We start from the raw sequence: 230,686 nt of genomic DNA on the forward strand, positions 1-230,686 counted from the left end.
TAATTTCGGCTGCTAATTCAGGAGTTTCGCAACGCGTAAAGAAATCGTATTTGTCACGCAAAGCTCTGAATTCTGGCAAATATCTTCCCGCTTGACGCATCATCCAAACCGGTGGGCGTTCTACTTTTTCGTTATTTAAGGCTCTTAAAAAAAGGTCGTTTTTAATCATTTGTTTTATTTTTTATCCTGAAAAGGATTTGAAATTAATTGTATTCTTCGATCACATCAGCGAGTAACTCTTCAATAGAAGGTTGTGGCGCAACAATGATATTTTTAGTCGCTTTTCCCAAGGCCTCGGCGGTAGTTTCGCCAATGCAAAAGCACAATTCTTTTTTAATGGTATTGTCTTTCAAATAACTGGCAACTCCGGATGGACTGAAAAACAAAATCGCATCTACAGCTTTCTTTATTTTATGTGGGTTCAATTTGGTTTCATACACTTCGATTTCGTTGAACTCGATTCCGGCTTCTTGTAATGCCAAAGGCAAAGTCTCTTTTCTCAAATTACCACTACAAAAAGTATAGCTTGCATTGGCATAAATCAAGCTGATAATCTCCGCTAGATCTTCTGCATAATCTGCATAGGCAACGACTTCAAAACCGGCATCGGTTAAAATCGTTTTGCTTTTTACGCCTACGCAAAAGGCTTTTTTTTGTTGAAGTTCCGATTTTAATACCTCAAATTGGGAATGACTTAATAAACTGCGAACCGCATTCTGACTCGTAAAAATCAAATTGTCTTTGATTCCTTTTAGCTCGAAGTTCTTGGTTGCCACTTCAATAAAATTGGATTCCAACACTTCCAAACCAACATCCGTCAAGACTTGTTTTTGATGACTCAAAAGCACTTTTGTTGAAAGTATGCGTGTTGGATTTGCCATTATTTTTTTAATGTTGATTTGATTTGCGACATCAATTGAGCACCGCCATTATTCAAAATTTCTTGAGCAGAATGGAATCCTAATTTTTTCCACTCCGATATATCGACTGATTTCTCGATTGCTATTTTTTGTTTTCCATCCACCGAGAATAAAACCCCTTTGAATTCGATCGTATCTTTTTCTTCATCGTATTGTGCCAAAGCGCCAATTGGTGCAGTACAGCCTCCCTCTAAAGTCTTTAGAAACTGTCTTTCAATATAGGTGCAAATCTCCGTTTCAATATCGTTCAACTGACTCACAGCATCTTTGGTAAATTCGTCATTGGCCATAGCCACAACTAACATTGCGCCTTGTGCTGGAGCTGGAATCATCCAATCTAAATTGATGTAATTGTCTGGTTTAAGATTGATTCGTTCCAAGCCTGCTGCGGCAAAAACGGCTCCGTTCCAATCACTTTCGGCTAATTTTTGCATGCGGGTATTTACATTACCGCGCAAATCGACCACTTGGTGATTTGGGTATTTGTGCCACCATTGCGCTTGACGACGCAGGCTTCCGGTAGCAATAGTTCCTGTTGTAGTAAGAAAATCCAAATTGCCTTTGTGAACCAAAATATCCAAGGTGTTCGCACGCTCCAAAACGGCCGCCTGAACAATACCTTGCGGCAAAGCCGTTGGGACATCTTTCATAGAATGCACCGCAATATCTACCTGACCATTGATCATCGCAATATCCAAGGTTTTGGTAAAAATACCTGTGATGCCCAGTTCGTACAAGGGTTTGTCCAGAATAATATCACCTTGTGATTTTACAGCCACAATTTCTGTAGTATACCCCAAATCGTTCAGTTTATTTTGAACGGTATGGGCTTGCCAAAGTGCCAATTCGCTATCACGAGTTCCTATGCGTATAGTCTTACTCATTATTTTGTGGTTTCGCCAATATTAAACACTTTCTCAATCCACTCGATACTTTCATCTACCATCGTTTCTTCATCTTTCAAGTGATTGGCAAAATGATTGGTGATTTTTTGAATGATTCTATTGCTGATGATTTCAGCTTGTTCTTCGTTAAAATCGGCTAATTTTTTTCGTTGAAAATTCAATTCGCCATCTTTAATCGAATGTAATTTTTCTTTTAACGCATGAATCGTTGGAGCAAATTTTCGCCCTTTAGACCAAGTCAAAAATTCTTCTTTGATTTCTTCAATAATTGCTTCAGCAGCGGGAATATGTTTCTTTCTATTCTCTAAAGTCTCATCGGTAATTTGTGACAAATAATCCATGTGAACCAAAGTAACGCCTTCTACATCTTCTACATTTTCATTCACATTTTTCGGGATAGATAAATCCAAAATCAACAAAGGTTTTTTCAAATTCAAAATAGTTTTGTCCACCGTTGGGTTCTGAGCACCCGTTGCCACTACTAAAACATCCGCTTTTTGGATTTCCAATTGCAAGTCGGCATAATCTTTAACCACCACATCTAATTTTTGAGCCAATTTTTCGGCTTTGTCTTTGGTACGGTTAATTAACGTAATCTGTTCGTGCTTGGAATGTTTGACTAAATTTTCGCAGGTATTTCTTCCAATTTTACCGGTACCAAAAAGCAAAATATTTTTGTCGCCAATCTCCTCTACATTATTTAAAATATACTGCACCGAAGCAAAAGAAACCGAAGTGGCTCCCGATGAAATCTCGGTATCTGTTTTGATTTTTTTACTGGCTTGAATCACCGCATTAATCAAACGCTCTTGAAAAGCATTGACTAAATTGACAGATTTGGCTTGAAAAAAACTGGTTTTTATTTGAGAAATAATCTCAAAATCACCTAAAATTTGACTATCTAAACCAGTCCCCACTCTGAAAAGGTGGCCAACTGCTTCTTTATTTTTATATACAAAACCGTATTTTTGAAAGGCTTCAACAGATCCTTGACTGTTTTCACAAATCAATTTAATCAGTTGGAAAGGGTGTTCGGCAAAACCGTAAATTTCCGTTCTGTTGCAAGTTGAAGTTACGATCAAACTTTCAATTCCTTCGGTTTTTGCTTGCTCCAACAGGCGCATTTTAGCAACTGCATCCAAACTAAATTTCCCTCTTATCTCAGCATCAGCTTTTTTATAGCTCAAGCCAACGGCATAAAATGAATGAGGTTTTGATGTATGATGTTGCTCCATAAAGTATACTTTTCTAAAAAGTGGTACAAAAATATCACTAAGGTGTTGATAAAAGTAACGCTATAAGGTCTAAATGTGTCGCTGAATGTTTTTTTGAATTGAATTCGCACTTTTATAGTAAAAAAATCTATTTTTGTGCTATTATCAAGTTGTTTTAAAATTCGTTTTAAAATAATTTTGAGGGGGACACTTGGAATTAAATTGATTTTTATTGCTTAAAAAATATCGCTATGGGTTCACAAGAAGTAATAACCATTGAAGACGACTTTACGCTCATCCGCTTTCAAAATGATAGCGACGAACCGTTTCATGCGCAACGTGAAGTAGGTAGTGGGCTGATTCAGTTTCATTTTGGAATTAAAGGCAACGCCAAATTTATTTTCAATCAAGGCAATTATGCTTTGGAATTAAAGGAAGAAAAATCGCTGCTTTTGTACAATCCGCAAAAAGAATTGCCGCTGAATTTAGAATTGGCACCTAATTCTTGGGTGATTTCTGTAATTATTTCCATCAAAAAATTTCATGCGTTGTTTTCGACTGAAGCCAACTATATCACTTTTTTAAGTCCTGATAATAAAGATAAAAAGTATTATAACGAAGGCAATATTAGTCCCTCTATGGCAATTGTATTGAGCCAATTGTTCCATTACAGCTTGCATCCTTCTATCAAAAACTTGTATTACAAAGGCAAGGGTTACGAATTGTTGAGTTTGTATTTCAATAAAAGTGAAGACCCCAACGCTGAGCAATGTCCGTTTTTAATTGACGAAGACAATGTGTTCAAAATCAAAAAAGCCAAAGAAATAATCATTGCCAATATGGCCGAGCCACCAGGTTTGCAGGAATTAGCCGACCAAGTAGGGCTGAATTTGAAAAAATTAAAAATGGGGTTCAAACAAATTTATGGCGATACGGTGTATGGTTTTCTATTTGATTACAAAATGGACTACGCTCGAAAATTACTCGATAGCGGCTCCTATAATGTCAATGAAGTAGGACTAAAAATTGGCTACAGCACCGGAAGCCATTTTATTGCGGCTTTCAAGAAAAAATTTGCCACTACCCCAAAAAAATATTTAATGTCAATCAATACAACAATATAAAAAAGAAAAAATGAAAGGAGTATTATTAGTTAATCTTGGTTCCCCAGAAAGTCCAACTGCTAAAGACGTAAAACCCTATTTGGATGAATTTTTAATGGACAAATACGTCATTGACGTTCCGTTTTTATTGCGTGCTTTATTGGTTCGTGGAATCATTTTGCAAACAAGACCTAAAAAATCTGCCGAAGCCTATGCTAGAATTTGGACTAGCGAAGGTTCTCCTTTAATCGTGATTTCTAAAAAAATGCACGAAAAAGTGAAAACTTTGGTAGACATTCCTGTGGCATTATCGATGCGATACGGCACCATGACCATTTTAAAAGGACTACAAGAATTGCACGATAAAGGCGTGACAGAGGTACTACTTTTTCCTTTGTATCCGCAACATGCAATGGCGTCTACCACCACTATTTTAGTATTAGCAGAAGAACTTCGCGCCAAGCATTTCCCTGATATGAAATTTACAACCGTTCCGGCTTTTTACAACAAACCTGGATACATTGAAGCCTTGTCTAATTCGATCAAAAAACACTTAGAAGGTTTTGATTACGATCATTTGTTGTTTTCGTATCATGGAATTCCAAAACGTCACATTCGCAAAACCGATATTACCAAATCCCATTGTAAAATTGATGGTTCGTGCTGTAATACGCCTTCACCGGCGCACGAGTTTTGTTACCGTCACCAATGTTATGAAACTACTAAACAAGTAGTGAAAACATTAGGTATTCCAGAAGGTAAATATAGTCAAACCTTCCAATCTCGTTTAGCAGGTGACAAATGGTTGACGCCATACACCGATGTCGAAGTGAATAAAATGCCTGAAAAAGGAATTAAGAAATTAGCCGTGGTAACTCCCGCTTTTGTAGCCGATTGTTTGGAAACCTTGGAAGAAATTGCCATGGAAGCTAACGAAGAATTTTTACATCACGGCGGCGAAGAATTTATGGCGATTCCATGTATGAATGATGAAGACGAATGGTGTGGCGTAGTAGCAAAATGGATAGAAGAATTTAAAAACAACAAATAGTTGAGCCCATGTACGACTACTTAAAATCCTTGCACTTAATATTTGTTATCACTTGGTTTGCCGGATTGTTTTATATCGTCCGCCTTTTTGTGTACCAAATTGAAGCTTCAGAAAAACCATCCCCTGAAAAAGAAATTTTGCAGGAACAATTCAAGATTATGAGTTATCGTTTGTGGTACATCATCACTTGGCCTTCGGCGATTTTAGCCAGTTTTTTTGCTTTTTGGATGTTGTTTTTTACCGAATTGGGCAATGCTTGGTTGCAAATGCCGTGGATGCATGTGAAATTAGGATTTGTATTCTTGTTGTATTTGTACCATTTGAAATGCCACCAAATTTTCAAACAATTGCAAAATAACGAGGTAAAACATACGGGGAATTTCATGCGAATTTGGAACGAAGGGGCTACTTTAATTTTATTCGCAGTCGTGTTTTTAGTGATTTTAAAAAATGCGGTGAATTGGATTTATGGGGTAATTGGTATCTTTTTATTTTCCATTCTTATTATGCTTGGATTTAAATTTTACAAACGAATACGAGAAAAGAAGTAACTAGTAACTAGTGATTAGTAAATAGTTAATCACTAGTTACTAGAAACTAATCACTAATCACTCAATATGGTCAAAAGCTATAAAATATCCATGCTTTCACTTCGTACAAGGATTTTCCTGTCGATGATTGTATTGATTATTATGGCTTCCATCATTTTGGCTTCTATTTCAATTATTCAGTTTAAAAATGAAGCCAGAGTATACCACCAAGAACGTTTAGAACGGAAAGAAAACGAAGTGAAGGAACATATTAATTATGTGCTTTCAACAACCACTTATCCGTTAACACCACAAAATTTGCCTTTAATTTTCAAAGACAAAATTCACGAATTGGCACAAATTCATGCCATCGAAATCAATATTTATAGCCAGGAAGGGAAATTGCTAAAATCTTCCAAAGAATCTTTTTCGGTAGACCAAGTGGCGCCACCCATTCCGAAGTACATTTTGAAACTCGTGCGTTCTTCCATTGAAAAACGTTTTGTAGATATTAAAACGATTGACGGTATTAAAAATCGTTCTTCCTATAGCCAAATCAAAGACGACAAATTCAAACCGCTTGGAATTTTGAATTTACCCTATGTCGAAGATGATGGTTTTTATGAAAAAGAATTGAACGGCTTTTTAATTCGCTTGGCGCAAGTGTATTCGTTTATGTTATTGGTCGCTTTTGGCTTGGCCTATTTTCTTTCGACTTATATCACGAAGTCGTTAAAGACAATTTCAGATAAATTGGGCGAAACCAGTTTGAATCAAAAGAACGAAAAAATTGGGGTGGAAGCCAGTAGTAAAGAAATCAATTTGTTGATTAAATCGTACAATGCGATGGTAGACGAATTGGAAATCAGTGCGGTAAAATTAGCCCAAAGCGAACGTGAAGAAGCTTGGCGCGAAATGGCCAAACAGGTCGCCCACGAGATCAAGAATCCGCTAACGCCTATGCGTTTGACTGTGCAAAGTTTCCAACGAAAATTTGAACCGAACGATCCCGAGATCCAACAAAAGATGAAGGATTACTCTGAAACTTTGATTCAGCAAATTGATACGATGAGTGCGGTCGCTTCGGCTTTTTCGAACTTTGCTTCGATGCCTGCGCAACAAAACGAACTGCTCAATGTAGTGGAAGTGGTAGAGTTAGCTTTAGATATTTTCAACGAAGACTACTTGGTTTTTGAAAAAGAATCGGAAGAGATTATTGCCAAAATTGATCGGACACAACTCATCCGGATTATTACCAATTTGGTCAAAAATGCCATTCAAGCCATTCCGGACCAACAGAATTCTAAATCCATAGTAGTACGGGTGGAACAAAATCAAAAAAACGTGTTAATTACCGTAAAAGACAACGGAATTGGCATCAAAGAAATGGATAAAAACCGAATTTTTGAACCAAAATTCACCACCAAAAATAGCGGCATGGGATTGGGTTTGAGTATCATTAAAAATATTATCGAAAATTACAAAGGAAGCATTACATTTGAATCACAATATGGTCAAGGCACGACTTTTACAGTGAGTTTGCCCATTTTAAATTCTTAAAATACACCCACATGAACTACGAAAGTCTGTTGATTGCCATAGAAAATAAAATAGCGCTGGTTACCATAAATCGTCCTACAAAATTGAACGCCTTAAACAAAGCTACGCTGGCCGAATTACATTCCGCATTTAGCGATTTAGAAACCAATGATGCTGTTCAAGCGATTATCTTAACTGGTAGTGGCGAAAAAGCCTTTGTTGCTGGTGCTGATATTGCTGAATTTGCCGATTTCTCTGCTGCCGAAGGAACCCAATTGGCTGCCGAAGGACACCAAAAAGTATTCGACCATATTGAAAATTTGAAAAAACCAGTCATCGCTGCCATAAACGGATTTGCCTTAGGAGGCGGATTAGAATTAGCCATGGCCTGCCATTTTAGAGTTTCTTCAGACAATGCCAAAATGAGTTTGCCCGAAGTTACTTTGGGATTGATTCCGGGTTATGGAGGTACCCAACGTTTACCCCAATTAGTAGGTAAAGGTCGTGCTATGGAAATGATTTTAACCGCTGCAATGATTACGGCTGAAGAAGCAATGCAATACGGCTTGGTAAATCATGTAGTCCCTCAAAACGAACTCATCGCATTTTGCCAAGGGCTAGCGCAAAAAATAATTCAAAATGCCCCAATTGCTCTAAGTGAAGCTATTCAAGCTGTTAACGCCAGTTTTGACAATACCAAAAATGGTTATGAAGCTGAAATTAATGCTTTCGGAAGACTATTTGGTACAGCCGATTTCAAAGAAGGAACAACAGCATTTTTAGAAAAAAGAAAAGCTAATTTTAGCGGAAAATAATTCAAAATTAAAACGAAACTAATGGCTTTTCAAACTGAGTTTGCCCTTTTTTGGGAGAGTGTAAAAGAAAGTATGGCGCAATATACTTTTGCTAAATTAACCTTAGCAAAAACCATTGGTGATACCGAATTAAAAAACATTTATATGCGTCCCGTTTTAGTAGATGACCAAGTACGTATTTCTCTAATTGCGCGTTATAAAACCGAAGAAGTAGAAAGTTTTCACACTTTAGACGAAGCGTTTTTTGTACTTTCTTCTTATATGAATAATCCTTTTTTGACCGCTTTATTATTTACTACAGAAAACGATTTGACCTTCAAATTAAACAAAAAAAGAATTGGAAGTATTGTAGAACAAGCCCCTACTTTTAAAAGTGCTTCGGATGTGGTTTTAGAAATGAAAGAAAAGCAACTTTCAATAGACTAATCTTTATTTTTTGCCTTCCCATTCGGCATAAAATTGTTCCAAAAAATCTTCCATATACCGATGACGATCTTGGGCAATTTGTTTTCCCGTTGTGGTATTCATTTTGTCTTTCAACAACAATAATTTTTCATAAAAATGATTGATAGTGGGTGCTTCGTTGTTTTTATATTCGTCTTTCGTCATGGTCAAATTCGGCGCAATTTCAGGATTGTACAACGCTCTGTTTTTGAATCCGCCATAATTGAATGTTCGGGCAATGCCAATGGCTCCAATGGCATCCAATCGATCAGCATCTTGTACAATGTCCAACTCAATAGACGAAAATTGTCTCTCCACTTTCCCTCCTTTGAACGAAATGTTTTCAATAATAGCAATTACGTGATCAATTGTAGCTGGCGTCACCTTTTTTGATTCTAAAAAAGTGCGTGCTGTTCTGGGCCCAATCGATTCATCTCCATCATGAAATTTACTGTCGGCAATATCGTGAAGCAAAGCGCCCAATTGTACTATTTCCAAATCACAGTTTTCAGATGCTGCAATCAATACCGCATTTTTATACACGCGTTCGATGTGAAACCAGTCGTGTCCCCCTTCAGCTTGGGCTAAGGTTGCTTTTACAAATTGTATCGTTGTTTCAATCAAGTTGGTAGTGCTCATTTTAGAAATAGTTTTATAAAAAAAGCTGAATTGCAATAATTCAGCTTTTAATTTATTCAAAAATACTACATTTTTACAATGTAGCCGGTTCTACCCATTTAAAGATATAGGACTCTTGAGGAATCACGATTCTTTCCGAAATTTTAGCCATTCTAGCAGGTAATTTCATTAAATAATCTCTTGCTTTTTCGGCTTCGTCTGTTAAACCTGAAATTTTATCAATTTGCCATTTATCGATTAGCTTTTGCATGATCTCTACATAATCATTGGCGGTATAAACTCCAATTCGTTGTGCTGAATCCGAAAAATTTTCAAATGCTGAACTGATCTGTTGTCCTGATTCTCTTAAGAAATGCGCAGGCATTACTATTTTTTGTTTCATCATGTATTGAAACGCTAACATCATTTCGCTTGGATCTACTTGGAAAATTCGATTCACAAATTCGCTATACGCATGGTGGTGACGCATCTCGTCTCCAGCAATCATTTTACACATTTTAGACAATTTATTGTCTCCGTATTTTTTAGCAATTTGTGATACTCTATTGTGTGAAACATAAGTAGCTAACTCTTGAAAACTAGTATATACAAAATTTTTATACGGGTCTCTTCCAGTACCAATATCAAATCCATCATTAATTAAATGTTGAGTTGTAATTTCAACCTCACGCATGTTCACACGACCCGACAAATACAAGTATTTATTTAACATGTCTCCGTGGCGGTTTTCTTCTCCTGTCCATTGACGAATCCAGCTAGACCAGCCGTTTCTTTCTAAATTATTAACCCCTTCAACTTCCATCAACCAAGACTCATAGGTAGGCAATGCTTCCTCTGTAATGGTATCTCCTACCATGGCTACCCAAAAATCATAGGGTAAATCTTTAGCAATTTCTCTCAGTTCTTTTACTTCTTCAAAAAAGTTTTCACTTTGTGAATCAGGTAAAAAATCAGTGGGTTGCCAAATGTTTTCTACTGGAATTAAGTACTGTTCTACGAAGCTATCCACGTTTTTTTCCAAAAACTGCATCACTTCTAAACGAATGTTTTTAATTGACATTTTTTTATATTATTAAATTTGTATTCCTTCTAATACTGCTTTTTCAGCTTTTTCGACAATTTCTTCAAATGTATGTTCACTCACTTGTAATGGCGGATGAATGGTAAATTTGAGGCGGTTACCTAAACCCATTGGGAAAGCACCAAATCGAACCATCTTCCATGAATTGTTGATGGTAATTGGGACCACATAAGCAGAAGGGGCGTACTTACATAATATTTTCAATCCGCTTTGCGCGAACGGTTTTGGTTTTCCGGTTTTGCTTCGGGTTCCTTCCGGAAAAATGACTGCAGAACGGGTGTTTTTTTCAATATATTCAGACAATCCTTTGATAACAGGAATAGCTTGTTTAGGGTCTTTTCGGTCAATTAAAACAGAGCCTCCGTGATTCAAATTGTAGGACACGCTTGGAATTCCTTTTCCCAATTCTTTCTTGCTCACAAACTTGCAATGAAAGTCTCTCAAGTACCAAATCATAGCCACTATATCATACAAACTCTGATGATTGGCTACAAAAATTACGGGTACTTTCTTTGGAATAAGTTCCGTATTTTCAAACTCATAACTCGTTCCTAAAAGATTGGTACAACGCACTAAAAACAGGTTTAATACATCGACACTTTTTTTATGTGCTTGGTAACCAAAAACGTTGAAGCATACCCATTGAATTGGATGAAAAACAACCAAACAAAGTCCAAAACACAAATAGTAAATAATGGAAAGAGGATACGAAATTAGTTTTTGCATGCATGAAAAATGAATGACAAAAGTACGAAATTAATTTTTAGGGCTATTTAAATCCTCCAGAATTACGCCTGTTTAGCGTTTAATTGTACCTTTGAGAACTAAATTAAGTGGTATTTTTTCCTAAAATGAATTTCAATTATCCAAAAAACGAAAAACTAAAAAGCAAGATCACTATCGGATTATTATTTTCCGAAGGGAAATCCGTATCCAAATACCCCTTGCGATTAGTCTATCATTCGGGTAACTTGGGAGACAAACAGCTTTTAAAAGTTGGCGTATCGGTGTCTAAAAAATACTTCAAAAAAGCGGTTGATCGCAATTATTTCAAGCGTGTTTTACGCGAGACCTACCGACTCAATCAACATTTGCTCAAAGACCAACTTCATCAGCCGTATGCGTTAATGTTTTTTTACCAAAGCAAAGACCGCTTGTCTTTTGAAGAAATAAATACCAAAACCATTCAATTAATTGAGAAATTTTTAGCTCAAATAAATGCTGTTTCAAAGGAAGAGCAAAAGTAAAATAGTGAAAATGTAATGGAAAAGCTACTCAAAATAGTGTTTTTACTACTGTTTCTTAACGGGATTGCTCAAGAAAAAATTACGCAAAACGTGTATTTTGATTTTGATGTAGACCTGCTTAAAGAACCACAAAAAGACCTGCTTTGTGATTTTTTTCAAAAAATAGACAGCAGTCAAATACATTCGGTTCGTGTATTTGGGTACTGTGATGATCGCGGCACTGCTTCTTACAATTTTAATTTGTCTGACCGAAGGGTAACTACTGTTGAAAAAATCTTACTCAACCTGGGATTGAATCCGAAGAAACTAATTGCATTAGAAGGCAAAGGAAGAATTCTGATTAACATAGACTCTGAACCTGATTTAAATCAAACCCGCTCCAAAAATCGTAGAGTAGAAGTTGTGATAGAACAAATTATACCTGAATTTTTCATGGGAATTCCCCGCTTATTTTCTGATTTTCATTTGCCGCATCAAAAAGGAGATCGAATCTATTTAGAAAATGTTCGGTTTGGAGTGGGAAGTAGTTATTTGGATTTGAAGTCAAGAGCTATTTTAGACAAAATTGTCGTTTTTTTGAAGACCAATCCGTATATAGAATTTGAGGTACAAGGACATGTTTGCTGTACTCCAAAAAAATTTTCGGATGCAATTGACAAGGATACCAAAGAAAGAAAATTATCGTATAACAGAGCCAAAGCCGTTTATCGCTATTTAGTAATGAGAAAGATTGATCCTTCGCGTATGACTTTTAAAGGGTTTGGCAATCAATTCCCTATTGGCAAAGAACCCGAACTAGACCGACGTGTAGAATTGGTAATCACCAAATGTTAATGGCTTTTCTCCATTTGAATGTGCGGAATATCGTCTTCTAAATACATTTCACTGGTTTGCACAAATCCATGGCTTTCGTAGAATTTTTTCAAATAGAGTTGGGCACCAATGGTGATCTCTGTCTCTCCATAATTTTCAAAAACTCCAGCTATGGCTTGACGCATTAATTCATGACCCCATTTTTTGTCTCTGTGTTTTGCATCGACAGTTACACGACCAATGGAAGCATGAATGAATGAAATTCCGGGTTTAAATAGTCGAGCATGTGCTACAATTTTACCATCAAACGTTCCAAAAAGATGCAATGCTTTTTGGTCTTTGCCATCCAAATCAAGATACACACAGTTTTGCTCTACTACAAAGATTTCACTTCGCAAGCGAAGGATATCATACAATTCGTGTACAGAAAGTGATTCAAAAGATTTAATCGTCCATTCTAATGCCATGAAATTTATTTTTTATTTGGGGTAAATGTATTGTTTTTAAGTACATGAACCGAATGCATAATTGCATCTAATTCATGCATGACGTCTCTTTTTTCTTTAGAAGGCGAATAACAAAATCCTTCTAAAACTACCAATCGTTTATTAATAGAATCCACTATAGTGTAATTGATAAACGGTCCCGACATATAATCGTTTTGCAGTTGCCAAGTACCTCTGGTTTCATACGCCAATAGGTTGTCAAGAGTAGATGTGAAGAAATAGGGAGTATACCCTTTTTCCCTTATCATATAAGAATTAGGCTCTGTTCCTTGAACAAACTTTCCAATAGAATCTCTCATGCTAAGAATAGCAACCGCTGTATTGGATTTAATAATGGTATTCATCGGAACTTGATACACTAACAAGCTACTACTTCCGCTTATTATTTTTTTCTTTAACCAAACAAAATTTGGTTTAACCAACACCTGCTCAAAATCAGATGGAACTTGAATGCTAATTTGAAATCGGTTCTTAATCGATGCCGTTGGAAGAAGTGATTTTTGTTGTATTCGTTGGTTTTCAGTAATTTCCCCTTTTTTAATTTGAAGAATTATTTGGGGAGAATGTTGTTCTAATAACTGCACTATATCGGCTGTGGTTTTTCCAGAAATATGAAACACATTTTGTGGAGAAGCGTATTGGTTCTTCTTGATTTCGAACTTATTTATTGCCTCTTTTTTAATAACAAGAATTGATCGAGTATCTCTAGCAAAACCCTCTAATAATGAAACGGGATATTGATTGATAGTAAAAAGAGGTTCTTCTTGAGGGAGTCCTAGTACTGGTGCGGCAAATTTATTTCGTATGCTATCGCCAATTTCTCCGTTCCACAATTGGTCATCAATAATCACAGCAATTGTATTGATTTTTCCAGTTGTTTTAAGAGCTATTCCAGCTTCTTTCTTAAAACAAGAAACTAAAAAAACCGAAAGAAATAGACATAAGAAAAGGGCCTTATTCATGATTTTCAGCTTATGAAATAAACCCCAAATTTAGATTGATTCATCGAATTATCCGTTAATTTTTAATTTCATTCCCGGTTTTAATTCTTCACTTTTAATATTGTTCCATTTCTTTAAATCAGCAATAGTTACTCCTGGGTATTTTTTTGAAATGCTATACAATGAATCTCCTTTTTTAACATAGTACTCAACCTCTTTACTGGTAGGGTTACTATAATCATCTTTCTTTTTAAAACTAGCTACTGAAGCTTTATTGGTTACAATCGCAATTTCATTTTTGGCAACAATTATAGAGCTTCCTAAAGCAATTGCATTCGAAGTCAAATTATTCCATTGCTTCAAATCCTCTAAAGTTGCTCCAAATTTCTTAGCGATATTGCTTAAATTATCTCCTTTTTGCACCATGTATTGAATGTCTTTTCTTTCAGGAGTCACTATGGCAACTTCTTCCTTATTAGTTGGATTTTTCACTACTTGAAGAGCCATTCCTAACGGAAGGTTTTTAGTAGTCAACTTGTTCCAATCTTGTATATCAGCGACAGTAACATTGAATTTTTTGGCAATGTTACTTAAATTATCTCCTTTTTGAACGACGTAGAATGAAGCTGTTGAACTAGCCAAACTGTCTTTCTGAATTCCTTTTTTGTCGATTTCAACCTTGGCTATAGCCGAAGATTTTTCCTCAGCTTCAACTCCGTTAATTTTAAGGTTCTTGCCGTAAGCAACTTTGTTTCCTTTGATATTATTCCATTTTTTTAGATCGTCAACGGCAACATCATATTTCTGTGCAATGGTGCTTAAATTGTCTCCCCGTTTCACTCGATAATAGCGCACTTTAGCTTGTGCCAATCGCTGAAATGTATTCACAGAATCTTGAGATACAATTGGTCGAACAATTTGAAATGGTCGTTCTCTTAAGTTGGCCTCTCTATCAACATAGGCATAAATCTTCGATTCGTTTGAAGTAAAAACTGCCATCTTATCTTGAGGCAATCTCAAAAAATGGGTTTGGTCTTTGTACGCTGGAACGATATTTAGTTTGTATGACGGATTCAAAATTTGCAATTGAGCCACTGGAATATCAATCAATTCAGAAATTTGTTTGAACGACATTTGTCTTTTGATCATTACTGTATCAGTAGCAAATTGCTTGATCGGCGCTCTTTCTGGTTTAATTCCGTGTTCTTTATGGTATTCATAAATGTACATGGTTGCTAGAAATGCGGGCAAATAGCCTTGGGTTTCTTTAGGTAAATTTTTACGGATGTTCCAATAATTTTGTTGCCCTCCAGAACGGCGAATCGCTTTTGCCACATTTCCTGGTCCAGAGTTATAAGATGCCAAAACCAAGTCCCAATCGCCAAAAATAGCGTACATGTTTTTCATGTATTGAGCAGCGGCTTCACTTGCTTTTAAAGGATCGCTTCTTTCGTCAACATACGAATCGATTTTCAATCCGTACTGTTTTCCAGTTTGATACATAAATTGCCAAAGTCCTGTTGCTCCTACTCTAGAAACCGCTTTAGGGTTTAATGCCGACTCAACCACGGCTAAATATTTAATTTCAAGAGGAACATTTTGTTTGTCAAAAGCCTCTTCGAATAAAGGAAAATAATATTCGGAAACCGCCATTAAACGTTCAAAAGAACGTTTTCTATTTTTTAAAAAGGACTTGATGATGTTTTCTAAACCTTGGTTGTATTCAATATGAAAAGGCGACTTCTCGTCCATTTCCTGAAGTCTGGCTTTTAATAATTCAGTAGGTAACTCGTAATCTACTTGAACATCCATATTGATATTTTGAATATCATCGGATAGGTTGTTGAAGATGTCTAAATTAGACAATTCCTTTAACCACAAACTGTCTACACAGGCAGCTAAATCGTCTTTAACAAATGTTTTTTTGATAGAATCTAAGTACGTAAGCTTTATTTCTGCTTTAGGAGTCCCTGTTTTTTCAACCGATTCTTGCGCAAATAGCGAGAACGATAAAAGGAGAAAAAAAGGAAGTATAAGGAGTTTTATTTTCATAGTTCTTGTAATCAAGGGGCTAAATTCCAAACGATTATAACAATCATTTTTACAAACTTACTAGGTTCAAACTGAAAAATTACTTAAATATTGTTAAAAAATCAGTTTTGATAGTATTTTTGGGGTTTTTTGATTGTTTTTTGTAAAAAAAGTCAGCACTTAAGACTAAAAAAGAAAACCTTAGCTCAAATTTATTTCGCTAAGGTTTTCAGTATAATTTGGTTCAAGTTCATTTAACTTGATTATGATTTAAATTGCTTATTCTAAAATAGCAGCAATTCCTGGTAATACTCTACCTTCTAACATTTCTAACATGGCACCTCCTCCAGTTGAAACATAACTTACTTTATCTTCAAAACCAAATTGTTTTACAGCCGCAACTGAATCGCCTCCACCTACAAGTGAGAATGCTCCGTTTGCGGTTGATTCAGCTATGAATTCTCCTAAAGCGATAGTTCCTTTAGCAAAAGTTGGCATTTCAAAAACCCCTAGAGGTCCGTTCCAAAGAATTGTTTTAGACTCTAAAATTACTTTTTTGAAGTTTTCTAATGACTTAGGCCCTGCGTCCATTCCTTCCCATCCGTCAGGAATTGCTCTTACGTCAACTACTTGCGTATTGGCGTCATTTGAGAATTTATCTCCGGCAACCACATCCACTGGAATGTGAATTTGAACTCCTTTTTCTTTAGCTAAACGCAAAATTTCTAGAGCTAATTCTTGTTTGTCGTCTTCACAAATAGAATCTCCAATTTTTCCACCTAACGCTTTTACAAAAGTAAAGGTCATTCCACCACCAATAATCATGTGGTCTACTTTGTCTAAAATATTTTCGATCACCGTAATTTTGGAAGATACTTTAGATCCTCCAAGAACTGCAGTTACTGGTTTTACACTGTTCTTTAATACTTTGTTTAAGCTTTCAATTTCTTTAGCAAGCAAAGTTCCAAAACATTTGTCATTTGGGAAAAATTGCGCAATGATGGTCGTCGAAGCGTGTGCGCGGTGTGCGGTTCCAAAAGCATCGTTAACATAAATATCTCCTAATGAAGCTAATTCTTTAGCGAAAGCCAGATCTCCGGCTTCTTCTTCCGCATGAAAACGTAAGTTTTCTAACAATAAAACTTCTCCTGATTGTAATTTTTCTGAGGCAGCTTTGGCTTCAGCTCCAACACAATTTGCAGCAAATTGAACCGGTACCCCTAAAATAGCCGAAGCTGTTTTTAAGATGTGTTTCAAAGAATATTTTTCCTCAACTCCTTTTGGACGACCTAAATGCGACATTAAAATAACGCTTCCACCGTCAGCCAAAATTTTATCAATTGTTGGTTTTGCAGCTTCAATACGTGTTGCATCTGTTACATTGAAATTTTCATCCAAAGGCACGTTAAAATCAACGCGAATGATTGCTTTTTTATTTTTAAAATTAAAATCGTTTACCGTTTTCATTGTATCTGTTTTTTAGTTTTTCTGAAAGAGAAACAAAGATAGAACTTTTCGTGTTGTGACAAATTCTGAAAAGCGATAAAAAATCAGATTTTCTTAACGAAATCGTTGTAAATTAAATAATATGCTATTTTTTATTCTCTTTTTTTTAAAAAATTGAACTTTAATTGTGATTTTAGTTTTGGGTGCAAACACAATTGCTACTACCTTGAGAAAAATCAAAACCTAAAGTTAGCATATGAGTACCTGAATTATAAGCGGCAAATGGGTTCAAGTCAACTTGATACGAATAACCAAAATAGAAATTGGCTTTTTTAAATCCGACCATGGGACTAATTGTAAACGGTTTAAAAAGTTGATTGTTTGTGAAACGATAGCCAATCCCGCCCCAATAATAATTGCCAAAAGTAGCGTGTCGCCTAAATTTTATATTAAAATCAGTTGTTGAAGGGTGTAATTCGGAAAATAACTGATAATAAATAGAAGGTTCGATTTCGACATTGGAATTATTCTTTATTAGATAACCCAAATAGAGTTGGTAATTGATACTCAAACTCGGTTTACTATTTAAATTATTGGTTCGAGTACTGGGTAATAAATTAGTTTTAATAACACTCCAATAGAAAGCCCGATTTCGATATAAAAGTCCAACATCAAAATTTGAATTAAAGGTAGTCCTATTGTCATTAATACTTGGGTCAATAGAAGGAATTTCGTAGGTGGTTTCGAATTGATTAATGTCAATTATAAAACGATTGATGTGGTAAGAAAGTCCAAAAGACAAATACTGTTTGGTGCTATAATCTAAAATAATATGATGGGCAAAAGTGAGCTTGGCTCCCATCTGAAAGGTATTGCCATTGCTGTCGTTGAAAAATGAAAACCCTATTCCTGAACGGTTATTTATTCTGAAATCAGTAAACAACGATTGGGTTTTTGGCGCGTCTTTGATTCCTACCCATTGTGTTAACCCGTTGACGCGTAGTCGCAAATTATCGCCAATTCCAGCAAATGTTGGCGACAAAACAAAAGGGTTGTCTGACAAATATTGTGAGGTAACAGGCGGATATAATTCTTGGCTAAAGCCAAAAAAAGACACGAACAGCAAACAAAAAACTACTATAATTTTCATCTCTATTTAATTTAAAAATTATCTATATAGTGTAAAATGCCCTACAAATTCTCTATCGTCTTTAGAATTATTGAGTTTCAATAGGTACCAATAATCCCCAGAAGGGAGAGGTACTCCTTGATGACTTCCGTCCCAAGATTGTCCTTGACGAAAAGTGCCTAATTCATGTCCATAACGATCATAAAGGGAAAAAACTAAATTGGTATAATTAGTACTGCACCCTGGAGCCCAAGTGTCATTGAGTCCATCTCCATTTGGGGTGAAATAATTCGGTGTGCAAAGGTCTATGTAATTGAATTTTTGAGAAACGGATGCGGTACATCCATTTGCGTCTTGAACAGTTACCAAGAAATCTTGGGTCGTATAATAAATATAACTTGGAATATCATCGTAATATTCGCCTTCAAAAGTGAATGTATAATTCCCAACACCTCCTGTTGGCAAAGCCATAATTTCGTTTATTCCACCGGATTTTAAACTCAAGCCCAATGGCGCAAGATCATTAATAATAATCCGCTTCGAGAAAGCGGGAGAACAATTATTGCTTTCTGCCTTAATGCTATAATTCCCAGCGCCAAGATTGGTAAATACTCCCGAAGTTTGAAATGGACGTAGGGTGTTGCTTAATTCATCCACTAAACTATAGCGATATATTCCTACTCCCCCTGAAGCTTTAGCGGTAATGGTTGCAGTAGTTTCGCCATTGCATTTAATAGTAGCTAATGATTCGTCTACCTCCACGAATAATCCTGGAATCGAATCAATCCTGATTTCATTCGATTTAGAACGACATCCTTTGCTATCTTTTACATAAATAGTATACGAGCCAATCCCTGCTTCAATTTCTTCGGGGGAATTCAATATAGTTTTATTAAAAACAATACCGTCGCTACCGAAAGTATAACCCGGATTGCCTCCATTAACAACTAATTCTAAAAGGGGCGGAACACTACAATTCAAAGGTGTTTTAATAGTTAAATTGACAACTAACGGTTCGGGTTCCAAAATTGTAATAGTACCTGTTGCTGTACAACCTCTTTCTGAAATTACATCTACGGTATAACTGCCTGCTTTTAACCCTAAAAAAAGTGGCGATACCTGAAAATGAATTTTGTCAATACTGTATTTATATGTTGAGCTGTCATTAGTGGAACTATTTGAATAATCAATATGAACCGTTATGGAGCCGTCGTTTCCCCCATTACAACTTACATCTGTAGCGGTTAATTTCAAACCTGCAATTGGGGTTGCGGATTCTAGTTTGACTTCTATTTCATCAAAGCATCCAGTTGTTTTGTCTTGGACTCTAAATCTAAAACTTCCCGAAGAAAGAGCAGTAAAGACTGGATTAGTAGTGGGTAATTTGCCAATTATTTGGTATTCCAAATTAGCGGAGCCTCCTTTGGTTGCTAATTCAATTTTTCCATCATCTGAGGTACAGCTTGGCTGAGAGATGGATGCTGTTGAAAGTGCTAAAGGCGAAAAAATACTAATTGTCTGAGCACTTTCACATCCGTTACTGTCTTTTAGAGTGAGGGAATACTCCCCAGAATTTTGATTAGAAAGAGTGTAGGGTAAAGTAATAGTTTGAAAAACACTCCCATTTATACTTAAAAAATAAGGCGGAATTCCTGGTTGGGTAGCTGCTAGTTGTAATTCGAAATTTCCTTCAGGAACACATCGGTTGGCTAGGGTTAAAAGCGTTTTTGGGACGGAATCTTTAGTAATTGTTTTAATTGTTGATACTACAACTCCCAGCCTGTCTTTTGCAAATAGGACATAGGTTCCTTCAGCAATACTAAATGTATTGGAAGTTGACCAAGAACCTATTGGAGTTGGCGGCGGGGGCGGTATTGGAGAACTGCCTGGGGGTATTGCTTGTACAATTTGATATTGATATGGGGCCAGCCCATCCTTGGCTTCTGCCAAGAGGATTCCTTTTTGATTGCAATTGGCATTTTGCAGCACTTGAGCAGTGATGGTGAATGAAGGTAAACTAGTTCCTGTTTGTGCTTGAAGTGTCTTTGTCATTGGCAAAGCCAAAAACAAAAAAGCACAAAAATACTTTTGTGATGATGTTATCATGGGATGGGGGCTTAAATAAATTCTATTATATAGTGCTAATTTGAAAGGAAAATTGGGGATTAATAGCCTTTCAAAGGGAGTTTAAAATAATAGAATACTTCTTTTGGGAATTTCTTTTTTTGGTTCCAAAATAGTAGCAAAAGGAACAAAAAAAGCGAACAGATAAGGGATACTTGTGCTTTCATACGTTATGTTTTATGTTGTAATACAATCTTGAAATGGGTGGGTAACTCCATTTAATTTAATAAAAGTAGGCTTTTTTTTGAAATGGAGTTTCTAGCTCTTCAAAAAGTTGCTATTAGGGTAGTCTTAAATCTTTTGGGCGATAACTAACAGCATAAAAGTTTAGAACCTAAAATTGTTGACTCTCTCATTTTCTGCTATCTTTGCTTTATGCAATTTTCAGAAATTTTAGGGCAGGAACACATCAAAAGTCATTTGACGAAAAGTGCCGATTTAGGTCGGATTCCGCATGCCCAATTATTTGTAGGCCCCGAAGGAAGCGGAACGCTATCTATGGCTATTGCTTATGCGCAATATATTTTGTGTAGCAATGCCCATGGAGAAAACGGCGGGCAAAACGAATCCTGCAATATCAAGTTTGATAAATTGTCGCATCCCGATTTGCATTTTGTGTATCCCACAGTATCGACAGAGGATGTAAAAACCAAACCCAAAAGCATCGATTTTATTGGAGATTGGAGAAACTTTGTTGGCCACAATCCCTATGGAAGTTTATTTGATTGGTATACTGTTTTAGGTGTTAATAACAAACAAGGAGAAATTAGGGTAGATGATGCCCAAGAAATTCTAAAGTCTTTAGCCTTAAAATCGTACGAAGGAGGATATAAAATTATGATCGTTTGGATGGCCGATAAAATGAACATCGCTGCCTCAAATAAATTACTAAAACTACTTGAAGAACCGCCTGAAAAAACAATTTTTATACTGATTTCAGAACAAGAAGAAGATATCATTCAAACCATCCGTTCCCGTTGTCAAGTGTTGCATTTTGGCGGTTTGCCTGAACGTTCAATTGCTGAAGCTTTGGTAGCCAATAAACAAATAGAGCCTCAACAAGCTGCTATTATTGCACATCAAGCACAAGGCAATTATAACAAAGCTTTGCATTTAGCACAAAACGATGAGGATGAATATCCGTTTGACGAATGGTTTGTGACCTGGGTTCGCGCTGCATTTCAAGCCAAAGGAAATGCTTCGGCTATTCAGGACTTAATTCAGTGGAGTGAACAAATCGCTGGTTTAGGAAGAGAAACACAAAAGAAGTTCCTAGAATTTTGCATCGAAATGTTTCGTCAAGCCTTGTTGTTGAATTATGAAAGTCCGAGTTTAGTCTATCTAGAGCCAAAGGTCGAAAAATTCAAATTAGCTAATTTTGCTCCTTTTGTTACTGGAAATAATATTCATGATATTTTCAAAGAATTATCTGATGCGATGTATCATATAGAACGCAACGGAAATGCCAAAATTATCCTAACCGACTTATCCATCAAATTAACTCGTTTAATCCATAAAAAATAAAGACTATGAATAATGTTGCATCCATCTTGATTTTAGTTTTTTTGACGATTACCTTTTTACAATCTGGTTACGATAAAATCTTTTATTGGAAAGATAATGTCGAATGGTTAAAAGGGCATTTTGCTAAAACCCAATTGAAAAATCATGTGCCGTTAGCACTTTTACATGTTTTGGTTTTAGAGTTACTTTCTACCATTTTGTGTGCTGTTGGCGCTATCGAATTACTACTGAATAGCGGAAGAACTTTTGGCTATTATGGCGCTGTTTTTTCATGCATTACCTTGTTAATGCTTTTAGTAGGACAACGATTAGCAAAAGATTACGACGGAGCAAGAACCATTGTGATCTATTTTATTCCTGCAGTAATGGCTGTATATTGGCTTAACTAAACCTTCATGATGACACCTAAACATCCTTCAGAATCCTTAACGGTTTTAACTGACTTGGTTTTGCCTAGTGAAACCAATCATTTGAATAATCTTTTTGGCGGCGAATTATTGGCCCGAATGGACCGCGCAGCAAGTATTGCAGCACAACGTCATTCTAGAAATATTTGTGTTACTGCATCGGTGAATCATGTAGCCTTTACCAAAGCAATTCCTTTGGGAAGTGTCGTAACGGTTGAAGCTAAAGTTTCCCGTTCGTTCAATAGTTCGATGGAAATTTATATCGATGTTTGGATTGAAGACCGTTCTTCTGGCAACAAAACCAAAACCATGGAAGCTATTTACACTTTTGTAGCGGTTGATGCCACTGGTAAACCTGTTGAGGTGCCGCCAATTGTTCCCCAAACTGAATTAGAACAACAGCGTTATGATGCGGCATTGAGACGTAAACAATTAAGTTTAGTCTTGGCTGGCAAAATGAAACCTAGCGAAGCGACTGAATTAAAAGCATTGTTTATAGGAGAATAAATAAAATTCCTACATTTGCCTAAATACCATTTGTTAATGTTGTTATACGTTTCCATATTTACCATTTTATTGTCGCTGATTCTGTTGTTTAACAATTGGAAATTAAATAAGAATGCCATCTATCTTGCGCTATTTTTAATTAGTTCTTCTATGTATGGGATCGCACATTATTTTGTGCTTTATGGAAAATCTCCTTTTTGGCTCGCTATTTTCTATAATCATTTTACACCACTAATGTTGTTGCTGGGTCCTTTACTATTTTTCTATGTTAGAGGTACTTTAAACGATACTTCAATATTAAAAAAATCAGATGCTTTTCATTTTATTCCTGCTGTAATTCATCTTATCGGAATTGTTCCATACAGCTTACAATCGTTCGCTACAAAAACCCAAATAGCATCCCGAATTATTCAAAACGTTGATACTATCTTAGACATTAACACCAATTATTTTTACAGTACAACGGTGAATTTTATTATTCGGCCTGTATTGCTTTTAGTATATATTTTATACTGTATGTATCTCATTTGGAAGCGTTTTGCTGCAAAAAACGTTGATCAAAATATCCCTAAAAAACAATTATTAATTAGTTTTCGTTGGTTGATCATTTTAATTATGAGTTTGTTTTTTATTGTGTTTGAATTCTTAATTATCACCTTCAATTCAGTACAACAAAAGCCAAGTGTTGGGCTTGTCAATACCTATCCATTGTATATTTTATCAGGAGCGGCGTATTGTATTATGTCATTTTCACTACTATTATTTCCCAATATTTTATATGGTTTCCCTAAACGGGTTGTGGTAAAAAAAGAAACGGTAAAAAAACAAAAACCATCTTCTGAATCACATACTAAGACAGTTGAAGTCCATGAAGACGATCCGTTCTTTGAATTGTCTGAAAGCATCCAAGCCTATTTACAAAAAGAAAGGCCCTATTTAAATGCTGATTTTTCTATAAGTGATATTGCCTTGGCCATGCATGTTCCGCAAAACCATGTTGCGTATTGCATTAACTCCCTAATGCAAACTAAATTTGCTACCCTAAAGTCCGACTTACGAATTGACTATGCTGTGGAATTACTTTCAGGAAATCTAAATGAATCTTTCACTATTGAAGGCATAGCAAAACAATCTGGTTTTAAAACTAGAGCCAGTTTTTATGGCGCGTTTAAAGAAAAAATTGGCATGACGCCTACGGAATATATTGCTGAACAACACAAATAAAAAAACCTCTATTTTCATAGAGGTTTTTTTATTGCTACTTGTGATTAAAATCGAAATTGCAATAGTATTTCGTTAGTATTTCTAGCTGCTGCTAATGTGGGTTGGGTACTCATCTCGTAAGCAAAGCCAAACAAAAAACGTTTGCTCAATCGAATCGTACTCATAGCTGCATAGGCTTTATCGGTTCTATACATCCCGCCAATCTCGAAGTTTTTTTCTATTTGTAACATCGCTGTCAAATCTAAAGATACTGGTGCGCCACTTACATAACGCAACATCGCTGATGGCTTTAATACCAAAGATGAAAACTCACCATTCAATGGAATATCATAGCCACCACTCAAATAAATATGCGGCCTGTCCGTTTTTACACTTGCATATCCTGCGTCGTTTGTTGCTCTCTTGGTGTTCAATAATCTTGGGATAGATAACGAAACATACAGAGCGCCTTCTTTATACAATGCTCCAACACCTAAATTAGGATTGAACGTATTGATTGAACCTAGTGCTGGATCAGACTGTAAGTTATACGTTTCTAATCCTGTTGTGTTCACATTGTAGGTATTACCTCCCGCTTTGATTCCAAAATACACATCGGCTGTCTCACTCATTTTTAACTTGTACGAGAAGTCAACGGTCACATAGGTTTGTTTTTCAACGAACGTTTGATCATGTATAACGGTCATACCAAAACCTACATTTTTTCCTAGATATGTCCCAAAAGAAACAGTTTGAGTCTCTGGAGCTTCTGCAACTCCTGTCCATTGTTTTCTAAGTGAACTCGTTGCTATTGTCATACTATCAACCCCTACATAAGCCGGATTGACTAAATTCATGTGTTGACGGTAAAACGATATTACACTCTCTTGTTGTGCCATTACAGCACTACTTGTTAAAAGTAGTGCTATGGCTAATATGTTGTGAATCTTTTTCATTATGATATATGTTATTTTAATGATTGTGGATTATTGTGTGATATATAACCATCCTTGGGCATCAATACTACCATCGCCTCCTAAATCTATTTGGTAGAAATAAGACCCCGAGGTTGGAAGTTTTTCACTATTATCTTTGTAATGACCGGTCCAATTGTTTTGATAATCATTAGAATAGAATACTTCTTTACCCCAGCGGTTAAACACACGAACTATTGAACCTGGATGATTTCCTAAGTTATAAATAACCCAAGTATCATTAACCCCGTCTCCGTTTGGAGTGATGGCTTGAGATACATTTATTTCAAGAGTATCACAAACATCTCCTTTCCCATCTCTATCTCTGTCAGCTTGATCAGAATTGGCGTTTAATGGACAATTGTCAACTGTATCTAAAACACCATCATTGTCATCGTCATTGTCACAAACATCTCCTTTTCCGTCTTGATCATTATCTGCTTGATTAGCATTTGGTGTCAATGGACAATTATCTCGGTTATCAGGAATTCCATCGCCATCTGTATCCGTAATTAAAGGGTTTGTACCCAATGATGCTTCAACTCCATCTGATAAGCCGTCACCATCAGTATCTGCTAATAAAGGATTTAAGCCTAATGTCTTTTCTATTAAGTTAGTAAGTCCATCACCATCACAGTCCGCAGAATTCCAAGCTGAACTTGGAGTTACTGTTTGGTGTGCTAAAACAAATTGACACACATTAACTCCTGAGGTACCATCCGTTTTTTCAGTTCCGTCTTTTACCCCATCACCATCAGTATCTGCTTTTAATGGGTCGGTACCGTCTAATTTCTCTTGGGCGTTGGTTACACCATCCCCATCACAGTCCGCTGAATTCCAAGCTGAACTTGGAGCGATAGTTTGATGTGATAAAACAAATTCACAAGCGTTAGTTCGACTAGTGCCATCCAAAATTTCTTGAGGATCTAAAACCCCGTCTCCATCGGTATCTCCTACTAATGGGTCAGTATTGTTCAGGATTTCTTGTCTGTTTGTTGTTCCGTCTCCATCGCAATCAGCTGCATTCCAAGCCGAACTTGTTGCTACTGTTTGATGTGCTAAAACAAATTTACAGAAGTCTTTTGCGTCGGTTCCGTCTGTTTTTTCTGTACCGTCTATTACTCCGTCTCCGTCGGTGTCAGCTTTTAAGGGATCGGTACCGTCCGTTAATTCTTGTGCATTAGTCACTCCGTCATTATCACAATCCGCTGTGTTCCAAGCTGAACTTGTGGTTACTGTTTGATGTGCTAAAACAAATTTACAGAAGTCTTTTTCGTCAGTACCATCTGCTTTTTCTGTAGCGTCTAATACACCATCTCCATCACTTTCTATATCCAATCTGTTAGGGATTCCATCTCCGTCTGTGTCGATATCCGCACACGCATTTGAATTTACGATTCCCGCTATTCCAAGTGAAAAGTTGCAATAAAATTCAGTTGCACGACCTGTAAACGAAATCTCTGAAACGTTTCCTGAAAAAGAAATGGTTCCTGTACCTTCATTTCCAACTAAAACCTGAGTGGTAGTTCCCACGGGAGCGCCTGTAAAATTTCCATTCGAATTCAATACTTTACCAGGTAAAGAAAGATCTAATGTTCTATTTAATGAGTTGATGAAAAAACGCGGATTGTTAACTGGTTGATCAAACACAAACTTGTGTTCTCCTAAGGTGTTACTTCTAAAAGTACTTAAATTAGGATTTCCACTCGGCTGCGGAGACCAATTTGAGATACCTCCATAAGGAGCGTCATTTTGAAGTAATATAGAATTACTTGTATTGGTTACCGTTACATTAACAGGATTTCCTGGAACATTAATAACTCCTCTCAATACTCCATTCGAATAGGAATTCCATTGTACAAAATAGAATGTGCTTGGAGTAAGTGATTGACTTACTGCAGTACTAGCTGAACAGTCTTGTTCTTGATAATCCAATAATCCGTCATTATCATCGTCTGTATCTGTTGAATCTAGAATTCCATCTCCGTCAGAATCTTGGTCAATAATTAAATTAAAACTTGCTGTACTTGTTCCTGCGGCATTCGTCGCTGTAATTGTAAACGAAGTAGTGGCCATCGTTCCTGTTGGGCGACCTGATATTTCTCCTGTAACAGCATTAATACTTACTCCATTTGGTAAGGCAGGCGAAATAGTAAAGGTGGCTGTTCCTCCCGTGTTTTGTGGGGTAATGGCCGTTAAATTACTATTAGGTGTTCCTGCGTAATTGGACTGTGGCAAACTAATGTTTGGTGGTGTTAATGTTTGAATATTAGTGTTGGTTACACTTGCTGCTGGATTTCCAAATGCATTTTGGTAACTCAATGTAATATTATAAGTAGTAAATGGTATAGCTCCACCCGAATTCACATTTGAAGCAGAAGTAATAACTGGATTGCTTCCTATTGCATAGGTGAAACTAGCAGAAGTACTATTGTTCATCGTCCAAACTATAGGTGTCCCTCCCCCAGTTGGAGTAAAGGTTAATCGTACCGATCCTGCAGTTGGAGTTTCTGGTAAGGTATAACTAATTTGAAACGTTGTAGAATTTGTAGAATTTGTTGCAGGGGAATTTAGCACAGGTACTATTGTAATTCCTGGAACAACTGCTATTGTTTTAGTAGCTGAAGTTACCACGCATGGATCATTTGTCATGCCTCCAAACTCAACAATATAACCCTGAATACCATTAGATGATAATGGATAATCATTCCATTTTCCATCCAATAAAAAGTGTGCATAATCTTCTCCTGAACCCCAATCGTTTGGCTCACCTGAACCCCAATTATTGTACAATCCTCCAACTACACTACCATTACTTCTTCCTTGCCAAAACTGAGTTCCAGCCTCTGGCCCTGTCATCCATTTCCAAACATCTTCTGTTTGACTGTCAGCGGCTCCCATCCAACCTTGTCCTTGTATTTTAGATACAATAAACTGGTTTTCAGCAGCACTTGTTACAGTAGCTAAATAGCCTTGTTTTCCAAAGAAACTTAATTGTTCTGCCGCTGTTTTAGCAGCAGTCCAAGAAATTCCAGAAGCGTTAATAAATTGATAGAAGTGATTGTTTGAACTTAGTGGTAAAGCAGCCCCCAAGTTAAATGTAATCGTTCTGTTTAGAGCACTGTTAGAATTCGAATTGAATTTTACCTCGCGATAAATAGCTTGCAATTCAGCAGCTGTTAAACTTCCAGTAAAAGTTAACACTCCGGAAGAAGCATTGTAATTTTGTGTTACGCCAGCAGGCAAAGCCCTTGTGTAAGACAATACATCACCCGAAGCAAAACCTGAACTTATCATAACCAATGCACCATCAATAGCGGTTGAATTGGTTACAGAAATTTGACTATCAATTACTGAAGCTGTTCTCGCTTGTAAACTTGGAACTGCTGAACTAGTCACAATTCGATCTTGTGTTGCTTCAACATCAAATGTTGCTGTGGCAAATGTACCTGATGCATCTGTAACTGTAATAGTTACTGTCGATGAGCCAATAACACCCGTAGCAGTAGTGTAATTCATTGTTCTAGCTCCAGTTGTCCCTGAGAAGCTAATATTTGCAACTGGCAATAAAGTTGTATTGGATGAAGTCACACTAAGAATTAAATTCGCCACCGCTGTCTCTGTATCTGAAATTACAAAATTAACAGATGCTGGTGTTCCTGTAGAACACGCAATTTGATTAGAGATGGATGAGATGGTAGGACGTGCGTTTACCGTTACAGTATAAGTTGTCGATTGTCCACAATACGTATACGTAATCACTGATGTTCCGCCTGCAACTCCAGTTACTAATCCTGAGGTATTTACAGTAGCAACTGATGGTGTACCTGATGACCATGTTCCTCCACTCAGTACATGAGATAACTGAGTCGTTCCACCTATTGTAAGTCCATTTACCCCTGTGATTTGTGCAAAATATCCAGCAACAAAGTTACTTGTTGTGCCAGTTTTTGTAAGATTAGAAAGTGTTCCATTATTTGCTGAAGTCGTTGAGTCAAACAAAGATGTAATACTTACATTATTTCCTCCAGCTATTCCTTGGTTGAATTGATAGTAGTCTACTAAACCAGCTTCATTTCCAGCTAAAATGGTATTCATTCCAGCTGCAATTTCGGCAGCTGAACGTGACGTATTCCAAAAACGCAATTCGTCTAACAAACCAGCATAGTAATTATCTACACGCCCAAGATCATAGGGATGAGTAACATTAACCGCTGTTGGAGCAAGTGCTGTATGCACTAAACTTCCGTTTACATATACTTTAAATGCGGTACCTTCTTTCACGATCGCTATATGAGACCAAACGTTCTGAAGAATATGGGCATTGGGAGTTACAAAACCAAAATCAGCTAAAGTATTGTCTTCCCATGCTGATAAATGTATTTTACCGCTCATTAAATACAATGAAGGTATTCTTGAATTGTTACTTACGGGTTGTTTCCCCAAAATTGCATGCCATTGTCCATCAAAATTCGAACTATCCGGTTTAACCCATACTTCTATGGTAAAAGCTGTAGCTCCATCTTGAATTGACTGACTGCTTAAATTTACAATATCATTCACCCCGTCAAAATGCAGAGCGTTATTGGTTACAGCACTGACTGCTGTTCTTGTACTAGCACAACTATTGGCATTTACTGCTTGAGCAAAATAGGTCGTTCCTGCAACAAGAGCTGTTGAGTTGGCTAAAGCCGTTCCTCCTGTGGATGCAGCATACCATTCAATCGTTTCTCCTGTTCCCGCACTCGCTTGTAAACTTGCTAAGCTACTTCCACCAAGACAAAACAATTGTGAAGCAGTTGCTATAGGGGCAGTTGGTAAGGCATTTAGCGTTCCTGTCACCGCCACATTTTGAGAGGCTGCTCCTGAAACTACAGTTATATTCCCACCCGGAGTTCCTGTTGCCGATGCTGCTAGTCTAACATAAACCGTAGTAGCTGCAAGAGTTCCTGAAGCGTTAATGGTAACAGTAGCGCCATAAGCAGAACCACTTGTTAAAGAAACTTCATATCCTGAAGGTGCAGTAACCGTAACGTTAGAGGCTAAATCAGTTCCTGAAACCGTAAACGATTGTTCTGTAGAAGCTGAACCTTGACAAGCAGTGAAAGCCGATAAACTAGAAACAGAATTTGTTATTACAGGAGTCGCAACAGAAACAGATGTAAAAGTAACGGTTGCGGTTGCGGTCGCGGTTGTTCCATTAATGCTAAACCCTAAAGTCGCAGTTCCTGCAGTACTGCTACTAGTTAAAGTAACCGTATACGTACCGTTATTGTTATCTATTACATTGCCTAATGTACCCGAAGTTGTAGTAACTACTACAGTACCTCCAGTTGTAGTTAAATTTGTATTCGTATTGTCTTTTAACTGAATTGTAATTGTAGATGTGGTTGTCCCATCTGCTTGAATGCTAGTTGGATTCGCAGAAATAGTTGATTTTGTAGGATCAGCAGCAATTGGTACTGCTCCACAAAGAGAAATTGTAGGCGTGTTAGTACAATCAAATGAAGTAACATTTCCAGTACTATCTGTAGCTTCACCCATTGAACCGTTGGTTCTATGTCCTACATAACAAAATTGAGCTGAACCTTCTTTTACATAAACTAAAGTATGCCCACCTAATTCCGTAAAAATAGCTTTATCTGTTCCAGATACAAAACCATTTGGAAAACCAGGATCGAAAGTAGTTCCTGCGTTTGAAGAGGTTCCTCTACCAATTAACCATCCGTCATTTTCACCCCAACTATATAAGTTCCCTGAGGAAGTGATTGCAGCAACACCTGCTAATTTGCCGTTGTGCTCTTGCGTACTTATAAAGCTTATATTAGTGAAAAAATCATTAGCCGTTACTGACTTCTTAGCTTTTGCCCAAGTAAGTCTATCTGTTGTTGTAAAATCGCCACACTGTCTTAATGAATTATCTCCTAATGCATATAGCGTCCCAGAGTTAGATAATAAAAATAGGGTGTTTTTTGTTGTTCCAGTTTGCGACCCAGTAATACCAATCATTTTTGGAATATTACTTGATGTAAATTCAGAAGGAATTGTCATTAAAGTAGCATAGTTTTTACTTGTAACCCCAGTTCCATCTCCTAAAAATGTAGTAGACCCCCAAGTGTATACTCCACCTGTAGAAGTGAGTGCCATCATAGCGCTGGTAGTGCTATCAGTAACTTGACCTCTTATGGCTACGACATTCGTCAAAAAAGTACTAGAATTTATTTTTACTTTATGCCAAGTAGTTGATGATAAAGCCGAACCATCGCCTTGTAGATTGGCATCAGCTAATGCTAAAACCCATACATTACCATTTGCTACCAAAGACAACATATTATATGAAGCAAATAACATAGTTACATCTGAAGGATTAACTCCTGTAGGTAATTTAGTGTTTGCATCACCACCTGAAGGTGTACTAATAAGGCCAAAGCCAGTTGTTGATTTAAGTGTAGTTGACAAAACACCCTGAGCATTAGCAGATCCTGTAGCACCCCAGGCATACAAACCTGTTGTAGTTAAAACAATATACTGATCTTTCCCACCTCCACCAATTCCACCAATGGTTGTATACAATACAGTGCCAGTTAAGCCACTATAATTTGTTGAATTTAAGGGTAATGGTGGATTAGCAACATCAGAGGTTCCGTTGGAACCAATATCTTGACCCCAAGCTAAAACATCTCCATTAGAACTCATGGCTAATGAAGCATGGTAACCACTCACTATTTTATCGTATTTTCTGTTTACGTCACATTGTGCAAAAGCACTAGACTGGGATAATAAAAATAACATCCCCAAAAAGTGGATCTTTAACATCTTTTTCAAAGTTAAAATTGATGTTGGAAAATAATTTTCTTTTCTGTTTTTCATAGTAATGAAATAAAAATTAAAATAATATTAAAGATGCGATAGGGCATACACATCTAATTTTAAAGAAAAGGGATTCATAAACTAACAAAATTGAGGGTATAAACAATTGTTAATTTTTGTGGACAAATTTACTAATGATTTGTTCAATTGTAATATATTTTCTATTCAACATTGTCCAATAAATTCAAAAACAAGACATAATGGTAAAAAATAGTATTTTATCACCGTTTTAGATTCAAAAATTCACAAAAAAATTCTCTTGTCGGTTCGAAAAAAAACCTATTTTTACGGAACCATACAGAAGAAATAAAACCCTTTTATTTCTTGAAATTGACAACCTAATAGATACATAAAAGATGAGTTCAGAGAAAGAAGCCAAGTTAAAAGCGTTACAACTTACGCTGGATAAACTAGACAAAACCTACGGAAAAGGAACCGTAATGAAAATGGGCGATAAAGCCGTTGAAGAAGTAGAAGTGATTTCATCTGGATCTCTTGGTGTCGATTTAGCATTAGGAGTAGGTGGTTATCCAAAAGGAAGAATTATCGAAATCTACGGTCCAGAATCGTCTGGTAAAACTACTTTAACCTTACACGCTATTGCCGAAGCGCAAAAAGCAGGTGGTATTGCCGCTTTCATAGATGCAGAACACGCATTCGACAGAAATTATGCGGAGAAATTAGGAGTAGACATTGAAAATTTAATCATTTCGCAACCCGATAATGGAGAACAAGCACTTGAAATTGCGGAGAACTTAATCCGTTCAGGGGCGATTGACATTGTAGTTATTGACTCGGTAGCGGCCTTGACGCCAAAAAGCGAAATTGAAGGTGAAATGGGAGATTCTAAAATGGGGCTTCACGCACGTTTGATGTCACAAGCATTACGTAAATTAACAGGAACAATTAGCAAAACACATTGTACGGTTTTCTTCATCAACCAGTTGAGAGAGAAAATCGGAGTGATGTTTGGTAACCCTGAAACTACAACGGGTGGAAATGCGTTGAAATTTTATGCTTCGGTTCGTTTGGATATTCGTCGTTCGTCTCAAATTAAAGATGGCGAAAACGTAATTGGAAACAGAACGAAAGTAAAAGTGGTTAAAAATAAAGTAGCACCGCCTTTTAGAACGGCTGAATTTGACATTATGTATGGCGAAGGAGTTTCTAAAACAGGTGAGATCTTAGATCTAGCGGTTGAGTTTGAAATCATCAAAAAATCAGGATCTTGGTTCAGTTATGGCGATACTAAATTAGGACAAGGTCGCGATGCAGTGAAAGCTTTAATCAAAGACAATCCAGAATTAGCTGATGAATTAGAAGAAAAAATCAAAACGCAAATCAAAGAATTAGCGGCTGAATAACATATTTCTAGTCTAAAATAAAAACCGTAACACTATATTGTTACGGTTTTTTTATGCTTTAATGGTGTCAAAATCCACCAATTGCTTGTAAATAGTTTGAAAGACTTCTTCTTTAATGGCTTTTCTATCGTCTAGTGTTTTGCCTTTGGTTTCCAAATGTTGGTGAATTTTTACCCGCATTAGTCCTGGACTTCCGCTAAAAAAAGTATACGACAACCGTTTTTTATTGTCGCCAAAAGAAATGGGAACAATTGGTATTTGATGTTCAATGGCCAATCGGAAAGCGCCATCTTTAAACGTATCCAAAACGATCGATTCATCATAAGGAACGCCTCCTTCTGGAAAAATGCAAACACTCAATCCGCGATTCAATCGGTTTTGAGCGCTTTCATACACCGCTCTTCGGCTTTGCGCATTGTTGCGATCTACCAAAATACAAGTTCTTTTATAGAAAAAACCAAACAACGGAATCGAAGCCAACTCTTTTTTGCCGACAAAAACAAAAGGACGATCCACAACCGCTAACATCAACATGATATCTGTCATCGAAGTATGATTGGCTACTATCATATAACTTTTATTGGGTTCTAAGTCTTGAACGGTTTCGACTTTGTAATAGAAACCCATACTAAACAAGATAAACTTCCCCCAAATTCTTGCCAGTGCAAAAAAATATGGGTAACCGCGCTCTGATACAATAGACAATAACAACAACGGCAACATGACCAATATTGGCAAAGCAATCATGATGTAAAACCATACCCGCCACAACAACCAAAATAGCATTTTTACTCCTCTCATAGTTGCCAAATGTATGAAATGGATCGACATTTTGAAAATATAATTCAATTGTCATTCACTTTGTATAAATACACTGACGAGCTGATGTTTTTTAAAAAATATACATTTTACAATAAATATTTATTGATTATCAATAAATTTATATATTTGTATGTCTAATTTAAAAAACAGCATCATGGAAAAAAAGAAGGATTACGTATTAAAAACGCTTGAGGTAGTGTCTTGGATCATTTTCGTTGGGCTATGTGTTGAAGCGGGGGCCTTACTTTTTAATTTTGGATTCACGCTATTTAGGCCTATTGCGACACACAATGTGTACAAAGGCTTAAATCTATCGAACTTGTATCAAAATGAATTGGCCCACTACATTGGTATTATGAGCTGTGTCGTGCTATTGGCACTGTTAAAAGCTTATTTATTTTACCTAGTGGTATCTGTTTTCAGCAAACTCAATTTTGTTGCTCCTTTTAGTATTGAAATTGCCAAAATCATAGAAAAGATGAGCTACGAAGCATTGGCTATTGCCCTGTTAAGTTTTGTTGCTAATCAATATGCTGAAGCGCTGGTAACAAATGGATACGAACTTCATGAAACTACTGCCTATTGGAATGATGCCGATGCTTTTTTAATGATGGCCGCTATTGTGTATGTCATTTCGCGTCTTTTCAAAAAAGGAATCGAATTACAACAAGAAAAAGACTTAACAATTTAACATATGGCAATTGTAGTAAACTTAGATGTCATGATGGCAAAACGCAAAATGTCATTAAACGAATTGTCAGAAAAAGTAGAATTGACTTTAGCCAATCTTTCAATTCTTAAAACAGGCAAAGCCAAAGCGATTCGATTTAGTACCTTAGAAGCCATATGCAGCGCTTTAGACTGTCAACCGGGCGATATATTGGAATTCACCGCTGAAAAATAAAAAAAAGCACTACTCTCGTAGTGCTTTTTTAGTACTCTTAGTTAGACAACCAACCCGCAGGATTGATATACGAAGTGTTTTGTAGAATTAGGAATTTAAGTACCGTTTTTCCAGTTTCTCCATTAGAACGTACGCGGCCAATAGATTGTTTTCGACTTACTTTATCTCCTTTACCCACACTAACCGAGCTTAAATTTTGATATACGGTGAAATAATCCCCGTGTTGAATCATGACTGCTTTATTCACGGGTGTAGAATTAAAAACATTGATTACAACACCGTCAAATACTGCACGTGCATTCGCTCCTTGATCAGTGGTGATTTCAACTCCACTATTGTGAACCATTAACGATTTATAGACCGGGTGAGGTTGGTTTCCAAAACCTAATGTAATCGATCCACGTTCAACAGGATAAGGCAACCTTCCTTTGTTGGCTCTAAAATTATCCGCTACAATTTTGGCTTCTGGTGTTAGCTCAATTTTAGTAGATGAAATAGGCTTTTTGGCTTCTTCTTCAGGTTCTTCCACTTCAACTGGCTTAACCACTGTTTTTGTAGAAGTTTTGTTCGTTTTATTAGCAAGGGCCAATTCTTTTGCGGCAGCGGCAGCAGCAGCTTTCTTCTCTTTTGCGGCAGCTGTTGCAGCTGCTTTTTGTTTCGCACGTTCGGCGGCAGCTTTTCTATTGGCCTCAGCAATGGCTTGACGAATCAAACGGTCAATTTGCTTGTCAATTGCGCGCGCTTCTTGCTGCTTTTTCTTAATGTCATTAGCAATTTTATTCTTGTCTTTTTTAATGGCATTGACTAACTTTTCTTGTTCTTTCTTTTCTTGCTCCAACGACAAACGCTCTTTTTCCTTCTCATCAATTAGCTTCTGCTTGGCTGATTTTTGAACGTCAAGTTTTTGGTTATACACCACTAATTCTTTTGATTTTCCTTTAATTTCCTCGCCTTGAATTTTTCTAAAACTAGTATACTGTTTCATATACTGTAATCTTTTGTAAGCTTGTTGGAAATTTTTAGAAGACAATAAAAACATGGCTCTACTTTCTTCTGAACGGCTTTTATACGACTTCACAATCATTTTCGAATAGTCTTCTTTAAGAACCTTTAGCTCTTTTTTAAGCCTATTAATTTCTACCTGATTGATGTACATATCATTGCTCAACAATTTGGCTTGTTTCTCTGTGGTTTTAATTAAGTTTTCTTTCAAGGCAATTTTTTTTTCTTGAATAGCCATCACACTTACCGCCGATTTTTCTTTTTTCTTAACGGATTGTAAGAGTCTTTCATTCTCTTTAATTTCCTGCTGAATTTGAGCTTTTCGTTGTTCTAATTTTTCTTGTTGGGCGTCTTGGCTCCAAAGCATTGAAGTAGTACAAATAAAAAGTAGACTTAGGAGAAATTTTGGCATGGTAAAATGTTTTTGCAAATTTACTTAATTAATATTCTTTTATACCCATTTGGAATGCTATATGGGAAAGATAGTTCTTCGTTAAACGTTAGTGTGGTATAGTTAAAACTGATTTCTGTTTTCCCTTTGGATTGAAAAGTCTCAATCAATGTTTGCATCGGGACACTCCCTTCTTTAAATAAAGAATAGTCCCTATAACTGACATTAATCATTCTGTCTTGCTCTGGCTGAGCAATAGCTTGTGATAGGACACTATACTTTTCTTTATCCAAAATAAAAGATTTCATTGTTTTTCCCGATTGCAAATCGGTTAGTTCAAAACCTTCATCACTCGTTGACAAAGCATATTTTCCTTGTTGTAAATTATCGAAGGCCTCACCCAATAACATATTCTGAATTTTAGCATAATCCAAATCGGTACCTAACCATTGTGTTAATCCGGTAAAATCGCCTTCAAAATAGGTGCCGTTCATCTTTTCGTAATAACTCACTGATGAGGGTGTTATCAAGGCTTTCGCCATAGTAATTCCTAGAAAACGAACGCTAACTAAAATTTGTTCGTCTTTCTTGATTTTAATTTCTGCCGTTACATTTTGGGTTTGTTTTTCATCTGAAAAACGCACATTCGATTTGATATAAACGGTACTAAAGTTGATTTTGTTGTTGTAATGATTGGCTATTACTTCTGCTGCCGAAATCCCTTTTTCTTTGGGAGCTTCGGGAATCGATGCAACAACTGCTTGCTGGGTTTTACAAGAAGCCAATGCCATAATGAACAACAACGGAACAAGTCGTTTCAAATTGGAAAAATTAAATTTAGTAACGTTCATATGGGCCCTTCTCTTTTTATGTTTGTTATTCCAAAACAGAATAATCTCCAATACTAATACTTGTAAAATTACCGTCAAAACTTGCGTGATTTCCAATCATCGCGTTGTCTAAATGGGCATTTTTAATATGAGAATGGGTTTGTACCAAACTATTTTTGATAGTGCTATTGATTACATGGCATCCTTTCCCTAAAGAAACATTAGGCCCAACAGTCGCATTAATTAATACCACATCTTCGCCAATATAACAAGGTGGAATAATCGTTGAATTTTCAGATTTAAGTCCATAATCTACCAAATGTTCACCGTCATTATGCAAAAAGCCTAACATTCTAGAATTGGTTTCTACCGTCACATCTTTGTTTCCACAATCCATCCACTCAGCTACTTCTCCCGGAACAAACTTCATTCCTTTGGCCATCATTTGTTTGATTCCGTCATTGATTTGGTATTCGCCTCCGTGAATGATATTATTGTCCAATACCAATTGTAATTCGTTTTTCAACACCGCTACATCTTTGAAATAGTAAATTCCAATAACCGCCAAATCTGAAACAAATTCTTTTGGTTTTTCTACCAATTCTACAATTTCATTGGCTTCGTTCAAATTGATAACCCCAAAGGCTTCGGGTTGATCTACTTGTTTTACCCAAATTACGCTGTCGGCATTTTGATCCAAATCAAAGTCGGCACGAATCAAGGTGTCTGCATAAGCAATTACCGCTGGCCCACTCAAAGAATCTTTGGCGCACATAATGGCATGACCCGTCCCTAAAGCTTCATTTTGGTAATAGATGGTTCCTTTAGACCCTAATTTTTCAGCTATGGCAATCAAATCGGCTTCGACTTGTTTACCAAAACTTTCGTGAATGATAAAGGCAATTTCTTCAATATCTTGATTCAAAACCCCTGCAATATCTTCCACCAAACGGTGAACAATTGGTTTTCCCGCTACAGGAATTAAAGGTTTAGGGATAGTCAATGTGTGTGGGCGAAGACGAGAACCACGTCCAGCCATAGGTACTATTATTTTCATTTTTATGTAATTAACTTCATTATACGCTATTCATAATTGAATACTCTCCATTTTTGAATTTTGAATATTCAACTTCGAATGTTGAATTTTGAACTATTTATTTCTATTTCTTGAGGTATCAATACTTTTTACAAATATTGAAATTAATTCGTCATTTTCCTTTATTACAGCAATTAAATCTTGTTCTGCTTGTTGATACAATACCGCTCTGTGAATTATTTTCAAGTTGGCATGCGTTTCTCTTAATTCTTTTAAAACAACAGACATTTTATGAATAAAATCATTTCTGGATTCTGCACTTTGGGCTTCACTATAGTTCAATGACGGTGAAGTTCCTGAGCGAACTATTTGTCCCGATAAATGATTCCCTGCTTTGGTTGATTTTAAATTATCTGTTATGCTAATTATTTGAACAGCAAAATCAATTAGCCGTTCATGTAAATCGAACTTTTTCATTGGGGGTAGATTTAGGATTGAAATTGTGATATTTATTCTTTGTTCACTTCAATATTCCATGTTCATAATTGAATATTCACCATTTTTGAAATTGAAATATTTACCTTCGAATGTTGGACTGTTTATTTTACTCCCGTGCTTCCAAAACCGCCTTCGCCTCTGGAGGTTTCAGAAAGTTCTTGAACTTCAATCCATTCGGCACGTTCGTGTTTAGCAATAATTAATTGAGCGATGCGTTCGCCGTTTTCAATTACAAAATCTTCATTAGAAAGATTAACTAAAATCACTCCAATTTCTCCTCTATAATCGGCATCAACTGTTCCAGGCGAATTCAAAACGGTAATTCCTTTTTTGATGGCCAAGCCACTTCTTGGGCGAACTTGTGCTTCGTACCCAATAGGTAACTCGATAAACAAGCCCGTTTTTACAATAATTCTTCCCAAAGGAGCCAATGTGATCGGAGCTGTTAAATCGGCCCTTAAATCCATTCCGGCCGAAGCTATGGTTTCATAGTTAGGTAGTGAATGTTGCGACTTGTTGATGATTTTTATGTTCATTTTATTTTTTTCGTTTAATAATCGTTTGGATGGTTGCTTTCTCGTTGTGGTATACAAAATAAACGAACAACAACAATAACGGAATTCCCACAAAATAATTTTCGCGGAAGCCGTAAAAAGAAATCGCTGAAAACAGAATCGACAAGCCTAAATAACCCCCAATTTTTTCCATATCGTAGGGAATTGGATAATAACGATTTCCTAAGACATAGGAAATGAACATCATACTCCCATAAGCTGCAATAGTGGCAATTGCTGAACCGTAATAACTAAATTTTGGGATCAAAAGATAATTCAATACCAAAGTTAGCACTGCGCCAACAATCGAAATATAGGCGCCCATTTTAGTTTTGTCTGTTAATTTGTACCAAACCGAAAGGTTATTATAAATCCCTAAAAAGAAGTTCGCTAAAATGATCAAAGGCACCACCTTCATCGCTTCCCAATAGGATTTGTTATCCAAAAGCAAGAACTTCAATACATCCGCAAAAACAATTACTCCTAACAAAATGAGTGAACCAAAAATCACAAAATATTTGGTAATCATGGCATAGGTTTGAGGAGCATTTTCATTTTTAGAATGACTAAAAAAGAAAGGCTCAATTCCCAATCGGAAAGCTGTGGCAAACAAGACCATAAACAAGCCGAGTTTGTAACAAGCTGAATACGCTCCTACTTCAGACTTGGCAACGCCTTCTGGCAACCAATAACCTAACAGAATTTTATCAAAATGTTCGTTGACTGCAAAAGCAATACCGGCAACCAATATAGGCAATCCGTAACGCATCATTTTTTTCCAAAGCACCGCATCAAATTTGCGCGTTAAGAAAAGATAATTGGGCGAAAGCACTAGTAAAGTCAATAAGCTTGCGGCTAAATTAGAAACGAAAATATATCCAATTTCATAATTATCAACATACAAATTCCCAATAAAGGAATTCGGATTCGATGCTGCAATTTTAGGAAGTGCCAATAAGAAGAAAAGATTTAATAACAAGTTAACGGCTACATTTCCAATCTTTATGATGGCGTACAGCATTGGTCTTTGATTGGCTCGCAACTTTGAAAATGGGACAATCACCAAGGCGTCTAATACCAAAATCCAAATGGCATAAGTGACATATTGTACCTCTACATTGGCAAAGGAAGCAAGTGTTCCTCTAAAAATTAATGCGCCGAAAAGAAAAATAATAGAGGACCAAAAAATAGAAATAGTCGAAGTTGCTATCACATTTTCTTTGTCGGTTTCAGAATTGTAAAAACGGAAAAAAGCGGTTTCCATTCCGTAGGACAACACCACATTGAAAAAAACCATCCAGGAAAGAACTATTGACACCTCTCCATACTCGCCTGTGGGTAAGATACCTGTGTACAAACGCACAAGTAAAAAACTCAACATTCGAGGCAAAACCGTGGCTAATCCATAGATTGCGGTTTGTTTGAAAAGACTTTTATATAATCCCAAGTTGGTCTGGTTTAGGTATTGATAAAAACAAAAATAACGAATTCTTTGGTTTAATTCTGATTTTGAAATTGGAATAACCCCAAATTTGTTAACAGCTTTTTTATGATAATCCGGCTTCGTTCAGGGTTTTAATAAAGTGAAAACCTCTAGGGTAATACCCTTGATTATAATAAAAACGGTGTGCCGTGAAATTGCCAGTAAAGGCATCTAATACGATCATAGTACAACCCGCTGCTGCTGCTTTTTCATTAATATAATCGGTCATTAATTTTGCCGCTCCTTTTAAACGATGATCTGGATGCACAATAAAATTATCGATTTCAAAATACCTTCCCGACCAGAGTTTAATTCCCGACCATAGTCCAGACAGTCCTATGCATTGTTCGCCTTCATATACTGCAATTTGAATATAATTGTGCGGAAGCATTTCGGTCAGATAGGCTTCGTATTTTTCAATAGTGAAGTTATTGCTGTACAAATGTAGCATCAAATCAAATTGAGCTAACATGTCTTCTAGTGTAGTAAGTTCTCTGATTTCCAAAGTGTAAATTTTTTATAAAAATAATCAAAAAAAAGAGCCCCGCAATGCGAGGCTCTATTGATATATTTCAAAATAATATTATCCGTTCAACGCTTCTGCACCACCAACAATCTCTAAGATTTCGTTAGTAATTGCTGCTTGACGCGCTTTGTTGTAGGTCAATTTCAATTGATCTCTTAATTCTGTTGCGTTGTCTGTTGCTTTGTGCATTGCTGTCATACGCGCTCCGTGTTCAGAGGCAAATGAATCTCTAATTCCTTTGTACAATTGTGTTTTCAATGATTTTGGAATCAAAGTCAATACAATCTCTTCTTTAGAAGGCTCAAAAATATAATCGCCTGATGAAACTGGTTTATCGGATTGGATTGGTGCCAAAGGCAAAAATTGTTCGGTTTGAATAATTTGAGTAGCCGCATTTTTAAATTGGTTGTATACCAATTCGATACGATCGTATTGGCCAGCCACAAATTTTTGTGTTAATACTTCGGCAATTTGAGCTACATTATCAAAAGTCAAATCGTCAAAAATGGCGCTTTGATTATCGATAACGGTTAACGTTTTGCTCAAAATATCGTTTCCTTTTTTCCCAATTGCAAAAACATCTACTTGTTTTCCTGCGTAGAAATCAGAACGGTTTTTAACTTCTTTAATTACGTTTGTATTAAAAGCACCACACAAACCTCTATTTGAAGTGATGGCCACTACCAATACTTTTTTGATTTCACGTTGCGACGTGTAATCTCCTCCTACATCACCATCTAAGGTGGCAGAAAGATTTTGTAATAATTCCGTTAATTTTTCGGCATAAGGGCGCATCGCTGTAATCGCATCTTGTGCTTTTTTAAGCTTTGCAGCAGACACCATTTTCATTGCCGATGTAATTTGCATCGTGGATGAAATGGAAGTAATTCTATTACGGATTTCCTTTAAATTTGCCATCTTTTATTGAGTAATTAGTGAGTGGTGATTAGTAAATAGCTCTTCACTAATTACTAATCACTCTTCACTTAAAATTAATTATACTTAGCTGAAACTTCTTTTGCTACTTTTTCGATAACATCAGTAATGTTGTCATCTAATTTACCCGCTTTCAAAGCATCAAGGGTATCTCTGTGTTTGTTGTTTAAGAATTCCAAAAAGTCTTTCTCAAATTCTTTTACTTTATCCACAGGAACATTTCTCAATAAGTTTTTAGAACCCGCGTAAATAATAGCTACTTGATCTTCCACTGTAAAAGGATCGTTCAACCCTTGTTTCAAGATTTCAACGTTTCTTTTACCTTTTTCAATTACGTTCAACGTAACTGCATCTAAGTCAGAACCAAATTTAGCAAACGCTTCCAATTCACGGTATTGCGCTTGATCTAATTTTAAAGTACCTGATACTTTTTTCATGGATTTGATTTGTGCATTACCTCCAACACGAGATACCGAAATACCAACGTTAATAGCAGGACGAACCCCAGAGTTAAACAAATCTCCATCCAAGAAGATTTGACCATCTGTAATCGAAATTACGTTAGTTGGGATATAAGCAGAAACGTCACCCGCTTGTGTTTCGATAATTGGTAAAGCAGTCAATGAACCTCCTCCTTTTACGATTCCTTTTAGAGAATCTGGTAAGTCATTCATGTTTTTTGCAATACCATCATCCGCAATCACTTTACAAGCACGCTCTAATAAACGAGAGTGTAAGTAGAAAACGTCTCCAGGATATGCTTCACGTCCTGGTGGTCTTCTTAATAAAAGAGATACCTCACGATACGCCACAGCTTGTTTAGACAAATCATCATAAACAATCAAAGCTGGACGACCAGAGTCTCTGAAATACTCCCCAATTGCAGCACCTGCCATTGGAGCATATACTTGCATTGGAGCTGGATCAGAAGCGTTAGCGGCAACGATAATCGTATACGCCATAGCTCCTTTTTCTTCTAACATTTTTGCAATTCCTGCAACAGTAGACGCTTTTTGCCCAATAGCAACATAGATACAAAATACAGGTTTTCCTGCATCGTAAAATTCTTTTTGATTTAAGATCGTGTCGATACAAACAGTTGATTTACCTGTTTGACGGTCACCAATAACCAACTCACGTTGTCCACGTCCAACTGGAATCATTGCATCTACCGCTTTAATTCCTGTTTGTAATGGTTCTGTTACTGGTTGACGGAATACAACTCCTGGCGCTTTTCTTTCCAAAGGCATTTCGTATAATTCCCCACCGATTGGTCCTTTACCATCGATTGGCTGACCTAGTGTGTTTACCACACGTCCTAACATTTGCTCTCCTACTTTAAGAGACGCAATACGTTGTGTTCTTTTTACAGTTGAACCTTCTTTGATTCCTGTTGAAGCACCTAAAAGTACCACCCCAACATTGTCTTCTTCTAAGTTCAATACAATAGCCTCAAGACCATTTTCGAATTCTACTAACTCTCCGTATTGAACATTAGATAGCCCGTACACACGAGCAATACCATCTCCAACATTAAGTACTGTTCCTACTTCTTCTAGTGTAGCACCAGATTCAAAACCTTCTACTTGCTTTCTTAATATTGCTGAAATTTCAGCAGGTTTGATTTCCGCCATCTTACTTTATAATTTAGACACTTTTATGTGTAATAACTAATTACTAAACTCTCTTTTTAATACTTGTAATCTATTAGCAACCGAAGCATTGTATTGCTTGTCGCCTATTCTTAAAATAAATCCTCCAATAATTGATGGATCTACGTTATTTTTAATTGTAATCTTCTTGTCTGAAAGAGTCGCTACTTTAGCCAAAACCTTAGCTTCTAATGCGGCATCCATTGGAATAGCTGTTGTTACTTTAGCTATTTCAATTCCGTTCATCTCGTCAGATAATTTATTGTATTCTAAAGCAATTGCTTCAAGAATCTCGAATCGTTTGTTTTCAAATAACAAATGAAACAATCCTTGTGTTACTCCATTCACACCAGAGAAAACTTCTAATAACGCTTTTTCTTTTACCTCAACAGTAGTTGTTGGGCTTTGAATAAAAGTGTTTAATTCTTCGTTTCCGTTGATTGTAGAAGCAATCAATTTCATATCGTTATTCACAGCCTCAGCTACTCCTTTTGAATTGGAGATTTCTAAGATTGCTTTTGCATAACGAATTGCTGCTCTTGTACCTGCCATAATTAGTTCAGTTTTACGTCACCTAATAGTTGGTCAACTAATTTAGTTTGAGATTCTTTGTTAGACAATTCGTCTTTCAATATTTTTTCTGCAATACTTAATGACAAAGTAGCAACTTGTGATTTCAAATCAGCCATAGCTGCATTTTTTTCACTTTCGATAGCTGCTTTAGCTTGGTCAATCATTTTTTGACCTTGCTCTTGTGCTTCGTTTTTAGCATCGGCAACCATTTTCTCTTTCATTTCACGAGCATCTTTCAACATCGCGTCACGTTCAGCTCTTGCTTCTTGAAGAATACGTTGGTTATCTGCTTGCAAGTTTTGCATTTCATTACGCGCGCTTTCAGCTGATTCCAAAGCATTTTTAATCCCTTGTTCTCTTTCGTTTACCGCATCCAAAATGGGTTTCCAAGCGAATTTTTTTAATAAGAATATTAATCCAACAAAGATGACTACTTGCCAAATAAATAAACCAAACGAAAAATCATTAATTAACTTCTCCATTATATGTAATTATAAAATTGTAAACTTTTTTTTAATTGCGTGGCGCAATTGTATCTGTTTTAATTTTTAAAAACAATAGTTACAACCAACCGTTGTAACTACTGTTTTGTGTTTTAATTAAGCAGCGAATAACGCAGCGAAACCAATACCTTCAATAAGTGCAGCTGCGATAAGCATAGCTGTTTGGATTTTTCCTGAAGCTTCTGGTTGACGTGCAATTGCGTCCATTGCTGAACCACCAATTTTACCAATACCTAAACCTGCTCCGATTACAATTAATCCTGCTCCTACAATAGTTGGAATTTGCATAATATATATATTAAAAATTAAACATTCAATTTAAGGCATTTGGCAAAAGCCAATAGCCGTTTTTAATGGTGCTCAGCCCCTTCGTGGTGATGCTCTTCATTTCCAGCACCAAAATACAAAGCCGACAACATCGTGAAAATATACGCTTGTAAAAACGCTACTAATATTTCTAGGATAGAAAGTGCAAATGCCAATCCAAATGACAAGGTACTTCCAATCCAACTTTTAAAAATAAACATCAATCCAATGATACTCATTAATACTACGTGTCCAGCCAAAATGTTAGCATACAAACGAATCATTAATGAAAATGGCTTGATAACTGTTCCTAACAATTCAATTGGAGCTAAAATAAATTTCATTGGTGTTGGCACGCCTGGCATCCAGAAAATGTGTGCCCAATAATTTTTATTAGCAGAGAAAGTAGTAATCAAATACGTCAATAAAGCTAACGAAGCTGTAATAGCAATGTTACCTGTTACGTTAAATCCTAGTGGTGTTAATCCTAAAATATTCAAGAAAAACACAAAGAAAAAAATGGTAAGCAAATAGCTCATGTATTTTTTGTAGTTTTTCTCTCCAATGTTTGGAATCGCAATTTCGTCTCTTACGTACAAAACCAACGGCTCAAAGAAACGTCCTGCTCCTGAGGCAATTCCACCGTTTTTAGCATATGATTTTGCCAAACGGCTAAACAAGAAAAACATTAACAACGCCACAAACAAGATTCCAACAACACTTTTTGTAATTGATAAATCTAAGGGCTGAACATTCGTTGGATGACCTGATTTTTCATCTTCAGTTAATTTTCCTGAAGCATCCGTTTTATATATTTTTTCGTGGTGAATTACGTAATAGTTCCCATTGTGTTCCGCTACTTTTTCACCGTGGTGAAATTCACCAGAAGAAAAAACTTGCAATCCATTATCCCATAAAATAATTGGTAATGAGAAACCGTTGTGCTCGCCAGATTCTTTATCTGCGTTAAAAGTAAAGTCGTGAGCGTCAAGTAAGTGGTGATTAATAAACTCTTTTATTTCTGATTTTACATCTGTAGATTCTGTTGGAGTTGCTTCTTTTTTTTCAGTTGGGTTAGCAAAGCTTACAAAAGGAAGAATAGCTACTAAAGCTACCAGTATAAATTTAAGTGGTTTGTTTGAAATCACCATAACAGTTAAATATCTTCGTTTATTTTGGTTTCTAAAATTTAGGTGCAAAGGTACATTTTTTATTAATATTCAAAAGAATATAAAAATTATTTTTCGTCTAAATCGTCACTTCTAAAGGTCATTTATTGTTTTTCGTTTAATATGCGTATCGTAACTAGGGTTTCAATTGCCAAAAAGACAATAAATAGCATAAAAAAATTGATTTTTTCAATTCCAGAAGTCGACGATATGCTTTTCAAAATAGGGCGGACAAATACGAAACAAGTCATCATTTTTACAGTCGTAACTATTAAAAAAGACATCCCAACCAAATCAAAATTTTGAGAACGAACTTGGAACAAAACTACCCTAAGAACTATAGAAAATATTCCGAAAAAAAGATATAAACTCAAGAGCGAATAGGAAAAATCTTTTGTAGAAATTTCCATTAATTCAAATAAATACTGATGAACAAAATAGGAAAACGTCACTAAAGCTATCCATAGTGCTAGTCCTTTCTTTTGTTGTTGTGTGGGGGGAAAAAATTGAAAGCTCAATGGGAATCGGATTTATTGATTTCATTTACTTGACGGATCGTATTGTATAAGGCTAAAAAAACGCCGACTAACAAAACTATTTTGTGATAATAAAAAATAGTATTGGGATGTTTATCATCTAACCAACTGCCCAGATAGGAAAACAAAAAAATAATAACCCCCATTTGAATAGGAATATTAATTAGGGCTAACCATTTATTGAATGGTTTCTTGTTGTTTTTATTCTCCATTTGACGTGGTAGGTGGAATCGTTTTCATGGTGCAGGTTGCGCTAAAATCAGCGCCGGGTTCTACAGATAGCTTTCCAATCGTGACTTCGCCATAAATAGTAGCTGTGGCTTTTACATTAAGCAATTCGGCTACCTGTATTTTACCGCTATAACGCCCTTCGATGTCTGCATTTTTGCACAAAATATCTCCAACAACAATTCCGGCAGGCCCAATAACTATTTTCCCTTCACACTGAAAATTACCCGTTAATTCGCCGTCCAATCTAAAATCGGCTACCGAATAAATATTCCCTTTTATTCGGGTACCTTCAACTATTCGGTTCGTTTTTCCTAATAGATCGGTGTAGGATTTTGTTTTTTTATCAAACATAATTTACTGCTTTTTAATGGCTAGATAGCTTTCTAAGTTCTTCTTAATTTGGATCACTTTGTAATTATCGCTCGAAATGATAATTGCCGGTTGGGCAATTGTATATTGTTTATTAATCTTCATAAAGTTGATGATATCATTGGCGTAGGCCTCTGTTTTAATATTATGAAGCACAATAAAGTTTTCTTTGTCGGTGTACACATCATACGAATAGGAGCGTTGTTCTATTTTCTCGTCCTCAATGAAATTTTTGATTTTTTTCTCAAATTCAATCGTCAAAGGATCAGACTGCGCGCCTACTTTAAACAGTATTTTCCAGCTTTTGGCTGTGGTGGTAAAGTCTATTTTTTCCAAAGTAGGTATTTGATTGCTCACAATGTCTTTAGCTTGTTTGCCTTCGTCGGTGTTTGGATATTGCTCGGCAACAGCTTCTAGCGCTTTTTTATAGGCAACCACCCCAAATAATTTCGCTTGGGTATTGGCTCGTAATAATTCTAATTTGGGAAGAATTGCATCGCCAGAAAACTGAATAATTGCAGTGTTTACTTTTGATAAAAGATCGACAAAATGCTCTTCTTGGAAAAGAGCATACAATTGATTGTAGGCTTTCTCAGGACTATCAATACTCAAATTATCGATCCCGGTATTATTAATTATTTGCGCGTATCGAGAAGTTGGAAACTCAGAAACTATTCGATTTTTCATTGCCGCTGCTTTTGTAGCATCTGTAATTTGGTAAATTTTATACAAGTTGTACAAGGTTGGTAAAATCAATTTTTCTGCGGGTTGTTGTTCCAATATCTTTTCTAATTTGGCTGTTGCCAAAGCGTATTCTTTGAACTTTTCTTTATAAATGATTCCCAGTTGATAATACGCAAAATTGCGTTCCTGATTAATGCTGTCGATTACTTTTTGGTCTGTCGGAATTTGATTCAAATAATAGGCAATTGCATATTTATCATTCGTTTTTTCGGCTGTTTTTTGATTGGTATCAGCTCCAACAACTAAGTTGTCTGTCGTTGCTGAAATGCCTATGTCTCCTGTAGTGGTTGTAATTCTCCAATATCCATTCGGATTGCGTTTTCCCCAATTTTTCTTAAATTCCAATTGACCAAAAGCGGCTGTAGTGGGGGTATAAAAATAAAACGAAGAAGCGGAATTTCCAGTATTTAATTTTGGGAGATTACGAACCGGAACATTCGGTTTTAATAATGTTTGCCCCGCAGGATTACTATTCCCCGATTGTTGAAAATTAGCTATCGCTTCTTGTTGTTTTTGGGCCAATAGCTTTTGTTTTTCTTCTGCTTTTTTAAGCGATTCGATATGATTGCCAAAATACACAATGCGTTCCGAATCAGAAAGTGCAACTACTTTTAAAATGCTGTCGGTAGTGTGTGCTAATGCATCGTACTTGATCACATCGTCCAAATTTTTTCTCAATTTTTCGATTTGGACAAACTCTCTGGTATTCTTGTCTAGCTTGACTAATGTGCTGTCGTAATATTTGGCCGCCAAAGGAAATTCGGCGCTTTTGAAATACATATTGCCTAAATTTCTATAATTAGAAACCGCCAAATAGGTATTGTCCTTAATTAGTTTTAAAGAACGGGTGTAATTTTTTAAAGCCAATTCTGGATCGTTACTTTTGTCATAATACAAACCTATTTGATGGTAAATCAAATCCAAAAAAGGTCGGTTTTCACGATTTTCAACCAATTGGGTAAACATTTTTGTCAATTGCGTCCTGTCGCCATTTTGAAAATCAAACAGTTGTGCCTTTTTGGCGTAGGCCTGAATCACATATTCTCTATCTGCTTTTCGACGCATGTCAATTACAGATTGGAAACTCAATAGCGCACTGTCTCTTTTGCCTAATTCCTCGTACAACTGTCCCAAAATGAAGCGGTAACGTGCTTTTTCCGTGTTGATTAAAGTTAACTCTTGTGCCATTTTTAATTTGGCCACCGCACTGTCTTTTTCTTCCAAATTCAAAAAGGCTTCAGCCAAAACAGCGTAGGCATTAGCCACATATTCGTCTTTCAATTTAAAGTCCTTAAGCAGTTTAGATAAATTTTTGATCACCAAAGCATCATTGCCCAATCGCATATTCGTTTTTTCGCGCCAAATCTTTGCTTCGTATATTTTATCGCTATTGGGGTGTTTGTACAAAATATAATTGAATGCATCCAATGCGGGCACAAAACGCTGACCATAATAACGAGCCTTTCCAAGCATTAAGTAGGCTTCGTCAGTTTGTTGATTGCGTTCTCTACCGCCTATATTCATGGAATGTTTTTGAATGGCTTTAGTTGCTTTTGTTTCGGCCAAATCAAAATTGGGGTTCTTAATTGTGTCGTTCAATGAACCGTCTGACAATTCCATTTTTTCTACCGGCAAACGCTTCCAAAAATTGTTTTTGCTTTTTTGATTTATATCCTTAACCCCTTTGTCAAAACCAATCCCTCCATTGTATAAAATATTGTTTTGAGTGGTTAAGGCATGGTATTTTCGAGATACAAACGAATCCTTCTTGGTAGAACAAGCCACCAAAACCAATAGGGTAATAAAACTAAGTGTAAATTGAGAGCAGTTGGTTTTCAATTGGAAACGATTTATAGCATAAACTTCTATACGCCAGTTTTAGTATATAGTTGGGTAAAATTAAGATTATTCTTTGAAACTGAAATTGATTTTATAATTTGATTTTTATAATTACTATTACAAACCTGATTATTATCATTTTCTAAAAACACCCTAGTTTAGTATATTTGCCAAAAATTACAATTATGTCTTCCTTTTTAAAATTAATTATTAAAGAAGTAAAACGCGAAACCAAAGACGCTGTTTCCATTCTTTTTTCAGTCCCAGAAGAATTACAATCCCAATATACTTTTATTGCCGGTCAATACATTAACCTGAAATTGACATTGGATAATCAAGAAATCCGTCGCGCCTATTCGATTTGTTCAGCACCTCATAGTGGCGAATTACGCATTGCGGTAAAAGCGGTTTCTAACGGGCTTTTTTCGCAGTTTGCCAATACCAAGCTCAAAGCAGGTGATGTCCTTGAAGTAGGAAAACCAGAAGGAAAATTCACCTTTGAACCTCAGGCTGATCGCCAACGCAATTATGCTGCTTTTGTGGCCGGTAGCGGTATTACTCCTGCTCTTTCTATTTTGAAATCGGTTTTGCAAAACGAACCAAAAAGCACTTTTGTTTTGGTATACGGAAACAAATCGCCAGAAGACACTATTTTCCACCAAGAATTACAGGATTTACAATCGCAATTTGTTGGACGATTATTTGTTCAATATGTGTATAGCCAAGCGAAAGCAGACGGAGCTTTGTCTGGACGTATAGACAAAACTACCGTGAATTATATCTTGAAAGAAAAACACGCGAGTTTGGATTTTGACAAGTTCTATTTGTGTGGACCTGAAGAAATGATCAACACCGTTTCTGATGCTTTGAAAGAAAAAAATGTTAAAGAATCGGATATCAAGTTTGAATTATTTTCTAGTTCCACTAAAGAAAACACTATCGAACAATCCTTAGATGGACATGCTCAAATTACCGTAATGGTAGATGATGAGGAAACTACTTTTGAAATGTCGGCAAAACAAACCATCTTGGATGCTGCTTTAAAACAAGGTATTGATGCTCCGTATTCTTGTCAAGGCGGAATTTGCAGTAGTTGTTTAGCGCGCGTTACTGAAGGAACTGCCGAAATGACTAAGAACTCTATTCTTTCCGAAAAAGAAGTGGCTGACGGACTGATATTGACTTGTCAAGCGCATCCTACTTCGGCTACAATTCGAGTAGATTTTGATGATGTTTAATTTTTGCCGCAAAGGCACAAAGTCGCAAAGTTTACAATTGATATATAAAAAAACGAGAAGTGATTGCTTCTCGTTTTTTATTTTTTACTCCTAAGAACATCTTCCATTCGAGCCACCACTTGCTCCGGAAGAATGGTTCGCATGGCGTTTTCATATCCCGCTACTCTTTTATTCCCGTACACCGAAGTAGGTAGGTTTGGGTATTGGTTTCTGTCGGAAACCAAAGCGTTGTCTAACGATTGATTAAACGGTAAAAATCCGGCAAACGGATGAGTAGCGCCCCAAAGTGTCACCACCGGAATACCCAAAATGGCGGCAATATGTCCGTTGCCCGAATCCATGGATAGCATCACGTCTAGATTACTGATCAAATTTAATTCTTCTTGAAACGGTATCTTTCCCGCCATATTCAAAACATTCGTTTTGTTTCCAACGAGTGACTGCAATTGTTCTTTTTCTTTTTGGCCGCCGCCAAAGAGGAAAATAGTGCTGTTTTTATGGCTTGCCAATGCGTCAATTACTTCCTGCATTAAATCTAGCGGATACACTTTAGAATCGTATTGGGCAAAAGGCGCAATCCCAATTACCGTATTGGATTGAGACACAATGGTAGCTAATTCAGATTGGGAAATTTTTGCTTTTTCAGGAAATTGAGGTCGAGACAAATCGATTGGAAACCCCAAGGCTTCAAAAACCAATTGGTGTCTATCAAACATGGTGGTTAAGGGTTGGAAAATTTTATTTTCAACACGTGTTAGTGCTTTTTTCTCAGCGCGTCCTTTGTCTACAAAAGCTGTTTTTTTACCGCTTAAAGAGAATAAAGTGCGAAGTACTTTGGAACGCAACACATTGTGTAAATCGGCAAAAGCATCGATATTAAAAGATTTCAAATCTTGAAACAAACGCCACAATCCTACAATTCCTTTGTGACGTTCTTTTTCGTCAAAATGAAAAAAATGAAGATTCGGAATTCCATTATAAAAAGGCTGGAAAAACGAACGTGAAATTACTGTTATTTTTAGCTCGGGATATTGGTTTGCCAACGCCCTTACAACAGGAACCGTCATGGCGACATCTCCCATTGCGGAAAGTCTTATGACGGCTATATGTTGAATTTTGTGTGACAAATTATTGTCTGTAGATTACTTTTTGTTTTGGTAAAGCACCGGATTCAAATCATCATCATTGTACATTTTCATTTGTTTGTACACTTTCATGAATTTATTTCCGTTTTCGATATCCGCCAACAAATCGTCAATGGCTGTCGACAAATCCGTTCTTTGTTCCAATAAAATATTGAGTTTTTCTTGGCATTTGTCTTTGTGTTCTTGCGATGCATCGGGACGACTTACCTCCTCTTGCATATGGTAAATTTTCAGTGCCAAAATAGACAAACGGTCAAAAGCCCAAGCGGGACTTTCAGAGTTGATTTTAGCTTCTGGTTTGGCATTTACATGACTGTATTTTTGAAGAAAATAACTGTCAATGTATTCCACCATATCGGTGCGTTCCTGATTCGAAGCGTCAATTCGTCTTTTCAAAGTCAAAGCCGCCACGGGATCAATATTCGGGTCGCGAATAATATCTTCAAAATGCCATTGCACCGTATCGATCCAATTTTTTAGGTACAATAAATGTTCGAATTGGTCCTTAGGAAAAGGATTATTGATGGGTTGGTCCACGTTATCAAATTGATGATAATCTTGGATACTTTTTTCGAATACAGAATAGGCTAATTTTGAAAACATCTCTTAGTAAATTGAAAGACAAAGATACTTTTTTATACATTTATAGGATGGAAAAACGATTAAAGTTTTGCCTAAATACTCAAAATTGAAAGTATGCAAATTCATCATCTGTCGGAAAATAATAGTGTTCTAAATCATTTCTTGGGTCAAATTCGCGATGTCAATATCCACAACGATAGCCTCCGTTTTAGAAAAAACATGGAGCGCATTGGTGAAATTATGGCCTATGAACTGAGTAAAAATTTGGACTATCAAGCAGTTGTAATTCCAACTCCGTTAGGAACAAAAGCAACGCAGTATATAAAAAATTCATTGGTGATTTGCTCAATTCTTAGGGCAGGTTTAACACTACACAATGGGTTCTTAAACTATTTTGACGCTGCCGAAAACGGATTTATTTCGGCTTACCGCCACCATCCTAATAACGATGATTTTTTCGAAATCATAGTACAGTACCAAGCGGTTGCAGATATTACTAATAAAACGGTTGTAATTGTAGATCCAATGTTGGCTACTGGCCAATCTATAGTAGCCGTATTTAAACAATTAATGGAAAGAGGCGCTCCTGCTATAATTCATATAGCAGTCGTGATTGCCGCGCCTGAAGGAATTGCACATTTAGAAGCGGAACTCCCTGATAATTGCCATCTTTGGATTGCTTCAATAGACGATCATCTCAACGAACACAGCTATATTGTCCCTGGATTAGGAGATGCAGGGGATTTGGCATACGGTATAAAATTATAATTGGCCCACAAAGGAAAATAAGCTACACAGCAGTACTAATCCAAACGCTATTTCTTGCTTGAATCTGGTTTGAGAATACTCAAGGTGCGCGCTTGCTAAAATGGCCAAAGGAGCGATAGTAAACACTAAAAAATCACTGCTTTTATTTGCAGAAAGCACAAAAACAATGACACCAATAAAAAAGGAAGCGACCATTTTTTTATAGGAAGTTTGTGTCATTGATGGACGATGCGATAACGAAATAAACATCGAAAACACAAAAAACAAGGCGACCGAAACATAAATTGAAAAGGCTAGGTTTTGATTGGAATTCGCAAAATAATCAAGTGCTAGATCTACTTGCGTGCTTTTATTTAAATATTCCAAAGTATTGATTCCGAAAAAAGAAGTGAAAAACGCAAACAAAATTCCTACGGCAAATAAGGCAACAAAAGGCAAAACCCAATTCGTATAATCTCTTGAAACCAATAAAATAATCGAAATAAAAACTAATATCAAGAACAAAATGGCCCAAAAATGAAAAAGCGATGCTAAAATGATCCACAAAGAAGCATCAAATATTTTTTCTTTAGAGGCTTTCATGGACTGCAACGAAATCAAACGGCGCAGGGCTAATAAAACAAAAAAATTAGCCAACAAAATATTTAAATTGTTCAAAATAGAAGGGAAAAACAACAAAAGTAAGATGAAAAAAACCGCAGTATAACTGCTGTCTTTAGTCAATCCATTGCGTTTTCCAATAAAACTTGTCAAGAAAACAGAAGCTAAAATAACTAGAAAAGTAAATCCTTTTTTTAGCAGTAAAACAACCGATGACATCCAAGAAGTATCTTGAATTTGGTAGATAAAAAAGAAAAACAACACTAAAAATACAATTAAAGCATAATTTAATGGTGTAGATTTTTTAAAAACACTTGCAATCATAAGGATATTTTATACTTTTGTCTCGGTAAATATACTACTTGTTTAAAACAAGTTCAAAAAAGATTCGTTTTCAAAATAGCTTTCTTTTTAAAGTACTTACTCAAACGCTAAATAAAACTATAATTTTATATCATTATGAAATCATTTTTCGAAGGAATTCAATTTTTATTTGTAGATGTGTTATTTGCTCCACTTGATTTTTTAAGATCTTTAGAGTTGTCTTCATGGACTGCTGCTAATGCAATCAACTGGATCTTTATGATCGTTTGTGCTGCTGCTATTGTTTATTGGATCAAACAATTACAAATTTTTGACGAAGCAGGTACAGAAAATCAAGATACTACTGCACATTCATTCTTGAAATAATAAAAAAAATATTGGAAACTACTTTAAGTCGTTTCCAATATCTCTTCTAAAATACATCTTATCAAATTGAAGCTTAGCGATATTTTGGTAAGATTTTTTTATGGCTTCTTCAAAGTTATCGCCATACGAAGTCACGGTTAATACACGTCCTCCATTGGATACCACTTGATTGTTTTCTAATTTCGTTCCTGCGTGAAACACAATCGAATCGGTTATATTTTCTAGTCCTGTAATGACTTTTCCTTTTTCAAATTCTTCTGGATAACCTCCTGAAACTACCATAATCGTTGTAGCGCTTCTTTGGTCAACTTCTAACGCAATTTGGTCTAGCTTTTCATTGGCTACCGCCAAAAATAATTCGACTAAATCGGTTTTCAATCTTGGAATGACCACTTCAGTTTCTGGATCGCCCATTCGCACATTGTATTCAATCACGATAGGCTCTCCCTTTACATTGATTAACCCAATAAAAACGAATCCTTTGTACGGAATCCCGTCTTTTTGAAATCCGTTAATAGTTGGTTTTACAATGCGGCTTTCGATTTTTTCCATCAAAATGGCGTCAACATAAGGAACCGGAGAAACTGCTCCCATACCGCCTGTGTTTAGGCCGGTGTCGCCTTCGCCAATACGTTTGTAATCTTTGGCTGTTGGTAAAATTTTATAGCTCTTCCCGTCGGTCAAAACGAAACAACTCAATTCAATTCCGTCTAAGAATTCTTCGATTACTACTTTGGCGCTAGCAGATCCAAATTTTTGGTGCACCAACATATTGCGCAATTCTTCTTTGGCTTCTGCCAAATCTTGAATAATTAACACGCCTTTTCCGGCAGCCAAACCATCTGCTTTCAATACATACGGAGGTTGTAGTGTTTCTAAAAATTGGCAACCTTGTTCCACTGTTTCGGCAGTAAAACTATCGTAAGCGGCTGTTGGGATATTGTGCCTGAATAAGAATTCTTTAGCAAATTCTTTACTTCCTTCTAATTGTGCACCAATAGTTGAGGGCCCAATTACAGGTATCTCTTTTAAGTCGGCATCGTTCAAGAAGAAATCATAAATTCCTTTTACCAATGGATCTTCTGGACCAACCACAACCATTTCCACTTTTTCTTTCAAGACAAAGTCTTTGATAGCAGGAAAATCAGTTGGGTTGATGTTTATATTATTGGCTATTGCTGCAGTTCCCGCATTTCCGGGTGCTACAAAAAGGGTGTCGCAAAGCGGACTTTGAATCATTTTCCATGCAAATGCATGTTCTCTTCCGCCTGAACCCAATAGTAAAATAGTCATGTTGTAGTTGTATTAGTTGTGGTGCAAAAATAATGGCTTTTGAACGGAAATTATAATTAATTTTTAAAAATTATTCTTGTTCGAAAAGCCAAATCAATAGTTATTTAATATAATTCGAAAAATCTTTGTGTTCCTCTTTTGACAATTCTTCCGGAGAAAGGGATTTGAAATACTCATAGGTAATTTTCATTCCTTCGGCACGGCCCACTTTGGCTTCCCATCCTAATAATTCTTTGGCTTTGCTAATGTCGGGTTGACGCTGTAAAGGATCGTTTATGGGCAGCGGATGATACACCACTTTTTGATTGGTGCCTGTTAATTTGATGATTTCTTCAGCGAAATCCTTGATGGTAATTTCGTCTGGATTTCCAATATTCACCGGATACACATAGTCAGAATGCAAGAGTCTGTAAATTCCTTCCACCTGATCGTCCACATAACAAAACGAACGCGTTTGCATCCCGTCGCCAAAAATGGTTAAATCCTCTCCGCGGATGGCTTGCCCTATAAAAGCCGGGATTACGCGTCCGTCGTTGAGGCGCATTCTTGGTCCGTAAGTGTTAAAAATTCGAACAATTCGAGTTTCTACACCATGAAAAGTATGGTACGCCATAGTAATCGATTCTTGGAAACGTTTGGCTTCGTCATACACGCCTCTTGGACCTATTGTATTTACGTTGCCGTAGTATTCTTCGGTTTGTGGGTGCACCAAAGGATCGCCATAGACTTCAGAAGTCGAAGCAATTAATATGCGTGCTTTTTTTACGCGTGCCAATCCCAACAAATTATGAGTGCCAAGCGAACCTACTTTTAAGGTTTGAATTGGAATTTTCAAATAATCGATTGGACTTGCTGGCGAAGCAAAATGCAAAATATAATCTAACTTTCCTGGAACGTGAACAAATTTAGTAATGTCATGGTGGTAGAATTCGAAGTTTTCAAGCTTGAATAAATGCTCGATATTTTTCAAATCGCCCGTAATCAAATTGTCCATCCCGATAACAAAATAGCCTTCTTTGATAAATCGGTCACAAAGATGCGACCCTAAAAATCCCGCCGCTCCTGTTATCAATATTCGTTTCATAGTAAATTGGTATTGCCTTATTTTACATTAAAAATTTGTTCCAAAATTTTGATCGTAATCAAATAAGTTGGTTTTACTCCTGTAGTCCCTAAACCTCCTGAAGCCAATGTGCTTCCGGTTTCTAGTGGATTATCTGAAGCATAATAAGCATAGCGCACTTTGATGTCTTTGGGTACGCTTTTTCTAATTCTCGAAGCCGATTGAATGGCTTTTTGATAATAGGCGCCTTCCATTTCTAATCCGATGGCTCTCCAAGTCGATTCGTGGAAAAATTGCAACAAATCCCTGTTTTGCAATGAGGTCCCCAAAACCGTGACCATGGGTCCTGCAAAAACAGCAATGTCATTGCCTTCAAACATATCGGCAGTTAATTCATTTTCAAAAAAGTAATTATCTGCCGTTCCTTCATTGATATGGGCATTCGGAATCATAATATCTCCCTTGCCTCCTTCTAAAATTCCGGCCTTTCCCATAATTGAAATCGACTGGGCGTTCAAGAAGGTATCTTTTTTGTACGGTTTGAACAACTCGTCTATCGTTTCGTAGGCTTGCTCGCCAAAGGCGTAATCCATAACAATTATTACGGGTTTTTCTTCGCCTAAATCAGCTTTTGGGAAAGATGTTTTGCTCCAATCTATTTTAGCCGTGTCAAAAATTTGTACATCGATATTCGTTCCTGAAGTGTCGGGTAGCGAAATCATCCCTTGTTTCAAGGCAATCGCTTCGACTAGATCGCGAACTTCATTCGCACCTGATTTACTTAATTCCTCATAAATAAAGAAATCGGTTTGGTTTTTGAATTTCGTTTTCAGGGCAGGAACCGCAAAAATAGAGTTCATCACCGAGTGCATATTGGCACTAATCACGTGGATAGGTCTGCCTAATAAATTGTTTTCTTTTAAAACTTCTTTGATATTGGTCGCCCAAATCTCTCCATGAATATGGTGTCCCAAACGCTCTCTCAACACTGGGCTGAACGTAATGGTGCGTTTGTTATTTTCAACCATTTCTTCGATGGCTAATTTTCCTAACCAATAAATAACGTGTAAAAATCGATCTGGAGTTGTCGCTGAGCCAAAGGCATCATAGATGTCTAAAATTTCTTCAAAAGTTCTGCCCAAAATATTAGCAGTATGAGAAATCGCTTTTTCTTTCTCTACTTGAGTTAGTTTTTTATTGTGCTGAACGGCAATTTCTAATTTTTTCCAATCGTGTGATACCTCTCCTGCTTCGTCCAACAACACTCTGTTTTTGATCTTGTGCGATTCAATAAAAATGAAAGTCAGGTGGGTCAAAATATCATAAATATCGGAACGACCACGAGTAATCACTACGTTCATTTGGTCTTCGTCAATACGATAGCAATTACGGCGTCTTTTGGGAGGAACAATCGCTTTGAAGTGCGATTTTGCATAACCTTCTTCTGAAGTCAGGTTGATGAATCGGCATTCTTCGATTCCAATTGGGAGGCGTTCAATAACGTACAAGAGTCCGTTAAGTTCTACTTTTTCATCGGCAATGTTTCCGTAAATTTCTGGGCGTAAAGCTAATAAAGCTTCTCGTAAAGTGTCTCCAGAAACTCCCATCGGCTTGTAAAAACCGCGGTTGAATAAATGCCTCATGGTAATGTACAGTCGTTCAATAGCTGCTGACGACTCTTGCGCTCGTGAGCGCGAAATGTTTTTAGTATCCATACTTTTCTATTATTTAACCCGCAAAGATACTAGATTTATTTTGGGTTTAGCGCATCGGCTATTTTTCTATCGTTTGACAGTCGCGGGATTTTGTTCTGCCCTCCTAATTTCCCGATCGATTTCATATAGTCTTGAAAACCGTTTTTTGAGACGTTGGTAATTACCAATGGCCGCAAAACATTCCCCACAATTAAATCGTCATAATAGACATTTTGCTTGCGCATCGCATCGTCAATTTGTAATGCAAATACAGCTAAATTATCGGGGGCGTTTTCAAATTCAATTAGCCATTCATGGTAAGGCAATCCTTCGGTTGGGTTAATTTGAGGCGCGACTGTAAATTCATTAACGCGAATTGATGTCCCTTCCATAGCTTCTTGCAAAGCGCTTTCTACCTCTTTGCCAATCACATGTTCGCCAAAAGCGGAAATATAATGTTTGATTCGGCCCGAAACCACTACTCGATAAGGTGCTAAACTGGTAAATTGAACCGTGTCGCCAATATTATAACCCCAAAGGCCCGCATTAGTTGATAGAATTAAAACGTAATTCACCCCCAATTCGACTTCGCCAATGGTATAACGACGAGGGTTTTCGGCAGAAAATTCCTCGCTCTTAATAAATTCATAGAAAATTCCGGAATTCAATAACAACAACATGCCTTTCTCTTTTTGGGAATCTTGGTAGGCAAAAAACCCTTCAGAAGCAGGGAAAAGTTCAATTGAATCGACTTTTCGACCTATTAAATTTTCAAATTTAGCACGGTACGGTTCGTAATTGACCCCGCCATAAATAAACAAATTGAAATTGGGGAAAATGTCTCCAACAGGCTTATTGGCTTTTTGTTGTAGTTTTTCGAAATACATTTGAACCCAAGACGGAATTCCAGAAATGACCGACATGTTTTCGTTGAATGTTTCTTCCACAATAGCGTTGACTTTGGTTTCCCAATCTTCAATACAATTGGTTTCCCATGAAGGCATGCGGTTTTTTTGTAAATATTTTGGAACAAAATGCGCTACAATTCCTGACAAACGGCCAAGATTAATTCCGTTTTTTTCTTCCAAAATCGGGCTGCCTTGCAAGAAAATCATTTTACCATCTACAAAATCAGCCTTGCCTGTTTCGTGAATGTAATGTAAAATAGCATTACGAGCTGCCTCGATATGATACGGCATGGATTCCTTGGTCAGCGGAATGTATTTGGCTCCCGAGGTAGTTCCTGAAGTTTTAGCAAAATACAACGGTTTGCCTTTCCAAAGTACGTTCTCCTCGCCTTTCACCACGCGATCAACATAGGGTTTTAATTGTTCGTAATCACGAACAGGAACTTGTTGAGCAAAATCAGACGGAGTTTGTATTTGTTCAAAATGATGGTCTTTTCCAAATTGCGTGTTTTTCGCTTGACGAATTAATTCTTGGAAAACTTTGTTTTGGGTCGCAACTGAATTAGATGACCAGGCTTTGGTTTTTTTGACTACTTGACTTGCAAATAACCGGGCTGCAATTGATTTTATAGACATGGAACGGGATTTATTTTTTCTTTTGTGAAGATTGTTCCTCTTCTTTATTTACTTGTTTTCGCAATTCTAATTCTTCTTTTGAGGCCGACAAATCACCCTCTATTTGGTTTTTTTCTACAGAAGATAGGATCGAATCTTTATTGAATTTGGCAAATTCTAATTCGCCCGTCAATACTTTTTTTAGCGATTTGATATAGGCTTCATTGTATTCTATTGCCCGTGTTAATGAATCCGATTTTAAAGCAAGTTCTGTAGCGGCTATTTTTAGTTTAGAAGAGGAATAGCCGGGAATAAACTCGCGTAATGGAGTAAAAGCGATGATAAAAGTAGTAACAAAAATGATGAAAATAGCCCCTAAACCCAAGACCACAAAAACATTCATCAAGGTCAATTTTAACGAAAAAGTTTCTTCAAAAGTGTCTTCGTTCAAAATAATCAAACGCCTTTTGTTGAACAGATTTTCTTTTAATTGTTGTTTAAAGAGCCTTTTATCAAACATGGATTTTAGTTTATTGAACAAATATAAACAATTAAACGCTTTATGCTATGGCTATAATATGAAGGAACAAATGCTGTTTTGTCTCATTTTAATAGAATTTTAACGCATTTAAAAACAAATAATTCGTGAAAAAAGAATTGCCATTCACTAATTCTATATACATTTGTACTTCATTAAAAAACAAATTTGCTTCGGCATTAAAATAGTAAATCATGGGAAGATTAGGTGTTACAGAAATCCTTGTTATTTTAGCAGTTGTATTATTGCTTTTTGGAGGTAAAAAAATTCCAGAACTTATGAAAGGTTTAGGAAGCGGAATTAAAGAATTTAAAAACGCTGCTAAAGACGATTCATCTGCAAAGAAAGAAGAAGATACTAAAGAGTAATTTTTTAGACATTCTAATAAAAAAACCCAAGTTAATCAACTTGGGTTTTTTTGTTTTTATAATATCATTGTTAATTGAATGCGTTTTCGATCCTCGTCGACCTCAGTCACTTTTACCTCAACATGTTGGTGTAATTTGACTACTTCGTTTACATCGCTTACAAAACCCGCTTTGAGTTGGGAAATATGAACCAAACCACTTTCTTTAATTCCGATATCTACGAAACAACCAAAGTTGGTAATGTTATTCACAATGCCTGGTAAAATCATTCCTGATTTCAAGTCTTTAATCGATTTTACATTCGGGTCAAACTCAAAAACCTTAGCTGATTTTCTAGGGTCTAAACCTGGTTTTTCTAGTTCTTTAATAATGTCTTTCAAAGTTAAAATTCCTATTTCTGGCGTAGTATAATTTTCTGCTTTAATTAAGGCTGTTTTCTCTTTGTTTCCAATTAATTCTTGGACCGAAAGCTTTAAATCTTTGGCTATTTTTTCTACAATGAGATAGGCTTCTGGATGCACTGCCGAATTATCCAACGGATTTTTTCCGTCTTTAATTCGGATAAAGGCCGCGCCTTGTTGGAAGGCTTTTTCGCCCAAGCGAGGCACCTTTTTTAATTGTTTTCGGTCGTTAAACGGGCCGTTTTCGGAACGGTATTGCACAATGTTTTCGGCTAGCTTCTCTCCTATTCCACTCACATAACTCAATAAATGTTTGCTCGCTGTATTGATGTTGATTCCTACCGAGTTTACACAACGAATTACAGTAACATCCAATTCTTCTTTTAATTTATTTTGATCCACGTCGTGTTGGTATTGGCCTACGCCAATGGCTTTTGGGTCAATCTTAACCAGCTCTGCCAAAGGATCACTTAGTCGTCGCCCAATAGAAACCGACCCTCGAACGGTAACATCGTAATTAGGGAATTCTTCGCGGGCGATTTTTGATGCCGAATAGACCGAAGCGCCTGCCTCAGAAACCACAAAAACTTGAACCTCTTTGTCAAAAGCAATTTTTTTGACAAAAAATTCGGTTTCTCGGGAAGCGGTTCCGTTGCCAATAGCTATCGCATCAATTTTATAAGAATTGACCATGGAGCGGATTTTTTTCATCGCCATGGCGTCTTCATTTTGAGGTGCGTGTGGGTAAATCGTTTCGTTGTACAACAGATCGCCTTTTTCGTCCAAACACACTATTTTACATCCCGAACGATAGCCTGGATCAATCGCTAAAATTCGTTTTTCACCCAAAGGCGGTGCAAGTAAAAGCTGACTAAGATTGGTTGCAAAAACCTGAATAGAATTGGCATCGGCTTTAGCCTTAGCTTCTTGTAAGGTTTGGTTCGCAATAGCAGGAAGCAACAAACGTTTGTAACTGTCTTCAATCGCTAGTTGAATGTGGGGCGTGGTATAGTTTTGCGCTTTTAAAACCAATTCGTCAATAATGTCGTAAGCCTCATCGATATCTACCTCTATTTTTAGCTTGACAAAACCTTCGTTTTCGGCTCGCAGCATCGCCATCAATCGGTGCGGGGGAGTTTTGATTAACAATTCTGACCAGTCGAAATATTGTGTGAATTTTTGAGCCGCCTCGTCGTCTTTTTTGGTTTTAACCACCTTAGTGGTAATCGTAGCTTGTCGCTGAAACAAGCGTCGCAATTGTTGACGAACATGAATGTTTTCATTAATCCATTCAGCAATAATATCACGTGCGCCTTGCAAGGCAGCTTCTTCGTTGATAACATTTTCATTGATGTACTGTGTCGAAATAAAATCAATGGCGTCGTTTTTTTGTGCGAAAATAATAGTTGCCAAAGCCTCTAGACCATTTTCTCGCGCCACATCGGCCTTGGTTTTTTTCTTCTTTTTAAATGGCAAATACAAATCTTCCAACTCTTGTAAATCGAAACTGTCTTGAAGTTTTTTTGCTAATTCAGGAGAAAGTTGTCCTTGCTCCTCAATGGTTTTAAGAATACTTTCTTTGCGTTTGATTAATTCGTCGTACTGCTTATTGAGTTTGGCAATTTGCTCAATTACCACCTCGTCTAAATTCCCTGTTTGGTCTTTTCGGTACCTAGAAATAAATGGGATGGTGCAATCTTCGTTTAATAGTTGAACCGTTTTTTGAATATTGATCGCCGCAGTCGCTACTGATTTTCCTATGAATTGAATGTTGGTCATGAATAGTAAATATAATACGTCACGAAAATAATATCTTTACCTCAGATATCTACTCTCATGCCGCTTATATATTTTTATTTTTTACTGGTTTCTTTGATTTGTTTCATCTTGATAGGGTTCGACAAAAATGCCGCTCGAAACCGAAAAAGAAGAATTCCTGAAACCACCTTGTTAATATGGTGTTTGTTTGGAGGAAGTATAGGTGGGGGAATTGGAATGTGGGTATTTAAACACAAAACTTCCAAAAGAAGTTTCCTTTGGAAGTTGTATGGTGTTGTTTTATTTCAAATTTTAATAGGGCTAGTGCTCTATTATTATGAAGTTATTCGTGTTTATTGACAAGCGATTTTGTTCACGCGGTTTTGGTGTCTTCCACCTTCAAATTCAGTATTTAAAAACGTTTCAACCATTTCTACTGCTTGCGGAATAGAAGTATAACGAGCCGGAATACTGATCACATTCGCATCATTGTGTAAACGTGCTAAAGCTGCGATTTCTTTCATCCAACACAAAGCGGCACGCACTTTTTGATGTTTGTTTACCGTCATGGCAATTCCGTTTCCGCTTCCACAAATCACGATTCCAAAATCAGCTTTTCCTTCTTCTACATCTTGAGCAACTGGATGCGCCATATCTGGATAATCTACCGCGTCGAAAGAATCGGTTCCGTAATTAATGATTTGGTGTCCTTTTGCTTCAAGCATAGCCACAATTGCTTTTTTATACTCAGGGCCAGCGTGGTCGTTTCCAATAGAAATTTTCATGATTGTTGTATGTTAAATTCGTGTTCAAAAATAAGGAAAGATTTTGAGTTAGAATTCATAAATAGTGTGGTTTCTTTGTTTCTTTTTAAGGTGAAAAGCTGTTTTAGTAAACAGCATTCTAAATAGCAGTGAAACAACTAGTTGCTAAAAACCATATTTATAATACTTTATAATTTATTTAATAACGTTTGTAATTTAGTATCGAATTTGTTAAAATTTTGAATTGTTAATAGTGATTTGTAATCTGTTGATTTTCAGCTAACATTAAATTAACACATTGTGTTCATAACTCAAGATAGAAAATAAGAACTTTTTGGTAGAGGAAAACAAAAATTATGTAATCCAAAACCGGGTTCAAAAAACCTAATTTAGTTTGTTTAATTTTTAGAAAAGTTATGAATAGAAAAAAGAAGTTTATCAACAGATTTTGAAAAATTAGTTATCTACAAAAAGAATAAATTTTAGGTTATAAACAACTGTTGATTAAAATAAAGAAAGTCTTTATTTTTAAATCATTACCTATAAAAATAGGTGTTGATAACTAAAAATAACTAGGGGTAACTTTATTTCAAATCCTTTTTTAAAAAATTTATAGTAACTATTAACACGCTATAATAACCATTAAAAAATTAATTTTAATTTCCTTTTCTTTTTGTTGTTTTAAATAGATGTTGACAACTTTGAAGTAATTAAAAACTATTTTTATAGAAAAACAGAGGTGAAGTAAAAGTTATATTTTTACTAAATATGAGTTTTAAAAAAGGTAATCTAATTTCTTATTTGTAATTTTAGGCGTTTAAGAAAAAAATTATGGGAAAGCGTTTAAGAAAACCGCTCAAAAAAGAGAAGACCTACTCTGAAAAAATTGTAAAAATACTATCTCAAAATGCTAATAAAGTATATAACTACAAGCAAATAGCAGCTATATTAGATCTAGATGATACACAAAGTAGAAATCAAATTATAAAAGATTTAAAAATTTTAGCCGCTCAAAAAACAATCATTGAATCAGAACCTGGAAAGTATTTAGTAAAAGCGATTAGTCAAGATTATTACGAAGGTAAAATTGATATGACAGGTCGAAAAACTGCTTATTTTGTTTGTCCAGATTTAGAAGAAGATGTTTTTATTCCAACTAATAATTTAAATAGAGCTTTAGATAAAGACACGGTTAAAGTGTATATCTATAACCGAAGAAAAGGACGTCGACCAGAAGGTGAAGTAATTGAAGTTATCGAAAGAAATAAAACCGATTTTGTAGGAGTAATTGATATTCAAAAGAATTTTTCTTTTGTATCAACAGCAAATCCAAAAATGTATACTGATATTTTTATTCCAAAAGATAAAATAGGAGAGGCAGAACAAGGAGATGTGGTTTTGGTTCATATTGAAGATTGGCCTAAAAGAGCTGATAGTCCTTTTGGAAAAGTGATAAAAGTACTAGGAAAACCAGGGGAACATAACACTGAAATTCACGCTATTTTAGCCGAATATGGTTTACCTTCTGAATTTCCTATTGAAGTAGAAACCTATGCTCAAAAAATTGATACAACTATTCAAGCCTCTGAAATAGCAAAGCGTCGCGATATGCGTGATACTTTGACTTTTACCATCGATCCAAAAGATGCAAAAGATTTTGATGATGCGTTGTCTTTCAAAAAGTTAGAAAACGGTAATTATGAAATTGGAATTCATATTGCTGATGTTTCTTTTTATTTAGAAGAAGGAACTATTTTAGATGATGAAGCCTATCAAAGAGCTACTTCTGTCTATTTAGTAGATCGAGTAGTGCCTATGTTACCTGAAGTATTGTCAAATTTTGCTTGTTCTTTACGACCTCAAGAAGAAAAATATACTTTTTCAGCGGTATTTGAAATCAATGAAAAAGCTCAAGTGATGAATCAATGGTTTGGAAGAACAGTTATTTTTTCTGATCAACGTTTTGCTTACGAAGAGGCGCAATATATTATCGAAACTAAAGATAATACTATTCCTCAAGAAATATCTATTACAGGAGAGTCGTATCAAGTTTCAGAACCAATTGTTGATGCTACTTTAAAACTACAAGAATTAGCTAAAATATTACGTAGAAATAGAATGAACGAAGGCGCTATTTCGTTTGATAAAGTAGAAGTAAAATTCAATTTAGATCAAGAAGGAGAACCAGCTGGAGTGTATTTCAAAATATCAAAAGATGCGAATCATTTGATTGAAGAATTCATGTTGCTAGCGAATAGAAAAGTGGCTGAGTTTATTGGTAAACAAAAGAAAACGTTTATTTATCGTATTCACGATGAGCCTAATGAAGATAAATTGATTGCGATGCAAACAGTTATTGCTAAGTTTGGTTATAAAATTGACTTTAGAAACAAAGGAGATATTTCCAAATCATTAAACAATTTATTAACTGAAGTTGTAGGTACTAAAGAGCAAAATCTAATTGATACACTAGCTATTCGTAGTATGAGTAAAGCTAAATATTCTACGGATAATATTGGTCATTACGGACTAGCGTTTGATTATTATTCCCATTTTACTTCTCCTATTCGTAGATATCCTGATGTGATGGTGCATCGTTTGTTGCAATTTTATTTAGATGGAGGAAAATCAGCCGATGAAGAAAGTTATGAAGCGAAATGTTTACACTCATCTACAATGGAAGGTTTAGCTACCAATGCTGAACGGGATTCTATTAAATACATGCAGGTTAAATACATGCAAAACCATCAAGATCAAGAGTTTTTAGGAGTAATTTCAGGAGTAACCGAATGGGGAATTTACGTAGAAATTATCGAAAATAAATGTGAAGGTATGGTCCGAATTAGAGATATTAAAGAGGATTATTATACTTTTGACGAAAAGCAATATGCGTTAGTTGGTGCTACTTCTCATGGTTTATTACAATTAGGAGATGAGATTTATGTCAAAGTAAAAAATGCCGATTTAGTAAAAAAACAATTGGATTTTCACTTTATCAGAAGAAACGAATAAGTCAATTTAAATTACCAATAGTATGAAAAAAATTATATTTAGTTTATTATTAATCAGTTCATTAACCTTTGCCCAAACGGAAAAAAAAGTAGGAGATTTTCATAAAGTAACCGCTTTTGATCAAATTACAGTGGAGTTAATTGCTTCAGATGAAAATAAAGTCGAGCTTTCAGGGGTTAACTCAGACGAAGTAGAGCTTGTTAATAAAAATGGAGAACTTAAACTAAGAATGCCTTTAACGAATTTATTGAAAGGAAATCAAGTAAAAGCAAAGGTATATTACACCGATTTGGATGCAATTGAAGCTAACGAAGGATCACAAATTTCAAATAATGATGTTATTAAAGCTACTAATTTTGATATTATTGCAAAAGAAGGAGCTAAAATAGATATTAGTTTAGATGTTGCTAAAGCAACTGTAAAACTAACAAGTGGAGCTATAGTAAAAACATCAGGAACAGCTAAAAACCAAGATGTTTTAGTTTCTGCAGGCGCTATTTATAACGGAAAAGATTTAACTACTGAACAAACTAGTATTAGCAGCAATGCTGGTGGAGAAGCAGAAGTTTTTGCAACTGAATTTATTGACGCAAAAGCAAGAGCAGGAAGCGATATTATGATTTACGGAAACCCTAAACAAGTTACTAAAAAGACTTTTGCTGCAGGCCATATTAAAATAATTAAATAATTAGCTTACACCTAAACTTAATGATAAACGATATTTTAACAGGACTACCTTGGGGAATTTTCCTTAGTTTTATGATAGGTCCTGTATTCTTTATTCTAATTGAAACCAGCATCACTAAAGGATTTCGTGCTGCTCTTGCTTTTGATTTAGGGGTAGTTTTAGGAGATGTTTTTTTTATTGGAGTCGCTTATTTAGGAAGTTATCGTTTAATTTCAAGTCTAAAAGATAAACCTGCTTTGTTTATTTTTGGTGGAATTGTAATGGTGGCGTACGGAATAATTTCATTTGTTAAATTAAAGAAACAAGCTAAAATTCAATACGAAGCGATTGAAGATGAAATTATAAAAAAAAATTACGGAAGCCTTTTTATTAAAGGGTTTTTCTTAAATGTGATTAATATCGGAGTTTTAGGATTTTGGTTGGCGATTATCATTTCAGTAGGACCAAAATTAGATATGCAAACCCCAAGAATGCTAACTTTTTTTACTTCGGTAATTCTAACCTATTTACTAGTTGATTGTTTAAAAATTGTATTAGCTAAACAATTAAAATCTAAATTAACACCTCCTAATATTCTTAAAATTAAAAAAGGAATTAGTATTGTTTTAATTGTATTTGGATTGGCTTTAATGGTTCAAGGTTGGTTTCCAAAAGAAAAAGAAATGGTTAAAAATGCCCTGGAGAAGATAGAGTAAACAAACCAACCCTTTTTTTCTTGACGTATCTTCAGATTCAAACCATATCTGTACTTAATTTTCTAAAAAACAAACACAAAAAAACCTCTCAAAAAGAGAGGTTAATTCAGAGGCATCGTCCGGATTCGAACCGGAGTAGGAGCTTTTGCAGAGCCCAGCCTAGCCGCTCGGCCACGACGCCAATTGTTATTGGGTTGCAAAGATAGCAAAAACTTTAATGTTTAAAAGTCTTCTGCTAAAAACTTTGTTTGAAATCAGATATCTTTTTAGGCTTAGTTTCGATATTCTTCTAATTCAATAGTAACTGCTTCAACATCACCACCAATAGGTGGATTAATTTTAGAAACACCTAGTTTAATTCTCGAAACAGATGGCGCTTCAGCAAAAATACGAACAATAATTCGGTGCGCCACATGTTCTAACAATTCTGAACGAATCGCCATTTCCTCTTCCACGATTTGATTTAAAAGTACATAATCTACTGTATCGGCTAATTTATCGGAGATACACGATTGGCGTAAATCGGTTTTAATTTCTAAATCCACACGATAATCTGATCCAATTTTACTTTCTTCTACCAAACAACCGTGGTACGAAAAAGTGCGAATATTTTTAAGTTTGATGATCCCCATTGTTATTTTTTTCTAGATAAATATTTATCGTTTTGATGGGTTAAAAGTACAAAATGTTTTGTTTTTTTAGTTTTAAAACCGAATAAACAAGGGTACAAATCGCCGAATCATCAACAATTTTGATAACTTTGCCTTTCAAATTTTTTAAAATGGCATCAGAAGAAAAATCATTGCATTTCATCGAACAAATTATAGAAGACAGTTTAGCCTCAGGTTTTCCTCAGGATCAATTGCGTTTTCGTTTTCCGCCAGAACCAAATGGGTATTTACACATTGGTCACGCAAAATCAATTTGTTTGAATTTTGGTTTGGGTTTAAAGTACAATGCGCCGGTTAATTTGCGTTTTGACGATACCAATCCCGCCAAAGAAGAGCAAGAATACGTAGATGCTATTAAAGAAGATTTGAAATGGTTAGGATTTAATTGGACCGAAGAATTGTATTCGTCTGATTATTTCCAACAGTTATATGACTGGGCAGTTCAAATGATCAAAAACGGTAAGGCTTATGTAGATAGCCAAACTTCAGAAGAAATGGCCGCTCAAAAAGGAACTCCAACCCAATCAGGTGTTGACGGACCTTACAGAAACCGTTCAGTTGAAGAAAATTTAGCTTTATTCGAAGCTATGAAAAATGGAGAGTTTTCTGAAGGGACTCATGTTTTACGTGCTAAAATCGATATGGCTTCGACTAATATGTTGATGCGCGACCCCTTGATGTATCGTATATTACACCGTCATCATCACAGAACCGCTAATGAATGGAAAATTTATCCGATGTACGATTATGCACATGGAGAAAGTGATTATTTGGAACAAATTTCACATTCGATTTGCACCTTAGAATTTGTAATGCACCGCGAGTTATATAATTGGTTTTTAGACCAAATTTATGACGCTAATCAAGTGCGCCCAAATCAATACGAATTTGCTCGTTTGAATTTGAATTATACTGTAATGAGCAAGAGAAAGCTGTTGCAATTGGTTCAAGAAAATTTTGTAGCCGGATGGGACGATCCAAGAATGCCTACAATTTCCGGTTTACGTAGAAGAGGGTATACCCCAAATTCCATTCGTAAGTTCTGTGATATTATTGGTGTTGCCAAAAGAGAAAATGTGATAGATTATTCACTTTTAGAGTTTTGCTTGCGCGAAGATTTGAATAAAACAGCGCCTCGAGTGATGGCGGTTTTAGATCCTGTAAAAGTGGTTATTACCAATTATCCACAAGGAAATGAAGAATGGCTGGATGCCGAAAACAACCAAGAAGACGAAAGCGCTGGTTATAGAAAAGTGCCTTTTTCTAGAGAATTATATATTGAAAGAGAAGACTTTTTAGAAGAAGCTCCTGCCAAGTTTTTCCGTTTAAGTATAGGAAAAGAGGTTCGCTTGAAAAACGCCTACATCATAAAAGGGGAATCTGTAGTTAAAGATGCAAACGGTAATATTACAGAAATTCATGTTTCGTATGACGAAGACAGCCGAAGCGGGAGCGGGAGTGAAGCCAGTCAACGAAAAGTATCAGGAACCTTGCACTGGGTTTCGATAAAACATGCCGTTGAGGCCGAAGTGCGCTTGTATGATCGTTTGTTTATTGACGAAGCACCTGACAGTCATAAAGAGAAAAATTTCTTAGAATTTATGAATCCCAATTCGTTGCAAATTAGCACCGGATTTGTAGAACCAAGTTTACAAACGGTTCAAGCAGGCGATAAATTCCAGTTCCAACGGTTGGGTTATTTCAGCGTTGATAAAGATTCAACGTCTGAAAAGTTAGTTTTTAATAAAACTGTTGGGTTGAAAGATGCTTGGGAAGAAAAAGGTAAGAAAGAAGAAAACGTATTAATGAATACTCAAAAAGAAATCAATAAATACGTTAAAGAAAAAGACGCTTCGGCTGCCAAAGCTATTTTGAAGACAATTATCGAAAACATCAAAACCATTGATAATTATAGTTTGGTCAATCAAACCATTGTAAAAAACATCAAAAACGACAACAATTCTTTATTGTTTGCTAATTTGATTTTAGAACATTCAGACAAAGTAAATCCATCCGACATTGATTCGGAGGCTTTATCAAAATTATATACTATGTCTTTAAAAAGCCAATTGGCTTTAGTGCGAATAGCAGTGTTACAAAATTTGATTCACGATGCGGTTAATTTAGAAAATTTCAAACCTACATTATTTGAATTAAAAGCAACGGAAAAAAATGAATTGGTTATTTCACTTTTGAACCAAATTTAATTTATTCGCTTTTATAAATTCCAAACCCGCTTTATAGCGGGTTTTTGTTATTATAAATTGTCTTTATTGTAATTTCATTTTTTATTGATTTAAATAATTAAAACCGGCTTAAATAAATCGGTTTTAAAGCAATTTTTTTCTTTTTATAGCACAATACATCTTTATTGTAAAACAAAAGCTTTAAAAGCAGCTGTGCGTTTTTTATCTTGCATTAAGACACTTTAACGAGTTCTTAAGGACAAAAAGAAAATTATTGTTGTACCTTTAATGGAGAAATCTTTAAATAAAAGAAATTATGTCAAATACTTCAGGAAATTCTTTGTTGGCACTTTTAACAGGCGCATTGATTGGAGCGGGAATTGGAATTTTGTATGCTCCTGATAAGGGAACAAAAACAAGAGAAAAAATAAAAGACGGTTTTCAAGATGCCAAAGACGATTTGAAAACGAAACTTGACGAAGTTTCAGAGCAATTAAAAAGCAAGTTAAATAACTCTAAAGACAATCTAGAAGATTCGTTTGAAGAGATGGTTTCCAACGCAAGTCACAAAACCGAAGATTTAATTTTGTTTTTAGAACAAAAGTTGGCCGAGTTGAAAGAGCAAAATGCCAAACTTCAAAAATAAGTTTCAACTAAAATATATCATTATGGCTTTTGAAGAAATAAAAAATCAATCCGAACAAATTCAAGAACATGCCAAAGGTTATGTCGAATCTTATGTAGAATATTATAAACTTCAAGGTTTTAAAATCTTAATGCAATCTACCACTATGATGGTTAAGTTTCTTTTAATCGGGATATGTTTGAGTATGGTTATTTTGTTTGGTTCCATTGCTGTAGCTTTTGCAATAGGTGCTTATTTAGACAATATCGTTTTAGGCTTTTTATCGGTGGGCGGTTTTTATTTACTAGTTACAGGCTTGTTGTTTTTGGTAAAAGACAAGATTGTTGAAGGCCCTATTTTAGAAAAATTTTCAACCATTTTTTTTAATGATTAAGCATGGCTAAAAAATATTCTTCCTACGACCAAATTAATGCCGACTTAGAAATGATTAAGTTGGAACGAGAAATTCATTTACAACATATTTTGTTGAATGTGGAAAAAACAAAAGAATCTATCCAACCCGAAAATTTATTTAAGGAAGCATTAAAATCGCTACAATTTAAATTGTCAAGTTCTTACGGAATGATTTTGCAAATAGCGATCCCGTATTTTATCAATTGGCTTATCCATAAAAAAAGAGGCGATTAAGCCTCTTTTCTATTTATATCAAATCCAGAATTACAAACTAGCGATTGCTTTTTGAATTCGTTCAACGGTTGCTTCTTTTCCAATTAATTCAGCAATATCAAATAGGTGAGGACCTTTTAATGCGCCTACCAAACTCAAACGGAAAGGTTGCATCACTTTCCCCATTCCTATTTCGTTTGCCGTCATCCATTCTTTTACAATAGTTTCAATATTTGCCGCTTTAAAATCTTCAATTCCTTCTAAAACCGAAATCAAATTTTGCATTAAAGCAGGTGTTTCTTCTTTCCAGTTTTTGGTTGCTTTTTCATCATAGGAACTTGGTGCTTCAAAAAAGTAATCGCTCAACTCCCAAAATTCTGATACAAAATGAGCACGCTCTTTGATCAATGAAATAATGGTAATTAATTTGATTTCTTCAAATGCAATTCCTTTTTCCTTCAAAATAGGAGCGAAGGCTTTCGCCAAATTAACATCTGTTTGTTGCATCAAGTAGTGGTGATTGAACCATTTATTTTTTTCAGGATCAAATTTTGCCCCAGCTTTATGCACTCGGTTCAAATCAAAATTTTGAACTAATTCTTCCAAAGAAAACAATTCTTTTTCTGTCCCGTCATTCCAACCTAATAAGGCTAAAAAGTTAACTACTGCTTCTGGAAAAAATCCTTTTTCTCTATATCCCGATGAAAATCCTTCAGGAGTTTTCCATTCCAACGGGAATACAGGGAAACCCATTTTGTCACCATCTCTTTTAGATAATTTTCCATTACCAATTGGTTTTAAGATCAAAGGTAAATGAGCAAATTCAGGGGCTTCCCAACCAAAAGCGCGATACAACAAAACATGTAAAGGCATGGAAGGCAACCATTCCTCACCACGAATTACGTGTGAGGTTTCCATTAAATGATCGTCTACAATATTCGCTAAGTGATAGGTTGGCATCCCGTCGCTTTTAAACAATACTTTATCGTCTAATAGGTTGGTTTCAAATTTCACTTCTCCGCGAATGATATCTTGTAAATATAAGGTTTCGTTTACAGGCGTTTTGAATCGGATCACATAGTCTTCGCCAGACGCAATTCTTTTCTCGGTTGCGTCTTTAGACAATACTAGTGAAGTATCTAATTTTTCTCTATTATGATGATTGTAGATAAATGTTTTGCCTTGTTCTTCGTGCTGTTTTCTTTGGGCATCTAAAGCTTCGGCAGTATCAAAAGCATAATAGGCATTACCTGAATTTATCAATTCATCTGCATATTGTTGGTACAGTTCTTTTCTTTCACTTTGGCGATATGGGCCAAACTTTTCATTCTTCCCAACGGTTTCGTCAGGAGCAATTCCTAACCAATTTAAAGCTTCCAAAATGTATTCTTCAGCACCTGGAACAAAACGATTTTGGTCAGTGTCTTCTATCCGTAAAAAGAAGGTTCCGTTGTTTTTTTTGGCAAACAAATAATTAAATAATGCGGTACGAACCCCGCCTATATGTAATGGTCCTGTTGGACTTGGTGCAAAACGCACGCGGATTGGCTTTGACATGTTAACTTTTTTATCTTTTGCAAATATAGCTTCAAATTATGTATTTTTTAATTGATTTTTTTACGCACATGTATTCTCTCAATTTTGTATCCCAAAATACTAATTCACCTGCCGGTTTTATTTATGGGTTACTGGAGTTATATGTGGAGCATCATGTAACTTCTCATCCTTATTTAGGCAGTAACTATTCCGTATTTAGAATATTGTACTCACATGAAAATATTAATTAGACAATCATTACCTTTGCGTTCGGATTTTAACTAAAAGATTCATTTTTTTTATTACAACATGATTGATTTTAATTACGAAACGGAGTTTACAATAGAGAACGAAGAAGCAATTGCTACTTGGTTGTCTCGAGTAATTGTTTCTGAAAACAAAAAAGAAGGAGAGATTAATTACATTTTTTGTGATGATGAATACCTTTTAAAAATCAACTTAGAATACCTAAATCACGACACGCTCACGGATATTATTAGCTTTGACTATTCCATGGGTAACGAACTCAATGGAGATATTTTTGTTTCGGTCGAAAGGGTTCGAGACAACGCAAACGATTTTAAAGTTTCGTTCGAAGACGAACTTAAACGCGTTCTAGTTCACGGGATATTACACTACTGTGGTTACAAGGACAAAACAGACGAAGAGGAAAAAATAATGCGTTCTAAAGAAGACGAAAAATTAGCAATGTTTCACGTGGAACACAAACAATAAAAATCAATCCCATCCCAATAGAATTAAACTTATAGAAAATGTTTTTAAACGAGTATGATGTAATTGTTGTCGGAGCAGGTCACGCTGGTTGTGAGGCCGCCGCCGCTGCTGCTAATTTAGGCTCATCCACTTTATTGGTAACCATGAGTTTGCAAAACATTGCGCAAATGTCTTGCAATCCCGCCATGGGAGGTATCGCAAAAGGACAAATTGTACGAGAGATTGATGCTTTGGGAGGATACTCTGGAATTGTATCTGACAAGACCGCAATACAGTTTAAAATGCTCAATAAATCCAAAGGTCCTGCTATGTGGTCCCCGCGAGTTCAGAGCGATAGAATGCGTTTTTCTGAAGAGTGGAGATTGATGTTGGAAGCGACTCCAAATCTAGATTTTTACCAAGAAATGGTTAGTGGTTTACTCATTGAAAATGGAAAAATTAAAGGCATTCGATCTGCTCTTGGAATCGAAATTAAAGCTAAATCGGTTGTGCTTACTAATGGGACTTTTTTGAATGGATTGATTCATATTGGAGAAAAACAATTTGGAGGAGGAAGAGCAGGAGAGAGTGCTTCTTACGGTATCACGGAAGATTTAGTCAAAGCTGGTTTTCAAGCAGGGAGAATGAAAACAGGAACACCCCCACGTGTAGATGGACGTTCTTTAGATTATTCTAAAATGAATGAAGAAAAAGGAGATGCTAAACCTGATAAATTTTCATATTCAGATGTAACTTCACCATTGATCCACCAAAGGTCGTGTCACATGACCTACACTTCGTTAGACGTTCACGATATTTTAAGAGAAGGATTTGATCGTTCTCCTATGTTCAATGGTAGAATTAAGAGTCTGGGGCCAAGATATTGTCCTTCTATTGAAGATAAAATTAACCGTTTTGCAGACAAGGAACGACACCAATTGTTTGTAGAGCCAGAAGGATGGAAAACTTGTGAAGTCTATGTAAACGGATTTTCTACCTCTTTGCCAGAAGACATCCAATTTAAAGCCTTGAGCTCTGTAGCAGGCTTCGAAAAGGTTAAATTTCTTAGACCTGGCTATGCTATTGAATACGATTATTTTCCACCAACACAATTAAAACACACCTTGGAAACTAAGCTGGTTGAGGGATTGTATTTTGCTGGACAAATAAACGGAACAACCGGTTATGAGGAAGCTGCCTCACAAGGGTTAATGGCCGGAATCAATGCGCATTTAAAAGTACATGAAAAAGCACCGTTAATCTTGAAAAGAGACGAGGCTTACATCGGAGTTCTAATAGATGATTTGATTACCAAAGGAACAGAAGAGCCTTATAGAATGTTTACTTCCCGAGCTGAATATAGAACTTTATTACGTCAAGATAATGCCGATTTTAGATTGACACCTATGTCGTATGAGATTGGACTAGCTTCGGAAGCGCGTTTGCGCCGAATGGAATTTAAAAGAAATGAGTCTGAAAAAATGGTTGATTTTTTCAAAGACACAAGCGTTTCTGTAGCGGAAACGAATCCTATTTTGGAAGCAAAAGACACCGCTTTAATTACACAAGGAGATAAAATGTTTAAAATATTTTCACGTCCGCAAATTGATTTAGATGACATGTTGCGATTTGAAAAAGTAACTGCTTATATCGAAGAAAATAAATTAGATCAAGAGATTTTGGAACAAGCCGAAATTCAGGTAAAATATTCAGGTTATATAGAAAAAGAAAGAAACAACGCTGATAAATTAACGCGTTTGGAAGATGTTAAGATACCTGAAGATTTTGATTATAACAAAATCAAATCCATGTCTATTGAAGCTAAACAGAAACTTACTAAAATCAAACCTGCAACTATTGCACAAGCTTCACGAATAAGCGGTGTGTCTCCGAGCGACGTTTCTGTATTATTAATTTATATGGGCAGATAAATTGTTCCACGTGAAACCATATCACGAAGTCTTGTTTTTAAAAGGATGTTTTAAAAGAATACAAATAAATGAATATTTCAAACAAAAAATATTTTCTTACGGTTGAAGATCATTCGGTTTCTAAAGAAGTCTTCGACTTGTATTTAGATGAATCATTAGACATGTTGATTACACATCCACAACCTGGTTTGGACGTGTTAGGAAAATACTATGAAAGCGCCGATTATATATCGCACACCGATAGCAAACGCTCTTTGTTTGAAAAAGCCTACCATTTCGTAAAATCGATTGCTTTAAAAAACAAACTACATCTTATTAATTCGTTACAACCCAGCAAAGGAAAAATTTTGGATATTGGAGCTGGTACTGGAGAGTTTCTTTCGGTAGCTAAACTAAATGGATGGGAAGTAACCGGGCTAGAACCGAGTGACAAAGCAAAACAAATCGCGATAAATAAGGGGGTTTCTTTTGTAGAATCAATGGCTAAATTGGAAGATCATTCTTTTGATGTCATTACTATGTGGCATGTATTGGAACATGTTCCAGATTTGAATTTCCAAATAAAAGAATTAAAGCGTCTGTTAAAACCATCCGGATCATTAATTGTTGCCGTACCAAATTTCAAATCTTTCGACGCACAACATTATGGAAAATTTTGGGCAGCTTATGATGTGCCGATACACTTTTGGCATTTCTCAAAAACAGCCATTCAAAAATTATTTCAAAAAGAGCAAATGGAATTGGTTAAAATTTTACCTATGAAATTTGATTCGTTTTACGTGAGCTTATTATCTGAAAAATACAAAACAGGAAGAATGAATTATGTGAAAGCATTTTTTGTCGGATTGTGGTCGAATATCAAAGCAAAATCAGATTTAGAATATTCTTCACATATTTATGTGCTTAAAAACTGGTAAAAATCATTTAAAGCGTTTTTAAAGCGTTTTTTTCTTATCAACCACCACATAACAAGATTTTAATAATTTCGCCTTTTATATCGTTTCTTATCAATTTGATTTTAATAATTTCAACTTATATGAATCGTAATTACGATAACAAAAACTGATATGCTAAATAATGCCGCATTTTTCTAAGTTTTTGTTGGGGCTGTCTATTTTTTTATATTTTTGTCTCATACACTTAAAATTTACAAATTCACAAAATGAAAAAAGTATTAGTAATTATTGCACTTTCAATTTCGGTTATTGCATGTGACAAAAAAGCAGAAGTTAAAGAAGTTAAAACCGCTTATGTTGACACTTCTAAATTAATGAGCGAATATACCGAGGCCAAAGACCTTGAAGCAAAATACAAAGCACAAGCCGAAGAAAAAGGAAGATTGTTAGAAGCTGAAATTAATCGTTTTAAACAAGAGGCTGGAAATTTTCAAGCGCAAGCACAAGCCAATGGACAAGCTTGGGCACAACAAAAAGGTGCTGAATTACAAAAAAGAGAACAACAATTAGGTTACGCACAACAACAATTGTCTCAACAATTGCAACAAGAAAGCGGAAAAGAAATGGATTCTTTGGTTTCTGGAGTGAAAAAATTCATCAAAGCCTACGGTAAAGAAAAAGGATACTCCTATATCTTTGGAACAGGCGACGTGGCGTCAGTTTTATATGCCGAAGATCAATATGATATCACTAAAGAATTAATTGCTGCTTTGAATGAAAAATACAAAGCAAGTGGTGCTAAAGAAGTAAAAGAACCAGCTAAAAAATAAATTTTAGTTTGTTATAGTACAATGCCTTCATCTTACTAGATTGAAGGCATTTTTTTGCCGTTTTCTTCTCAAAACACATTAATTTTCAATATTTTAGCAGTCTCAAATCTACACGCCCAATGCAAACTATTTCCGAAGCGGCTGCTTACACTTTACGATTTATCAATCAGACGCAACGGTCTGTTTTTCTAACCGGAAAAGCGGGAACTGGTAAAACAACCTTACTTCGAGAAATTATTGAAACCACCCACAAAAACACAGTTGTTGTTGCCCCTACAGGAATTGCTGCTTTGAATGCTGGCGGAGTTACTATTCATTCGATGTTTCAACTCCCTTTTGGCGGATTCATCCCGGATAATTCCGCTCCCAATTTTTCAGAGGGCTCCAAGTTTGAAACCAAAGTCAGCTTGCGACGCCATTTTAAAATGAGTGCTTTGAAAAAATCAGTAATCAGGAATATGGAGTTGTTGATTATTGACGAAGTAAGTATGTTACGCGCCGATTTATTAGACGCCATGGATTTTATGATGCAAACCGTACGCAAAAAAAACAATCCTTTTGGCGGTGTTCAGGTCTTGTTTATTGGTGATTTATTACAATTACCTCCTGTAATTCGAGACGACGAGTGGCGTATTCTAAAGAATTATTACCAAGGAAAATTCTTTTTTCATTCCCATGTAGTGCAACAAAATCCACCGCTGTATATTGAATTGGATAAAATTTTCCGTCAAACCGATGATGCGTTTATTTCGGTTTTGAATAATTTACGGAACAACCAAATTTCTAATGAAGATATTGCTGCATTAAATCAATACGTCCAACCTGATTTTGATTTGAAAGCGAATAAAGGTTACATCACCTTAACCACACATAATACCAAAGCAGACCTTATGAATACCGACGCTTTGGACTCATTAGAGGGTAAAGAATGGCTGTATTCTCCTGAAATAATAGGAGATTTCCCAGACAAGATTTTCCCAGTTGAGGAACAATTACGACTGAAAGAAGGTGCTCAAATCATGTTTGTCAAAAACGATCTTTCTTTTGACAAAAAATATTTCAACGGAAAAATGGGCATAATCAAATCGCTTTCAGCAAAAGAGATTCTCGTCCATTTTCCTGAAGAAAACAAAACCATTGAAGTTGAAAAATACGAATGGCAAAACATTCGCTACAAAGTCAACAATACAACTAAAGAAATTGAAGAGGAGGTTTTAGGCACCTTTGTTCATTATCCGATCAAATTGGCTTGGGCCATCACCGTTCATAAGAGTCAAGGGTTAACTTTTGACAAAGCAGCTCTCGATGTTTCGCAAGTTTTTCTTCCTGGACAAGCCTATGTGGCTTTATCTCGTTTGCGATCATTACAAGGGCTTATTTTGCTTTCTCCGTTACAAATGAATGGTATTTCTAACGATCAAGACGTAATGGATTATTCCTTAAATAAAGCCACGGAAACCCATTTGGAAAATGCTTTGCATTTTGAAACTAAAAACTTCATTCATCAGTATTTAGTTGAAACTTTTGATTGGGCCGAATTAGCTCAAGAATGGCGCAACCATCAGTTTAGTTACAACGAGAAATCAGAGGTTTCTTCCAAAGCCAAATATTCCTATTGGGCTAAAGAACAAACGGAAAGAATGGAGAAAGTCGTTGAACCTGCTAAAAAATTTATACAGCAATTAAACGTTCTTTTTAGTCAGGAGACAGTCGATTTGAATCACATTTCCGAGCGAATGCAAGCGGCGTATACTTATTTTTTTGCTCCAATGGACGAGTTGGTTTTCGAAATTTTATGGAAATTAGAAGAAGTAAAACGTCTTAAAAAAGCCAAGGCCTATTTTGATGAATTAGTATTCTTAGAAGAACTTCAAACCAAAGCAGTTTTGCGCTTGATGAAAGCCAAATTACTCATAGAAACTGTTGTGGTGGGAGAAACAATTTCGAAAGAGAAATTAACATCTCCCGAAATTCAACTTTATATAAATAGAAAAGTGACTGCAATTCAAGCTACATTCAAAAAAGTAAACGCCAACTTAATTGAAGATGACTTGGATGAAGAGCGCTACCTTCCAAAAAAGAAATCAAAGTCTTCAACTAAGAAAACCACCATTGAAGAAACCTATGACTTGTGGAAACAAAACAATTCGATTGCCGAAATTGCTTCGATTAGAGTGTTAACCAAACAAACGATTTATGGGCATTTTGTCAAATTAATTCAGTCCGAGAAAGTTGCTATTGAAGACATTATTCCTTCGGATAAATTAGACGAGCTTGCCGCTGCCTTTAAAGGCTATAAAGACGAATCTTTGAACGCTTTGATGGAAAAACATAGTGACTTATTCAGTTGGGAAGAAGCGCGAATGTTTAAGGCCAGTTTGAATATACAGTAAATAAAAAAACCGCCTTGATGGGCGGTTTGAATTTTTATAATGATTCGATTAAAATCCAAGCTTGAGGATTTTCTTTAGCTCTAATTTCATTTTTCAATTTTTCAGCTTCAGCATAAGTAGTAAAACTTCCATAAAGCACCGGGTACAATCCATATTTGTTGCGCTCAATTCGTTTTGCTTTGTATCCTTTTTCACTTAAATTCTCAAAAATACGTTGTGCATTTGTTTCGTCTCTAAATGCACCCGCCATAATGTGGTATGGTAATTTTCCTTCTTTAACTGTAAGGGTTACTGCAGGAATTGGACTTTCAATGAAGAATGTAGCTTCTTGTATTTTATTTTGAACCTGTCTTTGAACCGCAGTTTCTACAATGATTTTTTGAGTTTCTATTTCATTTTGGTAAATAGGATAACCTACAGTAGCGGTTAATCCCAAACCTAATACAAAAATAGCGGCATACTTTAAGAAAGTATATTTGTTTTTGTGTTCTGGTACTAATTGAATTGTATCGTTTTCTTCCAACGCTTCCAATTGTTGTTCGAAAATCTCTCTTTTAACAAGTGGAGAAACAAACGGACTTAATCCAAATGAACTACTCAAATAATTGGTTTGATCGTATGGGGTGAAAATTAAATTTCTATCGGCATTTAAGCAAAAATCACCTACGTTTTTGATAGAGAAAACACCAGTTTCCTGCAATGTTTTTTTCCAATTAAACACTTCGTATTGAATTGCGCTAACGGCATATTCGTAGGAAGTTTTTTCAGTTTGTGCTATGTGGTTTGCCAATAACCCATCGTTGTTTTTTAGATAGGCATTGAAAGAAATTAATTTCTTCGGAGGAAAAAAGGAGTGTGAACTTTCTACTAATTGTGCAGATTGGATTTCAGTCAAAAAGGCTCCAAAACCAGGAACAGTTACACATTGGTAACGGTATAAAAGTTGTGCGATGTAATTTTCGATTTTCATAGTAACAAAGTTATGCAACCAAAATAGTTATCAAAATTTTATTCACAATTTTTATTAACAATCGGAATTATTTTTCCACCTATTTCTTTTCCAGGAAGTTAATAACTAACGGTTATTTTAAAAAAGAGTTCAAAATCAAATTTTGGCTTTATTTTTTATCAAAAACTAAATGCATTTCAGACATTATAACTACTTTTAATCTCCAAATTGACCCCCAATGAATGACCAAGAATTATTTTATTTACTTGCTTTGCAGCGAGTAGAAGGCGTAGGCGATATTATTGCCAAAAAACTACTCACCCAATTTGGCTCTGTCGAAGCGGTTTTCCAAGCCAAAGTTTCGCAATTAAAAGCTATTGACGGAATAGGATCTGTATTATTAAAAAATTTTAAAGATCAATCTATTTTTGCGAAAGCAGAACGTGAATTGGAATTTATTTCATCCAATTCAATTTCCATTACTACTTTTCAAGATGCTGATTATCCAGAACGATTGAAACATTGTTTTGACAGCCCATTGGTATTATTTAGTTCAGGCAACATTAGTCTGAAAAATCAGAAAATGATAAGTATCGTGGGTACGCGTCAGATTACCTCTTATGGCTTGGATTTTTGTCGCAAATTCATTGCCGAACTAGCTCCTCTCAACCCAGTAATCGTTAGTGGATTTGCTTATGGCGTCGATATTGTAGCACATCAATTTGCCATGGAAAACAACCTACAAACTATTGGCGTTGTAGCCCATGGACTGAACCAAATTTACCCCAAATCACACAAAAAATATGTCGCAAAAATGGAAGAAAATGGTGGTTTTATGACTGAATTTTGGAGTTCTTCCAATCCAGATAAAGAGAATTTTGTGAGAAGAAATCGGATTGTCGCCGGAATGACGGAGGCGACAATTGTAATCGAATCGGCTGAGCGGGGAGGGTCTTTGATTACTGCTAATCTAGCCAACGAATACAATCGGGATGTGTTTGCTGTTCCGGGTCGCGTATCCGATAAATACAGTCAAGGATGTAATACGTTGATTAAAACCCAAAAAGCAAATGTGTTGACTAGCGCTTCCGATTTGATTTATATGCTGAATTGGGATATTGAAAAAGAAGTTAAATCGGTGCAAAAACAACTCTTTGTAGCCTTAGATGATGACGAACAAAAAATCTACGATTACCTTTTACAGTCAGGAAAAGAATTACTCGATGTTATTGCCCTGCGCTGCGATTTTCCGATTTATAGAATTTCTGGAATTTTATTAAATATGGAATTAAAAGGCGTAATTCGACCCTTACCTGGAAAGTTATTTGAAGCAATTTAATTTTCGAAGCCCAGTTTTGCCCTTACTTTTGACAAAACCCCGTTGGCCACCGAGCTTGCTTTTTGAGCTCCTTTTCGAAGCAATTCATCTACCTCAGTTAGGTTATTAATATAGTAATTGTATTGCGCTCTTTCAGTTTTGAATTTTTCCACAATCAATTCAAACAAAGCTTGTTTGGCGTGACCGTAACCATAATTTCCACCTAAATAATTGGCTTTCATAATTTCGATTTCACTTTCAGAAGCCAAGAGTTTATAAATAGCAAAGGCATTACAAGTCTCTGTATTTTTAGGATCTTCAAGCGGCGTGCTATCGGTTTCGATGCTCATGATTTGCTTGCGCAATGCTTTATCGTCTAGGAAAATGTTGATCACATTATTGGCTGATTTACTCATTTTTCCACCATTGGTACCCGGAATCAACATGCTATCTTCTTGAATTTTAGCTTCAGGAATGACAAAAGTTTCGCCCATTTGATGATTGAAACGCGAAGCCACATCACGAGTAATTTCAAGGTGTTGCAATTGGTCTTTCCCTACAGGAACAAACTCGGCGTCATACAATAAAATATCGGCCGCCATCAGCATGGGATACGAAAACAAACCAGCATTGACATCGTCTAAACGATCTGATTTATCCTTGAAAGAATGTGCTAAAGTCAAACGTTGGAACGGAAAAAAACAACTCAAATACCAAGACAATTCAGCCGTTTGAGGCACATCTGATTGTCTGTAAAAAACTACTTTATCTACATTTAGTCCACAGGCTAACCATGCCGCTGCCGTACTGTATGTATTGGCACGTAAGGTTTCGCCGTTTTTTATTTGGGTAACCGAATGCAAATCGGCAATAAACAGAAACGATTCGTTTGCCGGATTATTGGATAATTCTATTGCAGGAATGATTGCGCCTAATAAGTTTCCTAAATGGGGAGTTCCTGTACTTTGAACTCCTGTAAGTATTTTTGCCATGATTGTTTTTCTTGTGTGCAAATTTCGCAAAGTTTGCTTCATTTTCACAAGCTTTCTGTTCTTTTTTATTTTTTAATCAATCAACCGTTTTGTTGTAATTGTTTTTCAAAACCAAGACGATCAATTTGAATCCAGTATTCTGCAATTTTATTATTTTCTAGACGGTATACACAACTTGCAATTTCAATTAAAGGATTTCCTGTTGGTTGGTAACCGTCTATTTCAGCAAGATGATTTCCTATTTGTTTCCATCGCGCATAAACTTTATCCTCCTCTGCAATAAGATCGGTTATTTCAAAAGAGAATTGGCCAAACATTTGTACAAAATCTTCGATATGTTCTGAATAGTTTTGTGGTGTTCTGATTACCGTCGTTTCATTTTCGGAGTTCATTTGGTGCGCAAGAATAGAATCGGACATATACAACCCTGCTTTTTCAGGAAATTTTCCTGAGCGAACCTGTTCTAAAAATTGTTTTACAATTTCTTTGTTTTTCATATGGGGTTGAATTTACTAACGATTTACTAATGTTTCTCGATTAATTTGTGATAGTAAATGTAAGAAACGGCTAAAATCCCTAAAACTACTAAAGGGAAAAAAGTTTGTCCATTGACTCCGTCAACAGCTCCGTGAGAGATAGCTGCAAAAAGAAAGTCAAAAGCAAAACCCGCATATGCCCATTCTTTTACTCGTTTAGAAACTTGTGGAATTACAATGGCAAGGACTCCCAAAACTTTAAAGACCACCAAGACATTTCCAAAATACTCAGGATAACCTAAATGTCTAATTCCTTCTTTTGCTAATTCTGTTTGTGAGGTTAAGGCAGGCATTACTCCTTCCAACAAAGCAATGATTGTGGTTGCTGTCCAAAAAATTATTTTGTCTTTTTTCATTATAGTGGTTTTATTTCGCTATATAACTATTATTATCCAATTTCACATCTGCCATTAAACCGCTTGGATCAAGAGTAATTTTTTTAATGCTTGCTTTAGGTTTTGAAACACTAAATTCAAAAGTAGGATAGGCCCATGCCCAATCGTTTAAAACGGTTCTTTTAATGGCAGGAGTTGGGTTTTCTTTTTCAAAACTCATCATACGCAATGGGATATAGAAACTTTCTGTTGTGCCGTCGGTATATTCTATTAAAACGTCCATTGGCATTGGCATTCTACCGATTCGCTCTAGCGTTACCGTAGTTGCAGCTGCATTGTCTTTTACTTCTTTAATTCCGTAATCAATAGTGTTGGTTGTTTCAGTCCAATCTAACAGGTACCAATCTAAATTAGCGCCAGTAACACGCTCTGCAGAGCGTTTAATGTCATTTGGAGTTGGGTGTTTGAATTTAAAATCAGCATAGTATTTTTTCAACGTTTTAAGTAAATTCTCTTTTCCAATAACATAGATTAATTGAGACAAGAACAATTCGCCTTTGCTGTAGGAAGTGATACTATATACTCTATTTTCATCAAAACGATCAGCATGTGTTCCTTGGGGCTGTTCTTTTCCAGAATTAGCCAACCAATTGTAACCTTTATAAGCTCCACCATATGGATTTTCTACTTTTTTATCGGCAATTTCATTTAAACCATAATCTTCTAAAAATGAAGTGAAACCTTCGTCCATCCAGCCGTGTTTGGATTCGTTAGAAGCCAATACATGTTGGAACCAAGAATGCGCCATTTCATGAGCTGTAACCCCTAACAAACCATCCCAATCACCTTGCCCTAAAATCAACGTACACATGGCATATTCCATTCCGCCATCGCCGCCTTGAATAACAGAATATTGTTGGTAGGGATAATTTCCAACGGTTTTGTTGTACACCTCCATCAACTGCACTGTTTTTGGCTGAAGGTTTTTCCAGTTTTGAATGTACTTCGGATTGTTTTTGTACAAAAAGTGAATGTCTACATTATTGGGCCCTTTCGCCACGTCGTGAATGTACTCTTTGTCGGCTGCCCAAGTAAAATCGTGTACCATCGGCGCCACAAAATGCCAAGTAAGCGTTTTGTTTTTCTTCGGATGAACTACCGTAATACCTGCGTCTTGGTAACCGTGACCAATTTCGTTTTTGTTTTGTAAATAGCCTGAACCTCCCAAAATATAGTTGGAATCAATGTTTATTTTCACATCAAAATTTCCCCAAACACCATGAAATTCTCTGGCGATATAAGGATCAGCGTGCCAACCTTCAAAATCGAATTCGGCTAATTTTGGATACCATTGCGCCATGGATAATTCCACTCCTTCGGCGTTATTTCTTCCAGAACGGCGAATTTGAATCGGAACTTGACCGTCAAAATCCAAGCTAAAAGTAGTTTTGGAATTTGGCAAAATGGGCTTAGCCAAAGTCACTTCTAATACTGTTCCTACTTCTTTTGCCAGAGCAGTTTGCCCGTCCTGTTTGAAATTAGAAATATGTAAATATCCAATTTCATTCGGTTTTAGGTTTTTGATGCGGCTCTCTTTCACTTCGGTTTCGCCTACTTTGACTTTGTGCACCATTCTTCCGTCAGGATCTTTAATACTCTGGATACGCGCATCCATTTCGCTGCCCGGTTGAAAGGCATTATTGTACAAATGGTAATACACTTTTCGCAAGGTGTCTGGCGAATTATTAGTATACACCAATTCTTGTTTTCCTTTGTATTGATAGGTTTTGACATCCATTTTCACGTCCATTTTATAATCGACATGTTGTTGCCAATAGGAAGTGTTTTGTGCGATTCCAGTTACTCCAAAAGAAAAAGCAGCGATTAAAAAGAGATTCTTCATGGTATAAAATAAAAAAGGAAGGGCTTATACCCTTCCGTGTTAGTTTTGTTTTCGAATTATTTTTTTGACATTTTTTCAGCCATTTGTAAAGCGTTATAGGCATTTACAATTTTCCCTGATTTAGAAAGTGCTGAAAACGGACGTATATCTGCTGGTTTTCCACCCACAATAACATCGCTCTCAATAGCAACTCCTGAATCCATTAAAATGTGTTTCACTTGTTTAGCGGTTAATTTTGGATAATAAGAACGGATCAAAGCAGCTACTCCAGCTACGTTTGGTGCGGCCATTGAGGTTCCTTGTAAAAAGCTGTAGGTGTTTTTCGGGGTTGTAGCATAGATTTTTACTCCAGGTGCAAAAACATCTACGTTGATTTTTCCAATATTCGAAAAGCGCGCTACTAATTTGTTTCCATTTTCAAAGTTCAAAGCACCGACAGTGATCATATTGTCAGCAAATTCGGTTATTTTATCGTCTGAATCATTTGGAAAGTTATCATTATAATCAATGTCTTTGGCGTCATTTCCAGCAGCGTGAACAATTAATACGTCTTTCTTTTCGGCATATTTAATCGCATCATACACCCATTGTTTTTGAGGTGAAAATGGTTTTCCAAAACTACCGTTGATTACTTTAGCTCCATTGTCTACAGCATATCGAATTCCCAACGCGATGTCTTTGTCATACTCGTCACCATCTGGAACAGCACGAACCGTTAAAATTTGAACATTAGAAGCAATTCCGTCTCCACCCATATTGTTATTGCGAACTTGAGCCACAATTCCCGCAACGTGTGTTCCGTGTCTTGCTTCTTCTTTGTCAGGTCCAAAAACAATATTATTTCCATATTTAATGTCGGTTATGTCATTTGGATTATCACCTACTACTTTACGGTAATCCGTTTTGAGATTGTCACCATTTAGCAAGGCATTAAAATCATCCAATTGTTTTTGCACCGCTTCTTTCAATTCCGAAACAGGCATTCCATAAGACAGCATTTTTTGCATGTCAGCTTTGCTTTTTTGTAGTGCTGGATCAGTAGAAGTAATTGCGTTTACTTCTTCAACACTATAGCTTGACTTTCCTAATTGTTTACTTATAGCGGCATCACCTTCGGCAATTGTTGCCAACATTTGTTCTAAACGTGATTTTCCTTGAGCAGCTTCTGCTACTTTTTTATCGTTCATCGCTTTAGCGGCCAAATAGGTTTTTTCGTCCACCAACGATTTGTCTTTGATAATACGTTCGTATTCTACATTTTCCTTAGTGATGTTTCCCAAGAAATTCCATCCATGAATATCATCGATATAGCCGTTTTTGTCATCGTCAATTCCGTTTCCGGCAATCTCTTTTTTATTAGTCCAGACTACTGATTTTAAGTCGTCGTGTTCAATATCTACCCCCGAATCAACAATCCCAACAATAACGGTAACTCCCTTTTTACCTTTCAATAATTCGGCATAGGCTTTATCTACGCTCATTCCAGGAATCGTGTCTTTGGCTAAATCCAAATGACTCCATCGGTTCAATTCAGTTGCTGTAAGTTTTGCTTTTTTAGTAAGTGTTTGAGCTGTAGTCGAAAATGACAAACCAGCCATCACAACAAGTGATAATAGAGAAATATTTATTTTTTTCATCGAATTGGTTTTTAATGATTATTCAAAAATACTTTTATTTTGGGCAATTAATCGTAACGATTAACTTTATTTTAATATTTCGTCAGCAGAAAACGTATCTTTTAAACGAACGCCTCTTTCTGTTTTTTCCACCCTAATAATTTCGTTGTGCGCGTCATGTTGTAAGAACAAATAGTAATTGTTTTCGGCTGCCGCATTCATAAACTTTGTTTTTTCAGGCATCGTTAATAAAGGTCGGGTGTCATAGCCCATAACATAAGGAATTGGAATGTGTCCGGCTGTCGCCAATAAATCAGCACAAAAAACAATGGTTTTGTCTTGGTATTGGATGTGTGGAATCATTTGTTTTTCGGTATGACCATCCACAAATAGAATTCCAAAACCCAATTCCGATTTTACTAAATAGTCGTCTTCTGGTCTTTGTACAAATCGAAGTTGGCCACTCTCTTGCATCGGGATAATGTTTTCCTTTAAGAAAGATGCTTTTTCTCTCACATTGGGTTCTGTTGCCCATTGCCAATGCTTTTCATTACTCCAGAAAACAGCGTTTTTAAATGCAGGTTCGTAGCCAGTTCGGTCCTTGTTCCACTGAATACTTCCGCCGCAATGATCAAAATGCAAGTGGGTCATAAAAACATCGGTAATATCATCTCGGTGAAAACCGTATTTTGCCAAGGACTTGTCTAACGAATGTGTCCCCCAAAGCGAATAATAACCAAAAAATTTATCGGATTGTTTATTACCCATTCCGGTATCAATCAAAATTAATCGATTCCCATCTTCAATTAATAAACAACGCGCGGCAATATCAATCAAATTGTTGTCATCTGCGGGATTGGTTTTGTTCCAAATGGATTTGGGCACCACGCCAAACATAGCGCCGCCATCGAGTTTAAAATTGCCAGTTTCTATAGGGTATAATTTCATCGATTTTTGAATTAAAACAGCTGCAAATTACTAAATAGTTTGATTCCAATTCTTGAAATCAATTTTTTCTATACTAAGATTAGTTATAAAAATTTGAATGCGCATGGCATTTACTTTAAAAGGTATTATCTTTGCGCTTTATTTAGAAAAAATAAAAATAACAAAATTCAACACATGATTAAAGTTTCAGATACTGCCAGTAAAAGGATCATCGACATGATGAACGAAGACGGTTTTGATGCTGCCCAAGATTACGTTCGTGTGGGCGTGAAAAGCGGTGGTTGTTCGGGCTTGTCTTATGAATTGAAATTCGATAAAGAACTTACCGAAAACGACAAAGTTTTTGAAGACAATAATGTAAAGATTGCCGTAGAGAAAAAATCATTTTTGTACTTAGCAGGAACGATTTTAGAATTTTCGGGCGGTTTAAACGGAAAAGGATTTGTGTTTAACAATCCGAACGCAAGTAGAACTTGTGGATGCGGAGAATCTTTTTCTTTATAAAAACCCCTCAAGGGTTTCAACCCAAACAAGGGTTAAACGATAAAAAATTATGAGTAAATATACTGAAGACGATTTAAAAATCGAACTCGAAAACAAGGAGTACGAGTACGGATTTTATACTGAACTTGATTCGGAAACTTTTCCGATCGGTTTAAATGAAGATATCGTTCGTGCTATTTCTAAGAAAAAAGAAGAGCCGCAATGGATGACCGATTGGCGTATTGAGGCCTTTCGCGCTTGGGAGCAAATGGAAGAACCTGAATGGGCTAATGTACATTATGAAAAACCTGACTTTCAAGCTATTTCGTATTATTCGGCACCCAAAAAAGCAGATCCAAACAAAACATTAGACGATGTCGATCCAGAATTGTTGGCGATGTACAAAAAGCTAGGGATCTCAGTCGATGAACAAAAAATGATGAACAATGTGGCGATGGATATTGTAGTAGACTCTGTTTCAGTAGCTACCACTTTTAAGAAAACATTGGCCGAAAAAGGCATCATCTTCATGAGTATTTCTGAAGCGATTCGCGAATACCCAGACTTGGTTCAAAAATATTTAGGCACAATAGTTCCGCAAAAAGATAATTATTATGCCGCGTTGAATTCGGCTGTATTTTCAGACGGCTCGTTCTGCTACATTCCGAAAGGAGTGAAATGTCCAATGGAATTGTCTACCTATTTCCGAATCAATCAAGCTGGAACAGGACAATTTGAACGTACGCTTTTAGTGGCTGATGCAGGTAGTTATGTGAGTTACTTGGAAGGATGTACGGCACCAAGTCGTGACGAAAATCAACTGCACGCAGCGGTAGTTGAATTAATTGCCATGGAAGATGCTGAGATCAAATATTCTACCGTTCAAAATTGGTATCCTGGAAATAAAGAAGGTAAAGGAGGGGTGTATAATTTTGTGACTAAAAGAGGTTTGTGCGAGAAAAACGCTAAAATTTCATGGACACAAGTAGAAACCGGTTCGGCAGTAACCTGGAAATATCCTTCTGTAGTTTTAAAAGGCGACAATTCGGTAGGCGAATTTTATTCGATAGCTGTTACCAATAATTTCCAACAAGCCGATACTGGAACCAAGATGATCCATCTAGGTAAAAACACCAAATCGACAATTATTTCTAAAGGAATTTCGGCTGGTAAATCACAAAACAGTTACCGCGGATTGGTTCAAATTAGCCCTAGAGCTGATAATGCGCGTAACTTTTCTCAATGCGATTCATTGTTGATGGGAAATAGTTGTGGCGCACATACTTTTCCATATATCGAAAGCAAAAACCCAACCGCTAAAATAGAACACGAAGCGACGACCAGTAAAATTGGCGAAGACCAAGTATTTTATTGCAATCAACGTGGAATTCCAACAGAGAAAGCCATTGCGTTAATAGTAAACGGATTTAGTAAAGATGTGTTGAACAAGTTGCCAATGGAATTTGCTGTTGAAGCACAAAAATTACTAGAAATTTCGCTTGAAGGAAGCGTAGGATAACTGATATAAATCTTAATACCAAACGGTTTAAAATAAAAGAATAAAATGTTAAAAATTAGCAATTTACACGCTTCAATCGGCGATAAAGAAATATTAAAAGGAATCAATCTTGAAGTAAAAGCAGGAGAAGTACACGCGATTATGGGACCTAACGGTGCCGGAAAATCCACTTTATCTTCTATCATTGCTGGAAACGAAAATTACGAAGTAACCGAAGGGGACATTGTTTTGGCGGGTGAAGATTTAGCCGATTTAGCTCCTGAAGAAAGAGCGCACAAAGGCGTATTCTTGTCGTTCCAATATCCAGTAGAAATTCCAGGAGTTTCGGTGACCAATTTCATCAAAACAGCCATCAATGAAAAACGCAAAGCTAACGGTCAAGACGAAATGCCCGCTAACGAAATGTTGAAATTGATTCGTGAAAAATCAGAATTGTTAGAAATGGACAGAAAGTTTTTGTCACGTTCTTTAAACGAAGGTTTTTCGGGAGGAGAAAAGAAACGTAACGAGATATTTCAAATGGCGATGTTGGAACCTAAAATTGCTATTTTGGATGAAACCGATTCTGGTTTGGATATCGATGCCCTACGAATTGTTGCTAATGGGGTTAACAAATTGAAAAACGAAAACAACGCGGTTTTAGTGATTACACACTACCAACGTTTGTTAGACTATATTGTTCCTGATTTTGTTCACGTATTGATGGACGGAAAAATCGTAAAATCAGGTACTGCAGCTTTGGCTTTGGAACTAGAAGAAAAAGGATACGACTGGATTAAGGAAGAATTAGTTTAAACTATTTTTTGGTTTCCGTTGCCCAACGGACGACCGACAAATGACAACCAAAAAAATGGAATTAAAAGAAAAATTACTATCGTCTTTTATGGCTTTTGAAGCGCGAGTGGATGTTCAAACAGAACTTCACGACATGCGTACGGCAGCGATAAAAAACTTTGAACATAAAGGTTTCCCAACCAAGAAAGACGAAGCGTGGAAATACACCTCACTGAATACCATTCTAAAAAAAGACTTTAGTGTATTCCCTAAAAATGAAGCGACTATAGAATTCAAAGACGTAAAAAAATACTTTTTACACGAAATTGACACTCACAAAGTTGTCTTTATTGACGGCGTTTTTGCTTCAAATTTATCTTCTACCACACATGACGGAATTGATGTTTGTTTGATGTCTTCGGCATTGACTAAACCCAAATACAAAATGGTGATTGATACGTATTTCAATCAAATTGCAAACAAAGACGAAAGTTTGACTTCTTTGAATACGGCTTTCGCCAATGAAGGAGCGTATATCAACATTCCGAAAAGCAAAGTGGCGGACAAGCCGATTGAGATTATGTATTTCTCTACCGGATCTGAAGCGGCGCTTTTGGTTCAACCAAGAAACTTGGTAATTGTAGGCGAAAACTCGCATGTTCAAATCATTGAAAGGCACCAATGTCTGAATGAAAATGCTGTACTGACCAATTCGGTTACCGAGATTTTTGCCCAAAAAAGAGCGATTGTGGATTATTACAAAATCCAAAACGACGCATTGGAAGCCAACTTGATTGACAACACCTATGTGTCTCAAAAACAAGAAAGCCACGTTTCGGTACAAACTTTTTCTTTTGGAGGAAACTTGACTCGAAACAATTTGAACTTTTATCATTTTGGTGAACGCTTGACGAGTACTTTAAACGGAATTACGATTATTGGCGACAAGCAACATGTAGATCATTATACTTTGGTACATCACGCACAACCGAATTGCGAAAGTTTCCAAGATTACAAAGGCATATTTTCTGACCGTTCGACAGGGGTGTTTAACGGAAAAGTTTATGTAGAAAAAGAAGCGCAAAAAACTAATGCTTTCCAAAAAAGCAATAATATTTTATTGAGCGACAAGGCCACAATTAATGCGAAACCACAATTAGAGATTTTTGCAGATGATGTGAAATGTTCTCATGGTTGTACGGTGGGTCAATTGGACGAAACCGCTTTATTTTATATGCAACAACGCGGTATCCCAAAGAAAGAAGCTAAAGCCTTATTGATGTATGCGTTTTCTAATGCCGTAATTGAAAACATCAAAATTCCGGAATTAAAAAACCGAATCACCGCTATTATTGCTACTAAATTAGGAGTGAAATTAGGGTTTGATTTGTAGTAAATAAAATTTTTTTAATAGTAAAAGAGCGCAATGTAATATACGTCGCGCTCTTTTTTATTTTACTTTTTGATGCTGCGAACAATTCCGCCCAGCAAACCATTAAAATCAAATTCAGGATCTTCCTTGAGTCCCATCCTAACGATAACTAAATCATGACTCGGGAATATTGCGACCATTTGTCCTTGAAAACCACTGGCGAAATACAAATCCTTTGGCGCATCCGGAAAACGCCCACTGGAATTCAGCCAAAATTGACCTCCGTATTGTCCGTTGGATGTATTAGTTGGTGTGGCAACATATTTTGCCCAACTGGGTTTAAAAAGTTGTTCTCCGCGCCAATTGCCTTGGTGCAAATACAACAAACCAAACTTTGCCCAATCGCGTGTGGTTGCCCATCCGTAAGACGATCCTACATAATTGCCTGCCATATCAGTTTCTACTAACATCGAGTGCATCCCAATTTTATCAATTAAGGCCGAATACCAAAAATCCAAGTATTCTTGATGGGTTTTGAACTGTTTTCTCAAAATGCCCGAAAGCAAATTAGTAGTTCCCGACGAATAGTTCCAATGCGCATTGGGCTGGAAAGCCAATGGTTTTTCGAGTTGCGAACGCGTCATGTCTTCGGCTTGAAACAACATGGTAGTCACATCTGAAATCGCTCCGTAATCTTCGTTCCATTCCAATCCGGAATTCATGTGCAATAAATCGTTGGTGGTGATTTTTTTGCGCTCGTCTTTTGCCCATTCCGGAATAGGAGCGGCTTGGTAAATGTTGTATTTCCCTTGTTTTTCCAGAATTCCAAAAAGAGTAGCTGTAATACTTTTAGTCATGGACCATCCTAAAATTTTACTGTTTTTTGTAAATCCCGTATCGTATTGCTCGGCAATAATTTTGTCTTTATAAATTACAATAACAGAACGCGTACGTTTGTTTTTTTGTCCTTTTTGGTCAAAAGCGTTGGCTACAGTTTGGTTCAATTGGTTGTAATCAATATTGGAAAAAACCGTGTCTTTTTGTTCGGCATCACCGTAAGGATAAACCAAGTTAACTTTTGATCGATCTCTTTTTGGAACCAAATACGGTTTTGAAGTATCAAAATCATCGTTGATTAAAGTGGCGCCCAAACCTTCACGATAAATGGCTTTGCGTTCTTTTAAACCTTTAACCGAAGCTGTAACAAACAGACCCGCATCGTCAATGGTGTTTTGAGCCAAATCGATGAGGTCAATATCGTTGTCGCCTTGTTCAATCATTTGTTGTGAACGATGGTCTATAAAATGCCCAGAAGCAATACTTTTAGCGGAGAAACCTGAAATTAAATCGAGTTTTGGATAGGTGGTAAAGCCAAAATACAACAGCCCGATAACTGCTGCAATACCAATTAATTGTACTACTTTTTTCATTTGGACTAATTTGAAATTCATGCAATGTAAATAAAAATTGGGAATTATTTCCAACCGAAAAAGTAGTTGCGTAGTCTAGCCCCGATAGCAGCGGCATCCTTTTTGGACTTTAGGCCAAAAAGATAAAGCGAATAGCGGGACAAAATGCCTTTGAAAATCAAAACAAATGCTCCTAAAAACAAGCAAAATAATTTTGAAAAATCCACCGCAATTTTACTACTTTTGTATTTAGAAAAATTCTAAATAAATGTTTGACATTCAAAAAATAAGAGCCGATTTTCCGATACTTTCCAGACAAGTAAACGGAAAGCCGTTGGTGTATTTTGATAACGGAGCGACCACACAAAAACCACAGGTGGTGATTGACGCGATTGCGACCTATTATCAGGAAATCAATGCGAATATTCATCGTGGCGTACATACTTTGAGTCAGTTAGCCACCGATGCTTATGAAGCGTCTCGAACTAAAATCCAAAATCACATTAATGCCCAATTTGCTCACGAAGTCCTTTTTACTTCGGGCACAACTCATGGGGTAAATTTGGTGGCCAATGGCTTTGCTTCGCTTTTGAAAGCGGGCGATGAGGTGCTAGTTTCGGCTTTGGAACACCACAGTAATATTGTGCCTTGGCAAATGTTGTGTGAGAAAACAGGTGCTGTTTTGAAAGTCATCCCGATGAATGAAAAGGGCGAATTGGTGATGACAGAATTTGACCAATTGCTTTCGGATAAAACGAAAATTGTAACCGTTAATCATATTTCGAATGCCTTGGGAACCATCAATCCAATTAAATACATGATTGACAAAGCGCATCAATTTGGCGCTGCCGTTTTCATTGATGGGGCGCAAGCGGTTCCGCATTTGAAACCGAATGTACAGGAATTGGATTGTGATTTTTATGCTTTTTCAGGACATAAAATATGCGGGCCAACAGGAACGGGAATTTTGTACGGAAAAGAAGCGTGGCTCAATAAATTACCGCCTTACCAAGGTGGTGGCGAAATGATTAAGGAAGTTACTTTTGAGAAAACAACCTATGCTGAATTGCCGCATAAATTTGAAGCTGGAACACCTAATATTGCTGGCGGAATTGTGTTAGGAGCGGCTGTAGATTATATGAATTCTGTTGGTTTTGATAACATTCAGAAACAAGAATTAGAATTATTGAATTACGCCACCGAGCAGTTATTAGCCATTGAAGGATTAAAAATTTACGGAACTGCCGAAGCCAAAACTTCGGTGATTTCATTCAATATAGACGGGATTCATCCCTATGATATTGGAACGATTGTGGATAAATTAGGCATTGCCGTTAGAACAGGACACCATTGCGCGCAACCGATTATGAATTTCTTTGAAATTCCGGGAACGATTCGTGCTTCATTTGCGTTTTACAATACCAAAGAAGAAATTGATGTAATGGTCGAAGCGGTGAAAAAAGCTAAAATGATGCTGTCTTAATTTGACATACAAATGAAAAAGACGATCGTTTTGTTGTTGACCCTTTTGTTTTTTGCGGCATGCGCAGGACAAAAAAGGACAGAAGACCATTCGGTTAAATTGGAATACCAAGCTTATTCAAGAGGTTTTTACCAAATGATTCGAGTAGAAAAACAAATGGTTTTTGTAGCCAAAAGGAGAGAGGAAAAACCAATAGGTTATAAAATTAATTATGCAGATTGGACTACTATAAATACAGCAATTGAACAATTGAATTTGGATTCGCTTACTCAAATGAAAGCACCTACCGATAAACGATTGTATGACGGTGCGGCTTTCGCTAATTTGAAAATAACAAAACAAGGGAAAACAGTTGAATCCCCAAGTTTTGATCACGGCTATCCACCGGTAGCAATTGAAAAAATAGTGAATAAAATGCTTTCTTTTGTAAAGTAAAAAGCAAAAATGGATATGACAATAAAAGAAATACAAGACGAGATAATTGACGAATTCGCGATGTTTGACGACTGGATGCAACGGTACGAATACATCATTGAATTGGGAAAAAACCTCCCATTAATCAAAGAAGAATTTAAAACCGAAGACAACATTATCAAAGGCTGCCAGTCTAAAGTATGGTTGCAGGGCGAACAACAAGGAGATACTGTTGCTTTTACAGCCGATAGTGATGCGATTCTAACCAAAGGAATTATTGCTATTTTGATTCGGGTATTTTCGAATCAAAAACCAGCCGATATCTTGGAAGCCGATATGGATTTTATAGATGCCATTGGATTAAAAGAACATTTGTCACCTACTCGCGCTAACGGACTAGTTTCGATGATTAAAAATATTAAAATGTATGCTTTGGCATTCCAATCAAAAAACTAACAATTATGACACAAGAAATAGACACTAACGAATTAGGAGAAGCGATTGTAAAAAAATTAAAAACGATTTACGATCCTGAAATTCCCGTTGATATTTACGAATTAGGATTGATTTACGACGTTATGGTGAATACCGATTATGAAGTAAAAATCTTGATGACTTTAACCTCTCCCAACTGTCCTGTAGCCGAAAGTTTACCAAGGGAAGTAGAAGAAAAAGTGAAGTCAATTGAAAACGTTAAATCGGCAGATGTTGAGATTACTTTTGATCCACCATGGAGCAAAGATTTGATGAGCGAAGAAGCAAAATTAGAGTTGGGAATGCTATAGTAAAAGTGTTCATTAATCAGTTTTTAGTGTTCAGTTAAAGACTAAACAATAAATTCAGCATGGAAGAAATTATCAATAAGGTCGCGCAAAGTTCGTTAGTCGTTTTCGATTTAGAAGATTACTATCCAGACGATCATGTAGTGGACTTGGATGTTTCGCAATGGTTGGCCGAAGGATTTCTCTTAAGAGAAACTGATTTTAGAGCCCAATTAAAAGCAATGGATTGGACTCCGTACGAAGACAAATACGTGGCATTGTATTGCGCTACTGATGCGATATTGCCGGCTTGGGCGTTTGCTTTGGTCGCGGTTCATTTAGCCCCATTGGCTTTAAAAATTATTCATGGATCTAAAGAATTGGCCATTATTGAATGGTACCAAGACATTTTAAACAAACTCGATTATACGGACTATTTTGAAAAACCAGTTATCTTAAAAGGCTGTTCGAAAAAAGCTGTTCCGAATCAAGTGTATACTTTGGCAATTCAAAAATTGATCAAAGTTTCTAAAAGCGTAATGTTTGGCGAAGCTTGTTCGGCAGTGCCACTATATAAGGCTAAAAAATAAGGAGTAAAAAATATATAAAAAAGCCCTTTTGATTTTTCAAAAGGGCTTTTTTTTATTCTTCTTTTTCGATAGCATCTTTGTAATCAGGATACAAGAACTTGTTGTAAGGGAAACGCGTAATGTGTATTTGTCGGACTGCTTCGTACACTCGCTCTCTAAATTCCTCAAAATTTTCTTTTTGAGTAGCCGAAATAAACAAGGCATTTTGTTCTCCTAATCGGCTCATCCAAGTCGATTTCCATTCGTCTAATGTATAATGGCGAGTTGTTTTCTCAGTAATTAAATCATCTTCGTCAATGGTCAAATGTTGGTAGGAATCAATTTTATTGAACACCATAATCACCGGTTTATCATTGGCCTTGATGTCCTGTAAAATTTGGTTGACCGCTTCAATATGATCTTCAAAATCAGGGTGCGAAATATCCACAATATGCAATAACAAATCGGCTTCGCGTACCTCATCCAGTGTACTTTTGAACGAATCTACAAGTTGCGTTGGCAATTTTCGAATAAACCCTACGGTGTCTGAAAGTAAGAACGGCAGGTTTTTAATCACCACTTTACGAACGGTAGTGTCCAAGGTGGCAAACAATTTATTTTCCACGAATACTTCGCTTTTTCCCACTGCATTCATCAAGGTCGATTTCCCCACATTGGTATAACCCACCAAAGCCACGCGTACCATGGCGCCACGGTTGCTTCGTTGAATGCCCATTTGTTTGTCAATGGTTTTGATTTTATCTTTCAAAAGGGAAATACGATCACGCACAATACGACGGTCCGTTTCAATTTCGGTTTCTCCAGGCCCACGCATTCCGATACCTCCTTTTTGACGCTCTAAGTGCGTCCAAAGTCCGGATAAGCGGGGTAATAAATAGATACATTGTGCTAGTTCTACCTGGGTTCTTGCATAAGAAGTTTCGGCTCGTTGTGCAAAAATGTCTAGGATTAAATTGGTTCGGTCTAGAATTTTACAATCTATAATTCTTGAGATGTTTTTTTGTTGCGACGGCGTTAATTCGTCGTCAAATATTACCGTTGAAATTTCGTTTTCTTTGACATACAAATTGATTTCGTCTATTTTTCCGGTACCCAAAAAAGTTTTTGGATTTGGCTTGTCCATTTTTTGCCAAAAACGCTTCACCACTTGTCCTCCAGCGGTAAAGGTTAAAAACTCTAATTCGTCTAAATATTCCGTTAATTTATCCTCGGATTGGTTCTGAGTAACAATCCCAACGATGGCGGTTTTTTCGAAATTTAATACTTCTTTTTCTAGCATAACTTTGAATGAGCGACAAATTTAATCATTTGCTTTTACTTATCTCCATAAATCTGCACATCGTCAATTTGAAAAGCCCCGTCAAGGGTTACCGTTTTTCCCGAACCTATATATCGAAAACCAATAGTGACTTTCCCCGTGAACGAAGACAAGTCAATTCCGCCTGAACCCACAAATTGATACCAAGGCGTGGCTTGCGTTGGCAATTTTGCATTGAGCGGAATCCAGGTTGCAGTTGCCACATTAATTCCGTCAAAATCGTTCGAAATAAAGACATCTAAGGCGTTTAACGGCGAATCGGCGTCCAAGTGGTGTTGTGCTGCGCGGAACGTTAATAGTTCGTTCTTGTATTCGTCTAAATCAATTTTGGGAGTGATTAACCAGCCAATATTGGAAGCTACTTTAGTTCCGCTAATGGCATATTCGGCACAACCATTACCTGAAAAAACAGCGCCTTGCCAGTACAAACTTCCTGCTTGAATTATATTTACCCAACCCGCTAAGTTGATATTAATATTGTTTTCAACGGTTTCAAAATTTTCTCTAAAAAAAGGGGAATTGCGTTTACTATTTAAATTGACATCCTTTTCGGATCGAGCCACTAATTGATAATCGGTTCCGTATTTTGTCAAAATTCCCTTTACCGTTCCGCTGCCAATAGGAATTTCTTTGGTCGAAAAATCTGCAAAACTACTAGTTCTAAAATACATTTTATTGCCCAATTTATCTTCTAAATTCCAGTTGGTGCCCCCACCGACATCATTGCTGCTTTCGTAATAATGTCTGCCCATTGCTTCTCCTGAAAATTGGACATCTACCACTTCGACTAGAGTGTTCAGATAAGAATCGTTCATTAGTTCACTAAGAGTAATTTTTTTGGTTAAAACCTGATCACTCAGTTGGGTGCAAGAGGCAATCAATACTTTTTTATAGGCATTTTGCGAAAGCCGACCCACTCCTCCTTCGTTATAAGAATTGACATAAATAGTCCCAATTCGCAGCCCTCCAAAATAAATATCCGTGTATTGATCTTTGAGATTTATGTACACTTTGCTACCCAATCGGTAATCAATGTAGGTGTTGCTTACGTCTACGGGAACACTAAAACCAATAGCAGGTTGCGCGGCTGTTGCCAAAGTTTGAAACGAAATGGTTTTGAAGAAGTTGCCATTTTCGTCTGTCGATACTACATATGCCTCAATAATGTCATCGTATTTGTACTGTGTCACAATCGCATCGGCCGCATCGCGGACTTCGGCCACCGTTCGGTTGGTTTTCAAATAGGGCTGGTTACATTCTAAAGGAGGAAGTGCCGGCTCCTCTTGAACACAACTTGCGAAAAGCACTGTCAAAAATATACTTAACGAGAGGCTGGTAAAAGGAATTTTCATGATTATTTGGGATTTATAAGTTAATAGACAGGCTTACAAAAAAGGTTCTTCCGTAGCCACAAAAATAGCTGTTGCCAAAGTTGGGTGTTCCGCTTGAAACGTCTTGATTTCGTTGCCTAAAATTGGCATTACGAGCCTGTTCGAAACCGCCAGTTTTGAAAGAAGTATTCAAAAGATTATTAATGCTACAAAACAAATTCAAGTTCTTTTTGAATATCCGCCACGATTTTCCTCCAACCAAATTCAATAATAAAACAGGGTCCAATTCTTCTTGACGTAGCAACTCTCGTCCTCGTTCCTTTGTGGCTTCTGGAAAAGGCAATCCGTTTGCTGGATTGGTAAAAAATACAGAAGTCCTGGCGATAGGCGAGATGTCGATATAGCGATTAGCTAAATAATTTATATTGGTACTTATCCACCAATATTTTGGATTTCGGTATTCCAATCCAAATGAATAGGCTTGTTGAGGCGTTCCTGCTTGACGGTAGTTTTTGAGTGTTGCGGTGCCAAAATCAAAAACAGGCAGGCTGTTTTCGGCAGACGCTTTGGCATCGTTAGTAATAGTTACATTGGGATTACTAGCGTAACGATAATCGCCAAAACCCGCTGCCAAAGTAGTTTTTAAAGTGGGGTTTATTTGGTATTCCCAACTCAGTTCGGCTCCCCAATTGACTTTGTCCAAATGGGTTAGTGTTTGGCTTACAAACGCATTGGTACTGTTGTTACCTGTGTCGTTTTGAAAAATTCCTTCCGCATAAAAAAAGGAGTTTTCTGTTGCCTTTTTAATTTGACTATAATAACCGGTGAGGCGCATTTTTAACTTTGGCGAACGATAAACATAATTGATATCCAAACTACTATTGGTTTCGCTTTCTATGCCGTCAACAATAGTATTATTGATTCGGGAATTTGGAAAAACAGCTCTCAAATTTGGGGCTTTAGAAGCATGGGAGCCATTGAACAGCAATAATTGTTTTCCGGATAATTTCCAAGTGAGCCCACTTTTAAAACCAAAGTTTTCAAACCTAATTATGGGGCTTTTGCCAAAGGAATTGATTGGATAAATCCCGTTTTTATACAACCCTTGTCGTTGATAGGAAGTGGCCGCATATTCCTGAGCTAAGTAAAAATCAACTTTTTGGTATCGAAATTGAAATTGGGTAAAGCCTTCTAATCGAGCAGCCCTTGTATTAAAATTATATCCGTAGGCATCGCCTACTTTTACACGTCGATTTGGTTGGTTCAAATCCGATTGTGCTTGATCGCCTTTGTAAAAAAGATCGAGATCTTCAAAATACAATCCACCTAATAAATCCAAGACGTTTTGGTAATTATGGGAGTGTACTTTATTAAAAGAACCACCCACATTAAGCCGAATATTTTCGGTCAGTTCTGTATTCAAAAGCGCATTGAAAGCTAGGTTTTGATCGTCGGTTCGGTCTTCGTAAAGAATGTACTTGCTTTGAGCGGGCTCATAACCTAAAATTTTCCCATAGTCATTTACAATCGGACTTTGATTTGCCTGATATAGTGCCGCCCAATTGATTTGCGATTGTGCTAAAAATTGCGTTTTGTTAAGTTCGGCATTCGCCAAATCGGGTGTAAAAGCCCCCGAAAACTCCCCCTTATCTTGGGCGTATAACGAACTAAAATAACTCGGCATTTTTCGATAATAAGAGGGAGTGGGGCTATTGGCATTTTGGTAATCAAGATTGCTGTTGCCGATTTTTCCAAATTGATATAAGACCCCTAGATTGAGTTGGGTGTTAGCATTAATTTTCAAATAATCATTTAGCATTATGACTGGTTCTTCAACAGTTTTGATTCTAGAATTGCGTTGTTTTCCGTTTTGAAAACCCCAATACGAATTGTATTTTGTAGAGGTTAATGCTGTTATCTCATCGGTATTGGGTGAATTTTTCCCGCGGGAATTTGGGGTGTACAATACCGTGAAGTTGATTGAATTTCGATTGGTGAGTTTTTTTTCGACGCTGGCAAATAACGAATTCGCATCATACATTGCACCGTCAAAATAGCCTTCCTTAGCGTAGCGCTTTCCTACTGAGAAAACCAATGCCCAGCCTTTTTCATTCATTTCCGAGGCATAGGTAATCATAGCTCTTCCTTGGTAGTTGGTGTTGGTTCCTGACAAAGATATCCGAGTCCCTTTTCGATAAGTTGAGGCTTGTGTACTTATATGTTGCGTGCCTAAAACACCTCCAAATGCATAATCGGAAGGGCTGGTGCCAATGGCAATCTCTTGATTTCGCAACACGTCGTTGATCCCGCCAAAATCGCTCCATTGCGGTCTGCCGTCATATATTTTATTCATCACAAGGCCGTTAATCATCAGCTTTGCGTATTGGCTGTCAAGGCCTCGTATTCGAAAACGAGCTTGCCCCCAATTGAATGCGGCCGCTTGTTGAAACGCATCTTTAGAAGCGAGCAACATACCCGAAGTGCTTTCGGAACCACCATTGTCTTCGTCCAAATCAGTATCTACGATTGAAATAACGGCTGCTTGTTCAAGGGTTTCGGTATCTTCCTCCAAAGGAATTGTTCCTAAGTCAATTAATTGTTCTTTGAAAATTTGAATAGGAATTAGCTTGTCTTTGTATCCTTGATTATGAAAAAGGATAAAGTGCTTTCCTTGTACATCTGATTTGAATTGGAATTTTCCATCGGGAGAGGAGAGTTGCAGGCTATTCGTATTTTGAATACTCACAACAACACTGGCTAATGGATTTTGTGATTTGGAATCAATAATTTTTCCAGAAATGACCGTTTCTTTTTGAGCAAAAAGCAAACAAGGGCATATCAGAAAAAACAGCTTGGGGCAGAAGTTTTTCATTCGATTTGGGATTAAAATATAAACTAAACTTCTCAGAACAATTAGGGCATTACTGTCTTGAAAAGCAAATACTTAAAAAGGAAACGGTTTTATCCTTTCCAATTTGAAGTTAAAAATAGTAAAAATATGGATTCGTTTATTTTTTACTCTGCCGTTTTGATTTTGGAGACCATAAACGAAATGAACACCCCAAAAACCCCAATGAAAGCAAAAGAAAATTGCAATCCAAAAGCTTCGGCGATGTAGCCAATAATTGGCGGACCCATTAAAAAACCTAAGAAACTTACGCTTGAAACCGCAGTTAAGGCTTCGCCTGTAGGAATTTCAGGATGCTTGCCGGCAATACTGTAGAGCGTAGGAATAATGGTGGAAACACCCAATCCTACAAACATAAACGCAAGGGTGCAAGGAACAATATAGGGAAAAAATACGGCTGTAAATAGACCTGCAGAAATGACTACGCCACTAATTTGCATCACTTTTTTTCGACCAAATTTTAAAATAAATCGATCGCCTAAAAAACGACCACTGGCCATCATAATCATAAAGGAAGTATAACCTAAAATTACCAAGGGTCCCGGTGCTTTGACTACGTCTTTGAAATACACTCCGCTCCAGTCGAACATCACCCCTTCGCTCGCCATGCAACAGAAACCGATGATGCCTAACCACAGCAACATTTTGTCGGGTTTTCTGAATCCTTTCTCTTTTTTAGGTTGCGGTTTTTCAACGGCTTTGATGAGGTATTTGATATTGAACGAAATCAACGATAAAACAAGAATGCCTACAATAGCAAAGTGTTGAAAAGGGGTTAGTTGTAAGGCCAACATTCCGAGTCCAACAAAGGCACCTGTGAAACCGGCCAAACTCCACATTCCGTGAAAAGACGACATGATGGTTCTCTTGAACAAGCCTTCGGTATAAACACCTTGGGTGTTTACCGAAATATTGGATAAGTTGCCAAAAACACCAAAAAAGAACAAGCCTAAGGCTAGGGTCCAAGGATTGGAAGCCAAACCTAAGTTGGTTAAGCTGATGGCATACATGATAATAGCAAAAAGGAGGGTGCGATGACTTCCAAAACGAGTAACTAATTTTCCAGAAACGGGCATCATTACCAATTGACCTACAGGTACTGCAAATAGGATAGAACCCAAAGTCGCTTCGCTAAGATGTAAAGTAGTTTTGATGTCTGGAATTCGGCTGGCCCAAGAGGCAAAACACAAACCCATTCCGAAATAAAAGGAACCCACACCTAATCGGATTCTATTTAAGTACGACGCTTTGGCTTCGCGGTAGCTTTTTTTGTATTTCCCTTTGCCTTTGAATCGGCCTAAAAAGTTTAAATCTATCAAAATGGTGTTTTTAGGGTTTCATTGTGTCAAAAATACAAAAACCCCGGATTCCATAGCGATAAATTTGAAATGACGCAGAATTACAACGTTATTTGTTTATAAGTAGTGGTTTTTGAACACCCATTCAGAATTTGAATATTTAGTCTATCGCAATCACTTTTTGTTGGGCATTGCTTTCAAGTGCAGCCTCAATAATTTGCATCACATGAGTCCCTTCTTGAGCGGTTACCGGTTCGGGTTTGTTTTCTACTATCGAATGATATACCCCGTCAAAATAATCGTAATAATTGCCTTGCAGCGTTGGGATTTTTTCGCGGAAAATAGAGCCGTTTACCTCCGTATGCAATAGACCTTCTTTTTCTTTGGGTTCGGTTCCCCAAGTGGTTAAGTTGGGTTTTTTTTCGAGTTTTAATTCGTCTTCTTGTACATCGCCACGGGGTTTTAAGAAAGACCCTTTTTTGCCATGAAGGACAAAAGACGGATTGGCTTCGCGCACAAAAAACCCCGCTTTCAAACGCACTCTTTTATCAGAATAATACAATAAGATATCAATGTAATCGTCAACGATGGAATTTTCTCGCGTGATGCGAATATCAGCAAAAACGCTTTTGGGCATCCCAAACAAACACAAGGCTTGATCGATCAAATGCGGACCTAAATCTTTTAGTATTCCAGCGCCAGCATTGGCGGTTTCTTTGTGAATTTTTGGACTTAAAATAGGATTGAAGCGATCAAAATGAAACTCGGCTTCAACAATGTCGCCCAAGAGTTTTTCATTCACTATTTTTTGAACGGTTTTGAAATCACTATCCCAACGTCTGTTTTGAAACACGGCTAGTTTTAACCCTTTGGCTTTAGCCAAAGCAGTCAATTCCTGCGCTTCGGCAACAGTGGTGGTAAAGGCTTTTTCGACCAAAGCATGTTTGCCGGCCAGCAATACTTGTTTAGCATAGTCAAAATGGGTTCCAACAGGCGTATTCACCACGATTAATTCGGCATCCGATTCTAAAACCGACTCTAAACTAGGATAGCTCGTCACTTCTGGATAATCCAATTGAATCAATTTTTTGCTTCTTTCCCAAGAGCCTTGTAATTCAAATCCTGGATGCAGATTCAAAAAAGGTGCGTGAAAGACTTTGCCAGACATGCCATAAGAGAGTAGGGCGGTTTTGATTTTTTGCATGATTTGTTGTTTTGAATGCAAATGCAAAGTAAAGTTTTTTTTCCGCCGCTAAGGGGTAAAATGAAGAAGATTTTGAGATTCGTGATTCGTGATTCGAAAATCGTGATTCGTGATTCGAAAATAGAACTTAGTTAATTGAATTAACAAACTTTTAGCAGCCTATGGCTTTTTAAAGTATTTGAAATAGAAAAGAAAACCCTATTTTTGTGCATCAAAATTAGAATTAAACCCACATCATGGATATAGTTATCAAGCTTTCACAATTTTTAATGAGTTTATCATTACTAATTATTTTACACGAATTAGGACATTTTATCCCAGCTAAATTATTCAAAACAAGAGTAGAGAAATTCTACTTGTTTTTTGATGTTAAATATTCCCTTTTAAAGAAAAAAATTGGCGAAACTGAATACGGAATTGGGTGGTTGCCTTTGGGTGGTTATGTAAAAATTTCGGGTATGATTGACGAAAGTATGGACAAGGAACAAATGGCTTTGCCACCTCAGCCTTGGGAGTTTCGTTCAAAACCAGCTTGGCAACGTTTGATTATTATGTTAGGCGGGGTAACGGTGAATTTTATTTTGGCCTTTATCATTTATATCGGGATGGCTTTTGCTTATGGCGAAATGTTTGTGGCTACTGAGGATTTGAAAGACGGATTGTTAATTGAGAACCCAGTGATGCAAAAAGCGGGATTTCAAACAGGAGATAAAATTATCGCGATTGATGGTGAAAAAGTAGTGAAATTTGACAACCAAATGAACTCCAAAATCGTCATGGCAAAACAGGTGTTGATTGAAAGAAACGGAAACCGACAAACCATTACGATGCCGGTGGATTTTGTAGATCAATTGTCTAAAATCGAAAAAGGTGCTTTGGCAACGATTCGTATGCCGTTTGTAGTTGGGGCTGTTTCAGAGGGATCTAAAAACACCGCTTTACAACCCAAAGACATTGTGTTGCGTTTGAATGAAGAGCCAGCCAAATACTTAGACCAAGCCAAAACCATTTTGGAAAAAAACAAAAACAAGCTGATTGTTGCAGGCGTTTTGAGAAATGGAAAAGACATTCAAGTGCCAGTTCAGGTTGATGCTGATGGTAAATTAGGAGTTCAATTAGGCGGTTTGGATTTAGAATCCTTAGAACAACTAGGCTATTATAAAGTGAGCAAACAAGAGTTTGGTTTCTTTGAATCGTTCCCAGTTGGTATTCAAAAAGGAGCCGATCAATTAGTAGGTTATGGCAAGCAATTGAAGATGATTTTCAATCCAGAAACCAAAGCCTACAAACAAGTGGGAGGCTTTGCCGCAATATTTAATATTTTCCCAAGCACTTGGAGCTGGGAAGTGTTTTGGAACATTACGGCTTTGTTATCGATTATGTTGGGGGTAATGAACTTATTGCCTATTCCTGCACTAGACGGTGGGCATGTGGTATTCTTACTGTTTGAAATCATTAGTGGTAAAAAACCAAGTGAAAAATTCTTAGAAAATGCACAAATGGTTGGTTTTGTTTTACTTATCAGTTTGTTGCTATTTGCTAATGGAAATGATATTTATAAGGCAATTGTAGGCAAGTAAATTTTTTTTAAAATTTACGGCTAATTATTTGCGAAAAACAATTTTAGCCCTATATTTGCACCGCTTTAAAAGTGAAATACACTTTCCTCCTTAGCTCAGTTGGTTAGAGCATCTGACTGTTAATCAGAGGGTCCTTGGTTCGAGCCCAAGAGGGGGAGCAACAATGATAAGGGTTTCAAGATTCATTTCTTGGAACCCTTTTTCTATGCGCAAGATTTGAGCAAGGTTTTATAATTTTAGAAGGTGTCAATTGACACTTTTATCGTTTTACAATAACCAAAAAATGGAGATAACTTTAATTATACAACAATCCACTACCTTTTTTCTAAAACATCAATAGTTACTCACTGAAACCTTACCTTTGCGATTGAACTTAAAAAATAATTTAACGAAGAAAACTGAATCAATTATGATAATCAATCAATATTTAAATAAAATTAATTTCAGCAAACTAGGTCTTTTAATCATTTTAGGATTTGGTTGGATGGAGAAAATTTTTGTCTGGGAAGGTGTGCCTGAAGGAATTTTTAAAATGGTAGAAACTAATATATTGACTTCTTGGCTAACTAAATTGGGGCCAATGGGTCCAAATTATTTTTTAGGGTATTTTGAATTAATCGTTTTTATACTTCTTATTGTTAAGGAAAAGTATGGCGCTCTTTTATCCTGTTTAATATTTTTGACAACACTATCTTTTTTAATCAATGATTTTTCATTTTCAATAGCGAAAGATTTTACAATGCTCGGAATTTCGATAGATTTGACTTTAAGACATTGGGGAAAGAAAATAGGATTATCTAAAAATTAATCGATTTTAAATTTAACCCTTCAATTTCCTAATAGTCACATACTCAATCATCGCATTATAGCTGCAGCTTCTGTCAAAAAGGGGAGCAAGAGTGCACAAGGCGACAGAAGTGATGGCTTTTTTGTTGTCTATTAGAGAGTTAGGTGTGCTGCATCTTTTGATGTTCAGACTCCCTTTTTCAGTTTCCATAAGGAGGTCAGATTTTTCAAGGCGTCTAAAAGACTTAAATCCTTTTGAGCTTCTTTGCCGAGCATTTTTTTTGCCAAACTAATGGTTGCGTCATCTGCTTTACTTATTGTTCCAGCGTCAAAAGGTGGATTTGGGTCATACTCTATAAATAGTTGATACGCTTTTGCTTTTTCAACGCCAACTATTTGACTAACTAAAAACAATGCCATATCAATCCCCGCAGAAACACCTTGTGCGGTAATTATTTTACCCTCTTGAATATATCTTTCACTTGTAGGGATTGCTCCGTAATCACTTAACATTGCCAAGGTTCCCCAATGACTTGTTGCCTTTTTCCCTTTTAGAATACCGGCAGCCGCTAAAATAACAGACCCAGAACATACAGATGTGGTCCAAGTTGTTGTTTGGTGAATTTGTTGTATCCAATTCAACACAGATGCGTCTTTTGATTCTCTAATAAAACCGATAACAGAGCCAGGGATTACCAAAATATCAGCAGACTGAATTTCTGAAATATCATATTCTGCAACAAGTTTTAAAAAGTGAGTATCAGAAACTATCAAACCCTTTTCTCTAGCAACAAATCTCACGTTTGCATCTGGAAGTCTGCTCAATACTTCGTAGGGTCCTACAGCATCTAAAACTGTGAGTCCATTATATAGATAGATGACAATATTCATTTTAACATCTTTATAAAAGTCAAAAATACTAAAATTTTTGAAGTCTTGATTCAAGCACTACTTCCTGCAAAATTACACGAAGTTCAACCCTTTAGTTTCCTGATAGTTATGAATTCAATCATCGCATTATAGTTGCATCTTTCGTCGAAAAGGGGAGCAACAAAAATAAGGGTTTCAAGATTTATTTCTTGAAACCCTTTTTCTTTGAGCAAGATTTAATAATTTTAAAAGGTGTCAATTGACACTATTTATCTTTTTCTAACAACATACAAAGTTTGAGATATGTTTCTCCAAGAGAGTAAGCATAACAATACTCTTACGAAAAAATAGGTTATTATCTCTATTAGTAAATAGTTTTGACTATTTTTAATTTTTAATACAACTAAACGTAACATTCACAGAATGAAAAAAATCATCTTCTTAGCACTATTTTTTGCTCCGTTTTTTGCCTACACACAAAACGCCCCATACGCGATAACCTCTTTTTTACAAGAAGGTCCTTTAGCACCCAACACGCATTATATTGGGGAAGCCTGGTTAAGTAATGTTCTTCAAGGCGATAGCGAATTGAATTATAACATTACTAAAGCTACTTTCAGAAAAAACTCTACACTTGATTGGCATAAACACGCTACTCCTCAAGTGCTTATAATTATTGATGGAGAAGGTTATTATCAAGAAAAGGGTCAAGAACCAATTCTGATTAAAAAAGGAGACATTGTAAGATGTTCTAAAGATGTAGAACATTGGCATACTGCAAGTAAAGAAAGTTTAATTACTTATCTGGCCTTGTATGATGGTTCAAAGCCAACAGTTTGGACTGATAAACTAACTCAAGAGTATTATGACAATGTCGCTAAGCAATTAAAAGCAGATAAAAAATAAACTTCAACTCTTCTATTTATTTATAGTTACATATTTATTCCTATTATTGTTACTGCATCTTTCGTTGAAAAGGAGATATTATGTTTAGGTGAAACCGTTTTATATTGAAACCAATACACTTGAACTAGAATCGATTGTTTTTCATTTAATATTTGTTGTTTATCAATAAATATATTATTTTTGTCACTAAATTTAAACGAAAACAATAATGAACACTCAAAATTTTAAGTCATTTGAAAAGAGTTCAACCTTATTCTTAAGGTTAGTTCTCTTGGTTTTTAGTATTGGAGTCTTGGTTTTCTGTGGATTCTTACTTTATCAAATTACCCAATCAGACTCTTTAGGTTATTATCGACCAATTTTGATTGGCGTTGTTCTTTCAACCATTCCCCTGTTATATGTTTTTTATCAAGCGTTTCTTTTATTAAATAATATTGATAACAATTTATCTTTATCGGAATCGTCAGTTAATTCATTACGAATAATAAAAGTCTGTTCATTTCTTATAAGCTTACTTTATTTGATAGGTTCGCCATTTATCTTTACTATTGCACAGCGAGATGATGCTCCGGGGGTTGTCCTAATTGATATTATTTTACTTTTAGGCTCATTTTCTGTTGGAGTGTTTACCTATATCTTACAGAAACTTTTAATCAATGCGATTGGATATAAATCCGAAAATGAGTTAACCATATAAATTATGGAAATTATAGTGAATCTGGATGTAGTAATGGCGCGAAGGAAAATGTCATTAAATGAATTATCTGAAAAGGTAGGAATATCCTTGTCAAACCTTTCCATATTAAAGACGGGTAAAGCAAAAGCAGTCCGTTTTTCAACCCTAGCCGCTTTATGTGACGTCTTAGATTGTCAACCTTCCGATATATTAGAATTTAAGAAATAAACTAATCAAAATTAGATATTATGATAAATAAAAAATGGGCTGTTTTTTCACCCTTGTTGTTATTGTTGATACCTTTAATTGGCATGTTATTTTCAAACGAAGTGAATTGGAGTTTTTTTGATTTCATTATTATGGGGATCCTAATTCTTGTTATGAGTTTTGGTATTAAGTTGGTCCTAAAAACAACCCCAAAAAGAATGTATCGTATACTAATAATTGGAATAATTTTAATTCTATTTTTATTAGTTTGGGCTGAATTAGCAGTTGGTGTTTTTGAAACACCATTTGCGGGTAGTTAGCACAAATCGATTTACAATTTAACTTATTGAAAGTTAAAAAAACGAATACATTTATGAAGTCAAATACGTTTTTATATTAGTATGATAAAGTATACTTTACAATGGGCCGTATTACTAGGAATGGTAATGCTAAATACCCTTGAATCAAAAGCACAGAATTCCAACTATATGCATAGAATTGCAAAAATTAAAGTTGACAGCAGTCAGTTAGAAAATTACAAATTAGCACTTCAAGAACAGATGAACACCGCCATTCAATTAGAACCAGGAGTTTTGTCTTATACTGTAGTAGCCGATAAAAAAGACCCTAGCGCGATTACGATTTTTGAAGCCTACGCCAATCAGGAAGCCTATCAATCACATATTGCAACCCCTCATTTCAAAAAATACAAGGAAACGGTGAAAAACATGGTGACTTCTTTAGAATTAATCGATACTGATTTACTAGCAAGGGTACACCAAAAAGAATACTAATTTACAACTGCATTACTATGAAAAAAGGGGCTATATATCTTTTACAATTTGCTGTTTTACTATTGGGCTTTGTGGTGCTCACTGCTTTGATTCGGCTACCTCTTACCGAAGGAAGGGCTGTTAATTTAGACCTTTTTCATATTTACACCGACCCATTTATAATGTATGGCTATGCCACTTCTATCCCTTTCTTCTTTGCATTGTTTATGGCATTTAAACTATTAACATACATTGGACAAAGTCAATTATATTCATTGGATGCAATTGCTGCAGTAATCAAGATGAGGTATTGTGTGATTGTATTTAGCATTTTTACTTTTATCGCAGGGGTATTGATAGTATTATTTCATGACAAAGAAGATGATCCGGCCGGATTCATTTCACTTTGTATTATGACTATTCTGCTATCCATCTTTATCGCTATTATGGCTTTTTTATTTGAGAAAAAAATTCGGAAAGCGATCGAGCTGAAATCTAAAATGGCTTAAAACTAATTGATTTTTACAAACAAGGTCTTCCAGCTACGCTCTCCATCCCAAATGTTTGATTTTGCTTTGGATAAAACAGCAATAGACTTACCATCCTTGCTCAACTTCCAAACCTCAGTTACCTTAGTAAATGCTTGTTGCTGAACATTGACCTTGTAAGGAGTACCCGTCAAAAAATAGACAATGGATTTAATGGTCATGCTGTTTCCATCATGGGACAACTTTACAGAAAACGTCTTTTTGTTTCCTTGACTATGACTAATTTGACTTGTTCTCCCATCGAAGAACAGTTGCTCTCGAGATGCAACAGATGCTGCATCCGAATCCAAATTTTCTATGGTTAAAAAATCTGATTGTTCTTTGATTTTCATGCTTTTTGCAACCATTCGGTCGCCCGAGTCATAGGAGCAAAAAATATTGCCACCCATACTGATAGACTCTTTGGCTTTCCACTGGCCACAAAAGTTGGTGCGAGCTGTTGCTTTTTTTGGCTGTGCTTGAAGGGAAACATAAAATATCCCTGTTAGTAGAATACTAAGGCAGGCCAAAACATATTTTTTAATTGTCATAAGTTATTTTATTTTTTTACGAAGTCAAAAATAGCTCCGATTAAAACTCCAATTGCTAAACCCATTCCCGTACCGGCGCTAATGTTTCCTATAGTAATTCCATAGGCCGCTCCAAAAACAACTCCAAAACAACTTCCAAGACCGATCCCAATCCCAGTATTTTTATTTTTCTTCATTCGGGTTGATTTAAATAGTTCTTTAAAGTTACATCGAGATAGGATGCAATATACAAAAATACCGACATAGCAATCTAAGAATTATTTATGGTTGTCTTTACGTTACTTCTTTTGCTGAGGTTTATTTTTTCTTTATTTTTAAACTCTATTTTTAAAAAGAAACTTAATACCCTATGAATTACTTCTATAAACAATTCAAAATATTAGTATGGATCGAATCTTTTGTATTGCTTGTACTTGGGTTTGTATTAGGCATTTTACTCGTTGTAAAAGGGAATGAAAACGCCATGTATTATTTGGGGTTCTTCCTCTATGTGCCTATCAGTCAATTTTTATTTACACCCATTTATACACTGACCGGAGGTTACACTTATTATTCGCCCATGTTGCTTGGGTATATGGCCAACGATGCCAAAATTGATTTACATAGCGGAACGAGTTTTGACCATCTCTTTGTCTTGAGAAAATACCCATTGGGAACACCTTTGAGAAATAGAATCTTATTGTTTCACCTAGAGGGGCTGTTGCAGCTGATTCGGTTAATCGAAGAAAAAAGTATTCCAGAATCGGTTAACATTGTAGGGACTTCCTATTTTTTTAACGATAGGACTTTAACCAAACTTGGATTCCAAATAGAAAAAGCCTCTTTATTTTATAGAATTAATTTATTCATCAACTTCATTGATTTATTTTGGATGTATTCCCTTTCACAAGGAAAGTTAGCTATTCCAACTTTATGGGATGCCAAAAAAGCTAGTATTCAAGGGAATCAATTAGTGGAGAACAAACCCAAATTACAAGCATTGTACCAACACTTACAAGCCAAACAAGCTAAAGTTTAATTAGCTATCAGTTTCTTGTATTGGCCTTTTTATATTTAAATTCCATAAAAAGGGTGGTTATAACAGTGATTAGAATTGCAATAAAAATCACAAAAAATAAGACCAAGTGTCCTTGGGTAATTATACGGTCAATTAATGTGTAAGCAACCGATAAAATAAAAAGTATAAGTCCGCTAATTTGCCATATACGAGAAGCTTCAGGCAATTTTACTTCATGGTTGTTTTTAAGAAAACCAGTGGTAGTGAAAATGAATTGGTATTTATCGACGTCCCACAATAATAGGCCGAATGAAGCGAACAACATAAGTGAGGTGATCACCCAGGTTCCTGTAAATTGCATAGCAATGGTAATACAGCAGATATTAGAAATAATGAAAAAATAGATCAAATTTCCTATAGTTGAAAACCGTTGCGTCATCATCAATAAAGCAGTAATCACCTGACTCCACCCCAGAAAATTCCAGTACATTCCCGATCGATAAAGTGCTTCAAAAAAGAACCCAATTGGATTGTCAATTCCAATACTTGTAAATCGCTCACCCAACAGTTTTTTCATTCCCGAAGGAATGAAGGCAAAGGCAAGTAAATATCTCGTAAGCCATACAAAAATTGTTAGAGCGTAATTGGTTCTAATGGAATAGTAAAAAGCAGAAAATGGTTTCATATAAAAATGTAATCGGTGCTTACAAATATAAATATAATCCAAGTTTGAATTAAATTTGGATTTTGGCTTCAAAAAGACGTTCAGATGACGCAAAAATGTCTATATATTTATAAATTATTAAAATCATATTTGCTAAATGAAATTTGGTGATAGAGTAAAAGAGCACAGAATCAGTTTGAATTATTCTCAGAAAGAACTGGCTGAACACACAGGATTAACACTTAGAACAATTCAACGCATTGAGAGTAATGAGGTACAACCAAGCCTGCATTCCATTAAAGTAATTGGAAAAGCATTGGACACAGACCTCTCAAAAATGGCACCGCCATCTGAAACCAAACCCTATGAATTTAATTTAACCCTTAAAATCACAGATATGAATCAGTTTATCAACGACTTAAAAACCCTAGTAAAAAACAATTGGAAAATAATTTTTTTGATTATTCTAGTACTCTTTTTTATTACAAATTATGAAGACATTAAATCAGGAGTAATTGACGGTTGGAACGGAAAATAAATTATTTTTAATTCCGGTATTATTTATATTTTTGAACTACCAAACGACCAATTATGAAAACCTCTTTTAACCAAATTCTCTACATCGGATTTATACTTTTAGGAGTATTCCAAGCGTTATTCTCCAAAGACTATATGCAAGCAGGTTCCTCTATAGGTATCGCCTTGGCTTTTGATCCGTTTGATCAAGACCAAAAATGGAATGACAGACCGACTTGGCAAAAAGCGGTATTATTCGTTCATTTGGGTGTAGCTGCCGCTTTATTAGGCTATGCAATAGGCTGGAATGATAAATAATAGCGAATTATAATTCTAACTTCATCATAATATCGGTTTGTGCTTCGTCACCCATTAAGAAAATATGGCTGTCGAAAGCCACAAAGCCGTTTTTGGTATAGAACCGAAGTGCTCGATGGTTTTCTTCCCAAACGCCTAACCAGATAAAATCTACTTTCTTTTGTTTGGCAATGGCCAAAGCTTTTTCAAACAACAATTGGCCCACTTGCCTTCCGTGGTAGTCTTGTAAAACATAAATGCGTTCAATCTCTACTGAATTAGCGTCTTGAATTTCGGTTTGTGCAGCCCCAAAATTGACTTTTAGGTAGCCAATTACGACTTCGTTTTGGGTCGCAAAATAAAATTCTGAGTTTGGGTTTTCAAGTTCAGTAGTGAGTTTTTCTGCTGAAAAGGCGTGATTCAAATAGATATCCATATTTTCTTCAGTATCTGTAGAAGAGAAGGTATGTAAAAAAGTTGTTCGCCCAATTTCTTGTAAGGGAACCAATTGTTCCACCCCTATTTTTGTAATTTCAAAGGAATTCATAGTCACAAATATAAAATATAATTTCATATATTTAGTGGCTTAAAAAGTATCAAATTTGGAACCCAATACTGGAATATTTAGTAGAATGTTGGCCGGCGGAATTATTGATAAAAATGATCCGGATTTGCCAAAAATTTGGAAAATAGTGGCGCAAACTATTGCCCTATCTTCGGCTTTGAATACGGCTACAGACACCAATCAAATTAGAACACAATTAAGCAAAATCATTGGCAGTACTATAGATACAAGCACTATTGTTTTTGTGCCCTTTCATACTAATTTTGGCAAGCACACCACCATTGGGAAAAATGTTTTTATCAATCACGGTTGTTCGTTTTTAGACCTGGGCGGTATTACTATTGAAGACGATGTTTTGATAGGACCAAAGGTGAGTTTAATTACCGAAAACCACCCGGTGGATCCGGCGAATCGCAAGTCGTTGGACTTAGCCAAAATTGTCATTAAAAAGAATGCTTGGATAGGAGCAGGTGCGATTATTTTGCCCGGTGTAACCGTTGGCAAAAATGCCATCGTTGCCGCAGGAGCAGTGGTCAACAAAGATGTTGCTGATAATACCATTGTAGCTGGTGTGCCAGCCAAAAAAATCAAAAAAATCAAAAAAATCAATTAATATGAAACAAGGAGTAACTCTTTTATTGAACTGGCTTGTTGCTGTTCTGTTTTCGGCAATAGGATTAGTCAATTGCTTTGTTGGTAACGATCCCGAATATGGGATTTTTATTTTGATTTTATCACTGTTATTTTACCCTCCTCTTCGTTTGGTTTTCCAAAAAAAGATTGGATGGATGATTCCTCCTGTTGTTTTAATTGTATTGGGTCTTTTTGTTTTTTGGTCGAGTTTAGGTGTAGGCCAATTGTTAGAAAAGATAAAGATGGTGCTAGGATAAATTCCCAACAACATCGTATTTGATTTTATAAATCGGCAGATAATAAATTTGTTTAAAGCGACTTCTTAATAATTCAAGGCGCTTTTTTGTTTTTTACAGTACGATGTTGTGGTTTGAATTAAAAACTATAAATTTACTTTTTGTATCAAATTTAAATTCAGTCAATAAAACTGTTTTTGTTCATTTTAATCCAATCTGCCCCACCATCTAATTCATCTAATATGAAAATCAAAGTATTTTACAGCTGTGTATTTTTATTTTTTGTTTCCTTTTTATTTGGACAAAACAACGAAAAATTAGCCTTTCCTTTTCGGCATTTATTAGAGCAGCAAGCCAATAGCAACAAAACGAATGCGATCCCTTCTTTGTTTGCTAAAACAGCATCGTCTAGACTTAATAAAACTACTGGAAAAATAGACCAAGGGTACAATTGTATTATTTATACTCAATCACCTGAGGTGTTAAAATCTAACGGAATTCCAGTTCAAAGCATTCATCCTACGTTTGCTACTGCATGGTTGAATTTGGACCAAATAGCAAAAGCATCTGATTTGCCCGAGGTACGTTATATCGACGTTACTAAAATATTAAAACCCACAAACGATATTTCTGTAGCATCTAGCGGAGCATCTTTATTACACGCAGGGCGTTTAGACAATACCGTTTATAAAGGTGACGGCGTAATTATAGCAGTTATTGATACTGGAATTGATTGGGATCATTTGGATTTTAGAAATCCATCCGACCCTAAAAAAAGTAGAATTCTACGCATTTGGGACCAAACAATTTCCCCTATAGCAGGAGAAAATGCACCAGTTGGATTTTCATTAGGAGTAGAATATACTCAAGCTCAAATAGAAAATGAAATTGACGGCACTCCAGCAGGATTTGTAAGGGAGAAAGACATTGATGGTCATGGAACACATGTTACAGGAACAGCTGCAGGAAATGGTTCTGCATTGAGCGGTAAGTACACAGGTATGGCCCCAAATGCTGATATCGTGGTTGTTAAAGCCGGTAATGGTTCTTTCGACACTTCAAATATTATTATTGCTCTTGATTACTTAAAAAACTTGTCTACTAGTTTAGGTAAACCTATTGTAGTTAATATGAGTTTGGGTTCGCAATATGGAGCTCATGACGGAACCGACCCGCTTGAACGCGCTATAGATACTTTTACTGATACGGCTGCAGGCCGAATAGTTGTTGTCGCTTCGGGTAATGATAACGGCGATAACATACACAAACAACTTGTTTTAGCACCTGGGGGAACTGAAACGATTACTTTACAAGTACCCACCACTACTACTACAAGTTCAACAGATGTGTTTCAATTTACATCTTATGGCAATGATACAAGTGCACTTAGTGTAGTTGTTACTGCGCCTGACGGTACTCAAGCAGTATCCAATGCCGGTACTTCGGTAATGAATGGTAATGGGAAAGTATATATGTATAATTTCATTGATCCTGAAAGTGGGGATAGAAAAGTACAAGTGTATGTTACACGAACTACAACATCTACAGACGTAGCGGGTTCTTGGAGTATTGCCATTACTAACTCGACAACAAGTACACTAACAGTAGATGGATGGCTAGATACTAAGGGAGATGATTATTCCGGTATGTCGGTAACTGGTGGCGACAGTAATTATTTAGTTACTATTCCTGGTTGTGCTACAAAAGCAATTACAGTTGGGTCGTATATTGCTAAATTAGATTGGTATGCCGCCTCAGGAAGTGGATATAATTACACTTCAGGAATGCAAGATGGGATTAGTGCATTTAGTTCTGTTGGGCCACGAAGAGACAATGTTATTAAGCCGAACATCACAGCCAACGGTCAAGCAGCTGTGTCTTGTTTATCTTCAGATTCTACGCTAGATGCCAATTCTCCATATATGGTTGTCAATAATTTGTATCGCATCGAACAAGGAACAAGTATGGCCGCACCTGTTGTTGCTGGAGGAGTTGCTTTATTGTTACAAAAAAAACCTGGCGCCACCTTCACTGAAATCAAAAATGCAATTACTACTACAGCTATAAAAGATGCCTTTACAGGGACAACAGAAAATACTACTTGGGGTAGTGGTAAGTTGGATGTATTTAAAGCAGCCACCAGTTTTTCGTATTGCCAACCCTTGGCAAGAACAACTTATAATTATGAACAAGAGTATGGCGCTAGTGAAAATTTCACTAATAATTTGAATGGAAAAAGAGCTGCTCTCCGATTTACAGCGACCTCTAGCGGTTTACTAGCTGGGGTTTATTTTAAAACTGTTCGAACACAAACCCTGACTCAGTTTACTATTGAAATACGCTCAGTCACATCAAATAATCCCGGAACATTATTAGGATCCTTTCAAGCAAATCCAGCATCTATTTCAAAAAACACCTGGAATTATTTGGATTTAAGTAGTCTTTTGCTACCGATTACTAATGCTACCGATTATTTTATTGTTTTAGTTGGAGCCGCATCAGATACTTTTGGCTTGGGCCAAGAGTCAACAAATAGTAATCGATCAGTAGTTTCAACAGACGGTACTACTTGGACCTCAGTTCCCAATTTGAGAATACGCCCCGTGGTTTATGGTACTCCTGCTTCTGGAGTTCCTACTTTGACTTTAAGCTCAGCTTCTTCTACGAATAACCAAACATTATGTAACGGGGGATCAATTACACCAATTACATATACCACAACAGGTGTTACGGGGGCTAGTTTTTCAGGCTTGCCTTCAGGTGTCACTGGAAGTTGGACTTCTGGTCAAGTTACCATTAGTGGCACTCCTACCCAATCTGGAGTTTTTAACTATTCGGTTAAAATAAACTCTTCCTGTGATACTGCTACCGCAACAGGGACGATTACAATTGGCGGAACACCTTCGGTATCTAGTGTAACTGTCGCTGCAGGAACTACAATAACAATTAATGGAATTCATTTTTTTACAGGTAGTACACCAACTGTTACAATTGGCGGAATGACCACCCAGGTTACGAATGCTACTAATACTAAAATTACGGCTACTGTTCCAGCAAATGCTATTGGTGGAAATGTAATTGTTACCAATTCATGTAACTTAAGCTCAACTGCCTATTCTTATCCATATGTAGTGCCAACAAATATTAGTTTGTCTTCTGTATCAATAGCTGAAAATAATACTATTGGAGCACTTATCGGCACATTATCAGCTACAGATGCAGATTCAAATGATAGTTTTACTTATACACTTGTTAGTGGTACAGGAAGTACAGATAATGCTAGTTTTACAATAAACAATACTAGTTTAAAAGCGGGAATTGTTTTTAATGCACAAACAAAATCGAGTTATGCCATTCGAATCAGAGTGACAGATGCCGGGGGACTTTCTTTTGAAAAAGCGTTTACAATCACTATTGTTGGCGATTCGGATCAAGACGGAATTCGGAACGATCTCGATCTATGTCCGAATACCCCAACAGGAGTAACTGTAGATTTCAATGGTTGCGAAATTTTTATTTTACCATCAAATAATTATGCCGTTCAGGCAACGGCTACTTCCTGCGTAGGTCAACAAAATGGTGCTATTAGCGTTAGCGCCACTAATACTAATTATATCTATAATGTTACCATAAATGGGCAAACTGGTTTCCAATTGAATTCAGGTAATAACTTCAAAAATCAATTTCAAAACTTGGCACCAGGAACCTATGAAATATGTATTACTATTCAAGGAAAATCTAATTATGTCCAATGTTATACGATTAAGGTAACGGAGCCTAATGTATTGTCTGTAACCAATAAAATGAGTAGTTCGGGTAAGCAAGTTACGTACAATTTGAGTGGAGCAAGCAGCTACAATATCACTTTTAACGGGCTTACACAAAACTATACATCCAATTCCATCACTTTTGATTTAGTTTCTGGACAAAATACCATTGCAATTTCAACCGATTTGTATTGCCAAGGTCAATTTGAAGATCTCATTTTTGTAAGCGATAAAGTAGCATTCTATCCTAACCCAGTGCAGGACATATTGAATTTATACTGTTCAGGCAAAGATTCAACAGTAACAGCTGCGCTAAAGGATCTTTCGGGCAAACACATTGCGATGTATTCAAAAACAGTCCCAGAAAACAGAATGCTTCAATTTGATCTAAAGGATTTAACTAGCGGTTTGTACTTGTTACATTTAAAAGGAACAAATCTAGAAGAAACAATTAAAATAATTAAAAAATAATAGCCCCATGAAACCAACACCTTTATTATTAGCGCTATTTACAATTGTATTTCTTGTCTCATGTGGCGGCAGTGATCCAGGACCGGCCCCTATGCCTGTGCCCGTAATAAAAACACCAGGAAAATCGGTTTTAATAGGCCCTGCAAATGCCAGAACTTGTGAGGAAGGAACCAATATTACTGCAACACAAAGTACGGTAGCTTTCAGTTGGAATAGCACTTCTGATACAGAAAGTTATGAATTAAGAATCACTAACTTGAACACTTCAGAAGTAGTCACTCAAACAGGAATTACTACAACTAGTGCAACGGCAACATTAACACGAGGCATACCTTATTCTTGGTCCATAACTTCTAAAAACAAAGGCGCAACCACAACAGTTAGCGATATTTGGAAGTTCTATTTAGCAGGCGTTGGAGTGACTAATTATGCACCATTTCCAGCAGCGGCTGTAAGTCCGCTTCCAGGTACTACAGTGACGCCAACAAATGGGAAAGTTACTCTTACTTGGGACACCAGCGATGTTGATGGAGGAACGTTGACTCATACTTTATACCTTGATACGGTGGACGGGAAACAAATACCTTTAGCTGCCAATTCTAATCTTACAGTTAAAACGAAAGAAGTATCCGTGGCAGCGAATACAGTATATTATTGGCGCGTAGCCACTTCTGATGGCACTAATACTGCAACTAGTATTGTCTACAGTTTTAAAACGAATTAATCCCATTAAATATGAAAACTTCTTTAAGATTGATTCTGTTATTTTTTTGTTTTTCATTTGGATTCTCTAAAGTATCTGCTCAAGAGTTTGACGCCAATAATAGATTAAACACAGATGAAATTGCTGCAGGCTGGCAACTGCTTTTTGATGGCAAAACCACATCAGGTTGGCATTTGTACAACGAAGGAAAAATCAATTCGGCTTGGAATGTTAAAAATGGCGAACTGGTTTGCGACCCAAATATTGAGAAAGTAGAACGGGGCGATTTAGTATCAGATAATCAATATAAAAATTTTGATTTTAGTTTTGAATGGAAAATTTCAGAGGCAGGCAATAGCGGGGTATTTATTAACGTTCAAGAAGCGCAAGAATTCCCTACCGCCTGGACCACCGGACCGGAATACCAATTATTGGACAATGCTAATATGCCCAATGATTATTTGGTAGATGGGAAGCATTCTGCAGGTTGTGTGTACAGTTTGTCACCTCTATTAAATGAAGTGCAACCTAAACCATCAGGACAATGGAATCATTCTCGAATTTTGCAACAAAATGGCGTGATTACATTTTGGTTAAACGGCATTGAAACCGGTCACGAAGACATGAAAACTGAACGTTGGAAACAATTAATTGCGGGAAGCAAATTAGGTAATTTCCCTTCTTTTGGAAAGGCAATTCAAGGTAAAATTGCCTTTCAAGATTGGTCAAAAGGAGTGGCTTTACGCAATATTAAAATCAGAGAAATACAATAATTCCAAATTATTTTCTGTAATCTAAGGCAGGTTTTCGGTCGCCTAGAAGTGGAGTATATTTAAAATCTTTTCCTCTTTTTTCTTCCAATTCGGCTTTCGCTTTGACAATTTGATCTGGGTGTAAAAACAAATCAATTGCGGTTAGTGCAATCGTTTTGGCAGCGACCATCATTCCTTTGTTTCCTATATCAGTTCCGCCAGCTGCAACAGCCTGCCAGCTATGAGCTGGAGTTCCTGGTACCCAAGTAGCACTTCCCATTCCAGCAGTTGGAACAGTAAAACTCACATCGCCTACATCGGTTGAACCAAAACTTGGATCCAAATTTTTGTAGGGCTGAATTACAGCCGCTTTACTCAAATCGCCGTTTTCTATTCCTAAGGATTGAATAATTTGCTTTCCGAATTCTTTCTCTGCTTCAGTATACTGAACCCCGCCCACTTTAACCAAATTAGTATACATTATTTTTTGAAGCGTAGTGTTAGGGAGTAATTCGTGGGTACCCCCTATCAATTCGTATTTCATTGTAGTTCCTGTTCCTAATGCAGCTCCTTCGGCAGCTTTAGTGATACGGTCAAATATATCGACAACCATTTTTCGATTGCCATGACGTACATAATAATATACTTCGGCAAAATCAGGGACTACATTAGGTGCTTTTCCGCCATTAGTAATTACATAATGGATTCTAGCATCCGATGGAATGTGTTCGCGCATCATATTCACCATCATGTCCATAGCTTCTACACCATCTAAGGCAGAGCGCCCTTTTTCGGGTGCCATTCCAGCATGTGAGGCTACACCATAAAATCGAAACTTAGCTGATTTATTGGCCAAAGCCGAACCTGGATTGGCATCATTAGCATCGGCTGGATGCCAATGTAAGGCGGCATCTACATCATTAAATAAGCCTTCGCGAACTAAGTATACTTTTCCTGAACCACCTTCTTCAGCTGGGCATCCGTAAAAGCGAATAGTTCCTTTTTTATGATTGGCTTTTAGCCAATTTTTCACTTCAATTGCTGCCGCTGTAGAAGCGGTTCCAAACAAGTGATGACCGCAAGCATGTCCTGCGGCTTTTCCTGCCGATTTTTTTTCGGCTATTGCTTCTTGAGAAAGACCAGGAAGCGCATCGTATTCACCCAAAATGGCGATTACCGGTAATCCCTCGCCATATTCAGCAATAAAAGCAGTTGGAATTCCTGCCACGCCTTTAGTAATTATGAAGTCTTCATTTCGTAAAGTTTCTTGTAATAGAGCTACACTTTTTTCTTCTTGGTATCCTATTTCGGCAAATCCCCATATTTGTTGTGCAATGGCCCCATATTTTTCCTTTTTAGCCGAAAGATCTGCTAAAACAGAATTTGTTTTTTGAGCCAAAACAACTTCTGAAAATAATAATATAACGGTAAGAACGGTAATTTTTTTCATGATTTTTGGTTTAACTAAATTGTTTAATATAAGTTGAAGGAACTACTCCTTTACGTTCTTTAAAGGCATCGATAAATTTTGATCTAGAAGAAAATCCGACATTTTGAGAAATCCCCTCTACGGTCAGTTTTTCAGCTTTTCCTTCGGCGATCATTTTGCAGGCATAATCAATACGTTGATTATTTTTCCATTCGCTAAATGAAATAGCAAGTTCAGTGTTAAAATAGTTGGATAACACCCTTTCGGATAACTGTAAATCAACTGCCATTTTGGATAAATTAAATCCAGGCATAGTGTAAGGAGATGTTACCATATAATTTTCTAATTGGGCAGCAATGGTTTGATTAATTTCAGGAGACTTTTCTTTTTTTATTTGAGCGGCCCTATTTTTTGCCAAAGAGACATCGGGATAAGAAATAGAATCGAATAGGATTTTTGGAAACAAAAACAGTAAAATGTTTTGCATAAAAAAAGTACTTCCAACGGCTCTGAAATAATTTTTGTATTTAAATATTCCTAAATCATTTTTTAAAATAAATCCAGTATAGGAATCTAAAAAACAATACGTTGAAATAAATAATTGAAGACCGATTAATAAATAGATCCATCGTTCAATAATCCAATGATTAGACGGAAGCGCTCCAAAACTTTCAAGTCTTTTTTTCGTTGCTTTTTTAAAGTACATCAAGCTGAGGATGCAATACAAAAACAAATGCATTGGACGAATAAACATCATTTGTTTTAAAGAAAAAATAGAAATTTTAAAATCATAGTCTTGCGTTACGGCTTGAATATGATGTGCAATTTTTACTTTTTCGGAAAATGGCAATGTGGTATAAGGCAAACTAATAAAAACAACTATTACTGCGGGAATAAAATGCAAATATTCTAAAGGTTTAATAGTTTTATTTTCGGCGACAGCATATTTGACATAAAAAAATAATAGCGGCCCAATGACAAACGACAAAGGCATGAATTGAACAAAAAACACCCCTTCCCAAAACGGATTTTTTGAAAAATGCAAACCAAAATAGACCAAAACGATGAGGTTACTACACAAATAAAACAGGGCTAAATACAAATTAGACCGATTAAAGTCTTTTCTGTAATAAAACAGAATAAACGAAGTAAACAGTCCAAAAAATGGCGCAAGCATTTCCATAAAACACTGATAAATAGATTGTGACCTTGCTAATATAGCGCTTTTTTCTCTCCTAACTTATTTTTTTTCATACGACAAAAAAAGAACAAAGTGTTCCATAATGCTAAAAAGGAACAGATTTCACTTACAGATTTACAGCTGCTTTCGATTGTGAACCTAATTTTGAGATCCAACCAAAAAACATATTATCATGAAAAAAGTAATTTTATTGGCATTCTTTGCATTTGGGATGCAACAAGCGCAAGCACAGTACAAATTTTTACAATACAGAAATGTATCTGAAAAAAATGAAGCCGAATTCGTAAAAAGAGAAACCGAATATTGGTCTAAAATGGCCAAAGCCAATATTAAATCTGGTAAAATGCAAGCCTGGAGCTTGTGGAAAAAAGTAGGCGTTATTGGAGATCCGGATACAAGACCTAATTATTTGTTTGTTAATGATTTTAAATCGGTAGCTGATTTTGACGCTATGGAAAGTGGATGGGCCAATCCAGAAAAAGTGTTCCCTAATATGAAACTGGCGGATATGGAAACTAATTCTATTTCGAAAGTTCCATTTACTTATATCATGAAAACAGAAGCTCAAATTGACGGGGCGCCTAAATTTGTTATAATTAATTATGTTAAACCAACTAGTGTTCAGGCTTTTGTAGAAGAAAACATTAATTTATGGAAACCCTTCTTTGAAAGCGAACAAAAAAAGGGATTTAAATTAAACGGTTGGGGTCTACAAACAGTGGTGTATCCTCAAGGGAACCAAGCCGATTTTTCAGCTTTGACATGGGATGGATTTACGAAACTTTCAGATGCCTTAGATCACATACAATACAGACCAGCAAGCCAGTCTCGATTCGCATCAATTGCTAAAGATTCTAAAATGGGTACCATTACTCCTAATGGATTTGAATTATCTCCTATTTATGAATTAGTAATGTATGTAGACGCCACTACTAAATAAATCCAACCATAAATTATGAAAAAAGTACTTTTTATGATCGCTATGGCGGTCTCAATGACTCAGATGAGCGCACAAACTGAAGGGGGTAAATACTTTGAACCGAAGTCTGAATTTAACGACAAACCTTTTGTTTTTTCGAATAGAGGCGAGACAGAAGCAATACTAAAACTGAATGCCGCCTACAATAAAATGGATGCTAAAGCTTGCCTTTCTTTAACGACTGAAAAAGTAAAATATACTGATTTTGAAGGCAATAAAATGGTGATGACTCAACAAGATTGGGAAGGTTTTTTTGCACAGCACCAATCGGTGAACTGGGTAATTAAGAGCATTGTACCAATTCGTATCAAAGATTCAGACCCATCTTCTGGAGTAATTGTAATGGGTACGGAAACCCGAGTAAGCAAAGACGGAAAAGTTTGGAAAAAAGAATTAACAGAGTTATTCATGTTTGATTTGAATATGAAAATTAACAGTTTAACACAATACGCTCAGGAAATAAAATAATTTAAATCGAATCCATTATGAAAAAAACAATTGCTCTTATTGCCCTTACAAGTTTACTATTTGTTTCTTGTAAAAAAGATGTTGCAGCAGATGCAGTAGCTAAAAATCCAAATGAAGGAGGAATCAATCTTTCGACTTCAGAAAACACAGAAATGATCAAGCAAATGAATCTATTTGCAAGTAAATTTGATACCGAAAGCATTAAAAAATTATATGTTTCTGGTGCTGTCATTCATGATAATTTAAAATCGATGACGATTGAAGAGAACATGAAAAATTTGGACTACTTACAATCGCAAGGTGTAACAATTACATTACCTACCGATCCATTAGTTTGGGAAGTTGTAAATAATAAACCAGATGAAAAAACAGGAATCACCAATTATGTTATTTCCTATTATGAAATTAGTTTTTCAAAAGGGGATAAAAAAGCCTCAGTTATGATCAATATGAATTTTGCAATCAAAGACGGTAAAATTCATGAAGAATGGGACACGTATGATACGGCACCATTAACAGAATTATTAAAGTAAAACTTAAATCATGAAAAAAATACTAGTTTTAATAGCTATTAGCGTAACGTTATTTGCTTGTAAAAGCGAGGCAGATAAAAACGAAAAAATCGCACAAGACAACATCAAATTTTATTCGAAAGTTTGGGATGAAGTGATCAATGAAGGTAAAATTGCTGTTCTAGACACCGCTTACGCACCAGACGTAGTGCTGCATACTGTTCCTGAAACGAAAGGAGCGGCTAATGCCAAAGCCTATTATGCCAATTATGTAACTGGATTTTCTGATCGTGAATTTACCGTTAAAGAAACGTTTGCGCAAGGAAATAAGTTAACTAAATATTGGGTCTTTAAAGGAAAACATACTGGAGATTTCTTTGGCATTCCTGCTACAGGAAAGACCATAAGCGTTGAAGGATGTACAATCGCGACTATTATTAATGGTAAAATTACCGAAGAAAGAGATTTCTTTGACAATTTAGAATTTTTAAGACAATTGGGTCTTATGCCAAGATAATCTATAGGTAACAACAACTTTATTTTGAATTATTTTTTCAATAGCCTGGCAGCAATGTCAGGCTTTTTTGTTTTTAGTATATTTACCTGTTTTTACAATTATTGATGATACAAGAAATTCCTATTGACGCCCTGTTGCAATTACGCCAACAAGTACTTTGGCCTGATAAAGACCTTGATTTTGTGCGTACTCCAAACGACGATCGTGGGATTCATTTGGGCGTTTGTATCGAAGGCCAATGGGTTTCGTGCATTTCTCTTTTTCTCGAAGAAAATCAACACGCGGTTTTCAGAAAATTTGCCACCTTAGCCGAATTTCAAAATAAAGGGTACGGTAGTCAATTGTTACACTATAGTTTTAATTACCTCCACCAACTCGGGATGCAAACTATTTCTTGTAGCGCTCGTGTTGAAAAACAAAGTTATTATCTGAAATTTGGAATGCAACCCAATGGATATCCCTATGTCAAAAATGGCTTGAATTATATTCTGATGGAGGCGAATATAAAATAAATTGATTTTCATTGCGTATTTTCGACACAATAAATATATATTTGTCTTTCATATATAAAAAACCAACCTCAATTTTCTTTATGAAACTTAAATTAATTGCTCTTTTTGCTTTTTTCAGTGTCACAATGGCACAAGCACAACATGCTAGTTTTGAAGCTAGTACTGGCGGATTCTCTTTTATACCTGCCTTTACCTCAGAAGATCCACATCTTATCGTGAATGCTGGAACGACTGATACTAAAAGACTTTCATTTCATTTGTTATCTACCATTCGTCTCGAAAATTTTAATCCAAGAGGGGTAATATTTATGTCACGTTACAAATTCATTGACAAAAAACTAAAAGCAAGTATTGGTGTTCATCTTCCAGCTATACAAATTGACAAAGAGTTACATGTCGATACCTTTTTTGCACAAGAAGTAATTGCGAGTTATCCCTTGTCCAATAAATGGTCTTTGGGCTTATTTTATTTACATGGTGAAGGAAGAAACAACGATTTCAAAGCCAATTTCTTAGCTTTAAGTACTACATTGGTTGAGGGAAATTTTAATTTTTTAACCCAAGCATACGGTCTTGATTTAGACAGTACGTATGGTGTTTCGGAAACAATAACCTATAAAGTCACTAAAAGTATTGATTTTAGAGGCTTTGCCAACAAGACGATTTCCAACGGAAAATTCAATTGGACCCTAGGGGCTCGATATAATTTATAAATCACGTTTTATTAGACTACCAAAAAACCACATATTATGAAAAAACAAATCGTATTACCCGCTTTATTGTTGCTTTTTGCAACACAAATGGAAGCACAAAAAAAATGGTCTGAAACTTCCAAAGGGAGTTTTAATCGTATTGAAAACAAAGGTGGACAAACCTTGGGTTATTCGCCAAAATCAGGTGTAAAAATCCTAACGATTGACGGTCTGGCGTTCAAAGATTTGAATAAAAACGGAAAATTAGATCGTTACGAAGATTGGAGATTACCGGTGGCAGAACGCGCTAAAGATTTGGCTAGCCAAATGACCGTTGATCAAATCGCCGGACTAATGTTATACAGCCGTCACCAAGCAGTACCTGCTCCTGCAGGAGGCTATTTTGGCGGAACCTATAACGGGAAACCTTTTCCTGAAAGCGGCGCCAAACCATCTGATTTGTCAGACCAACAAAAAGCTTTTTTAACTGCAGATAATTTGCGTCATGTTTTGATGACCTCGGTGGAGAACCCAACGGTTTCAGCACTTTGGAATAACAATGTACAAGAATTAGTAGAAAGTATTGGCGTGGGAATTCCAGCCAACAACAGTTCGGATCCACGTCATGGCGCCAATAAAGATTCGGAATACAATGCCGGTTCAGGCGGGGCTATTTCACAATGGCCTGAAGAATTAGGTTTAGCGGCAACTTTTGATCCAGCCATTACCGAACAATTTGGAACTATAGCCGCTAAAGAATACCGCGCCTTAGGAATTGCAACCGCCTTATCTCCTCAAATTGATTTGGCTACCGAGCCAAGATGGAACCGTTTTGTAGGTACTTTTGGCGAAGACCCAAAACTAGCTACTGATATGGCAAGAGCCTATGTCGACGGATTTCAATCCTCACCAAAACCAGTAGCAACTTACGAAGGTTGGGGGAACCAAAGTGTAAATGCCATGATCAAACACTGGCCAAGCGGCGGTCCCGAAGAAGGGGGTCGTGACGGACATTTTGCCTACGGAAAATTTGCAGTCTACCCAGGAAATAATTTCGAAACACATCTAAAAACCTTTTTAGACGGGGCGTTTAAATTGAACGGAGGCACCAAAAAAGCATCTGCAGTGATGCCGTATTATACCATTTCGTATAACCAAGATAAAAAATACGGTGAAAATGTAGGGAATGGATTCAGTAAATTCATTGTTACTGATTTGTTGCGAGACAAATATGGTTATGACGGTGTGGTTTGTACCGATTGGTTAATTACAGGCGACGAAGGAAAAACACCAGATGTTTTTGCTGGAAAATCATGGGGAACAGAGAAAATGACCATTGCCGAAAGACACTATAAAGTAATGATGGCTGGAGTGGATCAATTTGGTGGGAACAACGACATTAAACCGGTTCTAGAAGCCTACCAAATGGGAGTTAAAGAACACGGAGAAGCGTTCATGCGTAACCGTTTTGAGAAATCAGCCGTACGTTTGTTGCTGAACATCTTTAGAGTAGGTTTGTTTGAGAACGCGTATTTGGATCCTGAAGAAACTAAAGCCATCGTTGGAAAACCAGAATACATGAAAGCGGGATATGATGCCCAATTGAAATCGATTGTCTTAATCAAAAATCAAAAGAATACGTTGCCAATTGCTAAAGGAAAAACGGTTTATGTTCCCAAAAGAACTACACCGCCGGGGGTCAATTTCTTTGGATTTCCAACACCAGAAAAAACAGAATATCCAGTTAATTTAGACATTATAAAAAAATATTATACGGTAACGGATGATCCTACCAAAGCTGATTTTGCCATGGTATTTATCAAAAGTCCGGTGAGTAATGGATATAGCAAAGCCGATAGAGAAGCAGGTGGAAACGGCTATATGCCAATTAGTTTGCAATTAAAAGACTATACTGCGGTTGATGCCAGAGCGCAAAGCATTGCAGCAGGTGATCCCGTAGTCGATCCAACAATTACAAACCGTTCCTATTTGAATAAAACCTCTAAATCGAATTCCTATCCAGATTTAAATACCATTTTAGAAACCAAAAAAGCGATGAACGGCAAACCAGTATTGGTTGCGGTTACGGTTTCTAATCCAATGGTTTTTGGCGAATTTGAAAAAGAAGTAGATGCTATTGTAGGCGAATTTGGTGTACAAACAGAAGCCTTATTGGATATTGTTTCTGGGAAAACAGAACCTTCAGGTTTGTTACCCTTACAAATGCCAATCGATATGACAACGGTTGAAAAACAATTTGAAGACGTCCCACACGATATGATTCCCTATCGCGATTCCAATGGGAATGTATACGATTTTGGTTTTGGATTGAACTGGAAAGGGACAATCAAAGACGCCAGAACTGAAAAATACAGTGTGAAAAAATAATTGATTACAAAAAGCCATTTACAAAAGTGTAAGTGGCTTTTGTATTTTGAATCTATTTATCCAGTACTTTTAACAATATAAATTATTGACTCGCCAAATTAAATCCAATGAAAACACTCACTAAATTAATTTGTTCTCTTTTACTAGCAAGTGGTTTTGTACAGGCACAAACTATAATAACTGGAAAAGTAGTAAACTATAAAAACAAAGCCGTGTCTGGTGCTGAATTGTATTTGGATTCTACAGCAACCCAAGTGACTACTAATAAGTCAGGAGAATATACTCTTGTTGTTCCTGAAAATGTGAAAACTTTGAAAGTACATTCCAATAAATACGGTTGGTTGAGTAGCGCTTTTGCCAAAGAAACCAAAATGGATTTTATGTATTTGGATACCGCTTCAGCAACCGACAAATCACTTACACCACCTAATGGTTTAAAACCTGAAAAAGATAAAACCACCGTATCCTACCGAACGATTTACGACATGATGCGTGGGCGAATTGCAGGGGTAACAGTCCAACAAGACAATACGATAATTATTAGAGGGATTAATTCGATCAGAAACAATTCAGAACCTTTGTTTATAGTTGATGGTAATGTAGTGACTAGTATTGATTTCATTGTGCCTAACGAAGTACTGAGTATCAATGTTTTGAAAGATGCGGAAGCGTCTATCTACGGTTCAAGAGGCGCGAGTGGAGTTATTGTTATCAAGTTGAAAAAATAGTTTCAATTCATCATTTTGAGTTAGTTCCAATACCCATCACTTTTAGTTCAAACAGTTCTCTAGGTCCTTTGGCCTTATTTTTTATTTGCGAACGGTAGTTGTAAATCGTAGAAGCGGAATATCGTAAAAACTCTGCAATTTTAGCACTGTCTTTAATACCCAGACGAATGAGCGCAAAAAGGCGCAACTCGGGATTTAGAACTTCCCCTTTTTTGATGATTATGGCTTCCGGTTCGTTCAATAAGTCTTTGAATTCTGCCACAAAAGTGGGAAAAAGTTGGACGAAAGTCTGGTCAAATTGCGAATAGAATTCTTTTAATTCTTTGTCGATAAACGCTTTAGATTTTACAGTGCTCACCAAGTCGTTTACTTTTCCAGCTGTAGCCATCACTTTTAATTTTTGACTGTATTCCTCCATTTTTCCTATGTAAACAGAACATTGGTCCATATAACGACCTATATAAATTTCTTTGAGCAAACTCGTTTCGGCCAATTCAAGATTGGTTTGATTCAATTTGGAATTGAAACCTTGCAGTTGTTGGTTCAATTCGGAAAGTTGGTTGTTAGCTAATTCGACATTTTTTTGGGCTTTAGCTAATTTTTTCATTTGCTTAAACAGCAAAATTAAAACACCTAATAAAAATAACGCCAGCACACTTGCGCTAACTAAAAACACAATCAACTGCTTTTTTGCCGACTTGTTTTTGGCTTCGTAGGTTTCGTTGATGATAGGAAGCATTTTTGAAATTTCATAGGTACGAAGTCTGGAATTGCAAAACACAGCATCGTCCAAAGAACGTTTAATGTATTCGTATGCCGATTCGATATCGCCCTCTTCATACAATATAAATGCAAGTTCCCGTAGCGAAATATTTTCTTTCTTCACCAATTCTAAATCGGAAATAGCCGAAATCGCCAGCCATTTTTTTTCTTGTTCTTTCTCTTTTTTTGCTTTGTAATTTTCGGAAATCAAATAGGCAATAACCGCGCGATTGGGATCCGATTTTTCAATTGTTTCAAAATAAGGAAGTAACAAAGCAATGGCCTGATCAGGTTTTTTTTGCGACAGCAACTGCCCAGAGGTGGCAAGAATGAATTCGGTTGATTTTTTGGATAAATGGGCTATTGCCAAGTCTCTATAACGATTGGCAAGCAGGGTGTATTTGTTTTTTTCGTCTATTCCATTGGCATAGCCAATAAGACCACCATATACTACTCTTTTGGTCCAATACAATTCTCCTTTCAATTGCAGCGCTACCGAAGATTCTATTGTATTGAGAATCTCTAAGGCTTGATTGTACATTCCAAGAGTACTTAATATGGATGCCAAGTTGAGTTGCGCCTTTATTTGCTGTTTGTTATTTTGGGTTTTAAGGGCAATTTGCACACTTCTTTTGGCATAAACTAAAGCCGAATCCGATTGATAGGATTTGTATTCTTCGTATATTTTTTCCAAAAGGGGATAACGATCTTGATCCAATCGCGCCTGTTTCAATTTGTACTTTAGAGCGGTAAGCGTCTTGTTTTTTTGTTCTAAATACAATATATCGTTAGACAGCGTTTGATCTAATTTGGTTTTCAATATTGGGAATTGGTCTTGAGCCCAACTCAAATTGGAACAAACGAGTACCAAAACCAATGCTATTTTTAAATAGAATTTCGAATGTTTTATTGCCATAATTAGAAGTGCCTATTGAAATAGTATTTTCGCTTTAAACTATATTGGGAAAAGAATATAATGTCAATTTTTATACAAATCTAAATAAAATCAAAAGTAATATAGGCGTTTGTTTAACTTATTAAACGTCTTACTTAATATGAGATGTCGTTTTTGGTTTTTAATTTGGCCAAACTGCTTGATATTATTTATTATTATTACATTTATGAATTAAATAACAATAATTTGAATTGGGACCTATTACATTTTTTTGACACTATAAACTTGTCTTATTTGGAACACAAGGCCTTATTGTTGAACAGAAAAGAAGTAAAATATATTGTGCCAATAGCATTAGTTGATTTGGTTTTAAATGATTGTAAAAACCAGTATGATCTATTAAAAATTGATGAGTTAACCACTTTTAATTATAGTACGAATTACTATGATACGGTTGATTTAAAACTCTATTTCAACCATCATAACGGGAGAGGGAATAGATTTAAAATTCGAGAGAGGAAATATGCCCAAATGGATCAAAAATACGTTGAGGTAAAAACCAAAACCAATAAAAACCAGACTATTAAATTTAGAAAACAAATTGAAAACTGGTCTGAATCGAAGGAGTTTATTCATGACCATACGTCTTTAATTGAATCCGATTTGCATCAAAGTTTGTGTTCTGAATACACAAGAATCACATTACTTCATAAACAAAGAATAGAAAAAGTAACATTGGACTTTAATTTGTCTTTCTTTGAAAAAGAAAAATCAATACGATATAATAATCTTGTAATTATTGAGGTGAAAGCTGAAAACAGTTCAACAATTTATTTTAACACCATAATGAAAAAATATAAAATCAGATCGGGTTCTCTAAGTAAATATTGTTTGGGATTAATAGCATTGAATCCTACTTTAAAGAAGAATAATTTTAAACTGATCTTCAACCAATTTATAAACGCAAATAACAATGGATAGTACATTTTTAGACCTCATAGTTAATTTATTAGGGTTTCGATATTTGTTGAATTTATTCACCGTTTTTATACTTTTTCGGTTTATATACTTTAAAAATTATAAAAAAACCGATTTGTTTTTAACCTTTTTCGGGTTCAATTCGATCATTTTTTTTATTTCATTTATGTTGAATAAAGTTGAGATAAGTACAGGCGCAGGCTTTGGCTTGTTTGCAGTTTTTTCGGTTTTGAGATATCGTACAGAAGGAATTGGAGCAAAAGACATGACCTATTTGTTTTTAAGTATTTCAATCGGTTTACTTACTGCAATTGGACCTTCAAACGGAATTGAAATCTCTCTGTTTTGTTTTCTAATTATTGCGTTAACTTATATTCTTGAAAATTCTCTTTGGGGCAAAAAAGAGGTTTCGAAAACCATCATTTATGACTCCCTTGATTTTATCAAACAATCGCAACAATCGGAATTAATGCAAGATTTAAAAAGTAAAACAGGTATTGAAATACATCGAATTTCGATTGACAATATTGACTATTTGAAGGATTCGTGTACCATTACAATTTACTATTATGAAAAGTAAAAAAAACGCTTTACTACTTGTAATACTAGTTTTTATAGTTATTCCTACATACCACGTATTGGCACAAACTTCAAAGTCAGATCCTAAGGATAATCAAGGATGGTATGGAGTTAAATTAAAATTGGATTTACCCAATGGCTGGGAAACGAACTTGGATTTTCAAACCAGATTTATCAATGACTTACAATTGTATAATGGCTCTTACAGTTCAATTGGAGTAACTAAAAAAATTAATAATACAATAGAGTTGCAATCAGATTATCGTTTGGCATTAGTGCAAAAGGGCACGTTTCATCGAATTAGTGTAGGTGGAGAAGCAACGAAAGAAATAGACCATTTCAAAATGGGTTTGCGATTGTTGATTCAAAATCAATTACAAGATTTTGAAGATGAATTAAAGTCAAATCAAAAAGAGGTTTATTGGCGTGCGCGCTTTGAAACAGATTATGCACCAACGGATCGGATTGATCTGTATATTTCTACCGAACCAATTATGAAATTTGGAGAAAATCGTTCTATTGACAATTGGAGAAACACGGCAGGTATAAAAATTCAAGTAGCCAATAGGACAAAACTAAACCTATTTTATATCTATCGTTTGGATTATGCAAAAGCTACCTACGACAGATTATTTCAAGTCTTTGGAGCGAATATAGAGTATACGCTAAAGATAAAAAAAGGACGTTCGTAACTACTAAAAACTTGCAATTTTAGAATCCATCCAAGCCAATCTATTGGTAAGATAGGTTTTTAATTCTGTTACACTGTTGTTATAATTATAATTGATGCCGGTCCATTTAGTGTAGTTTCTAATAATGGCATTATTATTTGTTAAATAGTTCGAGGTATTAGTAGTTAATTCTAAGACTTTTGGAGTACTTAATGTGTTTGTGCGTAATTCTGTCCATCGTGATTTTAATTCACTTCTAAATTGTGGATCTTCCATTAATCGTTTCCACCAAAAAGGAACCATCCAGGCATCATTGGTTACATAATTATTATAGTTAATTATCCAATCGTTAACAGGAACTCTACCACCAGTGCCATATCCAATGTTCAAATCCCAAATAGGCCCCATTTTTAACTTTCCACCCCGGGCTTTGTGCATATAAGTACTTAAACGATAACCGTCAATATTACCTGCCAATTCGTTGATAATAAAAAAATCAATAAAACTTTTTCGATCTATATAATTAGTATAGGTTCTGGTGTTCGTAGAGAAATTATCGGTTAGTAATGCGGTTTCAAAATCATTTACATAATTCTTTATATAGGCTTTTTGAGCAGCATTAATGGTTTCAGCTTTGGGATAATCGTAAACAAAATAAGTTTCTAAATATTTGTTGCTATGGTATGGAGCACCATACGCAGGAAAAGCAATTCGATTACGATTGATATCATAATTAGATCTAAAACTATTGAATTCTGTATAGCGACAATCATCATCCCAATTAGTATCATAATAAGAAAGGGGATGCGTTCCTAAAACATCACTTCCGGATGTTTTATCAATTTTTAAAATATAACCTCCAGTAATTTTTGCTGCGTCAGTATCAGCAGCTATTAATGATTCAATGTTGATTCTGTCTGGTCCTCTTTTTAATTTTTCCATCAAAACATAGATTCCAATATATACTCCGTTCAACTCTACTTCCACAAATTTTGAGCGGCTGGAATAATTACCCATATTGCGAAACAATTCATAGCCAAGATAATGGTACATTAACGTTCGGTCAAATATGGTATTCGGAGCCTGAAACACATCTCCGGTCAAAATCCAATCTTCCTCGGCGGGAAAACCTAAAATACTTACATCTTTCCCTTTTCCACTAGCATCTCGAGTTTCTATACCAAATGATTTTTTGTCGGAAATTCGATACGAAGTAGATCCTCTATATTCAATACCAATCGTGCTATTCAAAACCCTTTTTTGATTGATATAAATTTCCATTTCACCAGCAATTTTAGGTTCGTTTAAAACAGAAGAGATGGTTTTAATTTTAATATAAGGCAATTCACTATTTCCTATATCAATAGCTGAAACTAAAGGTTTTGTTTCTTGAGAATCAACAGGCTCATCTTTAGAACAGTTGATGAAAATCAGTACAAAAATTACTAAGAAAAAGTGTTTTATTTTAAGCATAGAATTATGGTATAAACCATAAAAGTATTAAAAATATTATCAATTGATAATTTGAAGTCTTTTATATTCAAAATGGAGTTGTTAATCTTTCTAAGTAATTCCGTATTGTAAATATAGTTTGTAACTTTGTGCACCGAAGAAAATGAATATGAAATATTTGGCCGTCTGTTTTTGTGCAACTTTTTTACTATTGACCTCTTGCAAAGAGGACAATCAGCAACTTGCTGGTGAAAATAAAAAAGCAGCTCAAAAAAAGGAAGTGATTTATAAGAATATCAGTAAAAGCTGGGATTTTTATGCGGCTCCAATTAACACCACTTCCGAACAAAGTGTTGCAAGTTGGACTGAATTTCGTCAATTCTTAGAAGAATTAGGTCAAAAACCCAGTAAAACGATTAGTGCATTTCAGAAAAAAGCAGCAGAGCTTTCCAAGAAAGTGGTGCTGCTCAATAATAACATACCCTATCAATTCCAACAACCACAAATCAAAAGTCGAATAGGCACTTTAATTACGAAAGTACGCGTACTGGATTTATTCATTCATTTGGATGCTATTCCGGATAAAAAAGTAGTTGTTTTGATTAGCGAAATCAATGCGGAGTTGGTTTCTTTGCAAAGGCAAATGGATAAAATTACCGAAAAAAGTAAAATTCCAGTTGAGGAAGGCGAATCAGATATGTTGAGAATGCTTGACACTACTAGAGCGATTCCAAATACAACCCTAGACCCTAATCTCCCACGCGTTGAGTAAAACTATCTATTCTATTTACGACAATTCGCCTAAAACGGAGCAAATTTCGACCCTTTTAGGGCAAAATAATACCGCAAAAATACAGCTGTCTGGATTGGTGGGATCTTCGATTTCATTTCTAATTCGCTCACTTTTTAAAAAATCAGAACTCCCTTTTGTATTGATTTTAAATGACAAAGAAGAAGCCGCTTATTTTTTGAACGATTTGGAACAAATGGTGGGCGACCAAGATGTATTGTTTTATCCCGCTTCTTTTCGACGCCCCTATCAAATAGAAGAAACTGACAATGTGAATGTGTTGCTTCGTGCCGAAGTTTTAAATCGCATCAACTCACGCAAAAAACCAGCTATTATTGTAAGTTATCCTGAAGCGCTTTTTGAAAAAGTGGTCACTCGAAAGGAATTGGATAAAAACACTTTGAAAGTCGCTGTGGGCGACCAAATTTCGATTGATTTTATCAATGAGGTACTGTTTGAATACGAATTCAAAAGAGTGGATTTTATAACAGAACCCGGCGAATTTTCGGTTCGAGGCGGTATCGTAGATGTGTTTTCGTTTTCCAATGATAATCCGTACCGAATCGAGTTTTTTGGCAACGAAGTAGACAGCATTAGAACCTTTGATGTGGCCACCCAATTGTCATTGGAACAACAAAAGAAAATTGCCATTATTCCAAATGTAGAAAATAAATTTTTACAGGAAAATCGCGAAAGTTTTTTAGACTATATTTCTGAAAAAACGGTCATTTGTATTCAAAATACCGAAGGATTATTAAGTCAATTGGACAAGCAATTTGCCAAGGCTGAAGAAGCGTTTGAAACACTATCTAAGGATATCAAACACGCCACGCCAGAGCAATTATTTTTGAATCAAGAACAATTTGTGAAACGCGCACTGAATTTTTCGGTGGTGGAATTGGATTCTAAGCCAATATTTAAAACGATCAAAAAGTTCGATTTTCATACGCAGCCGCAACCCTCTTTCAACAAACAATTTGATTTGTTGTTGAACAATTTGAACGACAATCATTTTAATGGTTACAAAAACTATTTGTTCTGTTCCAATGACAATCAAGCCAAGCGTTTTCATGATATTTTTGAAACCTTGGATGAGGCAAATTCAGAGAATATTCGTAAGCAATACAATACCGTTGTTTTGCCTTTGTACCAAGGATTTATTGACGAAGAAAATCAAATCACCTGCTATACCGATCATCAGATTTTTGAACGCTACCATAAATTCAGCATCAAAAATGGCTATTCCAAAAAGCAAAACATTACCCTGAAAGAGCTGACTTCACTTTCGGTAGGAGATTATGTAACGCATATCGATCACGGAATTGGAAAGTTTGGCGGTTTGCAGAAAATTCAAGTCGAAGGCAAAACACAAGAAGCGATTAAATTGGTGTATGCCGATAATGATATTGTGTATGTGAGTATTCACTCTTTGCACAAAATTTCAAGATACAATGGCAAAGACGGCACGCCTCCTAAAATTTATAAATTAGGGTCGAATGCTTGGAAAGTTTTAAAACAAAAAACCAAAGCGCGCGTCAAACATATTGCATTCAATTTGATTCAGCTTTATGCCAAAAGACGTTTGGAAAAAGGCTTTCAATATGCGCCGGATAGTTATTTGCAGAACGAATTAGAAAGTTCGTTTATCTACGAAGATACGCCGGACCAAATCAAATCGACTCAGGAAGTTAAAGCCGACATGGAAAGCGACCGACCTATGGATCGCTTGGTGTGTGGCGATGTAGGTTTTGGAAAAACAGAGGTGGCCATTCGTGCCGCTTTTAAGGCGGTGGATAACAGCAAACAAGTTGCTGTTTTGGTACCTACAACTATTTTGGCTTACCAACATTATCGCACTTTTTCGGAACGATTGAAAGACATGCCCGTTACAGTGGGTTATCTGAACCGATTTAGAACGGCCAAACAAAAAGCAGAAACCCTCAAGCAATTGGCCGAAGGGAAACTAGATATTGTTATTGGAACCCATCAGTTAGTAAACAAAAATGTGGTTTTTAAAGACCTTGGCTTATTGATTGTAGACGAGGAACAAAAATTTGGGGTAAACGTCAAAGACAAACTCAAAACAATCGCTGCCAATGTGGATACCTTGACGTTAACGGCTACACCTATTCCGAGAACCTTACAATTCTCGTTGATGGCTGCGCGTGATTTATCGGTAATCACTACGCCACCGCCGAATCGCTATCCTATTGAAACCAATGTGGTCGGCTTCAATGAAGAGTTGATTCGCGATGCGATTTCCTATGAAATTCAGCGCAACGGCCAAGTCTTTTTTATCAATAACCGCATAGAAAACATCAAAGAAATTGCTGGAATGATTCAGCGATTAGTGCCCAACGCCCGCGTAGGAATTGGCCACGGCCAAATGGAAGGCGCTAAACTTGAAGAACTGATGCTGGCTTTTATGAACGGCGAGTTTGATGTTTTGGTAGCGACTACCATTATTGAAAGTGGTTTGGATGTGCCGAATGCCAATACGATTTTTATCAACAATGCCAATAATTTTGGATTGTCTGATTTGCATCAAATGCGAGGTCGAGTAGGCCGAAGCAACAAAAAAGCGTTTTGCTATTTCATTTGTCCACCTTATTCTGCCATGACGGATGACGCTCGAAAACGAATTCAAGCCTTAGAACAATTTAGTGAACTAGGTAGCGGATTTAATATTGCTATGAAAGACTTGGAAATTCGTGGCGCAGGTGATTTGTTAGGAGGAGAACAAAGTGGTTTCATCAACGAAATTGGTTTTGACACCTATCAAAAAATTATGAATGAAGCTATCGAAGAGCTGAAGGAAAACGAATTCAAGGATCTGTATCCTGAGCAAAATGATATTGAAACCAAAGAATATGTCAAAGACTTGCAATTGGATACCGATTTTGAATTATTGTTCCCAGATGAATATATTAATACGGTTTCGGAACGATTGCTATTGTACAATGAGTTGGCTGACATCAAAGACGAAACATCACTTTTGGCCTATGAAAACAAATTGATTGACCGTTTTGGTCCGTTGCCAAAACAAGCGATTTCTTTATTGAGCAGCATGAAAATTAAATGGATTGCCACGCGATTAGGAATCGAAAAGCTGGTCATGAAACAAGGCAAAATGATTGGGTATTTTGTGTCTGATCAACAATCGAATTACTACCAATCAGGACGTTTTCATCAAGTATTACAGTTTGTGCAAAAGCAAAGTGCGTTGTGCAAAATGAAAGAAAAACAAACGCCTAACGGATTGCGATTGTTGTTAACTTTTGAAAACGTAAAATCAATTCGCAAAGCATTAGAGTTGATGGAATTGATGGACAAATAGTAAACAAAAAAAACCTCCAAATTTGGAGGCTTTTTTTGTTTAAAAAGGATTTAATTTTTCAAATCTTTAATTACTTTGAAAGCTACATCGACTTCATTTTCGCTTACTAATATGGTAAACTCATTCGAAGTTGAAATCACCTCATTGATAATAATTCCTTCCCAAGCCAAGCGTTGGAAAATGAAATAATATATTCCTGGAACTACAATATTTTCTTTGGGTAATTTCACCGTAATGGAAGCTAAATTTTCTAGTTTTTGAATTAATTTTTCGTTGGCAAAATGTTTGTCAACCAAATGATTCACGCTGCTACTTACTACGATATTCGTTTCATTCACCCCTCTTGACGAAGTATAAAAAATATCGGAATGACTATTAATATCTGTAATTAAATCAGCTTGTTTATTCAATACGCTTTCTGAAGCGGCAAAAGTATAATCGGTCAATTCAGAACGAACGGTAATTTCTCCGATATTTTTAATGACTTTATTGATTTTGTGGTTCAATTTAAAATCCAATTCTTCGGTCAATCTTTTTAAGGCCATTACAATGGCACCTTGTTTTACTTCTTTGCCAAATTCATTCTCTAATTCACTCATAATATTGCGAGAAAGAGACGTTAAATTGATAATTCCTAGTGACAGGGCATTTAGTAAAAAAGGTTTTGTTTTGATGTAATTTTCTACAATGGACGAAACAGTTTTCATAGTAGGTAGGGTTTAGTTGTTGTTTTAAAAATAGTAGTTAGGTTGTTGTAGTTGTGTTAAAAACCGCAGCAAATATAAATAAAAAAACAATTTGTTACAAATATAACATTAAAAAATATACTCAAAAATGAAAAAACGCGTCTGTAAGGTGTTCAATAACAAATTCTTGGTCTTTTTTACTAATAGCTATGATGTCAAATCGCACGTCTAGATCTAAATCGTTTTCGGTTACATAAGCATGAACTGCTTTTACTAATAATTGGATTTTTTTTGGCTTTACAAAGTCTTGTGGAAGACCAAATTCAATTGAAGATCGGGTTTTTACTTCTACAACAGCTAAGGTGTTGTTTTTTTGTGCCAAAATATCAATTTCAGCTTTTTGAAATACCCAATTGGTTTCCAAAATAGCATAACCATTTTTTTGAAGGTATTCGGCCGCTAGTTCTTCTCCAAGTTTTCCTAATTCGTTGTGTTCGGCCATATCAATGAAGATTAAATAGAGTTATTCAAACACCACAGTACTACAATTTTCAGTTACTTCAATTGTAGCAGTAGCGCCTAAAATCAAGGCTCTGTTGTCGTGAATGTGACCAGCAGGAAAGTTAAAAACCATAGGAATGTTATATTGTTTTGTCACATCTTGAACAATTTCAAGGGCATTTTTCCCCCAAGGGATATCGTTGTCTTTCATATCGGTCATAGAACCTACAATGATTCCTTTGAGACTTTCCAAACAACCGTTACGTTTCAAGTTCATCATCATACGATCAATATGGTACAGGTATTCGTCCAAATCTTCGATGTATAAAATTTTGTCTTTGCAATCAATAGCTGAGGGCGAACCCAATAAGCTATATAAGATAGATAAATTACCTCCTACTACTTCGCCAGTCGCTTTACCTAATCGGTTCATAGGATGCGGATCAATGGCATATTGTAAAGGTTGTCCAAATAAAGACAAACGCAAACTTTCAATCGCTTCCTTACTCGCTTTAGCAAGACTAATAGGCATAATGCCATGAATGGATTTGTAGCCCATCGTATTCAAATGGCTGTGTAAAACGGTAACATCGCTAAACCCTACCAACCATTTTGGAGATTTTTTAAACTGTGTGAAATCAATTAAATCGACTACTCTTACGGTGCCGTAACCCCCGCGAGCACACCAGATAGCTTTAATATTGGGATTGTCTAATTGTTCTTGTAAATCGGCAGCACGTTGTTCATCACTTCCGGCTAATTGATTTTCTTCTAAGCCAATACTTTTCCCAATAACAACGTTAAGGCCCCAACTTTCTAATAAATCAATAGTAGGCTGCATGCTTTTCACGATATGTTTTCGGGCAGTGGCTAAAATAGCAACAGTATCTCCTTTTTGTAAATAGGGTGGTGTAATCATAGTCGTTTGGGCTTGCATAGTGATAGAAAGTAAACTTATAATGAATAAGTAGAAAGTTTTTCTCATAAATGAAATCTGTTGTTCAACAGTATTTATTTTTAAACAAATATAGACAAATCCGAAATCACTTTTTATTTCCCTCCCAATTTCTTAGTTTTACTCCACCCATTAATTACTGTCCTAAATCCTATAGTTATGAGAATCTGCCCCATTCTTTGTAGTCTTCTGTTAGTGTCTTTGTCTTTAAAATCCTTTGGACAATCTAAAAAATTCCTAATTCATACAGTTGCGTTTTACAACTTTGAAAATTTGTTTGACACCATAAATGATCCTAACACATTTGATGAAGATTGGACACCAAAAGGTTCTCAACATTGGACTTTTGACAAATACCAAAACAAGTTAACCCATCTTGCTCGAGTTTTGGCAGAAATTGGCAGCTCAGAAAATCCAGAATCTCCAACCTTCATTGGCGGGTGCGAAATAGAAAATAGAGGCGTGTTAGAGGATCTAATCCAGCAACCCAACTTAGCGGATAAAACGTACGGCATTATCCATTTTGACTCTCCAGACAAAAGAGGGATTGATGTTGCTTTATTGTATCGGAAAAACTTTTTTCAGCCAACTTCCTATGCCAATATCCCATTGTATGTGTTCCAAGGAGAAGCAAAACCCAAGAATGAGACAGCTGAAAGCACGGATGATATTGAAATAGTCAGTCCCAAGAATAAAAGAGTGTATACACGAGATCAACTCTTGGTTACAGGATTTTTAGAGGGCGAAGAAATCCATCTGATTGTCAACCATTGGCCTTCTCGCTCAGGCGGAGAGCAACGATCGAGCCCCTTTCGGGAAGCGGCAGGAGCCTTAAATAGAAAAATAATGGATTCGCTACAGCAAATTAATCCCAATGCCAAAGTGATCACCATGGGTGATTTAAATGATGGGCCCTATAACAAAAGCGTAAAAATTGCTTTGGGCGCTAAGGACAAAAAAAGGGAAACTCCGCAATTTGGCATTTTCAATCCTTTTGAAGAAATGCAAAAAAGAGGGATGGGTACCATTGCACATCGCGATGCTTGGGATATTTTTGACCAAATAATGGTCTCAGAATCATTGTTGAAAAACGAGTATTCTTCTTGGCAATTCTGGAAAGCAGGAATTTACAATAAGTCTTTTTTAATTCAAAAATCGGGATCCTTCAAAGGATATCCTTTGCGACATTCGGCTACCGAAATTGGTTTTAGCGATCATTTTCCAGTCTATATTTATTTGATCAAAGAGAAAAATTAGCCAAGATATTTGACTAAATTTACGCTTTCAAAAATTAGACTATGGCTATTGCAAAACCGTTCAACCTGAATCAATGGATTGATGAAAACCGTCATTTATTGAAACCGCCAGTTGGGAATAAAAATGTATATACTGAATCGGGAGATTATATTGTTATGATCGTGGCGGGACCCAACGCCCGAAAAGATTACCATTATAACGAAACGGAAGAATTATTTTACCAATTAGAAGGCAGTATTACAGTAGTCATTCAGGAAGACGGAAAACGCAAAGAAATGAAATTGCAGGCCGGAGACATGTACTTGAATCCAGCTAAAATTCCCCATTCTCCAGTTCGTTCAGAGGGTTCCATAGGCTTGGTGATTGAGCGTAAAAGAGCCGGCTTAGGATTTACAGATGGTTTGCTTTGGCATTGTGATTCGTGCAATCACAAATTATACGAAGTCTATTTTGAGCTGCACAATATTGAGAAAGACTTCTTGTCTCATTTTGAACATTTCTACGGATCAGAAGCTTTGCGCACTTGTTCCAATTGTGGGACGGTTATGGATACCGATCCAAGATTTGTGGCTAAAAAATAATTTTAGTTTCTCCCTTTTTCATTAGGGTATAACATATCTAAATTTTCACTCTGCCAATAGTTTTTAGAATCCACATCCATAATAGTTAATGGACCTCTAAAAGCGGCTCCGGTATCAACATTCCAAACATTCGCCATTTGAACGGGAATAGTTTTTCCAATTCGCGATACGGGAGTATGTCCAATAAAAATTTCGTTATACAACCTAAGTCGTTTTGGATAAGCCAAATCAGTAGTTTTCATGTTTTTGTCCAAAGCCAAAGCAGTTTCCCAGAGGCTTCTATCCCAATAAAAAAGCTTTGGAAAATATTCAAAATCAACCCCATTCACATTGGTAAATCCGGCATGAATGAACAATCGATTTTGTTCGTCTAGATGGAAATCTACTAATGATTCTATGAAATGGATATGGGCAGCTAAAGTGGCAGCATCGCGATTTTGATAGGCCGTAACAGTAGCTTCTCCACCATGATCAAACCATTGCGGATTATCGGTTCCGTTTTTCAACCACTCCAACAGCAAATCATCATGATTGCCACGAATACAAACTATAGTATGTGTTGCTTTCATGGCAATTAGCGCGTCAATCACTTCAGGCGATTGGCTCCAACCATCGACATAATCTCCTAAAAAAATCAGTTTGTCATTTGGGCTGACTTTGGCTCTTTCTAGAATTTGATGTAGTGCACGCAAGCCACCATGAATATCGCCTATAACTAATGTTCTCATAAATTGGTATCTCCTACAAAAATAACACAAATCACTTTAATCTAAATCACACCACTTGTAACTAAATTGACTTAAAGTTAATCTTGGATTTTGCATCCCTTTTTTTATTTTACTTAGATTTGTTATTTAGTCACAAACATCAAAATTTTGAATCCAATGAAAGGTATTAATTGTAAAATGTATTTACTAATTCTGCTTATGAATTTTTCATTGGTTTCTTTAGCTCAATCCTCTATAAATATGGAGCAATTAGATAAACAAGGTCATCGAGGCTGTAGGGGTTTGTATCCCGAAAATACTATTCCGGGATTTTTAAAGGCTATAGATTTAGGGGCAACAACACTCGAGATGGATTTAGTAATCACAAAAGACAAAAAAGTTATTTTGAGTCACGAACCTTTTTTTAATCATGAAATCACGACACTTCCTAATGGGGAATATGTTTCAGAATCTAATGAAAGAGAATTGAATATCTATGAAATGGTGTATTCAGAGGTCAAGAAATATGATGTTGGACAAAAAGCTCACCCCAGATTTTTGCAACAACAAAAAATTAAAGTGAATAAACCATTACTTGCGGAGGTTATTGATTCAGTAGAAATGCATGCCAAAACCAATAATAAACAACCGCTTTTTTATAATATTGAAACTAAAATACAACCACAGACAGATAATGTATATCATCCTGAACCACAAGAATTTGTTGATTTGATGATGGCAGTGATTCTTGAAAAAAAGATTCAAAACAGAGTTATTGTTCAGTCTTTTGACAGTAGGTCTTTACAGTATTTACATCAAAAATATCCATCTATAAAAACCGCTTTATTGGTTGAGGCATTTGACAAAAAATCATTCGAAAAACAAATTGAAGACTTAGGATTTACACCAACCATTTATAGTCCTGCACAAGAGTTAGTAGACTTAAATTTGGTTCAAGAGTGTAGATCGAAAAAGATTAAACTAATACCGTGGACAGTTAATGATCTAGAAACCATTCGAAGATTTGTTGCCCTCGGAGTTGATGGAATTATTACAGATTATCCCAATTTATTTTTTGAAGAATAGGAATAAACAGAATGTTTATTGGACATCGTATTTCAATTTTCTTAAAATGCGTAATGATTCTTTAAATGACGAATATATTTGAGGAAAAGGTTTTAGTAATTGCTTTGCGTCAATCAATTTTTGTTTTGCATTTTCAAAACCATTGAGATAACAAACCATAAAAGTGGAGGGTAAATTTTCCAAGTCTTTTTGTTCTGATTTTGTCAAATTTCTTTGATTTTCTAGTTTTTTGAGCAATGAGATATTGTTATTATAGATATGATGTAATATTTTTTTGTTAAATGATGGCGGTTGAAAAAGTATTTTTCGGCTTATATTATAATAGCCATTTTCTTGAAAATGAATGGTTTGTTCTTCGAGAGGGTAATAGTCTATTTTATCATTTAGATCCAAAGGGACATATTCAATTATGGTAAAACTATCTTCATTAAATGTAATCTCAACCACATCTTGAGCAGAATAAAACAGTTTAATTTGTTCATTGATAAGTTCAATATCGACTCTAGATAAGTAGGTTGTATTTTTAGATTTCTTTTCAATTCCTGCCCAACATATAACAAATAATTCTTTAAACACTTTGTATTTAGGGTTAATGTCTTTGTGTCTAAAATTCAAAAAGTCAATGACATTGTCTAATGTATATTCAATACTATTTCTTGAATTGTTTTCAATTCCAATAACGGTTTCGTGGTTTTGAAAATTGTTTTCAAAACCACTTTCAACAGGAGTAGTGTTACTCCCAATTCGTATAAATGTGCTATGAATAGGAATAGTATAAATTCCTTTTTTAAAAGAAGCCTTTTTGGAATTAGCTCTAATAGTTACCAAACCGATTACTTTATCCTTAGGTAAATTAGGGAAAGGCACATTTTCATATTGTATTTTGGGCGGATTTTCCAAATACGCATTGACTAAGTTTTGAATGCGACTATCATCATAAAAATCAGTACCTATGATTTCATTATTTTGATCTTCTACCCCAACAACTATATAAGAATTATTGGTGGGATTGGAATTGGATAAAGAACAAATGTGTTTTAAAAACTTAGCTTTGCCTTCTCGATTATGTAAATTTAATTGGCGTTTTTTGTCATAAAAAGAACCTTCATCGTTATGTGTAAGTAGGTTTTTAATTAAAATGCGCTTATTGATCATACAAGTTCTTTTATTTTAATAGGCAATATTATGGTAAAGAACGATTGACAATTCCTGAAGAAGCTTGTGCAGTGGGCATTACCACTAAATCGGCAATGTTCACATGATAAGGTCTGGACACTACAAAATGAATAATATCAGCAATATCTTCTGCATACAAGGGCGTAAACCCTTTGTATACATTGTGCGCTTTTTCTTCATCGCCTTTAAAGCGAATACTACTAAATTCGGTAGAAACCATTCCAGGGTGAATCGCGCCTACGCGAATTCCGAATGAATTTAAATCGATTCGCATCCCTTGATTCAAAGCATCAACGGCATGTTTAGTAGCACAATATACGTTGCCATTTGGATAGACTTCTTTGGCAGCTGTAGACCCAATGTTGATAATATGTCCTGATTTGCGCGCTGTCATTTTCGGAATAATAGCTTTTGAAACATACAACAAACCTTTGATATTGCCATCAATCATGGCATCCCAATCGTCAAGGCTTCCTGTTTGAATGGGATCCAATCCGTGGGCATTTCCCGCATTGTTAATCAAAATATCTATTTCTGAAAAATCATTGGGGAGCGAACTTATTTGTGCAAAAACGGCTTCTTTATCGCGCACATCAAATTGTAAAGTATGTACAGATGTGAATTCAGAAAGTGCTGATTGAAGTTCGTCCAATCGATCTTGGCGACGGCCACACAATACTAATTTATAATTGTTTTTGGCTAAAATTTCGGCAGTTGCTTTTCCAATTCCGCTAGTAGCTCCGGTGATTAAGGCTATTTTGTTCATTTTTTTCTTTTGTAATTAAGGTACATTTTTACCCATGCTTCCGCTCCAAATTGCAAACCAATCCTCTTTTTCCAAAGGCAATTCGGTTGCTTTCATCAAGGCCTGAATTCGGGCTACGTTTACCGTTCCCGCAATAGGAATTACTTGAGCAGGATGTTGTAAAATCCAAGACAATAAAATCGTGTCAGAACCCACGCCATATTTAGCAACTAATTGTGCTAATAGTTTTTTCATGCGTCGGGTTTGCTCGTTATCTTCTCTAAACACACTTCCTAGTGGATTCCAAGACATTGGGCGAATGTCGTTGGTTTGCATATAATCCAAACTTCCATCGAGCATGGCTTCGTGATGGGTTGCCGAAAATTGAATTTGGTTGAAACTCACTTCGGTTTTTTGACGAATTAATTCAGTTTGCGAAGCTGTGAAATTCGACAAACCAAAATCAACGATTTTTCCATCCGCTTTTAATTGGGTTACCGCTTCGGCAATTTCATCAGCTTGCATCAAAGGACTTGGGCGGTGCAACAATAATACATCGAGATATTCTGTGTCCAAGTTTTTTAATGAATTTTCTACTGACCATATAATATAGTCTTTGGAATACTCATAATGCTTGATTGAATTGTTTCGGTTTTTGGTCACCATTTGGATGCCACATTTCGAAATCAATTGAATTTTAGTTCGGTCAATTTTACTCGAAACTAAGGCTTTTCCAAAATCAGCTTCGGTGGTGTAATCGCCATAAATGTCGGCATGATCAAAAGTGGTAATTTTATTTTCTAAGCAAAGATGGATGATATTGTCCATTTCTTTGGTGTTGAGATTTTTGTCCCAAATTCCCCAATTCATTGCTCCAGCAATAATAGGAGATAAAGTAGTTTTACTCATTGTGGTAAGAAGTATTTATATTTTGTAAATCTAGTATTTTTAGCCGAATTGGATCTAGTTTTTAAAAATAGACAAATTCAATCATAAATCATCCTTAAAATTACCGATTTCGTTGAAGTTTTAACCATTCTTTAACATCCTACTTCTAAAAAAAAATTCAATTTGCACTCGCAAAAGAAAACCCTATTAAAATTGGTTTAAAAAATATCACAATGGAAGAGAATACATCGACTTTAGACATTAGAGCAATTAATGAAAAAATAGAAAGAGAAAGTGCTTTTATCGATCTCCTTACTATGGAAATGAACAAGGTGATTGTGGGTCAAAAGCACATGGTAGAACGATTGTTAATTGGACTTTTAGGCCAAGGACATATTTTATTAGAAGGGGTGCCAGGATTGGCTAAAACGTTAGCCATCAATACGCTTTCGCAAGCCGTTGCAGGTTCTTTTAGTCGAATCCAGTTTACACCAGATTTATTACCTGCGGATGTTGTTGGAACGATGATTTACAATATCAAACAAAATGAATTTTCAATCAAAAAGGGACCTATTTTTGCCAATTTCGTCTTAGCCGACGAGATTAACCGTGCGCCAGCCAAAGTTCAATCGGCTTTGTTAGAGGCAATGCAGGAAAAACAAGTGACTATTGGCGATACCACTTTTAAACTAGATAAGCCATTTTTAGTATTGGCTACTCAAAACCCAATTGAACAAGAAGGAACTTACCAATTACCAGAGGCGCAAGTCGATCGTTTTATGTTGAAAACGGTAATTGATTATCCAAAAATGGACGAAGAGCGTTTAGTGATTCGCCAGAACTTAAGCGGAAGTTATGAAAAAGTAAACCAAGTGGTTTCTATCGAACAAATTTTACGCGCTCAAGAAGCAGTTCGCGAAGTGTATATGGACGAGAAAATCGAGAAATACATTTTGGATATTATTTTCGCCACACGTTACCCAGAAAAATACAAATTAGCCGACTTAAAACCATTGATTAGCTTTGGTTCTTCGCCACGTGGAAGTATTAATTTGGCGAATGCCGCTAAATGTTACGCCTTCATCAAACGTAGAGGATATGTAATTCCAGAGGATGTTCGTGCTGTAGTTCACGATGTATTGCGCCACAGAATTGGAGTAACTTACGAAGCAGAAGCTGAAAATATTACTTCAGTAGACATCATCAACAAAATCGTAAACGAAGTTGAGGTACCTTAAATATAAGTGCTCAGCGTTCAGGTTTTTAGTATTCAGTTTACTAACAATACTTTAAATCGAACACTTATAATACAGTAATGATTTTAGAATTTGAACTTTTACTGATCACTTTTTAACGGATTACTGAACACTAATTGAAATGGATACAAAAGACCTACTCAAAAAAGTCCGAAAAATAGAAATCAAAACCCGAAGATTGAGCGATCATATCTTTTCGGGCGAATACCACACCTCTTTCAAAGGACGTGGGATGACTTTTAGCGAAGTACGTCAATACCAATATGGTGATGATATTCGTGCTATTGATTGGAATGTGACCGCCCGTTATAACGAAGCGCATGTCAAAGTTTTTGAAGAAGAACGCGAATTGACTATGATGTTGATGGTCGACATTTCAGGTTCGGAGAGTTTTGGTTCCCAAAATCAATTTAAAAAAGACATTGTTACTGAAATTGCCGCCACGATGGCTTTTTCGGCGACACAAAATAATGACAAGATTGGATTGATTCTGTTTTCAGACACCATCGAATTGTATATCCCACCCAAGAAAGGCCGTTCGCATGTACTGCGAATTATTCGTGAGCTGATCGAATTTGAACCTAAAAGTAACAAGACCGATTTGGCGCAAGCCTTGAAATTTTTATCGGGAACACAAAAAAAGAAAGCCATCGTTTTTGTTATTTCGGATTTCATGACACAGGAATACGAGCAAACTTTAAAAATAGCGTCTAAAAAACACGACATTACAGGGATTCGAGTGTACGATATTCGCGAAGAAAAAATACCTAATTTGGGGATGGTGCCAATGCTGGACGCCGAAACAGGTGCAATTCAATTAGTAGATACGGGATCTAAATCAGTTCGCATGAATTATGAAAAATACTATCACGATCGTGTGGCCTATTTTAAAGAAACCTTTAGTAAGTCAGGTGCCGGAGTGGTGAGTACCCGAGTGGATGAAAGTTATGTAACCAAATTATTAGGGTATTTTAAATCGAGATAAAGATTGTATTAAAAGGCATCAATGAAAAAAATAGCATTCATAGTATTTTATCTTCTTTCCACCGCACTTTTTGCACAAAAGGTGACTACGGCGATTGATACGACCCGCATTAAAATTGGAGCCGAGTTCAAATTGACTTTGAAAACTTCGGTGGACACTTCGGCCAGAGTAGTTTTTCCTAATTTGAAAAACATGGGCGCTTTAGAAGTAATTCGTTCCTATCCAATAGATACAATTCGCAACAATGATCGCTACGAATTGATTAAAAAATACGGTCTAACCCAATTTGATTCGGGTAAATATACGATTCCAAGAGTATCCATCTTGATTAACAAAAAACCAGTTTTCACCGATTCTATTTTGGTAGAGGTGGCCAATGTGAAAGTGGATACATTACAACAAAAAATGTACGATATCAAGGATATTGTTGCGGCTGAAAGTCACTGGGGCAATTGGTGGAAATACCTATTGGCAATTATCCTATTAGCAGGATTGGGGGCTTTGGGCTATTGGTACTTCAAGAAAAGACAAAAGAAAGATAGTGCAGAAGAAGTCTATAAAACCCCTATCGAAAAAGCGACTTCATTGCTAACAATTTTGGAAAAAAAAGAATTGTGGCAACAAGGTGAAATCAAAGAATATTACAGTCAATTGACTGATATTGCACGAAATTATATCGAAGAAGCTATTGAAATTCCAGCGATGGAAAGTACCACTTCGGAATTGATTTCGGCTTTGAAAGCCGCTTCGGTTAAAAAGAAAATGACACTTTCGCAAGAAACAATCGAAAATTTAGAACGGGTTTTAAAACAAGCCGATTTGGTAAAATTTGCGAAGTCTAAGCCAATGGATTTTGAAATTACCGAAGACAGAAATAAAATTCAAAAAGCGATTTTGACCTTGGACAAGGCCATTCCTGTGGAAGTCCCTGAAGATGAAGATTTGCTTTTAAACGAAGCGCAAAGACAACATCAAATGCAATTGCAGCTGAAGAAAAAGAAAGCCAAACAAATTCGCACGGCGATTCTTTCGGCCCTGCTTTTACTTGTTTTAGTAACTGGATTTTTTGTGGTAACAAGAGGCTTTGGCTATGTTATAGACACTGTATTTGGACGCGAAACCAAAGAATTGTTAGAAGGAGAATGGGTGAAAAGTGAATACGGAAATCCAGGAATTTTAATTGAAACGCCTCAAGTATTAAAAAGAGTAGAAGCCGAAAAAGTGTTGCCAAAAAACACCATGGCACTGATCAAAGAAATGCAATTGTTTCAGTATGGCGATATGATGAATGGGTTTTATATCATGGTATCTACCAGTCAATTCAAACAACCTACCGATATTGATTTGGCGAAAGCCATGGAAGGCAATTTAAAAATAATTGAAGCTCAAGGCGGTCAAAATATCATTGTCAAACAAGAAGATTTTCAAACTGAAAGAGGCGTTCAAGGATTAAAAGGCTACGGAACGATGTCGATGTTAAATCCGTTAACCAAGTCGAGCGAAAAAGTATATTATGAGATTTTATATTTCAAACAAAATCAAGGATTACAACAAATTATGATTGTCTTTCCTGAGGGTGATCAATATGGTAGCGCTATTGCAGAACGAATGTTACAATCAGTTGAACTAAGACAAGCCGGTAATTAATGGAAAAACTAAGCTTTTTAAATCCAGAATTTTTTTGGCTGTTGCTATTGATTCCAGCAGCAGCGGCTTGGTTGTATTTGAAAAGGAACCAACAAACGGCGACCTTGAAAATAAGTTCGACTGCTGGTTTTACAGGTTCTAAATCATTTTTTGTAAGACTGTATCCATTTTTAGGAGTGTTTCGCTTATTGGCTTTAACTGCATTAATTGTAGCCATGGCAAGACCAAGAACCGTAGATATTAGCAACAAAACGAAGACCACAAAAGGGATTGACATTGTAATGGCGATTGACGTCTCGGGGAGTATGTTGGCCAAGGATTTGAAACCCAATCGTATGGAGGCTTTGAAAAAAGTAGCGGCAAGTTTTGTTGAGGAAAGACCAAACGATCGAATTGGGTTAGTAGTGTATGCTTCTGAAGCCTATACTAAAACTCCGGTGACAAGTGACAAAGCGATTATCCAACAAGCGATAGAAAGTATCAAATACGATAATGTGTTGCAAGACGGAACTGGAATCGGGATGGGATTGGCGACAGCCGTAAACCGTTTGAAAGACAGTAAAGCCAAAAGTAAAGTGATTATTCTATTGACTGATGGTGTCAACAATGCTGGGTTTATTGAACCTGAAACCGCTTCGGATATTGCAAAACAATACGGAATCAAAGTATACACAGTAGGGATTGGTACGAATGGAATGGCCGAATTTCCGTATGCGATAGCGCCAAACGGACAATTTTTATTCCGCATGATGCAGGTAGAAATTGATGAACAGTTGATGAAAAATATTGCTCGCAAAACCGACGGGAAATATTTTAGAGCGACGAGTAATACTAAATTGGAAGAAATATATGCCGCCATCAATAAACTTGAAACTACTGAAATTGAAGAGTTGAAATTTTACGATTACGATGAAAAATACAGACCCTTTGTTTGGTTAGCTGGATTTTTATTGTTGTTAGAATTAGGATTGCGAAATACGGTATACCGATCATTTATTTAAAATGGAATTAGACGAAAAAAAATATTTGTACTTACTTTTTCTATTGCCACTTTTGGTGCTAGTTTTTCTTTTCAATATGTATTGGAAAAGAAAAAAACAACGCGAATTTGGTGATTTAGAATTGGTACAACGGTTAAGTCCTGAAAGTTCCGTATTCAAACCAATTCTAAAGTTAGCGGTACTGCTTTTAGCTTTAACAGCTTTGATTTTTGGCTTGGTGAATCCAAAAATTGGAACCAAAATGGAAACCGTAAAGCGTGAAGGAATCGACATTGTTTTTGCGATAGATGTTTCTAAAAGTATGTTGTGCGAAGATGTAGCGCCCAATCGTTTGGACAAAAGCAAGCAATTGGTTTCTCAAATTATCAATCAATTAGGCAATGATAGAATTGGGATTGTGGCCTATGCAGGAAGTTCGTTTCCAGTATTACCCATAACTACAGATTACAGTGTAGCCAAAATGTTCTTGCAAAGTATGAATACCGATATGGTTTCGTCTGTCGGAACTTCGTTGGACGAAGCGATTAAATTGTCGGCAACCTATTTTGATGATAAAAAAACAAGTAAATTATTGATTCTAGTTTCAGACGGAGAAGACCACTCAGAAGGTGCCGAAGCTGCTGCGGAAGAAGCTAATAAATTAGGTATTAAAATCATTACAATTGGTGTTGGAACTCCAAATGGGGGTACTATTCCATTGCGACGAAATGGCGTGATGGAGGGCTTAAAAAGGGATAGCAATAACGAAGTGGTGATTACCAAATTGAACTCCGAAAGTTTGACGGCTATTGCAAAAGCGACCAAAGGCGGTTATGCCAATGGTGCCAATACTAAAGAGGTTATTGATTATGTGAAAAACGCTTTGAATAATATAGAGAAAACCGAATTTGAAGCCACCCAAATGGCCGATTTTCAATCGCAATTTCAGTGGTTTCTAGGTTTTGCCTTCCTGTTATTATTTGCTGATGTTTTTCTATTGGAACGCAAAACTAAATGGGTAAACCGACTCAATTTGTTTAATGAAAAGGAAAAATAAAATGATGAAAAAGGTATTTGTATCGATTTTGCTCGTGTTTTCTTTGGCAATTACAGCCCAAGAGAAAGATGCTCTTTTGCCCAAAGCGAATGAAGAATTTGCTGCAAAAAAGTATGCCGATGCCGAAGCGAATTACCGAATCTCACATTCTAAATTCCCAAGAAGAACTGTTGCGTATTACAATTTAGGAAATGCCATTTACCGACAAAATCAGTTTTCGGAATCCAAGATTGCTTTTGCCAATGCCTTAAAAAACATCAAAACCTATCCTCAAAAACACAAAGCGTTTCACAACTTAGGAAATGTTTTTATGAAGGAGAAAAATTATTCGCAAGCGGTCGAAGCCTATAAAAATGCGCTTCGCAATAATCCACAAGACGAAGAAACACGTTACAATTATGCTTTGGCAAAGAAAATGCTAAAAGACAATCCGCCGAAAGACGACAAGAATAAAGATAAAAATAAGGACAAGAACAAAGACAAAAAGGACGACAAGAAAGACGGCGAGAATAAAGATAAGGATAAGAACAAAGATAAAAAAGACGATAAGAAAGACGGCGATAAGGATAAAAACAAGTCGGATAAAAAAGACGATCCTTCTAAAAATCAAGGGCAGCCAAAACCAAATCCTGGCGGAATTTCGCAGCAACGCGTTCAGAATTTATTAGATGCGGTGAACAATGAAGAAAAGAAAGTTCAGAATAAAGTCAATGCTCAAAAAGTAAAAGGAAAACCAGTTCAAACAGAAAAAGATTGGTAAGTAATTTGAAATAAGAATACCATTTAATACCCAATGAAAAAATACATACTACTATTATTAATCAGTTTTCAAGGACTTCTGGCTCAAGTACAATTTGAGGCAAAAGTTAGCAGAAACTCGCTCGGTCTTAACGAAAGACTACGAGTAGATTTTATAATGAATGTAGACGGTGATAATTTTGTACAACCCAATTTCGAAGGCTTTCGAGTAATTGCTGGACCGAGTCAGCAAATTAGTCAATCGTGGATTAACGGTCGAAGTTCATTTGAAAAAATATATTCCTATTTTTTATTGCCTTTGCAAAAAGGGAATTTAGTAATCAAACAAGCGGTGATTGAGTTCAATGGCCAATTGTATAAAACTGCTCCAATTAGAGTTATTGTAACCAATCCTGTACAGCAACAAGCCGATCCTAACGATCCGAATGCACCACAAATTTCAGCCGACAATAACATTTACCTCGTAGCGGATATTTCTAAGACCAATCCGTACATCAATGAACCGATTACAGTAGTCTATAAATTATATTTCAGCTACAATATTGGCATCACGAATTGGCGCGAATTGGACAAACCAAAATACAATGATTTTTGGAGTCAGAATATCGACATCAAACAATTGGTTGCCGAAGAAGGCATGTTTAAAGGACAACGCTATCGCTTTGTTACTCTTAGAAAAACTGTCCTATATCCTCAAAAATCGGGACGTCTAAAAATCGAAACTTTAGCTCTTGATATTGATGTGCAATTGCCAACCAATCGTAGAGATATGTTTGGTAGAGTCATGATTACCGAAGGCAATAAGCGGGTTTCGGCAGGTACCAAAACAATTACAGTAAAACCACTTCCTGAAGCGGGAAAACCAGAAGGATTTACAGGAGCAGTGGGTAACTTTGATTTCAAAGTAACGCCAACAAAAACCAATTTGAAAAACGGTGAAAGTTTGGATTTGGTCGTAAGTGTTAGTGGAAAAGGAAATTTGAAATTATTTGATTTGCCTAAACCAGTAGCGCCTAATGCACTCGAAATGTATGATGCGGTTCACAAAGAGCAAGTTAATACAGGCTTGTCGGGAATGACCGGAAAAATAGTAGACAGCTACACCATTGTGCCACAATACAAAGGAAAATACCCAATCAAACCAATGCAGTTTAGCTATTTTGATTTGGGTTCAGGAACTTATAAAACCATTTCATCAGAAGAAATAGTTATCAATGTCTTGGATGGACCTAGTGCGAATCAGGCTGTAGATTCAACTAATGGAGGCAATAAAAATAAAATTGAAAAACTAGAACAATTCAAATTTATCAAACTAAAAACCGAATTAGTTTCCTCTAAGCGACATGATTTCTTTGGGTCCTTATGGTATTATTTATTATTACTCCTGCCATTTATAGCCTTGCCAATTTTAGTGCTATTGCGAAAAAGAAAAGAAGCGTTGGATGGCGATGTAACTGGAAACAGAATCCGAATGAACAACCGATTGGCTAAGAAATATTTGTCTGAGGCCAAAAAACAAATCAATAATAAAGAGCCATTTTATGTGGCTTTGGAAAAAGCAATGCACAATTTCTTGAAAGCCAAATTGCACATTGAAACTTCAGAAATGAGTAAAGATAATATTCAAGAATTGTTGTTGTCTCGCAATGCCAATCCAGAAGTAGTTGCTGATTTTATTGCCTTGACAGAGAACTGCGAATTCGCGCGTTATGCACCTGCTTCAAGTACGTCAATTCAAAATGATTTTGATAAGGCTGTAGAGATAATTTCAGAATTGGAAAAACAGATTTAACGGATAACGAAATGAAACATTTAGTCTATATAATAGTATTCATCACTTCTTTTGGATTTGCTCAAAGCGGATTCGAAAAAGGGAATGTTTTGTATCAAAAAGGGCAATACGAACAAGCGATTCAGGCCTACGAAAGCGTATTGGATTCGCATCAGCAATCTGCCGAATTGTATTTCAATTTAGGGAATTGTTACTACAAATTGCACCAAGTAGCGCCGTCGATCTACAATTATGAGAAAGCCTTAGTCTTGTCTCCCGATGATGTAGACATCACAAACAACTTGAAATTCGCACATAAATTAACCATCGATGAGGTAAAAGAAGTGCCCAAAGTAGGCTTTGCCAAATTGCTTCGAGATTTTACGGGAATGTATCATTTCAATACCTGGGCGTGTATTTCGATCGTTTTTGGATTCTTGTTTTTAGGCTTTTTTATTGGCTATTATTTTTCGCCTGCCACCCTCTACAAACGCATTTTCTTTATTGGGATGTTTCTGTGGTTAATCTTCCTATTCCTAAGTATAGGTGCCGGGATATTTGAAAAAAATCATTTTATAAACGAACGACCAGCTATCGTTTTTGCTGAAGTATCAGAGGTAAAAAGTGAACCGCAAAAAGGGAGCCCCGCCACTTTTATTTTACACGAAGGAACCAAAGTTTTTGTGGAGGAAACTTTGGGTAAGTGGAAAAAAATTGAACTTACTGATGGCACGGAAGGGTGGATTGAAAACGAAGCCATTAGAGAGGTGAAATAGAAAAGCAGGGTTATTTAGCCGTCGCTTTTTGGTATAATTTCTGAATAGAAGGAAACACAAAATCAGCAGTTTTTTGAATCGGATTAAAGAAAATAGAGCGATCTAAAGTTTCTTTTTTGGCCAAAAAATGATTGTAGTTGATTTTCTCAAAAACACTAAATAGAATACTCACAATTAAAACCGTTTTCAGCACTCTAAAAAAACCTCCCCCTGCTTTATTTATCCATCCCAAATAAGCAAAACTGGCAAACTTAGTCAAGAACTTTCCGGCTAAAGACACGCTAATAATTACGACTAAAAAAGTACCAATAAAAGCAATGATCTGGATGGTATACGGATTCCATTTTAATACACCTGCTAAAGCGGTTTTAGCCATAGATGAAAATTGAAAAGCCAAATAAATTCCAACAATTAAAGAAAAAAAGGAAGCCAGTTCCACAAAAAGTCCATTTTGAATTCCTTTAAACGCGGCATATACCAATAACGCCCCAATAATTATGTCTAAAAATCCCATAGTTGTATTGTTTATAAGCGCAAATATAAAAGAATTGAGAATAGGCTGTTGTCAATTTTCTCTTCTTATCTTTGCAACTCCAATTTTGGTTTCGTTTTACAATTTGTAATTCGTAAATCGTAAATCGCACATCCAATGTCAAGAGACGCACAATTGAAAGAACGCTGGGAACAGCTTGTAACTATATTATCCGATCGGTTTTCGCAAGGCGAAGATTTGGATTTGGATGCCATCATTTACTTAATAGGAATTCAAGAATTAGGAAAATTGCATCGCGAGTTCAAAAAGGATGAAAAACTAAACTTAATGCACATTGCCATTTGTCGTTTGTTAGAACCGTATGGCTATTATGAATTTGAATTTTTTGACGACGAAGGCTGGCCGCATTACAAAGTAAAAGAAGAATTACCGCCATTAAAAGCGGGGGAGCAATCGGTCTTGATGAAAGAAGCGATCGTGAATTATTTCATTGAAAGAGAGTTGATTAAGTAAGAGCGATCAGTAATTAGTGAATGGTAATTAGTCCCAATTTAATCCGAATCACGAATTACGAATCACGAATCACCAAGCCAGGTTTTAGTTTTCACTAAAAAAATGTAATTTTGCACCTTTACCAATAGACGGATGATAGACAAGATAAAAGAATATATTAGCGAAGCACAAGGATTTTCTTCCCAAGATCCAGCAGAACTAGAAGCTTTCCGAATTAAATTTTTAGGAAGTAAGGGACTTTTAAAAGAGTTGTTTGCTGAATTTAAAAATGTTCCTAACGAACAGAAAAAAGAATTTGGACAAGTAATTAATTTATTGAAAACCTCTGCCGAAGACAAAGTAAAATCTATCCAAGAAGCCCTAGAAAGCAAAGAAGAAAGCAAAGGATTTTATGGCGATTTAACTCGTGCTGCAGAACCCGTTTTGATTGGGTCTCGTCATCCCATTTCCATAGTTAAGAATCAAATTATTGATATATTTTCAACCATAGGTTTCAATGTGTCTGAAGGCCCAGAGATCGAGGACGATTGGCACAATTTTACTGCTTTGAACTTGCCCGAATACCATCCGGCTCGTGACATGCAGGACACCTTTTTTATTCAAACCAATCCTGATATTTTGTTGCGTACTCACACTTCATCAGTACAAGTGCGTTATATGGAAAATAACAAACCGCCCATTAGAACCATTTCTCCTGGACGTGTTTTTCGTAACGAAGCGGTTTCGTCACGTTCGCACTGCATTTTCCATCAAGTGGAAGGATTGTATATTGACAAAGACGTTTCTTTTGCCGACTTGAAACAAACCTTATTGTATTTCACCAAAGAGATGTTTGGCAAGTCAAAAATTCGGTTGAGACCGTCTTATTTTCCTTTTACAGAACCAAGTGCTGAGATTGACATTTATTGGGGCCTAAAAACCGAAACCGATTACCGTATTACAAAAGGAACCGGTTGGTTAGAAATTGGGGGTTGCGGAATGGTAGACCCTAACGTTTTGAAAAACTGCGGAATTGATCCAGAAGAATACAATGGTTTTGCTTTCGGAATGGGAGTAGAGCGTATTGCGATGTTGTTGTATCAAATTGGAGACATCCGAATGTTCTATGAAAACGATGTTCGTTTCTTAGAACAATTTAAATCACTAGTATAATTATTAATCACCCTTTTTGAAGTAACTTTAGAAAGGGTTTTTTACAATATGAAGAAAGATATTATCATTCCCGAAGTTGAAAATGTTTTCATGGCAGTCGTTCAAGAATGGAGCGATGAGTTCATGGAAAAAGTGTGGTATGCTTATTTGGTAAACGATTCTGATTTCCAACTAGACGGAGTCATGGTCGTTTCTAAAGCATTTGGAACCATTGACGGAGAGATGAAAAAAACGTCGCTTTTGCGTCATGCATTTGCAGAAATTCCTGAGGTTTCTGTGGCCAAAATCGAATTGATTGAAAAAAGTGTTTTGGCGCTGAACAATGAATTTATGGTCACTTTTTTTATCGGAAACACCTTGTATGACAAGAAATTTATTTTTAAAGCCAATTCGATTCAAGAAACCAATCAAGAAGAAGTACCCATTTTATTTGTAGATGGCGTAATTGTTCGGTAATTATTTACCTTCTCTGCGTTTTTTAGCGGTCCAGCTCGAGTAGCCCAACACAAAAATTCCAAATACAATATAACCAACGGCTCTAAAATAGTAGCCGTTATCAGCTAATTGGGTGGCTAATGGTGTTGTGCCAGACAAGTACCATGTAGAAAAACCGATCATAAATAGTCCCCAAAAAACACCTGTTTTAACCTGATATTTCCATCTTTCGCTCATAATTATCGTATTTAATCCAATTGATCTGTCAAATTTTTGAATACTTTTTTAGCATTTTTACCTTCATACAAAATGCTATACACGGCATCAATTATTGGTGTGCTGGCTCCATATCCCTGATTCAATTGATAGGCACTTTTAGTAGCATAATAGCCTTCGGCTACCATACTCATTTCCATCATAGCACTTTTTACCGTATAGCCTTTTCCAATCATATTTCCGAACATCCTGTTTCTAGAAAAAACAGAATACCCTGTAACCAATAAATCGCCCAAGTAAGCCGAATCATTGATGTTACGTTTCATTTTGTGTACTTTTTTGATGAATTTTTTCATCTCGCGAATGGCATTACTCATCAATACCGATTGAAAGTTGTCGCCATAGCCTAAGCCATGAGCTATTCCTGCCGCGACGGCGTAAATGTTTTTTAACATGGCCGCATATTCGGTACCAATGATGTCATCGGTTATTTTAGTTTTGATGTAATTGCTGGATAAATTGGCAGCTACATAGGCCGCTTTTTCAGCATCTCCACATGCGATGGTTAGATACGAAAGGCGTTCTAATGCCACTTCTTCTGCATGACAAGGGCCAGTAATTACGCCAATGTTATCATAAGGAATGTTGTAATTAACATGGAAGTGTTCGCCTACAATTAAACTAGTTTCAGGAACAATTCCTTTAATGGCAGAGAAAATAATTTTGTTTTCCAGCGAAGTTGTCAAATTGGCCAATTCAGTTTCCAAAAAAGCGGAAGGAATAGCAAAAATGAGATAATCGGCAAAAGCAACCGCTTCGTTAATATCGTGAGTTAATCGTAACTTATTGGTATCAAACTCCACCGAACTTAAGTAATTCGGATTGTGTTTTTCTACTTTGATATGTTCAATTGCAGCTTCGTTTCGCATGTACCAAGCAATCTCTTGGACATTAGCGCACAGCATTTTAGCAATGGCGGTAGCCCAACTACCTCCACCAATAACTGCAAATTTTAAATTTTCGGCCATTTTGTATTTTGGATTTAATCAAAAGTAGGTAAAAAAAATAAAAAACACCAATTTATTCCTTTTGGCATACTCAGGATTTGTGGGCTTTAGCAATAAAAAAATTAAATTCCCGTTACTTTTTTCACCCCAACACACAATAAAAAAACACTAGTTAACGTTGTAAACTATTATTAATGAAGTTTTTATAGTTACAATGCATTTTGAGTTAGTTAGTTTTGTTTTTGTATTTTAAAAAGGCGTCCCACCAAAGTTAGTAGAACGCCTTTTTTTATTGCTTATTAATAACTTAATTCGACTATTTCTCGTAGTTTTTCTAAAGTAATATTTTGTCTTTCTCCTAAAGCTTTCCAACCTCTTTCTTCAAATCGGTTGACGATAAAATCAGCGGTGTTTTCAATGTTTGAGGCATTTTCAGAAATCTTGGTTTTCATTCCCATTGTATGATAAAATGCAACCGTTGCCCCAATAGCTTCACGAGCAATCTCTTCGTCCGTTCCAGTCAATTGAAACACTCGTTTTCCGTATTGCGCTAATTTTTCTTTTTTGGTTTCAAATAAGACACGGTATAGGTTTGGACCAATTATAGCTAATGTTCTAGCGTGGTCAATATTGTACAACGCTGTTAACTCATGGCCTATCATATGAGTTGCCCAGTCCGACGGAACTCCTTTTTGAATCAATCCGTTCAATGCCATGGTACAACTCCACATAAAGTTGGAAGCCAAGGCATAATCAGTTGGGTTTTCAACCACTTTTGGACCTATTTCTACTAAGGTTTGCAGGATACTTTCGGCAATTCGATCTTGTAAAAAGCCTTCATGTGGGTAGGTTAAATATTGTTCTAAAACGTGGACATAAGCATCAATTACCCCATTTTGCAATTGTCTTTTGGGTAACGAAGCGATCACTGTTGGGTCGCAAATTGAAAATTTTGGAAACATAGCTGACCCGCCAAAATCACGTTTTTCTTGTGTTGCTTTAATTGAAACTACCGAACCTGAATTCATTTCACTTCCTGTAGCAGGTAACGTTAGAACGGTTCCAAAAGGCACTACATCAGCCCCTTCTTTGAAGATGATTCTTTTGTGCAAAATGTCGATCGGATCTCCTTCAAATTTGGCAGCAGCCGAAATGAATTTTACGCCGTCGATAACACTTCCACCACCAACAGCTAAAATGAAATCTATTTTTTGTTCGCGAATAATTTCCACCGCTTTCATTAAGGTTTCGAAATAGGGATTGGCTTCGATTCCACCAAATTCAACTACATTAAAACCTTCAAGCGCTTTTTTTACTTGGTCGTAAATTCCGTTTTTGAAAATACTACCACCGCCGTAAGCGACTAGTATTTTTGATTCTTTAGGAATCAGAGTACTTACTTTTTCTATTTCTCCTTTTCCAAAAACTAATTTGACAGGATTGTATAATTCGAAATTCAACATAGGGATAATTTTTGATTAAAGATACGCTATTAAACGATAGTAATTGAGTAAACAACTGTTACTAGAAATCGGTTTATTTTTTGTAAAAATTGTTGTGGTCAATGTATTCCCAAACCTTTGAAGGCAGTAATGGTAATACATTTTTGCCTTTTTTGATATTTTCTCTAATTGAAGTGGAAGAGATCTCTACGACAGGTGCGTCTATCATATGGATTTTTGGATGATTTTTGAAAATACTATTTTCAGAGGGATCAGCAGTAGTAGCAATTCTTGGATAGACATAAATATCGTGATGCGCTAAAATAGCTTCATAATTTTTCCATTTGTGGAAGGATCTCAAATTGTCTTCGCCCATAATTAAAGAGAAACTATGTTCAGGAAATTTTTCTTCCAAATGAACCAAAGTATTCACCGTATAATTGGGTTGCGAAAGTTTGAACTCTATATCGGAAGGTTTGATTTTTGGAAAATCTTCGGTTGCCAAAAACACCATTTCTAATCGGTGATGATCAGCCAATAAGGTACTTTTCTTTTTTAACGGATTGTGTGGCGTAACCACCATCCAAACTTGGTCTAAATCGGCGTGTTCTGCCATGTGGTTGGCAATAATTAAATGCCCCACATGAATAGGATTGAACGTTCCAAAATAGAGACCTATTTTCATAGATTTAGTACTTACTATTTAGAAATAAATGCTTTCACTAATTGATTCGCTTCGTCTAAGGCGACCTCTAAATCGTAGTTTTTAATCACCACATCAAATTGCGGAGCAGTTGCCAATTCTACGTGGGCTTTTGCTATGCGCATATTGATTTTTTCTTCGGTTTCAGTAGAGCGTTCTTTCAATCTGCGTTTCAATTCGTCCACACTTGGTGGTTTTACGAAAACTGCTAAAGTTTCTTCAGGAAATTTAGATTTGATTCGCAATCCGCCTGCAACATCAATATCAAAAATCACATTTTTGCCTTTGGCCCAAATGCGTTCTACTTCACTTTTTAAAGTGCCGTAAAAATTATCACGGTACACTTCTTCCCATTCCACAAAATCTTCGTTTTTGATGTGCTGTTTGAATTGGTCTAACGACATAAAATAATAGTCTTTTCCATTCACTTCTTCGCCACGCGCTTCGCGAGTCGCTGCCGAAATGGAGAATTCCAAATTCAAATCGGCTTGTGCCAATAAATGCCTTACTATAGTTGTTTTTCCCGAACCTGATGGTGCTGAGAATACGATTAATTTCCCTTTCATAGTATGCTAATTATTTAAAGAACATTCAATACTTGTTCTTTAATTTTCTCTAATTCGTCTTTCATTTGAACGACTAATTTTTGCATTTTTGCATGATTCGATTTAGAACCCATGGTATTGATTTCTCTTCCCATTTCTTGAGTAATAAAACCTAATTTTCTACCATTTGCTTCCGTACCTTTAATCGTTTCCAAGAAATAATCTAGGTGATTTGTCAAACGTACTTTCTCTTCGGTAATATCTAATTTCTCTAGGTAATAAATCAATTCTTGTTCAAATCGGTTTTCATCAACAGCCACTTTTAGCTCTGTAATGGCATTGTGCAAACGGTCTTTGATAGTTTGAACACGTTCGTGATCTAAAGCCAAAGCTTCATTCATGTATTGGCGAATATTAGCAATGCGCAATTGAAATTCTTTTTCTAGCGATTGACCTTCGTCTCTTCTAAAAGTCAAAATATTTTGAAGGGCTTCAGTAATAGCGGTTTCAATTTGAGCCCAGTCATTTTCGTCAATTTCTTCGCGTTCCGTTTTCATTGTATCCGGCATACGAATGGCCATTTTCATTAATTCCACTTCATCAGCTTCGGCATAAACAGCTCTTAATTGTTCCATATAGGCTTTTACGATCGGCACATTGACTTTAGTCGAAGTTTGTTCAGCAGTACTTTCGATGAAAATCGAAAAATCTACTTTTCCTCTTTCCAGTTGTAGTGCAATTTGGTTGCGTAAACCCAATTCCATTTCGCGGTAAAGCGAAGGCATTCTGACATTTAAATCGAGTCCTTTACTATTTAAAGATTTTACTTCTACCGTGATTTTTTTGGTTGGTAATTGCAAAGTGGCTTTACCAAAACCAGTCATTGATTGTATCATATATGAATTGTGTAATAGCTACAAATGTATTGAAATTTTAGGATTTCTTTAGGGTAACCAGATAAACCCCACTAAAAATTAGGGCCGCCGAAATTATTTTAACGCCATTCAACTCATCTTTTCCTAATCCGATGGCAAAAATGGTAGCAAATAATGGTTGTAAATAAATAAAAACAGCTACGGTATTAGGGCTCAATTCTTTCATTGAAAGTAAATTCAACAAATAGTTGATAAAGGTCGAAAAGAAAATAACAAAGCCAATTTTCCAGAAAATACTATTGGGTACTATGGCCCAATTGACGGTTTGAAAAACACTCCAACCAAAAGGTAATACCATAAAAAAACCGGCCAAGTACAACCATTTTACAAAAGTAAAAGCGTTGTAGGTGTGCATTAATTTTTTAACAATGATGAGGTAAAATCCATACGAAATAGCATTAATCAAAACAAGCAAATTGCCTAAACCGGCATTGGAGGCACTACCCACAGATTTGCCATACAGAATGAGAAAAGTAGTTCCAACTAGACCTAGAACTAATCCGGTAATCATTCGTTTTCGCATGCGCTCTTTCAAAATAATAGCCGAAAGCACCAAAACAATCATTGGTGTAGACACCATAATTACCGCTGCACTAATCGGAGAGGTTAAGCTTAGCCCTTTGAAAAAACAAAGCATATTGACTGCTATTCCAAAGAAGGCCGCTGCGATAATTCTTGGAACATCCGAACGACTGATTTTTTCTGAAGGGATTTTGCCGCTGAGTTTCATAAGAATCCAAACTAACCAAAACAATAAGGTAGCGCCACCCACACGCAATACAATAAATCCATAAGCATCCAAATACTGCGGCATGACATCTTTAGCGATTGTAAACGTCATTCCGTAAATAATGGAAACCAAAGTAGCGGCTAGTAAAGCAAGATTTCTTTTCGACATTAGCTCAACGCTTTATGAACTTGAAGGATGTTTTGTTGGCTGTTGCCAATATAGATCGCGCCGTTAATAATAAAAACGGGACGACTTAGAAAAGTATAATGCTCTAAGATGTATTTTTTATAATCAGCTTCGGTAAGTGCTTTGTCTTTCAATCCTAAGGACTTGTATAATTGTGCTTTTTTACTAAAAAGCGCTTCATAACTTCCCGATAATTGGAGCATTTCGTCTAATTGTTCTTCAGTAATTGGATCTTGTTTGATGTCGTGAAAAACCAAATTATGTCCTTGTGGTAAGGTTTTGATGATTTTTCGACAGGTATCGCAAGAAGCGAGGTAGTATATTTTGTTCATTTTGAAACGAGATTACTTTTTTGCAAAGAAAATCCATTTGAAACTTAAAATGTTTATTTTTAGCAAAATTTTCAAATCAATACCCAATGGAACAGACATTCGAACTGAACAGAACGAGCCGAAAATTAATCGCCCCTTTTCTTGAGGACTTTAGCTTGGAACAGCTCAATACAATTCCGAAAGGATTTTCTAACACTTTATTTTGGAATGTTGCTCACGTTGTAGTGACGCAACAGTTGTTGATTTACAAACTTTCAGGTTTGAACATGTTGGTTTCTGACGAATTGGTGGACAAATACAAAAAAGGCACCCGTCCAGAACAACCCGCAACCCAAGCAGAAGTGGATGAAATCAAAGGCTTACTATTTGATCTTATTGATCAAACGCAAGCCGATTATGGGAGTGGGGTATTTACCCAATTTACAGAATATCCTACCTCTAGCGGTTTTGTTTTGAAAAATGTTAAACATGCCATGGCGTACAATAATTTTCACGAAGGACTTCATTTGGGAATTTGCATGAGTTTGGCAAAATTACTTTAATTACCGCTAAAATAAACCAATTGATTTTTTGCAATTATTGCGAAAACTATATCGTTTTCGTAAATTTTATTATTGGTAATGCAAATTTCTTTAAAATAGCTTGTTAAAACAATAATTCTTCAAAAAAACTAAATAAATTGAGCTGATTTATTCTTCAATTACATCTATCTTTGTTTGAGTTACGAAATCGATTTCTTACAATTGAATTCAGATACAAAATCAATTAAATTGACCTTAAAAGCGTCCTTAAACATGGAAGAAAAAATAAATCAATTTATGGCTTTGGTGGAAGCCAAAAATCCAAACGAACCCGAATTCATTCAAGCCGTTAGAGAATTTGCTGAAACGGTAATTCCTTTTATATCTGAACGAAAAAAATACGACGGGAAAAACATCTTACTTCGTATTGCCGAGCCAGAGCGTTCGATCATTTTTAGAGTGCCTTGGGTAGATGATAAAGGAGAAATTATTGTTAACCGTGGTTTTAGAATTCAAATGAATTCGGCTATTGGTCCGTATAAAGGCGGAATTCGTTTTCATCATACCGTGAACTTATCGGTATTGAAATTCTTGGCTTTCGAACAAGTTTTCAAAAATAGTTTGACTACACTGCCAATGGGTGGTGGTAAAGGAGGTTCTGATTTTGATCCTGAAGGAAAATCGGATGGAGAAATCATGCGTTTTTGTCAATCGTTCATGACCGAATTATGTCGTCATATTGGACCTGACTTGGATGTTCCTGCGGGAGACATTGGAGTTGGCGCCAGAGAAATTGGTTACTTATTCGGACAATACAAACGCATTCGCAATGAATTTACGGGAGTATTAACCGGAAAAGGATTGGCCTATGGCGGTTCTTTAATTCGCCCAGAAGCTACCGGATACGGTGTAGTGTATTTTACAGAGCAAATGTTGCATTCTATTGGTCAAGACATTAAAGGAAAAACCGTAGCTATTTCTGGTTTTGGAAATGTAGCTTGGGGAGTTGCTTTAAAAGTGAACGAACTAGGTGGAAAAGTGGTTACGATATCGGGTCCTGATGGCTATATTTATGATCAAGACGGAATTTCAGGCGAAAAAATCGACTTCATGTTAGAGTTAAGAGCACGCGGTGATAACAAAGCCGAGGCCTATTTAGAGAAATATCCTAAGGCTGTTTTCCACAAAGGGAAAAGTCCTTGGGAAGCCAAAGTAGATATCGCGATTCCATGTGCGACTCAAAACGAGTTGAACGAGCAAGATGCTAAAAATTTAATTGCCAATGGGGTAATTTGTGTAACAGAAGCGGCGAATATGCCGTGTACCTTAGAAGCCATTAAATTATTCTTAGAAAACAAAGTGCTTTTTGCTCCAGGTAAAGCTGCGAATGCAGGTGGAGTAGCAGCCTCTGGTTTAGAAATGACGCAAAACTCGATTCGTTTGAATTGGACGAGCGAGGAAGTAGATGCGCGATTGAAAGACATTATGGTGGGTATCCACAATCAATGTAAAAAATATGGTGCAGAAGACGATGGTTATGTGAACTATGTAAAAGGAGCCAATATCGCTGGATTTGTTAAAGTGGCTGATGCTATGCTGGCGCAAGGAGTGGTATAAAAGACTATTAATTCAAATGTTAAAAACCTTCTTTCGACTTTTCGGGAGAAGGTTTTTTAGTTTATGCGGTTCAGTGTGTTATATTTGTAAACCAATATCCAATTCATGCAAGTCAAAACTAAAGCGATTGTTATTTCGGCATTAAAGTTTCAGGAAAAAAGCCTGATTGTAAAATGCTTTACTTTGACGCATGGTTTGAAATCCTATTTTGTTCGGGATGCTTTTTCAGCTCGAAAATCGAATCAAAAAATCGCGTATTTTCAGCCTTTGAGTATTTTGGACATTGAAGCGGTTCACAAGAACAAAGGCACTTTGGAAAACTTCAAAGAAATTAAAATTGCCACCCCTTTTCATTCGATACATACTGACATTGTTAAAAGTACGATTGTGTTGTTCTTGTCCGAGATTTTGCATCATTCCATTCACGAGGAAGAAAAAAATGAAGCGCTTTTTAATTTTCTAGAAGCGGCATTACAATGGCTTGATAATCATAACGAAATAGCCAACTTTCATTTGATTTTATTACTTGAAATGACCAAATATTTTGGGTTTTATCCCGATGTGTCAGACAGAGACCAGTCGTATTTCGAATTGGTTGAAGGTGTTTTTTCACCGTTTCACGCGGTGAGTTCGTTAACAGAACACGAAACCCTTTTGTTCAAAAAACTGATTGACTTAAAATGGGATTCAGATCAAAAAATTTTCCATGTAATTGAAAGACAACTTCTCTTGAAAATGCTGATGGATTATTATAGTTATCATTTGGATGGCTTTCGAAAACCTAAATCTTTGGATGTCTTAAAGGAGGTTTTTGCCTAATGGCATTGGAAGAAGGGGAATATATTTTGTTACATTAAACTTCGTTTCATCAGCAGCAATAACTTTTGCCCTTTCGCTTTTGCCTATTTACTAATATTCACTACTTTCGCAACTCGATTTAGAAAAGCATACCATGAGCACAAAATTTACTGAATACAAAGGACTTGACTTGCCAAAATCGGCAGATGAAGTGCTGGATTTTTGGAAGAAAGAAACGATATTTGAGAAAACGGTAACTACCCGTGAAGGGAATCCACCGTATGTGTTTTTTGAGGGGCCGCCTTCGGCAAATGGATTACCAGGAATTCACCACGTGATGGCACGTGCTATTAAAGATATTTTTTGTCGCTATAAAACTCAAAAAGGCTTTCAAGTAAAGCGTAAAGCTGGTTGGGATACGCACGGTTTGCCTGTAGAATTAGGTACTGAAAAAGAATTAGGGATTACCAAAGAAGACATTGGTAAAACCATTACCGTAGAAGAATACAACGAGGCGTGTAAACGCACCGTGATGCGCTATACCGATGTTTGGAACGACCTAACCGAAAAAATGGGGTATTGGGTCGACATGGAAGATCCGTATGTGACCTACAAACCCAAATACATGGAAACGGTTTGGTGGTTGTTGAAACAAATCTACAACAAGGATTTGATGTACAAGGGCTATACTATTCAGCCGTACTCGCCAAAAGCAGGAACCGGATTGTCATCGCATGAGGTGAACCAACCGGGTTCCTATCGTGACGTAACCGATACTACCATTGTAGCACAATTCAAAACCAAACCCGAATCCTTGCCAAGCTTTTTACAAGGATTTGGAGAGATTCATGTTTTGGCTTGGACAACAACTCCTTGGACCTTGCCATCCAATACGGCTTTAACCGTAGGTCCCAAAATTGATTATGTGTTGGTGAAAACCTTCAACCAATATACTTTTTTACCATCGAATGTCATTTTGGCTAAAAACTTGGTAGGAAAACAATTCGGTAAAACTTTCTTTGAATCGGCAGAAGCTGCTGATTTTGAAAATTTCAAAGCAGGAGATAAAAAAATCCCATATCAAATTTTGGCAGAAGCCAAAGGAGCAGACTTGGTTGGTATTCGTTACGAGCAATTGATGCCATTCGTATTACCTTATCAAAATGCTGAGGATGCTTTCCGCGTGATTGCAGGAGATTTTGTGACTACCGAAGACGGAACAGGAATTGTACATACCGCGCCTACTTTTGGTGCTGATGATGCGAAAGTGGCGAAAGAAGCTACTCCTGAAATACCGCCAATGTTGGTTTTAGACGAAAACGGCACGCCAGTTCCTTTAGTAGATTTACAAGGTAAATTCGTTAACGGATTGGGTGATTTGTCTGGGAAGTATGTTAAAAACGAATACTATAACGAAGGCGAAGCACCAGAGCGTTCTGCCGATGTGGAAATTGCCATTCAGTTAAAAGAAGAAAATAAAGCGTTCAAAGTAGAGAAATACGTCCACAGTTATCCACATTGTTGGAGAACAGACAAGCCTATTTTATATTACCCTTTGGACTCTTGGTTCATCAAGATTACCGAAGTGCGTGACCGCATGTTTGACTTGAACGATTCGATCAATTGGAAACCCAAAGCAACCGGAGAAGGACGTTTTGGGAACTGGTTGAAAAATGCGAACGATTGGAATTTATCGCGTTCAAGATATTGGGGAATTCCGTTGCCAATTTGGAGAACTGAAGACAAACAAGAAGAAATCTTGATTGGATCGGTAGAAGAATTGTACCACGAAATTGAAAAATCAATGGCTGCAGGTTTCCAAAAAACAAATCCGTTTGCTGGTTTTGAAATTGGAAATATGTCGGAAGCCAATTATGATTTGATTGACTTGCACAAAAATGTAGTGGACGAAATCACCTTGGTTTCGGCTTCAGGGAAACCAATGCAACGCGAAAGCGATTTGATTGACGTTTGGTTTGATTCGGGTGCAATGCCTTATGCACAATGGCATTACCCTTTTGAAAACAAAGAGTTGATTGACCAAAACAAATCGTTTCCAGCTGATTTTATCGCAGAAGGAGTCGATCAAACTCGAGGTTGGTTTTATACCTTACACGCTATCGGAACTTTGGTTTTCGACAAAATTGCCTACAAGAATGTGGTGTCAAACGGTTTGGTTTTAGACAAAAACGGGCAGAAAATGTCGAAACGTTTAGGAAATGCCGTTGATCCATTTGAAACTTTGAAAGAATACGGTCCAGATGCGACGCGTTGGTACATGATATCCAATGCGAATCCTTGGGACAACTTGAAATTTGACTTAGAAGGAATTGCTGAGGTACGTCGTAAATTTTTCGGAACATTGTACAATACGTATTCGTTCTTTAGTTTATATGCCAATATCGATGGATTTACCTATTCAGAAGCGGAGATTCCTTTGGCTGAACGCCCAGAAATTGACCGTTGGATCATTTCTGAATTGAATACCTTGATAAAAGACGTGGATGGTTTCTATGCCGATTATGAACCCACAAGAGCGGCTCGTGCGATTTCTGATTTTGTTCAGGAAAACTTGAGTAACTGGTATGTTCGTTTGTGTAGAAGACGTTTTTGGAAAGGGGAGTATGCGCAAGATAAAATCGCAGCCTATCAAACCTTGTACACTTGTTTGTTAAGCATAAGTAAACTGGCCGCACCAATTGCGCCATTTTACATGGACAAATTATACAGAGACTTAACACAAGCGACACATTCAGAAGGTTTTGAGAGCGTACATTTGGCACAATTTCCAGTATACGTTGAAAACTTTGTTGATAAATCGTTGGAGAGCAAAATGCAAAAAGCCCAAACGATTTCATCATTAGTGTTGTCTCTTCGTAAAAAAGAAATGATCAAAGTGCGTCAACCATTGCAAAAGGTAATGATTCCGGTACTTGACAACAGTCAAAGAGCTGAAATTGAAGCGGTTTCCGATTTGATTAAGGCCGAAGTAAACGTAAAAGAAATTGTACTTTTAGACGATGCTTCAGGGATTTTAGTCAAACAAATTAAACCTAATTTCAAGACATTAGGACCTCGTTTTGGCAAAGACATGGGCTTGATTTCTAAGGAAATACAGGGGTTTACGCCAGATCAAATTAATGAGTTGGAGCGTGAAGGTAATTTGGCTATTGTTATTGGAGGGAATACTGTATCTTTAACATTAGAAGATGTAGAAATAACATCTCAAGATATTGAGGGTTGGTTAGTGGCTAATTCGAATGGAATTACAGTGGCATTGGACATTACGATTTCGGCCGAATTAAAACAAGAAGGAATTGCCAGAGAATTGGTGAACCGAATCCAAAATATTCGTAAAGATTCAGGATTTGAAGTAACGGATAAGATTAGAGTGACTTTGCAACAAAATGCCGAATTACAAGCAGCAGTTGAGGCAAACGAAGAATACATCAAGTCAGAAACACTAACGGAAAGTTTGGTTTTTGAAAAGGAGGTAGCTAACGGATTAGAAATAGAATTTGACGATATAAAAACGAGAATAATAATTACTAAATAACGGAGTCATGGTAGATGAAATTGCAAGATACTCAGAAGCTGATTTAGCAGAATTTAAAGTATTAATCCAAAAGAAAATACAAAAAGCACAGGAAGATTTAGACTTGATCAAAAGTGCTTATATGAATGATTTGAATAATGGAACTGATGATACGTCGCCAACATTCAAAGCGTTTGAAGAAGGTAGCGAAACCATGTCTAAAGAAGCGAACTCGCAATTAGCGATTCGTCAAGAAAAGTTCATTCGCGATTTGAAAAACGCACTTTTCCGTGTAGAAAACAAAACGTACGGAGTGTGCAAAGTAACGGGTAAATTAATCAGCAAAGAAAGATTAATGATCGTACCGCATGCTACTATGAGTATCGAAGCAAAAAACATGCAACGATAAAAACAGCTTTTTTAGCTAACTATTCCAAATTCCAAGATCTTCTCAATAGAAATCTTGGAATTTGGAATTTTTATTTTTGGAAATTATTTACTTTTGCTGCATGAAAAACAATTCAATCTCTTTACGCAACGCTTATTTACTTGTAGTTCTTATACTCTTAGTAGATCAAGTGTCCAAAATTTATATTAAAACCAACTTCATACTTGGAGAGGAAGTGGAAGTGTTTTCATGGTTTAAAATTTATTTTATAGAAAACGAAGGTATGGCTTGGGGAACCAAAATTCCCGGCGAATATGGCAAATTAATTTTGACTGTTTTTCGTTTGTTCGCCGTTGCGGGGATTGGGTATTGGTTGTGGGATTCTATTACAAAAAGACAGAGTTCAAATTATTTGATTGTTGCCATCGTGTTGATTATGGCAGGTGCTTTCGGGAATATTATAGATTCTGTTTTTTATGGAGTGACCTTTGACGACAGTCAACAAAATGTAGCTACTTTGTTTTCAAATGAACCTTATGGAACTTGGTTTCATGGAAAAGTAGTCGACATGTTCTATTTTCCAATTTGGCAAGGTAATTTACCGTCATGGTTACCGATATGGGGAGGCAAAGAATTTACATTTTTCAACGCCATTTTTAATATTGCAGATGTAGCGATTTCAACCGGAGTTGGAATATTGCTTTTCTTTAATAAAAAAGCATTTCCACCACATCAAAAAGTAGTCTTATCCAAATAATTCTCCAGCCACGTCTTCAATTTTTGCTACAAGGCGAATCTTGATGCCGGTGTCTTTCAAAGCAATTTTGTTGTACTTGGAAACAAAAATGGTTGAAAAGCCTAATTTTTCAGCTTCTTGAATGCGTTGATCCACACGGTTTACAGGTCGAATCTCGCCAGAAAGTCCTACTTCGCCTGCAAAGCAAAAATCTTTATTGACAGGAATATCTTCATTGGAAGATAAAATAGCGGCAACAACGGCCAAATCAATAGCGGGATCGTCTACAGAAATTCCACCGGTAATATTGAGAAAAACGTCTTTGGCTCCCAATCTAAAACCAGCGCGTTTTTCTAAAACAGCCAATATCATATTCAGCCTTTTAGCATTGTATCCCGTCGTGCTGCGCTGCGGAGTTCCATACACAGCGGTGCTTACTAAGGCTTGTATTTCTAGCATTAAAGGACGCATGCCTTCTAAAGTGGTAGCAATAGCGGTTCCAGATAATTCTTCGTCTTTGTGCGAAATCAAAATCTCAGATGGATTCGATACCTCGCGCAAGCCGCTCCCTAACATCTCATAAATCCCAATTTCGGCAGTAGAACCAAAACGATTTTTCAGTGAACGCAAGATGCGGTACACATGATTTCGGTCGCCTTCAAATTGCAAAACGGTATCGACCATATGTTCCAAAATTTTCGGACCTGCAATGGTACCGTCTTTCGTAATATGACCAATTAAAATAACAGGAATATTGGTTTCTTTGGCAAACTTAATCAACTCAGCAGTTGTTTCTCTAATTTGAGAAATACTACCTGGCGTCGATTCAATATAATCGGTATGGAGTGTTTGAATCGAATCAATAATTACTATTTCAGGTTGGATCGTTTCAATTTGCTTGAAGATATTTTGAGTTTTGGTTTCGGTCAAAATATAGCAATTATCTCCATTTGGCGTAATACGTTCGGCACGCATTTTAATTTGTTTTTGACTTTCTTCACCAGAGACATACAGCGTTTTATAAGGTAAACTTAAGGATATTTGAAGCAAAAGCGTACTTTTTCCAATGCCCGGTTCACCTCCTAATAGGATTAAAGAGCCTGGAACAATTCCGCCCCCCAACACGCGATTAAGTTCATTGTCTGTAGTGTCTAAACGTATTTCTTGAGTAGAATCGATTTCATTTATTCGCAAAGGTTTTGGCGCTTTTCCAGCTGCTGTCGGTTCGCTTTTCCATGCTACTTTTTCTTGTTTCTGAACAATTTCTTCAGCAATAGTGTTCCATTCTTTGCAGGCATTACATTGTCCTTGCCATTTGGCGTATTGCGTTCCGCAGTTTTGACAGAAAAAAGTGGTTTTAACTTTCGACATAATTCTTGGAATAAATTGAATTCAAATTTACAGTAAAGTATGTTCTAAAAAAATTATTGGAAATAGATTGTTGATAAAACAAAAAACCACTCCTTTTGAGAGTGGTTTGGAAATGTATATGATCCTTAATTAAGTTAAGGAATTGTCGTTTTCATTTGGAAAAATGATCCATGGTTGAAAGGTTTTAGCCTCCTCAAACTCAAGTGTGGCATACGAAATGATGATAATAATATCGTCTTTTTGAACTTTTCGTGCAGCAGGTCCATTTAGAGTAATTGTCCCTGAATTTCGTTCTCCTTTAATAGCATAGGTTTCAAAACGCTCGCCATTATTTACGTTTACGATAGCTACTTTTTCACCTTCAATAATGTTAGAGGCTTCGAGTAAGGCTTCGTCAATAGTAATGCTGCCGATGTAATTTAAATCGGCTCCGGTTACTTTAACGCGGTGTATTTTTGATTTTACTACTTGAATTTGCATGGTGCAAAAGTAAATTAATTTAGTGAAATGGTATCAATCAATCGAATATTGTTAACAAAAACGGCAATAAATGCTCTATAATTTTTGTTTTCTTCTTTAGTAATAGAGGATAATAGCGTTTCTTCATCAGCAATTACAAAGTATTCCAAATCAAAAAGCGGATGATTTTCAAATGTTTGTTGAACCAATTGAATCGCACTTTCTATGGTTTCATTTTGAAAGAGTACTTTGGCTTGAAGCAACGTTTGATAAATTACACTGGCTTGATTTCGTTCTTCTAACGTCAAACGCTCGTTTCTTGAACTCATTGCAAGTTGATTAGCCTCTCTATAAATAGGACAGCCAATTATAGTAACGGGTAAGCTGTATTTGGCAACTAATTTTTTGACAATTTGTAATTGTTGAAAATCTTTTTCTCCAAAATACGCATTGGTTGGGGTTACAATTTCGAATAAACGCTTCACAATTGTTCCCACTCCATCAAAATGACCGGGTCTAAATTTGCCTTCCATTTGGTTTTCTAACCCGTCAAAATCAAAAGATTGCGAAATGGGCTTGCCATCATAAATATCGTCGACAGAGGGAGCATATACAATCATTTCTGGATTCAAAGCGGTAATTTTTCTTACGTCTTCTTCTAAAGTCCGTGGATATTTAGCTAAATCTTCTGGATTATTAAATTGGGTTGGATTGACAAAAATACTGACTACAGTATACCCATTTTCTCGGATGGAACGTTCCATTAATGCCAAGTGACCGTCATGTAATGCACCCATTGTTGGCACAAACCCAATAGTCGAATCTATAAATTGAGAAGAATTTAAATGCGCTATTAATGGAGCTTTTCCGTAGAAAATGTGCATGTTAGATGTTTTAAATGGAGGGCAAATTTAACATATTTGTGATTAAGTGCATAAATTTTTGTAAATTTGCTCGGTTTTTATTGCCATAAAATAGTTATACAATATTATGAAAGACAAGAGGATATTATATGTATCATCTGAAGTTGTTCCTTATCTTGATGAGAATGAGGTTTCTTTGATGTCCTACGATGTACCGAAAATGATTAATGATCAAGGCGGACAAATTAGAATTTTTATGCCAAGATATGGCAATATCAATGAAAGAAGACATCAATTACATGAGGTAATTCGACTTTCAGGAATGAATTTGGTAGTAAATGATTTGGATATGCCTTTGATTATTAAGGTGGCATCCATTCCAAAAGAAAGAATCCAAGTCTATTTTATTGATAATGACGAGTATTTTAAGCGCAAAGCAACATTCACTGATGAAGCAGGTACAATGTATCCTGATAACGATGAACGTGCTATCTTTTTCGCAAAAGGTGTTGTAGAAACGGTTAAAAAATTAAACTGGGTTCCAGATATTATTCATGTTCACGGATGGATGGCAGCAATGTTACCTATTTATATGAAGCATTTTTATAAAAACGAAGCTTTGTTTTCTGACACTAAAATCGTTACATCGGTATACAGTCAGTCTTTCGAAGGTACTTTAGATGCTGAAATGATTAATAAAGTTAAATTTGATAATGTGCCTTTGGAGTCAATTCTAGACTTAGAAGTTCCTGACTATGAAAACATTATTAAAGCAACAGTTAAACATTCAGATGCTGTAATTATTGCTTCTGAAAATCTATCGCCAAGTTTAACAAAATTTATAGAATCTTCAGGAAAACCTTTTTTACCTTTCCAATCGAAAGAAGTATTTGCTGAGGCATATACTAACTTCTATAAAAACGAGGTTCTTTAGAAATTAAACTTTATTTAAAACATGCATACCACTTCTTTTTTTAAAAGAATACTTTTTGTTGTTAGTGTTCTATTTTTATATTCTTGCGACAAAGAATACAATGCGATTGGCGCCGATTTATTAGGAGAAAATCATTTTGATTTTTTACAATACTCATCAGATGTAGTAGCACACAATCAAAAAATAGGACCTGTTGACGCAACTAATCTTCCAATAAATGCTTTAGGAATCTATAATGATCCTGCGTTTGGAAAAACTACTGCTCATTTTGCTACACAATTGAACTTAGCTGCTTTAGCACCAACAATTGGAACTAATGCTGTTGTTGATAGTGTGTATTTATCAGTTCCGTATTTTAGTACCTTAAAAACAACTAATACAGACGGAAGTCATGTATATGAATTGGACTCTATTTATGGCGGTCAAGCGCCAGTAAAATTAAGTGTATTTGAGTCTAACTATTTTATGAGAGATCTTGATCCTTCTACTAGTTTTACAGAAAGTCAGTCCTTTTACACAGATCAAACAGCACTATTTGAAAATGCTAAAATAGGTTCTCGATTAAATAATGCAACTAGCGTTGCTCAAAATGATGCTTTCTTCTTTGATTCTAAAGAGATTGTTCAAAAAACAATTGCCTCAGACGGTAAAGCGACTCTTGCTCGTTCTGTTCCAGCAATGCGTTTAAAGTTAAATAATAGTTTTTTTGCTGCCAAAATATTGAATGCTCCCGCTGCTAAATTAGCAACAAATGATGCGTTTAAGGAGTATTTTAGAGGGTTGTATTTTAAAATAGAAACTGTTTCTGGCAGTGCAGGAAGTATGGCAATGATGAACTTCAAAGCAGGTAAAATTACAATTAGCTATACAGAAGATTTAGTTACTAACGGAGTTACTACTAGAGTTCCTAAAACATTGGATCTTAATTTAAATGGAAATTCGGTGAGTTTACTTGATCAGACGAATACTAATTCGGCTTATTCAAATGCAGTGAACAACCCTAACACTTCATTGGGAGATGCTAGTTTATATCTCAAGGGTGGAGAAGGCGCAATGACGGTAATTGATTTGTTCAAAACACCAGGCGAATTAAATTTAATTCGTACCAAAGGTTGGTTAATTAATGAAGCCAATTTAGTTTTTCATATTGATGCTGAAAAAATGGCATCAAGTAATGAACCCAATCGCGTTTATTTATATGACTTAACGAATAACCGTCCCGTTGTAGATTACTTTTTAGACGTTACAAATGCAACAGATGTTAAGAAATCAAAATATGTTTTCAGTGGACTTATTAATAAAGAGGCTGTAACAAACGGAAGAGGTCAAACCTATAAAATTAGAATTACGAATCAAATTCGTAATCTAGTGAAATATGCCGATTCAACAAATGTGAAATTAGGTTTAGTAGTTACAGAAAACATTGGTGAGACTGGTTTTTCTAAATTAAAAACGCCTAATAGTTTTACCAAAAAATTACCCAAAGCTACAGTTATGAATCCTCTTGGTACAGTATTGTATGGTAGTCATCCTTCTGTACCAGTAGATAAAAGAGTGAAACTTCAAATTTATTATACAAAACCTAATTAGACTAAATATATGTGTGGAATAGTTGGATACATTGGTTATAGAGAAGCTTATCCTATAGTAATTAAAGGATTAAAAAGATTAGAATACCGCGGTTATGATAGTGCAGGTGTCATGTTATATGATGGTGAAAACTTGAAATTATCCAAGACCAAAGGAAAAGTTTCCGATCTTGAAGCAAAAGCAGCTACTGAAATCACTACCAATGGCACTATTGGAATGGGTCATACACGATGGGCAACACATGGTGTGCCAAATGATGTAAACTCTCATCCGCATCTTTCTAATTCAGGGGACTTAGCTATTATTCATAACGGAATTATAGAAAATTATGCGCCATTAAAAGAAGAGTTGATCAAAAGAGGATACGTTTTCCATTCAGATACAGATTCAGAAGTATTGGTTAATTTGATCGAAGAAATTCAACTAAAAGAAAATTTAAAATTAGGAAAAGCAGTTCAGGTAGCCTTAAACCAAGTAGTTGGGGCCTATGCTATTGCTGTTTTTGACAAAAAAACCCCAAATGAAATTGTTGCCGCACGTTTAGGAAGTCCTTTGGCAATTGGTGTGGGCGAAGGAGAATATTTTATTGCTTCGGATGCATCGCCTTTTATTGAGTATACTTCCAATGCGGTTTATTTAGAAGATGGAGAAATGGCGAACATCAGGTTGCACAAACCGATGAAAGTTCGTAAAATCAAAGATGACTCTATCGTGGATCCTTATATTCAAGAACTTCAAATGAATTTGGAGCAAATAGAAAAAGGAGGGTACGACCATTTCATGTTGAAAGAAATTTACGAACAACCGAATGTAATTAAAGATACGTACAGAGGAAGGCTTCACGCCAATGAAGGATTAATTCAAATGGCTGGTGTTGAAGATAATTTGGAAAAATTTCTGAATGCGGATCGAATTATCATTATAGCTTGTGGAACGTCGTGGCACGCAGGTTTAGTAGCTGAATATGTTTTTGAAGAATTTACAAGAATTCCAGTTGAGGTAGAATACGCTTCTGAATTTAGATATAGAAACCCGATTATCGGTAAAAAAGACGTTGTAATTGCAATCTCTCAATCAGGAGAAACAGCCGATACAATGGCTGCAATAAAATTAGCCAAAGAAAATGGCGCCTTCGTATTTGGCGTATGTAATGTTGTTGGTTCGTCTATATCTAGAGAATCACATGCGGGAGCTTATACTCATGCAGGACCAGAAATTGGTGTAGCTTCAACAAAAGCATTCACAACACAAATTACAGTTTTGACAATGATTGCGTTGCGTTTGGCTAAAGCCAAAGGGACTTTATCTAAATCAGATTTCCATCACTACTTACAAGAATTAGAAATAATTCCTGAGAAAGTGAAAGAAGCGTTACAAACGAATGATAGAACAAAAGAAATTGCGGAAACATTCAAAGACGCACATAATTGTTTGTATTTAGGAAGAGGGTATAATTTCCCGGTTGCTTTAGAAGGAGCATTGAAGTTAAAAGAGATTTCGTACATTCATGCTGAAGGTTATCCTGCAGCCGAAATGAAGCACGGCCCAATCGCTTTGATTGACGAGCAAATGCCTGTAGTAGTTATTGCGCCTAAACAAGGTCATTACGATAAAATTGTAAGTAATATCCAAGAGATTAAATCAAGAAGTGGACGAATAATTGCTGTGGTAACAAAAGGAGATACACAAGTACGTGAACTAGCAGACTATGTAATCGAAATTCCTGAAACATCAGATGCTTTATCGCCATTAATCACAACAATCCCATTACAATTATTATCCTATCATATAGCGGTAATGAGAGGTTGTAATGTGGACCAACCGAGAAATTTGGCTAAATCAGTTACGGTGGAATAATTAATTCAAATGGAATAGATATAAAAAAGCAAGTTTTTACTTGCTTTTTTTGTTTGGTGTAATTTTGATTTATATAATCTAATTAGCTTCATCTCATTTAAAAACAACATCGATAGCAAATACAGATTAGTCAAAATGAGTAACATTAGTTGACAAATGTGAAATTTTTACAGCGCAATTTTAGTAATAGTCAAAAATATTTGTATTTTAGTCGCATAAACCAACAAAATTTTAACCAATGAGAGTATACTTACTTTTTTTGACCTTGTTTTTTTGTAGCATTTCATTTGCTCAAAATTCAATTTCAGGTACTGTTTCAGACAGTAAAAAACAACCTATCCCAGGAGCCAACATTAAAGTTGTTGGAACCAATTCAGGGGCAATTAGTGATTTTGACGGAAAATTTGTTTTAAACACGTCTCAAAAATTACCATTTCAAATTGAAATTTCTGCCTTAGGTTTCGGATCTAAAAAAATTAGTGTTACAACCGCTAATCAAAAAGTGAGTGTAACGCTTCAAGATGAAGAAACAAAATTAAATGAAATTGTTGTTTCTGCATCTAGAACTCCAGAGCGTGTTTTAGAATCTCCTGTAACCATTGAAAGAATGGGTATTGCTGATATCAAGAAAACAGCTTCGGCCACTTTTTACGAGGGATTAGAAAACTTGAAAGAGGTTCAAATGAACACAAGTAGTATGTCTTTCAAATCAATAAACACAAGAGGTTTTGCTACTGTAGCAAACGTTCGTTTCATGCAATTAGTGGATGGAATGGATAACTCTTCTCCATTATTGAACTTTGTGATTGGAAACATGATCGGTGTTTCTGAAATTGATGTTCAGAGTGTGGAATTGCTTCCAGGAGCTTCATCTGCTTTGTATGGTGCCAATGCGTTTAATGGAATTTTGTTCATGAATAGTAAAAGTCCATTTACAAGTCAAGGAATTAGAGCGTATGCTAAATATGGTCAAACTAGTCAACAAGCGGCTGGGGTTAATGATTATTTAGATTATGGTGTTAGAATGGCTAAAGCTTTTAGTCCTTATTTTGCAGCTAAAGCCAACTTCACTTACATGAAAGCGACCGATTGGTATGCAACTAATTATGATGATAAAACAACTTTTGGACGCGATAGAGGTCATATTAATTATGATGGTATTAACGTTTATGGAGATGAAGTGTCTACTAATATTAAAGGAGTAGGTAATGCATTGGCTTCAATGGGAAGAATCCCTGCAGGAGCTGTAAATTTATTGCCAAACACCAATGTAAGTAGAACGGGATACAATGAGATTGATTTGACAGATAATAAAGCGTCCAATACAAAAATTGATTTCTCTTTCCATTTACGCCCATTTGGAGATGAGAAATTAGAAGTAATTTGGCAAAGTAAATTTGGTTTTGGTAACGCTGTGTATCAAGGAGCCAATAGATATTATTTGAATAACTTTTTTATGCAACAACATAAATTGGAGTTCAAAGGGAAAAACTTTTTTGTTAGAGGATATACTACTACTGAAGATGGTGGTAAATCATACGATATGTTGTTCACAGGGATTAATGTGAACCGTCAATGGAAAGCCGATAGCCAATGGTTTGGAGAATATGCAGGAGCATATATTTCTTCAACTTTAGGAGGTATGACTCCTGAAAACGCGCACAAAGTGGCTAGATCAGTTGCAGATACAGGAAGATTGTTACCGGGTTCAGCTGGATTTAAAACAGCCTTTGATAAAGTTACCAATGAAGCCAGTGTACTTTCTGGATCTAAATTAGTGGATAATTCAAGAATTTACCACTCTGATGCTAATTACAACTTTAAAGACGTGATCAAATTTGCTGAGATTCAAGTTGGAGGATCGTTTAGAGCGTATCAATTGAATTCTTCAGGTAGAATTTATACTGATGCTGATGGACCAATCAATTACAATGAATATGGTGCATATACTCAATTAACAAAAAAATTAGTGGATGACAGATTGAAATTTACGGGATCTATTCGTTATGATAAATCTAAAAATTTCGAAGGAAATTATTCACCAAGAGTATCCTTAGTGTATTCTGCTGGAGAAAGTAGAAAACACAATTTCAGAGCGTCATTCCAAACAGGTTTTAGAAATCCATCTACTCAAGATCAGTATATTGGATTTAATGTTGGAAGTGCAATTTTGTTAGGATCAGCTCCTGATAACTTGACACGATATAAAGAAACTTTACCAGTTTCAACGACAACAGGTCAGTTTTTTGCTGGTGGAACATCGGTTAATATTACGGGGTTGAATGCCTACAATAATTCTTATACTGCAGCTTCAGTTGCAGCGCTTACAGCAACAGGAAATCCTGCATTATTGAAAAAAACCAATTTAGCTTTTGTAAAACCTGAAGAAGTAAAAGCAATCGAATTAGGATACCGTTCTTTTATTAAAGATATGTCTGTAGATATTAATGGTTACTATAATGTATATAATAACTTTATTGGAAACTTAAATGTAGTGGCGCCATTATATGGTAAAGCACAAGATGCTCCAAATCCAGCTGGGGGAGCAACTGATTTAGGTACACAATCACTTCACGCTTTAACAAACGGTAATTATAGAGCATTCCAATTATATACTAATACAAAAGTAGAAATCAAGTCACTTGGTTTTGGTTTAGGATTAGCTAAAAAAGTGTACAAAGACTTTGAATTAGGTGTGAATTATAATTATGCTGAATTTAATTTTGATCAATCTCAAGACGCAAGTTTTGAAGCAGGATTTAACACTCCTAAACACAGAGTTAAAGCTTCATTTGGTAATGAAAAATTATTTGAAAATTTTGGATTTAATGTAAGCGGAAGATGGAATAGTGAGTACTTATGGCAATCTACAATGGCAGATGGCATGATTGCTTCAGCTACAGTTATTGACGCTCAGGTAAACTATGTTTTCCCAAAATTAAAATCAACTCTAAAAATTGGAGCAGCTAATATTGGAGGTAAAGAATACATTCAGGTATTAGGAGCAGGATCAATTGGTCAACAATATTTCGCTTCATGGACTATTAATCCATAATTTGACTATTAATTAAAAAAATACAATTATGATAAAAAATTTCAAATGGCTATTATTGGTTTCATTGACCTTTGTAGCATGTACTAATAATGACGATATACTTGTACTGGAGGAACCTGTTTCGGCAGGGTCGGCTAATTTTACAAAATATGTTGCTCTTGGGGATTCATTTGCCGCAGGATATAGTGATGGGGCTTTGTTTGTTGAAGGTCAAAAAGGCGCCTATCCCAATATATTGGCTCAGCAATTTGCTGCTGCTGGAGGGGGTGCGTTTAGTACGCCATTAATGGCAGATAATATAGGCGGACTTTTATTAGGAGGGAATGTTATAGCAGGACAACGTTTGTATTTCAACGGATCGGCTCCAGTTGCTGTTTCAGGTGCGCCATCAACAAATGTAGCAACGAAGTTAACAGGGCCGTTTAATAATTTAGGTGTGCCGGGTGCTAAAAGTTACCATTTAGTTGCGGCTGGTTATGGAAATGTTGCTGGTGTAGCTGCAGGATTGGCTAATCCATATTATGCTCGTTTTGCAACTTCTGCTACATCAACTGTCTTAGCTGATGCTGTAGCCCAAACACCTACTTTCTTTTCTTTATGGATTGGAGGTAATGATGTATTAGGATATGCTACCTCTGGAGGAATTGGTGTCAATCGAACAGGAAATGTAGATCCTTCATCATATGGTTCAAATGATATTACTGACCCAGGAGTTTTTGCATATGCTTATAATGCATTAATTACCAATTTAACAGCTAATAGCGCTAAAGGAGTTGTGGCTAATTTACCATATGTGAGTACATTGCCTTATTTTACGACAGTGCCTTTTAATCCATTATCTACATCAGTACTTGGTGGCGGTAACGTAGCAGTTGGTCAAGCAACAATTACACAATTGAATACCTTATTATACGGTCCTTTAAAATCTGCATTAACCTATTTTGGAGCAGGTGATAGAATCAATTTGCTTTCTACTACAGTAGCCAATCCTGTTCTTATTAAAGACGAATCATTGCCTAACTTATCAGCACAATTAACAGCTGCTTTTACTCCAACATTAGGGGCTCAAACGGCGGCTTTTTATGGAGCTGTTTTTGGTCAAGCGCGTCAAGCAACTGCTACAGACTTAGTGTTGTTGCCAACGCAATCTGCAATTGGTGCTGCTCCAACTGCCACTAACTCTGGATTAGGTATCGCGCCACCATCTCCATTAGATAAATTTGGAATCACATTTCCGTTGCAAGATACGCATGTGTTAATTCCGTCTGAGATAGCTGAAATTAAAGTTGCTACAGATGCTTATAATGTAAGTATTAAAGCTATAGCAGATGCTAAAGGCTTAGCTTTTGTGGATGCAAAAGCAATCATGGATAAATTATCAACTACAGGAATTGTAGGAAATAATTTTACAATGACCTCTTCTTATGTTTTTGGAGGTTCTTTCTCTTTAGACGGAGTTCACCCAAGCCCAAGAGGATATGCGCTTATTGCTAATGCATTTATAGATGCAATTAACTCAAAATATTCTTCTACTTTAAAGAAAGTAGACCTTGGAAAATACAGAATTTTATTCCCAGCTAGTTTGTAATCAAATTGCTTACATAATTCAAAATAAAAAACCACTACACTTAAGTAGTGGTTTTTTTATTTACAGGAAAAATACCCTGATTTTTTTAAAAAAAATTATTGATTTTATATTTTAAAAATTATCTTTGCACTCTGTAAAAAGTATTTAATCGAGGACTTTCGGTTAAGTCCATTTCATAAACCTAAATAGCTATTTAATAAATACATAAGTAATGTCTAAAGTAATAGGAAAAGTTGCCCAAATCATTGGTCCAGTAGTTGACGTTGTTTTCAACGGTAAAGATGTTGAACTTCCAAAAATTTATGATTCGTTAGAAATCACAAGAAAAGATGGAACCATCTTGGTTCTTGAAGTACAATCACACATTGGTGAAAATACCGTTCGTACCATTTCGATGGACTCAACAGATGGTTTGAGTAGAGGTTATGAAGTTGTAGGAACAGGTAATCCAATCCAAATGCCAATTGGTCCAGACGTTTACGGACGTTTGTTCAACGTAATTGGAGATGCTATTGACGGTTTAGGAAACTTACCAAAAACAGGAGAAAATGGATTGTCAATCCATAGAGCTGCTCCAAAATTCGAAGATTTATCAACTTCATCTGAAGTTTTATTTACAGGTATTAAAGTAATCGATTTGATTGAGCCTTATGCAAAAGGAGGAAAAATTGGATTGTTTGGTGGTGCTGGAGTAGGTAAAACAGTATTGATTCAAGAGTTGATTAACAATATTGCAAAAGGTCACGGTGGACTTTCAGTATTCGCAGGAGTAGGAGAAAGAACACGTGAAGGAAATGACTTACTTCGTGAGATGTTAGAGTCAGGAATTATTAAATACGGAGACGATTTCATGCACTCTATGGAAAATGGAGGATGGGATTTGTCTAAAGTAGATATGCCAGGAATGAGAGAGTCAAAAGCTACTTTCGTTTTTGGACAAATGAATGAACCACCAGGAGCTCGTGCTCGTGTAGCACTTTCTGGATTATCTATCGCTGAGTATTTCCGTGATGGAGCTGGATCAGATCAAGGGAAAGACGTATTGTTCTTCGTGGATAACATCTTCCGTTTTACACAAGCAGGTTCTGAGGTATCGGCACTTTTAGGTCGTATGCCATCTGCAGTAGGATATCAACCAACATTAGCCACTGAAATGGGAGCTATGCAAGAGCGTATTACTTCTACAAACAAAGGATCAATTACTTCTGTACAAGCGGTTTACGTACCAGCGGATGACTTAACTGACCCGGCGCCAGCAACAACATTTGCTCACTTAGATGCAACAACGGTATTGTCTCGTAAAATTGCTGAGTTAGGTATTTATCCTGCGGTAGATCCATTGGATTCTACTTCAAGAATCTTAACGCCACAAATCTTAGGAGATGAGCACTACGATTGCGCACAAAGAGTAAAAGAGATTCTACAGAAATACAAACAATTACAAGATATCATCGCGATCCTTGGTATGGAAGAGTTATCTGAAGAAGATAAATTATCTGTATCTAGAGCACGTCGTGTACAACGTTTCTTATCTCAACCATTCCACGTTGCGGAGCAATTTACAGGAATTCCAGGGGTATTAGTTGACATTAAAGATACTATCAAAGGATTTAACATGATTATTGATGGTGAATTAGATCACTTGCCAGAAGCTGCTTTCAACCTTAAAGGGACTATTGAACAAGCAATTGAGGCTGGAGAAAAAATGTTGGCAGAAGCGTAATCAATTAGCACTTTGTAATTAGGATTATTAAGGTAATACTAATCACTTAGAACTAGTTACTAATCACTAAAAAAATGATTTTAGAAATAGTATCACCAGAGGCAAAGTTATTTTCAGGAGAGATTACTTCATTATACCTCCCAGGAGTTGATGGAGATTTTCAAATCTTGAACAATCACGCGCCAATTGTTTCTTTGCTTAAGAAAGGGACTGTAAAAATTGCAGCGCCAAGTTTTACGCTTTCTAAAGAAGCATCAGCTAAATTAACGAAAGTAAATGACCAATTGTACACTTTAGCAGTGGAGTCAGGAACAATCGAAATGAAAGACAATAAAGTAATTCTATTAGCGGACTAATACGAATTAAGATGTATAAAAAAAGCCTAACATTTGTTAGGCTTTTTTGTTTTATACCATTACTGTTGAGAGCAATAATTACTATTGTGTTTTCCTGCTATAACCAAAGCGCCAGCAACCAAAACCAGATTTTTGATAATGTATTGACCTACTAGAGTTGGACGGTACGGAAATGCATCAAAACAAGCCTCTGTTAAAATAAATAATGGGAAAATAGTAGCAATCATATGCAACAACAATAATACTATGGTTAGCGGCACTAATCGTTTGATCAATAGTCCTAATCCAATTAGTACTTCGCACAGTCCAAGTACTGGAATGAAAATTTCCGGCTTGAACCAAAAAACAGTTTCCTCTACTAGATCACCTGCAGGGCTTATACCGATTATTTTTAATGCGCCAAACCAAATGTAAACAATGGCTAAAGCGATTCGCATTATGATAATGCTATGTCGTTCAATTTTTTCACTAAAGGAACTATAGAAGGAGTTGAAATGTTGTGTCATGAGAAACAGATTTAAAAATTAAAAAATCTCAAGCAAATAGTTTCTATTTGCTTGAGATTCGTTGAAAATAAAACAAACCACTTATTTAATTTTCAACTTATAGGTAATTTATTCTGCACCGTCAATACGAGCTCTTGCAACAGCAAATCCACCTACGGTTTCTCCAAGCAATAATCCTTGCTCACAATCACTACGATAGTGAATGGCTCCAAACAAACGAGAGTTAGAGGCATCTTTGGCCAAGGCTTTAAATTCAGTTGCTTTAGCAGGAATGATATGAGATAATACTGTCGCCGCCGCTCCACTAAAAGTAGAGTGACCCGATACATAAGCAGGGAAATTAGGAATACCTGTCAAGGTTTTGATGGAGGTATCCATTTGTGTTGGTCTTGGATTAAAATAATAGTATTTGGTATTCCAACAACTAATAGCGGCATCCATCAAAGTAAGATTCAATAGCGCCATATTTCTTGCCCAACGCACTTCACTATAATTTTGTGGTACAAAGGCATCTGCTGCAATAGCATTCCAATGTCCTGGCGGTGTATAGGTTCCTACTCCATCAGCCCAAAAGGTTACAATTTCCATTTCTTTTCGAGTGGCATTTTGGCTAAACTTTTTTACCTCGGCTAACTCGTTAGCAAATTGAACTGATTTTGTTGATGGTGGTGGAACAGGACGGCTTGCTAATATATCTGAAGGCGACATTAAGAACGAACGAACATTTCCAAACAAAGGTAACATTGGCGGTCTAGCTGGTAAGTCCAAAGACAACCATGGTGTTTCTCCTGTAGCGCTTGTTTGGGTTTGTAATTGGGTCCAAAGGGTTTGATTCCCAACGGCAGCTCCCATTCCGTCACCAGCGGCTCTTGTGATGTATTTAGCGGCAATTTTTCTACCTAAAATAATTCCAGTATCAATGTCACTACGCACGTTAGCTCCACTAATAATTCGGTATAATTTTTCCTCCTCGGCTTTGCCATTGATATAAGCAATTTCTGTTGGGAACAATAATTTCAATAACTCCACAGTAACTCCTGCTAATACGCCATCTTCAGAAGGGTAAGAAGGCAAGCTGCTCTTTGGAATTAACACATTCAAAGTATTGTCTGCTACATACGGAGCTACTCTATTGTATAATTTTTTATAATGCCAAGTGGCTACTAAAGCATCATATTGCGCTGCACTCACATAGGCATAGGCACGTGCCGCATATGGGGGATTTGAAAAAGGGAATGGAGTACTTGCAAAAGGATTGGCTGAAGATGGGGTTGGGTAGGTACCATCAGCATTTTGGTAAGGAGGTAAATTGTGCTTAGCCACTAAGGTGCGCATGATTTCGTTCCAACGCAATACACTTCCTGCGCTCCAGTATTTTATAATTGCTTTTTGTTCGGCAGTAATATTGGCTTGATAGCTTTTAATTTCGTTTATTTCTCTAGTAAATGCCGCATTAGAAGTCGCTACGGGAGCCTCCAAACTAAATTCATCTGGAGCGCTCAGTAAAATTGGTCGCCATGTTCCCGCTAGATCATCATTTTTAGTAGGAATTAGCATTGGATAATTTTCAGAACGATCATAAATTTCACTGCTACAAGAAAAAAGTGAGGCTAATGAAACAAGGGCAAAAAGAGTGATAACTATATTTTTCATGTTATTTTTTGTTGAAGTTGATAATATAAAAGAATCCCGCATACACTGCATTGGTTTGTCCTATATTGCGTCCGTCCAATACACGATTGAATCCGCTCACAAGAGAAAGCTCTGGTTTTTTTGGAAAAGTATATTTGGTGTGCACACCCACTTTAACAGCATTCATTGCATTGCTTGGGAAGGGCATATTGTTTTTGGTAATATCAAATCCAACTTGAGTTACTTGATTGTCAACAAATGCTTCGGCAATCAAACGACTAGAACGGTAACCCATTCTGAAATTGACATTGATAACATCGGGCATAGCAACTTCGTTAGAGTGAATCATTTCAGTGGTAAAGTAAGCGTTTCGGTCTATTGTAATTTTAGCTCTTTTCATGTACGCACCCGAAAGCGTAGTGAAAAAGTTGCCTCTTTGATAGTCTCCCATCAAACGAAAAGTTCCTGTTTTACTTTGTAATCCAATACTTAATGGTAAAAAGTCAGCGACATAGTTGGTTGTCGGAACCGAAATACCTGCAATCGTATATAACGAATAGGTCGCTCCACCAATCGTTTTTTCAATGGGCATATATTTTATAGTGGCAGAGAAATCTTGCAATCCGTTTTGGCCCTTCAATGTTCCCGCAGAAGCTTTGGTAGCAATATAAGGCAAACTCACAATTACGTTCAATTTGTCAGAAACACCATAGTTAGCATTGATACTGATATTGTTGTTTGAAACGGTTCCTAAATTTTGATTGTTTCTTTTAAAGGTGCCTTCCCAATAGTTATCCCAAGAACTGTATTGATAAACGGCACCCGTACAAAGTTGTTTTTTGCTCATCATAATACCGTCAATTTCGGTTTGAGCATTGGCTAATAATGTGCCTAAAAGAAGACAGCAGAAGTAAATTTGTTTCATTTGTTAGTATAGTTTAATTGTAGAATTTATTAGTTATAAATGGGTAACACTCATTTTCATATTCTTGTACATGGTAAAACGATAGGTATAACCAAGATTGATTGAGTAGTCTGCAAAAGCAGCATCACCTTGTACATGAACGTAGTTTGCCGGATTAGCAATTCGAGCATTTTGGATTTTTTGATCTGCAATATCTGCAGCACTTTGAATTCTGTTTCTTACAATATTGTATGGAACAAATAATGTAATGCCGTGTTTTCCTTTTCGGTAAGAAATTCCAGATTCAACAGCAATAACATAGCCCGGTCTTCTATAGGCTACTTGACCTCCAATGGCATCATATGCGGGAATACCTTCAATTCGTCCCGCTAAAGAAACACTAAGATTATTTTTTTTGTCTACTGTAGTCATCACTCCTGCTCTACCAAAATATTGATCTGGACTTGCATAAAGATTGTAACCATCCAAACCTAGTTTAGCAGCCGATTTAAAGGTTCCGTTCGATTCTCTAGGGTTAAATAAATAGTAACCATTGGCAAATCCATACCATTTTCCAATTAATTTTCGGAATCCTTGAAATTCCAAAGAAACTCCAATACCACCGTCTCCTGGTTGAATAGCTTGATCCATTACAACATTTTGAATGGTTCCATTGGCTTGTGGCGCATCGTCTGTTTCGTCATGACTTCCTGTATTTAATTTAACTCCAAGTCCCACCATGATATTTCCTTTTTCGGCTTTTTTTGGATCAAAAATCCAATAATTAGCGCTCAATCTGACATCTGCAAGACCTTGTGCATACACACTATATCTAAATATTTTAGCGGTTGGGCTAGTTTGTTTTAATACTTGTGATCTTTCATTATTTACATAAGGTATAGTGGCATTCAATTGTAAGCGATCAGAAGCACCATACGAAATTGAAAAGTCAGCAGCATGAGAATAGATATTTACAGCATTTCCTAGTTCTTTACCATTGGCATCAAATCCACCTCCCGTTGTCTGACGTTGCGGTTGTTCTTCGGTTCCAACAAAATGTCTCCAAGAATGAAAATAACGATAGTTAGCACCAACTTGAAATTCTCCTTTTTGTAAATTATAGGAATTGGTAGAACATAGGCTAAGTCCACCCATTTGTCGAACGGCAACACAGCCTTGAGCAGTAGTTTCTTGTGTAAAAATAACAGTTAAAATTATAGTAACTAGAATAAATATGCGGTTTATGAAGGTATAGTTTTTCATTGTTTAGTGTAATAGTTTTTTTCAATTAGTTGTATTTCTTCTGGTATGAAGAAAATAAAAAAGGAATGAATCAATCCTAAATAAGATTTGATCTATTGCTTTTGTTTTTTGGACAAAACCAAAAAATAATGTAATAATTAGATATAGAAATAAAAAGGGAGAATGATCCTGTTAAATAGGACATTCGAAGTATTTCACAATAACTTACGAATCAATTTTTAATAATGATTACCAAACGATTAGTATCAAAATTATAAGGATGGCATGAGTTCAAATGACAAATGCACCATTGTTTAAAACGAAGGTTTTGGAAATAGAGGATTAAATAAAATCCGGAGGGGAATAGGGTAAAGAAATATGGCCTGGATTCGTAAATTCAGTACCATAAGTAACAAAATGCTCAGATGAAGCCACGGCTTGAGTTGGCATAGGAATGCCTACTTCAGGATTATCAATATAATCTTTGATAAACGATTTCAATAGTTTTTTTACAGGAGAATCTTTGGAAGATTCGGTATTGAATAATTGATTTTGAACAAGATCATTCAAATCTTTACTCACGGTATTTTCATCAGTGTTAGGCAAATAATACAAGCTCAACACGTTATTTTTAATTTGCTTTTTAAAGATGTGGTAGCTTTTGTTATTAATGATCACATCTTCGTTTACATCTTCAAATTCGGTATCCTCAGCAAAAGAATACAAAGAAGCATTCAAACGCAAAACTCGGAAATCAGTACGGCTTGTGTTTTCCATACGCGCTACCCATGCTTGCTGTTCTTTGTAAGCAAACATTACATAATAACCTATCATGTTATAGAACAAGGTTACTACTAAAAAAAGGGTGGCTATTCTTTTCATTGGCAACGAAAATAGAAAACAATTCCATCATCAGCTTTGGTAAATTAAGTATTTTAACATTTTTTTAACAAAAGTTTATCTTTTGGTAAAACGAAAACAATTTCGATTTTTCAAGCATTCAAAAGACCAAAAATTTGCCTTATTTTTGTGGGGTATGAAAAAATTACCAGAAACCCTTTCCAACAAATTATCTGTTCGATTGCAAAATAATGCGCTACGACAGTTGCCAAAACCAACTGACTTAGTTGATTTTGCTTCGAATGATTATTTGGGTTTTTCCAGTTCTGCTACAATTTTTGAAAATACGCATCAGTATTTAGTTGCCAATGATCAACTTCAAAATGGCGCAACAGGTTCGCGATTACTTTCGGGAAATCATTCCGTTTATCAAGCTGCCGAAGATTATATTGCTCCATTTCATCAAGCTGCTGCAGCATTGATTTTCAATTCAGGTTACGATGCTAATGTAGGATTTTTCAGCGCAGTTCCTCAAAAAGGCGATTTGATTTTGTATGACGAATTGTGTCATGCCTCCATTCGGGACGGAATCCAATTGTCCAATGCTAAGGCCTATAAATTCCAACATAATGATTTGGAAGATGTAGAACGATTACTAGTTCGACATCCAAATACCACTATTTATATTGTAACCGAATCGGTTTTTTCCATGGATGGCGACACGCCAAATTTGGAAGAATTAGTTCAATTGGCTGAAAAGCATCAGGCCTTTGTCGTAGTTGATGAGGCGCATGCTTTGGGTGTTTTAGGTGAAAAAGGCGAAGGCTTGGTACAAAGTGTACAACTTCAGGAAACTGTTTTTGCACGAATCATGACCTTTGGCAAAGGCTTAGGTTGCCATGGTGCGGCCATTTTAGGAAGCGAAGAATTAAAAAGTTATTTGGTCAATTTTGCCCGAAGTTTTATTTATACTACAGGTTTATCGCCGCATTCGGTTGCCACTATTTTAACAGCCTATAATCATTTAGAAATAGCAAGTGAGGTCCAACAAAAATTAAAAAATAATATCGCTCATTTCAATCAAGAAAAGAATCGATTGAGTTTGAAACCCTTGTTTGTTCGCAGTAAATCGGCTATTCAATCGGCGATTTTGCCAGGAAATGAAAGAGTCAAAAACATTGCTAATCAACTACAAGAAAAAGGATTTGATGTGAAAGCCATACTTTCGCCAACAGTCCCTGAAGGACAAGAGCGCTTGCGTTTTTGTTTGCACAGTTTTAATTCAGAAAAAGAAATTACCGAGGTATTACAATTGTTGAGTACTTTTGTATTTGGGCACTGATAAAGCGAAAAAATATGAAATTATTTATAACAGGTATTTCGACGGATGTGGGCAAAACAATCGCCTCGGCTATTATTGTAGAAGCACTTCAAGCCGATTATTGGAAACCCATTCAAGCGGGTGATTTGAACCATTCGGATACTCATAAAGTACAATCTTTAGTATCTAATTCACAGTCGCATTTTCATTCGAATAGTTATGCGCTCCAAACTCCGGCAAGTCCGCATTTGGCTGCAGCCATAGATGGCCTTACTATAGCAATGAATCAAATTCAAGAACCGAAAACGAATAATCATTTGGTTGTTGAAGGAGCGGGAGGGATTTTGGTTCCCTTGAATGAAACCCAATCGGTAGTAGATTTGATTCAGCCCGATTACAAAGTGATTGTCGTTTCGCGTCATTATTTAGGAAGTATCAATCATACCTTATTGACTATTGAAGCCTTGAAAAATAGACAAATACAAGTTGCAGGAATTATTTTTTCTGGAGATGAAAATACAAGTTCTGAATCTATAATTTTAAGCAGAACGGCTGTTCCGTTTTTGGGCAGAATTGCTCAAGAACCCTATTTTGACACCAATGTCATTTTAGAATATGCTGAATTGTTCAGAGAAAACCTGTTGAAAATCCAATAGAAAAATTAATTTATGAGCTTAACCGAAAAAGACAGTCAGTACCTTTGGCATCCGTATACCCAGCATAAGACCGCTTCGGCTCCTATTGCCATTACCAAAGGGAAAGGGGCATTATTGTGGGATGAAAATGGGAAAGAATATATTGATGCAATTGCCTCATGGTGGGTCAATCCGTACGGTCATTCCAACACTTTTATTGCCGATGCGATTTACAAACAACTGACGACTTTAGAACACGTCCTTTTTGGCGGATTTACACACGAACCAGCGGTTAAAGTTGCTGAAAAATTACTAGCGATTTTACCCCAAAACCAACAAAAATTATTCTTTTCAGACAACGGATCGACGGCAGTTGAAATTGCCATTAAGGTTGCGTTGCAGTATTTTTTTAATAAAGGAGAAAAGCGAACTACGATTATTGCTTTTGAAAATGCCTTTCATGGAGACACCTTTGCGGCGATGGCGGCGAGTGGTATTTCTCTATTTACCGATGCGTTTCAAGGCATGTTTATCGACGTGGTACGAATTCCGGTTCCTGTTGTTGGACAAGAACAAGCCAGTTGTGATGCTTTGGCGAAAGCCCTAAAAAATCATAAATGTGCCGGATTTATTTTTGAACCTTTGGTACAAGGCGCAGCAGGAATGGTCATGTATGAACCAGTTGCTTTGGATACTTTAATTCGAATGTGTAAAGCCAATAATGTGCTTACCATAGCTGACGAAGTCATGACAGGTTTTGGAAAAACAGGAAAAACCTTTGCTTCGGATTATTTGGTGGAGCAACCCGATATGATGTGTTTGTCCAAAGCCTTAACGGGTGGCACCATTCCGATGGCGATTACGACTTTTACGCAAGATATTTTCGATGCCTTTTATGATGATGACATTAACAAAGCTTTGTTTCATGGCCATACATTTACGGCCAATCCAACCGGTTGTGCAGCCGCATTGGCGAGTATAGAATTATTGCAAACTCCGGATATGCAAGCCAATATTGAAAGAGTCAACGCTAAGCATTTGGCTTTTGAACAACGAGTGCAATCACATCCTAATGTGGTAACAACTCGAGTCCTTGGGGTTATTTTTGCTTTAGAAATCAAGACCGAATCAGCGGCAAGTTATTATGGAAATTTGCGTAATAAACTGTATAATTTTTTCATTGAAAACGGGGTGATATTACGCCCAGTAGGCAATATTGTATACATCTTGCCACCCTATGTAATTACAGATGAACAACTAGAAAAAGTGTATCAAGTGGTGGAAAGTGCTCTTGAAATAGTGTAATTTTGCCAAAAAATAATCCTTTGCCACAAACGATCTCCATAACAGCTATTGCATCTATTTCTCCTTTGGGGAATGATTCCGAAACTATTTGGAACAACTACCAAAATCCCAATCCGTGTTTTGAAAGTAGGTTATTGGATCAAAAAGAGACTTGGGTAGGTGCTTTAGACGAGAATTCACAAGCACAAGTTGCGGCTTTAAGAGCATCGGACAGTAAATACAATTCTTTAGACCCTTCGGTTTTATATGCCATGCTGGCTTCGCGACAAGCAATAGCCAAAGCGGCTTGGTCCAAAAACGATTCTTTCGGAATTAATATAGGTTCGTCTCGTGGGGCGACCGATTTATTTGAACAGCATTTTGAAGAATATCTTACCACAGGGAAAGCCCAAACCTTGGCTTCTCCCACTACCACTTTAGGAAATATTTCCTCTTGGGTAGCACACGATTTACAGACAGAAGGGCCAGAAATTTCCCATTCAATAACTTGTTCTACTGCATTACATGCAGTCTTGAACGGTGTGGCTTGGTTGCGTTCGGGAATGGCAGATAAATTTTTGGTTGGAGGAAGTGAAGCGCCTTTGACCGACTTTACGATTGCTCAAATGCGTGCGTTAAAAATTTATTCTCGAAGCGAAGAAGATTACCCGAATCGCGCTTTGGATTTGGAAAAAAAACAAAATACGTTGATTTTGGGCGAAGGTGCTGGGGTATGTTGTTTGGAAATTGGTAAAAAAGAAAACGCTTTGGCTTTCATAGAAGGCATTGGGTATGCAACCGAAATTTTAGAACACAATATTTCTATTTCTGCAGAGGCCGATTGTTTCCAAAAGTCCATGAGAATGGCGTTAGCTAATACCGACTTATCCGAGGTAGACGTAATTGTCATGCACGCGCCAGGAACAATTAAAGGCGATTTGACCGAATACAAAGCCATTGAAAAAGTTTTTGGTTCCCAACTTCCTTTATTGACGACCAACAAATGGAAAATAGGACATACTTTTGGCGCTTCAGGGATTTTGAGTTTGGAGTTGGCAATCTTAATGCTACAACACAATCAATTTGTAGGCGTTCCTTTTGCGAAAGCACAAAATGCAAAACAACCCATTCGAAAAGTATTGGTGAATGCAGTTGGTTTTGGTGGTAATGCCGTGAGTATTTTGTTAGCTATTTAATTGGGCTTCTAAATCCTTTACTTTTTCATACACCAAATTACTTTCGTAGCCTTTTCGCAATAAGAAATCACAACATTTTTTGCGTTTTTTAAGTCCGTTAGCTTCTTTGATGGAATGCCAATTTCGTTTGGCTAAAGCATTGAAATTGGTTTCGTATTCTTCAGCTGTAATTTCTTTGAGGGCCAAATTGATGTTGTAGGTGGAGATGTTTCTGAATTTCAATTCGTTAACGATTCGCACTTTACCCCAGAATTTAATTCGGTGTTTTCCACGGGCAAAACTACAAGCAAACCGACTTTCATTCAAGTAATTTTCCTGAATTAAATGCGCCAGAATTTCGTCAATTTCATTCGAATCCATTTTCATAGCACGGAGTTTTTGTTCCACTTCGTTGTGGCATCGCTCCTGGTAGGCGCAAAAATGTTCTATTTTGTGAATCGCTTCTTTAACGGAATTGACTTCGCTCATTGGGGTGTTTTTATACACGAAAAGTAAGTAATTTTTTTGGATTGCGCTATTTTGGCTTTCCCAAAACCTATTAATTGGACTATTAAATTGTATTCTTTTTTAAATTATATTTGTACTAACTAGTTGATTGTATACATTATATCATAATTTAAAGCGCCCCCCTTTATGTTATACTTTTCTCAAATCAAACCACAAGCATGGGTTGCCTGTGCGCTACTCTTCTTTCTTTCTTTTTTTGGCTATAGCCAAAAAGTCCAGGTGGATCCTAATTTTAATACGTTTGACAAAGGCCTTTCAGGTTCTGGTTTTGACAAAGAGGTAGATAAAATTATCTCATTGCCCGATGGAGGTTATATCGCCTTTGGGAGTTTTACTCAATTCAATGGGATTCCGGTTAACGGTTTTGTTAAGCTTACCGCTAAAGGAGAGTTGGACTTGAGTTTTAACACTAATCAATCTGGACCAGATAATACGGTGAAAGATGTCGTTGTGTTACCAGACAGGAAACTTCTAGTGACCGGCAATTTTGTCAAATATAATGGAGTTACGGTGAATCGTTTGATCCGGTTGAATTTTGACGGAACCTTAGATACTTCTTTTGCATTGGGCACAGGATTTAATTTTACTGTGTATTCTATAGCAGTACAGCCGGACGGCAAAATTTTGGCAGCAGGAAGTTTTAGTAAATACAATGGACTAGCTGTAAATAAAGTCATTCGTTTGTATCCAAATGGAGATTTGGATAGTAGTTTTGCCATTGGAACGAATCCTAATGACACGCCTAATTTGTTGTTGCTACAAACCGATGGGAAAGTTTTGGTAGGTGGCGATTTTACCACCTTTGACGGAAAAGCATCCAGTAAATTAATTCGATTAAATTTGAATGGATCAGTAGATAGTAGTTTTTCCATTGGAACGGGTTTTAGTAGTCCTATTTATGCCATGGCATTACAAAAGGATGGAAAAATTGTAATTGGAGGTTCATTTTCTACTTTTAACGGGCAATCCATTAAACGAATTGTGCGACTAAATACGAATGGAAGTCAAGATAGTTCGTTTATTTCTGGGACTGGTTTTAGTAATGGAACGGTACGTTCTATAGTTATTCAAACCAATGGGAAAATGCTTGTTGGCGGATCTTTTTCAGGTAATTATAATGGTACTATTGTAAAAAGAATGATTCAAATTTTACCCAATGGGAATTACGACTCCACGTTTTCAATACTACCTAATGGACAGCTCAATAGTATTAGTTTGTTTCAAGGAGGAGCGATCATTGGAGGAGATTTTAATTTGGTTTCTGAAATCCAAAAGAATCGAATGGCTAAATTGTTGTTTTGCCAAGAAGAAACAATTTGGAATGGGACTTCTTGGAGTAATGGATTGCCCACAGCAGAAAAAGCGATTGTTTTTACTGCGAATTATGACCTGCTACAAGACACTAAAGCCTGTACATGTTCGCTAAATTTAGGGGTAACTGTAAAAGTTGCAACGGGAGTCACATTGGAATTGGGGTCCAATTATTCTGGAAGCGGCAATTTGATTTTTGAGAATAGTTCTTCCTTTTATCAAACGGACGATTCCGTAGTGAATACTGGCAATATTCAATTCAAACGAAAAACTTCACCGGTCACTACTTTAGATTATACGTATTGGGCCTCACCAGTGGTAGGCCAACAATTGCAATTACTTTCTCCCAATTCACCGATGGCAACTTTTTATTCTTTTAATACCTATTTGAATAACTGGAATAATGAACAAAGTACTACTACGATGGATTTAGGTAAGGGTTATATTTTTCAAGCACCTTCCAATTTTTCAGCAACCATACCCTCTATTTTCGAAGCGGTATTTTCTGGTGTTCCCAATAATGGTTTGATTTCATTGCCAATAGAAAAATCGACGAATCCAATATTAATTGGCAATCCGTATCCATCAGCTCTAGATGCTAACGCCTTTATTTTGGAAAACCAAAAGCTGTTGCAGGGGAGTTTGTATTTTTGGACTCACAATACATCTAGTGAAAAGGGCCAGTATATGTCCGATGATTATGCGGTCTATACTCTTTTTGGTGGAGTAGGTACTGCGGCTAAAAATAACGGAATAAATAACTCCATCCCGACTGGTAAAATTGCATCAGGACAAGCTTTTTTTGCATTGGGAGCCAATGAACAAGGGTCTGTTGTATTTAAAAATGCCATGCGAATTAAAGGGAACAATAATCAATTCTTTAAAAACGAGAATTCTTTGAAAACGGCACCAACTTCTACCTTTGAAAAACACCGCATTTGGCTCAACCTATCCAATTCAAAAGGACTTTTTAAACAAACTCTGTTGGGGTATGCTTCGGGAGCAACCAATGGTCAAGATCTACTGTTTGACGGAATTTCTTTAGACAGTAATGAAGAATTGGATTTTTATAGTGTAAATGCAACATTCAAAAACAGTATTCAAGCCAGGGCCTTGCCCTTTGATGATTCGGATTTTATTCCAATTGGTTTTAGAGTCAAACAAGAAGGTAATTACACTATTAGTTTAGACGATTTGGACGGATTGTTTACGGATCAAACTATTTATGTAGAAGACCAAAAGGAAACTAAAATTCAGAACCTAAAAAAAGGCGGCTATACCTTTACTACTTCAAAAGGTACATTTGACAATCGATTGGTGTTGCGTTTTAAAAATCCAAATGAAGTTGCTGAAAAAATAACAGCTGCGGTACAAGTTGTAACATCAAATAATCAAATTCAGATCAGTACTACGAAAGATAAAATCAGTTCCGTTGCTTTGTTTTCAATCGACGGAAAACAATTGTTTCAAGCAAGGCAATTGAATACAAAAACACATTCAATTGAAGCGGCGCTTTGGAAATCGAAAGTCATTATCATTCAAATCACTTTGGAAACCGGAGAGAAAATAAGCCGTAAATTATTATTTTAAATAAAAAAGCTTCCAGTCTATTCAGACTGGAAGCTTTTTTTATGGGATTGAATTTTTATTTTCCTTTTACAGAAGCCTCTACATTTCTTTCGATTTTGTGTCCTGGACGCGACCATTTTGGTTTTTCGCCTAAAGCAACAAATTGCGAATCCTCAGCTTCTACCGTTGGCGGTTGAACCATTTTAGTAAATGGTTTTTGAGGTTGCAATCCTAATGTTTCAAACATTTTCATGTCTTCATTCACATCTGGATTTGGGGTAGTCAACAATTTATTTCCAGCAAAGATAGAATTGGCACCAGCAAAGAAACACATGGCTTGGCCTTCGCGACTCATATTGGTTCTTCCCGCTGACAAACGCACTTGCGTTTCAGGTATTACAATTCGAGTAGTGGCTACCATTCGGATCATTTCCCAAATTTCTACTGGTTCTTCGTCTTCTAAAGGCGTTCCGTCTACCGCTACTAAAGCGTTAATTGGCACTGATTCTGGTTGTGGGTTTAAAGTAGAAAGCGCTACAAGCATTCCTGCTCTGTCTTCGATGCTTTCTCCCATTCCGATGATTCCGCCACTGCAAACCGTAACATTGGTTTTACGAACATTCTCTATAGTTTGCAAACGGTCTTCAAAACCGCGAGTCGAAATCACTTCTTTATAGTATTCTTCTGATGTATCTAAATTGTGGTTGTATGCATACAAACCAGCTTCGGCTAAACGTTGTGCTTGGTTTTCGGTAATCATTCCCAAAGTACAACACACTTCCATGTCTAATTTGTTGATGGTACGTACCATTTCCAACACTTGGTCAAATTCGGGTCCGTCTTTTACATTACGCCAAGCCGCTCCCATACATACACGTGAAGATCCAGCCGATTTAGCATTCAAAGCTTGTGCTTTTACCTGGTTCACCGTCATTAAATCATTGCCTTCTACATTGGTATTGTAACGCGCTGCTTGTGGACAATACCCACAATCTTCCGAACAGCCACCAGTTTTGATAGACAATAAAGTAGAAACTTGCACCACGTTTGGATCGTGATTTTCTCTATGAATAGTCGCTGCATCATACAATAAGTCCATTAAAGGTCTATTGTAAATAGCGATAATCTCTTCTTTTGTCCAATCGTGTTTAGTAATGCTCATCGGTATAATTTTAAAGGTCAAAAGTAATCAAATAGTTTCAAACAGACAATGGCGTCTATTCAAAAGAAAAGCTACTTATTTTCTAAATTTTGGAGGTAATTTCTTGAAAAATTTCGGTCTTCTTCCAATTGCTTGGTAAGCAATTCTATCGACTCAAATTTCTTTTCTGAACGAATGCGTTGTAAAATAGCAACCTGGATTTTGCGATTGTAAATATCGGCCTCAAAATCAAAAAAGTGGACTTCAATAGTTTTCTGTTTTCCTTGAACCGTTGGGTTGAACCCAATATTCATCATGCCGTAAATAGTCTTGCAGTCTATTTCAGCTTGTACAACATAAACGCCATTTTGAGGCACTAATTTGTAGTCTTCTTCTAATGAAATGTTGGCTGTTGGGAAACCAATCGTTCTCCCTAATTGTTTTCCTTTGACTACAGTACCACTTAAAAAATAACTGTACCCCAAGTATTCATTGGCCAATTGAATATCTCCTTCTTCAAGAGCAGTTCTGATTTTGGTAGAGCTAATGGATATTTCGTCAATTTCTTGGGCTGAAATTTGCTCTACTTCAAAACCATATTGCGCGCCAAAACTAATCAAATCATCAATATTGGCCGTTCTGTTTTTTCCAAAACGGTGGTCGTAACCAATGATAATTTTTTGGACACGAAGATGGTCTACTAAAATCGTTGAAACAAATGCTTCTGCATTTAATTCAGCAAATTTTTCGTCAAAAGGATGTATAATTAGATTGTCAATTCCGATTTTTTCTAACAACTCGATTTTTTCGTTGATGGTGTTCAGTAATTTCAAATCGGATTTCCCTTGCAACACCATTCTTGGATGCGGGAAAAAAGTAAGTACCGTACTTTCAAAAGTTTCATTTTGCGTGTTTTGAGTCAGCTTCTTTAGAATAGCTGCGTGACCCAAATGTACTCCGTCAAAAGTTCCAATTGTTACAATGGTTTTTTTGTCAGAGTGAAATTCGTTTATGGAATGAAAAATGTTCAAGTTGGTTTCCTAATTATTTTGGCTGCAAATTTAAGCTAATCTATTCGAAATTTCGTTTCAAAATCAATTCCTTTTGAGGTCAATGGTGTAGTATTGGTAAAAAAGAATTTCAAAACCGTATTTTTATAAATAAAATTCTAAATTTAGAATCCCCATTTTAAATCAATAACCTAATTTTGACAATCAAGAGTTGCCTGAATTTATGAAAAGACACTTACTACTAGCTCTACTTTTCTTTTCTTTTTTCCAGATACATTCCCAAAATGGATCTCCTTGGAAAAGGGTGGCAGCTAGCAGCAATTTAGCAACCACACGATGGAATGTAAATGGGATCTCAAAAAAGGAATTGCTTTTTGAATTGGATAAAGCAGTTGTTAAAAGGACTTTAGAACCTCTTCAAGAAGCCAATAACCCTTCGCAAGTAGTGATTGAAATCCCCAACACAAAAGGGGAGTTGGAAAAATATGAAATTCACGAATTTTCTAATTTTGATACGGACTTACAAACTCAATTCCCTTCTATTAGAGCCTATGTTGGTACAAGTTTATCAGACAAAACCGCTACGCTTTATTGCAGTTTTTCGCCCAAAGGAATTCAAACCATGGTATTGCGTTCCGATAAACCGACAGAATTTATAGAGAAAATTTCCGGAAATCAAGAAATTTATAGAGTATTTGATTCCAATGACAAGTCAAATGAGCTTGCTTTATATTGTGCCACGATGGACAAAGAGCTCAACAAACCGTCTGGTAAGTTGACAACTGCAGCCACTTCAAATGGGGAGTCATACAAAACCTTACGTTTGGCAGTAGCCTGTACGGCAGAATACACGACCTATTTTGGAGGAACATTTCAAGCATTAGAAGCTATAAATGCTACTTTAACCAGAGTAAACGGAATTTTTAACAAGGATTTATCATTGCACTTAAATTTAATTTCTTCCGCTACAGCTTTATTGTACACTAACCCAGCTACCGATCCTTTTTCTCCGGCAAATAGTGGAGCTAATGGCAATTGGAATGTAGAATTGCAACGGGATTTAACCGCAAAAATTGGCAATGCTAATTACGATATTGGCCATTTATTTGGAGCTTCTGGCGGAGGTGGTAATGCAGGCTGTATTGGCTGTGTGTGTCAAGATCCAGTATCATTAAATGATGTTGCCAAAGGCGGAGGATTTTCTTCACCAGCTGATGGCAAACCAGAAGGCGACACTTTTGATATTGATTTTGTAGCCCATGAAATTGGGCACCAATTGGGAGCTAATCATACTTTTTCTCATGAGACAGAAGGAACAGGAGTTAATGTGGAACCCGGAGGAGGCTCTACCATTATGAGTTATGCAGGCGTGACCGATTATAATATTCAAAGTCATTCAGATGATTATTTTGCTTATGTCAGTATTGATCAAATTCGTAAGAATCTTGCGTCTAAAAGCTGTCCTGTTAGTTCCATTATTCCCAACACAAAACACAAAGCGAATGCTGGAGAGGATTTTGTAATTCCCAAAAGCACTCCATTTGTTTTAAAAGGATCCAGTTCGAATCCAAATGGAGCAGCTTTAAGTTATTGTTGGGAACAAAATGACACGGCTACTACTAGTTTCGGAGCCAATAGTATTGCATTTCCAACTAAAAAAGACGGACCGCTTTTTAGATCGTTCCCGCCAACAAATTCTCCCAATCGTTTTATGCCGGAGCTAGCAAAAGTAGTGTCCAATAGTTTGAATTCTCAGTGGGAATCGGTTGCAGATATTGCACGAACAATGCATTTTACACTAACGGTAAGAGATAATGGTGGAATTGGTTTGGCTCAAACCGACACCGATGCTATGACAGTAACTGTTGACGCGACTAAGGGACCGTTTGAAATCACTTCCCAAAACACGAGTAATTTGTCATGGAAACCGTTAAGCCTTGAAACGATTAATTGGGCTGTCAATTCGACTGATCAATTACCAGGATCAGCCAATGTCAATATTAAGTTGTCTATTGATGGCGGACTCACTTTTCCCATATTTCTCAAAACAAATACTCCCAATGACGGTTCAGAACGTATTTTTGTTCCCAATGGTATTTTGGGGAAAAACTGTCGCATTTTAATTGAACCTACAAACAATATTTTTTTCGCAATTAATAAAGAGCCTTTTGCTATTGGGTATAGTATTGAATCTAGTTGTACTACCTATGCCTTTGAAACGCCTATTGTCATTCCTGAATCGGCTTCTTATACAGCCAAAACGATAACGGTACCTACTACTTCTGGTGCAGTTTCGGATGTGAATGTGGATTTGAGTTTTACCCATCAATATTTGTCAGATGTTCAAATAGAATTGGTTAACCCACAAGGGAAAACGGTGAAGTTATTTGAAAATGGTTGTAGCGACACCAATGGAAGTTTGGTTTTAAAATATGATGATTTAGGAGGTACAATAATTTGTGGGAAACAAACAATGCAAACTGTAGCCCCATTTGAACCCTTGTATCAATTTAACGAACGGAATCCTTCTGGGACTTGGACTTTACGAGTTAGGGATGCAATAGCTGGTGATACCGGTACCATTAATTCGGCTACAATTTCCATTTGTACCAAATCGTTTACTCCAATGGCACTTAGTCCGATTGATTTAACCAAAGTGATGGTCTATCCAAATCCTAATCAAGGCGATTTTGTAGTATTATTTTCTAGCCAATTTAATTCTGGAGTTACTATTATAATCCACGATCTATTGGGCAAAAAAATATATGAAAAAGGATTTCCTAGTGCCCAGTTGTTTAATGAAGCCATTCATTTGGAATCGGTTCAAGCGGGAATGTATTTGTTGACCGTAATCGATGGTTCAACTACCACCGTTAAAAAAATAATAATTAATTAAGAAAAGTCTGCAATTTTATTTGCCGTTAAAAGTGGTCATGGTATTTTCTAATCCAGCAGTTCCAAACGATTTGATAATTTCCGATGCTAATTCCAAACGTTCGGGTAGTTTTGATTTTTCTTCTTCGTCCCAATCTCCCAATACATAATCGACTTGTTGTCCTTTTTTGAATTGGTCACTAATACCAAAACGGAAACGGGTATAGTTTTGGGTATTTAAAATCAAATTAATATTCTTTAGTCCGTTATGTCCGCCATCACTTCCTTTCGGTTTGATGCGAATAGTACCAAAACTCAAATTCAAATCATCGGTGATTACTAATATATTTTCCAAAGGAATATTTTCTTTGTCCATCCAAAATTTTACCGCTTTCCCACTTAAATTCATATAGGTATTCGGTTTGAGCAAAAAGAAAGTACGGCCTTTAAATTTGTATTCAGCAAGAGCACCCAATTTTACGGTTTCAAAAGCGAGGCTTTCTTTTTTGGCTAAAAAATCCAAAACTTTAAATCCAATATTGTGACGGGTATTGACATATTCGGCTCCAATGTTGCCTAGTCCTACAATCAAAAATTTATTACTCACGCTTTTCATATTGTTTTTTTGGTGTTCGTGAACCTCCGGTGTATCACTTGCTGTTTTATGTGATGCAAATAATTGAGTTATCCATTGTATCATGTTGCAAAAATAAACTTATTTAAAAGAATACTCCAAAAAAAAAGCACCAGTTGAAGAACTGATGCTTTTTCGTATGATTGAAAAAAATTTATTTTTTTCCTTTTGGTGCTTTTGCCGCTTTTGCCGCTTCTTGAGCCGCTTTCATAGCTGCACGAGAAATTCTTACTTGACAAACCACCGTGTTGTCTGGGTGCATTAATTTGTATTTGTCAGAAACTAATTTCGTAACATACAATTTGTTACCCATTTCAAGTGGAGTGATGTCTGCTTCAACAAAATCTGGAAGATTTGATGGCAACGCTTTCACTTTTAATTTACGAGTGTTCAAACGTAGAACACCTCCTGCAAGTACACCTTTAGAAGTACCAACAATTTTCACAGGAACTTCCATAGTAATTTCTTTGTTGTCAAATAACTGGAAGAAGTCAATGTGTAAAATTTTGTCACTTACTGGGTGAACTTGAATGTCTTGCAAAATAGCATTGTATGATTTTCCATTACCCAAATCAATCACAACTGTGTGTGCGTTTGGAGTGTAAATCAAGTTTTTGAATGCTTTTTCTTCTGCTGAGAAATGTACTGCTTGATCTCCTCCGTATAACACGCAAGGAACCGCTCCAGCATTACGTAAGGCTTTAGTAGCAACTTTGCCCACGCTTTCTCTTTCTGATCCTTTAATTGTAATCGATTTCATTGTAAAAAAAATATAGTTATTAAAAATATTACATAATAAACTTTCCACTAATGGAATTGTTGTGGTGCACCATGTGCATTACTTCTGCGAAAAGAGGTGCACAACTCAACACTCTAATCTTGTCCGATTTTTTCTTCAACGGAATAGAATCGGTAACTATTAATTCACTCAATTTTGAGTTTTCAATTTTTTCGTAAGCTTCACCAGATAAGATAGGGTGGGTACAAATAGCTCTTACGCTCAGGGCACCTTTTTCTATCATTAAATCGGCTGCTTTTGCCAATGTTCCTCCAGTATCGATCATATCATCTACTAGGATTACATTTTTTCCTTTCACCTCACCAATCAACTCCATAGTGTCAATTACATTGGCCACTTTTCTTTGTTTGTAACAAACTACCACGTCTGATTCTAAAAATTTAGAATAGGCATAGGCTCTTTTTGAACCTCCCATATCTGGAGATGCAATAGTTAAATTTTCTAAACCTAAACTTTTTACATAGGGTAAAAAGATGGTTGAAGCAAAAAGGTGATCTACCGGTTTTTCGAAAAAACCTTGGATTTGATCTGCGTGTAAATCCATAGTCATTACTCTAGTTGCTCCAGCGGCATCCAATAAGTTGGCTACTAATTTAGCTCCAATTGGCACCCTTGGTTTGTCTTTTCTGTCTTGTCTTGCCCAACCGAAGTAAGGAATAACAGCAGTAATATGTCTAGCTGATGCACGTTTTGCTGCATCAATCATTAATAATAATTCCATCAAGTTGTCCGCACTTGGAAAGGTCGAACATACAATAAAAACGCGTAATCCTCTAATAGACTCTTCAAAAGAAGGTTGGAATTCACCATCACTATAAGTTGAGGTAATTACTTTTCCTAGAGGAACGCCATATGCTTGCGCAATTTGTTCTGCTAGGTATACACTTTTTGAACATGCAAAAATTTTAGCTTCTGGTTCTTGGTGTGACATTCGTATCGTTTATTAGTCCGTAACGCTTGATTTAGTTGGGCTATTAATTTTTGTTAATAGCATCACTACTTTATACGCCTCGGTTGTAGTTAGTTAGTTGGCTGTGTTTTAACGAGCTGCAAATTTATAAAATTTATCCAACTCTGAAAGGAAAAAATTAAGTATTTTTTGTAGTGCGTTTAATTTTATTTTTTACATTTGCACCGTGTTAAAGGAATCGAGGCTTGATTAAGTATTAAACTCCTCTTTTATTGCGTTAAAATAACTGTTGTTATTTTATGTCTGCTAAGCCCGGATGGCGGAATTGGTAGACGCGCTGGTCTCAAACACCTGTGGGAAACCGTGCCGGTTCGACTCCGGCTCCGGGTACAAAAGCCTCTTCGAAAGAAGAGGCTTTTTTGTTTTGTCAACTTCTTATTTTGATCCCTTTTTTACTTTTTCATGAAAAGAAAACAGTATATTTGTTTATTATTTTTATCAAATAATTAAACAAAATAAATTCAATCCATTTTTACTTTTCTTGAATAAACAACCCATACATATTGTTTGGTTCAAACGTGACTTTCGTTTGGTGGATAATGAAGCTTTGTTTCATGCTCATCAATCGGGAGTGCCGCTGTTGTTGGTTTGTTTTTTCGAGCCAAGGGTAAAGAGTTATGACGATTCTGATGTTCGCCATTGGCGCTTTGTCTACGAATCCATCCAAGATTTGAATAAAAAATTAGCGCCGTTTAATACTAAAATCTATTTTTTTCATGACGAAGTTAAAACGGTTTTTTCCAAATTAATTAAGGAGTATGATGTCAAAACTGTTTTTTCGCATCAAGAAATTGGGAATAAAGTAACCTATGATCGCGATATAGAAATGAAAGCATTTTTCGATTCCAATGACATCGTCTGGAAAGAATTTCAACTCCATGGGGTGATTCGCAAATTAAAATCAAGACAAAATTGGGACCAACGCTGGGAACAAGTCATGCGCGATACACCTAAACTAATTAAAGAATCCGATTTAAAAACGATTGTGTTACCCGCAGATTTATATGACAGCATGAAAGGGCCTGAATTAGCTGCCGAAATTACCACTCCAAATCCAAATTTTCAACGTGGAGGCGAATATTGGGCCTGGCGGTATCTGGATAGTTTTGTCAAAGAGCGCTATGTGAATTACAGCAAACACATTTCGAAACCAGCCTTGAGTAGAAAAGGCTGTAGCCGATTGTCACCTTATTTGACGTATGGGAATATTAGTATGCGGATGATTTATCAGTATACCAATCAGCATTACGAAGCGTCTAAAAACAAACGCGCCGTTCTCAATTTTGTTTCCCGTTTGCATTGGCATTGCCATTTTATGCAAAAATTCGAAGACGAATGCGAAATGGAATTTGAAAATGCCAATCGAGCCTACGACACTTTGGTCAAACCAAAGAACGAAACCTACATCAAAGCTTGGCAAGAAGGTAAAACAGGTGTTCCCATTGTCGATGCCTGCATGCGATGTTTAGTTGCCACCGGTTATATTAACTTTAGAATGCGTGCCCTGGTGGTGTCGTTTTTTACTTTTAATCTATGGCAAGATTGGCGTGAATTGCATTTTCTAGCAAGGCAGTTTTTAGATTATGAACCCGGTATTCATTACCCACAAATTCAGATGCAATCGGGTACCACCGGAATCAATACTATCCGTATTTATAATCCAATTAAAAATTCGGAGGAACACGATCCAGAAGGGGTTTTTATCAAACAATGGTTGCCCGAATTGAAAGAAGTGCCAATCCATTTGCTTCATGAACCATGGAAAATGAACGAAATGGAACAGCAGTTTTACAATTGCGTTATTGGTAACGATTATCCTGCGCCTATTGTAAACATAGAAGAAACTCGAAAATATGCCAGCGATATCGTTTGGAGCTTTCGAAAAAAAGACGAAGTCAAACAAGAGGGCAAACGAATTTTGCAAAAGCACGTCAGTAACCCCAATAGATCTAACAATGCGAGGAGTAAAAAAACAAAACTTACCTAGTAAAATGTGTGTAGTTTGCCAAAAACCATTCACTTGGCGTAAAAAATGGGAAAAAGTGTGGGACGAAGTAAAATACTGTAGCGATAAATGCAGGTCTTCTAAGTGATGAGTAAATAGTAATAAGTGATTAGTTAGTTCTATTTCCTACAAGGTTGTAAATAACTTTAGGTATAATTTAAAAAAAGAAATGTCAAAAACCCTACGTTTAGTTCTTGGAGATCAATTAAACAGCCATCATTCTTGGTTTAAAACGGTTGATGATTCGGTGACTTATGTCATGATGGAAATTCGAACAGAAACCGATTATGCCACACACCATATTCAAAAAGTAGTGGGTTTTTTCTCGGCAATGCAAGAATTTGCGGCTGAATTGCAATTGCAAAAGCACCAAGTTATTTATATGCATTTGAATGATGACAATAACTTACAATCGTTCGAAAAAAACATTCGTTATTTAATTGAAAAAGAAGCATTCACCCTTTTTGAATACCAATTTCCTGACGAATACCGTTTGGACGAACAGCTGAAAAAGTTGAGTCAATCGCTTGCTATTGCGACATCCGTATGTGATTCGGAGCATTTTATGAGTTCAAGAGACGAATTAGGTGACTTTTTTCAAGGTAAAAAAACCTTTTTAATGGAAAGCTTTTATCATATGATGAGAAAAAAGCACCATATTTTAATGGAAGGCGATAAGCCGCTGACAGGAAAATGGAATTACGATGGCGAAAATCGAAAAAAATTACCCAAAGACCACAAACCTACTTCGCCTTTGGTTTTCCAAAATAAGGTGACCCATATTGTTTCTGAAATTCAAAAAACAGACATCCAAACCATTGGAAATATTGATGCTAACAATTTTGTTTGGCCGATCAATAGAAAACAATCGCTAGCATTACTTGATTTTTTTGTAACCGAATGTTTGGCCCTTTTTGGGAGTTACCAAGATGCCATGACGCCAAATGAATGGTCTTTGTATCACGCCCGACTTTCGTTTTCCATGAACCTGAAAATGATTTCGCCTTTGGAAGTGATTAACCGAGCCATATTGGAATGGGAAAAGAATCCAGATACAATTGCTTACCATCAATTGGAAGGATTTGTACGCCAAATTATTGGCTGGCGCGAATACATGCGCGGAATTTACTGGAACAAAATGCCAGAATACGCCACGATGAATTATTTCAATAACGGAAACCCACTTCCAGAATGGTTCTGGACGGGAAAAACCAAAATGAATTGCTTGAAAGACGCCATCAACCAATCGTTGAATTATGCGTATGCACATCACATTCAGCGATTAATGGTAACGGGTAATTTTGCACTTTTGGCCGGAATTCATCCCGATGAAGTAGATGCCTGGTATTTAGGAATCTATATCGATGCCATTGAGTGGGTAGAAATTACCAATACAAGAGGTATGAGCCAGTTTGCTGACGGTGGAATTGTGGGTACCAAACCCTATGTGAGTTCGGCCGCTTATATTGATAAAATGAGTCATTATTGCGGTAGTTGCTTTTACAAAAAAGCAGTAAAAACAGGTGACAAAGCCTGCCCTTTCAATAGTTTGTATTGGAATTTTTATGATAAAAATGAAGACAAATTAGGTAAAAATCCCCGAATTGGAATGATGTATAATGTATGGCGAAAAATGAAACCGGAGGACAAAGTTGCTTTATTAGAACAAGCAGATTACTATTTGAAAAACATAAATAATTTATGATTAAGAATGCACTAGTTTGGTTCAAAACCGATTTACGAATTGAAGATAACGAAACGCTTTTAAGAGCTATTGCGCAAAGTGAGAAGATACTACCTGTCTATTGTTTTGACGAAGCCCATTTTGAAACTACTCCTTATGGGTTTAAAAAAACGGGTGCTTTTAGAGCGCAATTTTTATTAGAATCGCTCGAAGATTTGGATGCCCAATTAAGAACTTTAGGTTCTGGTTTACGTATTGTGATGGGAAAACCAGAAGTAGAAATTCCAAAATTGGTTCAAGAATACAAAGCGCAAAAAGTCTTTGCCAAGCGCGAAGTAGCCTTTGAAGAAATTCAAACTGAAAAAAGAGTTCGAACGGAACTTTTTAAATTGCGATGTGAATTAGAAACGTTCAGTACTAGTACTTTATATCATGCCGAAGACTTGCCTTTTTCTATCAAAGACATTCCAGATGTGTTTACCAATTTTAGAAAAAAAACAGAAAAGGATTCCGAGATAAGACAGCCATTTTCGACACCAACGAAAATTAATTCCCCTGAAATTTCTCCTCTAGAATTACCCACTTTAGAAGCGTTGGGATTAATCAAAAACACTATCGATTCTCGCGCGGTATTGCAATTTAAAGGGGGAGAAAGTGAAGCACTTCAACGTTTGAATCACTATTTTTTTGAGACTCAATGCTTGTCTACCTATAAAGAAACCCGCAACGGAATGGTAGGCGCTGATTATTCGTCCAAGTTTTCGCCATGGCTGGCTTTGGGTTGTATCTCTCCAAGATTTATTTATGCTGAAATTCTAAAATACGAAAAGCAATTTGGCGCCAACGATTCGACCTATTGGTTGGTTTTTGAATTACTTTGGCGTGATTTTTTCCGATTTATGTTTAAAAAATACCAAACGAAATTTTTCTTGTACGAAGGAATAAAAACGGAAAAAGTGAATTCGAAATCCTTAAATGAAAAGTTGCTTTCGCAATGGATCAATGGCACCACACCTTCTGATTTTATTAATGCGAATATGCGTGAATTACAACAAACTGGATTCATGAGTAATCGTGGGCGACAAAACGTAGCGAGTTATTTTTGCAACGAAATGAATATGGATTGGCGTTTTGGCGCTGCTTATTTTGAAGAGCAATTAATCGATTATGATGTGTGCAGCAATTGGGGGAATTGGGCGTATTTAGCAGGAGTAGGGAATGACCCAAGAGGGCATCGTTATTTCAATATTGAGAAACAAGCAGCTGATTATGATAAAAAGAAATCGTTTAGAAAGTTGTGGCTAACCGAATAAATTATTCGGTTGCGGTTTCTAGGACCACCCATTTTTTATCACTATTCAATTTAAAAGAACCAATAAATTCTTTATTCCATTCATTGGGAGCAATTAGTGACAAAAATTCAATACCGTCATCACCTAAATACATATGATAAGTTTCGCCGATGACAGGCTCAAATGCAAATTTCGCATTGTACACTAATTCATTCCATTTGTAATCGTCCATTAGTTTTTGGTAAGCCGATTGCAATTCTTGGAATTTGTTTTCAAATTCTTTGTTAACACTGTGAATACCACGCGATTTCCAAGCTACCACATCATCTGCTTTAATAACAGGCGCTCCTACAGAAGTTGCATAAGGCAATAAACTAGCGTTGTATCCTTGTTCTTCAGAGTATACGATATTGTCTGGTTTTTTATCGCTCATGGCTATTGGCTGTGATTTTAAAACTAATTTGCTAACGGAGTCAAATTTACAATAAAATGTATTTGAAATAGGGAACTTTTGTTGAAATAATCATCTCTTAGCTCTCGATTGCTTAGAATTCCAATTTAGTTTTATGGAAATTAAATAGTGTGTTATTTTATTGTAAAAAAATAAAAAATAGATAGGCACTAGTAAGGAAGTATACAAATAGTTGTTATTTTTGAAATTCCTACCTCTAAATAATGGTTATGAAAATACGTTCATCTTCAAAGTCACCTACTCAATTATTTGGAGAGTTATCAGACGGTAGCAAAGTGTATTCCCATGAAATTTCAAATTCCAATGGGATGTCTCTCAAAGTCATGGACTATGGAGCGACTGTAATTGCATTGAAAAAAAGCTTAAAGAACGGAAAAGTAGTTGACGTTGTCTTAGGTTTCGATGCATTGTCAGATTATGTGGATTCTTATTCGCTTCCAAGCGCACCCTATTTTGGAGCTACTGTGGGGCGCTTTGCAGGACGTATTGCAAATGCCACTTTTGATTTAAATGGGAAGTCGATTGTACTTCATCAAAATAATAGTGGGAATGCTTTGCATGGAGGAATAGCGGGCTTTAGCCAAAAACTATGGCGATTGGAGCAATTGAAAACGGATAAAAACCCTTCGGTAAGTTTCAGTTATAGGAGTCCTGCAGGGGAAGAACTATACCCTGGTGAATTAAAAGTTAGTGTTACTTACACGCTAACCGAAGAAAGCGAATTAGAAATTGAGTACAAAGCTACCACTAATGAGCCTACGGTGGTCAATTTAACGCATCACAGTTATTTTAATTTAGAGGGACAACATAGTAGTGTTTTAAAACAAGAACTCCATATTGATGCCTATGAAATTTTAGAAACAATTGACATGATTCCAACAGGAAAAATGCTTCCAGTTCAATCTACCGAGTCGGATTATACGGCTCCAAAACCATGTCCCGAAGTAATTGACACTACCTTTGTTATCAAGGCAAAAGAATCTTTAGCAGCTACCCTTTTGAGTAAAGAAAACAATTTAAAAATGGAAGTGTATACGAATCAACCTGGTTTGCATGTCTATGTTGGCGGAAATTGTTTTACTCAAATCAAAGGGAAAGAAAATGCCTCTTACCATTCCCAAAGTGGGATTTGTTTTGAAACTCAAAATTTCCCAGATGCCCCCAATCATCCAAATTTTCCGTCGGCAATTCTGTTGCCAGGCGATATTTATTTTCATAAAACCATTTATAAATTTCAATCCTTTTAAGATGAAAAACAACATATTAATTTCTTTTTCAGCCGTTATGCTTTTGGCTTGTTTTTCTTGTAGTTCACAAACTGAAGTAGCCCCGAAGCCTGTCGATCCAATTGTACCAGTAGCTACCTCCTTTGTAAAAGGGGCTGATGTGGGTTGGTTGCCCCAAATGGAAGCTACGGGTTATCTTTTTTTAGATCAAGATGGCAAAGCAAAAGACGCATTACAATTATTAAAAGATAGAGGAATAAATACGGTTCGCCTTCGCGTATGGGTCAATCCTTCCAACCATAAAATTGATGGGCATTGCAGTAAAGAAGAAACGGTTGCTATGGCAGTTCGCGCCCAAAAATTAGGAATGCGTGTGATGATTAATTTTCATTACAGCGATTCTTGGGCCGACCCTGCTAAGCAAAACAAACCTTTGGCTTGGGCCAATCATACGGTAGCCCAATTAAAACAAGACGTTTACAACCATACATTTGATGTCATTTCAGCTTTGAAACAAGCAGGGGTTACACCCGAATGGGTTCAGGTGGGGAATGAAATACCAGGAGGCATGTTATGGCCAGAAGGGAGTACCAATAATTGGAGTCAGTTAGCCCAATTCCTAAATAGTGGATACGATGCGGTCAAGGCTGTAGATTCGAAAATTAAAGTGGTTGTTCATGTCGACGAAGGAAATAATAATGCCAAATTCAGATGGTTTTTTGATGCCGCTACGGCGCAAAATGTCAAATACGATATCATTGGATTGTCCTATTATCCGTATTGGATTCAAAAAGATTATACACAAACCATCGCCGATTTGTCTACGAATATGAATGATATGGTAGCTCGATACAACAAAGACGTCATGGTGGTTGAAGTGGGAGGTGAGTATGACAAAGTACAAAACACCTATGAGATGTTGCGAGCCACTATACAAGCAGTTAAAAATGTTCCTAACAATAGAGGATTAGGAGTGATGTATTGGGAGCCTCAGGGAGAAAAAACCTGGAGCGGTTATTCGCTAAGCGCTTGGCAAGCGGATGGGAAACCATCGCCGGCTTTGGATGCGTTTAAATAAAGTACAATTAATATAAATAAAATTGGAAATACAACATGCCCTAAAGGGAATACTATGAATACACCATTAATTCAATCCACAACGGATTTTTTCAAAAAAACTTTTGGCAACAGCCCGCAAAAAATAGTCTTGTCTCCTGGGCGAATCAATATTATTGGAGAACACATTGATTACAATGACGGTTTTGTTTTACCCGCTGCCATTGATAAAGTGATTTGTTTTGCTTTTGAAAAAACCAATTCAGAAACCTCAACAATAGTTGCCATTGATTTGAACGAAAGCTTTGAAATCAATGTGGAAAATCCGGTAACACTCCACGAGGTTATTTGGACCAATTATTTTAGAGGCGTAGTGCAACAAATCCAAAATAAAGGGTTAATCATTGGAAATTTCAATTGTGTTTTTAGTAGTACCATTCCTGTGGGTTCAGGTTTGTCTTCTTCAGCGGCTTTAGAATGTGGTTTTTTATTTGGTTTGAACGAACTATTCCATCTCGACATTAAACCGGTCGATTTGTCGCTAATGGGACAAAGTGCTGAGCATTGGGTAGGGATTAATTGCGGTATCATGGATCAATTTGCCAGTGTGATGGGCAAAGCCAATCAAGTAATCAAAATCGACTGTCGTACACTAGAATACGAATATCACAATGCTGATTTTAGTAATTATTCACTAGTGTTGTTTGATAGTAATGTCAAGCACTCACTTTTCACTTCTGCCTATAATCAACGCCGAGAAGAATGCGAACAAGGGTTGGCTATTTTATCCTCCCATTTTCCAGAAGTAAAAAGTTTTAGAGAAGCTTCAGAAGAGCAACTGTTAAGCATTAAAGATTCTATGACTGAGGATGTATTCAAACGAAGTCACTATGTTATTAAAGAAATTAAACGAGTTACTTTAGCTTGTGAAGCACTTGATAATGGCGATATTGTGACTTTGGGTCAGTTGCTGTTTGAAACTCACGAAGGCCTTTCTAAAGAATACGAAGTAAGTTGTCCTGAACTAGATATGATTGTCGATACACTTAAAAAAGAACCTGCTGTAATAGGTTCAAGAATGATGGGTGGTGGTTTTGGAGGTTGTACCATCAACCTAATAAAAAAAGGAGAAGAAGCTACCATCAAATCAAAATTGACCCAATTGTACCACGCCACTTTTGGCATTGAATTAAAAACCTATGAGGTTAGGATTTCAAACGGCACCTCTCTTTACAATCCAGTATAAATGAAAAATTTCGATAGTAACGAAGACCCTCACAGACGCTACAACCCTTTGATTAACGAATGGGTTTTGGTGTCGCCTCATCGATCCAAACGACCTTGGCAGGGGCAAAACGAAAAAATTGTTAGTGATGCTTTACCACAATACGATCCAAATTGTTATTTGTGTCCAGGCAATGTGCGTGCCAATGGAATTCATAATACGGATTACAAAGATCCTTTTGTTTTTGACAATGATTTTGCCGCTCTAAAACAGGAAGAAATTCATTTTGAAGCCAATCAGGAAGCGACTTTTTTTAAGTTACAACCCGAAAGAGGAATTTCAAGAGTCGTTTGCTTTTCGCCTAATCATAACGAGACTTTGCCCGAAATGTCGATCGAAGCGATTGAGAAAATTGTTCGAACTTGGCAACAAGAATACATTGAATTAGGAAAGATTGACTACGTCAATTATATTCAGATTTTTGAAAATAAAGGAAGTGTGATGGGATGTAGTAATCCGCACCCCCACGGACAAATTTGGGGACAATCGTCGTTGCCAACTCAAGTTGAGAAAACACAAACCAACTTAAAAAAATATTTTGACCAAAACCAACGCACTCTTTTGCACGATTATATTCAAGAAGAATTACAAAAACAAAAACGAATTGTTATTGAAAACAATCACTTTGTTGCTTTGGTACCTTTTTGGGCCATTTGGCCATTTGAAACCATGCTAGTCAGTAAACGCGCGGTTGCTAAAATTACCGATTTCAGTCCGGAGGAAGCGCATCATTTTGCCGCAATTTTAAAACAGTTGACCACGAAATATGACAACCTATTTGAAACGTCATTCCCCTATTCGTCAGGGATTCATCAAGCGCCAACCGATGGAGAAGAACATCCAGAATGGCATTTTCATATGCATTTTTATCCCCCTTTGTTACGCTCTGCAACCGTTAAAAAATTCATGGTAGGCTATGAAATGTTGGGCGAATCACAACGCGACATCACAGCTGAAAAAAGTGCTGCCATGTTAAGAGAACAATCAGAGGTACATTATAAGTTGAGATAATTTACGATATACAATATTGGATTTACAAACAATAATTAATCCAACCCAACCAACTTTACATCAAAACCCCTATATTTATTTCCGCTATTTAACCAATAAAAATTATGAACCAGAACAGTCTACAATTAACCGATTACATTGTCTTTATCATTTATTTTTTGGTAGTATCTATTTATGGATACACCATTTACCGCAAACGTGAAAAAAATGAAAACGATGCGAAAGCCTACTTTTTAGCAGAAGGGAAACTAACCTGGTGGGCTATTGGGGCCTCTTTAATTGCCTCCAATATATCAGCAGAACAATTTATTGGAATGAGTGGTGAAGGCTTCTTTCTAGGAATTGCCGTAGCGGCATACGAATGGATTGCAGCGATTACTTTATTGATAGTGGCCATTTGGTTTATTCCAGTGTATTTGAAAAACAAAATTTACACCATGCCTCAGTTTTTAAAGACACGATACAACGAGTCGACGGCTTTGATTATGGCGGTATTTTGGTTGTTTTTATATGTTTTTGTGAACTTAACTTCTATTTTATATTTGGGTGCTGTAGCTATTAATGGTTTGGCTGGTGGCCAATATTTGCACGTTATCATGATAGGCTTGGCTTTCTTTGCCTTAGTCATTTCGCTTGGAGGAATGAAAGTAGTGGCCTATACCGATGTAATTCAAGTAGCCGTTTTACTGGTTGGTGGTCTAGTCACTTCCTATATCGCTTTGACAACGGTGAGTCATTATTTTGGTTTTGGCCACGATGCGATCGCTGGTTTCCAAGTGTTGATGGACCAAGCACCAGAACATTTCAAAATGATTATGCCCGAACCAACCGCCGCTTCGACACAAGAAGAGATCAATAAATACTTGACTATTCCGGGATTGATGGCTTATTTGGCTGGTATTTGGATTATTAATTTGAATTATTGGGGTTGTAACCAATACATTACCCAACGTGCTTTGGGTGCCGATTTAGATACGGCACGTTCCGGAATTTTATTCGCGGGATTCATTAAATTGTTCATGCCGTTGATTGTTATTTTGCCTGGAATTGCTGCCTATGTTTTGCATCAAAGTGGGCATTTACCACAATTAGTTGGCGGAAAAGACGGTGCTTATTCGGCTATTTTGACGTTTTTGCCTACCGGTTTAAAAGGACTTTCAGTTGCGGCTTTGACCGCAGCTATTGTAGCTTCATTAGCAGGAAAAGTTAACAGCATTTCTACTATTTACACTTTGGATATTCATAAAAAATACATTCAAAAAGATGCAACAGATACCAAACAAGTCAACGTTGGTAAATACGCTGTTTTTGCAGCCATGTTTTTAGCGGTACTATTTACTTGGAATGACACCCTAGGTATTGGCGGCGTGGGTGGATTTACCTACATTCAAAAATATACTGGTTTTATTAGTCCTGGGGTATTTGCGATGTTCATTTTAGGAATGTTTTGGAAACGTACTACAGGAGCTGCTGCTGTTGTAGGAGTACTAGCTGGATTTGCGTTGTCGGTAGTGTTTAATGAATTGGCTCCAGCTTGGTTTGGAAATGATACCTGGTTGTATACGGCTTATGCTAATGGCAAAGGCGGTTATGAAATTCCTTTCTTAATTTGTATGGGATTATCATTCATCTTTACGATGCTCCTGATGATTGTGGTAAGTTTAGCGGGTCCTAAAGTCAATGAGAAAGCTTTTGAACTAGACAAAACCATGTTCAAAATGAAACCACAAACTACGATTCTAATCGTAGCCTTAGTCTTAACTATTTTTGCTTTGTATGTCAAGTTTTGGTAGAGGAACAGATTATAAAATAATATCTCCGTTTAGATTATCTATCATTTATAGAGTTTGTTATACAATTTTGTTATAATGCACTAAGCTTCTACAAAATAAAAAACCCGTCAAAATTTCTCTTGACGGGTTTTTTATTATTAAGTGAAATGTATTTATCCTAATAAGTCCAATACTAGTGAAGGGAACAAACCAATAATAATATTCAAAGTAATTGCGGTAAATGCTACTGCATAAATTAAGATGGGTTTTCCGCTGCGTTCTTCATTAGATTCTTTGGTATACATCGCTAAGATCAATTTGAAATAATAGCCTACACTGATAATAGAGTTGATGACAGCAACTAACACAAGTGCTAAATACCCATTTTCGATAGTTTGAGTAAACAATACCAGTTTAGCAAAGAATCCCGCGAATATTGGAATACCAGCCATAGAAAGTAACGAGGCAGTCAAAACAGCTGCCAAAAACGGATGTGTTTTTCCTAATCCGTGAAAGTTGGTAATGTCTTCGTTATGTTGGTTTTTACAAACGTATAAAATCACACTAAAAGCAGCGATTCCCGACAACGCATAAGCTGTTGTGTAGTACAACAAACTACTCGCTGAGTTAGCCAAACTTAATAATGTCATCAACATAAAACCAGCATGTGAAATTCCGGAGAAAGCCAACATACGTTTTACATTAGTTTGTTTCAATGCCATAATATTTCCAACTGTCATAGAGGCCATTGCAATAGCCACAATCACCATTTTGTAGGTTTCTGATATATCGGCATTCATTACAGATAATAGTTTGTAAAGAGTCGCCATCGCCACCACTTTAGCCAAAGTACTCATCAAAGCAGTCGTTAAAGCTGGTGAACCTTCGTACACATCCGGTGCCCAGAAATGGAAAGGTACGGCTGCAATTTTGAATAACATTCCCACAGTCAATAAAGCGATTCCTATTGGAAACCAAACTGGCAATTCTGCCGATTGCGATAATTCGCTAATTTCAGTTACATCAAAACTTCCCATAGCGCCGTAAACTAAGCAAATACCGAATAATAAAATCCCGGAAGCAAACGAACCCATCAAGAAATATTTCATTCCGGCTTCGTTACTTTTTAAAAGCAATCGGTCGCTAGCAGCCAAAACATACAAAGAGATTGACAATACTTCGATTCCTAAGAAAAACATGGCTAAGTTGCCAAAAGAGACCATGGCTACCGCACCCGATAGTAAAAACACTTTGATGGCTATAAAATCAGAGATTTTGTTTTGATGATTTTCGTAAAAATTATGTCCTAAGGCCACTAAGAAAATAGTCAGTACAATAAACAAAGATGAAAAAGCAGTAGAGTATTTACTCACCACAATCATATTGCCATAGTAACTTTCGGTTGAACCAAACTCAGAGATATTCAACCCTAAAACGGCCAATAAACCAATAATGGTAACAGGCACAATGGCTTTTCGTAAATTTAGAATTTCAAATACAAGGCATAAAACACCTAATCCTATTATTGCTATTAATGTATTCATTGTAAAGTGGACTTATTTGATTCTATTGATTTGATTTAAAATTCCTTCGATGCTTGGTGCAATCAATTGGATGATTGGTTTTGGATACAATCCAAAAAAGAACAACACAGCAATGATCACCACTAAAACTATTCCTTCATTAATTGTAATATCAGCAAAGGGTTTGGTATTGGTTTCTCCTAACATAACCGATTGGTACATTTTCAACATATAGTAGGCACCTAAAATGATAGTCGTTCCGCCTAAAATGGCAAATACTATATTCACTTGCGACAAACTATACAATACAGTGAATTCCCCAATGAAGTTAAAAGTGGTTGGCAATGCAACCGAGGCTAATACGATAAGTAAAAATAGGGAAGCGAATTTTGGCGCTTGTGAGCGAATACCACCCATATCGGCGATCACTCTAGTTTCGTATCTTCTGTAAATGATTTCAGCAATAAAGAACAAACCTACCACTACAAAACCGTGTGCTATCATTTGTAAAACCGCACCACTAATTCCGTCAGCAGTCATTGTGTAAGCTCCTGCTGCAATTAATCCAACGTGTGCTAATGAAGAATAAGCCAATAATTTTTTCAAGTCTTTTTGTCTCAACGCCACAATAGAACCATAGATCACTCCAGCAATTCCAAGAACCAGCATAATCGTAACATGCCCTTTTGCTGCCCAAGGAACAATTGGCAATTGCCAACGAATCACACTATACAATCCCATTTTTAACATGATACCAGACAACAACATAGTTCCAACGGTAGGTGCTTTTTGGTATACATTAGCTTGCCAAGTATGGAAAGGGATGATTGGAATTTTGATGGCGTAAGCCAAGAAAAAACCAACAAATAACCACACTTGTTCGGCTCCGCTTAAGTTCAATTCGTATAAATCTTCAATCAATAAACTTCCAGCTTTTTGGTACAAATAGGCAAAACCTACTAGCATAAATAAAGAACCTGCCAAAGTATAAATGAAGAATTTCACTACCGCTTTTTTGCGTTCTTCGGCATCGCCATTCCCCCAAACAAGAGCAATGAAATAAATGGGCAATAAAGACAATTCCCAAAAAATGTAATACAACAATCCATCAGCAGCTAAGAAAGTTCCCGCCATAGCAAAAGCCATGAAAAGAATTAAAGCATAAAATGTTTTGGCATTATTTACTTCGGTTCCAAAAGAGGAATAAATAATTATTGGAGTTAAAGCTGTAGTTAGCAATACCATCGCTAAAGCTAAACCGTCTGCTTTTAAAGCAAAATAAATAGTTGGTTTTGAAATCCATTCAGTAATGAATCCGATATTTTCGCCCAAATTGTATTGGTTCAATAATACGATGGAAGCACCCAAGGAAACGAGTCCGAAAAGCAAGGCAACTTTAGATGCCAATTTATCACCTACGGTGTAAGTTGCTAGAGCACCAATTAATAGAATAAGTAATATAAAAGATACGTTCATAGTGTATATATTATTGAGCTAAAAATAAAAAGGAAATAATGGCACAAAGACCTAAAACAAAAGCAAAAAGGTACAATCCGACACTTCCATTTTGTACTTTTTTCCCTTGAAGACTAATGGCATTGGTTGCTTTTCCAAATCCAAATACGAAAGCAGATAAGCTAGTTTCCATTTGATCTCTGAAGAATTTTGACAATGCGTTTATTGATTTTACAAATAAGTAATCGTATGCTTCGTCCAAGTAGTATTTGTTATACAGGACTTTGGCAAATCCAGTAATCGAAGCATCGTCTCCAGGCACTGTATTTTGTTTGTTGTATTTGGCATAAGCCAATCCAATTCCGACTAATCCACCTACAACGGCAATTGCCATTAATAGGTATTCTGTACTACCTAAATGGTGTTCTGCTGAGGCTAATTTTGGTACAATTGGAATCAAATAATGATTCAACCAAGAATTACCTGGTAAGCTAATTAAACCACCAATTGTTGCTAAAATAGCCAACACAATTAATGGGAATGTAATCAAAGCTGGACTTTCGTGTAAGTGGTGTTTTTGTTCTTCAGTTCCTCTAAACTCGTTAAAGAAAGTCAAGAACATCAAACGGAACATATAGAAAGCCGTCATTATTGATGCTACCGAAGCAACTACCCATAACGGAATGTTATGATGAAAAGCCGTTAATAAAATTTCGTCTTTAGAAAAGAATCCTGAAAAAACAGGCACTCCTGAAATCGCCAATGAAGAAACTAACATGGTGATAAACGTAATTGGCATCACTTTTTTCAAACCACCCATCTTGCGCATGTCTTGTTCTCCGTGCAAAGCGTGGATCACTGAACCTGAACCCAAGAACAAACAGGCTTTGAAGAACGCATGCGTGATCACGTGGAAAACAGCTACTTCGTAAGCACCTAAACCTAATGCTAAAAACATCAAACCTAATTGCGATACAGTAGAGTAGGCCAAAACTTTTTTGATATCGTTTTGTACCAATCCAATAGTAGCAGCTACTAAGGCTGTTATTGCTCCAATTACCGCAATGATACTTTGAACGTCTGGTGTTAGATCAAAAATAAAGTTCAAACGAGTAATCATAAAGATACCGGCTGTTACCATGGTTGCGGCGTGAATCAATGCCGAAACTGGCGTAGGTCCTGCCATCGCATCGGGTAACCAAGTGTATAATGGAATTTGTGCTGATTTTCCAGTGGCACCAATAAACAAACACAAAGCAGCAGCAGAAAGCCAGTACATATCGATGTTGGTTGCTCCAGCAATAGCAGTTTTTAAAGTGGCGTAGTCTAAAGTAGAGAACAAATGTCCTAAAATGAAGATTCCGATTAACAATCCTAAATCTCCAATTCTATTCATGATGAAGGCTTTTTTAGCAGCATCATTGTAGTCTTGGTTTTTGTACCAAAATCCAATTAATAAATACGAACACAAACCAACACCTTCCCAACCGATGAACAACACTAATAAGTTACTTCCAACCACTAACGTAATCATGAAGAAAACGAATAAGTTGAGGTAGGCAAAGAATTTGTGCATGTTCTCATCGTCGTGCATGTAGCTGATCGAATACAAGTGGATCAATGAACCAATTCCTGTTACAAAAAGCAACCATAAAACGGACAATTGGTCTAATAAGAAACCAAAGTCAATTTTGATATTACTTACATGAATCCAATCAAAAAGAGTGATATTGAATCCTTTTGGTTCTGCCGATAAAGCGTTAAAGAAATAAATGGATGTAGCAAAAGATACCGCTACTGAAAGGGTTCCGATGATTCCCGAAACGGTTTTTCCTAGACTTTTGCCCAAGAAAACATTAATTAAAAATCCCGCAAAAGGAGCAAGAACTAATAGTAAAGCTATATTGGTATTCATTTCCATTTATCCTTTTAAGTTTTTTAGGGTATCGATACTAATCGAACCTGAATTTTTAAATATCGATACTAAAATGGCTAATCCAACAGCCACTTCGGCAGCAGCTACAGCCATAGAGAAAAACACGAAAACCTGTCCTTGCGCATCTTGATGGTAGGTTGAAAAAGCAACAAACAATAAGTTTACCGCATTCAACATAATCTCGATAGACATAAAAACGATAATGGCATTACGTCTGTACAATACTCCGAATATTCCAATACAAAAAAGGATAACACTCAGGAAGATATAGTTTTCTATACCAATTTGATTTAAAATATTATTCATTTTATTTCTCTAGTTTTTCTTTCTTAGACAATAGAACAGTACCAATCATGGCTACCAATAATAAGATAGAGGCAAATTCGAATGGCACCATATATTCGTTCAATAGGATTTTACCCAACACTTTAATGGATTGGTAATCTTCTCCAGTAGCAATATAATCTCCGGCAATTGGTTTTGAATTGACAAAAATGGCAATCAAAATCAAGCATACCAAACAGAAAGAAACAATCGCTCCTAAACGGGTAATTCTTGGTTTATGTACTTCATTTTCTTTATTCAAGTTCATTAACATAATGGTAAACAAGAACAAAATCATGATCGCTCCCGAATAGACAATTATGTGAACAATAGCTAAAAATTGCGCATTCAATAACAAATAATGTCCCGCAACCGAGAAGAAACAAATCACTAAATAAATAGCACTGTGAATTGGGTTTCGACTAAAAACTGTCAAAAATGCTGTGGATAATGTGATTGCGGCTAGTACGCAAAAAATAATAAGTAATACTGACATTAGTTTGCGTTTTTAAGTTGAGCATTTTGAATTGCCATTTCTAAAGGCATGACCAATTTGTCTTTTCCAAAAATAAAATCTTCTCTATCATAATTAGAAGGGACTAACTCTTTTGAAATCGTCAAATAAATTGCATCTTTTGGGCAAGCTTCTTCACACAATCCACAGAAAATACAACGCAACATGTTGATCTCATAGATTTCGGCATATTTTTCTTCTCTATACAAATGTTTTTCGTCAGGTCTGCGCTCTGCCGCTTTCATGGTGATGGCTTCTGCTGGACATGATAAAGCACACAAACCACAAGCGGTACAATTTTCACGACCTTGTTCGTCACGTTTTAGCATGTGACGTCCTCGGTAAACCGGACTCATTTCGCGCACTTGTTCTGGATAATGAATCGTTGCTTTTTTGGTAAAAAAGTGTTTGATTGTAATTAACAATCCTTTGACAATTGCGATAAGATACATTTTTTCCAAAAAAGTCATCTCTTTGTTAGAGACCACTTTTTTTCTTCCCGATAAGGATATTGTTTCTATTGACATTTTTATTTTTTTTATTTCTTAAGCTAAATAATTAGCACTTCTACAATTGATATTGTTTAGAATCCTAAATAAGCTGCGATATCGGCTCTTAAAATTACAATTCCAGTAATCATGATATTGATAATCGAAAGTGGAATTAATATTCTCCATCCCAAATGCATCAATTGATCGTAACGAAATCTTGGAATCGTCCAACGCACCCACATGTAGAAAAAGATGAATCCACATATTTTTACGAATAATACTCCAATTCCAATGATGTTTCCAATGTTTACTCCAACGTTTTCAACTACCCAACTCATTCCAGGGTAATTATACCCTCCGAAGAATAAAATCGCTAAAATGGTTGATGAGATGAACATGTTAGCATATTCAGCAAACAAATAGAATCCCATTTTCATCGAAGAATATTCGGTGTGGTACCCACCAATTAATTCACTTTCGCATTCCGCTAAGTCAAATGGTGTACGGTTGGTTTCGGCAAAGGCACAAATCAAGAAAATCAAGAACGAAACCGGTTGGTAAAATACGTTCCAGTTCATTCCAGCTTGTTGAGCCGAAATTTCGCGTAAGCTCAAACTTCCTGTCATCATTAACAAAGCAATCATGGACAATCCCATAGCTACCTCATAAGATACCATTTGCGAAGCCGCACGAACCGCTCCCATCAAAGAGAACTTATTATTCGAAGCCCAACCTCCAATCATGATTCCGTAAACTCCAACAGAAACTACTCCGAAGAAGTACAATAATCCAATATTTAAATCGGTTGCTTGTAATAAAATATCACGTCCAAACAAATGTAATTTATCGCCCCAAGGAATTACAGCACTGGTCATTAAAGCCGTACTCATGGCAATAGCAGGTCCTACGAAGAATAAAAATCGGTTGGGTGTATTCGGTTCAAATTCTTCTTTCGAGAACAATTTCAAACCATCTGCAAGTGGTTGAAGTAAACCTCCAAAACCGGCACGGTTAGGACCTACACGGTCTTGTAAAAAGGCAGCTACTTTACGTTCTGCCCAAGTAGAGTACATCGCCATAATCATCGTCACAGCGAAAACCACTACAATAACAACACTTTTTTCTATAATAAAGGTACTATCCATTGCTTATGATTTTTGGTTGTTGGTGTCCAATGGAAATTCAGCCATACTGATTTTTTTACGGTCTTCTTCTCTACCTGCAAGAATTTTCTCTTCGGTATTAATCACCACTTTTTCTAATTTGTGGTTGTATTTATTTTGATTGATAACTGAATCTTTTTCAAACGCTCTTGGTCCTTCAATGGTCCAATCGTTGACATCTTTATGGTCAAAACGACATCCGTTACAAATGAATTCTTCTACTTCATGGTACTCGTCTTTTCTTCCAGTTACTCTTTGGATTTCGTCACCAAACATCCAAACGGTTGTTTTTCCGCAACACTTATCACAATCTCTGTGCGCGTTGTACGGTTTGCTGAACCACACTCTCGATTTGAATCGGAACGTTTTATCAGTCAAAGCACCAACTGGGCAAACATCAATCATGTTGCCAGAGAATTCATTGTCAATTGCTTTCGAGATACAAGTTGAAATGTTAGCGTGATCGCCACGATCCATAACACCATGTACTCTATCATCTGTCAATTGATCGGCTACTTGAACACAACGTTGGCATAAAATACAACGGTTCATGTGCAATTGAATATTTGGTCCAATATCTTCTGGTTCAAAAGTTCTTTTCTCTTCGATATAACGAGTTTGTGATTTTCCGTGTTCGAAACTCAAGTTTTGCAAATCACATTCGCCGGCTTGGTCACACACTGGACAATCCAAAGGATGGTTGATTAGCAAGAATTCAGTAACTGATTTTCTAGCCTCAGTAACTCGTTCCGAAGATTTCGAGTTCACTTCCATTCCGTCCATACATCCTGTTACACAAGACGCCATTAGTTTTGGCATGGGTCTCGGGTCGGCTTCACTTCCTTTAGAAACTTCGACTAAACAACAACGGCATTTTCCACCGCTTCCTTTTAGTTTAGAATAATAGCACATGGCTGGCGG

219 protein-coding genes and 3 tRNA genes (2 of these 222 running past the window's edge) are annotated in these 230,686 nt (G+C 36.4%); 115 read left to right on the top strand and 107 right to left on the bottom strand.

Features of this window, described 5'->3' with window-relative positions; translation table 11 throughout:
- The 4 genes in view from hemE to hemA are tightly spaced (at most 34 nt apart) and all read right to left on the bottom strand, a layout consistent with a single transcriptional unit that may run on beyond the window.
- Window positions 1-169 carry the start of a uroporphyrinogen decarboxylase gene (gene hemE, locus LPC21_RS02540; protein ID WP_229317942.1) on the bottom strand. Its footprint begins 857 nt before the window's first position, so only the first 169 of its 1,026 coding nucleotides appear in the window; it begins with the start codon at window positions 167-169; its stop codon lies off the left edge, out of view.
- Window positions 170-203: 34 nt separating this feature from the next.
- Complete coding sequence (locus LPC21_RS02545) at window positions 204-881, bottom strand: uroporphyrinogen-III synthase (protein ID WP_229317943.1); 678 nt, start codon at window positions 879-881, stop codon at window positions 204-206.
- Entirely contained in the window at window positions 881-1,804 is a 924-nt protein-coding gene (gene hemC, locus LPC21_RS02550) for a hydroxymethylbilane synthase (RefSeq protein ID WP_229317944.1), read from the bottom strand. Before hemC ends, LPC21_RS02545 begins: the two co-directional genes overlap by 1 nt.
- A complete protein-coding gene (hemA, locus tag LPC21_RS02555) occupies window positions 1,804-3,060 on the bottom strand; it encodes a glutamyl-tRNA reductase (protein WP_229317945.1) in 1,257 nt (418 codons plus the stop codon). The genes hemC and hemA overlap by 1 nt, the downstream gene beginning before the upstream one ends.
- 230 nt (window positions 3,061-3,290) lie before the next feature.
- Here hemA and LPC21_RS02560 point away from each other — a divergent pair, with 230 nt between their 5' ends.
- The 6 genes from LPC21_RS02560 to LPC21_RS02585 all read left to right on the top strand — a co-directional run bounded on the left by LPC21_RS02560 (window position 3,291) and on the right by LPC21_RS02585 (window position 8,503).
- Window positions 3,291-4,163, top strand: coding sequence for an AraC family transcriptional regulator (locus LPC21_RS02560; protein ID WP_229317946.1), 873 nt, complete (start codon window positions 3,291-3,293; stop codon window positions 4,161-4,163).
- A 10-nt stretch (window positions 4,164-4,173) separates the two neighbouring features.
- Window positions 4,174-5,193, top strand: coding sequence for a ferrochelatase (gene hemH, locus LPC21_RS02565; protein WP_229317947.1), 1,020 nt, complete (start codon window positions 4,174-4,176; stop codon window positions 5,191-5,193).
- 8 nt (window positions 5,194-5,201) lie between these two features.
- The gene (locus LPC21_RS02570; protein ID WP_229317948.1) at window positions 5,202-5,744 is read left to right on the top strand and encodes a CopD family protein; all 543 of its coding nucleotides are present in this window, start codon (window positions 5,202-5,204) and stop codon (window positions 5,742-5,744) included.
- A 123-nt stretch (window positions 5,745-5,867) separates the two neighbouring features.
- A complete protein-coding gene (locus LPC21_RS02575; RefSeq protein WP_229318529.1) occupies window positions 5,868-7,283 on the top strand; it encodes a sensor histidine kinase in 1,416 nt (471 codons plus the stop codon).
- An 11-nt stretch (window positions 7,284-7,294) separates the two neighbouring features.
- Window positions 7,295-8,077 (top strand): enoyl-CoA hydratase/isomerase family protein, encoded by a 783-nt coding sequence (locus tag LPC21_RS02580; protein WP_229317949.1) that lies wholly within the window; start codon window positions 7,295-7,297, stop codon window positions 8,075-8,077.
- Window positions 8,078-8,098: 21 nt separating this feature from the next.
- Window positions 8,099-8,503 carry a hypothetical protein gene (locus LPC21_RS02585; protein WP_229317950.1) on the top strand — a complete coding sequence of 135 codons (405 nt, stop codon included), beginning with the start codon at window positions 8,099-8,101 and terminating at the stop codon, window positions 8,501-8,503.
- 3 nt (window positions 8,504-8,506) lie between these two features.
- On the opposite strand, the gene LPC21_RS02590 is transcribed toward LPC21_RS02585, so the two are convergent.
- The 3 genes from LPC21_RS02590 to LPC21_RS02600 all read right to left on the bottom strand — a co-directional run bounded on the left by LPC21_RS02590 (window position 8,507) and on the right by LPC21_RS02600 (window position 10,967).
- A complete protein-coding gene (locus LPC21_RS02590; RefSeq protein ID WP_229317951.1) occupies window positions 8,507-9,160 on the bottom strand; it encodes an HD domain-containing protein in 654 nt (217 codons plus the stop codon).
- Between the two features lie 73 nt (window positions 9,161-9,233).
- Window positions 9,234-10,220, bottom strand: a complete 987-nt coding sequence (locus LPC21_RS02595) for an acyl-ACP desaturase (protein ID WP_229317952.1) — start codon at window positions 10,218-10,220, stop codon at window positions 9,234-9,236.
- A 12-nt stretch (window positions 10,221-10,232) separates the two neighbouring features.
- Window positions 10,233-10,967: a lysophospholipid acyltransferase family protein gene (locus tag LPC21_RS02600; protein WP_229317953.1), complete on the bottom strand. Its 735-nt coding sequence runs from the start codon at window positions 10,965-10,967 to the stop codon at window positions 10,233-10,235.
- A gap of 125 nt (window positions 10,968-11,092) precedes the next feature.
- Here LPC21_RS02600 and rnpA point away from each other — a divergent pair, with 125 nt between their 5' ends.
- Window positions 11,093-11,488 (top strand): ribonuclease P protein component, encoded by a 396-nt coding sequence (gene rnpA, locus LPC21_RS02605; RefSeq protein WP_229317954.1) that lies wholly within the window; start codon window positions 11,093-11,095, stop codon window positions 11,486-11,488.
- A gap of 15 nt (window positions 11,489-11,503) precedes the next feature.
- Window positions 11,504-12,322, top strand: coding sequence for an OmpA family protein (locus tag LPC21_RS02610; protein WP_229317955.1), 819 nt, complete (start codon window positions 11,504-11,506; stop codon window positions 12,320-12,322).
- On the opposite strand, the gene LPC21_RS02615 is transcribed toward LPC21_RS02610, so the two are convergent.
- The 6 genes from LPC21_RS02615 to LPC21_RS02640 all read right to left on the bottom strand — a co-directional run bounded on the left by LPC21_RS02615 (window position 12,319) and on the right by LPC21_RS02640 (window position 20,460).
- On the bottom strand, window positions 12,319-12,768 hold the full coding sequence (locus LPC21_RS02615) for a GNAT family N-acetyltransferase (RefSeq protein ID WP_229317956.1): 450 nt from the start codon (window positions 12,766-12,768) through the stop codon (window positions 12,319-12,321). The genes LPC21_RS02610 and LPC21_RS02615 overlap by 4 nt on opposite strands.
- A gap of 5 nt (window positions 12,769-12,773) precedes the next feature.
- Window positions 12,774-13,769 (bottom strand): DUF4837 family protein, encoded by a 996-nt coding sequence (locus tag LPC21_RS02620; RefSeq protein WP_229317957.1) that lies wholly within the window; start codon window positions 13,767-13,769, stop codon window positions 12,774-12,776.
- Between the two features lie 48 nt (window positions 13,770-13,817).
- Window positions 13,818-15,800 (bottom strand): LysM peptidoglycan-binding domain-containing protein, encoded by a 1,983-nt coding sequence (locus LPC21_RS02625; RefSeq protein ID WP_229317958.1) that lies wholly within the window; start codon window positions 15,798-15,800, stop codon window positions 13,818-13,820.
- Between the two features lie 258 nt (window positions 15,801-16,058).
- Window positions 16,059-17,246, bottom strand: a complete 1,188-nt coding sequence (locus LPC21_RS02630) for a phosphoglycerate kinase (protein WP_229317959.1) — start codon at window positions 17,244-17,246, stop codon at window positions 16,059-16,061.
- Between the two features lie 172 nt (window positions 17,247-17,418).
- On the bottom strand, window positions 17,419-18,375 hold the full coding sequence (locus LPC21_RS02635; RefSeq protein ID WP_229317960.1) for a PorP/SprF family type IX secretion system membrane protein: 957 nt from the start codon (window positions 18,373-18,375) through the stop codon (window positions 17,419-17,421).
- Window positions 18,376-18,393: 18 nt separating this feature from the next.
- Entirely contained in the window at window positions 18,394-20,460 is a 2,067-nt protein-coding gene (locus tag LPC21_RS02640; protein WP_229317961.1) for a T9SS type B sorting domain-containing protein, read from the bottom strand.
- A gap of 393 nt (window positions 20,461-20,853) precedes the next feature.
- Between LPC21_RS02640 and LPC21_RS02645 the strand changes: the two genes are divergently transcribed.
- The 4 genes from LPC21_RS02645 (at window position 20,854) to LPC21_RS02660 (ending at window position 24,140) form a co-directional block, all read left to right on the top strand.
- Complete coding sequence (locus LPC21_RS02645) at window positions 20,854-22,002, top strand: DNA polymerase III subunit (protein WP_229317962.1); 1,149 nt, start codon at window positions 20,854-20,856, stop codon at window positions 22,000-22,002.
- 5 nt (window positions 22,003-22,007) lie between these two features.
- The gene (locus tag LPC21_RS02650) at window positions 22,008-22,391 is read left to right on the top strand and encodes a DoxX family protein (protein WP_229317963.1); all 384 of its coding nucleotides are present in this window, start codon (window positions 22,008-22,010) and stop codon (window positions 22,389-22,391) included.
- 9 nt (window positions 22,392-22,400) lie between these two features.
- Entirely contained in the window at window positions 22,401-22,916 is a 516-nt protein-coding gene (locus LPC21_RS02655) for an acyl-CoA thioesterase (protein ID WP_229318531.1), read from the top strand.
- A 150-nt stretch (window positions 22,917-23,066) separates the two neighbouring features.
- Window positions 23,067-24,140 (top strand): helix-turn-helix domain-containing protein, encoded by a 1,074-nt coding sequence (locus tag LPC21_RS02660; RefSeq protein ID WP_229317964.1) that lies wholly within the window; start codon window positions 23,067-23,069, stop codon window positions 24,138-24,140.
- Between the two features lie 44 nt (window positions 24,141-24,184).
- Here LPC21_RS02660 and LPC21_RS02665 read toward each other — a convergent pair whose 3' ends face one another.
- Together LPC21_RS02665 and LPC21_RS02670 are read right to left on the bottom strand one after the other, a co-directional pair.
- Window positions 24,185-25,075, bottom strand: a complete 891-nt coding sequence (locus tag LPC21_RS02665) for a PorP/SprF family type IX secretion system membrane protein (RefSeq protein WP_229317965.1) — start codon at window positions 25,073-25,075, stop codon at window positions 24,185-24,187.
- Window positions 25,076-25,105: 30 nt separating this feature from the next.
- Window positions 25,106-31,909 carry an invasin domain 3-containing protein gene (locus LPC21_RS02670; RefSeq protein ID WP_229317966.1) on the bottom strand — a complete coding sequence of 2,268 codons (6,804 nt, stop codon included), beginning with the start codon at window positions 31,907-31,909 and terminating at the stop codon, window positions 25,106-25,108.
- A gap of 410 nt (window positions 31,910-32,319) precedes the next feature.
- Between LPC21_RS02670 and recA the strand changes: the two genes are divergently transcribed.
- Entirely contained in the window at window positions 32,320-33,327 is a 1,008-nt protein-coding gene (recA, locus tag LPC21_RS02675; RefSeq protein WP_229317967.1) for a recombinase RecA, read from the top strand.
- 51 nt (window positions 33,328-33,378) lie between these two features.
- Here the strand turns inward: recA and LPC21_RS02680 are convergent, their stop codons facing one another.
- Entirely contained in the window at window positions 33,379-34,128 is a 750-nt protein-coding gene (locus tag LPC21_RS02680; RefSeq protein WP_229318533.1) for a lysophospholipid acyltransferase family protein, read from the bottom strand.
- Between the two features lie 175 nt (window positions 34,129-34,303).
- Between LPC21_RS02680 and LPC21_RS02685 the strand changes: the two genes are divergently transcribed.
- Together LPC21_RS02685 and LPC21_RS02690 are read left to right on the top strand one after the other, a co-directional pair.
- A complete protein-coding gene (locus tag LPC21_RS02685) occupies window positions 34,304-34,840 on the top strand; it encodes a DUF2975 domain-containing protein (RefSeq protein ID WP_229317968.1) in 537 nt (178 codons plus the stop codon).
- A gap of 3 nt (window positions 34,841-34,843) precedes the next feature.
- Complete coding sequence (locus LPC21_RS02690; RefSeq protein ID WP_229317969.1) at window positions 34,844-35,053, top strand: helix-turn-helix domain-containing protein; 210 nt, start codon at window positions 34,844-34,846, stop codon at window positions 35,051-35,053.
- Between the two features lie 37 nt (window positions 35,054-35,090).
- Here the strand turns inward: LPC21_RS02690 and LPC21_RS02695 are convergent, their stop codons facing one another.
- The 17 genes from LPC21_RS02695 to porW all read right to left on the bottom strand — a co-directional run bounded on the left by LPC21_RS02695 (window position 35,091) and on the right by porW (window position 50,231).
- Window positions 35,091-36,467: a murein hydrolase activator EnvC family protein gene (locus LPC21_RS02695; protein WP_229317970.1), complete on the bottom strand. Its 1,377-nt coding sequence runs from the start codon at window positions 36,465-36,467 to the stop codon at window positions 35,091-35,093.
- Between the two features lie 20 nt (window positions 36,468-36,487).
- A complete protein-coding gene (gene lolB1, locus LPC21_RS02700; RefSeq protein WP_229317971.1) occupies window positions 36,488-37,297 on the bottom strand; it encodes a lipoprotein insertase outer membrane protein LolB1 in 810 nt (269 codons plus the stop codon).
- Between the two features lie 25 nt (window positions 37,298-37,322).
- Window positions 37,323-38,333 (bottom strand): sugar phosphate nucleotidyltransferase, encoded by a 1,011-nt coding sequence (locus LPC21_RS02705; RefSeq protein WP_229317972.1) that lies wholly within the window; start codon window positions 38,331-38,333, stop codon window positions 37,323-37,325.
- 93 nt (window positions 38,334-38,426) lie between these two features.
- Complete coding sequence (locus LPC21_RS02710) at window positions 38,427-38,789, bottom strand: four helix bundle protein (protein WP_229317973.1); 363 nt, start codon at window positions 38,787-38,789, stop codon at window positions 38,427-38,429.
- A gap of 122 nt (window positions 38,790-38,911) precedes the next feature.
- Window positions 38,912-39,346, bottom strand: coding sequence for a dUTP diphosphatase (gene dut, locus LPC21_RS02715; RefSeq protein ID WP_229317974.1), 435 nt, complete (start codon window positions 39,344-39,346; stop codon window positions 38,912-38,914).
- A gap of 1 nt (window position 39,347) precedes the next feature.
- The gene (locus LPC21_RS02720) at window positions 39,348-40,811 is read right to left on the bottom strand and encodes a lipopolysaccharide biosynthesis protein (protein ID WP_229317975.1); all 1,464 of its coding nucleotides are present in this window, start codon (window positions 40,809-40,811) and stop codon (window positions 39,348-39,350) included.
- Between the two features lie 100 nt (window positions 40,812-40,911).
- Window positions 40,912-41,352 (bottom strand): GNAT family N-acetyltransferase, encoded by a 441-nt coding sequence (locus LPC21_RS02725; RefSeq protein WP_229317976.1) that lies wholly within the window; start codon window positions 41,350-41,352, stop codon window positions 40,912-40,914.
- Between the two features lie 78 nt (window positions 41,353-41,430).
- On the bottom strand, window positions 41,431-42,291 hold the full coding sequence (atpG, locus tag LPC21_RS02730; RefSeq protein ID WP_229317977.1) for an ATP synthase F1 subunit gamma: 861 nt from the start codon (window positions 42,289-42,291) through the stop codon (window positions 41,431-41,433).
- A gap of 74 nt (window positions 42,292-42,365) precedes the next feature.
- Complete coding sequence (atpA, locus tag LPC21_RS02735; RefSeq protein ID WP_229317978.1) at window positions 42,366-43,943, bottom strand: F0F1 ATP synthase subunit alpha; 1,578 nt, start codon at window positions 43,941-43,943, stop codon at window positions 42,366-42,368.
- A gap of 36 nt (window positions 43,944-43,979) precedes the next feature.
- Window positions 43,980-44,513 carry an ATP synthase F1 subunit delta gene (atpH, locus tag LPC21_RS02740; RefSeq protein ID WP_229317979.1) on the bottom strand — a complete coding sequence of 178 codons (534 nt, stop codon included), beginning with the start codon at window positions 44,511-44,513 and terminating at the stop codon, window positions 43,980-43,982.
- 2 nt (window positions 44,514-44,515) lie between these two features.
- Window positions 44,516-45,016 carry a F0F1 ATP synthase subunit B gene (locus LPC21_RS02745; protein ID WP_229317980.1) on the bottom strand — a complete coding sequence of 167 codons (501 nt, stop codon included), beginning with the start codon at window positions 45,014-45,016 and terminating at the stop codon, window positions 44,516-44,518.
- Window positions 45,017-45,133: 117 nt separating this feature from the next.
- A complete protein-coding gene (atpE, locus tag LPC21_RS02750) occupies window positions 45,134-45,325 on the bottom strand; it encodes an ATP synthase F0 subunit C (protein WP_008255642.1) in 192 nt (63 codons plus the stop codon).
- Window positions 45,326-45,387: 62 nt separating this feature from the next.
- Window positions 45,388-46,494, bottom strand: a complete 1,107-nt coding sequence (gene atpB / locus LPC21_RS02755) for a F0F1 ATP synthase subunit A (protein WP_229317981.1) — start codon at window positions 46,492-46,494, stop codon at window positions 45,388-45,390.
- 122 nt (window positions 46,495-46,616) lie between these two features.
- A complete protein-coding gene (locus LPC21_RS10310; protein ID WP_420828059.1) occupies window positions 46,617-47,030 on the bottom strand; it encodes a DUF6168 family protein in 414 nt (137 codons plus the stop codon).
- Window positions 47,027-47,260, bottom strand: a complete 234-nt coding sequence (locus LPC21_RS02760; RefSeq protein ID WP_229317982.1) for an AtpZ/AtpI family protein — start codon at window positions 47,258-47,260, stop codon at window positions 47,027-47,029. The genes LPC21_RS10310 and LPC21_RS02760 overlap by 4 nt, the downstream gene beginning before the upstream one ends.
- Window positions 47,250-47,630, bottom strand: coding sequence for a bactofilin family protein (locus tag LPC21_RS02765; RefSeq protein ID WP_229317983.1), 381 nt, complete (start codon window positions 47,628-47,630; stop codon window positions 47,250-47,252). Before LPC21_RS02765 ends, LPC21_RS02760 begins: the two co-directional genes overlap by 11 nt.
- Window positions 47,631-47,633: 3 nt before the next feature.
- Window positions 47,634-50,231, bottom strand: coding sequence for a type IX secretion system periplasmic lipoprotein PorW/SprE (porW, locus tag LPC21_RS02770; protein ID WP_229317984.1), 2,598 nt, complete (start codon window positions 50,229-50,231; stop codon window positions 47,634-47,636).
- A gap of 185 nt (window positions 50,232-50,416) precedes the next feature.
- On the opposite strand from porW, the gene LPC21_RS02775 reads away from it, so the two are divergent.
- Entirely contained in the window at window positions 50,417-51,469 is a 1,053-nt protein-coding gene (locus tag LPC21_RS02775; RefSeq protein ID WP_229317985.1) for a ferredoxin--NADP reductase, read from the top strand.
- 77 nt (window positions 51,470-51,546) lie between these two features.
- Here LPC21_RS02775 and LPC21_RS02780 read toward each other — a convergent pair whose 3' ends face one another.
- Together LPC21_RS02780 and LPC21_RS02785 are read right to left on the bottom strand one after the other, a co-directional pair.
- The gene (locus LPC21_RS02780) at window positions 51,547-52,551 is read right to left on the bottom strand and encodes a glycosyltransferase family 9 protein (RefSeq protein ID WP_229317986.1); all 1,005 of its coding nucleotides are present in this window, start codon (window positions 52,549-52,551) and stop codon (window positions 51,547-51,549) included.
- Window positions 52,552-52,611: 60 nt separating this feature from the next.
- On the bottom strand, window positions 52,612-53,217 hold the full coding sequence (locus tag LPC21_RS02785) for a DUF4254 domain-containing protein (RefSeq protein ID WP_229317987.1): 606 nt from the start codon (window positions 53,215-53,217) through the stop codon (window positions 52,612-52,614).
- A gap of 93 nt (window positions 53,218-53,310) precedes the next feature.
- On the opposite strand from LPC21_RS02785, the gene upp reads away from it, so the two are divergent.
- Complete coding sequence (gene upp, locus LPC21_RS02790; protein ID WP_229317988.1) at window positions 53,311-53,964, top strand: uracil phosphoribosyltransferase; 654 nt, start codon at window positions 53,311-53,313, stop codon at window positions 53,962-53,964.
- Here upp and LPC21_RS02795 read toward each other — a convergent pair.
- Complete coding sequence (locus tag LPC21_RS02795; RefSeq protein WP_229317989.1) at window positions 53,959-54,888, bottom strand: DUF6427 family protein; 930 nt, start codon at window positions 54,886-54,888, stop codon at window positions 53,959-53,961. The two genes, upp and LPC21_RS02795, sit on opposite strands and share 6 nt — an antisense overlap.
- 135 nt (window positions 54,889-55,023) lie before the next feature.
- Between LPC21_RS02795 and LPC21_RS02800 the strand changes: the two genes are divergently transcribed.
- Entirely contained in the window at window positions 55,024-55,254 is a 231-nt protein-coding gene (locus LPC21_RS02800) for a DUF6341 family protein (RefSeq protein ID WP_229317990.1), read from the top strand.
- Between the two features lie 18 nt (window positions 55,255-55,272).
- Here LPC21_RS02800 and purD read toward each other — a convergent pair whose 3' ends face one another.
- The 5 genes from purD to LPC21_RS02825 all read right to left on the bottom strand — a co-directional run bounded on the left by purD (window position 55,273) and on the right by LPC21_RS02825 (window position 61,347).
- Complete coding sequence (gene purD / locus LPC21_RS02805) at window positions 55,273-56,547, bottom strand: phosphoribosylamine--glycine ligase (RefSeq protein ID WP_229317991.1); 1,275 nt, start codon at window positions 56,545-56,547, stop codon at window positions 55,273-55,275.
- 100 nt (window positions 56,548-56,647) lie between these two features.
- Complete coding sequence (locus LPC21_RS02810; RefSeq protein WP_229317992.1) at window positions 56,648-57,631, bottom strand: UDP-glucuronic acid decarboxylase family protein; 984 nt, start codon at window positions 57,629-57,631, stop codon at window positions 56,648-56,650.
- Between the two features lie 17 nt (window positions 57,632-57,648).
- Complete coding sequence (locus LPC21_RS02815) at window positions 57,649-59,325, bottom strand: DUF6909 family protein (protein ID WP_229317993.1); 1,677 nt, start codon at window positions 59,323-59,325, stop codon at window positions 57,649-57,651.
- A 35-nt stretch (window positions 59,326-59,360) separates the two neighbouring features.
- Window positions 59,361-60,848 (bottom strand): GH3 auxin-responsive promoter family protein, encoded by a 1,488-nt coding sequence (locus LPC21_RS02820; RefSeq protein ID WP_229317994.1) that lies wholly within the window; start codon window positions 60,846-60,848, stop codon window positions 59,361-59,363.
- 10 nt (window positions 60,849-60,858) lie between these two features.
- Window positions 60,859-61,347, bottom strand: coding sequence for a peptidase (locus LPC21_RS02825; RefSeq protein ID WP_229317995.1), 489 nt, complete (start codon window positions 61,345-61,347; stop codon window positions 60,859-60,861).
- Between the two features lie 212 nt (window positions 61,348-61,559).
- Between LPC21_RS02825 and tatA the strand changes: the two genes are divergently transcribed.
- Window positions 61,560-61,733 carry a twin-arginine translocase TatA/TatE family subunit gene (gene tatA, locus LPC21_RS02830; protein WP_229317996.1) on the top strand — a complete coding sequence of 58 codons (174 nt, stop codon included), beginning with the start codon at window positions 61,560-61,562 and terminating at the stop codon, window positions 61,731-61,733.
- 56 nt (window positions 61,734-61,789) lie between these two features.
- On the opposite strand, the gene LPC21_RS02835 is transcribed toward tatA, so the two are convergent.
- Window positions 61,790-63,913 (bottom strand): Tex family protein, encoded by a 2,124-nt coding sequence (locus tag LPC21_RS02835; protein WP_229317997.1) that lies wholly within the window; start codon window positions 63,911-63,913, stop codon window positions 61,790-61,792.
- A 57-nt stretch (window positions 63,914-63,970) separates the two neighbouring features.
- On the opposite strand from LPC21_RS02835, the gene LPC21_RS02840 reads away from it, so the two are divergent.
- On the top strand, window positions 63,971-64,252 hold the full coding sequence (locus LPC21_RS02840) for a DUF1294 domain-containing protein (RefSeq protein WP_229317998.1): 282 nt from the start codon (window positions 63,971-63,973) through the stop codon (window positions 64,250-64,252).
- Here the strand turns inward: LPC21_RS02840 and rpiB are convergent.
- Window positions 64,246-64,677, bottom strand: coding sequence for a ribose 5-phosphate isomerase B (gene rpiB / locus LPC21_RS02845; protein WP_229317999.1), 432 nt, complete (start codon window positions 64,675-64,677; stop codon window positions 64,246-64,248). The genes LPC21_RS02840 and rpiB overlap by 7 nt on opposite strands.
- An 810-nt stretch (window positions 64,678-65,487) precedes the next feature.
- On the opposite strand from rpiB, the gene rnr reads away from it, so the two are divergent.
- Genes rnr through LPC21_RS02860 form a run of 3 tightly spaced genes read left to right on the top strand, consistent with a single transcriptional unit; the run spans window position 65,488 to window position 69,051 of the window.
- Entirely contained in the window at window positions 65,488-67,668 is a 2,181-nt protein-coding gene (gene rnr / locus LPC21_RS02850; RefSeq protein ID WP_229318000.1) for a ribonuclease R, read from the top strand.
- A 22-nt stretch (window positions 67,669-67,690) separates the two neighbouring features.
- Window positions 67,691-68,356: a head GIN domain-containing protein gene (locus tag LPC21_RS02855; RefSeq protein WP_229318001.1), complete on the top strand. Its 666-nt coding sequence runs from the start codon at window positions 67,691-67,693 to the stop codon at window positions 68,354-68,356.
- 20 nt (window positions 68,357-68,376) lie between these two features.
- The gene (locus LPC21_RS02860; protein WP_229318002.1) at window positions 68,377-69,051 is read left to right on the top strand and encodes a LysE family translocator; all 675 of its coding nucleotides are present in this window, start codon (window positions 68,377-68,379) and stop codon (window positions 69,049-69,051) included.
- A gap of 110 nt (window positions 69,052-69,161) precedes the next feature.
- Here LPC21_RS02860 and LPC21_RS02865 read toward each other — a convergent pair.
- Window positions 69,162-69,232 (bottom strand) — tRNA-Cys (locus LPC21_RS02865).
- Window positions 69,233-69,323: 91 nt separating this feature from the next.
- The gene (folB, locus tag LPC21_RS02870) at window positions 69,324-69,683 is read right to left on the bottom strand and encodes a dihydroneopterin aldolase (RefSeq protein WP_229318003.1); all 360 of its coding nucleotides are present in this window, start codon (window positions 69,681-69,683) and stop codon (window positions 69,324-69,326) included.
- 149 nt (window positions 69,684-69,832) lie between these two features.
- On the opposite strand from folB, the gene LPC21_RS02875 reads away from it, so the two are divergent.
- The 4 genes from LPC21_RS02875 to LPC21_RS02890 all read left to right on the top strand — a co-directional run bounded on the left by LPC21_RS02875 (window position 69,833) and on the right by LPC21_RS02890 (window position 73,181).
- Window positions 69,833-71,929 carry a glutamine--tRNA ligase/YqeY domain fusion protein gene (locus LPC21_RS02875; RefSeq protein ID WP_229318004.1) on the top strand — a complete coding sequence of 699 codons (2,097 nt, stop codon included), beginning with the start codon at window positions 69,833-69,835 and terminating at the stop codon, window positions 71,927-71,929.
- Window positions 71,930-72,224: 295 nt separating this feature from the next.
- Entirely contained in the window at window positions 72,225-72,554 is a 330-nt protein-coding gene (locus LPC21_RS02880) for a YtxH domain-containing protein (protein ID WP_229318005.1), read from the top strand.
- 22 nt (window positions 72,555-72,576) lie between these two features.
- Window positions 72,577-72,927, top strand: coding sequence for a competence protein (locus LPC21_RS02885; RefSeq protein WP_229318006.1), 351 nt, complete (start codon window positions 72,577-72,579; stop codon window positions 72,925-72,927).
- A 2-nt stretch (window positions 72,928-72,929) separates the two neighbouring features.
- Complete coding sequence (locus LPC21_RS02890) at window positions 72,930-73,181, top strand: DUF6327 family protein (protein ID WP_229318007.1); 252 nt, start codon at window positions 72,930-72,932, stop codon at window positions 73,179-73,181.
- 30 nt (window positions 73,182-73,211) lie between these two features.
- On the opposite strand, the gene gltX is transcribed toward LPC21_RS02890, so the two are convergent.
- Window positions 73,212-74,717, bottom strand: a complete 1,506-nt coding sequence (gltX, locus tag LPC21_RS02895) for a glutamate--tRNA ligase (RefSeq protein WP_229318008.1) — start codon at window positions 74,715-74,717, stop codon at window positions 73,212-73,214.
- 288 nt (window positions 74,718-75,005) lie between these two features.
- On the opposite strand from gltX, the gene ybeY reads away from it, so the two are divergent.
- The 5 genes from ybeY (at window position 75,006) to LPC21_RS02920 (ending at window position 81,460) form a co-directional block, all read left to right on the top strand.
- Window positions 75,006-75,431 (top strand): rRNA maturation RNase YbeY, encoded by a 426-nt coding sequence (gene ybeY / locus LPC21_RS02900; protein ID WP_229318009.1) that lies wholly within the window; start codon window positions 75,006-75,008, stop codon window positions 75,429-75,431.
- A 38-nt stretch (window positions 75,432-75,469) separates the two neighbouring features.
- Complete coding sequence (gene mnmG / locus LPC21_RS02905) at window positions 75,470-77,341, top strand: tRNA uridine-5-carboxymethylaminomethyl(34) synthesis enzyme MnmG (protein WP_229318010.1); 1,872 nt, start codon at window positions 75,470-75,472, stop codon at window positions 77,339-77,341.
- A gap of 68 nt (window positions 77,342-77,409) precedes the next feature.
- Window positions 77,410-78,258 carry a class I SAM-dependent methyltransferase gene (locus LPC21_RS02910; protein ID WP_229318011.1) on the top strand — a complete coding sequence of 283 codons (849 nt, stop codon included), beginning with the start codon at window positions 77,410-77,412 and terminating at the stop codon, window positions 78,256-78,258.
- Window positions 78,259-78,503: 245 nt separating this feature from the next.
- Window positions 78,504-79,067 carry an OmpH/Skp family outer membrane protein gene (locus tag LPC21_RS02915; protein WP_229318012.1) on the top strand — a complete coding sequence of 188 codons (564 nt, stop codon included), beginning with the start codon at window positions 78,504-78,506 and terminating at the stop codon, window positions 79,065-79,067.
- Between the two features lie 119 nt (window positions 79,068-79,186).
- Window positions 79,187-81,460 carry a helix-turn-helix domain-containing protein gene (locus tag LPC21_RS02920; protein WP_229318013.1) on the top strand — a complete coding sequence of 758 codons (2,274 nt, stop codon included), beginning with the start codon at window positions 79,187-79,189 and terminating at the stop codon, window positions 81,458-81,460.
- Window positions 81,461-81,494: 34 nt separating this feature from the next.
- On the opposite strand, the gene LPC21_RS02925 is transcribed toward LPC21_RS02920, so the two are convergent.
- On the bottom strand, window positions 81,495-82,430 hold the full coding sequence (locus tag LPC21_RS02925; protein ID WP_229318014.1) for an HU domain-containing protein: 936 nt from the start codon (window positions 82,428-82,430) through the stop codon (window positions 81,495-81,497).
- A gap of 217 nt (window positions 82,431-82,647) precedes the next feature.
- Here LPC21_RS02925 and dprA point away from each other — a divergent pair, with 217 nt between their 5' ends.
- Window positions 82,648-83,748, top strand: a complete 1,101-nt coding sequence (gene dprA / locus LPC21_RS02930; protein WP_229318015.1) for a DNA-processing protein DprA — start codon at window positions 82,648-82,650, stop codon at window positions 83,746-83,748.
- Here dprA and trpS read toward each other — a convergent pair.
- From trpS to LPC21_RS02960, 6 genes are all read right to left on the bottom strand, one after another.
- On the bottom strand, window positions 83,745-84,719 hold the full coding sequence (gene trpS, locus LPC21_RS02935) for a tryptophan--tRNA ligase (protein ID WP_229318016.1): 975 nt from the start codon (window positions 84,717-84,719) through the stop codon (window positions 83,745-83,747). The two genes, dprA and trpS, sit on opposite strands and share 4 nt — an antisense overlap.
- An 80-nt stretch (window positions 84,720-84,799) precedes the next feature.
- Complete coding sequence (locus LPC21_RS02940; protein ID WP_229318017.1) at window positions 84,800-85,216, bottom strand: ester cyclase; 417 nt, start codon at window positions 85,214-85,216, stop codon at window positions 84,800-84,802.
- 26 nt (window positions 85,217-85,242) lie between these two features.
- Window positions 85,243-85,611, bottom strand: coding sequence for a DoxX family protein (locus LPC21_RS02945; protein ID WP_229318018.1), 369 nt, complete (start codon window positions 85,609-85,611; stop codon window positions 85,243-85,245).
- 10 nt (window positions 85,612-85,621) lie between these two features.
- The gene (locus LPC21_RS02950) at window positions 85,622-87,493 is read right to left on the bottom strand and encodes a M1 family metallopeptidase (protein WP_229318019.1); all 1,872 of its coding nucleotides are present in this window, start codon (window positions 87,491-87,493) and stop codon (window positions 85,622-85,624) included.
- A gap of 56 nt (window positions 87,494-87,549) precedes the next feature.
- Window positions 87,550-89,130: a S8 family peptidase gene (locus tag LPC21_RS02955; protein ID WP_229318020.1), complete on the bottom strand. Its 1,581-nt coding sequence runs from the start codon at window positions 89,128-89,130 to the stop codon at window positions 87,550-87,552.
- Window positions 89,131-89,196: 66 nt separating this feature from the next.
- Window positions 89,197-90,057 (bottom strand): MBL fold metallo-hydrolase, encoded by an 861-nt coding sequence (locus LPC21_RS02960; RefSeq protein WP_229318021.1) that lies wholly within the window; start codon window positions 90,055-90,057, stop codon window positions 89,197-89,199.
- A 174-nt stretch (window positions 90,058-90,231) separates the two neighbouring features.
- On the opposite strand from LPC21_RS02960, the gene LPC21_RS02965 reads away from it, so the two are divergent.
- From LPC21_RS02965 to sufD, 4 genes are read left to right on the top strand one after another with little or no spacing between them, the layout of a single operon-like run.
- On the top strand, window positions 90,232-90,561 hold the full coding sequence (locus LPC21_RS02965) for a HesB/IscA family protein (protein WP_229318022.1): 330 nt from the start codon (window positions 90,232-90,234) through the stop codon (window positions 90,559-90,561).
- Window positions 90,562-90,610: 49 nt separating this feature from the next.
- Window positions 90,611-92,059 carry a Fe-S cluster assembly protein SufB gene (sufB, locus tag LPC21_RS02970; RefSeq protein WP_229318023.1) on the top strand — a complete coding sequence of 483 codons (1,449 nt, stop codon included), beginning with the start codon at window positions 90,611-90,613 and terminating at the stop codon, window positions 92,057-92,059.
- Between the two features lie 45 nt (window positions 92,060-92,104).
- Window positions 92,105-92,854 carry a Fe-S cluster assembly ATPase SufC gene (gene sufC / locus LPC21_RS02975; RefSeq protein ID WP_229318024.1) on the top strand — a complete coding sequence of 250 codons (750 nt, stop codon included), beginning with the start codon at window positions 92,105-92,107 and terminating at the stop codon, window positions 92,852-92,854.
- Window positions 92,855-92,909: 55 nt separating this feature from the next.
- Window positions 92,910-94,226, top strand: a complete 1,317-nt coding sequence (sufD, locus tag LPC21_RS02980) for a Fe-S cluster assembly protein SufD (protein ID WP_229318025.1) — start codon at window positions 92,910-92,912, stop codon at window positions 94,224-94,226.
- 62 nt (window positions 94,227-94,288) lie between these two features.
- Here the strand turns inward: sufD and LPC21_RS02985 are convergent, their stop codons facing one another.
- The gene (locus tag LPC21_RS02985; RefSeq protein ID WP_229318026.1) at window positions 94,289-95,635 is read right to left on the bottom strand and encodes a serine hydrolase domain-containing protein; all 1,347 of its coding nucleotides are present in this window, start codon (window positions 95,633-95,635) and stop codon (window positions 94,289-94,291) included.
- A gap of 247 nt (window positions 95,636-95,882) precedes the next feature.
- Between LPC21_RS02985 and LPC21_RS02990 the strand changes: the two genes are divergently transcribed.
- The 5 genes from LPC21_RS02990 to LPC21_RS03010 are packed head-to-tail and all read left to right on the top strand — an operon-like array spanning window position 95,883 to window position 98,862.
- Window positions 95,883-97,097, top strand: a complete 1,215-nt coding sequence (locus LPC21_RS02990) for an aminotransferase class V-fold PLP-dependent enzyme (RefSeq protein ID WP_229318027.1) — start codon at window positions 95,883-95,885, stop codon at window positions 97,095-97,097.
- Window positions 97,098-97,109: 12 nt separating this feature from the next.
- Window positions 97,110-97,532, top strand: a complete 423-nt coding sequence (locus tag LPC21_RS02995) for a hypothetical protein (protein ID WP_229318028.1) — start codon at window positions 97,110-97,112, stop codon at window positions 97,530-97,532.
- Between the two features lie 15 nt (window positions 97,533-97,547).
- A complete protein-coding gene (locus LPC21_RS03000) occupies window positions 97,548-97,967 on the top strand; it encodes a SufE family protein (RefSeq protein WP_229318029.1) in 420 nt (139 codons plus the stop codon).
- Between the two features lie 5 nt (window positions 97,968-97,972).
- A complete protein-coding gene (locus LPC21_RS03005) occupies window positions 97,973-98,296 on the top strand; it encodes an SUF system Fe-S cluster assembly protein (protein WP_229318030.1) in 324 nt (107 codons plus the stop codon).
- 59 nt (window positions 98,297-98,355) lie between these two features.
- On the top strand, window positions 98,356-98,862 hold the full coding sequence (locus LPC21_RS03010) for a DUF2480 family protein (protein ID WP_229318031.1): 507 nt from the start codon (window positions 98,356-98,358) through the stop codon (window positions 98,860-98,862).
- 52 nt (window positions 98,863-98,914) lie between these two features.
- Here the strand turns inward: LPC21_RS03010 and hflX are convergent, their stop codons facing one another.
- The 5 genes from hflX to LPC21_RS03035 form a co-directional block, all read right to left on the bottom strand.
- Window positions 98,915-100,141 (bottom strand): GTPase HflX, encoded by a 1,227-nt coding sequence (gene hflX, locus LPC21_RS03015; protein WP_229318032.1) that lies wholly within the window; start codon window positions 100,139-100,141, stop codon window positions 98,915-98,917.
- A 35-nt stretch (window positions 100,142-100,176) separates the two neighbouring features.
- Window positions 100,177-101,532, bottom strand: a complete 1,356-nt coding sequence (locus tag LPC21_RS03020) for a DUF5689 domain-containing protein (protein WP_229318033.1) — start codon at window positions 101,530-101,532, stop codon at window positions 100,177-100,179.
- Between the two features lie 13 nt (window positions 101,533-101,545).
- A complete protein-coding gene (locus LPC21_RS03025) occupies window positions 101,546-104,383 on the bottom strand; it encodes a carboxypeptidase-like regulatory domain-containing protein (protein ID WP_229318034.1) in 2,838 nt (945 codons plus the stop codon).
- Window positions 104,384-104,526: 143 nt separating this feature from the next.
- The gene (locus tag LPC21_RS03030; RefSeq protein WP_420828064.1) at window positions 104,527-105,741 is read right to left on the bottom strand and encodes an MFS transporter; all 1,215 of its coding nucleotides are present in this window, start codon (window positions 105,739-105,741) and stop codon (window positions 104,527-104,529) included.
- Window positions 105,742-105,877: 136 nt separating this feature from the next.
- Window positions 105,878-106,921: a Gfo/Idh/MocA family protein gene (locus LPC21_RS03035; protein ID WP_229318036.1), complete on the bottom strand. Its 1,044-nt coding sequence runs from the start codon at window positions 106,919-106,921 to the stop codon at window positions 105,878-105,880.
- 236 nt (window positions 106,922-107,157) lie between these two features.
- Between LPC21_RS03035 and rseP the strand changes: the two genes are divergently transcribed.
- The 3 genes from rseP to LPC21_RS03050 all read left to right on the top strand — a co-directional run bounded on the left by rseP (window position 107,158) and on the right by LPC21_RS03050 (window position 109,309).
- Window positions 107,158-108,501 (top strand): RIP metalloprotease RseP, encoded by a 1,344-nt coding sequence (gene rseP, locus LPC21_RS03040; protein WP_229318037.1) that lies wholly within the window; start codon window positions 107,158-107,160, stop codon window positions 108,499-108,501.
- A gap of 84 nt (window positions 108,502-108,585) precedes the next feature.
- A tRNA-Asn gene (locus LPC21_RS03045) sits at window positions 108,586-108,659 on the top strand.
- A 251-nt stretch (window positions 108,660-108,910) separates the two neighbouring features.
- Complete coding sequence (locus LPC21_RS03050; protein ID WP_229318038.1) at window positions 108,911-109,309, top strand: hypothetical protein; 399 nt, start codon at window positions 108,911-108,913, stop codon at window positions 109,307-109,309.
- A 164-nt stretch (window positions 109,310-109,473) separates the two neighbouring features.
- On the opposite strand, the gene LPC21_RS03055 is transcribed toward LPC21_RS03050, so the two are convergent.
- On the bottom strand, window positions 109,474-110,232 hold the full coding sequence (locus LPC21_RS03055; RefSeq protein WP_229318039.1) for a DJ-1/PfpI family protein: 759 nt from the start codon (window positions 110,230-110,232) through the stop codon (window positions 109,474-109,476).
- A 348-nt stretch (window positions 110,233-110,580) separates the two neighbouring features.
- Between LPC21_RS03055 and LPC21_RS03060 the strand changes: the two genes are divergently transcribed.
- The 6 genes from LPC21_RS03060 to LPC21_RS03085 all read left to right on the top strand — a co-directional run bounded on the left by LPC21_RS03060 (window position 110,581) and on the right by LPC21_RS03085 (window position 113,228).
- Window positions 110,581-111,063: a cupin domain-containing protein gene (locus LPC21_RS03060; protein ID WP_229318040.1), complete on the top strand. Its 483-nt coding sequence runs from the start codon at window positions 110,581-110,583 to the stop codon at window positions 111,061-111,063.
- A 208-nt stretch (window positions 111,064-111,271) separates the two neighbouring features.
- Window positions 111,272-111,760: a DUF2975 domain-containing protein gene (locus LPC21_RS03065; RefSeq protein WP_229318041.1), complete on the top strand. Its 489-nt coding sequence runs from the start codon at window positions 111,272-111,274 to the stop codon at window positions 111,758-111,760.
- Window positions 111,761-111,763: 3 nt separating this feature from the next.
- On the top strand, window positions 111,764-111,967 hold the full coding sequence (locus LPC21_RS03070) for a helix-turn-helix domain-containing protein (protein WP_229318042.1): 204 nt from the start codon (window positions 111,764-111,766) through the stop codon (window positions 111,965-111,967).
- A gap of 20 nt (window positions 111,968-111,987) precedes the next feature.
- Window positions 111,988-112,266 carry a hypothetical protein gene (locus LPC21_RS03075; protein ID WP_229318043.1) on the top strand — a complete coding sequence of 93 codons (279 nt, stop codon included), beginning with the start codon at window positions 111,988-111,990 and terminating at the stop codon, window positions 112,264-112,266.
- 81 nt (window positions 112,267-112,347) lie between these two features.
- A complete protein-coding gene (locus LPC21_RS03080) occupies window positions 112,348-112,740 on the top strand; it encodes a putative quinol monooxygenase (protein ID WP_229318044.1) in 393 nt (130 codons plus the stop codon).
- 17 nt (window positions 112,741-112,757) lie between these two features.
- Entirely contained in the window at window positions 112,758-113,228 is a 471-nt protein-coding gene (locus tag LPC21_RS03085; protein ID WP_229318045.1) for a DUF2975 domain-containing protein, read from the top strand.
- 2 nt (window positions 113,229-113,230) lie between these two features.
- Here LPC21_RS03085 and LPC21_RS03090 read toward each other — a convergent pair whose 3' ends face one another.
- Together LPC21_RS03090 and LPC21_RS03095 are read right to left on the bottom strand one after the other, a co-directional pair.
- On the bottom strand, window positions 113,231-113,797 hold the full coding sequence (locus LPC21_RS03090; protein ID WP_229318046.1) for a hypothetical protein: 567 nt from the start codon (window positions 113,795-113,797) through the stop codon (window positions 113,231-113,233).
- An 8-nt stretch (window positions 113,798-113,805) separates the two neighbouring features.
- A complete protein-coding gene (locus LPC21_RS03095) occupies window positions 113,806-113,973 on the bottom strand; it encodes a hypothetical protein (RefSeq protein ID WP_229318047.1) in 168 nt (55 codons plus the stop codon).
- A gap of 173 nt (window positions 113,974-114,146) precedes the next feature.
- Between LPC21_RS03095 and LPC21_RS03100 the strand changes: the two genes are divergently transcribed.
- Window positions 114,147-114,815, top strand: coding sequence for a hypothetical protein (locus LPC21_RS03100; protein ID WP_229318048.1), 669 nt, complete (start codon window positions 114,147-114,149; stop codon window positions 114,813-114,815).
- A gap of 7 nt (window positions 114,816-114,822) precedes the next feature.
- On the opposite strand, the gene LPC21_RS03105 is transcribed toward LPC21_RS03100, so the two are convergent.
- On the bottom strand, window positions 114,823-115,479 hold the full coding sequence (locus tag LPC21_RS03105; RefSeq protein ID WP_229318049.1) for a DoxX family protein: 657 nt from the start codon (window positions 115,477-115,479) through the stop codon (window positions 114,823-114,825).
- 136 nt (window positions 115,480-115,615) lie between these two features.
- Here LPC21_RS03105 and LPC21_RS03110 point away from each other — a divergent pair, with 136 nt between their 5' ends.
- Together LPC21_RS03110 and LPC21_RS03115 are read left to right on the top strand one after the other, a co-directional pair.
- Window positions 115,616-115,996: a helix-turn-helix domain-containing protein gene (locus tag LPC21_RS03110; protein WP_229318050.1), complete on the top strand. Its 381-nt coding sequence runs from the start codon at window positions 115,616-115,618 to the stop codon at window positions 115,994-115,996.
- A gap of 53 nt (window positions 115,997-116,049) precedes the next feature.
- Complete coding sequence (locus tag LPC21_RS03115) at window positions 116,050-116,292, top strand: hypothetical protein (RefSeq protein ID WP_229318051.1); 243 nt, start codon at window positions 116,050-116,052, stop codon at window positions 116,290-116,292.
- A gap of 7 nt (window positions 116,293-116,299) precedes the next feature.
- Here LPC21_RS03115 and LPC21_RS03120 read toward each other — a convergent pair whose 3' ends face one another.
- The gene (locus tag LPC21_RS03120; RefSeq protein WP_229318052.1) at window positions 116,300-116,818 is read right to left on the bottom strand and encodes a GNAT family N-acetyltransferase; all 519 of its coding nucleotides are present in this window, start codon (window positions 116,816-116,818) and stop codon (window positions 116,300-116,302) included.
- An 85-nt stretch (window positions 116,819-116,903) separates the two neighbouring features.
- On the opposite strand from LPC21_RS03120, the gene LPC21_RS03125 reads away from it, so the two are divergent.
- From LPC21_RS03125 to LPC21_RS03145, 5 genes are all read left to right on the top strand, one after another.
- A complete protein-coding gene (locus tag LPC21_RS03125; RefSeq protein WP_229318536.1) occupies window positions 116,904-117,449 on the top strand; it encodes a DapH/DapD/GlmU-related protein in 546 nt (181 codons plus the stop codon).
- A 1-nt stretch (window position 117,450) separates the two neighbouring features.
- Window positions 117,451-117,726: a hypothetical protein gene (locus tag LPC21_RS03130; protein WP_229318053.1), complete on the top strand. Its 276-nt coding sequence runs from the start codon at window positions 117,451-117,453 to the stop codon at window positions 117,724-117,726.
- A 221-nt stretch (window positions 117,727-117,947) separates the two neighbouring features.
- Window positions 117,948-121,943: a S8 family serine peptidase gene (locus tag LPC21_RS03135; RefSeq protein ID WP_229318054.1), complete on the top strand. Its 3,996-nt coding sequence runs from the start codon at window positions 117,948-117,950 to the stop codon at window positions 121,941-121,943.
- Window positions 121,944-121,950: 7 nt separating this feature from the next.
- Window positions 121,951-122,667, top strand: coding sequence for a hypothetical protein (locus tag LPC21_RS03140; RefSeq protein WP_229318055.1), 717 nt, complete (start codon window positions 121,951-121,953; stop codon window positions 122,665-122,667).
- Window positions 122,668-122,678: 11 nt separating this feature from the next.
- Window positions 122,679-123,419, top strand: coding sequence for a 3-keto-disaccharide hydrolase (locus LPC21_RS03145; RefSeq protein WP_229318056.1), 741 nt, complete (start codon window positions 122,679-122,681; stop codon window positions 123,417-123,419).
- Window positions 123,420-123,426: 7 nt separating this feature from the next.
- Here the strand turns inward: LPC21_RS03145 and LPC21_RS03150 are convergent, their stop codons facing one another.
- Window positions 123,427-124,848, bottom strand: a complete 1,422-nt coding sequence (locus LPC21_RS03150; RefSeq protein WP_229318057.1) for an amidohydrolase — start codon at window positions 124,846-124,848, stop codon at window positions 123,427-123,429.
- Between the two features lie 10 nt (window positions 124,849-124,858).
- Window positions 124,859-126,010, bottom strand: coding sequence for a helix-turn-helix domain-containing protein (locus LPC21_RS03155; protein WP_229318058.1), 1,152 nt, complete (start codon window positions 126,008-126,010; stop codon window positions 124,859-124,861).
- Window positions 126,011-126,200: 190 nt separating this feature from the next.
- Here LPC21_RS03155 and LPC21_RS03160 point away from each other — a divergent pair, with 190 nt between their 5' ends.
- From LPC21_RS03160 to LPC21_RS03195, 8 genes are all read left to right on the top strand, one after another.
- Complete coding sequence (locus tag LPC21_RS03160; protein ID WP_229318059.1) at window positions 126,201-126,968, top strand: hypothetical protein; 768 nt, start codon at window positions 126,201-126,203, stop codon at window positions 126,966-126,968.
- A 15-nt stretch (window positions 126,969-126,983) separates the two neighbouring features.
- Entirely contained in the window at window positions 126,984-127,475 is a 492-nt protein-coding gene (locus LPC21_RS03165; protein ID WP_229318060.1) for a hypothetical protein, read from the top strand.
- 17 nt (window positions 127,476-127,492) lie between these two features.
- Window positions 127,493-128,008 (top strand): hypothetical protein, encoded by a 516-nt coding sequence (locus tag LPC21_RS03170; RefSeq protein WP_229318061.1) that lies wholly within the window; start codon window positions 127,493-127,495, stop codon window positions 128,006-128,008.
- A 10-nt stretch (window positions 128,009-128,018) separates the two neighbouring features.
- Entirely contained in the window at window positions 128,019-128,504 is a 486-nt protein-coding gene (locus LPC21_RS03175; RefSeq protein ID WP_229318062.1) for an ester cyclase, read from the top strand.
- A gap of 104 nt (window positions 128,505-128,608) precedes the next feature.
- A complete protein-coding gene (locus tag LPC21_RS03180; protein WP_229318063.1) occupies window positions 128,609-129,016 on the top strand; it encodes a GNAT family N-acetyltransferase in 408 nt (135 codons plus the stop codon).
- 80 nt (window positions 129,017-129,096) lie between these two features.
- Window positions 129,097-129,729, top strand: a complete 633-nt coding sequence (locus LPC21_RS03185; RefSeq protein WP_229318064.1) for a hypothetical protein — start codon at window positions 129,097-129,099, stop codon at window positions 129,727-129,729.
- Window positions 129,730-129,765: 36 nt separating this feature from the next.
- Window positions 129,766-132,096 carry a glycoside hydrolase family 3 protein gene (locus LPC21_RS03190; RefSeq protein WP_229318065.1) on the top strand — a complete coding sequence of 777 codons (2,331 nt, stop codon included), beginning with the start codon at window positions 129,766-129,768 and terminating at the stop codon, window positions 132,094-132,096.
- Between the two features lie 107 nt (window positions 132,097-132,203).
- Window positions 132,204-132,824 (top strand): TonB-dependent receptor plug domain-containing protein, encoded by a 621-nt coding sequence (locus LPC21_RS03195; RefSeq protein ID WP_229318066.1) that lies wholly within the window; start codon window positions 132,204-132,206, stop codon window positions 132,822-132,824.
- A 10-nt stretch (window positions 132,825-132,834) separates the two neighbouring features.
- On the opposite strand, the gene LPC21_RS03200 is transcribed toward LPC21_RS03195, so the two are convergent.
- Complete coding sequence (locus LPC21_RS03200; protein ID WP_229318067.1) at window positions 132,835-134,502, bottom strand: DUF6377 domain-containing protein; 1,668 nt, start codon at window positions 134,500-134,502, stop codon at window positions 132,835-132,837.
- Between the two features lie 294 nt (window positions 134,503-134,796).
- Between LPC21_RS03200 and LPC21_RS03205 the strand changes: the two genes are divergently transcribed.
- Genes LPC21_RS03205 through LPC21_RS03215 form a run of 3 tightly spaced genes read left to right on the top strand, consistent with a single transcriptional unit; the run spans window position 134,797 to window position 136,730 of the window.
- Complete coding sequence (locus tag LPC21_RS03205; protein ID WP_229318068.1) at window positions 134,797-135,462, top strand: polyphosphate polymerase domain-containing protein; 666 nt, start codon at window positions 134,797-134,799, stop codon at window positions 135,460-135,462.
- Window positions 135,455-136,039, top strand: a complete 585-nt coding sequence (locus LPC21_RS03210; protein WP_229318069.1) for a DUF4956 domain-containing protein — start codon at window positions 135,455-135,457, stop codon at window positions 136,037-136,039. Before LPC21_RS03205 ends, LPC21_RS03210 begins: the two co-directional genes overlap by 8 nt.
- A complete protein-coding gene (locus LPC21_RS03215; protein ID WP_229318070.1) occupies window positions 136,029-136,730 on the top strand; it encodes a DUF2490 domain-containing protein in 702 nt (233 codons plus the stop codon). The genes LPC21_RS03210 and LPC21_RS03215 overlap by 11 nt, the downstream gene beginning before the upstream one ends.
- A gap of 3 nt (window positions 136,731-136,733) precedes the next feature.
- Here the strand turns inward: LPC21_RS03215 and LPC21_RS03220 are convergent, their stop codons facing one another.
- On the bottom strand, window positions 136,734-138,182 hold the full coding sequence (locus tag LPC21_RS03220; RefSeq protein ID WP_229318071.1) for a CotH kinase family protein: 1,449 nt from the start codon (window positions 138,180-138,182) through the stop codon (window positions 136,734-136,736).
- Between the two features lie 148 nt (window positions 138,183-138,330).
- Here LPC21_RS03220 and LPC21_RS03225 point away from each other — a divergent pair, with 148 nt between their 5' ends.
- Both LPC21_RS03225 and mfd read left to right on the top strand, forming a co-directional pair.
- A complete protein-coding gene (locus LPC21_RS03225) occupies window positions 138,331-138,933 on the top strand; it encodes a hypothetical protein (RefSeq protein WP_229318072.1) in 603 nt (200 codons plus the stop codon).
- Entirely contained in the window at window positions 138,926-142,288 is a 3,363-nt protein-coding gene (gene mfd, locus LPC21_RS03230) for a transcription-repair coupling factor (protein ID WP_229318073.1), read from the top strand. Before LPC21_RS03225 ends, mfd begins: the two co-directional genes overlap by 8 nt.
- A gap of 50 nt (window positions 142,289-142,338) precedes the next feature.
- Here mfd and LPC21_RS03235 read toward each other — a convergent pair whose 3' ends face one another.
- The 3 genes from LPC21_RS03235 to LPC21_RS03245 form a co-directional block, all read right to left on the bottom strand.
- The gene (locus LPC21_RS03235; protein WP_229318074.1) at window positions 142,339-142,995 is read right to left on the bottom strand and encodes an aspartate kinase; all 657 of its coding nucleotides are present in this window, start codon (window positions 142,993-142,995) and stop codon (window positions 142,339-142,341) included.
- A gap of 121 nt (window positions 142,996-143,116) precedes the next feature.
- A complete protein-coding gene (locus LPC21_RS03240) occupies window positions 143,117-143,476 on the bottom strand; it encodes a YraN family protein (protein WP_229318075.1) in 360 nt (119 codons plus the stop codon).
- A gap of 21 nt (window positions 143,477-143,497) precedes the next feature.
- A complete protein-coding gene (locus LPC21_RS03245; protein WP_420828060.1) occupies window positions 143,498-144,460 on the bottom strand; it encodes a S66 peptidase family protein in 963 nt (320 codons plus the stop codon).
- A gap of 129 nt (window positions 144,461-144,589) precedes the next feature.
- Here LPC21_RS03245 and LPC21_RS03250 point away from each other — a divergent pair, with 129 nt between their 5' ends.
- Both LPC21_RS03250 and LPC21_RS03255 read left to right on the top strand, forming a co-directional pair.
- Window positions 144,590-145,687, top strand: coding sequence for an endonuclease/exonuclease/phosphatase family protein (locus LPC21_RS03250; protein WP_229318076.1), 1,098 nt, complete (start codon window positions 144,590-144,592; stop codon window positions 145,685-145,687).
- A 41-nt stretch (window positions 145,688-145,728) separates the two neighbouring features.
- On the top strand, window positions 145,729-146,268 hold the full coding sequence (locus LPC21_RS03255; RefSeq protein WP_229318077.1) for a 3-hydroxyanthranilate 3,4-dioxygenase: 540 nt from the start codon (window positions 145,729-145,731) through the stop codon (window positions 146,266-146,268).
- A gap of 2 nt (window positions 146,269-146,270) precedes the next feature.
- Here the strand turns inward: LPC21_RS03255 and LPC21_RS03260 are convergent, their stop codons facing one another.
- Window positions 146,271-146,996: a metallophosphoesterase family protein gene (locus LPC21_RS03260; protein WP_229318078.1), complete on the bottom strand. Its 726-nt coding sequence runs from the start codon at window positions 146,994-146,996 to the stop codon at window positions 146,271-146,273.
- A gap of 156 nt (window positions 146,997-147,152) precedes the next feature.
- Between LPC21_RS03260 and LPC21_RS03265 the strand changes: the two genes are divergently transcribed.
- Entirely contained in the window at window positions 147,153-148,061 is a 909-nt protein-coding gene (locus LPC21_RS03265) for a glycerophosphodiester phosphodiesterase (RefSeq protein WP_229318079.1), read from the top strand.
- A 15-nt stretch (window positions 148,062-148,076) separates the two neighbouring features.
- On the opposite strand, the gene LPC21_RS03270 is transcribed toward LPC21_RS03265, so the two are convergent.
- From LPC21_RS03270 to LPC21_RS03280, 3 genes are read right to left on the bottom strand one after another with little or no spacing between them, the layout of a single operon-like run.
- Entirely contained in the window at window positions 148,077-149,216 is a 1,140-nt protein-coding gene (locus tag LPC21_RS03270) for an ATP-binding protein (protein ID WP_229318080.1), read from the bottom strand.
- A 28-nt stretch (window positions 149,217-149,244) separates the two neighbouring features.
- Window positions 149,245-150,003: an SDR family NAD(P)-dependent oxidoreductase gene (locus tag LPC21_RS03275; protein ID WP_229318081.1), complete on the bottom strand. Its 759-nt coding sequence runs from the start codon at window positions 150,001-150,003 to the stop codon at window positions 149,245-149,247.
- Window positions 150,004-150,018: 15 nt separating this feature from the next.
- Window positions 150,019-150,891 carry an aldo/keto reductase gene (locus LPC21_RS03280; protein WP_229318082.1) on the bottom strand — a complete coding sequence of 291 codons (873 nt, stop codon included), beginning with the start codon at window positions 150,889-150,891 and terminating at the stop codon, window positions 150,019-150,021.
- A gap of 212 nt (window positions 150,892-151,103) precedes the next feature.
- Here LPC21_RS03280 and LPC21_RS03285 point away from each other — a divergent pair, with 212 nt between their 5' ends.
- From LPC21_RS03285 to LPC21_RS03320, 8 genes are all read left to right on the top strand, one after another.
- Window positions 151,104-152,108 (top strand): AAA family ATPase, encoded by a 1,005-nt coding sequence (locus tag LPC21_RS03285; RefSeq protein ID WP_229318083.1) that lies wholly within the window; start codon window positions 151,104-151,106, stop codon window positions 152,106-152,108.
- A 139-nt stretch (window positions 152,109-152,247) separates the two neighbouring features.
- Entirely contained in the window at window positions 152,248-153,111 is an 864-nt protein-coding gene (locus tag LPC21_RS03290; protein ID WP_229318084.1) for a DUF58 domain-containing protein, read from the top strand.
- A gap of 21 nt (window positions 153,112-153,132) precedes the next feature.
- Entirely contained in the window at window positions 153,133-154,758 is a 1,626-nt protein-coding gene (locus tag LPC21_RS03295) for a hypothetical protein (protein ID WP_229318085.1), read from the top strand.
- The gene (locus LPC21_RS03300; protein WP_229318086.1) at window positions 154,758-155,759 is read left to right on the top strand and encodes a vWA domain-containing protein; all 1,002 of its coding nucleotides are present in this window, start codon (window positions 154,758-154,760) and stop codon (window positions 155,757-155,759) included. Before LPC21_RS03295 ends, LPC21_RS03300 begins: the two co-directional genes overlap by 1 nt.
- Window position 155,760: 1 nt before the next feature.
- Window positions 155,761-156,795: a VWA domain-containing protein gene (locus LPC21_RS03305; RefSeq protein ID WP_229318087.1), complete on the top strand. Its 1,035-nt coding sequence runs from the start codon at window positions 155,761-155,763 to the stop codon at window positions 156,793-156,795.
- Entirely contained in the window at window positions 156,779-157,555 is a 777-nt protein-coding gene (locus LPC21_RS03310) for a tetratricopeptide repeat protein (RefSeq protein WP_420828061.1), read from the top strand. Before LPC21_RS03305 ends, LPC21_RS03310 begins: the two co-directional genes overlap by 17 nt.
- Window positions 157,556-157,588: 33 nt before the next feature.
- Window positions 157,589-159,346 (top strand): BatD family protein, encoded by a 1,758-nt coding sequence (locus tag LPC21_RS03315; protein WP_229318088.1) that lies wholly within the window; start codon window positions 157,589-157,591, stop codon window positions 159,344-159,346.
- Window positions 159,347-159,357: 11 nt separating this feature from the next.
- Complete coding sequence (locus LPC21_RS03320; RefSeq protein ID WP_229318089.1) at window positions 159,358-160,101, top strand: tetratricopeptide repeat protein; 744 nt, start codon at window positions 159,358-159,360, stop codon at window positions 160,099-160,101.
- 10 nt (window positions 160,102-160,111) lie between these two features.
- Here the strand turns inward: LPC21_RS03320 and LPC21_RS03325 are convergent, their stop codons facing one another.
- On the bottom strand, window positions 160,112-160,615 hold the full coding sequence (locus tag LPC21_RS03325; RefSeq protein ID WP_229318090.1) for a CvpA family protein: 504 nt from the start codon (window positions 160,613-160,615) through the stop codon (window positions 160,112-160,114).
- A 135-nt stretch (window positions 160,616-160,750) separates the two neighbouring features.
- Here LPC21_RS03325 and LPC21_RS03330 point away from each other — a divergent pair, with 135 nt between their 5' ends.
- From LPC21_RS03330 to LPC21_RS03340, 3 genes are all read left to right on the top strand, one after another.
- Window positions 160,751-161,107, top strand: coding sequence for a hypothetical protein (locus tag LPC21_RS03330; RefSeq protein WP_229318091.1), 357 nt, complete (start codon window positions 160,751-160,753; stop codon window positions 161,105-161,107).
- A gap of 132 nt (window positions 161,108-161,239) precedes the next feature.
- Entirely contained in the window at window positions 161,240-162,259 is a 1,020-nt protein-coding gene (gene pheS, locus LPC21_RS03335) for a phenylalanine--tRNA ligase subunit alpha (RefSeq protein WP_229318092.1), read from the top strand.
- Window positions 162,260-162,307: 48 nt separating this feature from the next.
- A complete protein-coding gene (locus tag LPC21_RS03340; RefSeq protein WP_229318093.1) occupies window positions 162,308-162,715 on the top strand; it encodes a hypothetical protein in 408 nt (135 codons plus the stop codon).
- On the opposite strand, the gene LPC21_RS03345 is transcribed toward LPC21_RS03340, so the two are convergent.
- The 8 genes from LPC21_RS03345 to LPC21_RS03380 form a co-directional block, all read right to left on the bottom strand.
- On the bottom strand, window positions 162,716-162,931 hold the full coding sequence (locus LPC21_RS03345) for a hypothetical protein (RefSeq protein ID WP_229318094.1): 216 nt from the start codon (window positions 162,929-162,931) through the stop codon (window positions 162,716-162,718). It lies immediately after the preceding gene.
- A gap of 11 nt (window positions 162,932-162,942) precedes the next feature.
- A complete protein-coding gene (locus LPC21_RS03350; RefSeq protein ID WP_229318095.1) occupies window positions 162,943-163,938 on the bottom strand; it encodes an NAD(P)H-dependent glycerol-3-phosphate dehydrogenase in 996 nt (331 codons plus the stop codon).
- Window positions 163,939-164,216: 278 nt separating this feature from the next.
- Complete coding sequence (locus LPC21_RS03355; protein ID WP_229318096.1) at window positions 164,217-165,380, bottom strand: iron-containing alcohol dehydrogenase; 1,164 nt, start codon at window positions 165,378-165,380, stop codon at window positions 164,217-164,219.
- A 73-nt stretch (window positions 165,381-165,453) separates the two neighbouring features.
- Window positions 165,454-166,044 (bottom strand): nicotinate (nicotinamide) nucleotide adenylyltransferase, encoded by a 591-nt coding sequence (gene nadD, locus LPC21_RS03360; protein WP_229318097.1) that lies wholly within the window; start codon window positions 166,042-166,044, stop codon window positions 165,454-165,456.
- Between the two features lie 14 nt (window positions 166,045-166,058).
- Window positions 166,059-166,628, bottom strand: a complete 570-nt coding sequence (gene gmk / locus LPC21_RS03365) for a guanylate kinase (RefSeq protein ID WP_229318098.1) — start codon at window positions 166,626-166,628, stop codon at window positions 166,059-166,061.
- Window positions 166,629-166,642: 14 nt separating this feature from the next.
- The gene (locus LPC21_RS03370) at window positions 166,643-167,503 is read right to left on the bottom strand and encodes a YicC/YloC family endoribonuclease (protein ID WP_229318099.1); all 861 of its coding nucleotides are present in this window, start codon (window positions 167,501-167,503) and stop codon (window positions 166,643-166,645) included.
- 37 nt (window positions 167,504-167,540) lie between these two features.
- On the bottom strand, window positions 167,541-168,440 hold the full coding sequence (locus tag LPC21_RS03375; protein ID WP_229318100.1) for a DMT family transporter: 900 nt from the start codon (window positions 168,438-168,440) through the stop codon (window positions 167,541-167,543).
- The gene (locus LPC21_RS03380) at window positions 168,440-168,790 is read right to left on the bottom strand and encodes an arsenate reductase family protein (RefSeq protein WP_229318101.1); all 351 of its coding nucleotides are present in this window, start codon (window positions 168,788-168,790) and stop codon (window positions 168,440-168,442) included. The genes LPC21_RS03375 and LPC21_RS03380 overlap by 1 nt, the downstream gene beginning before the upstream one ends.
- Window positions 168,791-168,876: 86 nt before the next feature.
- Here LPC21_RS03380 and LPC21_RS03385 point away from each other — a divergent pair, with 86 nt between their 5' ends.
- The 6 genes from LPC21_RS03385 (at window position 168,877) to LPC21_RS03410 (ending at window position 176,406) form a co-directional block, all read left to right on the top strand.
- A complete protein-coding gene (locus tag LPC21_RS03385; RefSeq protein ID WP_229318102.1) occupies window positions 168,877-169,332 on the top strand; it encodes a DinB family protein in 456 nt (151 codons plus the stop codon).
- A 252-nt stretch (window positions 169,333-169,584) separates the two neighbouring features.
- On the top strand, window positions 169,585-170,928 hold the full coding sequence (gene gdhA, locus LPC21_RS03390) for an NADP-specific glutamate dehydrogenase (RefSeq protein WP_229318542.1): 1,344 nt from the start codon (window positions 169,585-169,587) through the stop codon (window positions 170,926-170,928).
- A 105-nt stretch (window positions 170,929-171,033) separates the two neighbouring features.
- Complete coding sequence (gene recO, locus LPC21_RS03395; RefSeq protein ID WP_229318103.1) at window positions 171,034-171,747, top strand: DNA repair protein RecO; 714 nt, start codon at window positions 171,034-171,036, stop codon at window positions 171,745-171,747.
- Between the two features lie 133 nt (window positions 171,748-171,880).
- Window positions 171,881-175,282: an isoleucine--tRNA ligase gene (gene ileS / locus LPC21_RS03400; RefSeq protein WP_229318104.1), complete on the top strand. Its 3,402-nt coding sequence runs from the start codon at window positions 171,881-171,883 to the stop codon at window positions 175,280-175,282.
- 7 nt (window positions 175,283-175,289) lie between these two features.
- Window positions 175,290-175,670, top strand: coding sequence for a TraR/DksA family transcriptional regulator (locus tag LPC21_RS03405; protein ID WP_229318105.1), 381 nt, complete (start codon window positions 175,290-175,292; stop codon window positions 175,668-175,670).
- A 115-nt stretch (window positions 175,671-175,785) separates the two neighbouring features.
- Complete coding sequence (locus LPC21_RS03410) at window positions 175,786-176,406, top strand: lipoprotein signal peptidase (protein ID WP_229318543.1); 621 nt, start codon at window positions 175,786-175,788, stop codon at window positions 176,404-176,406.
- Here the strand turns inward: LPC21_RS03410 and radA are convergent.
- From radA to panC, 3 genes are all read right to left on the bottom strand, one after another.
- Window positions 176,395-177,756, bottom strand: a complete 1,362-nt coding sequence (gene radA / locus LPC21_RS03415; RefSeq protein ID WP_229318106.1) for a DNA repair protein RadA — start codon at window positions 177,754-177,756, stop codon at window positions 176,395-176,397. The two genes, LPC21_RS03410 and radA, sit on opposite strands and share 12 nt — an antisense overlap.
- A gap of 129 nt (window positions 177,757-177,885) precedes the next feature.
- Complete coding sequence (gene panD / locus LPC21_RS03420; RefSeq protein ID WP_229318107.1) at window positions 177,886-178,236, bottom strand: aspartate 1-decarboxylase; 351 nt, start codon at window positions 178,234-178,236, stop codon at window positions 177,886-177,888.
- A gap of 14 nt (window positions 178,237-178,250) precedes the next feature.
- The gene (panC, locus tag LPC21_RS03425; RefSeq protein WP_229318108.1) at window positions 178,251-179,099 is read right to left on the bottom strand and encodes a pantoate--beta-alanine ligase; all 849 of its coding nucleotides are present in this window, start codon (window positions 179,097-179,099) and stop codon (window positions 178,251-178,253) included.
- A 106-nt stretch (window positions 179,100-179,205) separates the two neighbouring features.
- Here panC and LPC21_RS03430 point away from each other — a divergent pair, with 106 nt between their 5' ends.
- From LPC21_RS03430 to LPC21_RS03460, 7 genes are all read left to right on the top strand, one after another.
- On the top strand, window positions 179,206-180,012 hold the full coding sequence (locus LPC21_RS03430; protein ID WP_229318109.1) for a glycogen/starch synthase: 807 nt from the start codon (window positions 179,206-179,208) through the stop codon (window positions 180,010-180,012).
- A gap of 21 nt (window positions 180,013-180,033) precedes the next feature.
- A complete protein-coding gene (locus LPC21_RS03435; protein ID WP_229318110.1) occupies window positions 180,034-181,602 on the top strand; it encodes a BamH family beta-barrel-assembly machinery protein in 1,569 nt (522 codons plus the stop codon).
- A gap of 9 nt (window positions 181,603-181,611) precedes the next feature.
- Window positions 181,612-183,459 carry a glutamine--fructose-6-phosphate transaminase (isomerizing) gene (gene glmS / locus LPC21_RS03440; protein WP_229318111.1) on the top strand — a complete coding sequence of 616 codons (1,848 nt, stop codon included), beginning with the start codon at window positions 181,612-181,614 and terminating at the stop codon, window positions 183,457-183,459.
- Window positions 183,460-183,697: 238 nt separating this feature from the next.
- Window positions 183,698-186,514 carry a TonB-dependent receptor domain-containing protein gene (locus LPC21_RS03445; protein ID WP_229318112.1) on the top strand — a complete coding sequence of 939 codons (2,817 nt, stop codon included), beginning with the start codon at window positions 183,698-183,700 and terminating at the stop codon, window positions 186,512-186,514.
- Window positions 186,515-186,542: 28 nt separating this feature from the next.
- Window positions 186,543-188,102, top strand: a complete 1,560-nt coding sequence (locus LPC21_RS03450; RefSeq protein WP_229318113.1) for an SGNH/GDSL hydrolase family protein — start codon at window positions 186,543-186,545, stop codon at window positions 188,100-188,102.
- A gap of 211 nt (window positions 188,103-188,313) precedes the next feature.
- Entirely contained in the window at window positions 188,314-189,825 is a 1,512-nt protein-coding gene (gene atpD / locus LPC21_RS03455) for a F0F1 ATP synthase subunit beta (protein ID WP_229318114.1), read from the top strand.
- 74 nt (window positions 189,826-189,899) lie between these two features.
- Window positions 189,900-190,181: a F0F1 ATP synthase subunit delta/epsilon gene (locus LPC21_RS03460; RefSeq protein WP_229318115.1), complete on the top strand. Its 282-nt coding sequence runs from the start codon at window positions 189,900-189,902 to the stop codon at window positions 190,179-190,181.
- Between the two features lie 59 nt (window positions 190,182-190,240).
- Here the strand turns inward: LPC21_RS03460 and LPC21_RS03465 are convergent, their stop codons facing one another.
- The 5 genes from LPC21_RS03465 to LPC21_RS03485 form a co-directional block, all read right to left on the bottom strand.
- Complete coding sequence (locus tag LPC21_RS03465; protein ID WP_229318116.1) at window positions 190,241-190,687, bottom strand: DoxX family membrane protein; 447 nt, start codon at window positions 190,685-190,687, stop codon at window positions 190,241-190,243.
- A 108-nt stretch (window positions 190,688-190,795) separates the two neighbouring features.
- Window positions 190,796-192,340, bottom strand: coding sequence for a vanadium-dependent haloperoxidase (locus tag LPC21_RS03470; protein WP_229318117.1), 1,545 nt, complete (start codon window positions 192,338-192,340; stop codon window positions 190,796-190,798).
- A 1-nt stretch (window position 192,341) separates the two neighbouring features.
- Window positions 192,342-193,244: a hypothetical protein gene (locus LPC21_RS03475; RefSeq protein WP_229318118.1), complete on the bottom strand. Its 903-nt coding sequence runs from the start codon at window positions 193,242-193,244 to the stop codon at window positions 192,342-192,344.
- 33 nt (window positions 193,245-193,277) lie between these two features.
- Entirely contained in the window at window positions 193,278-194,486 is a 1,209-nt protein-coding gene (locus tag LPC21_RS03480; RefSeq protein WP_229318119.1) for a hypothetical protein, read from the bottom strand.
- A gap of 321 nt (window positions 194,487-194,807) precedes the next feature.
- A complete protein-coding gene (locus tag LPC21_RS03485; RefSeq protein ID WP_229318120.1) occupies window positions 194,808-195,347 on the bottom strand; it encodes a hypothetical protein in 540 nt (179 codons plus the stop codon).
- Between the two features lie 154 nt (window positions 195,348-195,501).
- Here LPC21_RS03485 and LPC21_RS03490 point away from each other — a divergent pair, with 154 nt between their 5' ends.
- From LPC21_RS03490 to LPC21_RS03505, 4 genes are read left to right on the top strand one after another with little or no spacing between them, the layout of a single operon-like run.
- Window positions 195,502-196,647, top strand: a complete 1,146-nt coding sequence (locus tag LPC21_RS03490) for an aminotransferase class I/II-fold pyridoxal phosphate-dependent enzyme (protein WP_229318121.1) — start codon at window positions 195,502-195,504, stop codon at window positions 196,645-196,647.
- A 14-nt stretch (window positions 196,648-196,661) separates the two neighbouring features.
- Window positions 196,662-197,282 carry a dethiobiotin synthase gene (gene bioD, locus LPC21_RS03495; protein ID WP_229318122.1) on the top strand — a complete coding sequence of 207 codons (621 nt, stop codon included), beginning with the start codon at window positions 196,662-196,664 and terminating at the stop codon, window positions 197,280-197,282.
- 12 nt (window positions 197,283-197,294) lie between these two features.
- Entirely contained in the window at window positions 197,295-198,566 is a 1,272-nt protein-coding gene (bioA, locus tag LPC21_RS03500; protein ID WP_229318123.1) for an adenosylmethionine--8-amino-7-oxononanoate transaminase, read from the top strand.
- Between the two features lie 20 nt (window positions 198,567-198,586).
- The gene (locus LPC21_RS03505) at window positions 198,587-199,741 is read left to right on the top strand and encodes a beta-ketoacyl synthase N-terminal-like domain-containing protein (RefSeq protein ID WP_229318545.1); all 1,155 of its coding nucleotides are present in this window, start codon (window positions 198,587-198,589) and stop codon (window positions 199,739-199,741) included.
- Here LPC21_RS03505 and LPC21_RS03510 read toward each other — a convergent pair.
- Complete coding sequence (locus tag LPC21_RS03510) at window positions 199,730-200,209, bottom strand: regulatory protein RecX (protein ID WP_229318124.1); 480 nt, start codon at window positions 200,207-200,209, stop codon at window positions 199,730-199,732. The two genes, LPC21_RS03505 and LPC21_RS03510, sit on opposite strands and share 12 nt — an antisense overlap.
- A 165-nt stretch (window positions 200,210-200,374) precedes the next feature.
- Here LPC21_RS03510 and LPC21_RS03515 point away from each other — a divergent pair, with 165 nt between their 5' ends.
- Complete coding sequence (locus tag LPC21_RS03515) at window positions 200,375-203,149, top strand: WD40 repeat domain-containing protein (RefSeq protein WP_229318125.1); 2,775 nt, start codon at window positions 200,375-200,377, stop codon at window positions 203,147-203,149.
- Between the two features lie 55 nt (window positions 203,150-203,204).
- Here LPC21_RS03515 and bioB read toward each other — a convergent pair whose 3' ends face one another.
- Both bioB and LPC21_RS03525 read right to left on the bottom strand, forming a co-directional pair.
- The gene (gene bioB, locus LPC21_RS03520) at window positions 203,205-204,290 is read right to left on the bottom strand and encodes a biotin synthase BioB (RefSeq protein ID WP_229318126.1); all 1,086 of its coding nucleotides are present in this window, start codon (window positions 204,288-204,290) and stop codon (window positions 203,205-203,207) included.
- Window positions 204,291-204,361: 71 nt separating this feature from the next.
- Complete coding sequence (locus tag LPC21_RS03525) at window positions 204,362-205,300, bottom strand: bifunctional riboflavin kinase/FAD synthetase (protein ID WP_229318127.1); 939 nt, start codon at window positions 205,298-205,300, stop codon at window positions 204,362-204,364.
- 202 nt (window positions 205,301-205,502) lie between these two features.
- Between LPC21_RS03525 and LPC21_RS03530 the strand changes: the two genes are divergently transcribed.
- Window positions 205,503-208,175, top strand: coding sequence for a reprolysin-like metallopeptidase (locus LPC21_RS03530; protein ID WP_229318128.1), 2,673 nt, complete (start codon window positions 205,503-205,505; stop codon window positions 208,173-208,175).
- Window positions 208,176-208,190: 15 nt separating this feature from the next.
- Here the strand turns inward: LPC21_RS03530 and pth are convergent, their stop codons facing one another.
- The 3 genes from pth to LPC21_RS03545 form a co-directional block, all read right to left on the bottom strand.
- Entirely contained in the window at window positions 208,191-208,853 is a 663-nt protein-coding gene (gene pth, locus LPC21_RS03535) for an aminoacyl-tRNA hydrolase (RefSeq protein WP_229318129.1), read from the bottom strand.
- A gap of 88 nt (window positions 208,854-208,941) precedes the next feature.
- Window positions 208,942-209,547: a 50S ribosomal protein L25/general stress protein Ctc gene (locus LPC21_RS03540; RefSeq protein ID WP_229318130.1), complete on the bottom strand. Its 606-nt coding sequence runs from the start codon at window positions 209,545-209,547 to the stop codon at window positions 208,942-208,944.
- A 28-nt stretch (window positions 209,548-209,575) separates the two neighbouring features.
- Window positions 209,576-210,517: a ribose-phosphate pyrophosphokinase gene (locus LPC21_RS03545; protein WP_229318131.1), complete on the bottom strand. Its 942-nt coding sequence runs from the start codon at window positions 210,515-210,517 to the stop codon at window positions 209,576-209,578.
- Between the two features lie 289 nt (window positions 210,518-210,806).
- Between LPC21_RS03545 and LPC21_RS03550 the strand changes: the two genes are divergently transcribed.
- The 5 genes from LPC21_RS03550 (at window position 210,807) to LPC21_RS03570 (ending at window position 215,558) form a co-directional block, all read left to right on the top strand.
- Window positions 210,807-210,886, top strand: a tRNA-Leu gene (locus LPC21_RS03550).
- A gap of 151 nt (window positions 210,887-211,037) precedes the next feature.
- Window positions 211,038-212,543, top strand: coding sequence for a cryptochrome/deoxyribodipyrimidine photo-lyase family protein (locus LPC21_RS03555; protein WP_229318132.1), 1,506 nt, complete (start codon window positions 211,038-211,040; stop codon window positions 212,541-212,543).
- Window positions 212,544-212,547: 4 nt separating this feature from the next.
- Window positions 212,548-212,649, top strand: coding sequence for a DUF2256 domain-containing protein (locus LPC21_RS03560; protein ID WP_420828062.1), 102 nt, complete (start codon window positions 212,548-212,550; stop codon window positions 212,647-212,649).
- 81 nt (window positions 212,650-212,730) lie between these two features.
- Window positions 212,731-214,266: a cryptochrome/photolyase family protein gene (locus LPC21_RS03565; protein WP_229318134.1), complete on the top strand. Its 1,536-nt coding sequence runs from the start codon at window positions 212,731-212,733 to the stop codon at window positions 214,264-214,266.
- Complete coding sequence (locus tag LPC21_RS03570) at window positions 214,263-215,558, top strand: DASH family cryptochrome (RefSeq protein ID WP_229318135.1); 1,296 nt, start codon at window positions 214,263-214,265, stop codon at window positions 215,556-215,558. Before LPC21_RS03565 ends, LPC21_RS03570 begins: the two co-directional genes overlap by 4 nt.
- Window position 215,559: 1 nt before the next feature.
- Here the strand turns inward: LPC21_RS03570 and LPC21_RS03575 are convergent, their stop codons facing one another.
- Complete coding sequence (locus LPC21_RS03575) at window positions 215,560-215,970, bottom strand: DUF2452 domain-containing protein (RefSeq protein ID WP_229318136.1); 411 nt, start codon at window positions 215,968-215,970, stop codon at window positions 215,560-215,562.
- Window positions 215,971-216,218: 248 nt separating this feature from the next.
- Here LPC21_RS03575 and LPC21_RS03580 point away from each other — a divergent pair, with 248 nt between their 5' ends.
- From LPC21_RS03580 to LPC21_RS03600, 5 genes are all read left to right on the top strand, one after another.
- Window positions 216,219-217,256 carry an aldose epimerase family protein gene (locus LPC21_RS03580; protein ID WP_229318137.1) on the top strand — a complete coding sequence of 346 codons (1,038 nt, stop codon included), beginning with the start codon at window positions 216,219-216,221 and terminating at the stop codon, window positions 217,254-217,256.
- Between the two features lies 1 nt (window position 217,257).
- Window positions 217,258-218,313, top strand: a complete 1,056-nt coding sequence (locus LPC21_RS03585; protein ID WP_229318138.1) for a glycoside hydrolase family 53 protein — start codon at window positions 217,258-217,260, stop codon at window positions 218,311-218,313.
- 54 nt (window positions 218,314-218,367) lie between these two features.
- Window positions 218,368-219,537 carry a galactokinase gene (galK, locus tag LPC21_RS03590; protein ID WP_229318139.1) on the top strand — a complete coding sequence of 390 codons (1,170 nt, stop codon included), beginning with the start codon at window positions 218,368-218,370 and terminating at the stop codon, window positions 219,535-219,537.
- Complete coding sequence (locus LPC21_RS03595; RefSeq protein ID WP_229318140.1) at window positions 219,538-220,587, top strand: UDP-glucose--hexose-1-phosphate uridylyltransferase; 1,050 nt, start codon at window positions 219,538-219,540, stop codon at window positions 220,585-220,587.
- Window positions 220,588-220,691: 104 nt separating this feature from the next.
- Window positions 220,692-222,380, top strand: coding sequence for a sodium/sugar symporter (locus LPC21_RS03600; RefSeq protein ID WP_229318141.1), 1,689 nt, complete (start codon window positions 220,692-220,694; stop codon window positions 222,378-222,380).
- A gap of 152 nt (window positions 222,381-222,532) precedes the next feature.
- Here the strand turns inward: LPC21_RS03600 and LPC21_RS03605 are convergent, their stop codons facing one another.
- The 8 genes in view from LPC21_RS03605 to LPC21_RS03640 are tightly spaced (at most 56 nt apart) and all read right to left on the bottom strand, a layout consistent with a single transcriptional unit that may run on beyond the window.
- Window positions 222,533-223,903, bottom strand: coding sequence for an NADH-quinone oxidoreductase subunit N (locus LPC21_RS03605; protein ID WP_229318142.1), 1,371 nt, complete (start codon window positions 223,901-223,903; stop codon window positions 222,533-222,535).
- Window positions 223,904-223,915: 12 nt separating this feature from the next.
- Entirely contained in the window at window positions 223,916-225,358 is a 1,443-nt protein-coding gene (locus tag LPC21_RS03610) for a complex I subunit 4 family protein (RefSeq protein WP_229318143.1), read from the bottom strand.
- A 10-nt stretch (window positions 225,359-225,368) separates the two neighbouring features.
- Window positions 225,369-227,252, bottom strand: coding sequence for an NADH-quinone oxidoreductase subunit L (gene nuoL, locus LPC21_RS03615; RefSeq protein WP_229318144.1), 1,884 nt, complete (start codon window positions 227,250-227,252; stop codon window positions 225,369-225,371).
- Window positions 227,253-227,258: 6 nt separating this feature from the next.
- Entirely contained in the window at window positions 227,259-227,579 is a 321-nt protein-coding gene (gene nuoK, locus LPC21_RS03620; protein ID WP_229318145.1) for an NADH-quinone oxidoreductase subunit NuoK, read from the bottom strand.
- A gap of 1 nt (window position 227,580) precedes the next feature.
- A complete protein-coding gene (locus LPC21_RS03625; RefSeq protein ID WP_229318146.1) occupies window positions 227,581-228,093 on the bottom strand; it encodes an NADH-quinone oxidoreductase subunit J family protein in 513 nt (170 codons plus the stop codon).
- Window positions 228,093-228,638 carry a NuoI/complex I 23 kDa subunit family protein gene (locus LPC21_RS03630; protein WP_229318147.1) on the bottom strand — a complete coding sequence of 182 codons (546 nt, stop codon included), beginning with the start codon at window positions 228,636-228,638 and terminating at the stop codon, window positions 228,093-228,095. Before LPC21_RS03630 ends, LPC21_RS03625 begins: the two co-directional genes overlap by 1 nt.
- A 56-nt stretch (window positions 228,639-228,694) precedes the next feature.
- Entirely contained in the window at window positions 228,695-229,747 is a 1,053-nt protein-coding gene (gene nuoH, locus LPC21_RS03635) for an NADH-quinone oxidoreductase subunit NuoH (RefSeq protein WP_229318148.1), read from the bottom strand.
- Between the two features lie 3 nt (window positions 229,748-229,750).
- Window positions 229,751-230,686, bottom strand: the 3' portion of a protein-coding gene (locus LPC21_RS03640; RefSeq protein WP_229318149.1) for an NADH-quinone oxidoreductase subunit G. It continues 90 nt past the right edge of the window; only the last 936 of its 1,026 coding nucleotides appear in the window; its start codon lies beyond the right edge, outside the window; the stop codon is at window positions 229,751-229,753.

Origin of the sequence: Flavobacterium ammoniigenes (genome assembly GCF_020886055.1) — a bacterium.
Lineage (GTDB): Bacteria > Bacteroidota > Bacteroidia > Flavobacteriales > Flavobacteriaceae > Flavobacterium > Flavobacterium ammoniigenes.

What these genes read in the sequence shown, in the direction of transcription:
- LPC21_RS02545 (WP_229317943.1), bottom strand. Translation starts at nt 881, where the DNA reads ATGGCAAATCCAACACGCATACTTTCAACAAAAGTGCTTTTGAGTCAT.
- hemC (WP_229317944.1), bottom strand. Translation starts at nt 1,804, where the DNA reads ATGAGTAAGACTATACGCATAGGAACTCGTGATAGCGAATTGGCACTT.
- hemA (WP_229317945.1), bottom strand. Translation starts at nt 3,060, where the DNA reads ATGGAGCAACATCATACATCAAAACCTCATTCATTTTATGCCGTTGGC.
- LPC21_RS02560 (WP_229317946.1), top strand. Translation starts at nt 3,291, where the DNA reads ATGGGTTCACAAGAAGTAATAACCATTGAAGACGACTTTACGCTCATC.
- hemH (WP_229317947.1), top strand. Translation starts at nt 4,174, where the DNA reads ATGAAAGGAGTATTATTAGTTAATCTTGGTTCCCCAGAAAGTCCAACT.
- LPC21_RS02570 (WP_229317948.1), top strand. Translation starts at nt 5,202, where the DNA reads ATGTACGACTACTTAAAATCCTTGCACTTAATATTTGTTATCACTTGG.
- LPC21_RS02575 (WP_229318529.1), top strand. Translation starts at nt 5,868, where the DNA reads ATGATTGTATTGATTATTATGGCTTCCATCATTTTGGCTTCTATTTCA.
- LPC21_RS02580 (WP_229317949.1), top strand. Translation starts at nt 7,295, where the DNA reads ATGAACTACGAAAGTCTGTTGATTGCCATAGAAAATAAAATAGCGCTG.
- LPC21_RS02585 (WP_229317950.1), top strand. Translation starts at nt 8,099, where the DNA reads ATGGCTTTTCAAACTGAGTTTGCCCTTTTTTGGGAGAGTGTAAAAGAA.
- LPC21_RS02590 (WP_229317951.1), bottom strand. Translation starts at nt 9,160, where the DNA reads ATGAGCACTACCAACTTGATTGAAACAACGATACAATTTGTAAAAGCA.
- LPC21_RS02595 (WP_229317952.1), bottom strand. Translation starts at nt 10,220, where the DNA reads ATGTCAATTAAAAACATTCGTTTAGAAGTGATGCAGTTTTTGGAAAAA.
- LPC21_RS02600 (WP_229317953.1), bottom strand. Translation starts at nt 10,967, where the DNA reads ATGCAAAAACTAATTTCGTATCCTCTTTCCATTATTTACTATTTGTGT.
- rnpA (WP_229317954.1), top strand. Translation starts at nt 11,093, where the DNA reads ATGAATTTCAATTATCCAAAAAACGAAAAACTAAAAAGCAAGATCACT.
- LPC21_RS02610 (WP_229317955.1), top strand. Translation starts at nt 11,504, where the DNA reads ATGGAAAAGCTACTCAAAATAGTGTTTTTACTACTGTTTCTTAACGGG.
- LPC21_RS02615 (WP_229317956.1), bottom strand. Translation starts at nt 12,768, where the DNA reads ATGGCATTAGAATGGACGATTAAATCTTTTGAATCACTTTCTGTACAC.
- LPC21_RS02620 (WP_229317957.1), bottom strand. Translation starts at nt 13,769, where the DNA reads ATGAATAAGGCCCTTTTCTTATGTCTATTTCTTTCGGTTTTTTTAGTT.
- LPC21_RS02625 (WP_229317958.1), bottom strand. Translation starts at nt 15,800, where the DNA reads ATGAAAATAAAACTCCTTATACTTCCTTTTTTTCTCCTTTTATCGTTC.
- LPC21_RS02630 (WP_229317959.1), bottom strand. Translation starts at nt 17,246, where the DNA reads ATGAAAACGGTAAACGATTTTAATTTTAAAAATAAAAAAGCAATCATT.
- LPC21_RS02635 (WP_229317960.1), bottom strand. Translation starts at nt 18,375, where the DNA reads ATGAAAATTATAGTAGTTTTTTGTTTGCTGTTCGTGTCTTTTTTTGGC.
- LPC21_RS02640 (WP_229317961.1), bottom strand. Translation starts at nt 20,460, where the DNA reads ATGATAACATCATCACAAAAGTATTTTTGTGCTTTTTTGTTTTTGGCT.
- LPC21_RS02645 (WP_229317962.1), top strand. Translation starts at nt 20,854, where the DNA reads ATGCAATTTTCAGAAATTTTAGGGCAGGAACACATCAAAAGTCATTTG.
- LPC21_RS02650 (WP_229317963.1), top strand. Translation starts at nt 22,008, where the DNA reads ATGAATAATGTTGCATCCATCTTGATTTTAGTTTTTTTGACGATTACC.
- LPC21_RS02655 (WP_229318531.1), top strand. Translation starts at nt 22,401, where the DNA reads ATGACACCTAAACATCCTTCAGAATCCTTAACGGTTTTAACTGACTTG.
- LPC21_RS02660 (WP_229317964.1), top strand. Translation starts at nt 23,067, where the DNA reads ATGTATGGGATCGCACATTATTTTGTGCTTTATGGAAAATCTCCTTTT.
- LPC21_RS02665 (WP_229317965.1), bottom strand. Translation starts at nt 25,075, where the DNA reads ATGAAAAAGATTCACAACATATTAGCCATAGCACTACTTTTAACAAGT.
- LPC21_RS02670 (WP_229317966.1), bottom strand. Translation starts at nt 31,909, where the DNA reads ATGTTAAAGATCCACTTTTTGGGGATGTTATTTTTATTATCCCAGTCT.
- recA (WP_229317967.1), top strand. Translation starts at nt 32,320, where the DNA reads ATGAGTTCAGAGAAAGAAGCCAAGTTAAAAGCGTTACAACTTACGCTG.
- LPC21_RS02680 (WP_229318533.1), bottom strand. Translation starts at nt 34,128, where the DNA reads ATGAGAGGAGTAAAAATGCTATTTTGGTTGTTGTGGCGGGTATGGTTT.
- LPC21_RS02685 (WP_229317968.1), top strand. Translation starts at nt 34,304, where the DNA reads ATGGAAAAAAAGAAGGATTACGTATTAAAAACGCTTGAGGTAGTGTCT.
- LPC21_RS02690 (WP_229317969.1), top strand. Translation starts at nt 34,844, where the DNA reads ATGGCAATTGTAGTAAACTTAGATGTCATGATGGCAAAACGCAAAATG.
- LPC21_RS02695 (WP_229317970.1), bottom strand. Translation starts at nt 36,467, where the DNA reads ATGCCAAAATTTCTCCTAAGTCTACTTTTTATTTGTACTACTTCAATG.
- lolB1 (WP_229317971.1), bottom strand. Translation starts at nt 37,297, where the DNA reads ATGAACGTTACTAAATTTAATTTTTCCAATTTGAAACGACTTGTTCCG.
- LPC21_RS02705 (WP_229317972.1), bottom strand. Translation starts at nt 38,333, where the DNA reads ATGAAAATAATAGTACCTATGGCTGGACGTGGTTCTCGTCTTCGCCCA.
- LPC21_RS02710 (WP_229317973.1), bottom strand. Translation starts at nt 38,789, where the DNA reads ATGAAAAAGTTCGATTTACATGAACGGCTAATTGATTTTGCTGTTCAA.
- dut (WP_229317974.1), bottom strand. Translation starts at nt 39,346, where the DNA reads ATGAACATAAAAATCATCAACAAGTCGCAACATTCACTACCTAACTAT.
- atpG (WP_229317977.1), bottom strand. Translation starts at nt 42,291, where the DNA reads ATGGCAAATTTAAAGGAAATCCGTAATAGAATTACTTCCATTTCATCC.
- atpA (WP_229317978.1), bottom strand. Translation starts at nt 43,943, where the DNA reads ATGGCGGAAATCAAACCTGCTGAAATTTCAGCAATATTAAGAAAGCAA.
- atpH (WP_229317979.1), bottom strand. Translation starts at nt 44,513, where the DNA reads ATGGCAGGTACAAGAGCAGCAATTCGTTATGCAAAAGCAATCTTAGAA.
- LPC21_RS02745 (WP_229317980.1), bottom strand. Translation starts at nt 45,016, where the DNA reads ATGGAGAAGTTAATTAATGATTTTTCGTTTGGTTTATTTATTTGGCAA.
- atpE (WP_008255642.1), bottom strand. Translation starts at nt 45,325, where the DNA reads ATGCAAATTCCAACTATTGTAGGAGCAGGATTAATTGTAATCGGAGCA.
- atpB (WP_229317981.1), bottom strand. Translation starts at nt 46,494, where the DNA reads ATGGTGATTTCAAACAAACCACTTAAATTTATACTGGTAGCTTTAGTA.
- LPC21_RS02760 (WP_229317982.1), bottom strand. Translation starts at nt 47,260, where the DNA reads ATGGAGAATAAAAACAACAAGAAACCATTCAATAAATGGTTAGCCCTA.
- LPC21_RS02765 (WP_229317983.1), bottom strand. Translation starts at nt 47,630, where the DNA reads ATGTTTGATAAAAAAACAAAATCCTACACCGATCTATTAGGAAAAACG.
- LPC21_RS02775 (WP_229317985.1), top strand. Translation starts at nt 50,417, where the DNA reads ATGTCTTCCTTTTTAAAATTAATTATTAAAGAAGTAAAACGCGAAACC.
- LPC21_RS02780 (WP_229317986.1), bottom strand. Translation starts at nt 52,551, where the DNA reads ATGGGAGATGTCGCCATGACGGTTCCTGTTGTAAGGGCGTTGGCAAAC.
- LPC21_RS02785 (WP_229317987.1), bottom strand. Translation starts at nt 53,217, where the DNA reads ATGTTTTCAAAATTAGCCTATTCTGTATTCGAAAAAAGTATCCAAGAT.
- upp (WP_229317988.1), top strand. Translation starts at nt 53,311, where the DNA reads ATGCAAATTCATCATCTGTCGGAAAATAATAGTGTTCTAAATCATTTC.
- LPC21_RS02795 (WP_229317989.1), bottom strand. Translation starts at nt 54,888, where the DNA reads ATGATTGCAAGTGTTTTTAAAAAATCTACACCATTAAATTATGCTTTA.
- LPC21_RS02800 (WP_229317990.1), top strand. Translation starts at nt 55,024, where the DNA reads ATGAAATCATTTTTCGAAGGAATTCAATTTTTATTTGTAGATGTGTTA.
- purD (WP_229317991.1), bottom strand. Translation starts at nt 56,547, where the DNA reads ATGACTATTTTACTATTGGGTTCAGGCGGAAGAGAACATGCATTTGCA.
- LPC21_RS02810 (WP_229317992.1), bottom strand. Translation starts at nt 57,631, where the DNA reads ATGAAACGAATATTGATAACAGGAGCGGCGGGATTTTTAGGGTCGCAT.
- LPC21_RS02815 (WP_229317993.1), bottom strand. Translation starts at nt 59,325, where the DNA reads ATGGATACTAAAAACATTTCGCGCTCACGAGCGCAAGAGTCGTCAGCA.
- LPC21_RS02820 (WP_229317994.1), bottom strand. Translation starts at nt 60,848, where the DNA reads ATGTCTATAAAATCAATTGCAGCCCGGTTATTTGCAAGTCAAGTAGTC.
- LPC21_RS02825 (WP_229317995.1), bottom strand. Translation starts at nt 61,347, where the DNA reads ATGTTTGATAAAAGGCTCTTTAAACAACAATTAAAAGAAAATCTGTTC.
- tatA (WP_229317996.1), top strand. Translation starts at nt 61,560, where the DNA reads ATGGGAAGATTAGGTGTTACAGAAATCCTTGTTATTTTAGCAGTTGTA.
- LPC21_RS02835 (WP_229317997.1), bottom strand. Translation starts at nt 63,913, where the DNA reads ATGACCAACATTCAATTCATAGGAAAATCAGTAGCGACTGCGGCGATC.
- LPC21_RS02840 (WP_229317998.1), top strand. Translation starts at nt 63,971, where the DNA reads ATGCCGCTTATATATTTTTATTTTTTACTGGTTTCTTTGATTTGTTTC.
- rpiB (WP_229317999.1), bottom strand. Translation starts at nt 64,677, where the DNA reads ATGAAAATTTCTATTGGAAACGACCACGCTGGCCCTGAGTATAAAAAA.
- rnr (WP_229318000.1), top strand. Translation starts at nt 65,488, where the DNA reads ATGGGAAAGCGTTTAAGAAAACCGCTCAAAAAAGAGAAGACCTACTCT.
- LPC21_RS02855 (WP_229318001.1), top strand. Translation starts at nt 67,691, where the DNA reads ATGAAAAAAATTATATTTAGTTTATTATTAATCAGTTCATTAACCTTT.
- LPC21_RS02860 (WP_229318002.1), top strand. Translation starts at nt 68,377, where the DNA reads ATGATAAACGATATTTTAACAGGACTACCTTGGGGAATTTTCCTTAGT.
- folB (WP_229318003.1), bottom strand. Translation starts at nt 69,683, where the DNA reads ATGGGGATCATCAAACTTAAAAATATTCGCACTTTTTCGTACCACGGT.
- LPC21_RS02875 (WP_229318004.1), top strand. Translation starts at nt 69,833, where the DNA reads ATGGCATCAGAAGAAAAATCATTGCATTTCATCGAACAAATTATAGAA.
- LPC21_RS02880 (WP_229318005.1), top strand. Translation starts at nt 72,225, where the DNA reads ATGTCAAATACTTCAGGAAATTCTTTGTTGGCACTTTTAACAGGCGCA.
- LPC21_RS02885 (WP_229318006.1), top strand. Translation starts at nt 72,577, where the DNA reads ATGGCTTTTGAAGAAATAAAAAATCAATCCGAACAAATTCAAGAACAT.
- LPC21_RS02890 (WP_229318007.1), top strand. Translation starts at nt 72,930, where the DNA reads ATGGCTAAAAAATATTCTTCCTACGACCAAATTAATGCCGACTTAGAA.
- gltX (WP_229318008.1), bottom strand. Translation starts at nt 74,717, where the DNA reads ATGTCAAAGCCAATCCGCGTGCGTTTTGCACCAAGTCCAACAGGACCA.
- ybeY (WP_229318009.1), top strand. Translation starts at nt 75,006, where the DNA reads ATGATTGATTTTAATTACGAAACGGAGTTTACAATAGAGAACGAAGAA.
- mnmG (WP_229318010.1), top strand. Translation starts at nt 75,470, where the DNA reads ATGTTTTTAAACGAGTATGATGTAATTGTTGTCGGAGCAGGTCACGCT.
- LPC21_RS02910 (WP_229318011.1), top strand. Translation starts at nt 77,410, where the DNA reads ATGAATATTTCAAACAAAAAATATTTTCTTACGGTTGAAGATCATTCG.
- LPC21_RS02915 (WP_229318012.1), top strand. Translation starts at nt 78,504, where the DNA reads ATGAAAAAAGTATTAGTAATTATTGCACTTTCAATTTCGGTTATTGCA.
- LPC21_RS02920 (WP_229318013.1), top strand. Translation starts at nt 79,187, where the DNA reads ATGCAAACTATTTCCGAAGCGGCTGCTTACACTTTACGATTTATCAAT.
- LPC21_RS02925 (WP_229318014.1), bottom strand. Translation starts at nt 82,430, where the DNA reads ATGAAAATCGAAAATTACATCGCACAACTTTTATACCGTTACCAATGT.
- dprA (WP_229318015.1), top strand. Translation starts at nt 82,648, where the DNA reads ATGAATGACCAAGAATTATTTTATTTACTTGCTTTGCAGCGAGTAGAA.
- trpS (WP_229318016.1), bottom strand. Translation starts at nt 84,719, where the DNA reads ATGGCAAAAATACTTACAGGAGTTCAAAGTACAGGAACTCCCCATTTA.
- LPC21_RS02940 (WP_229318017.1), bottom strand. Translation starts at nt 85,216, where the DNA reads ATGAAAAACAAAGAAATTGTAAAACAATTTTTAGAACAGGTTCGCTCA.
- LPC21_RS02945 (WP_229318018.1), bottom strand. Translation starts at nt 85,611, where the DNA reads ATGAAAAAAGACAAAATAATTTTTTGGACAGCAACCACAATCATTGCT.
- LPC21_RS02950 (WP_229318019.1), bottom strand. Translation starts at nt 87,493, where the DNA reads ATGAAGAATCTCTTTTTAATCGCTGCTTTTTCTTTTGGAGTAACTGGA.
- LPC21_RS02955 (WP_229318020.1), bottom strand. Translation starts at nt 89,130, where the DNA reads ATGAAAAAAATAAATATTTCTCTATTATCACTTGTTGTGATGGCTGGT.
- LPC21_RS02960 (WP_229318021.1), bottom strand. Translation starts at nt 90,057, where the DNA reads ATGAAATTATACCCTATAGAAACTGGCAATTTTAAACTCGATGGCGGC.
- LPC21_RS02965 (WP_229318022.1), top strand. Translation starts at nt 90,232, where the DNA reads ATGATTAAAGTTTCAGATACTGCCAGTAAAAGGATCATCGACATGATG.
- sufB (WP_229318023.1), top strand. Translation starts at nt 90,611, where the DNA reads ATGAGTAAATATACTGAAGACGATTTAAAAATCGAACTCGAAAACAAG.
- sufC (WP_229318024.1), top strand. Translation starts at nt 92,105, where the DNA reads ATGTTAAAAATTAGCAATTTACACGCTTCAATCGGCGATAAAGAAATA.
- sufD (WP_229318025.1), top strand. Translation starts at nt 92,910, where the DNA reads ATGGAATTAAAAGAAAAATTACTATCGTCTTTTATGGCTTTTGAAGCG.
- LPC21_RS02985 (WP_229318026.1), bottom strand. Translation starts at nt 95,635, where the DNA reads ATGAAAAAAGTAGTACAATTAATTGGTATTGCAGCAGTTATCGGGCTG.
- LPC21_RS02990 (WP_229318027.1), top strand. Translation starts at nt 95,883, where the DNA reads ATGTTTGACATTCAAAAAATAAGAGCCGATTTTCCGATACTTTCCAGA.
- LPC21_RS02995 (WP_229318028.1), top strand. Translation starts at nt 97,110, where the DNA reads ATGAAAAAGACGATCGTTTTGTTGTTGACCCTTTTGTTTTTTGCGGCA.
- LPC21_RS03000 (WP_229318029.1), top strand. Translation starts at nt 97,548, where the DNA reads ATGACAATAAAAGAAATACAAGACGAGATAATTGACGAATTCGCGATG.
- LPC21_RS03005 (WP_229318030.1), top strand. Translation starts at nt 97,973, where the DNA reads ATGACACAAGAAATAGACACTAACGAATTAGGAGAAGCGATTGTAAAA.
- LPC21_RS03010 (WP_229318031.1), top strand. Translation starts at nt 98,356, where the DNA reads ATGGAAGAAATTATCAATAAGGTCGCGCAAAGTTCGTTAGTCGTTTTC.
- hflX (WP_229318032.1), bottom strand. Translation starts at nt 100,141, where the DNA reads ATGCTAGAAAAAGAAGTATTAAATTTCGAAAAAACCGCCATCGTTGGG.
- LPC21_RS03020 (WP_229318033.1), bottom strand. Translation starts at nt 101,532, where the DNA reads ATGAAAATTCCTTTTACCAGCCTCTCGTTAAGTATATTTTTGACAGTG.
- LPC21_RS03025 (WP_229318034.1), bottom strand. Translation starts at nt 104,383, where the DNA reads ATGAAAAACTTCTGCCCCAAGCTGTTTTTTCTGATATGCCCTTGTTTG.
- LPC21_RS03035 (WP_229318036.1), bottom strand. Translation starts at nt 106,921, where the DNA reads ATGCAAAAAATCAAAACCGCCCTACTCTCTTATGGCATGTCTGGCAAA.
- rseP (WP_229318037.1), top strand. Translation starts at nt 107,158, where the DNA reads ATGGATATAGTTATCAAGCTTTCACAATTTTTAATGAGTTTATCATTA.
- LPC21_RS03050 (WP_229318038.1), top strand. Translation starts at nt 108,911, where the DNA reads ATGATAATCAATCAATATTTAAATAAAATTAATTTCAGCAAACTAGGT.
- LPC21_RS03060 (WP_229318040.1), top strand. Translation starts at nt 110,581, where the DNA reads ATGAAAAAAATCATCTTCTTAGCACTATTTTTTGCTCCGTTTTTTGCC.
- LPC21_RS03065 (WP_229318041.1), top strand. Translation starts at nt 111,272, where the DNA reads ATGAACACTCAAAATTTTAAGTCATTTGAAAAGAGTTCAACCTTATTC.
- LPC21_RS03070 (WP_229318042.1), top strand. Translation starts at nt 111,764, where the DNA reads ATGGAAATTATAGTGAATCTGGATGTAGTAATGGCGCGAAGGAAAATG.
- LPC21_RS03075 (WP_229318043.1), top strand. Translation starts at nt 111,988, where the DNA reads ATGATAAATAAAAAATGGGCTGTTTTTTCACCCTTGTTGTTATTGTTG.
- LPC21_RS03080 (WP_229318044.1), top strand. Translation starts at nt 112,348, where the DNA reads ATGATAAAGTATACTTTACAATGGGCCGTATTACTAGGAATGGTAATG.
- LPC21_RS03085 (WP_229318045.1), top strand. Translation starts at nt 112,758, where the DNA reads ATGAAAAAAGGGGCTATATATCTTTTACAATTTGCTGTTTTACTATTG.
- LPC21_RS03090 (WP_229318046.1), bottom strand. Translation starts at nt 113,797, where the DNA reads ATGACAATTAAAAAATATGTTTTGGCCTGCCTTAGTATTCTACTAACA.
- LPC21_RS03095 (WP_229318047.1), bottom strand. Translation starts at nt 113,973, where the DNA reads ATGAAGAAAAATAAAAATACTGGGATTGGGATCGGTCTTGGAAGTTGT.
- LPC21_RS03100 (WP_229318048.1), top strand. Translation starts at nt 114,147, where the DNA reads ATGAATTACTTCTATAAACAATTCAAAATATTAGTATGGATCGAATCT.
- LPC21_RS03105 (WP_229318049.1), bottom strand. Translation starts at nt 115,479, where the DNA reads ATGAAACCATTTTCTGCTTTTTACTATTCCATTAGAACCAATTACGCT.
- LPC21_RS03110 (WP_229318050.1), top strand. Translation starts at nt 115,616, where the DNA reads ATGAAATTTGGTGATAGAGTAAAAGAGCACAGAATCAGTTTGAATTAT.
- LPC21_RS03115 (WP_229318051.1), top strand. Translation starts at nt 116,050, where the DNA reads ATGAAAACCTCTTTTAACCAAATTCTCTACATCGGATTTATACTTTTA.
- LPC21_RS03120 (WP_229318052.1), bottom strand. Translation starts at nt 116,818, where the DNA reads ATGAATTCCTTTGAAATTACAAAAATAGGGGTGGAACAATTGGTTCCC.
- LPC21_RS03125 (WP_229318536.1), top strand. Translation starts at nt 116,904, where the DNA reads ATGTTGGCCGGCGGAATTATTGATAAAAATGATCCGGATTTGCCAAAA.
- LPC21_RS03130 (WP_229318053.1), top strand. Translation starts at nt 117,451, where the DNA reads ATGAAACAAGGAGTAACTCTTTTATTGAACTGGCTTGTTGCTGTTCTG.
- LPC21_RS03135 (WP_229318054.1), top strand. Translation starts at nt 117,948, where the DNA reads ATGAAAATCAAAGTATTTTACAGCTGTGTATTTTTATTTTTTGTTTCC.
- LPC21_RS03140 (WP_229318055.1), top strand. Translation starts at nt 121,951, where the DNA reads ATGAAACCAACACCTTTATTATTAGCGCTATTTACAATTGTATTTCTT.
- LPC21_RS03145 (WP_229318056.1), top strand. Translation starts at nt 122,679, where the DNA reads ATGAAAACTTCTTTAAGATTGATTCTGTTATTTTTTTGTTTTTCATTT.
- LPC21_RS03150 (WP_229318057.1), bottom strand. Translation starts at nt 124,848, where the DNA reads ATGAAAAAAATTACCGTTCTTACCGTTATATTATTATTTTCAGAAGTT.
- LPC21_RS03155 (WP_229318058.1), bottom strand. Translation starts at nt 126,010, where the DNA reads ATGGAAATGCTTGCGCCATTTTTTGGACTGTTTACTTCGTTTATTCTG.
- LPC21_RS03160 (WP_229318059.1), top strand. Translation starts at nt 126,201, where the DNA reads ATGAAAAAAGTAATTTTATTGGCATTCTTTGCATTTGGGATGCAACAA.
- LPC21_RS03165 (WP_229318060.1), top strand. Translation starts at nt 126,984, where the DNA reads ATGAAAAAAGTACTTTTTATGATCGCTATGGCGGTCTCAATGACTCAG.
- LPC21_RS03170 (WP_229318061.1), top strand. Translation starts at nt 127,493, where the DNA reads ATGAAAAAAACAATTGCTCTTATTGCCCTTACAAGTTTACTATTTGTT.
- LPC21_RS03175 (WP_229318062.1), top strand. Translation starts at nt 128,019, where the DNA reads ATGAAAAAAATACTAGTTTTAATAGCTATTAGCGTAACGTTATTTGCT.
- LPC21_RS03180 (WP_229318063.1), top strand. Translation starts at nt 128,609, where the DNA reads ATGATACAAGAAATTCCTATTGACGCCCTGTTGCAATTACGCCAACAA.
- LPC21_RS03185 (WP_229318064.1), top strand. Translation starts at nt 129,097, where the DNA reads ATGAAACTTAAATTAATTGCTCTTTTTGCTTTTTTCAGTGTCACAATG.
- LPC21_RS03190 (WP_229318065.1), top strand. Translation starts at nt 129,766, where the DNA reads ATGAAAAAACAAATCGTATTACCCGCTTTATTGTTGCTTTTTGCAACA.
- LPC21_RS03195 (WP_229318066.1), top strand. Translation starts at nt 132,204, where the DNA reads ATGAAAACACTCACTAAATTAATTTGTTCTCTTTTACTAGCAAGTGGT.
- LPC21_RS03200 (WP_229318067.1), bottom strand. Translation starts at nt 134,502, where the DNA reads ATGGCAATAAAACATTCGAAATTCTATTTAAAAATAGCATTGGTTTTG.
- LPC21_RS03210 (WP_229318069.1), top strand. Translation starts at nt 135,455, where the DNA reads ATGGATAGTACATTTTTAGACCTCATAGTTAATTTATTAGGGTTTCGA.
- LPC21_RS03215 (WP_229318070.1), top strand. Translation starts at nt 136,029, where the DNA reads ATGAAAAGTAAAAAAAACGCTTTACTACTTGTAATACTAGTTTTTATA.
- LPC21_RS03220 (WP_229318071.1), bottom strand. Translation starts at nt 138,182, where the DNA reads ATGCTTAAAATAAAACACTTTTTCTTAGTAATTTTTGTACTGATTTTC.
- LPC21_RS03225 (WP_229318072.1), top strand. Translation starts at nt 138,331, where the DNA reads ATGAAATATTTGGCCGTCTGTTTTTGTGCAACTTTTTTACTATTGACC.
- LPC21_RS03235 (WP_229318074.1), bottom strand. Translation starts at nt 142,995, where the DNA reads ATGAAAACTGTTTCGTCCATTGTAGAAAATTACATCAAAACAAAACCT.
- LPC21_RS03240 (WP_229318075.1), bottom strand. Translation starts at nt 143,476, where the DNA reads ATGGCCGAACACAACGAATTAGGAAAACTTGGAGAAGAACTAGCGGCC.
- LPC21_RS03245 (WP_420828060.1), bottom strand. Translation starts at nt 144,460, where the DNA reads ATGAGAAAAACTTTCTACTTATTCATTATAAGTTTACTTTCTATCACT.
- LPC21_RS03250 (WP_229318076.1), top strand. Translation starts at nt 144,590, where the DNA reads ATGAGAATCTGCCCCATTCTTTGTAGTCTTCTGTTAGTGTCTTTGTCT.
- LPC21_RS03255 (WP_229318077.1), top strand. Translation starts at nt 145,729, where the DNA reads ATGGCTATTGCAAAACCGTTCAACCTGAATCAATGGATTGATGAAAAC.
- LPC21_RS03260 (WP_229318078.1), bottom strand. Translation starts at nt 146,996, where the DNA reads ATGAGAACATTAGTTATAGGCGATATTCATGGTGGCTTGCGTGCACTA.
- LPC21_RS03265 (WP_229318079.1), top strand. Translation starts at nt 147,153, where the DNA reads ATGAAAGGTATTAATTGTAAAATGTATTTACTAATTCTGCTTATGAAT.
- LPC21_RS03270 (WP_229318080.1), bottom strand. Translation starts at nt 149,216, where the DNA reads ATGATCAATAAGCGCATTTTAATTAAAAACCTACTTACACATAACGAT.
- LPC21_RS03275 (WP_229318081.1), bottom strand. Translation starts at nt 150,003, where the DNA reads ATGAACAAAATAGCCTTAATCACCGGAGCTACTAGCGGAATTGGAAAA.
- LPC21_RS03280 (WP_229318082.1), bottom strand. Translation starts at nt 150,891, where the DNA reads ATGAGTAAAACTACTTTATCTCCTATTATTGCTGGAGCAATGAATTGG.
- LPC21_RS03285 (WP_229318083.1), top strand. Translation starts at nt 151,104, where the DNA reads ATGGAAGAGAATACATCGACTTTAGACATTAGAGCAATTAATGAAAAA.
- LPC21_RS03290 (WP_229318084.1), top strand. Translation starts at nt 152,248, where the DNA reads ATGGATACAAAAGACCTACTCAAAAAAGTCCGAAAAATAGAAATCAAA.
- LPC21_RS03295 (WP_229318085.1), top strand. Translation starts at nt 153,133, where the DNA reads ATGAAAAAAATAGCATTCATAGTATTTTATCTTCTTTCCACCGCACTT.
- LPC21_RS03300 (WP_229318086.1), top strand. Translation starts at nt 154,758, where the DNA reads ATGGAAAAACTAAGCTTTTTAAATCCAGAATTTTTTTGGCTGTTGCTA.
- LPC21_RS03305 (WP_229318087.1), top strand. Translation starts at nt 155,761, where the DNA reads ATGGAATTAGACGAAAAAAAATATTTGTACTTACTTTTTCTATTGCCA.
- LPC21_RS03310 (WP_420828061.1), top strand. Translation starts at nt 156,779, where the DNA reads ATGAAAAGGAAAAATAAAATGATGAAAAAGGTATTTGTATCGATTTTG.
- LPC21_RS03315 (WP_229318088.1), top strand. Translation starts at nt 157,589, where the DNA reads ATGAAAAAATACATACTACTATTATTAATCAGTTTTCAAGGACTTCTG.
- LPC21_RS03320 (WP_229318089.1), top strand. Translation starts at nt 159,358, where the DNA reads ATGAAACATTTAGTCTATATAATAGTATTCATCACTTCTTTTGGATTT.
- LPC21_RS03325 (WP_229318090.1), bottom strand. Translation starts at nt 160,615, where the DNA reads ATGGGATTTTTAGACATAATTATTGGGGCGTTATTGGTATATGCCGCG.
- LPC21_RS03330 (WP_229318091.1), top strand. Translation starts at nt 160,751, where the DNA reads ATGTCAAGAGACGCACAATTGAAAGAACGCTGGGAACAGCTTGTAACT.
- pheS (WP_229318092.1), top strand. Translation starts at nt 161,240, where the DNA reads ATGATAGACAAGATAAAAGAATATATTAGCGAAGCACAAGGATTTTCT.
- LPC21_RS03340 (WP_229318093.1), top strand. Translation starts at nt 162,308, where the DNA reads ATGAAGAAAGATATTATCATTCCCGAAGTTGAAAATGTTTTCATGGCA.
- LPC21_RS03345 (WP_229318094.1), bottom strand. Translation starts at nt 162,931, where the DNA reads ATGAGCGAAAGATGGAAATATCAGGTTAAAACAGGTGTTTTTTGGGGA.
- LPC21_RS03350 (WP_229318095.1), bottom strand. Translation starts at nt 163,938, where the DNA reads ATGGCCGAAAATTTAAAATTTGCAGTTATTGGTGGAGGTAGTTGGGCT.
- LPC21_RS03355 (WP_229318096.1), bottom strand. Translation starts at nt 165,380, where the DNA reads ATGTTGAATTTCGAATTATACAATCCTGTCAAATTAGTTTTTGGAAAA.
- nadD (WP_229318097.1), bottom strand. Translation starts at nt 166,044, where the DNA reads ATGAAAATAGGTCTCTATTTTGGAACGTTCAATCCTATTCATGTGGGG.
- gmk (WP_229318098.1), bottom strand. Translation starts at nt 166,628, where the DNA reads ATGAAAGGGAAATTAATCGTATTCTCAGCACCATCAGGTTCGGGAAAA.
- LPC21_RS03370 (WP_229318099.1), bottom strand. Translation starts at nt 167,503, where the DNA reads ATGATACAATCAATGACTGGTTTTGGTAAAGCCACTTTGCAATTACCA.
- LPC21_RS03375 (WP_229318100.1), bottom strand. Translation starts at nt 168,440, where the DNA reads ATGTCGAAAAGAAATCTTGCTTTACTAGCCGCTACTTTGGTTTCCATT.
- LPC21_RS03380 (WP_229318101.1), bottom strand. Translation starts at nt 168,790, where the DNA reads ATGAACAAAATATACTACCTCGCTTCTTGCGATACCTGTCGAAAAATC.
- LPC21_RS03385 (WP_229318102.1), top strand. Translation starts at nt 168,877, where the DNA reads ATGGAACAGACATTCGAACTGAACAGAACGAGCCGAAAATTAATCGCC.
- gdhA (WP_229318542.1), top strand. Translation starts at nt 169,585, where the DNA reads ATGGAAGAAAAAATAAATCAATTTATGGCTTTGGTGGAAGCCAAAAAT.
- recO (WP_229318103.1), top strand. Translation starts at nt 171,034, where the DNA reads ATGCAAGTCAAAACTAAAGCGATTGTTATTTCGGCATTAAAGTTTCAG.
- ileS (WP_229318104.1), top strand. Translation starts at nt 171,881, where the DNA reads ATGAGCACAAAATTTACTGAATACAAAGGACTTGACTTGCCAAAATCG.
- LPC21_RS03405 (WP_229318105.1), top strand. Translation starts at nt 175,290, where the DNA reads ATGGTAGATGAAATTGCAAGATACTCAGAAGCTGATTTAGCAGAATTT.
- radA (WP_229318106.1), bottom strand. Translation starts at nt 177,756, where the DNA reads ATGTCGAAAGTTAAAACCACTTTTTTCTGTCAAAACTGCGGAACGCAA.
- panD (WP_229318107.1), bottom strand. Translation starts at nt 178,236, where the DNA reads ATGCAAATTCAAGTAGTAAAATCAAAAATACACCGCGTTAAAGTAACC.
- panC (WP_229318108.1), bottom strand. Translation starts at nt 179,099, where the DNA reads ATGCACATTTTCTACGGAAAAGCTCCATTAATAGCGCATTTAAATTCT.
- LPC21_RS03430 (WP_229318109.1), top strand. Translation starts at nt 179,206, where the DNA reads ATGAAAGACAAGAGGATATTATATGTATCATCTGAAGTTGTTCCTTAT.
- LPC21_RS03435 (WP_229318110.1), top strand. Translation starts at nt 180,034, where the DNA reads ATGCATACCACTTCTTTTTTTAAAAGAATACTTTTTGTTGTTAGTGTT.
- glmS (WP_229318111.1), top strand. Translation starts at nt 181,612, where the DNA reads ATGTGTGGAATAGTTGGATACATTGGTTATAGAGAAGCTTATCCTATA.
- LPC21_RS03445 (WP_229318112.1), top strand. Translation starts at nt 183,698, where the DNA reads ATGAGAGTATACTTACTTTTTTTGACCTTGTTTTTTTGTAGCATTTCA.
- LPC21_RS03450 (WP_229318113.1), top strand. Translation starts at nt 186,543, where the DNA reads ATGATAAAAAATTTCAAATGGCTATTATTGGTTTCATTGACCTTTGTA.
- atpD (WP_229318114.1), top strand. Translation starts at nt 188,314, where the DNA reads ATGTCTAAAGTAATAGGAAAAGTTGCCCAAATCATTGGTCCAGTAGTT.
- LPC21_RS03460 (WP_229318115.1), top strand. Translation starts at nt 189,900, where the DNA reads ATGATTTTAGAAATAGTATCACCAGAGGCAAAGTTATTTTCAGGAGAG.
- LPC21_RS03465 (WP_229318116.1), bottom strand. Translation starts at nt 190,687, where the DNA reads ATGACACAACATTTCAACTCCTTCTATAGTTCCTTTAGTGAAAAAATT.
- LPC21_RS03470 (WP_229318117.1), bottom strand. Translation starts at nt 192,340, where the DNA reads ATGAAAAATATAGTTATCACTCTTTTTGCCCTTGTTTCATTAGCCTCA.
- LPC21_RS03475 (WP_229318118.1), bottom strand. Translation starts at nt 193,244, where the DNA reads ATGAAACAAATTTACTTCTGCTGTCTTCTTTTAGGCACATTATTAGCC.
- LPC21_RS03480 (WP_229318119.1), bottom strand. Translation starts at nt 194,486, where the DNA reads ATGAAAAACTATACCTTCATAAACCGCATATTTATTCTAGTTACTATA.
- LPC21_RS03485 (WP_229318120.1), bottom strand. Translation starts at nt 195,347, where the DNA reads ATGAAAAGAATAGCCACCCTTTTTTTAGTAGTAACCTTGTTCTATAAC.
- LPC21_RS03490 (WP_229318121.1), top strand. Translation starts at nt 195,502, where the DNA reads ATGAAAAAATTACCAGAAACCCTTTCCAACAAATTATCTGTTCGATTG.
- bioD (WP_229318122.1), top strand. Translation starts at nt 196,662, where the DNA reads ATGAAATTATTTATAACAGGTATTTCGACGGATGTGGGCAAAACAATC.
- bioA (WP_229318123.1), top strand. Translation starts at nt 197,295, where the DNA reads ATGAGCTTAACCGAAAAAGACAGTCAGTACCTTTGGCATCCGTATACC.
- LPC21_RS03510 (WP_229318124.1), bottom strand. Translation starts at nt 200,209, where the DNA reads ATGAGCGAAGTCAATTCCGTTAAAGAAGCGATTCACAAAATAGAACAT.
- LPC21_RS03515 (WP_229318125.1), top strand. Translation starts at nt 200,375, where the DNA reads ATGTTATACTTTTCTCAAATCAAACCACAAGCATGGGTTGCCTGTGCG.
- bioB (WP_229318126.1), bottom strand. Translation starts at nt 204,290, where the DNA reads ATGAGCATTACTAAACACGATTGGACAAAAGAAGAGATTATCGCTATT.
- LPC21_RS03530 (WP_229318128.1), top strand. Translation starts at nt 205,503, where the DNA reads ATGAAAAGACACTTACTACTAGCTCTACTTTTCTTTTCTTTTTTCCAG.
- pth (WP_229318129.1), bottom strand. Translation starts at nt 208,853, where the DNA reads ATGATACAATGGATAACTCAATTATTTGCATCACATAAAACAGCAAGT.
- LPC21_RS03540 (WP_229318130.1), bottom strand. Translation starts at nt 209,547, where the DNA reads ATGAAATCGATTACAATTAAAGGATCAGAAAGAGAAAGCGTGGGCAAA.
- LPC21_RS03545 (WP_229318131.1), bottom strand. Translation starts at nt 210,517, where the DNA reads ATGTCACACCAAGAACCAGAAGCTAAAATTTTTGCATGTTCAAAAAGT.
- LPC21_RS03560 (WP_420828062.1), top strand. Translation starts at nt 212,548, where the DNA reads ATGTGTGTAGTTTGCCAAAAACCATTCACTTGGCGTAAAAAATGGGAA.
- LPC21_RS03565 (WP_229318134.1), top strand. Translation starts at nt 212,731, where the DNA reads ATGTCAAAAACCCTACGTTTAGTTCTTGGAGATCAATTAAACAGCCAT.
- LPC21_RS03570 (WP_229318135.1), top strand. Translation starts at nt 214,263, where the DNA reads ATGATTAAGAATGCACTAGTTTGGTTCAAAACCGATTTACGAATTGAA.
- LPC21_RS03575 (WP_229318136.1), bottom strand. Translation starts at nt 215,970, where the DNA reads ATGAGCGATAAAAAACCAGACAATATCGTATACTCTGAAGAACAAGGA.
- LPC21_RS03580 (WP_229318137.1), top strand. Translation starts at nt 216,219, where the DNA reads ATGAAAATACGTTCATCTTCAAAGTCACCTACTCAATTATTTGGAGAG.
- LPC21_RS03585 (WP_229318138.1), top strand. Translation starts at nt 217,258, where the DNA reads ATGAAAAACAACATATTAATTTCTTTTTCAGCCGTTATGCTTTTGGCT.
- galK (WP_229318139.1), top strand. Translation starts at nt 218,368, where the DNA reads ATGAATACACCATTAATTCAATCCACAACGGATTTTTTCAAAAAAACT.
- LPC21_RS03595 (WP_229318140.1), top strand. Translation starts at nt 219,538, where the DNA reads ATGAAAAATTTCGATAGTAACGAAGACCCTCACAGACGCTACAACCCT.
- LPC21_RS03600 (WP_229318141.1), top strand. Translation starts at nt 220,692, where the DNA reads ATGAACCAGAACAGTCTACAATTAACCGATTACATTGTCTTTATCATT.
- LPC21_RS03605 (WP_229318142.1), bottom strand. Translation starts at nt 223,903, where the DNA reads ATGAATACATTAATAGCAATAATAGGATTAGGTGTTTTATGCCTTGTA.
- LPC21_RS03610 (WP_229318143.1), bottom strand. Translation starts at nt 225,358, where the DNA reads ATGAACGTATCTTTTATATTACTTATTCTATTAATTGGTGCTCTAGCA.
- nuoL (WP_229318144.1), bottom strand. Translation starts at nt 227,252, where the DNA reads ATGAATACCAATATAGCTTTACTATTAGTTCTTGCTCCTTTTGCGGGA.
- nuoK (WP_229318145.1), bottom strand. Translation starts at nt 227,579, where the DNA reads ATGAATAATATTTTAAATCAAATTGGTATAGAAAACTATATCTTCCTG.
- LPC21_RS03625 (WP_229318146.1), bottom strand. Translation starts at nt 228,093, where the DNA reads ATGTCAGTATTACTTATTATTTTTTGCGTACTAGCCGCAATCACATTA.
- LPC21_RS03630 (WP_229318147.1), bottom strand. Translation starts at nt 228,638, where the DNA reads ATGTCAATAGAAACAATATCCTTATCGGGAAGAAAAAAAGTGGTCTCT.
- nuoH (WP_229318148.1), bottom strand. Translation starts at nt 229,747, where the DNA reads ATGGATAGTACCTTTATTATAGAAAAAAGTGTTGTTATTGTAGTGGTT.